The following is a 230,686-nucleotide window of genomic DNA, read 5'->3' as shown; positions in this document are numbered from 1 at the left end:
ATACTGCTCCCTGTGACAAACTATAACCGGAATAAGAACGATCAGCTGCAGGGCCAGCTGGAGGATGCGAACAAACGGATTTCGGAATTGGTGAAGCTGGAGGAACGCCAGCGCATTGCCCGGGATTTGCATGATACGCTGGGGCAAAAGCTGTCTCTTATCGGCCTGAAAAGCGATTTGGCCGGCAAACTGATGAAGCAGGATATGGAAAGGGCCCAAGCCGAGATCAACGATGTCCGTCAGACGGCCCGAACCGCACTGAAGGAAGTGCGCGAGATGGTAACGCGGATGCGGGGGACCCGGCTTGCGGATGAAATCTTCCGTATTCGGCAAATCCTGAAGGCGGCGCAGATCGAGTTGACCTTTGAGGGGACGCAGGAGCCGGAGAATCTATCGTTGATGAACGAAAACGTGATCAGCATGTGCCTGAAAGAGGCAGTGAATAACATCGTGAAGCACAGCAATGCCACGGCCTGCTCCATTGTGATCGAATCCACGGAAACGGATCTGATTGCCAGGGTGAAGGACAATGGGACCGGGTTCGTGACGGACGCGAAAAACCGCGGCAACGGGCTGCGGGGAATGAGAGAGCGGCTTGAATTCGTGAACGGAAGCATGGAGTTTGCTTCAGGCGAGGGGACTACGCTTGTCCTTCGAGTCCCTAATGTGCTCAGAATGCCGGATAAGGAGGCGGGAATATGATCCGAATCGTCATTGCCGAAGATCAGCGGCTGCTGCTTGGAGCCTTGGCCTCACTGCTGGATCTGGAAGAGGATATGCAGGTGGTCGGGACGGCGGGCAACGGCAAGGATGCCGTACAGCTTGTCAAACTTCATATGCCGGATATCTGCATCATGGATATTGAGATGCCGATCATGAACGGGCTTGAAGCCGCCGAGGAGATCAAGGGTTATGGCTGCAAGGTGATGATCTTGACGACCTTTGCCCGGCCCGGGTATTTCGAACGTGCCGTGAAAGCGGGCGCCAACGCTTACCTGCTTAAGGACAGCCCGAGCGAGGAGCTGGCCGCGTCCATTCGCAGCATTATGGCAGGCAGGCGAATCTACGCCTCCGAGCTGGTGGATGAAGCGTATTCCGGTGAAGAGAATCCGCTGACGGAGCGGGAAAAGGAAGTGCTGGGCCTCATCGCGGACGGCAAGAATACGAAGGAAATTGCCAATCAGCTGTTCATTACCACGGGAACCGTGCGTAATTACATTTCCGTTATTCTCGATAAGCTTGGCGTCAGCAACCGGATCGAAGCGATCACGCGTTTCAAGGAAAAAGGCTGGTTTAAATAGTGCAAAGAAGAAGCAAAACCCCGCGGTTGCAGCCGCGGGGCTTTTTTTCGTGCGCATAAGAAAAACGAAAAACAGGAAGAAGGTGAATATGCCGCTTAAAATAATGGATTTTTTTACCTGGTATTGTATGCATCAAAGTGTATATTTATTCATTTGATGAACCTTGATTGCGTTTGTGGATAGATTTTATATTTTTTGGAAACAATGAAATCGCTAATAAAAATAAGCCTGTTTTTAAATGACGCCATTTCCTGCATAAAAGGCAATCAAGCAAATATATTGCAGTTCCTTTGTAAATGTATGCATTTTTATGTATAATAGTAATGATTGCCAGAAGTCAAATTTGAGGAGGAGGAGGTCTTCTATGGACCATATGATGTTTGAGGTTGGAACTGCTCTGATTCTGGTTGCTATAGCCTCCGTAATTGCTGGAAAGCTCAAGTTCTCGATCATACCGTTCTTGATTGTGCTCGGGATGCTTGTCGGTCCGCATGCACCAACGATAGGGATTCTTGACTTTAAGTTCATTGAGAGCCAGGGGATCATCGATTTTCTGGGACAGATCGGTATTCTATTCCTGCTCTTTTACCTTGGTCTTGAATTTTCGGTTCAAAAATTGATCAAGTCCGGACGAAACATTGTGGTAGGCGGAACCGTATATGTAGTATTGAACTTCGTGCTGGGTGTGGCTTACGGTTTCGTGATCAACATGCCTCTGTACGAGACGCTGATCATTGCAGGGATGCTGTCGGTTTCCTCCAGCGCCATCGTCGCTAAGGTGCTTGTGGATCTGCGGCGCACGGGGAATGCGGAGACGGAACTCATACTCGGCATGATTTTGTTCGATGATATTTTCCTTGCCGTGTTCTTATCGATTATGTCGGGACTGCTGTTAGGCGGGGCTACATCGATAGGGGCAACGATCCTCTCGGTTTGCATTTCCATAGGTTACATGCTGTTGTTCTTTGTTATTGCGAGAAAAGGTCCACCCATACTTAACAAATTGCTGAATATTACGTCCAGCGAGATTTTCATTATCGTAGTGTTCTCGTCGATGTTCTTTATTGCCGGGTTTTCGGAGACGCTGCACGTAGCCGAAGCGATCGGCGCGCTGCTGTTCGGACTGGCTTTATCGGAGACGGATCATAGCGAACGGATCGAGCAGCTGGTCATACCTTTCCGTGATTTCTTTGGAGCGATCTTCTTCTTCAGCTTCGGTCTCGGCATCGATCCGACCACGCTGGGGAATGCGTTATGGCTGGCTCTTGGCGCCGTGGTACTGACCATAATCGGCAACCTGGTCGCAGGCATGATAGCGGGACGCAAGGCCGGACTATCGCATAAATCGTCGCTTAACATCGGCTTGACTATTATGGCGCGCGGGGAGTTCACGATTATCGTTGCGAATCTGGGACTTGCCGGCGGACTGTCCGCGATGCTGAAACCATTCTCGGCACTCTATGTCCTGATTCTCGCGATTCTTGGGCCCTTATTGGCCAAGGAGTCGAAGCGCGTGTACCGTGGAATGAATAAAATATTCAAATGGAGCGATCCAGTGGAGAAAGTGAAAAAAAGGAATGCATAGGGAAGCCCGGGATGATTTACTTTCTTCCAACTAATCTATATAATCTAGAGATTGAATTAACCCCAGAACGGAGGATTTACACATGAGTATTATTCGCGAATCTGATCTGCCGGGTATCGGGAAGAAGTTCCTTATTCAGGCGAGATCAGGGGATAAGCTGGTTGTTGTTATTCATGACGATGGCCGTAGAGAGTTGTACCACTTTGAAGATGACGATCCTGAGGAGACCATCTCCCAGATTACATTAGAGGATGACGAGGCAAGACAAATCGCAGGCATTATCGGCGGCATGACGTATAAACCGAAAGCGCTGGAGACCATCGAAGTGACGCTCGAAGATTTGATCATCGAATGGGCGCGAATCGAGCCGCATTACAAATGCGTGGGACAATCCATTGCAGGGCTTCAGGTTCGTCAACGTACTGGCGCTAATGTATTAGCGATTGTGAACAAGAAAGAGCAGAAAATCAATCCGGGTCCGGACGACATCCTGACAGCAGGATCGACGCTGGTGCTTGCGGGCGAGCGCAAGCAGATCAAGCAGCTGAAAGAACTGCTGGTCAACGGCTAATAACGAATAGCTTCACAGGTCTTTAGTTGATCCTGTCGTAACACGTAAGCAGCAAGCTCCTCCATGGGTGAGGGGCTTGCTTTTTTTTGCGCGGATCCTTTAAATTTGAAATTTTTCGCGAAATGATCTATCTTTGATAGTGAGGCTATCATTTTCGGGAAAGAAGGCGTGTACAGCATGAAATTGAAAGACAAAGTAGCTATAATTACGGGCGGTGCCGGCGGAATCGGCAGCGGCATGGCTCTTGCCATGGCCAAGGAAGGCGCCAAGGTCGTCATCGTGGACGTGAATGAGGATAAGGGTCGCGAAACGGAGAAAGCGCTGAGGGCATATAGCGATTCGATGTTTATTAACGGCGATATTACGAATAAAGCCTCGATTAAAGGAATCGTGGATGACGTTGTGAGCACCTACGGCAGACTGGATATTCTCGTTAATAACGCGCATGTGTCCAAGCAGGTACCCATTGTGGAAACTACCGATGAAGTGATGGCATTGTCGTTCAATACCGGATTCTATCCGACGTTTTATTTCATGCAGGAATGTTATCCTCATCTGAAAGCAGCCAAGGGCAAGGTGATCAACTTTGCATCCGGTGCGGGACTGTCCGGCATGGTGAACCAGGCCTCCTATGCCGCAGCGAAAGAAGCGATCCGGGGATTGTCACGCGTGGCTGCCAACGAGTGGGGAGCAGACGGCATCAATGTCAATCTGATCAGTCCGATCGCGCTGACGCCGGGCGTAGAGCAGTGGAAGCAGGCATTTCCGGAAGCGTATCAAGAAATGGTCGATAAGATTCCGCTCAAAAAAATGGGCGATCCCGAGCAGGATATCGGACACGTGGCCGTGTTCTTGGCTAGCTCCGATTCCGATTACATGACCGGCCAAACGCTGATGGTGGACGGCGGTTCCATCATGCTGAGATAATATACGATGCTGATTTCTAAAAAAAAGCGCCAAGGGCTGCCCCTTGTGCGCTTTTTCTGTTTAATAGCCGTAAGCTACGGGTTATGGATAACCATGGAGGACCGGCTATTTCCGCGCCACGATCATAAACCGTGCGGAATTCGTCCGGATTCCGAGATCTGTGCGATGCTCCTCGATGAATTGCTGCAGGATGCGGAAATCCAATTCCTCCTGTCCGAATCCGGGAATGATGGGCGTGTGCTTAAGCAGGAAGATAAGATCCTCCTCACGCTCATAGTACTCGACGGCATCATATTCGGCGCATTGGATATCGCGAAACCCTGCCAGCTGAAGTTCCCTCTTGTATTCCTCCATTAAAGCGCCGTCTTCGCGGGAGGATTGTCCTCTGCCGAAGGCTTGGGCCAGATTAGTTTTATCGCATTCGCGAACCTGCTGCGTTAGAAACACGCCATCATCGGTTAATACCCTGGCAACCTCCGAAGCACGGAAAGGGGAGTGCCGGCATGAAATCAAATCGAAAAACGCCTCCGGGAATTGAAGCACCCCTGCATCCATCTGGACAAAGCGTACGTTGGAAGCCGCAGCCTTCCGTTTATTACTCCGGGCAGTCTCTATCATCGCATGGGAAAGATCGATTCCAATCAGCAATGCCGCCTTCGAGGCGATGGACAACAAGTTCTCTCCGCCTCCCGTGCCGATATCCAGCAGAACGCCCGATGATGTGCACCGCTTGCTAACCTCATCGTAAAAATTCCACTCCACGCCTTCCGAGATCCATCTGACCTTGCTGAAATCCCAGCCGTTTAAGGCTCCTACGATATCATAAAATGATTTGTATTCCTGTGATTTCATATATATGGTTCACCTTTTCAATTGAGATAAAATGGGATGCTGAAAACAGATCGTCTCATATTCGTTCGCTCAGTTACTGTGATTCTGGCTAGGCCCGGTCCAGTATGACAGACCGGGCCCAGCTACTTCGAACGGCAAGGATCCTTATCAGCATCCAATTCACCCCAATTAAAGATTATTTTAAGAGATAAGAGAGTATAAGCTTCAGAGTCTTACTATCCTTATCTCGCAAGAAAAACTTCCGCTATACGCGGTCTGTCTTCTGAGAAAGTACGTCGATAGATATTTTTCTTATTGTAAGACCAAGGATTCTTCGGGATCAAGGAGAATTTTATTAGGAGCATGAACCAGAATCTTAAGCAATTGTTAAGAATTTGGAAGTAAGACGTTAAGAAATGTCTACTATACTGGTTGAATTCGTTTCGGTTAGGAACGAGAAAAATTCGGACTTTGAAATGAGAGGGTACTGCCATGAACAAAATGAATTCTCTGCCAAGGGAGCGTCTTCCCGAGCTGCAATTGGTCCGCGCATTCGCCATTATCGGCGTGCTGTCCGTTCACTCGACATCGTATGCCGTATCGGCCATGACGGACTCCAAATACTTTTTCATCTACAATTTTATGAACATCTTCATGAAATACGGAACGCCGACGTTTATATTTTTGAGCAGCCTGGTACTCTTCTACAATTATTATGACCGCCCTACGACCAAGAAGCTGATCGGCGGATTCTACAAAAAAAGATTGCTGTACATCATCATCCCGTATACGCTCTTTTCCGTGTTTTACTTCGGGCTGCTGCACTATCTGCATTATCAAGGCAGGCCGTTTGGCGAGACGATGGAGAGTTTTATTCAAAAGCTGTTGACCGGCAAAGCGTATACGCATCTGTACTTCGTGTTTATCAGCATTCAGTTTTATGTGCTGTTTCCGCTGGTGCTGTGGTTGTTCAAGAAGATGCCGCAGCTTGCAAAATGGGCGATACCGATTGGACTGGTGATCCAGTGGACGTTTATACTGATGAATAAGTATTATTGGCAGGTGCCGAATAAGGGAAGCTGGGCCCTGTCCTATATAGCTTACTTCATGCTGGGCGCTTTTATCGGCATCTATTATCCGAAACTGAAGGCCTGGCTTGTGATCAGCCGTGCCAACGCACAGCCTTACCGCATAGCGGCTTGGACGATGCTGTGGATCGCATGGGCAGCTGCCGGTCTCGGCCATGTGTACATTTATTACAACAACCGTCTTCACGGAACCGGATATAATTCAACGCTGTACGAGCTGCTGTGGAATATGCATACTTACTTTGGGGCGCTTGTCCTGCTCCAGTTCGCCATTCTGTTCTACCGGGCCGGGGTACGCGGATGGACGCCCGCGCTGGAGAGACTGGGGGCCGTATCCTTCGGGATTTATCTCATTCATCCGTTCTTTCTGCTCGTCTACCGTCAATTCCCGCTAACCACGGGGAACTCGATCCTAACCCATCTGTGGTATGCGGGCGGTTTTGCGGCAGCCTTAGGCTGTTCATGGATCGTCGTGGAATTGACGGTTCGATATATACCGGGCTCATGGGTGATTTTCGGTAATATTCCGAAGGCGAAGAGATCGGGTAAACCAACCGATGCGCCGGCTGTGCCGCTTTCCGGTTCCTAGCCTGTTTCGCAAGAATAGGACGTATACCCGACGAGGCATGGCCATGGCGAAAGGAAACCAAAACAGCAGCATCGCCCGGCCTGACAACATCCATGGAGAAGAGAACGTAAAAGGCGTTATGCTGACTGCCGCTTTATGATCAAGGAGGAGCCATGTCTGGAGTTACGATACTGATGGTTGACGATGAAACCGAAATTTTGAAATTGATGGAGATTTACGTCAGGAATGAGGGCTATACGCTGCTCACCGCATCTCATGGCCTGGAAGCGCTGGAGATTCTAAAAAACCATAAAGTGGATTTGATCATTCTCGATGTCATGATGCCGCAGATGGATGGCATCCAGGCATGCATGAAGATTCGGGAGGAGAACAACACGCCCATTATCATGCTGTCCGCCAAGAGCCAGGAGATTGACAAGATCGCTGGACTCAGCATCGGCGCGGATGATTACGTGACCAAACCGTTCAGTCCGCTGGAACTGGTCGCAAGGATCAAATCGCAGCTCCGCCGGTACAAACAGCTGAACAATCAATCGGTACGGGACGAGAACGAAATCCAGATCGATGAGCTGATCCTCAATGTCGCGTCCCACCGGGTAACGGTGGCCGGTAGGGAGATTAAGCTGACGCCGCGCGAATTCTCCCTGCTTCATACGCTGGCCATCAACCGCGGACTCGTGCTGAGCATGGACAAGATTTATACCGAGGTATGGAACGAGCCGTTCATGGAATCGAAGAATACGGTCATGGTCCATATTCGCAAGCTGCGCGAGAAGATCGAGAAGGATCCGCAGCAACCGGAATACATTAAGACGGTATGGGGGATCGGTTACAAAATAGAGTAAACTTAACCAGAGGTGACTGACTTGAAAGGATTGAAGCTTCATAGCATCCGCCTGAAGATGCTGCTTATGCTGCTCGCCAGCATCGGCATCGCGGCCGCCCTGCTTATCATACTCTATGCGTTAAGCACGCTGGTCCTCTCCATTCCGGCCATCAACCCGCCGCTTGCCTGGATCGTCAATAACCTCGGTTCGAAGCCGGTTATGTTGGTCACGGGCGTCATTCTTTTTTTGGCAAGCTATTACATGAGCACGAGGTGGTTTGCCCTGGATCTGCGGAAGGTAGAGACCGGTCTTCAGGACATCACGGCCGGACGATTCGATTCCAGAATCGAGCTCGACACCCGGGACGAAGTAGGCGCCGTCGCTGCTAGCATTAACCGCATGACCGAGCAGCTGAACGCGTACCTGGAGGAAATCACGCATGGCCTTCGCGAGATTGCCAAGGGGAATTTCGATACCGAGATTCCTGTTCGCTCAGGCAGCCAGCTGGGCGAGGTCGCCGAGAGCATCAACCAGATGAGCAGGCAGCTTCACCAATCCATTCTGGAGGAGCGCCATGCGGAGAAAACGAAGAACGATCTGATCACGGGGGTATCCCATGATCTCCGGACGCCGCTGACATCGATACTGGGGTTCCTGGAGGTTATCGAGGAAGACCGGTACCAGGATGAAGTAGAGCTGCGGTATTACGTGAATATCGCTTATGAGAAAGCGCAGAATCTGAAGAAGCTGATCGATGACCTGTTCGAATACACGAGGATCAATAACGGGCTTCCGCTGGATATTAGGGAGATCGATATGGCTCAGTTCATGAGACAGCTGATCGAGGAATTCGTCCCGTCCTTGGAGAAAGCCGGGATGGAATGCAAGCTTGCGGCGGAGGAAGGCCTCGTTATTCGGGCAGACGGCGCCCAGCTTGTCCGGGCTTACGAGAATCTGATATCCAATGCGATCCGGTACGGAGAGTCGGGACACAGGATCGACATCGCCGTCCGCAGCGTGGGCGGTCAGGTGAGCATCAGCTTCACCAACTACGGCGATCCGATTCCGGAGCGGGATTTGCCTTTCATCTTCGATCGCTTCTACCGCGTGGAGGCTTCCCGTTCGAAGCAGACCGGGGGCACGGGACTGGGACTGGCGATCACGAAGAGCATCGTGGAGGTCCAGGGCGGCGAAATCCGGGTTCGGAGCGACCGGCAGCGGACGACCTTTGAAACCCGCTTTCCCCAAGTCGTATAGCAGCAGTTCGCTTGCCGCACGGTGGTCGTTCTGCATTGCGAAGCAATTGAGGCAGCCAAAGCGAACGCTCCCTTCGAGGGAGCGTTTTTATATGATCCTGAGAAGGGCTCCCCGATCGCTGCTGCAAGGATCCCTATGGAATTGTTCAGTTTTATTTAAGCATTCGTTAAGAACTTGCCCCGCTGATTGATAAGATATGTTCCTTATACTTTCCTTCAGAACGTACATAAGGAGGAAGTCGGATGGAATCCTTGGATTATTCGAAACGGAACGCCAGGCTCGTGGTGGCGTGGCAGATTATGATTGTGATGGTTGGTGTCATTTTATTATCGGGATGCGCAGAGTTCAGTGCATTCCGTGCTAATATGCAGATTGAGGAGCGATCCATCGGCGGGGCGGCATCAGAAGGCAATCGAGACTCGTCTATTGCCCCCGCATCCTTTATCGGTCAAGTGTGGGGGGAATTATCGGACGGCGTGTCTAATCGCGCCAGAATCATGACAGGCAGGCAAACGCAGAGCCGCAGCGTACCTGATTCAGCCTGGCGAATGAATGTCCGATGATGCTGAAGAGAGCGAGCCTGCGTCGGATCAGCCGCGGAAGCATCACAACAGGAATAGCCCGTTCATACACGCGTTAGAAAGAGCTCCTTTTCTGAAAGGGAGCTTTTTTTGTTTTGATTTTGGAACATATTGTCTTATAATAGCGTTTACAATATATATGCTTGTATGGGAGAGGATGGTTTCTTGTGAGTACACGCGTTTCGATCCGTAAGCGACTATTCATCGGAATAACGGCAGCCGCCTGCATTTCACTCGTCGGACTTCCGGCTCAGCAGGCGCAGGAGGGCACTCGTCCCGTATTCGCCGATGCTGCAGGAACCGGGAGCTTTACATCCGGTCAACGCGTCACGCTTCAGCAGAGGACTGCTTTTTTCCCTAATGCGCTTAGCAAGAACAGCCATCTGAGGAATCTCAAGGCCAGCTATTACGGGGCCGATGGAGAATCGCTCCGGCTTCACTCCGTGAAGGGGGAAATGGCATTAATCAAGTCCGATTCCCGTGGGGACCTGTGGCTCCCGACATGGTATGTTTCCAAGGAAGCTGCCAAAGTGAACGAAATTTCCCCGCTCTCGCTTCAACTGCGCAGCAGCGGCAGCATATACCTGGCTCCCGGAAGCGCGGTGAAATGGCCGGTATCCCAGACGGGAACGTCCCTCATCGCCGTAGCCCAGTGGAAGGACTGGTACGGCGTTATGGTCGCTCCCTCCAAGTGGAAGGAAGATTACCGGATCTACCGCCCGGCGATGATGTGGGTACAAGGGAAGGACACGACAGCCAAGAAGGCGATGCCTGAAGCGCTTCTCGGTGGCAATTCGGAAGTAGCGACGGATGTGGTGCGCAACTTGACGGAGTTTCTTTTTAAGAAAGGGACCCCTTCTTCGTACGTGAAAAAGCTGCTCGGCGAACCGCAGGCGAGGGAGGCATCGCGGAATCAGGAATCGAGCTCCAATCAACCGATGATACTCGGGGAGACCTGGAGATACGAGCAGCGGGATGCCCATTATACCGTGACGTTCTCCCCATCCGGAAAGCTGAGTTCCAGCGAATGGGTAATCCCTTCGGCGGGATCCTTCGAGCGGAGTTACAATCCTGGCGATGATTACGAGTTTACCTATCGTTTGGACGTCCTGCCGCTGCGCAAGACCATAACAGCCGATCCCGATTGGCGAAATCAGGGTAATCTGAATTTCACCTTCCTACTGGAGGCCAACGAGGATGTCCTGCTTCTCAAGGGAGATGACGGCGGGTTCAGCGGGATGCACGATAACTCTTCCTTGTACGCAATTGACCGGGGCACCGGCAAGAAGCTGTGGCAGGAGGATGCGGGATTCGGATGGTATACGGCCATTACAGATCGGGAGCGGCAGCATGTCACGATGTACTCGGCATATAACCCGGAGGTTAAGGATTACGTGGCCCGCGTGCGGCATATCCGGTTGTCGGATGGCAAGGTGTTATGGGAGGTTAAGCCCAAGAACGAATTCGGTTTGACGATGACGGCTGCGGCCGATGCGATCGTACTGGTTGAAGCTTTGAACATGAACGAAACCAAAAGCGTGCTGAGCGTCCTGGATCAGGATACCGGTAAGCAGCGTTGGAAAAAGACCTTGTCCGGCGAACACCGCTTGCTGAATGCAGGAACGGACGATCCGTACGTGCTTATCGAGCAGAACGGACAGCTTACCGCTTACGATCCGGTCACCGGCAAAGCGGCATGGCATGTGAAGGTCGGCAAGAGGGTGATGGACGATCCGTCCCGAGATCCGTATTTTACCGGAGGTTATCGTTACGATCCAACTGCGCCAGCGGATATGACAACACGTTGGATGCTGCTTGGCAAGGAATGGGTTCTGCTCAATACGGAAACCGGCGAGCGCGAAGACACGTATCCGGCACGTGAGATGGAAAGGTTCGAGGTGCTGAATGAGCGGTATCTGCTGGTGCAGCGTGCGCTTGGCGGGGAGTATTTCAGCGGGGCCGCCGCTTACGAAAGCGTACTGTATGACCGCCTTGAAGATAAGGAACTATGGACAATTAAAGGGAAGGCCACCCGTGGCGTCATCGAGGGAGCGCGAGTCTATCTTGCCTTAAACGGCATTCCGGCTGCGGTAGATATAGAGAGCGGCAGCATCCTATGGAAGATGGAGACCACTTCCAAAGCGGGTGACGATCTGTCCCATCTGGTTGGCAGCAGCTACGGAATCATGGATCCGTACCTGCTGATAAGTTTGGGAAGCGATCTTGTGGTGTTGAACAAGGAAGACGGCAGAAGCTTGGGCAGATTGCATGACGTGATCACCGGCAACGTCGATTTGCGAGAGACCTATGCCAAAAACGGCGCGCTGAACGTAACGGATCAGGAAGTGCTCGTCGGCACGGTCAACGGAGCTTTTATTCGTTATGATGCCCGAGCGTTAAAGGAACGCTTGGATGAGCTGTTATAGCTTGTATCGATAGATGACTAACACCGTAGGGAGACGTCCGCAAAGGAGGAAGACTTATGGGCAAGAGGCTTAAGTTAGCAGGGCTTCCGATCATCAGCCTATTGTTGATCCTATGTTTGGGCTGCGGCAGCAAGCAGTCGGCCAGTTATGCGTCTTTGGTAAAATACGATGACCAAGAGTATATCGGAAAAGGCACTGAGGGTGCCGAGGCTTTTGCGGAGGCGGATTTGACCTTGGCGGGCACGATCCAGAAGCGGCTCGAGCCTGATCAATATCCGGATACGCATTTATCCTCGAACGAGCTGCCCGAAGGCACGGAAATCTATGTCGTCGATGAACATACGTTGGTGGCTTTGCAGGAAGGCCGAAGATTCAAGGTGTTTGAGCGCATGGAATAAATGCAGATGAACGATAAGCGTCCCTGGTGTCTGGAAACAGATGCTGGGGGCGTTTTTTTGGTCTTATGTTATCTTGCGAATTTTGATATTGTTTCGTTTCTATTGAATGGTATAATATTCCTGGTTCAAATTGACTAGATTTGAAAGACTTACATTCTGATAAGAGATGAGGTTCATTCATGTTCAAGAAAATGTTGGTTCTGCTATTGGCGGTTTGCGTGATGGTTCCCAGCGTGGCCGGTGCAGCATATGGGGAGTCGGGCAAGGCAAGCGCCAAGATTGCAATGCTGCTGCCCGATGGCACGCCCTTGATGGAGGACGGCACGGTCTGGATTACGTACAGCCGTCTCCCCATCAACCGAATCCCGATTCCGATGGGTGGAGATCTGAAGTTCATCGCGGGCTCCAGCGGATACGGATTCGGCGTCAATAACGCCGGCGGACTGGTCATGTGGGGGGAATCGGGATACAAGGCTGTAGCGGGTGCGAATCATGTGAAACAGGTTGGACAAGGTTACTGGTTGACCTCTGACGGCATCGTCCATCGCATGGTTGATTCCAAGCCGCAGACCGTAAAGGGGTTTGAGGGAATTTCCGTTTTTGACGAGAACAACGGGATTATCGGCGGCGTTACCCAGTCGGGGACGGTCTTATACCATAATCGTGCTTATACGCCGGAGCCCGTGGCTCTGGGTCAAGCAGCGGACGTGGGCGCGATCCGCAAAATCAAGGTTGCCGGAGACTATGCCGCTATTTTATACAATGACGGAAGACTGGTGCTGTTCAGTACCCTTCGAATCAACGGCAGCACGACTTACCTGTCCCAAAACTTGATTAGCGACGGGGCTGATATTTCTTTCGGTAAAGAACAGAAACTGATTTTCGTCAAAAAGGACGGAACGGTGTGGAATGCGAGATTGGATGTATTCACGCAAACCTTCGAAATGAGCCCGTTGAACGGGATCAGCGGAGTGAAAGAGATTGTGGGAATCGAAGGTTCCAAGAGCTTTTTCGCCCGGCTATCGGATGGGACTTGGACCGAATATGATCATGGACAATTATATGATGTGACGGTTCCGAGCATTACGGGCGTTACGCTAAAGGTAGCGAACAGCAAGCCGAAGGTGGGGAGCTCCATCACGCCAACGGTCGAATTTCAGTACAGCAGCGGAGAGAAGCACAAGATTCCGGCGAATATGATCGCTTTGTCCGTAGACAAGCCGCATTTAATTAAAGCTGGAGATAAAGGAACTTACAAAATCATGGGCGTAGGCGAAGCCACGCTGACGGTGGAGGTCGCGGGCAAGAAGCAGTCCGTGAAAATCGTTTCAGGACTTGGCAAGCCGTTGGAGAACGCCAAGCAGGAAAAGGGGATTACTTACCTGCCGTTGAAGCCGGTATTCCAAGCCGTGGGAGGCTCGGTCCAATATCAGGCTGCTTCCAAGACCTTCGATATTACCGTAGGAGAAACCAAGCTTTCCGTTAAGGCAGGAAGCAAGCAGGCGAAGATCAACGGCAAAACCGTGAACATGAAAGGCGCTCCGATCCAGAACAAAGGGGAGACGCTCGTATCCGCGGATCTGCTGACCGCAGCACTGGGTGCAAAACTGAAATGGGATGCATCCAAACAGCAAATGACCGTGACGCTGGGCGCGGCACAATTCGTCGTAAAGGGCGAGCCGAAGAAGGTAACGAGCAGCGGCAACACCGGAAACGCCGGGAAAAGCAAAATGTCATCGGTTCCTGCGACCGGAAGCATGGCTGGTTGGAGACTGCTAAAAGGCCATGAATATGAAAAATCCTTGCGCATTTATTACCAATACAAGAATGGCATTCTGTCGACCAAAACGGAAGATATCCGCAAAGTGGATTTGAATAAAAAAGTGACTTGGACGGATGATTACGGTCGCAAGCATACCAATACCGTCCGTGAAATCTACTCCCTGTTCACCCTTTCGAATGAGTACACCTCAGAATGGCTTCACAAAAAGTTCGGAAGACTTTATGAGGACTGGCTGCTTAGCTCCTTGGTAGATGCCGCTCGGATTGTTGAGCAGTATTTGCAGGAGACCGGTCAGATGCCGAGTTATGCACCCAATGTAACCCTTACGCCGGATGCCGTATTCGAATACGAGTAAGCGAATGCGAGCAAGCAAAAAAGATATTCTCGTTTCGGAAAAGGGCCAGGAGATTCCTGGCCTTTTTTGCTATGGAAGCAATCCTTTCTCGTGGACGAATACCATCCCACTGCAAGCTCCATCCGTCTCCCTTATGCGGCGAATATTATAACTTACATCAAAATATAGTAAACGTAAATGCAAGCCCTGTTACTTGCAATTTTAAATACAAAGGGGGGGACATTCATGAAGCGAAGGATACCGCCTGACCGATTGTCTGAGCCGGGGGCGGCCGATACTCCGCCTCCCAGAAGGCACACCCTGTTTTGGAGAATGTTCGCGAACTATTTTCTCCTTATTCTCATCCCCGTCATTGTTGCTTCGGTTCTTGCTCAGGTGCTTGTCGTTCGCATCATCGAAAAGGATGCCGAGCGTTTTAACCAAGTGGTGATGAACCGGTTCTCCGAGCAGACGGATGCCGAGCTTCAATCGCTAAAGACAAGCATGATTAATATCCTGAGCACATCCAGATTGCGGAGCGTGCTGCTCGCTCCCATGTCTTCGTCGCCGGAAAGCCAGCTCCTTCCGGAGCTGCTTCATTCCCTGCGGGAGCAGCTGCAGCAGCTGGAATCGGATGAATTGGTCGAGAAGGCTTATTATTATTTTGTCCATCAGGATTTAATGATCGATGCCGAGACCTATACGAACAAAGCGTATTATTTCCGTTCCCGCTATCCCTTGGATCTGAACCGCCGCCACCAGCTGGAAGCCGAATTATCCGGCAAGAAAATGATGGATTTCATGGATTCCCCCGCTTCCGTGACGGCTTCCATGAGTTACCCGTTCAATACCGCCGCCCCTGAAGTTTACCTCCTGGTCGAAGTGAAGCGAGACAAGCTTGAGGAGAGGATTCATATTCCGGAGAGCTGGGTCACGGGCACGGCCATTGTGGATGATACTGCCCAAGTGATCGCCCGGACCGGTTTGACCGAGCAGGACCAGCATGACCTGCAGCAGCGAATACGCACGGATGGCTTCGCTTCGCAATTTACGATATCGGACAAGATGGGGCTGTCCTTCATGGCGTCCGGCTTCAACGAGTCCTGGCATTATATCAGCATGGTTGATCTAGGCACATTGATGAAGCCGGTCCATATTACCCGCTTAATCTGCTGGTTGTTCCTCCTGTTCTTCCTCATTGTCGGCGCGCTCGCCTCGTATTATTTAAGCCGGCGCTTGTACCGGCCGATTCGGGAGATCAAGGATGGCTTGAAGCTGCACCATGCTCCGAATGAAGAGGGCCGTTACGAAGGTAACGAGTTTGACGTCATCAAGCGCTACTCCCAGTTCATCATGACCGAGAATAAAGAGCTGTACCAGATGGTGAACGGGATGCTGCCGATCGTACAGGAGCAGTTTTTTACGAAAATCCTGCTGGGGCAATACCGGGATGCCTTATCGATTGAGTACTACGCCAAGGAGATTGAGTTTGCTTACAGCCATATGGCGGCAAGAACCGTCCTGTGCATCTCTTTCCACTATGACCGGTCGTTTTATGATTCGACTTCGGAATCCGCCAAAATCTTTTTGCTGACGGAGCTGAAGGACAAGATCCACCGGCTGGCGCCCGGCATGGTCTGGATCTGCCAGACAAGGCCGGATTTGATGGCTTGCGTCGTCCAGCATGATCACATCACGGAGGGTTATCCGGAACGAATAGCGGAGCAGATCAGGCACGTTTTTCTGCAATACGGTGTCTGTTATAAAGCGACGATCGGGATCGGCAGAACCATTCATGCCATCGAAGAGCTGCATCAGTCCTATGAGCATGCGCTGGCCATGCTGAATTACCGGGGGCTGCATTCCACGGTGGAGATTTGCGGCAGTCTGCCTTCAAGGGAGCTGCAGCAATGGGACTCTTTCCTGTCCGTACAGGAGGTCCAGCGGATCCACAACCAGTGCAAAACCCGGGAGTATGACAAGCTGCTCCATTCCGTGCTGGATCTGCTGGAGGAAGGGAAGCGTAAGGATGCGTCAGCCGTGCAGATGAAATATCTGCTAGCCGATGTGCTCAACACCTGGATTCGGGCGGTGGAGTCGGAGCGCAATGAATTGAACGTTCCCTATTATTCCGGTCTGTTCGAGCGAATGAATCGCTGCATGACATGGGACGAGCTGACGCAATGCTTCCAGGACATTCATGGCTTTCTGTTCCGAAAACCGGCCTCCAGCAGCCGCAGCCAACAATTTATGGAGATTTTGGAGTACATTCACGAGCACTACGATCAAGAGCTGTCGATCGAGAATTTTGCCGGCATGATGAATATGTCCATCGGGCATTTCAGTCGAACCTTCAAGGAGGAGGTCGGCGAGAAGTACGTGGAATATATCGCGAAGTACCGGCTGATGAAGGCGAAGCAATTTTTGCTTGAAACCGATTTGAAAATAGACGAAATCGCCGAAAAGGTGGGGTATTGGGGGAGGAATTCCTTGATTCGGGCTTTCCGCCGATATGAAGGCATAACGCCTGCCAAATACCGGAGTTCCCATCAATAAGAAAGAAGAGACTGCATTATTTTCTGAAGTCTCTTTTTTTGCATGGAACAGGCCGAAAGCCTTGCGGCGCAGGCATAACAAAACATGCGTCTTAAGGAAAAGATGTTTGCTTTACGCGAAGGAGGCACGGCTCGTATAGTGGGGATAACAACAAACGAATGTAAATGCTTTCAATCGGAGGTGGGGATTATTGGCGCAGCTATCACGGATCGGTTACGTTCTGAAAAAGCATAAAGCGTTGTACTTGCTGATGCTGCCCGGCATCTTGTACTACTTGATATTCAAGTACGCGCCGATGTACGGCATCATCATTGCTTTCCAGGATTATTCGATCGGCCGGGGCATTTTGGGAAGCAAATTTGTGGGACTGAAGCATTTCATTGAATTTTTCTATGTCACCCCCGATGCATGGAAGCTGATACGCAACACGATCATGCTGAATGTGTACGATCTGCTGTTTCATTTTCCGGCGCCGATCATTCTGGCGATCCTATTCCATGAGCTGAAGAGCAAATGGTTCAAACGGTTCGTGCAAAACATCAGCTACATGCCGCATTTCCTGTCGACCGTCGTGATCGCGGGCATTCTCGTCACCTTCCTGTCTCCGACCACGGGCGTGGTGAACCATCTGCTCGTCAAGCTGTTCGGCATCGAGCCGATCATGTTTCTCGGCATGCCGGAGTGGTTCCGGACGGTGTACGTGGGCTCCGAAATATGGCAGAAGGTCGGGTGGGGGACCATTCTCTACCTGGCTGCGATTGCCGGCATCGATCCGACGCTGTACGAGGCGGCCAAGATGGATGGAGCCAACCGGTGGCAGCAGATCCGGCATATTACGTTCATCGGCATGGTGCCTGTCATGATTATTCTGTTCGTGCTGTCGCTCGGTAATTTCATGGAGGCCAGCTTCGAGAAAATCCTCTTGATTTACAACACGATGAATTACGAAACCGCGGATGTCATTAATACCTTTGTGTACCGGCGGGGCATCCTGGATGCCGATTTCAGCTTCGCGACCGCAGTAGGCCTGTTCCAGTCGGCGATTGGCTTCATTCTGGTCGTTGCGGCCAATCGGGTCGTACGCAAATATTCGGAGACCAGCCTGTGGTAAGGGAGGTGCGCGATGAAAAAGCAGGAAAGCTTCGCTTCGAAGCTGTTTGACGTATTCAATATATTGTTCATGATTGTGCTGATCATGGTAATGGCCTACCCGATGGTGTACGTATTCTCGGCTTCCATCAGCAACAATGCCATGGTCGCGAGCGGCGCGGTGCTGCTATGGCCGAAAAAGATTACGCTGATCGCTTACGAACAGCTCATCTACAACCCCGATCTCTGGGTGAGTTACTGGAATACGATCCGGTACACGTTCCTGCATACGTTGCTGACGCTGATTGCAACCTCGGCGATGGCGTATCCGCTGGGGAAGCGATGGCTGCCCGGCCGAAGAGTGATTCTGCTTATGGCAGCGTTCACGCTTCTCTTCAGCGGGGGCATGATTCCAACCTTCCTGATCGTTCAGAAGCTGGGGATGCTGGACACGATCTGGGCGATCGTCCTTCCGTCGCTGATCAGCACATGGTACCTGTTCATTATGCGGACATTTTTCGAGGCGCTGCCGGAGGAGCTTGAGGACGCGGCTGCCATCGACGGATGCGGATCCATGCAGATTCTGGTGCGGATCGTGCTGCCGCTATCCGTGCCGGTGATGGTCACGATCGGCCTGTTCACGGCGGTGAATCAATGGAATTCCTTCTTCAGCGCTTTGATCTACCTGAATGACCGGGAAATGTACCCGCTGCAAATCATGATGCGCAACATCCTGATCGCCGGCACGAACGTGCAGGGCGAAGGCGACCTGACGCATCTGGAAACGCTGAAATACGCCATGATCATGATCGGGACGCTGCCGATCCTGTGCGTCTATCCGTTTATCCAAAAATATTTTGTACAGGGCACGATGATTGGCGGCATTAAGGGGTAGTCATGGATTTAACGGGAATCCATTTCTATACGATGTGATGATAAAAAAAGGAGGTTATGGAATGCGGCAAAAGGGGTTCAGAACGGCGCTTGCCATGATCCTGCTCTGCGCGATGCTGGTTACGGGCTGCACCGGCGGGGGCAAGGACGATTCGGGGACGTTAAGCCCTGACAAACCGGTTACTTTTTCATGGCTCGTATACGACCGGGTGGAGGGCAAGGTTCGGGATGACTGGGAGATTTTGAAAGAGATCGAGGCCAAGACGGGCGTCAAAGTGAAGTTCCAGATCGTCAGCCAGGAAGGGCTTGAGGAGAAAAGGCAGATCATGATTGCCACGAATACCGCTACCGATTTTATCCAGGTGCCGACGCAGGACGGCCGGGAGCATGGGCCAGAGAAGGTGTTCCTGAACCTCCATGATTATTTGGATCGGGCTCCGAATCTGAAAGCCTTTTACGAGAAATATCCTGAAGCCAAGGCGCTGGCAACGGGCACGGACGGAGGCTTGTATACCGTACCTGTCCTGGAAGGGGATGCGGAAGGCAAGGGCTTTAACTTTATCTGGTATGCCCGCAAGGACATTATGGATCAGCACGGGATACAGGCGCCGACCACCGTGGATGAATTTTATCAATATCTGAAAACGTTGAAAGAAAAGGTGCCGGACTCCTACCCGCTCATATCGAACGCGATCGTAGGCGACACGGGGCTGTATACGACCTTCGGGCGTATCTTTACCGGCATCAGCGGTTTTTACAACCTGGATCCAACCAAGGATCAATACGCATTCGCGCCGTATCATGAGAATTATCAGGATATGCTGGTGTACCTGAATAAGCTGTATGCGGAAAAATTGCTGGATCCGGAATTCTCGCTGCTGACGCAAGCGCAGTGGGAGGAGCGCATCCTGACGGGTAAATCCTTGGTGACGTTTTTCTGGAAGGCCGATCTTGAATCCTTGGTTGCCAAGGCGAGGGGGGCCGGCACGGCGGAATATGAGCTGGACGCAATTCCATCCTTTGCTGCCGAAGGGATCAAGAACTATCAGTTCTCCCGTCCGGTCGTTGGCACCGTCGGCCGAGCGATATCGGCCAAAGTGAAGGATAAGGAGCGCGCCGTCCAATTCCTCGATTATTTGGTGAGCGAAGAGGGAACGAATTATCTGTCATTAGGCATCGAAGGCAAAACGTATACGATGGAGGACGGCAAAGCGGTATATAACAAGGAGTTCGGCGAATCTCCGTTTAATGCGCTGCGCAAGGATTGGGGCGTATGGTATGACCTGATCACGCTGAATAACGCCAAGTCGCGGGAAGTGTGGGAGCGCGGGTTAAGCGAGAAGAGCAAGGATATCAATGCAAGGTATGAGCAGTATATCGTCCCTGCACCGAAGCAGATCGTCAAGACGGAAGAGGAGCTGGAGCTCGAGAAATCGAAGCTGAACAATCTGAATAAATTCCTTGAACAGAAGGTAACGGAGTTTGTAACCGGCAAAACGCCGATCAACGATTCCACGTATCAGCAATTCATCGACCAAGCGAAGAAACTCGGCTCCGACGAACTCCTTGCCATGTATAACACCGCATATACGCGCACATACGGCGGCAAGTAATTCTTAATGGAGATGGGGGGAATCAGGCAATGGACGATACCAAAATCATCGATGTCGACGTTCATAACGAGCAGGACGACAGGGCGCTGCTGCCATATCTGCAGGAGCCTTGGCGCACCCGGGTAGCGGCATCCGGCATCGGGTATGCAGGCTCAGGGTATTACTCGCCGATCGGCGTGATGAAAAAAGACTCGATCCCTCCGGGGGGAGGCAAGGCCGGCTCCGATCCCGATTATATGATCAAGCAGCTGATCGAAGGCTACAATCTGGACTATGCCGTATTGACGGGAGTCGTCTATAACATCTCCTCCACGCATGATCCGGATTATGCAGCGGCGATATGCTCGGCTTATAACGATTATCTGATCGCCGAGTGGCTTGGCAAGCATAAAGCTTTTAAGGGAGCCATGGCGGTAGCTACCCAGGACCCGCTGCTGGCGGCACGCGAGATCGATAGGATCGGCGGCCATCCGGATATCGTAGAGGTGATGATCTCCAGTGCGGCGAGGTCGCCGCTGGGACAGCGCCACTATCACCCGATCTACGAAGCGGCGGCGCGTAACGGCCTACCGGTCGGGATCCATCCGGGAGCGGAAGGCGGCGGGAGCTCGACGGCTCCCACCGCGGCCGGCTACCCGACCCGCTACATCGAATGGCACACCTGCCTCTCCCAGATGTTCATGGCGCATCTGGTGAGCATGGTCTGCGAGGGCGTGTTCGTGAAGTATCCGAGCCTCAAGGTCGTTCTGGTTGAAGGCGGAGTAGCCTGGCTGCCGGGCCTGATGTGGCGGCTGGACAAAAATTACAAGGCTCTGCGCGCAACCGTGCCCTGGCTGACGAGAATGCCGAGCGAGTACATCCGGGATCACTGCTACTTATCGACGCAGCCGATTGAGGAGCCGGATAATCCGCAGCATCTCATCGATCTCTTCAATATGATCGATGCCGAGAACATGCTGCTCTATTCCAGCGATTACCCGCATTGGGACTTCGACTCGCCGGGCCATATCCTGCGGGGCCTGAAGCCGGAAGCGCGGCGGAAGATCTTTTATGAGAATGCGAAACAGCTGTACCGGCTGGATTGAAGGATTGGATGAATGGATGATGGATAAATGGACGAACGGATGAATGGATGAATGGATGAATGGATGAATGGATGAACGGTATCCGTATGAACCTAGCATGAATAATTGAAGCTGGGGCTATGGGCAAACCAAAGTCAAACCAAAGACAAACCAAAGACAAACGAAAGACGAACCAATGGCAAAGTTGAAAGAAAGTCGAAATCAAAGGCGAAAGAAGAAGGTCGAAAACAAAGGCAAAAACAAGGTTGGACCCAAGTTGAACCAAACTCAAAGCCAAACCCTACAAAGCTGGGCGCATAGGCAAGGAGGTGGCATGTATGGCGGTACATTACGTGCTGGCGGAGGAGGACGTTCCGGAGGGCGGGCACGCGGTCGTGAACATAGAGGGACGCGAAATCGGCATCTATCGGGTCAACGGCGAGTATCATGCGATTCTGAACTACTGCCCGCATCAGGGGGCGCCAATCTGCGCAGGACTGGTCTCCGGTACGACGCTTCCTTCGGAGGTATACGACTACGAATACGGCCGGGCAGGCGAAATTGTCCGCTGTCCCTGGCATGGGTGGGAGTTCGACCTGCAGACCGGCAAGTCGCTGTTTAGCGACCGCATCCGGGTGAAGAAGTATAAGGTGGAGGTCCAAGAGGGCAAGATCGGGGTGGTGATGTGGAGGAAATAGGCGGGGAATTGAAGGAATGTGATTATTGGGGCTTCTGGTATCATTACTAGCTATGGGAACTCAAGTTACTTGTGTCAGCTTTTAACGGACCCTAGATCCGTTATTTAAGATCAAAACTCGATTTTTTACAATGTATCGGACTCCAGATCCGCTAATGTGCGAATTATGGATGCCAACACCAATAAAAACAGCAAATAAGGTCCTCTATGTCCGCTAAAGATACCAAAAGGGCTATTTTGTACGAAATAAGGTATTCTGAGTCCGTAAGAAAGCCGAAAGCCCTCACGACCATAGAGCAAGAGGACTTCGGGACATATGGAATGATATGGCGATCATATTTTTGGACGTCCGGTCCACAGTGAATTGCTGCTCACTGCACTGTTCGTCTAAGCGGGGGCATAGGTGCGGTGCGTAGTCCGGTAACGGCTTGGATGGCTCTCGATTGAAATAAGAGCGAGAATTGAGGGGCACGCGCCCCTCAAACTCGCTCTTTTAGTCATGCCGATATTTCCGGCAGGTATACTGTTTTCTACTATAATCCCCTCACACCACCTGCGACAATACCAACCCCCCGTAAGCGAACGCGGCCAGGATCACCAAGGCCGGGTGGATCTTGCGGATGTTCATGGCCCAGAAGGCGACGGCGGCGATGCCGAGGGATTGCAGGAGGCCGATGGAGATGACCGAGCTTTTGCCGATCTGCCAGGTCAGGGTCAGCATCATGATCGCGATGACCGGCTGAACCAGCAGGGTCATGCCTTTGACCACCGGCGACGTGCGGTATTTTTGCAGCAGATTCAGCAGCCAGATGAGCGCTGCCGCGGAAGGGATGACCGTCGCCGCGAGGGCGAGGGTCATGCCCATCCAGCCGGATACGCCGTACCCGACAAAAGCGGCGATTTTGGTGGCGATCGGCCCGGGAAGCGCGTTGCCAAGCGCAAGCATGTTGGAGAATTCCGGGTCGGTCAGCCAGCCGTGATTCGTGACGATTTCCTTATACATGAGCGGGATCGAAGCAGGACCGCCGCCATATCCGAGCACGTTGGAGACAAAAAAGCTGATCAGCAGCTGAAGCCATTCTTCCATCAGGCGGACCCCTCCTTATCCCGTCTTTGTTTTTTGAGTTTGGCTACGGTTCTAAAATGCACGGTGCCATAGGCAAGGAACAGCATAATGACGATGGCCGGATGGATCTGGAGGCTTTCCAGCAGGAGAAACGACACCACAAAAAATCCGATCCCGGCGTAAATGCCAAGTCCCTTTACGGCCTTCTCGCCGAATTCGTAAGCCATCGTGCCTAGCATGACCGCAATAACCGGCGTAACGCCGGCAATCATGCCTGCCACGACTTTGGAGCTGCTGAGGAACGTCACCGCCGACAGCAGCGCGATCATCGCAATGCAGGTCGGGAGGATATGCGCAAGAACCGCGACCACCGCGCCTAGCACCCCTTTTTCCCGGTAACCGAGATAGGCGGCCATCTTCGTGGCGATCGGACCCGGGAGCGCATTGGCCAGAGCCAGCACCTCTCCGAATTCATCGTCGCTGAGCCAGCCGTAACGAACGACGGCCTCATGCCGGATCAGCGGAATGACGGAGGGACCACCGCCATAACCGAGTATGCCGGTTCGGAACATGCCGAACGTTAATTCCATGTATGGATTGCTGTTTTTATCATCCAAGGGTAGGAGTCCTTTCTGTCGAAAATCAGAGTCTGATGCCCATTCGGCTTTTATAGCGCTTGATTAAGATCTGCGTGTCCACGCTGGTTATGCCCGGAAGCGGGTAAAGCTTCTCGTTTAGAAACATTTCCATTTCCTTATGATCGGCAAACAAGCCGTGCATATGCAGTTTGCTGGGACCGGTCATATGATACAGGCTGGTCACATATGGCTCGTTCTCCAGTGTGTCCGCCACTTGCTGCAAATATTTGGGCTCAACCTCCACATTGAAAAAAGCGGACACCGAAATCCCCACTTTCTCCGGATTAATGACGGCCGCGAAGCGCTCAATGACGCCGTCATCGACCAGGGCATTGACCCTGGCCTGCGCGGCCACGCGGGACAAACCGATCTCCTTGGCCAAATCCGTGTACGAGATTCGCCCGTTCTTGCCAAGAATCGCAATGATTTTGCGGTCCGTATCATCAATCATGGGAGATGAGTTCTCGCCGGCAGCGTGAATATTCATGGAATGCAGCTCCTTTAGTTTTACTTATATGTAAGACTAACCGCGTGTGGATATTACAAAACGTAATTAAAATTAAAGTTACACTTACGATACGTTTAAATATATAAGTTCTTTACATTGTTTTCAATATGATTTGCATAATTTGAAACTTTTTCTCCGCATTTCAAGTCTAAGACTATGGATAGAAAAAGATAGATTTGAATGATTTGGATGTTGACATGCCTCAATGGAGAAGGCGGAATGATTCCGGAGAAGCGAAAGTTGGAAAATAATCTGGGGGCAACAGGGATCGGAGGAATAATCCGCATGCGTAGTGCTGAAAGGGCTACTGGTTAGAATCCATTTCACAATTCTATTAAATGGTTCCTTTTATATAATTACCCTTTTATATCAATTTATGATAGGATAAACGAGGTGAATAACTAGCTTCTCAGGATTTTCATTTGGAAAGGCGGCATGGATATGAAGAAATTATTTTGCCTCATTCTGGTTATCGTTATGCTGATCCCGGCGAGCATCGTCTCGGCGGCGGGCACAACCACTCAAGCCAAGTCGAAGAACAAACCGATAAATCTTGTTTTTGCAGGTGACATTCTGTTAGACGGATACGTGGGGAACCAGATTGATAGATTCGGTAACCTATATCCTTTTAAGAAGGTAGCCCCCATCTTGAAAAAGGCGGATATGGCGTTTGCCAACCTGGAGACGCCGGTCTCCATTCGCGGCAAGGCTGCGGATAAAACCTTTGCTTTCCGTTCGAAGCCGGACACGCTCAAGGGCCTGGTATACGCGGGAATCGACGGGGTCACGCTGGCGAACAACCACATCCTGGACTATGGCCAGCAAGCCATGCTGGACACGATCACGCATCTGAAACGCCAGAAGATCGGGTATACGGGTGCCGGGCGAAATATAGACGAGGCCTTCAAGCCTTACGTGCAGAACATTAACGGGAAAAAAGTCGCGGTGCTGGGCGTCAGCCGGGTGCTGTCGGACAATTCCTGGATTGCGGGCAAGAATCACCCGGGTGCTGCCTCCGCCTACACGATGGAGCCGATGCTGACCCATATTAAGAAGTCGGCCAAAACCAACGATTATACGATCGTATACATCCATTGGAACCAGGAATTCGCCGACTATCCGGAAGAATATGCGCGCACGATGGCGAAGAAGATGATTGACGCCGGAGCCGACATCATAATCGGATCGCACAGCCATACGTTGATGGGCATCGAATATTACAAGAACAAGCCGATTTATTATTCGCTCGGCAACTTCGTGTTCAACCGCTCCACCCGGGGCGGGGACAAAACCTTGCTGTCGATGATGGTGCATGTTGAGATTCAGGGCTCCAAGATCACGAGCCGGATTACGCCGGTGAAGATACTTCAGGGCCAGCCGAATCTGATGGACAAGAAGTACAACAAAGAGATCATCGCGAAACTGAACAAACTCTCCTACAATGCAAAAATTGATGCCAACGGCAACGTCACCAAAAAATAACAGGGAATCTCAAAGACAACTGCGGCTGTAAGCTGCGGTTGTTTTTTTGTGCGCTTTTTGGAAGCTCGCCGTAAAAACAAGTCGGAAGCTGGCGGCTAGGCGTTTGTTTTCATTCCCCGCATTCCGACAAAAGCTGTGCTTACGCCACCCATCCGGAAATTCCTGCCGAAAAAATAAAATAAAATTTTACAAAATGTATTGTAATTTAAAATAAAATTTCAATATGATGAAGGGAAGAAGACGGGTTATTTTCGTTCGTCGGAAGCGGTAAATACGAATCGGCAGCATACTTTTTTGCAGCCCTTCCAGCTAATGACTGAATGTAAAGCCGGTACCGGCAGAGTTAACCTCGTCTTAACACAGATTGGAGGTGGAATTAACAAGCGAGCGCTATACTCCCGAGTAGGTCTTTCGTTCATGAGCGGACTTACAACCGAGAGGAACCAGAGTCCAAGCATAGAGAAGGAGGAATTCATGTACATGTTAAGGAGCAAAAAGAGAATATCATCGCTGCTCAGCGGTGTGATGTTTCTATCGCTGCTGTTTCCCGCAGGACAAGCTGCTGCCGGCACAGCCGCCGCCGCTGCATCGGTCATTGATATGCGGCAGACGGAGATCGGGCCGGGGGCTACATACACGTGGGCGAATATGCAAAAAGGCAGCGGCGAGCAGAAGGTCCATATGGTGGAATTTGATCCATCGCAAGGAAATCTGGAGCTTCAGCCGGGTCTCACCGATGGCAAGGTATACGGCATGCAGGGAGTCAGCAAAATGGCGTCGGATGCCGATAAGGCAGGCAATCGCGTCATCGCGGCGGTGAACGGAGATTTCTACGATATGTCCACCGGAATTCCGCTCGGATTGTTCATGGGGGACGGGGAGCTGTTGACGGATCCGCCCAGCGGCCGGAACGCCTTTGGCATTAAACAGGCCGGAACGAGCCTTTACGGCAGTCCGAAATTAACGAAAAACGTGACGATAGGCGGAACGGTCAGCAGCCTGTCCTCTATCAACCGCATAAGAGGGACGGACGCACTTGTTCTTTATACCGAGAAATTCAATGCTACCACGATGACCAATAATCTGGGAGACGAAGTGATTCTGGATATCGTGAGCGGCAGGGTCGCCAGTGGAGAGACCTTGACGATGAAGGTGGTCTCGGTTGTTAAGGATCAGGGGAATTCGCCGATCGGCCAAGGTCAAGTGGTTTTGTCCGCTTCGGGCGCGCAGCGGAGCAAGCTTGCCGGGCTGAAGGCAGGAGATGAAGTGTCGGCAAGTTTTCAGCTGGATAACGAGTGGCAGGATGTCACGATGGCGATTGGCGGCACCGTGATGCTGGTCAAGGATGGCGTCGTGCAGCAGCATACCGATCCGGCTGTACACCCGAGAACGGTAGTGGGAACCAAAGCGGACGGCTCCGTTGTGCTGTTCGAGGTTGATGGCCGCCAGCCGGGGTTCAGTGAAGGGCTTAACTACATTGAGCTTGGCGAAATGTTGCAGGAGCTTGGCGTGGTTAACGCTCTGAACCTGGATGGAGGCGGTTCGGCTACCTTCGTTGCCCGCTTGCCGGGAGAAACGGAGCGCAAGGTGCTTAACTCGCCGTCGGACGGCGGGGAACGCAAAACGGCCAACGGCATTTTGCTGGTGAACAAAGCGCCTGAAGGAGCGGCGAATAAACTTGTCGTTGCACCGACGCTGGAAAGAGTGCTGACCGGTTCATCCGCTACCTTCAAAACGGCAGCCGTGGATCAGAATCTGCATCCGGCGAAAATGACGGAGGCCGCGGCTTGGAGCGTTGATCCAGCCTTTGGGGCAATCGACGCCAGCGGGACGTTTAAGGCAGGCAACCAACCTGGATTGACCGAGGTATCCGTACAATCCGGTAATCTGACGGGTAAAGCCGCATTGGAAGTCGTCGATGAGCTGACTGAGCTCAAGTTCTCCGACGCCGTGAAGACCTTCTCCTCCGGCTCGACCGAGACGCTCAAGGTCACGGCGCTTCGCAATGGTCAAGTGGTACAGGCCGACAATAGTCGTATGGAGTGGCGTACCGAAGGCGATATCGGGACGATTGACGGCAACGGGACGTTTACCGCCACGGACAAACAGGACGTCAGCGGCAAAATCTTCGTGAAGTACGGCCAAATCGAGACCTCAATCGAAGTGAACGTCGGTCTTCCGCCGGTCATGCTCGAGGATTTCGAGAATGGCCTTAGCCGCTATAAACCAAGCGCAGGTGCGCGGTTCAAGTCGACCCAGGTATCCATTGAAACCGATGAGACCTATATTCGTTCCGGGAATGGCGCCTTGAAGCTGGAGTATGATTTTACCGGAACGACAGGCACCTCCGGCGCTTATCTGGAGACGACAGGTACCGCGGACTATATCGAAATCCCTGGCTATCCCGAGAAGATCAGCATGTGGGTGTACGGGGATGGCAACACACACTGGCTTCGTGCCCAAATTCGTGACAGTAAAGGTGCAATCGGGCTCGATTTTACCGATCAGACGGTCGGCGTTGATTTCAAAGGTTGGAAGTATCTCGAAGCGACCGTGCCCAAAGGAAGAACCCTTCCGCTGGTGATGGACGCACCTGTACGATATATGGAAACAAATAACGAGAAAAAAGACGCCGGAGCCATCTACGTGGACGAAATTCGCGCATTGTACGGTCCGGCCAATGATGATATCGATCCGCCGGTTCTGAAAAAATTCTCGCCGGCCGACGGTGCGGAGATTACAGAGAACACGCCGACCATTACCGTGTATGCCGAGGATGCAGGCTATGATCCTGTCGCACACCCGGGAACGACGCTGATCGATCCGGACAAAATCCGATTCTATCTGGATGGAAGTCTGGTGCAGCATACCCTGTATCCGCCGGAAGGAAGAATCCATTACACGCCGAGCGTTCCGCTCGCCGATGGCGTTCATCAAGCAAAAGTCACCGTCCGCGATCTGTCGGGCAACCAAAGAACCGAGGAATGGAATTTCACCGTAAATACCGGTTCAGCCAAGGTGGTGTACGATACGCCGGAAACGATCTATGTTGGCGGCAGTTACACGCTGGATATCGGCGGTGTGAAGACATCCCAAATTCGCAGTGGTCATGTCGATTTCCAATTCGATCCTGCCAAAGTGGAGAATCTGGAGCTCATACCGGGGAACAAGCTGAGCCCATCCCAGGTTAGCGCGAGCATTGACGCTACGACAGGAAAGGTGAGGGTCACCTGGAAGGACATCCATACCGCATCCCTGCAGGATACGGATTGGATCGGCCAAATCCGGTACGACGTGAAAAAGAACGCAACCGGCAGCAGCATTATAGCGCTCACGTCCGGGGCGGTATCCTTCACCGATACGGGCAATACCGAGTTTTCGTTCTACGGTCTCCCGATCGAATCGCAGATCGCAACGCATTATGCGCTGAGCTGGAATGAGGATGGAATCGTAGAGGGATACGAAACGGTGTTCGAAGTGACCGATGCCCAAGGTCAGCCTGTGGAAGGCGTGCAGATCATGGCTGACGCGGCAGCGGTGGGCACAACGGATACGGCGGGTATCCTCAAGACTGCGGCGCTAACGTCCCAGGTCAAGACGTATACCGTGCAGGCCGTGAAGAACAATCAATATAGTCCGGCCTTGGAATTTAAGGTTTCGCCGCTGGCTGGAAGTCCTACTCCGTTCAACATCAGCGTGGGCATGGCCGAAGATCCGACCACGTCGCGAATGTTGAACTGGCACACGGGCCCGGCGACGGATGGGACCGTCGTGGAACTGGCCAAGCGGTCCGAATTCACGGATTTCGATGCGCCGAACGTCCAGAAGTTCAATGGTGCCAGCGATCTGTACCATACTTTGGATCTCGGGACGGTCCGCGTCCACAAAGCGACGGCGTCCGGCCTTGAGCCAGGCACAGAATATGTGTACCGTGTGGGTGACGGCCAAGGCCATTACAGTGCCCAAGGCTCGTTTAAAACAACGGAGCTCGCGGGAGACACAACGAAATTCCTGTATTTTGCGGATTCCCAGGCATCCACCGCCAAAGAGTTTGAGCTGTGGGGGAATACGATCGACAAGGCCGCAGCAGAGCATCCGGACGCCGAATTCATGGTCCATGCCGGGGATATGGTGGACAAAGGCTTCCTGGAGGAGCAGTGGAACTATTGGTTTGATGAAGCCCAGAAGCATTTCCTGAATACGACGTTAGTGTCGGCCATCGGCAACCATGAAGTGATGGGGAATAAGAAAAACGGAGACTTCCTGGCTCACTTTAACCAGCCGGGCAATGGCTTGGACAGCCTGAAGGGAACCAACTTCTCTTTTGATTACAAGGACGTTCATTTCATTATGCTGAACAGCGAGTATCAGCTGGAGGATCAGAAGAAGTGGCTTCAGCAGGATCTGGCTAATAATGATAAGAAATGGACCGTCGCGATGTTCCATCGCGGGCCTTACGGCAGCATTTACGATTCCGCCGAGGTACGGAGCCTGTGGGCGCCGGTGCTGGAGGAATTCGGCGTGGATCTCGTGTTAAACGGACATGATCATATTTATATTCGTTCCTACCCGATGATGAACAACCAGATTGCCGCGGACGGGAAGGGCACGACCTACGTCGTGGCGGGATCGTCAGGCCCTAAATTCTACTCCCACACGGAGCGGGGCTGGCATGAGGTGGTCGACGAAGAGAAGACTCAAATGTATGCCTCCGTGGAAGTGAAGGGAGACGAGCTTCATTTCGTAACCAAAACGGTTGGCGGACGCGTCGTGGACGAGTTTACGCTGACGAAATCGGATACGAAGCCGGATCCGCAGCGGATTGAAGTAACTCCAAACCAGCTGACGCTAGCTGTAGGCGAGAGTCAAAAGTTACTGGCTGATGTGAAGCCGAGCGGTGCGGAACGAACCGTTGTGTGGTCCGTATACCATTCCGAACCGTCGAATGACGTCGTCAGCGTATCCGCAGACGGCATCGTGACGGCTCAAGGTCTGGGCAGCGCGGTGGTAAGAGCGACCAGCACGGTTGCACCGGACGTCTATGCAGACGTGAAGATTACGGTGGACCGAATTCCGAACGGCAGCATCGAATCGATCCTCTTAAGCGGCAAATCCGAGCTGAAGGTTGGGGATGCCGACCAGACGGTAACAGAGGCGGTATATACCGACGGCAGCCGTATCCGTTTAATCGAAGGCATCACCTATGCGAGCAGTAAGCCGGACGTAGCTTCCATTGATGAACAGGGCTCGGTACGGGCTTTGGCAGCAGGGGCGACCGTCATTTCGGCAACCTATGAAGGGTTCAAGTCGGAATATGATTTGAAGGTGATCACACGTGGTGGAGGGAATCCCGATCCGGGGCCGGAGCCGCCGGTAGACCCGCCTGTGCAGCCGCCGGTAACACCACCGGTAACGCCTCCAGTAACGCCGCCCGTGACACCGCCGTCATCAGGCAGCATCACCTTATCGGCCAGCGAGCTTGCAGCTAAACTGTCGAACGGACAAGTGACCTTGTCGGTGGATGGAAACTTTACGGATATCACGCTGCCAGGGAAAGCAGCAGACATCCTCAAGGATGGTTCGATCCACCTTGAAGCGAAGAATTTGTCCCTAACGATCCCGGCCGAAGTGCTTCGCGAGCTTGGCGGCCTTGCAGATGCCGGCCAGCTTGAGAAGGGCACGATAAAACTGAGTGCCGCCACATTAACGGAGGCCGAGATGAAGCAGCGGATCGCGCAAGCTGCCCGCGTCTCCGGCGCTAAGCTGACAGCAGCCGGAGCCATGCTGGAGTTCGAGCTTAAACTGACGACAGCGGATGGCAAAGTCTACAGCTTAACCGAATTCGATCATCCAATTATGCTAGAACTGCCTTTATCTTCAGATGCTAGTGGCAAAAGAATCTCCATGTACTATGTATCGGGCAGCGGAGAGCTGGAGTATATCGGCGGTGTGAATAAAGACGGCCGCATGGCCGCAGGAATCCGCCATTTCAGTGCTTACGGTTTGCTGGATTACGCGAAAACCTTTGCGGATGTGCCAGCCTCGTTCTGGGCTGCGGAGGTGATCGGCGATTTGGCCGCGAAGCAGCTCATCGAAGGCGTTAGCGCAGACCGCTTCGCACCGGCTCAGCAAGTGACCCGGGCCGAGTTTGCCGCGATGCTGGTTCGTCTGCTGGATCTTAAGGCAGAAGGACCTGCGCCGTTCGCCGATGTAGCTTCAGGCAAATGGTACGCCGAGGCCGTGTCGGCGGCCGCCCAGTCCGGCATCGTGAACGGAACTGCCAAAGACCGTTTTGCACCGGACGCCCCGATCAAACGTCAGGAAATGGCGGCGATGCTGGTGCGCGCTTATGCCCACGCGATGAAACAACAGCAGGAGAACATCAGCGCGGGAAGCGGATTTGCCGATCTCGCCGAGTCTCCGGACTGGGTTCGCGAAGCGGTAGAAACCGCGCATGCCCTCGGATTTGTTCAGGGCCATGCGCCGAGCCGTTTTGCACCGGAAGGTTTGACCACGCGTGCGGAAAGCGCGCAGGTCATCCATAATCTGTTGAATAAGCTGAAGTAAAGCTTAGGCGAATATCGCCTCTCTCCACTGTAGAACTTCGCAGAGGAGAGAGGCTTTTTTTAGGTTAAAGTATGGCGGAAGTTCCGATAAAATGATATACAAGGTCAATGAACGAACGTAAGCCGAAGTTACACCTATCGAGTAACCGGAAAGGGGGAAGAGGATGACGGAATACGCGAATACGCCGAAGCCGCCTTATTATGCCTGCATTTTTGTGTCCAAACGAACGGAGGGCGACCGGGGTTACGGAGCGATGTCCGATAAAATGGCGGAGCTCGCTTCGCAGCAGCCCGGTTATCTCGGGGTGGAATCCGCTCGGGACGAGGGTCTCGGGATCACGGTTTCGTATTGGGACTCCCTGGAGGCCATACGTTTATGGAAGGAGAACGCGGCTCATCAGGTAGCCCAGGAACGGGGCAAGAACGAGTGGTATGAAAGCTTTGGCTTGCGAATTTGCAAGGTGGAGCGGGACAGCTTCTATAAGCTTTAGGCAAGGCCAGATCATGGAGAGGAAGAGGAGGAGTTTTATGGTGCAGAATCCGGGCAAGGTCAAATGGGGAATTATGGGGACGGGCTGGATTGCGGAGCAGTTTGCAGCCGATTTGGCGTATGTGGACAATGCTCAGTTTCTGGCGGTCGGTTCCCGTACGGCCAGCAGTGCAGGCGAGTTTGCGTCGAAATACGATATACCGCGGGCGTATGGCAGCTACGAGGAGCTCGTGTCGGATCCTGATGTCGACGTTGTGTACATAGCGACTCCGCATCCGATGCACAGGGACCATGCGCTGATGTGTCTCCAAGCAGGCAAATCCGTTCTGTGCGAAAAGCCCTTTACGATCAACGGGGATGAGCTGGAGGAGTTAGTCGCAGCAGCACGGGAGCATAAGCTGTTCCTGATGGAGGCCATGTGGACGCGTTTCCTTCCGCCGATCCGGCAGGTGCGCGAATGGCTGAAGGACGGTCTTATCGGCGACGTCCGGCTGGTGAAGGCCGATTTCGGTTTCCGGAGCGGCTGGAATCCGCAGGGCCGTTTGCTGAATTTGGAGCTCGGCGGGGGCGCGCTGCTGGATGCGGGCATTTATCCGGTGTCGTTTGCGGCCATGATCTTTGGAGCCGAGCCCGAGAAGATTTGGAGTACGGCGCATATCGGCGAGACGGGCGTAGATGAGCAGTTCTCCGTTATTCTATCCTATGAATCAGGCAAGACAGCATCGTTAAACGGGGCGATCCGGCTGGGATTGACGAATGAAGCTTATATTTATGGCACCAACGGGCATATCCACATTCCGTCCTTCTTGAACGCGACATCCGCTGCGCTTCATGTCGATGGCGAGGAACCGGTGGTTGTGACGGATGACCGACAAGAGAAGGGTTATAGCTTCGAGGCTTACGAAGTGGGACGCTGCCTGCTGGAAGGGCGGCTCGAGAGCGATGTGATGACGCTGGACGAATCGCTTGCGATTATGAGGCTGCTGGATCATATCCGGGGGCAGTGGGGATTGAAGTATCCTTCGGAAGGTTAAGCCGTGACGCTTATGATCGGGCTTCTTGAGTATACGAAATAAAAGAATGGTTTGAAGCAGCCAATACGGGCTTTGCCTCGTATTGGCTTTTTTTGGTCATTGTACGTCATGCGGACTAAAATTCCTGCCGGAGATTTAAAATTATATTTTACAAAAACTATTGAAATTTGAAATAAAATTTCAATATGATAGTGATAGAGATGAACACAGGTACAACAGCAGGACGTCATCTACTTCAGTCGCATGATCGGAGGTGAGCGGCAGCGATTTCGCTGGAAATCGGGCTTCGGTTCGGATAGCAAGCACTCATACCATAGGGAGTGAATTGATGAATGATAACCAAAAGGCGTGTCTATCGAAGCAGTAAGTCCATTCTGTCCATGACGTTGGCATTCGCCGTGATGCTCAGCTCGGCCGTGTCTGTTTGGGGCAATTCCGTTGAAACGAACGCAAGCGCAGGACAGCCGGAAGCAGCGGTGCTGGAGGATTTCGAATCGGTAACGAATTTATTTGCGTCTTCCGCAAGGGGGAAGGCCCAGCTGGATTTGGCGGGGAGGCCGGAGCCGATTTATTACGGACATCACGCTGCAGCCTTAAGCTATGATTTTGTGGGCAGCGAATCCGGCACCTCGGCGGCTTATCTCAATTTCAGAGACCCGGATGGATCAACAGGCAGGAGCGTTCCCGGATCACCGAAGGCACTCGGCTTGTGGGTTTACGGCGACGGCGGCAACCACTGGCTCCGTGCACAGCTTCAGGATTCTTCCGGCGGCAAGCATACCGTTGATTTTACAGCCACCTCCGGTCTTAACTGGAAGGGCTGGAAATACGTCAAATTAAACATTCCCTCTACCATTCAGGCTCCTCTCAAAGTGAATCAAATCTACGTAGCCGAATTAAAAGACACGAATAAAAACAAAGGTGCCTTATACTTCGACAGGCTGTCCGCCTTCTATACGGCTTCTCCGGTATATGGGCTCGACATCGGCGGACTGACGCCTATGGGCGTCGGTGAAGCGGTCAAACCGCAAGTGTATGCAACCTATGAAGGACAGTCGGAGCCAACGTTGCTGACATCCGGCGTGAAACTGACCAGCAGCGACGAATCCGTTGCCACCGTGACAGGCGCTACATACGACACCATTGAAGCATTGGCACCGGGAACGGTGACCATCACGGCCGAGTACGGCGATGCGCCAAAAGCCCAGCTGGAGCTGCATGTGGCGGCGGATGCCCCGGCTCCCCATGAATTGCTGTTGTCCGGGCCGCTTCATATGGAGACTAGCGTTACCGACAACATGAGAACCAGCGTGGTTTACTCCGTCTACGGAAACCAGACGGATCCGGTGTGGATGACCGAAGGCATTAGCTATACAAGCGATCAGCCTGGCGTTGTATCGGTCGATCAAGCGGGTCGACTGACCGCGGTTTCCGAAGGGACGGCTGCCATTACGGCGTCGTACCGGGGAGCATCCGCCCATCATACCATTACCGTAACGGATCCGGTTCCTGTTTTGCAAAGCATTAAACTTCAGGGGCTTACGTCCGTGACGGTTGGAGATTCTTTTGAAACGGTGGTATCCGCCACGTACTCATGGATGGCTGAACCGCAGACCATAGAGGAAGGCGTTACGTTTACCAGCAGCAACCCGGACGTCGCTTCGGTTTCTGATCAAGGGGTGGTGAGCGGTTTGAAGGTAGGCTCCGCTAGAATAACAGCCGCGTTCCAAGGAAAGACCGATTCGCTCTATATCACCGTGAATGAAGCTTCCCGGCATCCGAAAAGCGAGATGCGGGCGGCATGGATCGCCACCGTCGATAATATCGACTGGCCGGCTAAAGGGGTTACCGATCCGGAGCAGCAGAAGCAGCAATTCATTCAGCTGCTCGATCAGCTGGAGGATGCCGGAATGAACGCGGTCATCATGCAGATCAAACCGACGGCGGATGCTTTTTACCCGTCCCAATACGGGCCTTGGTCCGAGTGGCTGACAGGTGAACAAGGCAAGGATCCGGGTTACGATCCGCTGGCATTCCTGCTCGAGGAAGTGCATAAGCGAAACATGGAGTTCCACGCCTGGTTCAATCCGTATCGCATCAGCCTGCAGGGAGACATCAACAAGCTGGTGGCGGATCACCCGGCCAGACAGCATCCCGAATGGGTTGAGGAATACGGCGGCAAGCTGTATTTCAATCCGGGGGTGCCGGAGGCGCAGCAGTTCATCATTGACGGCATCATGGAGGTCGTTCGGAATTACGATATCGACGCCGTGCATTTTGACGATTATTTCTACCCGTATCCCGTAACGGGCGTGGATTTCCCGGATACGGATACGTTTAATCAGTACAAGGGCTCCTTTACGAACAAGAGCGATTGGAGAAGAAATAACGTCAATACCTTCATTCAAAACGTGAAGGAAGCCATCAAGGCGGAGAAGAGCTACGTGAAATTCGGCATCAGCCCGTTTGGTATTTGGAAAAACAAATCTAGCGATCCGTCCGGCTCCGAAACGACGGGACTCGAGAGTTATCATGCGATTTACGCGGATTCGAAGAAATGGGTCGAAGAAGAGTGGATCGACTATATCACGCCGCAGATTTATTGGAACATCGGGTACTCCGCAGCGGCTTACGATAAGCTGATCGATTGGTGGAGCGGGATCGTGTCCGGCAAGAACGTTCATCTGTACAGCGGACAAGCCGTATATAGAATCGGGTCGAATGCCGACTGGTCCAACCCCGACGAAATGCCGAACCAGATCCAATACAATCGAAACTTCGAGGAAGTTCGGGGCAGCATGTATTTCAGCTCCAAATGGTTTAAGGACAACGCGCTTGGATTTACGGACAGACTGAAAAACGATTTGTACCGATACCCGGCGCTCATCCCGGCCATGCCTTGGATTGAATCGGAGGCACCGGCTGCGACCAAGAAGCCAAAGGCCGACCAAGTACGGGAAGGCGTGAAGCTCAGCTGGAGGTCGACAGGTGACGAGACGTATTATGCAGTCTACCGTTTTGATGGCAGAGGCGCTGGCAGTGTTCAGGATTCGTCGCATTTGTTGGGAACTCTCCGAAAAACAACCGATAAGACGCAATTCTTTGTGGATCATACCGTAGCGGAGGGGCAAACTTACACGTATGTTGTGACGGCTGTTGATCGTCTGCATAACGAGAGTACCGCAAGCAAACCGGTCACGGTGAAAGTGAAACATAGCGGCAAGCCTGGAAAGCCCCCGGTAAATCCACCAGGGAAACCGAGCAAGCCGTGAGCTTACATGCGCCCGCAGAGTGTAACCCATATCGGTTCACGGCGGGTTTGCCTCTCTAGCAAGATGTCGCTTTAGAGAACGGACTGGCCTGTATCAAAAAAAAGGGACATCCTTAGGCATAATGCCTTAGGACGTCCCTTTTGCTGCTTGTTCCAATCGACATGCTCCATGGTACAATAGAGGCATTATGTCTTGGAGTGTGGTGCATGGTCAAAAAATTAGGAATGGCACTTGTCTACGTTGCCGTGGGTGGTCTTATTTACTATAAAGGCGAGTTCATATTGGCATGGATTCGATCGACAGACAGCATCATGCTGATCATGCTCGTCGCTGTCGCCATGGCTTTGTTCCCGGTGATCCCTTATCCCGTTGTCGGCGGCGTAATCGGGGCGGCCCTGGGTCCGGTTATCGGCGGGATGGTTACTTGGGTCGGCTCCACAGCTGCTTCCATCCTGATGTTCATGTTCATCCGCTACGGTTATCAGGAATGGGGCAACCGGGCGCTTCACCGTTACAACAGCCTGGGAAAAGTGACCACGATGTTTGAACGGAACGCCTTTTTGACCATCCTGTTTACCCGGTTGATCCCGTTTATTCCTTCCATTGTCATCAATGTGTACGCAGCGCTCAGCAAGGTAACGTTCGTATCGTACAGCTTGGCGTCCGCATTGGGCAAAATTCCCGCCATGCTGCTGTTCTCGATGGTAGGAGACAATTTGATGTCCAATCCTTCCCATATCCTAATAACCATAGGCGTATATGGCGTATTTCTTGCCGTAACCCTTCTGGTTTACCGTTTGACGGGCTTGGGCCGTTCGGGTAGAACGGAGGCCAAACGCTTATAGGCGTTCGATCGACGAGGTGGGACCTCCCTGCCCTGCAGGGGCTATGGTCTCGCCTTTTTTCTGTTGGAACCATGCCCGTACGGCCTCGATCTCTTGCTGTTCCATTCCGCTTAAACTCTCGTTGATTTCGCTGAATATCATCTTCACTTGAAGGGAGAGAAGCCCCTTTCTAAGCTGCCTGCGGGTACCGCTGACCTCCATGGCAATGATCTGCGGCCGACGTATGTACCTGGTGGACATTGCTATGAAGCGGCTGCGGATCGTAAGCTGTTTACCCGTGACGTTCAGTCCGGAATCCCGGTGCGACAGAAGTCCCCAGGCCAACGAGAGCGGAAGCAGCAGGAGCGACAATAAACCGAGCCTGTCAAAATACCAAATGCATGCGGCGCTGACCGCTGCGGCAAAAGCCAGCTTCCAGCGGACGTACATCCATCTGGCGCGGGGCGGCGGCGAAGCCGAAATGGCCTGAGCGCTGAATTGAGGCGTAACCCGCTTCAGCAGCGCCGGGATATCCCCGGTCTTCAGCAGAGGATGCAGCATGAAATGTTTCTCGGACTCTGACGTAAGCACATGAACCTTCACTTCGGCGTAACCGAACCATCGCCGGAATACGCCTTCCTTTACGGTTATGGCCAATACGCGTTCCGGGGAGAAGAGCAGTCTTTTTCTCTCCAGCAGACCGCAGCTGACCGAGATTTGTTTCCCGAAACGCTCGACGGTAAATCCGGCATATTTGATCGTGTAGAGCACGGCCGAGAGCAGCCAGGACACGATGAGTGCCAATGCCGCGATGCTGATCCAGCTGCCGGGCAGCAGCTTCCCTGCCGATTGAAACAGCGATTGGTACATCCGATCCGGCAGCAGGTCGTCGGCAAAAGACACGATACCGCCCACAAAGGCTAAAGCCAATGACAGGTTGGGCGAGGATAGAGCGGCAATGAGCAGACGGCCCGAGGATAGCTGGAGCAGCGTCCTGCGTTCTTCCTCGGCCGGGATGGGACGGCTTGCCTTTTCTCTGCCGGCGGCGGTGGATTCGGAATCCATCAACGGGACGCTCTCAAAGTCCCGGTTATGATATGACGGGTGGTGAACGGATTCGTAAGCCTCCGGGGTCCCCGGAGAAGGAACGGACGTTCTCTCCGTCTCTGAGGAAAGGCTCTGACCGGATCGGCCGGAGTTTTCCGCAGCTGGGTGAACCTCGCGATCCGCCTGCCTGGTTTGGGTTTGCTCGCGCAGCCAGCGCTGCAGCCGTTCGCCTTCGCTATTGGTGACGGCCGGAAGGATGCCGCCGCCGCCTTCCTTTTTGCCCGGCGTTTCGATCCGGACCTGGGTAAGCCCCAATAAACGCTGCAGCAAGGGCTGCTCCATATTCATGGAATGGATGCGGCCCGTATAGATGGACATTTCCTCCCGGAACAGCACGCCGCGGCGAATGAGGATTTTGTCTTCTTCCAGCGTATAGACGAAGCGTTTCCACTTCAGATACCCGTACAGGAGCAGAAGCGAGACCAGGATGACGATGGCGGCGGACAGCCAATACCAAGGGATGTCGCGCAGCGATTTTCCGTTAAGGAATTTGATGGATACGAGGGCTGCGATCGGAATGAGCGATTTTACGCTGCCTACGAGCGGGAACAGGATGAACAGCCGGTGCAGCCTTGTCGGTTCATTCATCGTGATCCACCACTTTGGCCAGCTCGCCGATCTGTTTCTTTAGTTCCTCTGCTTCTTCCAGCTTGAGCGCTTGAATGACATGGGTCGTTGCCGCCGTGACCACCTTGACCTTGGCTAAGCCGTATTTGCGAAGGAGCGGCCCCCGTTCCAGCTCGACATGCTGGACCCGCGTCATGGGAACGAGGGTGTCGCTGAGCCAGATCCAGCCGGAGCGAAGCTCCAATTCCTCCTCGCTGACTTTAAAGCCGAATTGTTTGTAAGTGAAAGAGGGCACGGCCCAAGTAAACCAGGCTCCGAGAACCAGGAGTCCGATGGTGATCCACCCGGGAATGAGGGTCCATCCGAGTATAGCCGCGATGATCAGATAAGCTGCTGCAGCGAGCATAATAATTCCGTCCGTGATGAAGCCCGTTATGCGGGAGATCGTGACGGAGTCCGGGTGGCACTTGCGCATGGCGTCAAGCCGATGGTCCATATGTAGGTTCCTCCTTGATGTTAAAGATTCGATCATTCCTTACCTATATGTATGTCTACGTTGCTTGGGAAAACCGCGTTTCATTCCGCCCCTGTTTGCTTGCCGTGCTTATCATTGTAGCATAACAGATTAACGATCATCTGAACCCGACCTAACGGTTGCATGAACACATCCCGATTCTGTTAAGCTTGAGTTAAGAAAGCTGATGAAATGATCGAGAACGAAAGGATGGCTGATCATGAAAATAGACCGGCTGTTAGCCATAACCGTCCTGCTTCTTAACCGTGGGAGACTGAGCGCCAAAGAGCTGGCGGATCGGTTCGAGGTATCCAGCAAGACAATATACCGAGATATGGATACACTGTGCCAAGCCGGCATTCCGATTGTTGCCCACCAGGGGATCACCGGCGGATTTGAGATCATGGAGCATTATATGATCGATAAGTACTGGCTGTCCGCCGAGGAGATGAGCACCTTGGTTACAGCCGTTAAGGGGCTGAGCAGCGCACTGGAGGATCCGCAGATGGGCATGCTGCTGGAGAAGATCAAAGCGCTGCTGCGCAGGGTAGAGCAGGGACTTGGCGATGAATATCGGAAGGAGCCCGTAGTCATGGACTTTCAGCCTTGGGGACAGCGTCAGGGACTGAAACCCGCCGTGGGATTGCTCAAACAAGCCATTCATGACAAGCGCAGGGTGCAGATGGAATATATCGATGCGGAAGGCAGCGCGGAGCGAAGAACCATTGAACCGGCATCCTTGTTTCTGAAGGGCAATGTTTGGTATGTGCAGGCCTTTTGCCTGGAGCGGGAAGATTTTCGCCTCTTCCGGTTGTCGCGCATGCAGGATATCAAGATGCTGAGCGAAGCGTATGAGCCAAGGCCATGGCCGGGCAAGGAACGTTTGGAATGGGACTCCTCCTGGTCCAATGCTCGGGAGCAGGAGACCGTTCTGCTATTCGAGGCTGCCGCGCGTCAGCGGGTGGCGGATATGTTTCCGCCGGAACAAGTGACCGTCAACCCGGACGGATCTTTGCGCGTTCATGTGTTATACAAGCTGGACGAGTGGTTTTACGGCATGATTCTGAGCTTCGGGGATCAAGTGCTGGTTGAGCTTCCGGGCGAAGCAGCCGAGGAAGTGAAGCGAAGGGCGAAACGGATGCTGCTGCGTTACGATAACCCGGACAGATAGATGTCCACGTTACCTCTTTAGAATAGAGATATATTCATCTCAAGGAGGAAACAACTATGAGTCATAGTCAACAGCAGAATCAAAGTGAACGATGGATCGAAACTAGACCCGCCATGTCCATTCAGGGCGTCGGCGTCCGAACGACAAACGAAGCGGAGGCAGGACCGCAAGGCAAAATACCGCAGTTATGGGATCGGTATTTCCAAAGCGGCTTGCAGGCACGATTATCTGATAAGGATCAAGCCATCTATGGGTTGTACACGGATTACGAAAGCGACGCATCCGGGTCGTATACCTTAATAATCGGCAACAGGATAGATGAAGACGTGGCTGCCGAAACCTCCAGTGAACTTCAGCAAGCCTCCGTCCCTGCATCCAGGTATTTGGTATTCCGGACAAGACGCGGCCCCTTAATGGAGATCGTGCCTGAGGTATGGCATGAAATTTGGAGCTACTTCGACCAAGCGGCGGAAAAAAGAACCTATACGGGCGATTACGAACGCTATGACATGCAGCAGTTTGATCCTGCGAATACTGTGGTGAACGTATATATCGCAATTGAATAGCCGCGAAGCATCGGAAGACCGGTTCGGGTGCCTGGAGCTGATAAGACGATCCAAAGGGAATACGATCCGATCCGGGCCAACCGATGGTTGTCAACATCAAATAGAGGGTGTCTCAAAAGATCCTGGATCTTGCGAGATGCCCTTCTTGCTGTTTGAAGATGCCCCGGGCTTTTTGACCATCGTCATGAAGGAGGTGCCGCCCTTATCGAACATTGCAGCCTCCGAGAAGCCAAGCTTGGCATACAGGCGAATGGCTCGTTCGTTGAATCGGGCTACAGTCAGCCGAAACGATTTGCGTTGGTGAAGTTCTCCCATGGATGCCAGCACGCAGGAGAGGAACTTGTGTCCCAAGCCTTTTCCCGTCAGCTCCGGTTTCATGCCGAGTCCGATATCGAGCAGATCCTCATCGTATGCCCCTAACGGGATCGCAATCGGTATTTGGGCTGATGAACCCGTGCAGCAAAAACCGATCAATTGCTGCTCATCGTCCAGTATGGCGTAATACGAACATTCCAGAAGCTCTCTTCGAAACTCCTCATCCTGTCCGCTGTCGTAGACGTCATAGGGAGGCTCATAGTTCCAAGACATGATTTGATCGGCAAACGCCTCCGTCATGGCAGTGATATGATAAGTCATTAATCTCATCCTTTATGTCTATTGATATCGTTTCTTCATCGTTTATTTCTGCACGATCAGCACAAAAACCTCCTCTTCCATATTCGCAGCGGGCCTGATCGGCCTAACTGCCATGGAAGAGAAGGTTTCATTCAACCCATTATTTAAACCCGGTCAACGCCGATCCCGATTTCATGAAATACTTCTGTCCGAAGAAATAGATCAGGATCATGGGAATCGCCATGATGGTGGATGCCGCCATCAGTTTCTCCCACTGTGCCCCGTGGTCCTGCTGAAAGCTTTGCAGGCCGACGGTGATGGTCCATTTGGCCGAATCGTTCAGATAGATGAGCGGTCCCATGAAATCCACGTACGACCACACAAAAGAGAATAAAGCAACGGTGGCCAGTGCCGGCTTCAGGATCGGCATAATGATCTTGATATAGATCCGCAGCTCCGAAGCCCCGTCGATCTTTGCTGCCTCGGACAATTCGGTCGGCACGCCAAGCAGAAACTGCCGAAGCAAAAAGATGAAGAACGGCGCCCCGAAGAATGCGCCGATGGTAAGCGGCATGATCGTATTGACCCAGCCGAGCTTGGTGAAGATGATGTACTGCGGAATCATCTGCACTTGAGCCGGCAGAATCATGGTTGCCACGACGATGGTAAAGATGATGTTCCGGCCCCTCCAGGGGATGCGGGAAATCGAGTAGGCTACCAGCGGTGCAGAGAATAGCTGGCCGATGATATTCACCATACAAATCAGAAACGTGTTCATCATGTAGCGGGTAAACGGAATGGCAGAAAGCGCCTCTTTATAATTGGACCACTGGAACGTCTCCGGGAAAATGCTCGGCGGGAACTCGAGTATCTCCTCCGGCGTTTTCAGCGAGGTCATCACCAGCCATACAAATGGAAACAGGAAGATCACAGCGAATAGAAGAAGGACTACATGCGGCAAGATAACCCGCAACCTGACAGCCATGTTACTCACCTCCGTAATAGACCCAGCGGCCCGACGTTTTTAACAGGATGAACGTAATCAGCAGCACGATGATGAACAGAATCCAGGCGAGCGCCGAGGCATAACCCATCTTCAGAAAGACAAAGGCTTCCTGATACAAATTGACCGCATAGAACAGCAGCGATTGCTCCGGCCCGCCCAATGAGCCGCTTCCATCCACCTTGCCGCCAGCCAAAATATACGATTCCGTAAAGATTTGAAAGGCGCCGATCAGCCCCATGATGAGCTGAAAAAGAATGATGGGGGACAGGGCAGGGACCGTGATCTTCCAGAAGCGGTACCACCAGTTCGCTCCGTCCACCTGAGCCGCTTCATAATATTGCCTTGGCACGCCCTGGAGGGCGGCCAGGAAGATTAAAGCGCCGGCACCCGAGCCCCACAGGCTCATCAGGATAAGAGACGGTTTCGTATAACGTGGATCCAGCAGCCACGCCGGGTCTGCTAAACCCAGGGTGCGAAGTGCCAAGTTAACCAACCCGAAGTCGGGGTTCAGCATCCATGTCCACAATAGAGCGCTTGCAACGATCGGTATGACGGACGGAAGGTAGAAGATGGTGCGGTAATAATTGATCCCCTTTACTTTGAAATTGAGCATCACGGCAATCAGCAGTGAGACGGCCAGCGTGATCGGCACGGATATGAACGCCATGAAAAAGGTGTTACCGAGCGATTTATAGAAGCGGTCATCCGCGAGGATTTGCTCGTAATTCTGCAGTCCCACCCACTGGGGAGGGCTGAATAAATCGTATTCGGTCAGACTCAGATAGAGCGAGCCGAAGAACGGATAGACGGTAAAAGCGAGAAACCCGATGATCCAAGGAGAGGCGAACGCCAGGCCAAGATACACATAATGACGTTCCTTCCTGGACCAGCCTGATACGGGCTTTCGTTGATTTGCTGTGGAGACTCTCATCTTCGCGATTCTCCTTCCGCTTCAAAATATTTAGGCAGCGGCCCCGCCCAACCCATCGCTGCATTGGACAGAGCCTGCTTGGTTCATCATTTCACCAGCGGCTGAATCTTGGCCTTCACCTTGTCCAGGCCTTCCTCCATGCTGACGGTGCCTCGGAGAATAGCGTCATATTGCGCGCTGAACTCCGTCATGTACTCGTTCGCGTAGGAAGAAGCCGGGAAGGACTTCAGGTTTTCGCTCCTCGAATAGTCGAGGAATTCCTTAAACCCTGGCACATCCTCGTAGAGCGGGTTGGAGAAGGCCGAATTTCGAGTCGGGAGATTCCCGAGGGCAGCCGTAAACTCGGCCATTTGCTCCGGCTCGGTTATCCATTTGATGAATTTCCAGGAAGCGTCCGGGTTTTTGACGCCTTTCGGAATATAGAATACGCTGGTGGTTACATTTCCGGAGTTTTTAAGTTCCGGGTTGCTCTCATCATAAGGAATGGGAGCTATGCCGTAGTTCAGATCAGGCGAGTATTGCTTGATGAAGGTGGGCAGCCATTCTCCGTCAATCGTCATCGCGTATTTGCCCGAGAAGAACGGATTCTGTGCCGACATGTATTGGCCGAGCCCGGAGGAGAATCGGTCCAGATTATCGGAACCGTATTGATCCCAGATCTCCTTCGAGAGCTTGATGGCCGATTGGATCCCCGGATGATCAGGCGTCACCTGCTGCGTTGCTTCATCATAAAACGATCCGTTAAAGGCATAACTGAACGTATACGCATCCATGCCCGGCCACAATCCAAGCCGCTGGAGGCGGCCGTCATCCTGAGCGACGCTCAGCTTCTTGATATACTCTTTCAAATCGCTTATCGTTTCCGGCGGACCGTCATAACCGGCTTCCTGCAAAATATCCTTGTTGTAGAACAGCATGGACACGTGCATGGCCGTCGGGATTGCATACGTCTTGCCTTCATGCTGTGACGTGCTTAGGGCAGCCGGCACGAAGTCCTTAAGATCGACGCCGTCCTTCGCTATATAATCATCCAGCGGCATCATGGCGCCACGGAGTCCCCACGGCACGACATTTTGTCCGAATTGGGATGCGATGTCCGGAGGATTGCCCCCGGTGATCGCGGTAAGCTGTTTCTGGTAATCGCTTTGGGATAAGCCCTTCACTTGAATGTCGGGATTGGCGCTGTTCCACTTGGCAATCAACGCTTCCAACGCCTCCGCTTCCGGTCCGGTCCATCCGTACCAGAAGTCGAGCGTTACGGCATCCTGGGCAGGCGGATTATCGGATGGCTCGTCACCAGCATCACTGCCTGCTTGGGGCGCATTACCGCCCGAGCATCCTGTTACGATAGAGAATAATAGAATAAGGCTCCAGATCCATGATTTCTTCTTCATTCCTCTTCCTCCCCTTGAGCAATCGTGTACAATCGTGCAACGTCATTCATTGAAGTTCTATCAATTCCCTCCCCAACACAGTTGACTAAACAACCGGCCCTGATCCAGTTATTTGTAAGAATTATGGATATCGTAGCATGTAAAAAAATCATTTCATTTCACTATCGTGTTCAAAAATAGGATTATCGTATGGCATTGAACACTCTATTTCATCGCTTGCTTACGAAAGTCGGTGGGAGAGATGCCCGTATACTTTTTGAAGATTCTGCAAAAATAGGAGAGTTCATTAAATCCGGTGGAGTAGCAAACATCCGTTACGGATAACTCCGGCTGCTTCAGCATCATCATGGCCTGCAGAATCCGCAGGTCGGTGAGATAACGGTTGAATGTTTTGCCTGTCCATTCTTTGAAGAGGATGCAGAACGTGGACCTTGATAAATTCGATAGGCTGCATAGATCATTCAAATTCATATCTTCCTGGTAGTGGTTATGGATGTGATCAACGACTCTTGTCATGATTTCCCGGTATTTCTCCGATTTCTCGAATCCTTCACGCAGCAGCTCGCCGTTAACCTGCCGTGCCAGAATCGAGAGAAGCACAAGCAGCTTGGCCTTGAGCGAGATTTGAAAAAAAGGGGTGCGTCTCTCGTATTCGATCAGCATATCCTTCAGGACATTTCGAACCGTTACGTCGGTAACGCTGTCCAGCGTGATTTGGGATTGGGCATTCGTTTCCTTGCGCAGAAAGTATTCCAGAAAGGCCACATCGAAAAAGGCATGGTCTGTCGGCTGTTCCTGAAATCTCTCGTTCACGAAGGAGGGCATGAATTCGCAGCCGTAAATTTCGATGTCCTCATCGGGTGAAATGCTTACGCTGTGCAGGGTAAATGGAGGAATAACAAAAATATCGCCTTTGCGTATCTCGTATACCTGTTGTTGGACGGTGTGCAGGAAAGCGCCTTTTGCCACATACCATATCTGAAAATAATCATGGCAATGCGTCCACAGGCTCTGCTGATAGGTCAATTTATACATTTTGCATGGAAGACCTTCCAACATCTCCATCTTTGAGTTAAAATAAACGACACCTGATCCCGTTAGCTCTTCAATATCGACCTGACTCCAATAAATACTCAAATAAATTCCCTCCCCTGTTGATTTCCTTTAGTTTAAGAAAACGCTTTCATTTTAGGTGACAGCCATTTTCTTAAACATGATTATCCCTAAAACATCCGGATCGTGTACAGAATTCCTCCTCCTCCCTAAGAAATATAGGTCACATTATCAGCCTATTTCATAGGGGAACGCGGGGTTGTTTATGAAAATCGTATATTTGGACGGCTTGAGAGGGCTCGCTGCCTTGATCGTGGTGGTATCTCATTTTTTTCAAGTGTTTGCACCGTCGGTTTTTGAGGGGAGGGAGGAGATCGAGCATTTCGCTTTTGAGGGGATTGCCGCGCGAACGCCGTTCAATCTGCTGTTTAACGGCAACTTCTCCGTCTGCCTGTTTTTTGTGCTCAGCGGATACGTGCTCAGCTATCGTTTTTTTGGAACAGGGGACAGGTTCATCGTTTATTCTTCCGCCATCCGCCGCTATTTTCGTCTGGCCGTGCCGGCTTTGGCATCCGTTTTCCTTGCATATCTGATCCTCGTATGGGATCTCGGGGCTTATGACAATATACGCGGGATGACGTTATCTTCGATGCCCGATCCGTTTGCCGCGGACGCCAATCTGCTGGTTATGCTGAAGGAAAGCTTGTTCCATACCTTTTTTACTTATGGCTCGCAGTACAATCCCGTGCTATGGACGATGACGTACGAGCTGTTCGGTTCGTTCATGATCTTCGTTTTTCTGATTGTTTGCGGCCGCCATCGGATTCGTTATGCCGTGTATGCAATCCTCATCTGTTTATTCATCGATGCCTACTATTTGGGATTCGTCCTGGGCATGCTGTTAAGCGATGTAAAGAACAGCGGGAGGGAGGGGCCGGCATTTATCCATCGGTCCTGGATCCAGCTCCTGCTGCTCTGCGCCGGTATTTACCTAGGCTCCTATCCTTATGTCGCACCGCAAGGAACGGTATATTCGATCCTCCAGTGGGGAACTGCCGATTTCGATTTCTTTGTGTTTTATCATGTAATCGGATCATTCCTGATCCTGACGGCGCTGCTGCATTCAAGCCGAATGCAGTCGATATTCAGCCATCGTTTTTTTGCTTATTTGGGTAAAATCTCGTTCTCGCTGTACCTCGTACACTTTACGGTTATTTGCTCGTTCGGAAGCTATGTCTTTCTGCAACTCAGCCCGTTTCTGGGTTATGGTCCCCGCGTGCTGCTTACCACGATTCTCACGTTTGCGGTTATCGCCGCGGTGGCCCATTGGTTTTACCGGCTCGTGGATGCCCGGATTCTGCTCGGGTTATCCAGGTGGAACAAAGCGTTATTCGCGTCTGGGAAACTGAGAAGACGGGAGGACCAAATACAAACGGAACAGACCATAAAGGCCGACTAAATACAGATTCGGTTACCTCCATCTTGTGAGCGAACAATGAAACGCAAAAAAACCTTCTCTTCCGGGATACCGGCCGGGCTTACGCCCGGTGCATGCCGAGAAAGAGAAGGTTTTCTTTTTGTTTTTTCTTCAGGATCCGCTCGCATGGGTTTGCAACACATGCTGCCTGCGGTATGCGCCCGGCGTCATGCCGACGGCCTTCTTGAATGTTCGGTTGAAGGAGGTAATGTTGAGATAGCCGACGCGCTGGCTGATCTCATTGACGGTCAGGTCGGTGCACGCCAGCAGCTCCTTCGCTTTGTTCATGCGGATGCCGAGGAGGTGATCGCTGAAGTTGAGACCGGTCTTCTCCTTGATATAAACGGAGAGGTAGGCGCTCGACAGGTTCAGTTTGGCTGACAGATAGTCCAGGGACAGATCATCGGCATACTGGTTATGGACAATGTTCATGAACATGGCGATAAGCGGCTCTTCCCCGGTATCCTTTTTCTTGCGGATGAGGGCACAGGAGGCTTCGACGAGCTGACGGAATACCCCTTGGTAATCAGATAAACAATGGCATTCCGCCAATCTTGCGCTCCACTGCTTCAAGGATTGGACGGAGGTTTTGTCAATCTGGGCCATCTCCATATAACTTAGAATTTTGGAAGCCACGGAATCGGCGAAGAAACGGAATTGCGTGATGCCGGCCTCCTTGCGCTGCATGGCTTCAAGCGCCTGGTCGATGATCTGCAGGGAGCGGCCGTCGCTGCCGGATTGCAGCGCGTCGAGCAGTCCTTTTTCCTGCGGCGGGCTCAGGTTGACGGTGGTAGGGAGTACCCGCTGCATGGTCACGATCTGCGATTCCTCGAGCAGCGGAGCCTGGGCAGTCAATCCTTTGACCTGATGGTAGGCTTGATTGAATTCGGACGAATCGCTTACCTGGGAGCTGACCGCAATCGTGACCAGGAACAATTCCTTCTCCTCGTTCAACATATCCTTGATCTCCAGCAGCAATTCCTCCAGGCGGGCCGCTTCCTCCCGTTTGAAGATGGAGACGATCTCGTTCTTCTCGATCTGGAACGTATGGGAGCCCGGATAGCGTTCGGCCGTGATCAGATGAATATGCTCCAGCATATGGCGGACGGCCTGATCGGTTTGGAGGGGAAGCTCATAGACCGGATTCATCCGGAACCGGATATGGTACAGAACCACGATGAAGCTTCCTTCATCCGACAGGAAATCCTCCCATTCGCTGATATCGGTATTGATGCTCTTCAACTGACTGATATAAGAGTAACTGGTCAGGACGGACTTGTGTTTGTTCATGCGGTCCCGAATCTCTTCCTTCTCCCGGAACAGCTCCTGAATGCGGTTCTGGATCAGGTCGTATTCCGTGACGCTGCCGATTTCCGGCATCGCCGAGCTGCTGGCTCTGTTCAGCACGGTCGTCAGGATCTGCTTCACCGGCTTATGCAGCCGCCGGCTGAGGAAATAGGATGCAGCAAGCGCTACCCCGAGCGATAGGCAGAAAATAAGCAGCAGTCCGCCGGTTAACCGACTCAGCTGGGAAGAGACATGGCTGTAAGGTACGGCCGAGACATAGGTCAATCCGTCGGATCCGGCTTCCGCAAAATAGTAGGTTCCATCCTTCAGTACGGCTTTTTGACCGGCCTCGAACGGAGGTAGCTGATCCTGGTTCATGGAGCCCAGCGTGTACAGCACTTGGCCTTCGGCATTCAGAATGGCAAGCGCGCGATCGTTCGACTCGCCGAAGAAGGACTGGGCGGCCTTATCGATATCGATGAGGGCAATGACCTCATATGGACTGTCCGGCTGCTTGTAAACAAAGGGCATCAGCGTTTTCTCGGACAAATCGTTGTTGATTCGATAGGTTGACGCAGGGAGGAGCTTGAAGGATTCCGGATCACCCGTATAACCGTTCCAGAACGAATAAGGGTACATCGGACTCGTATAGGAACGATTGAACATATAGGCAGCATCGCCGCTCCCGGATTTGCTGAGCACGAAATCAAACTCGCGAAGATAAATCAGGGTGTCCTCCAGAAAGAACAGCGGGTTATAGATATCGCTCCGCATCTGCATCATCACGTCCCGGGCCTTCAAGTAATTGACTTCGTTTCCGGTCTGGTGGCGAAGCTGATTATTGAAGCCGATTAATTCGGACTGGTTATATATATCGAACATTAATACCTGCAGCCTGCTGAATTGGTTGTTGAACCGTTCTGCCGTTTCGTGAACCGACCGTTGGCTGTTATCGATGATTTCTTTTTGCAGGCTGGTCTTGAAGAGCTGGAAGATAACCGCATAGAACAATCCGAATAACACGATGATGGCCAGAAAGCTCAGAAAAATTTTAAAGAATACACTGTGGCTTTTATGCCGGATCCAATTCACAGTCTTCCCCCCTTTGTATTTTTCTGACGTTCCAGGTTTCATAACATTATATAGGACAAGTATTAAGGAATGTGCCCGAATCGTGTTAATCTTTCGTAAAAATGGGATAGTCAATATTTTAGATTTTAAGCATTGCTTTAGGAAAACGCGGCTTCCGCCCTTCCATCCAATGAAAGGCAAGACATCATTAAAATGGTCAATACCCCTCATGCGTTCGGGTCGTTTATGATGCAGACGTGGACCTTGGGACACACGAAGACGCATAGACGAAAGAGAGGGGATTGCCGATTTTGCAACGTCAGCTAAGCAACGTGGAAGCGCATTCAAAAATTCAAAGGAAAAGTGTCTGGCGAAGAACCATGATGCAGATGCGCAGAAACTGGCAGCTATACGCTTTATTTGCACCGGTTCTGTTGTACTTCATTGTATTTCATTATGTACCCATGTATGGCGTCCAGATTGCATTCAAGGATTTTATGGCCAACAAAGGGATCATGGATAGCCCATGGGTGGGCTTCAAACATTTTGAACGCTTTTTTGACAGCTTTTATTTCTGGCGCATTATTAAAAATACGATGGGTATCGGGTTATATGAGCTGGCGGTCGGATTTCCGATTCCGATCATTCTGGCCCTAATGATTAATGAAGCCAGATCGGGCCGGTTCCGCCGATTCGTACAAACGGTAACTTATGCACCTCATTTCTTGTCCACGGTCGTTGTTGTCGGAATGATCATGATGTTCCTGTCGCCGGTAAGCGGCCTCGTCAATTTGATTATCACCTCCTTCGGCGGAGAGCCGATTGCATTCATGACGGAGCCCTCCTGGTTCAAGAGCATCTATGTGTGGTCCGGCGTGTGGCAGGGCATGGGCTGGAGCTCCATCATCTATTTGGCGGCACTCGCCGGGATCGACCCGCAGCTGCATGAGGCGGCCAAGGTGGATGGCGCGGGCTGGCTCCGGCGAATCTGGCATATCAATCTGCCGGGGATCGCGCCCACGATGACGATACTGCTCATTCTGAACATCGGTTCCGTTCTTGGCGTCGGCTTCGAGAAGATCTTCCTGATGCAAAATTCGCTGAATATGGAAGCGTCCGACGTCATCGCCACAAACGTATACCGGAGCGGTATACTGGGTGCCCAGTACAGCTTCTCGGCTGCGGTCGGCCTGTTTAACTCCATCGTCAACTTTATCATGCTGATTACCGTAAACCGGATTGCCCGAAAAGTCAGCGAGAACAGCCTATGGTAAGGAGGAGTGATGGCATATGCCGCAAAGCCGCAGTGAACGAATAGCCGGAGTATTTATTTACATTATACTATCATTTATTACGCTCCTTGTGCTCTATCCTTTATTTTTTGTTCTGATTGCTTCCATCAGCGCCCCGGAAACGGTGATGCGGGGGGAAGTATGGTTATGGCCGAAGGAATTGTCGTTTGTCGGCTACGAGCGGTTATTCGCCAATTCGGATCTCATGCGGGGATTCATGAACACGCTGCTGTATACGACGACGGGAACGGCCTTGAATGTACTGATGACGATCGCAGCTGCTTATCCGTTGTCCAGAGCCGATTTTAACGGCCGCGGCATTTTTACGGCGATCATCGTATTCACCATGTTTTTCAGCGGGGGAATGATCCCGAATTACTTGCTGGTGAAGGAACTGGGGATGCTCGATACGATTTGGGCGATCATTATCCCTTCGGCCGTATCCGTGTGGAACATCATTATTATGCGGACCTTCTTCCAGAGCTCCATTCCGAAGGAGATGCAGGAGGCGGCGTTTATCGATGGAGCTTCCAACATGCGGGTGCTATGGCGCATCGTCCTGCCGTTATCCGGTCCGATTCTGGCCGTAATGGTGCTGTTCTATGCCGTGGGCCACTGGAATTCGTATTTCAGCGCGCTGATCTACTTGTCCGACCGTGCGAATTATCCGATGCAGCTGTTCCTGCGCGAAATTCTGGTTCAGGGGCAAATGCAGGAGATGGTGGATATCAGCGACGATTCGCTGGCTCGCAGCCTGATGGATGCGGAGGCGATCAAATATGCGGCGGTCATCGTGACGAATCTGCCGATGCTGCTGCTGTATCCGTTCCTGCAAAAGTATTTTGTGAAGGGTGTTATGATTGGTGCAATTAAAGGTTGATTACGGACAATCGATGAGGGGGATATGAAATTTATGGTGATGAAAAAATGGACTTCGCTTACATTGGCTGCCGTGCTGGCCGCCGGATTGCTGGCCGGTTGTGGAAGCAAGAGCGGGGAGGGCGCAGCCGATAAGGGCGAAACGCCGCAGGCTAATTTTAACGAGACCGGAATGCCGATCGTGAACGAGCCCCTCGACCTTACGTTTTTCACAGGGAAGTCGCCAACGAACGGAAGCAAATTCGAGGAAACCCTTGTATGGAAAACCTACCAGGAAATGTCGAATGTAAATGTGACCTGGAACCTCATTCCATTCGATACGCTGACCGAGAAGCGGAACCTGGCGCTTGCAGGCGGGGATTATCCGGATGTGTTCTATTCCGCAAGGGTCAGCTCCGCCGAATTGACCCGCTATGGCGAGCAAGGAGTATTTATACCGCTGAACGATCTGATCGACAAGTATGCTCCGAATTTCAAAAAGCTGATGGATCAGTACCCGGATATTCGGAAAGGATTGACGATGCCGGACGGCAATATCTATTCCCTGCCTTCTTTCTACGATCCTGAGCTGCTCTCCATGTTGATCGGCACCCCGATATGGATCAATCAGGAATGGCTTGATCAGCTCGGGATGAAAGAACCGCAGACGACCGAAGAATTCTATGCCTATTTGAAGGCGGTCAAGGAAACCGATCTGAACGGCAACGGACAGCATGACGAGATTCCTTTCTCCTCCACAGGCATTACCGGGATCATCGATCATTTGAAAGGCTCTTGGGGACTTGGGACGAGCGGACTTGGCCATAAATTAGTGGATGTCGATCCGGACACTGGGAAACTGCGCTTTACCAAGGCCTTGCCGGAGTACAAGGAAATGCTTCAATTCGTCAACAAGCTGCACCAAGAAGGGCTGCTCGATAAAGAGATCTTCACGATTGAAGGCGGCGCGTTGAATGCGAAAGGGCAGGAGGGTCTGCTCGGTGCCACGATCGTGCCGAATCCGGAGATGGTCATGGGACGCAAAGAATACATCGGGCTCGGGGCGCTTAAGGGACCGCACGGAGACCAGCTCTATTCCCACGTCAAAGTGCCGATGGTTCACGTGGGTGCATTTGCGATTACCGATAAGAACCCGAATCCGGAAGCAACGATCCGTTGGATGGATTATTTCTACGGGGATGAGGGAGCCCAATTCTATTTCATGGGTAAAGAAGGAGAGACTTACACGAAGAACGCGGACGGTCAGCTGGAATATGTGAAGGAGATAACGGAGAATCCAAACGGATTAACGCAGGATCAGGCATTGGCCAAGAATTTCACTTGGCTCGGGGGCAGCTATCCGGGCTTTGTGCGGGAGAAATGGTTCAAAGCTTCGGAGACGCGTCCTAACGCCATGGCCGCTGCCGAAAAAGCAGAGCCGTATGCCGTGAAGGAGATCCTGTACAACTTTAACTTTACATTGGAGGAAACGGACGTCATGACCTCGATCGGTAAAGATATCGAGGATTACGTGAAGGAAATGGAAGCGAAATTCGTGAACGGCTCGGCTTCGTTCAGCCAATGGGAAGAGTATGTGAACACGCTCAACAAGATGGGATTGGACCGATACATGGAAGTTTACCAGGCCGCCTATGAGCGCTATCAGGCGGAATAAACGACAAATATATAAATCCAGGGCGCGATTCGGGGGATTCCCGGATCGCGTTTTTTTATTTAATTGGTGAAATCCAGATAAAGCGTACAACAAGCTGGGGAAAGCAGCCCGTTCAAGGAAACATCCTTGCTAGCGGACCGCTTTTGTCATGGTTTTAGTCGAGGTGAATCAGAGTTCTTCCACATGGATGGTACAGAACAGCAGGGCGCTCCTGCCGGGCCCCAGCACCTGCATGCCGGTGATTTCCGGATCCATCCCCAGGTTGAAGGCATTGGTAGCGCAAGTATAAGGCTCGGGACATAGATAACCGCTCGCCCCATCGCCATTGTGCAGCACCCAATGCTTGAAGGCGTCATCCGCGCGGTAGGTAACCCTGAGGCCAGCCCCCGGATCGGTTAATACGGCTTCGTTACGGTCTTCCGGCATGGCAAGGAACAGATCATCGAGCGGGAACTGACTGACGGAAATGCCGTCCCGCAGGCCTCTGCTGCGGAAGTCATGAGCGAGCTCCCCGGTCGGCAGCACCCGGTCGTTAAGAACCCATCGTTTCCCGACAGGCGCCCGCAGCGTGCAGCGCTCCTGAGCTTCCGCATCCCCGAAGGGAAAGCGGAAGGTGGTATGATACCCCAATCCCCATGGAAAAGAGTGTTTGCTTTTGTTGCGGATTTCTGCCGTCTGCCTGAACGAAGCGCCGTCAATGCTCATGCGCAGAAGGATCGAGAACTCATGCGGAAATTGCGACATGACCGCAGGGCGGCCTCTCGAAGAGAACACGGTTTCGATCACGGCCCGATTCCCCTTGGTCCAGCAGCGTCCGACTTCCCATGCTTCGTCATGAACAAGTCCGTGCGCATGATTTTGATGCTGCGGCTCATTGATGCGGAATTGATAGGGGCGGCCTTTAAAGGTAAAGCTGCCGTTCTCGATCCGGTTGGGCGGAAATAAGACAGGCATGCCGTATAAGAAGGGTGTCCGCTCATATTCCGTCATGGATGGCGGCGTGCGCAGCAATTCGGTGTCCGATGGTTTCCAGCGCAGCGAGATGACTCTGCTCCCCCATCCCGGAACCACCGTCATGGATAAGCGATCATTTTCGGCCCTCACTGCAGGCATGTCAAGAAAAGTGCATGATTCAACCGCTGGGCATGCCTCCATGTCACACCTGCTCAACCTGTCCGCTTAAGACGGAGCGATGGATGGCATGTACCAGCTTGGTATTCAGCAAGCCGGCAGCTGCGCCCGATTCGGGCATCGTATCCAGGCGGATATGATCGACAAAGGAATGGAGCATATAATGGGGCGCCGCGGTATATTGGCCGTTGATGGGCGTGCCGAGCGTATGGACATGACTGTAGACGCTGCCGCCCTTACGGACCATTTGATCGGATAAGTCGACATACAATGCCCCGTCCTCGCCGATGATCTCGACTTTGAAGTCATAGATCAGCGGCATCGACTCGGGCAGCACCCAGCTGGTCGTGAATGCTGCATGCGTGCCATCGTCGAAGGATACGATCGTTTGCATGGAATCGTAGGTGTCGATCCCCATCCCGGCCAATTTCTTCTTCGTCCCTACCGCGTAGACGCTGACCGGCAGAACCCCGCTCTTCAGCCATAAGGCAATATCCGTCGCATGCGGGAATAGGAACCAGCCCGGCGTGGATTCCCCGGCCCATTTCAGCATTTTGGTAGGCACGTAGATGGTGTCATTCAAGCGGGTGTTGATGGTCAGAATATGGCCAATGTCCCCATTCCGGACGGCTTCCTTAACCGCAACGAAAGGAGAATTCCAGCGATTCTCGAATGCGACGAGGCATTTGATGCCCGCTTTCTCTACCGCGGCGTACATTTCCTCGGCCTCCTCGACGGAGGTGGAGAAGGGTTTTTCGACCATGATATGGATGCCTTGCTCAGCCGCGAGCATAACGGGCTTTTTATGCAGGAAATCCGGCGTGGCAATCACGATGGCATCCAAAGTCTCGCTTTCGAGCATATCCTCAACTTGCAAATAGCCGGGAACCCCGTATTTCTCTATGCTTGCGTTCAGGGTAGTTTCATAAGCGTCGCTGACCGCGGCCAGCTCCGCATAAGGATTTTGGCTGAGGGTATCGGCGAACATGCTGCCGCGAATCCCCATGCCTACGATTCCGAATTTGATCATTGTGACCCCTCCTTGAATGGTTAGCTTTATTTAACGGCTCCGGCGGTCATTCCGCTGACCAGATGCTTTTGCAGCAGCCAGAACGCAATCACGATCGGAAGCGTGGTTATGACGGAGCCCGCCATGAGGTAATCCCAGTTGACGACATACTGTCCCTGAAAGCTGGCGATGCCGACCGACAGCGTCCATTTGTCGTAATCGCTGATGAACGTCTGGGCAAACATAAACTCGTTCCAGCTGGTTAAGAAAGAGAAGATGCCGGTTACCACGAGTCCGGGAAGCGTGAGCGGGAGCAAAATCCGGATAAAGGTTGTGAAGCGGTTGGCACCGTCAACGCTGGCAGCTTCATCGATGGACTGGGATACGCTGTCGAAGTAGCCCTTCAGCATCCAGGTACAGAACGGTACCGCAAAAGTGGTATAGGCAATGACGAGACCCAGATGGGAGTTCAGCAGATTGTAATCCTTCATGATCAGGTACAGCGGAATAATGAGCAGCGAGCCGGGGAGCATCTGCGTCAACAAGATGATATATCCGAGCGACATCCGTCCCCGGAAACCGAACCGGGACATCGCATAGCCGCCAAAGGCGGAGATGATAAGAGAGAATACCGTCGTTAGCAGCGAGACAAACGCCGTATTGCCGAACCATTTCATAAAGTTGGCGCTGTCGTCCGCATGGGGATTCAGCATGCCCTTGTACCCCTCCCAATGAAGCTCTTGAGGAAGATACGTCAGCGGCGTACTGTAGATTTCGGCCTGAGGCTTCAACGAAGTCAGGATCATCCATAGGAAAGGGGATACGGCAAACAACGAAATGAGAACGGCGCATGCATACACGATGATTTTGCTGATCCCTTTGCTCATGACATCTCACCTGCCTTCGTAGCTTTCATGTACATCACGGTGAATACGATGGAGATGGCCAGCAGGATCATCCCCGCAGCGGAAGCCAAACCGAAGTCAAACGATTTGAACCCTGCCCTGTAGATAAAAATGGTCAGTATTTCGGTTACCCGGCTTGGTCCGCCCCCGGTGAGGACGTAGACGATGCCGAAATCCTTGATGGTCCAGATGATCAGCAGCAGGAAGACGATGACGGATACGGGCTTTAACATCGGGAAGGTAATGCTAAGAAACTGGCGCCATTTCGAGGCACCGTCGATTTCCGCCGCTTCGTACAAGCTTTTGGATATGCTCTGCAGACCGGCGAGCAGCATGATGGCGGCGAACGGGAAGCCCTTCCATACATTGACGAACATGGCTGCCCAGAGCGCGGTGTCGGCTTCGCCGAGGAAAGCGACCGGATTGGACAACAGGTTGAGCTTCAGCAGGAGATCGTTGATCACGCCGAATTGGTAATCATACATCAGAATAAATACGAGACAAGCAACGACTTCAGGGACGGCCCATGGGATGATCACCAGCGCTCTTACGAGCCCTCGGCCCTTAAAGGGAATGTTCAGCAGGACGGCCGTACCGATTCCCAGCAGGAAACGCAGAACCACCGTCACGATAATGTATAGAAAGGTAATGCCCAACGATTTCAGGAAATGCCCCGACTGGATGGCTGCTGCATAGTTGTCCAAGCCTACGAAGGGATTGCCTTCGGCAATCGGCTTCGCAACCTTCCAGTACTGCACGCTCATGAGCGCCGATTTCAAAATCGGATAGAGGAGTACAAGAGCAACGGTAATGGCCAGCGGCGCAATAAATAAATAGGCGGCTGTATTTTTTTTGAAATGCCGTTTTTCCTCCAGCCATAATCGCTTGGCCTTCGAAGCTCTCTTCAACGGCAAGGGAGTTTGCCTGCTTGTCACATCCGTTCGCGTTGGATTCATTCCCCCACCTCCTTATGATGTAAGTGCCACCCGGCCGTGGGGCCGGGGCAGCTTCAATCGTTTGATGTTTTCGAATGCCTTTTAATGCATCGTGTCTTTCATCTGCTCAGCCGCGCTATCCAGCGCCGTCTTGGCGTCTTTCATGCCGACGAACATCTCCTGCGCGGCATTGATCAGGATTTGGGACAGGGAGCCGAGTTCAGGGATGGGCGGGTCCATCACGGCCGGGGCGTATACATTCTCCTGGAAATCGAAGAATTGGGCAGCCAGCGGATTCTCCGTTTTGTATTCTTCGGATTCGGCGTATTCCTTGCTGCTCGGAATCATGCCGGAACCGGCGATAATTTGCTGCGCTTCCCGGGAGGTCATCCATTCAAGGAATTCCCAAGCTTCGTCAGGATGCTTGCTGTCTTTGGAAATCATCGACACGATCGGATAATTGTGCGGGTTCGGTTTATAGGTTTGACCTTCGTATACGACGGAAGGCTGCGGCATGAGCCCCAGGTCGTCCATTAAAGCTTCATCGCGTTCTTTGGTCATGCCGATAAACCAGGGACCATCCATCATCATGCCGGCCTGGCCGTTCCAGAACATCTCGCGGCTGACCTTCTTGTCGCGGGTTCCCGGAGGCGTGGCCTGCGGGTTCTTGATCAGATCCTGCCACCACTCCGCCGCCCAAACGTTTGGTGCGGAATTGACGTTAATCCGGTCGGCCTCGTAAGGGCCAGCTTCGCCGTCCGGGAAGTAAATGCCTCCCGATACGGGACGAGCGAGCAGCCGGTACCATTCCGAGGCGATAAAGGGATGGGTGCCGATGACGCTGGAGAACCCGTATTGTCCGTCTTTAACACCGCCAAGCTGTATGGCGGCTTCTTTGAAATCATCCATCGTTTGAATGGAGGCCGGATCGATTCCGGCGGCTTCGAACATCGATTTGCTGTAGAAAATGCCGGTTGATCCCCATGCGTAATTGGATAAGGCATAATAAGAGCCGTCCACCTTGCTCAGTTCCTGTCCGACAAGCTTGTCCTCAAGTCCGCTCGCTTGAATCTTCTCGTCGAGATTCACGAAGGTGCCCCCGCTCTGCAGCGCATTATAGGTGGCGATATTCTCCGGGTATACCTGAACGATGTCGCCCTGCGTACCTGCCAGAATCTCGGTGGTCAGTTTATCCCAGTAATTCTCGTAGTCTGTTCCATGAACTTTGATGGTGACGTTAGGGTGGGTTTCATTGTATTTGGCAATGAGTGCATCGATTGCCTTCTTATGAGGTTCTTCGGCGTATACCGACGTCTCGAACGAGATCGTAATTGGATCGCCGTCGGACGGGGCGTTGCTTGCGGAGGCCGGTTCCTTGCCACCCGAGCAGGCGCTTAATACGGTTGATAACGTAACGGCTGCAGCGATCAGCGCCGTCCATCTCTTTTTCTTTCTGTTTCTGTCTACCATTGCTAGTTCATCCCCTTCTGGTTTTTTAGTTATGGTGGAAAGCGCGGTGAGGCGCCGTTCCTTGCCCTTAATAAAAACACCTGCTGCCAGGCCAGACAACAAACACTTTTCACTTAACAAACCGAAAGGCGAATCTAGTGTTAGTGTAAACGTTACCGCGATGGCAATTTAAATAACACTGGAAAATGTATGTAATATAAATCACAAAAAACTTTTCTCTACCCGGAACTATTTTCTACTTTGCGCCCGATGGGAATGGCTGCGCGGGCAGGAGCCGCTACGGCATAAACGGGAAAAGGCCGAGGGACCATATGATGTCCTTCTCGGCCTTCGTTTGATGTTTAGGTTCTGCGCCGTTTTATTTGCCTTTGCGGTAATCCATCGGGGGGACGCCGGTAATTTTTTTGAAGGTCCTGGCAAATGAAATCGGGCTGCTGTAACCGACCCTCTCCGTAATTTCCTGTACAGACAATGCGCTTTCCGTGAGGAGCCGTTTCGCTTCCTGGATTCGTAAATCAATCAAAAAGTCCACGAATTTCAAGCCGTACTCTTCCTTGAACAATCTGCTCAAATATTTGCCGCTGATCCCGAACTTGTCCTGCAGGTAATCAAGGGATAGTTCCGCCTTCGTATAATGCTTTTCAATATAAGCCTTAACCTCTTGGACGAGGTTTCCCTGGCTTCGCAGATTCCGCTGCGTATCCAGCCGTTCGGCAAATTGCTCCAGAAGCTGAAGCACCATCTGCGTCCAATCCTCCGGCAGGTCGATTTCTTTTTGAACCCGGTCGAGTGCCGGCATCGTTTCTGTTTTCCAGAGCAGGTAGTATTCGTCGTTCATTCCGGAAGCCGTTTTGTTCAGATGGTAGGTGAGGTAATGCAGCACGCTGCTTGCGCCCCGGCGCGATATGCCTTCTTCCAGCATGTTCTGAAAGAGCGCCTGCATTTCCGTCTTCCACTTGGCTTCTTGGAGTCGGAAGGCGTCAACGATCCGGTCAACCTTTTGAAAATAATGAAAACTATGATCCTTCGACAAGGGATCGGACGAATAAGGAATGATCATGGCACTTCGATTGACGGGCTTCGTTTGGAGCGCATCCAATGCCTCATGGTATGAATCATGCAGATTGTCCGGATGCTCGACCGGCTCCCCGAGGCCGACGGATAAGGTGAACGATAAGGCATCGGCAAATCGGCGCTGGCATTCTTCCGCGAAGGAGAGGGCCTCGAATGCCAGCTTCTCCGCTTCTGGCGATATGACCAGAATGCAAGCAAGCTGGTGCAAGGATACCCAGAGCAGCTTCACCTCGCAGGCATGATCCGACGCCGCTTCCAGGATGATGGTTTCGATGGCTTTTTGCTGAGTGCCATGCTGCATCTGACCGTAATTTGCGCTCCACTCGGAACGGTGATCCACTTCCAGGACAAAAACCAGCTGCTTGCCAAACAGCACGGGCAGGCCATGCTTGGCCGATTCCTTCTCCCATTCCTTCAAATCGAAGGAACGCGTCCCTTCCAGCAGCTCGTACACGAAAAAATTTTGCTGAGCCTTCAAATCCTCCTCGAACTGAAGCTGGAACCTTGCGTTCTGATCAATCATGTTTTGCAATTTAGAATTGATGAACGTAAATTCGTTTTTATGGATTTCCTCCGGGGCGTCCTCCTTGGAGGATAGCTGCTGCAGCTGGTTGACCAGGCGCTGAATGGGCCTGTAATTTTGCAGCGTCACGTAGACGATCCAGGCGACCGAAACGGCACAGAGAAGCAAACCGGCAATAAACCAAATATTCGATAGGCTGATGATGAAATTGAAGGTATCCGCTCCTTGAACGCTGCTAACGATGCGCCAGCCCGTATAGTCGGAATTCGCTTCCGACTGAAGGGCGCCGTTGCTGGCTCCGCTCCTGCTGACGGAAGTCTCCGATTTTGCCATATCGAACACGCTGTTCCCTTGTGTATCATATAGGCTTAGTATGCGGGAAGACGGGTCATGCATTTGAAGAAGCATTCCCTGCAGGGCGTCAGCGCTTACATTAACGACGATTAACCCATGATGCTTGGAGAAGATGGAAACGCTGCGCGTCAATGAGACGACGGGGACCCCTTTGTCGGACGGCAGCTCCTTGTACAGCCTGGTATCCGACCAATGGCTGTTGGGTGCTTCCAGCTTGGAGCGGATGAAGGCGTTATCGGCATATTGATCCAAGGAATAGCTTGTGCTTTCATTGAGGACTTGATTATGATCCGCTTGAACCATGTAAATGGAATGAATCAGAGGATTGGTCATTTTTAAATCGCGCAACAGATTCATCACGTCCACCTGAAGGGGCAGATCCTTTTCCGTGCTTCTGGAGAAAAAGGAGATGACCTTTCGATTGCGCAGCATTTCAAGCGAAATTTTCTGATCCAGGGAAGACAACGACGTATCGATCATCAGCATCGCTTGCTGGGTTACGTAAGCATTGGAACGCTCGGCATCCTTTCGGTTGCTTTCGCTCAATGATTGGAAAAAGACGAAAAATAAAAAGGCGGGGACGATCAGAAAAGCAGGGATATACAGCATAAGCATCCGCGTAAACCAGTTACGATTCATGTTGGTTCCTCTTTCCTAGGCAAACATAAATGATATGCACACGTTATGGCCTTCGAATAGTCATGAATAGATCTTCGGCTGTTTTTCTTGTGAAGTGTTTGTGTTACAAATAGCAATTCTTTATGTTAGTTTATCAGACATCATGTCGATTTGACTACAATATTGTCGGAAATGTGACAAGGAAACATGATGCATGGTGAATTTTTCCATTAAACATGATAAAATTCAAGAAACGTGTTCAACCGAAGACTTGCGTTGTATATCCGACATACTAATCGATAGAAAATGGAGGAGGACGCAGCCAATGGAGCCAAAGACGACTTTCAGCGATATTCCCAAAGGGTTCGCGGCGTGGTTTTTTAAGCAGAGGCGCAGATATACGTCAAACAAGAAGATCGAATGGTTGGTTGAGCGGCTGTTCCAAGGTCTTCTTATCGTTTGGGGGATCATTCTCATTCGGTGGTTCATCCTGATCACGGTTGCAACGATGCGGCATTTCGGGGTTTTTGATTGAAGTATGAGATGATCCGAGGCTGGCGCATGTTATAAACAGGTACCGGAATACATATGGAAGAAAAGAATAAGCAAGCCGCCAGCTCGAATGCAGCTGCTGCTCTGGGAAGCCCGACTTGGAGGTCGAGGCTTTTTTTGTTGCATGGAGCCATTTTACATAAACCGCGACTGATATTGAGCATCCGTTAACACTTCCTCCTTACACTTGAATGTAAATAAGGTAGAAGAGGGGATATGGAGTTGAAGCATAAAAGCATGAAAGTAGTTTCGCTGTTGATGGCAGCGGAAATCACGATGGCCTCTCTGTTTTCGGGGGGCAGCGTGTATGCTGGCGAGGGGCAGGAATTGCTCCAGACCGCCAGCATGGAGACGACATCACAAGATGCAGCTATTGCTGCCGTGGATTTGGGCATGACCGATATGATCTTTCCGGATGCATATGCGGAAGAGCCGTATGCGGTCACCGTAGATGTGTATGGCGGACAAGCGCCTTATACGTTCTCGGCGACAGGTTTACCGGCAGGCTTGACCCTTGCATCCGATACGGGAGCCATTTCAGGTACGCCTGCGGCTGGACAAGAGGGCGAGCATACGGTTGAAGTAACGGTGCAGGATAGTGCAGCCTTACCTGCTACGGTCCAATCGGTTGTGAAATTGCAAATATTGGGCAAGCGTCCATCACCTGTGGCCGACAAGCTGGCCATGAAGATGATCGGACATTATTCCGTAGGTACTTCCAACAAGGATGGCGGCGTTGCGGAGATTGTAAAATACAACAAAGATAACGGGAAGCTCTATTTGGTTAACGGATCGACCCAGCCGGCCAGTCTCGAAATCGTGTCTCTAGGCGCCGATGGCAGCTTGGTTAAGGACAAGCAGATCCATGTAGAAGATTTGGCGAACACGGGCGGTTTCCTGTATGGAGACTTGACCAGCGTGGATATCAACACCAAGACGAAGCAGGTCGTGGTTGCCGTTCAGGAGCAGGATCATACGAAAGCCGGCAAGGTCCTGGTGCTCGACTATGACGGCGGCTTGACCGGATCCTATGAAACCGGCGTTCAGCCGGATATGGTCAAGTACACGTCCGATGGCCGTTATATCCTGACGGCGGATGAAGGCGAGCCCCGCACGGAGACCGCACCGGATCCGGAAGGAAGCATCACGATTATCGATACTTTGGCTGGCGAAGTAAGCCATTTGAAGTTCGATGACCCGTCGATCATTGACGATCGGGTGCATATTCGCGGGAATGTGGAAGCGGACGGGCAAATTCGCAGCACCGGAACGAAAAACGATGCCGTTCATGATCTGGAGCCCGAATACATCGCATTGTCGGAGGACGAGCTGACAGCGTATGTGGCCCTGCAGGAAAACAATGCGATAGCCGTGGTCGATATCGCCTCGAAGCGGATTCAATCGGTCCGGGGGCTCGGATATAAGGATTTGAGCCAGCCAGAGAATCAACTGGATCTGCTCAAGGATGGACAAATCAAGTTTGAGAATGTTCCTTTTTACGGCATGTATATGCCGGACGGAATTGCGACCTACAGCGTGAACGGGCAGCAGTATATTCTGTCCGCGAACGAAGGGGACGCTACCGGCTGGGATGACCGAAGCAATGAAAGCGACATCGGCAAAATGAAATCCAATCTGGATCCATCGTCGCCGGCAGCCCAATTCCTGGCTGGCAAAGGGACAACCTATGACAAGGTTGAAGTTGCGAGCGATATGGGCAGTGAAGGGCTGTATCTGTACGGGGGGCGTTCCTTCTCCATCTGGAATGCGGCGGATTTGTCCCAGGCATACGACAGCGGCAGTGATTTTGAGAAGATTACGGCGGAGCGCTTGCCGAATCATTTCAATGCAAGCAATGACAAAACCGATCTGGACAGCCGCAGCGCCAAGAAAGGCCCGGAGCCGGAATATGTTGCCGTGGGCAAGGTCGGACAGAAGACGCTGGCTTTTGTCGGACTGGAGCGCATTGGCGGCGTCATGACCTATGACGTAACGGATCCATCCGCTCCGGCGTTCCTGAACTACTTCAACTCGCGGGATTTCAACGGAGGCATCCAATCGGATTCCGGACCGGAGGGACTGGATTTTATTCCGGCTTCGGACAGCAAAACAGGACGCCCGCTGCTGCTGGTTGCGAATGAAGTTAGCGGAACGGTGGTGCTGCTGGAGCTTCAGGTGACCAAAATTACGGTGGATAAGCCATCGCTCACGTTGAAAACGGGCGGGACCCCGGAACCGTTGCAAGCAAGCGTTGAGCCCGTTCAGGGCGGATCGGCCGAGCTGGCTTGGCGTTCCTCCGACGAAACGGTAGCCGTCGTGGACCAAAACGGTCTGGTTACGCCGGTATCCGCAGGCGAAGCCGTGATCACCGTCCTGAGCAAGGATGGCTACGGTTCGGCGGAAGTATCGGTTAACGTAACGGACGGTTCGCCGGAAGGAGAACCGTGGAAGTTAACGGTGATGCATACCAACGATACCCATGCGCATCTGGCGGAAGTGGCCAGACGGGCTACGCTGGTTCAGGAGATCCGCAGCGAAGGCGGAAACAGCCTGCTGCTGGATGCTGGGGACGTCTTTTCCGGCGATCTGTATTTCACCAAATGGTTTGGGCTGGCTGATCTGGCCTTCATGAACTATATGGGGTATGACGCGATGACGTTCGGTAACCATGAATTCGATCAAGGCACCAAGACGCTTGCGGATTTCGTGAGCAAGGCGCATTTCCCGCTCGTCAGCGCGAACGTGGATCTTAGCCGTGACGCTAACATTTCACATTTGATTAACAAGCCGGCGGTTATCGATACCGATCAGCCCAAGACAACGGCAAATAGCGGGGTATACCCATACGTGACACTGCTGGTTGACGGCCAGAAGGTCGGGGTGTTCGGCTTAACGACCGAAGATACCGCGGAAACCTCCAGCCCGGGTAAAGACGTGGTCTTTCGTGACGCGGTGACCTCGGCTCAGGCTACCGTTGAGGCGATGGAGAAGGAGGGGCTGGACAAGATCATCGCCCTGTCCCACCTGGGGTACGCCAAAGATCTGACGCTGGCCGAAGCCGTCGAAGGCATCGACCTCATCGTCGGAGGTCATACCCATACGACGCTAAACGCGCCGGAAGTGGTGACGGACAGTCAGCATCATACCCCTACCGTCATCGTCCAAGCGAATGAGTGGGGCAAGTTCCTCGGCCGGGTAGATCTGCAGTTTGATAAAAACGGCGTTGTTCTCGTGGGAGACGGCGAACTTGGCGGGAAGCTGATCCCGGTAGACAACACGGTCCAGGAAGACACGCAAGCGAAGGATATGCTGGCTCCTTACAAAGCGGAATTGGAAGAACTGATGAAGCAGGTTATCGGCATTGCCGGAGTCGAGCTTGACGGCAAACGCGAGAATGTCCGCTCCAAGGAGACGAACCTGGGCAATCTGATAGCCGACGGCATGCTGGCTAAAGCCAAAGAGCTGAAAAACGCCGATATTGCCCTCACGAATGGCGGAGGCATCCGCGCCGCGATTGATGAAGGCGATATAACGATGGGCGAGCTGCGTACGGTGATGCCTTTCGGAAATACGCTGTTTGTTATGGACGTCACCGGACAGCAGCTGAAAGACGGGCTGGAAAACGGAATAAGCGGTGCCAAACTGGCGGATCTGCCAGGGAAGTTCCCGCAAATCGCCGGGATGAAATTCAAGTGGGATCCTAGCGCTCCGGCAGGAGATAAAGTGTTCGACGTACAGATCATGAAAGACGGCAGCTACAAACCTCTGGTATTGACCGAAACGTACCGGATGGCAACGAACAGCTTTGTAGCCAAGGGCGGAGATGGATATAAATCCTTTGCCGATGCGATTGCCGAAGGGAAATACAACGAGGATTTGGGTTACCCGGATTATGAAATTTTCATGGAGTATGTGAACAAGCTGGGCGGTAAGGTATCGCCGAAGGTCGAGGGCCGAATTACGGAGCAGAAGAAGCCGGCGAATCCTGGCGGCGGCTCTTCTCCCGGATCAGGATCAGGCGGTTCGGGAGGCGGCACGGTAACGCAGCCTACAACGCAGCCTACTCCTCCTGCTACTGGCGGAAATGCATCCGAGCCAAACGTGATGACAGGCAATAGTTTGAATATCAGCGCTGCTTCAGGCGGAACGATGGACCTCATTACGGTAAAGGAAGAGGCGTGGAAAAAGGCCGTAAGCGGCTTGTCCGCGAACGGGCAGCAGGAATTGATTATTCGGGCTCCTGAATTGAACCGTGCCGCGGAGCTGTCCCTTCCCGCAGCAGGCCTGAAGCAGGCCATGGAACGGAATCCGAAGGCAACCCTGGTGCTGGAGACCGCACTTGGAGCCTTCCGTCTTCCGATAACGGCTCTGCCTCTGGATGAGGCTCTGGAGACGGCACAAGGGTCCGGCAACATCCAGGTGAAGATGTCGGTGGCTCCCGCAGCAGGCAAGGTAGCGGACGCTATGACAAGCAAGGCCACTTCCATGGGCGCCTCGTTGGCAGCCAATGGAGGACTGCGGTTCGGCGCAGCGGTTGGAGCGCCTGGCGCAGAGCAGGAACTGAAGGATTTCGGGAAGCGCGTCATCAGCCGTATCATGCCGCTGCCGACAGGGATGAATCCGGATTCGCTTGCTGCCGTCATTTATGACGAAGCGGCGGGGACTTTCCAGTTTGTACCGGCCGTAAGGACGACATGGAACGGTAAAGCGGCGATCGAAGTCAAGCATGCCGGAAACGGCGTTTATGCGCTGCTGCAATACAAGAAGACGTTTGCGGATCTTGACGGCCACTGGGCGCAATCGGAAATCGAGTCCATGGCTTCCAAGCTGCTCGTGAACGGAGTCAACGCGGACTCCTATGCACCGGGCAAGGCGATCACGCGAGCTGAATTTACGGCCATGCTCGTCCGTGCGATGGGTCTCAGCCCGGTCATCGAGAGCGGTGCATTCAAGGATGTTCAGGATCATTCCGCGTATGCCGGCGAGATTGGCGCAGCCTCGCGCTACGGCTTGATCGAGGGCGGCAACGGCGGTGCCTTCTCGCCGAATGCCAGCATGACCCGAGCGGAAATGGCTGTAATGATCACCCGGGCCATGGAGGCGGTGAATCCGGCAGACCTATCCAACCAGGGTGCGAATGCCGTGGCCGGATTCAAGGATCAGGCATCCATTCCGGTTTGGGCGGCTGCCCATGTGGCCAGTCTTACTAAGCAAGGCATCGTACAGGGTGACAACCAAGGCAATTTCGGAGCACTCGATTCGGTCACACGTGCGCAAGCAGCACTCGTACTGAAGCGTACTTTGACAGCGTTGAAGTTTATGAACTGATCGAAGCAGGATAGCATTTCATGATTAGACCGTCCTTAAGGTGGATTGAAACCTTGAGGGCGGTCTTTTTGCATACTCAGGCAGATGGCAACCGGTTAAAGCGAAGCGATCAGGCATCCGATACATTTATTAAGGGATGGATATAACGACCTGATAACGATCTGATAAGGATCTGATAAGGATGGAGTTCATGCGCATTGAATCTGAATATACATATTGGAAGCAAAGTATTGCTGAGTGAGACGAAGGAATCGGAGGAAACAGTTGCGGAAAGTGCTTCTCGACTGTTATCTAAGTCTTATGGGGGCGGAATGAGCCTTAATACCGAGGAAGCGCTGGAGCTATTCGAGATAAACCGTGAAGATGGTAAAAAATCATGCTGGTAACAAATTGATACTTGCTGTATAATTCTCAGTAAGTATTGGATGAACGTGAGATTTTTCATTGTATTCAAGTCTAATTTCGTTTATTTTGAAAATAGATGTATTTACATGAAAGGATTCATGTTATAATTTCAATATAACAACTAAGTTTATAGGAATTATCGGTTAATTAGTGATTAAGGCATTACAAAATAAAACATGAATATGGATCTTCGGGGTAAGGTGAAATTCCTGACCGGCGGTGATGGTTCGTTCCTTCGCGAACGAACCCAAGCCCGCGACTCTCTGCGTTCTGTATCCAACATGAATGCAGCGACTGACTTGGTGCAATTCCAAGGCCGACGGTAAAGTCCGGATGGGAGAAGATCAAAGATGAGTTTGCCGTGAATGCGAATATTCCATTTTGGCGCAGGCTTATTTGATCAGCCCCCGTATACGTCGGCCATGCCGATGACGGGGGCTTTCTGCTAGTAAGACCTCCGTATTCAAGACAGGAGAGGGCAAGATGAGTAATATGAATACCGGGATCAAGGTGAAACCTTATGGTTCCGACACACAGGCAAGTCGACGTTTTAAAGGAGGGTTCTGGCTCGTTGTTTTGGGGGCCGCCCTGTGGGGCGTTGACCCGTTATTTCGGGTCATTCTGCTCAAGAATCTGACTTCGGCTCAGATCGTTTTGCTCGAACATATCATTATTTCCTTGATTGCGATTCCTGTATTGTGGAAGAACCGGGAGGAACTTAAGAGCCTGGGCTGGAATCATGTCGGCGCACTGCTGTTTATATCCTGGGGCGGTTCGGCATTGGCTACCGTATTGTTCACGATGGGGCTGTCGAGCGGCAATCTGAATGCCGTCCTGCTGCTGCAGAAGCTGCAGCCGCTGTTTGCCATCATTCTGGCCAGCCTGCTTCTGAAAGAGAAGCTTCCGCGCCATTTCGGGATCCTGCTTATCATCGCTTTGGCAGGCACGTATTTACTCACCTTCGGCTTAACCCTGCCGATCGGCCATTGGAACGAGTTTGTTCAAGTCGGCAGCCTCCTGTCCTTAGGCGCAGCAGCCTTATGGGGCGGCTCAACGGTCATGGGACGCTTGATGGTAGGCAAACTGAAGTATGAGACGGTAACCTCGCTTCGTTTCGTGCTCGCGCTGCCGCTCCTGACCGTCATTACTTGGAGCGAAGGGGCAGCTTGGAATATGCCGGCATGGGGCACAGGCGCCTTTGCCTTGGTATCGCTGAACCTGATCGGGCAGGCACTGCTGCCGGGTCTGCTGAGCTTGCTGGTGTACTATAAAGGGCTGACCACGACCAAAGCCTCTGTCGCAACGCTGGCTGAATTGAGTTTTCCCATGGTGGGCGTGCTCATCAACTGGATTGTATTCCAGCAAATCGTGACAGGGCCTCAGCTCCTAGGATTCCTGCTGATTTGGATCGTGCTGTTCATCATATCGAGACAGCAATCCGAGGCTTCTCCGCAATTGCAATAAAATCATACGTTTGTAGAAAAAGCCGATCCGATGGGGTCGGCTTTTTTTGCCGTTACTCCAAGCAAAGCTACTCCAATCCGTTTGCATGGCGAAACGATTATTTTTTCAAAAGATGTGTAGGGTTTCCGGAATTAAAGGTGTCTTATATAGTAGCACGGGATTTGTGGCTTGGTTCTACCAACAGAGATGATTATATAAGAGGGGGAGGATCCCATGGAGGATCAGACATTGCTGGATGGGCTAGCGAGGAAAGATCCGCGATGTTTTGAAACATTGGTTGACCGCTATTCACGCTACATAGCCGCGGTGGTTGCTAAGGTGGCAGGAGGGCGGTTTAATTCCTTCGATGTGGAGGAGATCACCGGGGACGTGCTGGTCAAGCTGTGGACAGACGGGACAAAAATCATGCTGCGCGGAGATAGTCTCAAGCCTTATCTGGCGATAGCCGCGCGTAATCATACCTTGAATGCATTGCGAAAGAGGCAGCGGGTCATTGAATCCGAATTGGAAGATGACGCCGTTTCTTGTCCCTCTGCGGAGGCACTGGCTATTCTGCGGCAGGAGAAGGAAACGATAAGCGGCATGGTACAGGGGATGGGCGAACCGGATCGCGAAATATTCATCCGCAGGTACTTTTATTTAGAGAAAGTCCGCGATATTGCAAGCCGGCTGAATATGCAGGAGAAGGCCGTCACCGCCCGGATCCGCCGGGCAAGGGACAAACTGCGCATACATTATGAAACCGAGAATCCGTAGGATTTCTATAAAGACCGTGTCTATAGGAGTGAAGCTTCAAATCGATTGCGAAAGGGGATGGATGCAAGTGAAGCGGCGAATTGTAGATATCATGGCCAATATCGACAATCAGGAGCTGGACAATCTCCTCCTTACGGAGGAAGAAGAACGCGAGTTGACGCAGCAGATCAGTATGGAACGGATCAAGAACCGGGCGATGAACCGTATTCAAGAGGAGGAAACGATGGTGTTTAAAAGCAGGAAAGTGAAAAAATATAAAGCCAGTATCGTTATCGCTGCCGCGATGATTATGATACTTAGCACGACCGCTTTTGCGAGCCAATACATGGATAGCTTGAAGCAGTTCTTCGGTCAATCCGCGTCGATTGCGGAAGACGAACGGTCACCTATACAAGGGACGGATACAGCATCCGGGGTAACCATGAATGTTGAAGAAGGGGTTTATGTCGGCAACAGCGGTTATTTGGTGGTCAGTTTCACGAAAGAGGACGGCATGCCATTCCCCGAGGGTGCTTCGATCCCCCTACTTGAACTGAAAACGGAGCAGAGTGTGAATTATATGGTGGGGCAGCAGCTTCTTGACGACAACAAAAAGCTTGTCGGCGTGTTTGAGATGGATGCGATGAATGACCTTGAGGGACTGAAGGCACGGATCACAGCCGATCGAATCATGTCAGCGGACAACGCCCAAGCCGTTAAAGGCCCTTGGAATGTGCAATTCACCATTTCTCCGGGCAAGCAAAGAGAACAGAGTTTGAATCTGGCAATTGATGAGGGTAAGGAAGCACTGTCTCTCCACACCATTAGTGTTTCATCCATCGGTGTAGCCATCGAAGGCAAGCGTACCGACGGTGAGCTGGATAAACTGCCGGACTATACGCCGGAGGTTAAGGTCATCGCCGCGGACGGATCGGAATTGAAGCTTCACGCCAGCTCGACAAGCACCACGAAGAGCGGATTTCAGTGGCTGTATAATCTGGACAGCAAGAATAACCTCGTATTTCTGGGGGATATGGACATCAAAAGCGTCAGCATTGACGGCAACGTGACGGAGCTGAAATAAATATAAAGCCGGCATGGGGAAACCATAAAGGGGCAGAAGCGAAGGCTTCTGCCCCTTATCCATGATGAATACCTCGGGCAGCAATGGAACCCGAAAACCGTGAAGCAGCAGGCCATAGCCTGAATGCTCACGGTTTTTTTGCAGCTTGGGATCCGAATTTTATACATGAGAAAAAAATGTATTGAAATTGAAGAAAACGTCCATTACAATGAAACCAATTGCCATACTAGTTATACTAGTATACAAAATTACGACTCTCTACATAAGTGAAAGCAGCAGCGGAATCTATTGAATCTAACGCTCCAAATGAGGGAGTCTATTCTTTAAGTCAAATATGTAAGCGCTTAATTTCACAAGCTGGTGGACGAAGGACTGCTGGACAAAGAGAGCTTTACCCAGGATGACGATCAGGCCGTGCAAAAATTCGTGACCGGCAAATCCTTCATCATCAAAGGCAACTCCCAGACCGTGGTCCAGCACCGCACCGATATGGACAAAACGCTGGGCGAAGGCAAGTATGCCATCAGCAAAATCACGGTTCCCGGCGGCACGACCGAGCTGCTGCAATACATGTTTAGCGAGGAAGAGCAGCAGTTCCAGAAGAGCATAAGCGAAACAAAAACGGTTGTGAAGCCGGAACCGCCGATTCCATACTCGGTAGAAGAGCGCGAGCGAGTGACGCTTTTGAGCACGCCGCTGAAGGACTACACGGATCAGAACACGCTGAAGTTCATTCTGGGGACCGCGATCTCGCCGAGTACGACAAGTTCGTGCAAGAGCTGGATAGCCAGGGCGTGGGGCAATACCTGGAGATTGCGAATAAAACGTATAAAAAATATAAAGAGCAACCATAACCAACGGATCGACAGGCTGCCGTTTCTTGATGGAAGGGCAGCCTGTTTTTCGGTTCGGCCGTTTGCGTTGGTTCCCAAGGAGGGCATTCCAGATTGCGAGTCACCGTTCAAGACATCATCAACCGCTTAACAGAGCCCGCAGCATTTCTTGAATCCAAGGTGGACAGGGTTACGGCAGGAAGCGCCGAAGCGGTGGTCCACGGCATTGCCGTCACGTTTACGGCATCGTATTCGGTTCTGCAGAGAGCGGTCCAAGTTGGGGCGAACCTTGTCATTACCCATGAAGGGGCGTTTTACAGCCATCAGGAGGAGGGATATGAGGGGGTGGAGGCGAGTCCTGTCTTTCAGGATAAACTCCGCTTGATGGAGTCCGGGGATCTGACGATTTACCGGTTCCATGATGCGCCTCACCGATACGTTCCCGATATCATGACGCAAGGACTGGTTCAGGCGCTGGATTGGGAAGTTTATGTCGATAAGCATCTTAAGGCAGCGGCCATTGTCACGCTGCCGGAAGAGATGAGCCTGCCGGATATTGCGGAGCATGTAAAAAGAAAGCTGAATCTTCCTTACCTTCGTTATGTCGGTAATCGAAGCAGCATATGCTCCAGAATCGGCATAACCGTGGGCTATCGCGGCGGTGGCGCGCATGCCATTCCCCTCTGCCTGAAGGAGTCGCTGGATCTTCTCATCGCAGGGGAAGGTCCGGAATGGGAGACGCCTGAATACATGGGCGATGCGGCGGCGCAGGGGAGGGGCCCGTCCCTGCTTCTGCTCGGCCATGCTGCCAGCGAGGAGCCCGGCATGGCCTGCGTGGCCGATAGGCTGCGGGAGTTTTTTCCGGGGATTCCTATACATTATATACCGTCCGGGCCTTTGATTCGGGTAATATAGAGGGAAGGGTAACTTTAAGCAAAGAGAACATAGAGCATTTAAGAAAGAGGTAGCGATATATATGTCAACAGAGCAAAAGATTAAAGGCTCTACCAGAGAGTATTCTTATCAGCTATTGAAGGATCGGATATTTCATCTGGAGCTGGAGCCGGGTACGAAAATCTCGGAAAAAGAAATTGCGGATGAATTGAACGTCAGCCGGACACCGGTCCGGGAAGCGTTCATGAAGCTTGCGGAGGAAGAGCTGCTGGACATCATTCCGCAAAGCGGGACGATCGTATCCCGTATTAATCTTCGGCATGTTGAGGAAGGCCGATTTATCAGGGAGAAGATCGAGAAGGAAATCGTGGCCCTCGCCTGCGGTTCTTTTCCCGAAGAGTTCCGCTTCCGCCTGGAAACCAATATTGCGCTGCAGGACGTGTGCGCAGGCAACCATAACTTCTATAAGCTGTTTGAGCTGGACGAGGAGTTCCACCAAATTCTGTTTGAGGGGACGGGCAAAGAACGGACCTGGAAGATGCTGCAGCAATTGAACATCCATTTCAACCGTCTGCGGCTGCTTCGCCTGTCCAAGGACTCCAACTGGGAGAATATCATCTCCCAGCATAAAGAAATGTATCAGTTGATCGTCAATCGGCAGGCGGAGCAAGCCATGAACGTGATGGAGCGTCACCTGCGCCTCGTCGTTGTGGAGCAGGATATTTTGCGAGAGAAGTATCCGCATTATTTCATCTAACCATCGATATACATTCATCATTCAAAAATAATGGCCCGCAGGAGAGTCGCCTTGGAATCAAGCGACCTGCCTTGCGGGCCATTTTTCATTAAATCGATCTGCGGATGACACGGTCCAGAATTTGGGCCACGTGGGATGGCCCCTGGGCCAGATCCTGCTTGTCGAGGGTTACCCAGGAGTGCTGTTCATCCATATCGAGCGAACGCTGGAGCCAGCCTGAAACGCCTCTGCCTCTCCGGTCGACTTCGACCAGGATGGAAATCCCCTCCTGCTCCGGATAGAGAATCAATTCAAGCTCTTTGATATGACCGGCATAGGAGGAGCCGGGATAAAATTCAATTTCCTGCACGAATGGAACACCCTGGCCGAGCCGCGGATGATATTCGCATGTTGCTATTTTGAAGCTGAAGCCAAGCGCTTCGACGGCGTCGAACACAATGGATGCGTCCTCGTTCGGTTCGACGTCGATGAAATCGCGGTCCTTCGGATCGATGGCATTATCGATATCGAGTCCGGTGTGGATCCAGACCGGCTGCCGCGAAATGGTGAGCGGCGTTTCCAGCGGCAAAGGAAAGGCGAACGGAATTTCCTGCTGATCGCCAGGCTTCAACGTGAGGCGGCTTGAGACGTTGACTTTTGCAATGGTATAGGATTCTATGTATTTCTTGTCGTCGCTTTCCCTGGTATATTCCGTCATCAATTTCAAATAGATGCGGTCGACCGTCTGCTCTACGTTGCCTCCCTTAATGTGAATGATTCCGCGTACTTCTTCACCCGGATAATAGGAGGATTTTTCGAGGTGCGTATCGATCTGGGCGGCTCCAATTCCTACACTGGCTAGCATTTTGTTAAAAAACGACATAAAAGATACCTCCATAAGAGAATGTATGATAATGGAATTATACGCTGGAGGATCGTCTCTGGTTTCCATATCGAAAAAATATTTTTTGCGGTTTTTTGCGGAGCCAAGATGTTGGCGCCAATGAAGCGAAAGAATCCCCGTACGACACCGGGAAAAAGTACATGGCTCGTTCGCATTCGCGGGTCCGGCATGGTATATTGGACACGATACCATTAAGGATGGAGCAATCAAGGCATGAGTGAACAACGGCGTTCCGGACAAGGAACCAACAACAGCAAATCAGCGGCATACGGGAAGAAGACTGGTGAGCGGACTGCAGCGAACAAAGCAGGGGCAAAGCCGATTTTTCAACGTGACCGTATGAAGAACAGCAATTCGTCGTCGGCATCCCCGCATGCGAAGGGGAGACGAGCGGATCAATATAAGCAAGGGGTACGCGGACCGAAGCCGTCATCCGGGCGCGAGCATGCGGATGAGCTGCAGGCCGGGGACGTGATTGTCGTTACGATCAAACGCCTCGGCATTAACGGCGAGGGAGTGGGTTACTACCGCCGCAAGGCGGTGTTTATCGATGGAGCGATCACGAATGAGGTGGTCAAAGCCGAGGTGAGGGAGGTTCAGCCTAAATTTATCAAGGCGCAGCTGCTGGAAGTGGAGAAGCGTTCGCCTCACCGGATAGAGCCCCCTTGCCCGGTATTCGGCATTTGCGGCGGATGCCAAATTCAGCATATTTCCTATGAGGGACAGCTGCAGGCGAAGACGGATATCGTGCGCGAAGCGTTCAGCCGCTACGCGGGATTGGACGATGTCAAGTTTAAGCCGATTCTCGGGATGGAGCATCCATGGGACTACCGGAACAAAGCCCAGCTGCAGCTGAAACGGAAGGGCCATGAAGTGATCGCAGGGCTCTATGAAGCGGACAGCCATACGATTGTGGATATCAGCGGCTGCCCGATTCAGCATCCGAAGGTCAATGAAGCGGTGGAGAAGGTCAAATCCGTACTCGAGGAATTGCGGATACCGCTTTATAAGGAGAATGGTGCCAAGGATGGCGTACGGACGATCGTAGTCCGTCACGGCTTCCAATCCGGGGAATTGCAGGTGACGCTGATCACGGCTGGAAGCAAGCTGCCAAGGCAGGACGATCTCGTTCGTATGCTGCGCCTTACCATTCCGGAGGTAAGCGGAATTTCACTCAATATCAATCCGAAGAAAACCTCGCTCATCTTCGGAGACCGGACAATCTCGCTATGGGGCACCGAGAGCATGCAGGAATCGCTGAGCGACCTGCAGTTCTCGCTGTCGCCGAGAGCGTTCTTCCAGCTGAATCCGCAGCAGACCGTCAAGCTGTACGAGTCGGTCCGGGCGGCAGCGGGGCTGACCGGGAAGGAAACCGTCATCGACGCCTACTGCGGCACCGGCACGATCGGCTTGTGGCTTGCGCCGTATGCCAAGGAGGTGCGCGGAATCGAGACGATTCCCGAAGCCGTCGAGGACGCCAAGGCGAATGCACAGCGGAACGGAAGGGCTAACGCCAGCTTCCACGTCGGCCAAGCCGAAGAGCTGCTGCCGCGCTGGGTCAAGGAAGGCATGAAGCCGGACGTCATCATTGCCGACCCGCCGCGCACCGGCCTGGACCCGCGCTTCCTGGAAACGGTGCTCCGCACCAAGCCGAAGCGGTTTGTATACGTATCCTGCAACCCTTCGACCTTAGCCAAAGATTGCAAGGTGCTTCTGGACGGCGGCTACGAGCTTGAATGGACGCAGCCGGTCGATATGTTCCCGCAAACCAGCCATGTGGAGGCAGTCCTATTGATGAAGCTGAAATCATAGAAGCCATATGATGGCTTCATGTAAGCGAGTTTCCATTTTCGCTTTGGTCGACAACGCCCCCTTTCTATGATATGGTAGCAAGTAATTAGGCATTTCGTTCCCATGGAACGAGGTGCCTTCTCGCATATATAAAAGGTTTTTACATTAAATGTCTATCTGGAGGTGATGCAATGGTGCTCCTGATTTCCCCGCTACGGGGGGAGAAATCCGTAGTTCATAACGGACGATCGATGGAGAGTGCACCCAAATAACGATAATCTGAGGAGTGTTGTTGAGATGAGAGTAAATTTACGAGCAGAAACGCGCGCTGCGATGAACAAAACCGGACTGAAGCAGCTTCGTCTTTCGGGACGAATTCCGGCGGTTGTATTTGGCACAGGGGAAAACAATATGATGATTCAACTGTCCGCCAAAGAGTTCGGCAAATGGGCACGGAACGGCAAAGGAGGGATCCTTGAGCTTCATTTTGAAGATCGGGAGCCGATTCCGGTTTTGCTGGAGTCCGTTCAGCGTGATCCGGTAACTCGTGAATACATTCATGTCGACTTTTTACGTATCAATATAAATGAAGTTGTGCGGACGAGAGTGAATCTCGATTACATCGGCACCGCAAAAGGAGCCAAATTGGGAGGAGTCGTCCAAATCCAAAGCACGTTCATCGAGATCGAGTCCTTCCCGGACCAAATTCCTGCCACGATTCCCGTTGAAATCAGCAGACTAGAGATCGGGAATTCGCTGCATGTCGGGGATCTCAAACTGCCCGACGGCGTCGTGCCGATTTCTTCAGCCAACGAGCTGCTTGTATCGGTGGTAACGCCGAAAGTCCAGTCGGAACAACCGGAGGCTATGTAGCTTCTGCTGCCGGCAATTGCTTCCCGAATATCGGGAAGCAATTGCCGTTTTTTTTCGTTAAAGCCCTTGATCGGAATCCGCGCTGGCAGAGGAAAGCTCTTTACCCGTCAATTTCTTCCATAATTCTCCTGGGAAGTAGGTTGAAAGACCCCTGACCTTTTCAAGGCGGAACCCTATAATGGAATTGCGGGAAGTCGGACATCGGAATCCCGGTTAAGCATGAATCGATCAGGAGCTTGCCCTAAGGAGGACACGATGGATATAACCCAGGATTTCATAGATGAACGATTCAAAGCTTATGTGCTCGAAACCTATTGCGGGAGCCGTGAACGGATTCAGGCGGGCGATGTAGAACATACTATATCGCTGCAGCTTTCAAATCATGGATACTCAAGCCTGAATGGGATCGAGCATTTCGCGTCGCTGGAAGAGCTGGATTGCTCGTCCAATAGCCTGACGGAGCTAGATCTCAGCAAGAATAGCAACTTGAAAACGCTGAATTGCGGATTTAACCGAATTCGAAATTTGGATGTCAGTCACAACGCCATGCTGACGAAGCTGGTCTGTTACTGGAACATCCTATCCGAGCTGCGGCTCGAGCAGAACGTGGATTTAACGGAGCTGGATTGCAGCTACAACTCCCTGTTTGCTTTGGAGCTGCATCAGAACCGCCGGCTAACCTATCTCCATTGCGCAAACAATTATTTAATGAGCTTACACCTGGAGGACTGCCCGGATTTGATCGAAATCCGCTGCAACCACAATCATCTGACGAAGCTGGACGTAACCGGAAATCCTTCGCTGCAAAGCTTGAGATGCTTCAATAATCACATCACCGAATTGGATCTCACTCGCAATGTGCTATTAACGGAGCTCTATTGCTCGGAGAACAAAATCTCCAAACTGGATACGCATCGTAATCCCAAGCTGGAGCGGCTGAACCATTCCAACAATCTCATCATGGAGCCGGACCATACCGTTAAGGACGTTGGGACCTTCGAATACGATGTCTCGCTGTCTTTCTACGGGGCCAGGCTTCAATGGAAGGGGACGGAGCTCTCCGTCAGCACGGAGGCCTCTGCCGAAGCGGATATGAACCGGCTGTCCCCGGTCATCCGGAATGCCTGGGCGAATTTTGGGGAGCTGAACGACCGAGCGCTGGATCTGATTGCCGGGATGCACCCCGACGAAGACGTGAACGAGTTGGTTCTATCCGAGCTTGCCTTCGACAAGGACGGCACGTTTCGGCTAGGGTATGATGCAGGCGATACGCCGGCCGGACAACTATACATATACGTCCTGTTTAACGACAAGCTTGAAATGAACGGGGATCTCGTTTATGAAACGTATTAACCTGCGAAAGGGCTGTTATATCTGATGAAAGACGATAAAATCGTATACGGGTCGATCGACGATTACATTTCCGGCTTTGCTCCGGAGGTCCAGGATATCCTCCAGACATTAAGGCATGTGATTCAGGAAACAGCCCCGGAAGCCAAGGAAAAAATCAGCTACCAGATGCCAACCTTCGACCTCCACGGGAACCTCGTGCATTTTGCGGCATTCAAGAAACATATCGGCTTTTACCCCGCGCCCAGCGGGATCGAGGCGTTCCAAGATGAGCTGAAGGTATATCATGCGTCCAAGGGAACCTTGAAATTTCCGATCGATCAGCCGCTGCCTTATGACCTGATACGCCGAATCGTCCAATATCGGGTTCAGCAAAACCTGGAGAAGGCAGAAAGCAAAGCGAAAAAGAAGAGGTAGGCGAAGTGCTCGGGAGGGGAAGGCAGCCTTGCTGCCTTCTTTTATCTCATAGAGTTTTCTTCATATAGTAGTGGGTATGCCGCCCGGCGTTCTCGATTTTGCCATACACTTCGTAACCCTGCTTAAGGTAAAAATCAAAGGCTTGAAAGCTCAGCGTATCCAATTTAACGAACTCGCATTGCTTCTCCTTCGCGATGTCTTCGGCCTTGTTTAACAGTTTGGCGCCGTACCCCGATTGACGGAACGCTTCATCCACGAACAAATAGTGGATCTCCAGCCAGTTCCAGCATATTTCCCCAACGACTCCGCCCAAAATCTGACCGTCCTCCTTCCTTAACAATAAGTTGATTTCCTGGTAACGGCCTTTTAAATCGTCAGGGAAATGCTTCAGATTATACGCAATCATTTGGTTTCTTACGTAATGTTTGTCCACGCTATCGGTTTCGTTTGATTCATTCGTGAAATAGATATTCATATCGTTTTACTCCTTCCGGTATGCCGGATGCGAGGTGTTTGCAGGATTCGAATACGGGTTATGCTAGCTCTCCTCCTCAACATACCATATGTGTTGCATGTACCGGCGGTAAAAAATCCTTTTAACAGAATGTACCCGTGAGCCCGCGGGGGGGCTATGTTATACTGTCATTGTTATTTTATCCGTTTCATCTAAGGGAGGATTGTCCTGACATGTGCTGCATCGCATTCATACGTATTCGTTAATGAGGGTACAGAACATCTACATCCATCCATTTTCATGTAAAAATGCGAAGGATTATTTGTGCTGTGCCTTTTTCATTACTATACGAATGAATGAGGTGCTTTTTTGTGTCCAAATATCATAAAACCCATCGTGAAAAGCTGAAGAAACCGTCCAACTTTTCCGCGCAGCATCTATTAATCAGCAAAAGGCTGATTCATGATATGATCGACTTGGCCCGGATTCGCTCCACCGATACCGTTCTTGATATCGGCGCGGGTACAGGGGCGTTAACCTTTCCGCTTGCAGAGAAAGCGGCACGCGTGCTCGCAATCGAGGCTGATCCGGCATTTGTGGATAAACTGCTGGGCAAGATGAAGGATAGCAGCAACATTCGCGTCAAGCAGTCGGATTTTCTGGAAATTCCGCTGCCGAGAAATCCATTTGCCGTCGTGGCCAATATTCCGTATTCGATCACCACGCCGATCATGGGGAAGCTTTTGGAGTGCCCCGGCCTCCCTCTGCAGCGGGCCGTACTGCTTGTGGAGATGGGGGCAGCCAAACGTTTTACGGCCGTTCCCATTCAAGATCCGCGAATTCTCAGCTGGAGGATGCAGTACGACATTCGGCTCGTGCGGACCGTTTCGCCCCGTCATTTTGCGCCGCCTCCCCAAGTGGATTCAGCCATTCTGACCATTCATCGGAGGAAGAAGCCGCTCATTGCCGCATCGCATCAGCCCAAGTTTACGGCGCTGGCCGCCTATGGGCTGCGGGATGCCCGGCTGCCGTTATTTGCGGCTCTATCCGGCGTGTTTACACCTCCCCAGATGGCGAAGCTCGTTAAAGTGCTTAGAGTGGACCGAGAGCTCCCCATCGGTCGGCTGAACGAAGAGCAGTGGGGGACCGTTTTTCATACGATGCTCCAGCATGTGCCGGCGAATCGCTGGCCGAAGCTTCGCAAGGGCGCCGGCAGCAAGTCCAAGAAAAGAAAGCGACTTTGAAGCGTTAGCCAACACTTCGAATTCTCGCTTTTTGAAAAAAATCGCGAAATCCTCTTGACCCTGACACTAGTGTCAGGGTTTACAATGAAATCGAATCGTTCGTCCAGGAGGTGTGAAAGCATGAAAATCGGAGAACTCGCGGCCCGTACCGGCGTCAGCATTCGTTCGCTGCGGTACTACGAGCAGCAAGGATTGCTGACGCCGGTCCGAAACGAGAACGGTTATCGGGAATATTCGATGCTTGCGGAAGAGCAGGTGCGTACCATCCAGTTATATCTAAACCTTGGATTGACCACCGAGCAGATCGCCGGTTTCCTGCATTGCGTCCTGAAAAACAAAGAGGCGTTTTGCGCGGAGGTGTTCCCGATTTTTCGTCAAAAAATCGCAGAGATCGAAGCGCAGATTCACCAGCTGAATCATATCAAGATGAATCTGGAGGAACGCATGCAATCGATTCTGGATGAACGGGAATCGGAGGAAGCGGAGGAATGCAAATGAGTTTACCACGATTAGACGCAGGGAGCTTTCAAAGCTCGATCAACCAGAACGGGGTCACGCTTGTTGAATTCGGAGCGGCATGGTGTCCGCCCTGCAAAGTGCTGCTTCCCATTCTGGAAGAGTTGAGCCGGGAGGAGGCGGGTCGCCTGGACATCTATCAGGTGGATTGTGACGAATCCCCCGAGCTTGCCGCCCAATTCGGCATCATGTCCATGCCGACGGTGATTGTGTTTCATAACGGAGAACCGGCAGATAAACTGATAGGGCTCCGGCCGAAGAGTGTATACCAAGCGGCGCTGGGCCGTTATGTATCATAAAATGAATGAATAGCGAAAACGCCTCTGATGTCGTGATGTCAGGGGCGTTTTCTTTTGGAGCAGAGGGCATTACGCCCGGCGTATCGAACTCTAATATATGGAAGATGTATGGATGTAACCTGTTTAAAGGAGATACTTTCAATGAGATCAAGAAGGAAAATCGTTTCTCTTATGGCCATCATCGTATTTAGCTGTCTAGCCATGAGTTTGGTCGACGCGGTGATCCGTCCGGATTACGCCGTCAAATCCGCCATCAAAATCATCCTCTTTCTGACATTGCCGATTGGCTACGCCATCTTCGCGGGCGGGGTTCCGTTTCGCAGGCTGTTCGCGTTCGAGAGAAGGGGGCTCCTAACCTCCCTGCTGCTGGGACTCGGCGTATTCGCCTTCATACTCGGCGCCTATTTTGGGCTGGGGCCTTTATTCGACTTTACCAAGGTGACAGGGGCACTGGAGGATAATATGGGTGTCAATGCAGGCAATTTCGTATTGGTCGCCCTTTACATATCCATCGTGAATTCATTGCTGGAAGAGTTCTTTTTCCGCGGATTTGCTTTTTTCACGCTGAAGGAGCAGGTCGGGCGCAGGTTTGCATATGTATTCAGTGCCGGGGCTTTTGCCATGTATCATGTTGCGATGATGTCCAGCTGGTTCTCGGTAGGACTGTTCCTCTTGTTAATCGCGGGACTGGTTGTGGCGGGACTGCTGTTTAACTGGCTGAATGAGCGAAACGGCAATATTTACGCGTCCTGGATGGTGCATATGTTTGCCAATTTTGCGATCAATGCGATCGGTTTGATGCTATTCGGGATGATTTGAGTGTAGGGCGTCGGGCTCCCGGGATAGCCTTGTAAAATGACGGATTGACCCTCACATGATGTGATGCTTTAAAATGCGGATAACCGATGAAAAAGGAGCTGCTTGGCGTGCATATTAGTGAATTGTCACGAAAAACGGGCGTAAGTCTGCGTTCCTTGCGTTATTACGAGGAGAAGGAGCTGCTGTGCCCGGAGCGTCTGAATAATGGCTATCGCGAATACAGGGAAACGGATATCGAGCGGGTCCGCTTGATCCAGATGTATTTTAGCCTGGGATTGACGGTGAAGGAAATTATGAGTTTTTTTCAATGCGCGTTCGATGAGCATATCAAAATCGAATGTCTTCCTAACGCCATTGAGGTGGGAAGGCGGAAGCTGGATGACATCCAGCTGCAGATGGAGATGCTGAAACAGGCGGAACTCCATTTGGAGAAGAGCATTGCGGCATGGGAGGCTATTTTGCATAAGGGGGACGGGCGTCGTGAACAAGGCTAGCGGGGAAGAGGTACAGCGAGTGGCCGTTGTGACGGGAGGCAACCGCGGGATTGGAAAAGAGATAGCAAGACAGCTCGCTGCCAAAGGGCTTCAGGTGCTGATTACATCCCGTGACGAAGAGAAGGGGAGGCTGGCAGTCCAAGAACTGCTTAACGAGGGGCTCCGTGTGAAACTGCATGTAGCGGATGTCCATGAGGTCCGCGATGTGGCAGGAATGATGAATCGAATACAGTCTGACTATGGGCGCCTTGACGTGCTGGTGAACAATGCGGGGGTGATTTTGGATCGAGGGGTTTCTGTGCTCGATGTAGAGGAGACGGTCGTGCGCGCAACGCTGGAGACGAATTTTTTCGGTGCTCTGCGAATGACGCAGGCTGCAATACCTTTGATGAAGCAGCATCACTACGGGCGTATCGTAAACATCTCGTCGGGTCTCGGAGCCTTCGAAATCATGCAGGGCGGTTACGGTTTACAAGGGGCATCCGCGGCATACCGCATCTCCAAAACGATGCTGAACGCGTTAACCTGTCTCGTCTCGCAGGATGTAGCCAATACCGGAATAAAGGTGAATGCGGTGTGCCCGGGCCGGGTTCAGACCGATATGGGAGGAGCAGACGCTCCGTTAACCGTTGCCGAAGGGGCCGATACGGCGGTATGGCTGGCGACGATGGAGGATGATGGACCCAGCGGGAATTTTTTTCGTGAACGGCAAGGAATCGCTTGGTAATGCGGAAGGTATTTCAGCTAACAATGGATTAAATCTATCATAAGGTATACCGATGACTCTACTAATGATTAGCAATATAAAATTACTCTGAAAAAACTCCTATTTTGAAGACGCTGATGTATAATAAGCGGTATCAGGAGGTGCAGAGTATGAGTGATATCAACATTTTCGGCCATCAGGCTCTGTTTGAACATGTCTACAAAAGTGCTCCAATTGGCATTGCCCTGGTTACGATAGAAGGAAGCTGGATCAGCGTAAATCCTGCGGCGTGCAAAATGTTTGGCTACACGGACGAAGAATTGATGGCACAGCCGGCAACCGATTATATTTATTCTGAATGCATTAACAATAAAGACAAGCTTTTACGGTCCCTGGATGAGGCGTCCTCAACCATTGCGGTGGAGAAACAACTCGTACATAAGGACGGCAATGTCATCTGGGCGTCGATACATGTTTCTCTGGTTCGCGACGATCAGGATCAAACTCCCTTGTTCTTCATTTCGCAAATTGTTGATATTACCGACAGCAAGGTAGCCGAGCAGAAGCTCCAGGAGAGCATTGAGCGATACACCTCGCTGAAGAAGTATAACCATGATGCGATTATTTCTTTCAATCTGGAAGGCAGGATTATTAACGGGAACCAGATGGCGGAGCAGCTGACGGGTTTTAAGATTCCGGAGTTAATCGGAACTAAAATCTCGAATTTGATCGGCGAACGCAATCTCGCCCGAGTGCTCTCTTCTGCGGCCGATTATGTTGCCGCCGAGAAGGGGATCAACTGTATCCATCACAAGGACGGGCATCAGGTTGAAGTGCTCGCGACGCTTGCTCCCATTGTCATTCATGGCAAGAATGTGGGGTTCTACATTATAGCCAAGGATATGACGGAGCAGAAAAGGCTTATCATCGAGAAGGAAGCGGCCGAGAAGACGAATAAAGCCAAAAGCGAGTTTCTGGCGATGATGAGCCATGAGATCCGTACGCCGATGAACGGCGTAATCGGGATGACGGATTTGATACTGGAAACCGAGCTTGATGAGGAGCAGCGGGAGTACGTGCAGATCATCAAGAAGAGCGGGACAACCCTGCTGAACATCATAAATGATATTTTGGATTTCTCGAAGATCGAATCGGGCAGAACAGAGCTGGTGGAGGAAACATTCAGCCTAAGAACGGCCCTGTCCGAGACATTGAATATGATTCTTCCGAAGGCGCTGGACAAAAATATTGAGGTGACCACCTCTGTAGCGTCCGACGTGCCGAATCAAGTTTATGGGGACGTGACGAAGCTGCGGCAGGTATTAATGAACCTGCTCAGCAATGCCATTAAATTTACGCCGAACGGTGCCGTTTCGATCTCGGTTCAGTGTGTCAGGAACCAAGTTAACTCGAAGCTCATACAATTCTCCGTTACGGATACGGGCATAGGGGTGCCAAGCGAGAAGATTGCGCAGCTGTTCGAACCCTTCTATCAGGTGGATCATTATATGACGCGGCAGGTGGAAGGAACGGGACTCGGGCTGGCCATATGCAAAAAACTCGTTCAGTTGATGGGCGGGGATATCTGGTATGAGCGAAATCCGAATCAGCAGGGGTCCGTCTTTACGTTTACGGTCGATTTTTCGTTTAATGCAAACGCGGGCAACATGCCGGAGGCCGGGACGGTTCACGAGAATCACTCCGACGGCAGCGATCTGAAAATTTTGATTGCTGAGGATAATGAGGTGAACCAATTAGTCCTCAAGAAGATGATTGAGAAGCTGGGGTACAATTCGACTACCGTTCTCAATGGGCTTGAGGCGGTAGAGGCCTTTAAGCGATATCCGTATGACATGGTGTTCATGGATATACAGATGCCCTTCATGGATGGCATGGAAGCGGTCCAGCTCATTAAGGAATCGGCCCCGCCCGATCATCAGCCTTATATCGTGGCCGTGACGGCCCATGCGATCAAGGGGGATCGCGAGAAATATTTAGGAATGGGCATGGATGAGTATGTCAGCAAGCCTGTCAGCTTGAATGTCATCTCGGCCATTATCGATAGGTTTCTGGCTGAACGAAATATTGCGCAAGCCTAAATAGACAAAAGCTCAAGTGATTTCACTTGAGCTTTTGTTATTCCCATGCAGCATAACCTATGAGGTGCTGCCGGTCACGCTGCTGCCGTTCTTCGTTAGGTTGTAGGTAATGACCTCGCCGCTCCAGAAATGAAACTTGAGGATGACTTCTCCGTCTCTGACCTCGTTAAAAAAGACAGGTTTAAGCTTGATTTCATGGCTTGCGTAGGATGGGGAAAACGTGTATTCAAATTCCTTGAAGGAGGTCCAGTCCTGCGGCCCTGCATTGCCTCCCGATGCGTAAACAGCCTCCATCGTGGCCAGCTGATCCCCGTTGAACGTCGCGGGAATGCTGAACGAATCAGTGGTTCCCTGCGTGCTGCGCAGCACAGGCGTATCATGATAAACAACCCTGAAGTTCCAGTCCGCGCCTCGGTTGAACTTGGCCGTCAGTACGGCATTCACTCCGAATTGTCCGGATGAAGTCAGCCTGGACAGCAGGCTGGATGTAAACGTAATCTCATTTCCGTTCAGTGTATAATCCTGCCCGGCGACTAACCGCTGTCCGTTTGAGCGGATTTCGGCCAATGCGTTGCCGTTCAAGTTCAATGGGATGCTTTGATCCTGGACCGCCGCTCCTTTTTTCACAAAAATCAGATCGGTATCAGCCGTGGAAGAACGTCCGCTCCAACCAGCCTTCATGATATTGTACAGCTCCGGATCGGACCAGGTAAAGGCGGTTCGCTTAAAGTGCTGGCCGTTGTCCCATATCATATGGGTAATGTTCTTCTGTTTGAGATAATAGGTTAGATATTCGAAGAACTTCAGTTTCTCGCCCTGCTCAATGACCCCTGTGCTTTGATCGAAGCCAAGCAGCCCGTATTCGCCAAGGATAACGGGAATTCCTCTGGCGATAAAGGTGTCATATACATGGTTGAACGTCTGATGGATATCGTTTCGGGTATCCGTCTCAAAACGGGTATACCCCGCGATGTTCACGCTGAACGGCCAAAACCCATAATAATGGACGGTGGCGATGAGATTGGCATCATTCAGCTTGGTCATGGTGTTGTACAGCTCGTTCATTCTAGCTTGAGTCGGGGATGCCTCAAGGGTAGAGAGCACAAGCGGCCGGGTTGCATTGCGTGCTCCAGATCCACGGACGATCCGATGGAACGACGTTTGAAGCTCATCCAGCATCTGAAAGGCTTTGGACTCGTCGGTGGTCCCGCCATCCGAGAAGCGGGGTTCATTGACGCTTTCAAACATCAGCTTGTTCGAATGGGTGCGGAAGCGCTGGGCAACTTGAGTCCATACGGCGTTGTACTTGGCAACGACTTCGTTGCGGTTGTTCTCCATATGGCTGATCCACAGCCACGAATCGTGATGGACATTGATCATGACGTACAGATCGGCGTCCAGCGCCCAATCGACAACCTCCTCGACCCGGTCCATGTAAGAGGCGTCGATGGCATAACTCGGTGCACTGCCGATGTGATGGTTCCAGGTTACCGGAATGCGGATGCTCTTATATCCCTGTGCCGCAATTTGGTCGATCAGCGCTTTGGTGATGCGCGGATTTCCCCATGCCGTCTCGTCAGCTCCCACGGCATCCAGCGAATTGCCCAGGTTCCAGCCGGGCTGCATATCATTGACGTAGGCTTGGGGATTTTTCTTTGGATGCTTTGGATGTTCGTGTTTCGCTGCGGATGCGTATGAAGGGAACAATGAGATGACCAGAGAAACGATGAGAGCCAAGGAACAGATGGATTTCTTATTGAGGTTTATCATTAGCATCTCCTTTGTCATGAAGTTGTGAAGCGGTATTTTCACTAGATTCATTCAATGACCGTTATCCGTTGTTGAGGACCTAGCTGCAACAATGGCTTTTAAGGTCAGGATTCACCTCCAAATGATATTTTTGAAAGCGCTTTCTGATTATAAATTATCATATTTTTCCATGAGGGAGTACCCGGATAATTCATCTTAAAATCATGTGGAAATTAGTTATGAGATGCAAGGAGTTTTGAAAATGGGGGCTTGATGGAAGAAGGGATAAAAAAGAGCCGTACCTCATCGTCTTAGTGATGAGGTACGGCTCTACATGTTAAAGCTTATTTTGATGCACTTTGGATTAAGGTGTTTTCTTTAATACAACAAGCGTTTTGGACGCTTCGGATAAAGGCGTTGCGGATTGAGTGCTCGACACAGATTTCTTATCTTTGGCCAGTACGGACAGGACATAAACGGCGTACTCCGCATTGTCTTTAATGTTTTGACCCAGGGCATCCTCGGCAGGGATATCGATGAGGGTCGAGACATCTTTGCCATCCGGTTTTATTGTTGCATTCTTATCTTCTTTGGCAGCGGCGTCCGTTGCTGCTTTAAGATTGAAGGTCTTCATGTTATTTTTCTCTACAAACAACAGGCGGTAAGCCGTAATGCCTCGCTCATCAATCGCCCTCTTGAAATCGACTTGAAGCTTCTTTCCACTCGCATCCAGCTTGGCTGTAACGCCCGTTGTTTGGGTGAGGTTAGGGATTTCGAATTCTTCCGACATGTCAGAGATGCTGTTCTTAGTTGACACGGTGCCATCAGCAACGGCAAGAATATAAACTCTGTACTTGACTCCAGCCACGACAGCTGCGCCGGTTACATCCGATAATCCTGCAGAAAGCTTCTGTTCAATTCTGACGGTAGATGGAGCAACCGTCGTATATAATTGTCCGTTGGTGATTTTGTTCGCATCATCCAATCCGAAACTTCTGCTCGATGGTACGATCAGAATTCGGTATTCTCCCACAGTACCGGAAGAAGGATTGAATTTAACCATAATATCACTGCTGTTCCCGTTGGTGCTTTCAATCCCGGCATACACATCAGAAGGAACCGTGACGGCTGTACCCGAAAGCTTGATAGGCGCCGATGGTGCTGACAGGGCATTGCCTATTGAACCATTGTTGCTTACGGACAGTACGAATACTTGATAATCCACCGAATTGCGAATCGGCTGACCTTCGACGTCGTTGATTCCCGATCTCAGAACGTCACCGAAAATGGTGCCAACCGGTACACTATCGTAGTTGCCCGGACGCACATTGATAGCTTGATCCACTTTAAAGTTACCAGCGTTGGTTTGCTTTACGACCATGATTCGGTATTCTTTGATGTTGGCATCATTAGCTGGATTGGTGAATGATACTTTCAAGTCGCTTGCGTTATTATTGTCTCCCACATCCGCTGCTGTAACGTTCGTTACTGCCGCTACCTGGGTCACGCCTTGAATCGTAACCGCATTAGAGACCGCCGAAAGCGCGTTGCTGTAATTCGAATAGCTGTTGCCTACAGACAAGACATACACGCGGTAGCTTGAACCTCTTTGAATGAGGGCTCCATCGCTATCCTTGGTCGTGTTAACCAAATCTCGAGTGATGGTACCGCCGGTTTTGTTAACCAACGTGTAATACCCATTGCTGTAAGCTTGCGACACGTTCAGGCTTTGGTTTGACTTTACGACAATAACCCGGTAATGGTCGATGTAGCTTTCGCCATAAGCAGGACTGAAGGTGACTCTCAGGTCGCTTCCGTTTCCGTTATTTCCGTTTAGCGTCAGGGACGGCGTGGAAACAGGGTTAACGTTCTGATTGGCGTTCCCAAGCGTAATGGAAGCATAGTCAGATAATGCATTGTTACTGGTCGAATATCCTACGGACAGGACATAAACGCGATAGCTGACGCCATTGCGAATCAGTTCTCCGTCAATATCGCGGCTGCCTGAATTCAGCACCTGCGACATGTAGTTGCTGCTGCTGTTGTTCTTGCTGATTTGCGTATAATAATAGCTGCTTAAATTGGTTGCCCTGTACAGATCAAAATAACTATTCGATGATTTAACAACGAAGACCTGATAATGGCTAATATTCGATTGATCGGACGGGCGATAGAATGACACCTGCAGGTCGCGACCGTCATTGTAGTTGTTCACGTCGGTGACGGACAGGCTGGTAACCGCGCCCACATTGTAGCTGGAACTCAAGATGATGGAGCTTGATGGAGCGGACAGCACGTTGTTATTGGCGTTATTGTTGTCCACCGCCATGACGAATACGCGATAGTACACGCCGTTGCGAATCGTTGCTCCATCCACGTCTCTGGCGCCCGATGACAGCGTCAGGTTCGTGATGTTATTGCCGGTTTTGTTGACATGGGTATAGTAGTTGTAGCTGGAAGCCGTGTTGGCTCTGCTTAGGTTAAAGCTGCTATAATTGCTGTCCTTTACGACAAACACGCGATAAGAATGAATGCTGGATTCGTTGGACACCTTGTTGAAGCTTACGCGAAGATCGCGGCCATCACCGGCATCGCCGATATCCGTTACCTGCGTGATGAAAGGAACCGTTGTATTCCCCGTGCTGAGGGTGATGCTGGCCGAACCGGACGAGAGGTTGCTTGCAAGCACGCTCTCGTTGCTGCTGACAGACTGAACGAATGCGGTGTAAGCGACTCCGCTGCGAATGAGCTCGCCTGAAGTATCGCGGGCGGAAGAACTCAGCGTCGTGGACAGCGTTGTATTCGTCGTACTGGATTTGCTCACCGTCGTATAATTCTGGCTAGCTACAGACTTAGCTGCTGCCAAGTTGAAGTTAGCTGCATCCTTCGTTTTTACGACAAACACGCGGTAGTTGCTTACATTGCTCTCGTTTTGGGCGCGCGTAAAGCTGACCTGAAGATCACGGCCATCGCCGTAGTCGCTCACATCGCTCGCTTTTACGTTGGTTGCGCCGTTCACCGAATTGGTGTTGGTCAGCGTCAACGACGGGGAAGCCGAGGAAAGGGCATACGTTCCGCCTGTTTTGCTGACTGCCAATACATAAGCCTTATAAGCCTGGTTATCGCGGATAAGGTCACCGTCCACATCCTTTGAGCCGGATGTAAGGGTCAGCGTCGGATCCGAGCCGGATGGATATACCGTGGCGTAAGCAGCGGAGGATACGCGCTGTGCCTCGGTTTGGTTTAACGTCTTGGACTGCTTCACAATCATGACGCGGTAATGCGAGATTAAAGGTTCGGTCGACGATTTGGAGAAGCTGACCTGCAGATCGCGGCCGTCTCCGGCATTGCCGATATCCCGAAGGGTTACGTAATTCACCGGTGCGATCCCGGTATTGTTCCCGCCGGAATTGTTCGTCGTGGTGACGGTAACGGTTTTCGTTTTGGAATTCCAGCCGATTTTTTGGCCAAGGGCTTCGCTTACGAAGCGGACCGGCACCATGGTGTTGCCTTTTAAGTTCTTCGCCGGTACATCCAGCGCCACCGTCTTGTTATTGATGGTGGCCGTCTTGGAGTTGATTTTTAGGATGACGGTCGTGCCATCCTTGACCGCCGTGACGGTTTTCGTTTTTTGATTCCATTTGACCGATGCATCCAAGGCTTCGAAGATGGATCGCATCGGAAGCATGACGCGTCCCTGGATCATGACAGGCGCTTGAGGCGTATACAGCTTGACGCCGTCAATCAAGACGCTGATGTTCACTGCCGCCTGGGCCTGCGATTGGAATGTCATGGGAATTAACAGTATAGCTGCTAGCAAGGCAGTCCATATTCTTTTCACACACTCAACCTCCTGAATTTGCTTTGTTATTATTTTCCTCTACAATATGACGCATTCGTTCAGAATAAAGTTTCAACTATTACATCGGCATTCCGAAAATATTTTTTAGTACCAGATCATAAATAAGGGAAGAAACAGTGCATATTCGCCGTTTCTTCCCTCGTTATTGTTGATCAATATTGGGTAATGGGTTCGGTGCCGCCTGCGATCGACCGGGTTACCGCATCATAGATATTCGGCGGGTGCTCGGCGATTCGGTGGCACAAGTACAGGAACCACTCCTCGCCGTATGTCAGGTAGATTCGGACGGGGAAGCCTTCCTCCTTCAGTTGCTTGGCAAAGTCCGTTCGTATGCCATACAGCATTTCAATTTCGACGGCTGCGCCGCGATACACTTCGTTGCGGGTCATATGCCGCAGGATAGGTTCATCATGAGTGGCGACCGATACCGCCCTGCCTGCCTGAACGCATAAATCCACCATTTGAATATACCTAGTGGTAAGCGTCTCGGAACGAGGAATATACTGTCCCTCTTGTTCCTGATAGGCGCCTTTTACGATGCGGATCGTGCCGGAACCGTAGGTAAGAACTTGTTCGAGATCTTCCAGGGTTCGGGGGAGCTGGGCTTGCAGCGTGATGCCGACATTCGCGAACCGGGCCGATATTTTGCGATGCAGCGCAAGGATGGCATCCGTTTTGGCGGACTCCTCCATGCTGATGACCAGCTCCAAACCGGCTTCCTCCGCTTGGCTGGCAAGCCCTTCAAGATGCCGGTAAGCCAAATTCTCGTCTACCGATAATCCGATATGGGACAGGTCGAGCGAAATACGGGTGCCCGGCCGGCCATTCGAGCAGGCTTCGATTAACCGGGAGAACTCCAGGAAAGCCTGCGTACATTCGGCTTCGGTCAGGGTGTTCTCCCCGATATATTCCAGCGAAGTCCGATAACCTCGTGCATCCAGTGCATCCCGGCAGAACAAACCTCGCTCCAGCACGTCTCCCGCGACAAAACGCTCCGCTGCACGCAGCAGGATCGGATACCATTCGGCGGATTGCCGGACGTATTGTTTGAGCTGCAGGTTACGGGCAACTGACTTCAGAGCGTCGGCAAAAGCCTGTTCAGATAAAGAATCAGATAAAGAATCGTTCAAGTTAAACACCTCGCAACATTGGGATCTTCATGATTCTATCAGCGTCTGCGCGAGGCGGTATTGTATAAAATTGCGGATAGTTTAAGATGACGCTGCTTTCGCATACCGAAGAGGCGTTGTCCCCACGCACCCGGCAAAAGCTCTCGTGAAATGGCTCTGATCGTAAAACCCGGACTCGGCAGCAACGTCGGCGATGGTCTTCCCCTGTAACAGCTGCTCTTTCGCATAATTGATGCGCAATAAATTTTGGTAGGCATGCGGAGCAAGATGATAGGTTTCCGTAAACATCCGAATGAGGTGGAATTTGCTGATCCCGGATATGTCCTGCAGGGTATCGAGTGTAATGCGGTCTTTGTAATGATGATCCAAATACTTCTTCGCTCGAAGCATAGCCCGGGATTCATGCACATTGCCGCCAGGCACCGAGGCGCTTTCCTCCTGAAGCAGGCCGGTTTCCCGCATTAATGCCATCAGCATGGATTCAATCTCCAATGGAGTGGCTTTTTGCTGAAGCCCAATTCTGCAGGAATGAACCAGATTTCGGCAGCGATCGTTTTGATATTTCGGCAGCAGGATGGGCATATCGGATTGGGAGGGATGATAGCGGGCAGGCGCAGGGTCGAGCCACCGGGGATGGATAAAAACCATCGTATATTTCCAGTCGGCGGGATTCTCGGGATGGCAAGCATGAGGGAGCAGCGGCGGGAAATGCACAATATGTCCCTGAGCAGCCTCATACCGTTTCCCGGCAGACCATATGCGGGTAGCCCCTTGCTCAATGAGACCAATGGAGATTTCTTCGTGAAAATGCTTTTTGTAGGCCAGATGATCCAAAGCATCGCATTGTTTGATTTCCAAAAACGGCAGAGCAGGGTCGCGCAAAAATATAATATCGGGCATTTTCGTCACTCCTCCTTCTTGACTGGGGCAATCCCGTATTACCGTGTTAAAACCGGACATCAATAGCTACATTATAAAGAAGGCGTTATGTTTGTTCAAAGACGGCGTGAGCCTATTATATAACTTTACGGAAATATAACTGTATAGTAATATAATAAACATGTTGAACGACAACCTTTTTGAAGTATTGGCAGAGCCGAACCGCAGGACGATATTGGACTACCTGCGCGTGAAAGAGTGTACGGTGGGGGAGATTGTAGATCTCATGCAGCTCAGCCAACCCGGCGTGTCCAAACATCTGCGCATTTTGCGGGAAGCTGGCCTTGTCTCGCTGCGGAAAGAAGCACAGAGGCATGTGTACAGCCTGAATGCCAAGCCTCTGGAGGAGATCCACGACTGGCTGGAGCCCTATCGGCAGTTCTGGACGAACAAGCTGGATGATCTGGAGAGGCTGCTGGATGAGGATGAAGCTCCGTAATCTTCCTAAGGCCGCCGGATTGGATGATCCATTTTTGAATCAAACATTCCATGAGGAGGATGAGTGATGCTGGCTGTTGTACGGCAAGACGAGTTCGGAACGACCGTCCGATTTGAACGCCGCCTGAAGCATTCGGTTGAGAAGGTGTGGTCCTATCTGACGGATAATGACAAGCTGAAGCAGTGGTTTTCGGAGCTGAAGGTGGAGGATTTGCGCCAAGGCGGAAGAATTACCTTTGACATGCAGGACGGAACGTTCGAGGAGTTTGAGATTACGGACTATCGGGAGTTATCGGTACTGGAGTATACGTGGGGAGAGGACCGGGTGCGTTTTGAGCTGCATCCCGAGGCCGAAGGCTGCCGTCTGGTGTTGATCGAGACGATAACGAACATCACGGATCATACGCCGAAGGATATTGCCGGTTGGGACGTATGCCTGGACGTCATTGAGGCACTGCTGGATGGCAGGACGCTTGAATCGCGCAAAGACGCCTGGTCCGAAAAATACGAGCAATACGTTCACGTATTTGAACAATTGCCCCGAGCATAAATTTTGCTCCTTCCCAGCATGCAAACATGCGGGGTTGGAGCTTTTTTTATTGGAAGGAGGGTGAATTCCATCTATAATCGGATGAGGGATATATTCCCATATGGAATACCGTCTGGGTGGAGGGATCAAAATGCCGGATTACAAGGTAAACATCTTGCAGCTTAGAGAAGATAACTATCATAACGGGCTTAAGCTGGGCCGCAGCCTGCGAAATCAGCCCATATTGAAAGCTTTCGAAGCGGCCACCAAACCGGAGATCGACACGGAACAGTTGAAGAGCATCTATAACGAGTTTGCCCCGCAGCTGCTAACGGAGCTTGAAGGACTGGCGGAAGGTTTGGAAATGTCCTTTCCCAAAGCCGCGGCGCTTTTGGGCGGATACGACGTCCCGAAAATCGCGGCCATGGGCTGCTCGGCGATGATCACGGCCTCGTATTACGTAAGAAATTACGATTTTACGCCTGCGTTTTACGATGGTTATTTTACTGTGGCTCAAGCCGATCAAGGCCTGGCAACCGCGGGCTATAATTTGCAGGCCATAGGCAGGCATGACGGGGTGAATGAGCAAGGGCTTGCCGCCGGGCTGCATTTTGTCAGCTTTGACGGATACGAGGCGGGACTGTCGCCTTGGGTCGGCGTTCGGATGATACTGGAATCGTGCAGTACGGCAGAAGAAGCGTCTTATATGCTGCGCCATATTCCCCATGCGGCTTGTTATAACTTTTCAATAGGAGATGCACGGGGCAACATGGCCGTTGTCGAGGCAAGCCCGGACCAAGTGATTCCCCGTGCTGGCGGGGAGGCGGCAATTGCCTGCGTTAACCATTATGAGGCGTTGACGGGCAAAAACAGGCCTGCCATCGAGCATTCCCTGCGGCGTAAACGTTACCTCGACAGCCTGGATGCGGAACGGTTAACCCAAACCGAGGCTTTCGGTTTGTTTAAGGATCCAAAGTCCCCGTTGTTTTTTACGGATTACGACGATTTGTTCGGAACGCTGCATACCTTTTCGTACGCCTTCGAAGATGGAAGGGTCATGACCTCGCTTGCTCAGGGCGGCGTGCTTGATTTTTCGTTCAGGGAGTGGATCCGGGGCCAAGATATCCCCGAAGCGGCGTTGACGGGACATATCGATGGATATGAGGACGGACAGCGTGTTTAAAGCTCGGGCAGCAGGATTGCGCTTGGGTGCAATCGCGGCATTGTTAGTCCTCCTGCTGCTTTGTGCCGGAAAAGCCGATGAGGATATTACGCTTCAGAACGAGATCAACATTCCTTTTTTATATCGATTGCTAATGTCGTATGCCCCGGATTCATATACAGTAGAAAGCCAATACGGCAAACCGGATATCGTAAGAAAAGAACGGGACTATACGTATGAAATTCACGAAATGGCGGATGGCAGCAAGCTGGTTTCGTTCTTTTATCCCCGAGGTGGACATCTCACGGATCAATGGCGGCTTAGCCGCCTCCCGGAGCGGAGCGAGTTTGATGTTTTGGTTCCAGGAGAAGCCCTTGCTCAAGAAGTCAAACGGATCGATCCCTATTTTAAGCTCATGACCGACGCGAGCCATGAGACGGGAACCAGCGAGCATCGTCTCCGGGATACCGGATTGGCCACGATTCAATACAAGCACGCTGGGGGCAGATGGATCGTGGATTCGATCGAGTACACGGCTCAGGACCCTTCCGGTTTCGTAACGAAGCTTCGTGCGGAGGACCGGACGATCTTCTGGAAATCATAGGATGTTTATCATGGCTTTATTATAAGCGCTTCTTCCGGGTGAAGGAGCGTTTTTTGTGCCGTTCGTGCATGCCGAATTTGGAACATTCTGTGACTTAGCCGTCTGGGGCGGTTCAGCGTTTTCATTGGCGGATTTGTTTATGCTACACTGGTTTTAAGGATGGATTCACGGATCAGGACAAGCCAAACAAGTGAATCTAACAACGAAGAACACGCAAATAGAATAGTCCGCTGCACAGGTTTAGGCAGACGCCGCAGTACGTATCCGTATAGACATTGACCATCTGCAGCTGACGCGCTTATAGACCGCTTGGGTTACCTAATTTTCTACATAACGTTCCAGGCCGATAAGGCAACGATGAGTTGGGAGTGGAGTAACATGGCTTTTGTGAGCATTAAGGATGGATATAAGCGCTATCGGATGGGCGAGACCACCATTGTAGCCAACGACGGAATCAACCTGGAGATCGAAAAGGGCGAGTTCGCGATTATCGTCGGTCCCAGCGGCGCAGGAAAATCCACGGTGCTGAACATATTGGGCGGCATGGACACCGCCGATGAGGGGCAAGTGCTGGTGGATGGAACGGACATAGCCAAGTTTAACAGCAAGGAGCTGACGGGATATCGGCGCAATGACGTCGGATTTGTGTTCCAATTTTACAACCTGGTTCCCAATCTGACGACAAAAGAAAACGTGGAATTAGCCTCGCAGATTTCGCCCCGAGCTCTGGATGCCGAACAAGTGCTGCGGGATGTCGGCCTGGAGCAGCGCCTGAACAATTTTCCGGCACAGCTGTCCGGCGGCGAACAGCAGCGGGTGGCGATTGCCAGGGCGCTTGCCAAGCAGCCGAAGCTGCTTCTCTGCGATGAACCCACGGGTGCGCTTGATTACCATACCGGGAAGCAGGTACTCAAGCTGCTCCAGGATACCTGCATCCTCACCGGAACGACCGTTATCGTCATTACGCATAATTCTGCCCTGGCACCGATGGCCGATCGCATCATTGAGATCAATAATGCCAAGGTTCGGAAGACGGTGGTAAATCCGAATCCCGTTTCCGTAGACAGCATTGAGTGGTAGGGAGACATCGATGATGAAGAAGAAAGCGTTATGGACTGATATTTTCCGGGAAATATCGCGTACAAAGGCACGGTTTCTGTCCATTTTTGCGATTATTATGCTCGGCGTTGGCTTTTTCGCGGGGATCAAGGCCACCGGGCCGGATATGCTGGATACGGCGGATCACTACTATAAGGATTTAAAACTGATGGACCTTAAGGTTCAATCGACCTTGGGTCTCGAACCAAGCGATATTGAAAAGCTGAAACGGGTTGCCGGCGTGGATGCGGTTCAACCGGGCTACGGCGCGGACGTATTTCTCGGCGACAGCGGGCGGATCGCGAAGGTGCTCTCCTATGACCCAGGAAATAATCTGAATCAATATGTGCTTACAGAGGGGCGAATGCCAGAGGCAGCAGGCGAAATCGTCATCGATGCAGGAGAAAGAGGAAACGAATTTAAACTGGGGGATCAGGTCACCTTTACCAATCCGGATCAGGAAGTGGATTTGGGGGAAACGTTTGATCATCTGACGTACACGGTCGTGGGAAGAGCGAAAAGCCCGCTGTTCATAAGCAGCATGAGCCGGGGAACGAGCGGTATCGGCAAAGGGACGGCGGATGTATTTGCCGTTATTCCGGAGAAGGATTTTAAACTGCCTGTTTATACGGAAGTCTATATGACCTTTCAAGACACGGCGGAACCTGCTCCTTATACAGCCGAGTATGACGATAAAATCAGCCGGCACAAAGAAGCGGTTGAACTGGCGCTGGAGGCCATGCCGCAGGAGCGGCTGGCGGAAATCCGTGCAGAAGGGCAGAAGAAGCTGGACGAGGCGATGGGCAAGATCGAGGATGCCAAGAGGCAGCTTGCCGATGCGGAGCAGGTGTTAACGGATGCCAGGCTCAAGCTGAATGAAGGCGAGCAAGCGTACCGCGATGGGGTGAACAAGCTTCAGGCCGAGCTGGGGCAAGGGCAGGCTAAACTCGATGCGGCGGAAAAAGAACTTTCGCAAGGCAGAGCGGAACTGAAACGCAATCAGCAGAAGCTGGAACAGGGCCGGAATCAGCTCAAGACGGGTCAGAGCCAATTGGATCAGCAAAAGGCGGAGCTTGCGCCGAAGCTGGCACAAGGACAGCAATTGGCGAAGGCGCTGCAGCAAATCTCCGGCTTGGACCCGGAGGTCATTCCTGACGAGCAGAGGCAAGAGCTGCTCTCGGCAGCTCAGTCAGCCGATCCGAAACTAGCGGTCGCCGTCGGCGGCTTCATGGACGGCGCATTGGACGGCGCTGCTTTGCGACAGGCGGCTTCCGCGTTCCAGCGTGGCCTGGGCGAGGCTTCGCTGCAGCTGGATCAGGCTGAGCAGAAGCTGGATGCAAGCGAAGCAGAGCTGAAGGACGGGCAGGCTAAGCTTCGGGAAGCCGAGCGTCAGCTCGCGCAGGGCGAGGCTTCGTTGAAGCAAGGAACCGAAGAGCTTGCAGCCGCCAGACGGGAGGGGGAAGCCAAGCTCGCGAATGCGAAAGCGGAGCTTGCCCAAGGACAGGCGGACTACCGGGAAGGTCAGGAGAAATTCAAAGAGGAAAAAGCAAAGGCTATGCGGGAGATCGCCGACGGCGAGAAGGAAGTGGCCGAGGGCCGGAAGGAGCTGGATCAGCTTGAGCTTCCCAAGGTCTATGTCATGGACCGCAGCGTCAACCCGGGATATACCGAGTACAGCGATAACGCGGACCGCTTATCTTCCATTGCGACCGCGTTCCCGGTTTTCTTTTTCCTGATCGCGGCCCTCGTCAGTCTGACGACGATGACCCGGATGGTTGAGGAGCAGCGGCTGCAGATCGGAACCCTGAAAGCCCTCGGTTACAGCAACCGGGACGTGGTGAAAAAGTTTCTGGTCTATTCGACGCTGGCGAGCGTTGCCGCATCGGCTGCCGGACTGGCCGTCGGCTTTACCCTGTTTCCCGCCATCATCTATGATGCTTACGGCGCTTTGTATAATCTGCCCGATGTAAGAACCAGCTTCTATCTCAGCTATAGCATCGTCTCGGTTGTCGTGGCTGTGCTCTGTACCACCATGACGGCTTATGTGGCCGTGCGGGTGGAGCTTCGAAGCAACGCCTCGGTCCTGATGCGTCCAAGGGCGCCCAAAAACGGGTCCCGCATATGGCTGGAGCGAGTGCCATGGGTGTGGAACCGGCTCGGCTTTATTGGAAAAGTAACCGCGCGAAATCTCTTCCGCTACAAGCAGCGGATGTTCATGACGGTCTGCGGCGTGGCCGGGTGCACGGCCCTCATTCTGACCGGTTTCGGTCTTAAGGACTCCATCGGGGATATCGCGCCGATGCAATACGGCAAAATCATGCAGCACCAGGCGACCGTGGTATTCCAAGAAGATAACGGCGAGAGCGGCGGGCTGGAGGACTATAACAAGCGCCTAGCGGGAGTTCCGGAGATTACGGGAATCCTGAACGTGACCCAGGAGGCGATGACCGCGGCGGCCCCCGGCGTGAACGGCCAGGATGTGAATTTGTTCGTGCCGCAATCGCCGGAGAAGATCGATTCGTTTATCGTGCTGAAGCCCCGCGAACAGGAGCAGACGCTGTCGCTGACGGATGACGGCGCGATCATTACCGAGAAGCTGGCCAAGCTGTTCGATCTCGGCATTGGCAGCACATTCACGGTTCAGAACAGCGATAATGAACCTTTTGAAATGCGCGTGGCGGGGATTACGGAGAACTATGCCTTGCACTACGTGTACATGACGCCGAAATACTACGAAGACATTTTTGACGCAGCGCCCGAAGCGAACAGCCAGCTATTGACTTATGACCGTAAGGATCCGGGGTGGGAGGATCGGCTCGGGGAATCGCTAACCGCAAGCGAACGGGTCGCCATGGTGAGTTTCACGAGCGGCGTGAGCGACGCCTTCAGCGATACGATGGACAGCATGAACGTCGTGGTGGTCGTCCTCATTGTGTCCGCTGCGGCCCTCGCGTTTGTCGTGCTGTACAATCTGACGAATATCAACGTATCCGAACGGATACGCGAGCTGTCGACAATTAAGGTGCTTGGCTTCTACGACAAGGAAGTAACCATGTACATTTATCGCGAAAACATGATCCTGACCGTGCTCGGGATCATAGCGGGCAATCTGGCAGGCATATTCCTGCACCGCTTCGTGCTACTGACCGCAGAAGTGGATGCGATGATGTTCAGTCCCACCATCCATGAAATCAGTTATGGCTACGCGGCGCTGCTGACGCTGCTGTTCTCGGCCATCGTCATGGCTTCCATGCATTACAAGCTGAAGCGGATCGACATGATCGAAGCGCTGAAGTCCGTGGAATAACATATAGTTAAGGCATGAGAGCCATTTTCGCGGGAGACGATCCTTGTGAACGGGCTCTCTTTTTCGCTGCCTGTTCATCCTGGTTTTTATGTTGCCGCCATGCGTGAAGAGGTATTGGAATGCGATTTCCGGCGATAATTTTCATCCGCCGGCAAGATCTAGGAGAAAATATATTATAATAGACATATCCAGCCATTGTACGAACTAATATTGCTACTACATGAAGACCTGTGGGTAAATGATGTAAGAAATAGGATAAGGGTCTTCGACACTCGGAGGAATGCATATGGGAATTGTCTTCTCGATCTTGAAAAAGTACCGCGTTGCAGCGATTGCGGCACTTGCCATGATGCTGATCGAGCTCACCGTCGAGCTGATTCAGCCGCTGCTTATCTCCAAAATCATCGACGACGGCATACAGAAGCAGGACATGTCCGTCGTATGGATGTGGGGAGCCGTTTTGACTGGAAGCGCTATTATAGCCTTCATCGCCGGGATATCCAGCTCTTTTTTTGCGGCGCATACGAGTCAGGGGCTCGGTTATGATCTTCGCGATCAATTGTATGACAAGGTGCAGTCTTTCTCTTATTCGATATTTAACCGGTTCGCCACTTCATCGTTGATTACCAGGCTTACGGGTGACGTCACCCAGATTCAGGACACGGTGTTCATGGGCTTGCGGTTCATGACGCGCGTTCCGCTGGTGGTGCTCGGCAGCATTATCATGGCACTGGTCGTGAATGTGAAGCTGGGCTTGCTGCTTGTGCTGACCGTGCCCGTATTGTTTATTTTCATCGCTTGGATCATGAAGCGGGCTGCCGATGCGTTCCGCAGCGTCCAGCAGCGGCTGGATGCGGTGAACGGCGTCATCCAGGAGAATCTGACCGGGATTCGATTGATCCGCGTATTCGTGCGCATGGGCCATGAAATTGAGCGCTTTGCCCGTACCTCCGGCAAGCTGATGAGCACCACCGTCTCGACCTTGCGATTAACGGAGACCACGATGCCGTTTATTCTCCTCGTCATGAACGCCGGGATCATGGCGGTCCTGTGGTTCGGCCGCAAAGATATTGCGTCCGGCAGTGCCAGCGTCGGCGAGGTGGTCGCCGTCGTCAACTATTCCCTGCGCTGCATCGGCGCCATGTCAGCCCTGTCTTGGGTCGTCGTTGCCTTTTCCCGCGGACGGGCTTCCGCCCAGCGTGCGCAGGAGGTGCTGGGCACGGAGGATACGGCGGCAGGCGCAAACAAGGACCAAGCCGGAAAAGTGGATATTCAGGGGGGCGTCAAATTCGAGCAAGTGAGCTTCAGTTATCCGGGCAGCGACATCGACGTCCTGACGGATATTTCCTTTGAAGCGAAGCCCGGCGAGCGCATCGCCATCATGGGAGCCACGGGTTCCGGCAAATCCTCGCTGGTCCAGCTGATTCCGCGGCTTTACGAGGAAGAGAAGGGGACCGTGCTCGTAGACGGCGTGGACGCCGCGTCGATCGATGAGGTGAACCTGCGCAGCAGCATCGGCTATGTGCCGCAGGAAGTGCTGCTCTTCTCCGGGACGGTGCGGGAGAATATTGCTTGGGGACGCGAGGATGCAACGATGGAAGAAATTCAGGAGGCGGCTCGCCGAGCTCAGATTCATGAGACCATTGAGCATCTGCCTAACGGGTATGACACGATGCTGGGCCAGCGCGGGGTCAATTTGTCCGGCGGACAGAAGCAGCGCCTGTCGATTGCGCGGGCGCTCGTGCGAAAGCCCGCCATCCTCATTCTGGACGACAGCACCAGCGCTCTTGACGTCCGAACGGAAGGCGCCCTGCTGGATGCCCTCAAGGATTTATCCTGCACGACGTTTTTGATTACGCAGAAGATCAGCTCGACCACTTCGGCGGATTTGATTTTGCTGCTGGATGACGGGCGTTTGATCGGAAAAGGGAATCATGACGCTTTGATGAAAAGCTCCGCTCTGTATCGACGCATCTATGAATCCCAGTATGGAGAGGAGGCGCAGCATCATGCTCAAGGCATTCACTGAACCGTTTCGTCACCCGAAACCGAAGCTGGATCTTGACAAGAACAAGGATGGCGGCAGCCGTGGCGGCAAGCCGAAAGCCAAGGCCAAAAACTGGTCGGGCACCCTCTCCAGGATATGGACCTATCTTGCCCGGCGCAAAGGGAAACTCGCGCTCGTGCTGCTGATGGTGATGTTCAGCTCGGGCCTGGCGCTGCTGGGTCCCTATCTGCTCGGCGTCGGGGTGGACAAATTTCTGGATGATGTAAGAAATCCCGACAGCTCCATCGATTCCGCCTGGCTGTACTTTCTGGTTGGCCTGGCCGTCGTATATGTCCTCCAGGCCTTAACCACCTGGCTGCACAACGTCTGGATGATCGGCATCGCCCAAGAGACCGTGTACCGGATGCGGATGGATCTGTTCACGCATCTGCACCGGCTGCCGATTCCGTTCTACGGCAAGCGCCAGCAGGGCGAAATCATGAGCCGTCTGACGAATGACATCGAGAACGTGAGCTCGACGCTCAACAGCTCGGCCATTCAAATCTTCTCGAGCGTGCTGACCTTAATCGGCACGTTAACCGTCATGTTATGGCTTAGCCCGCTGCTTACGCTGCTGACGTTCCTGGTCGTGCCCCTGATGATGATGGGGATGCGCTGGATTACCCGCCGAACCGGCCCGCTGTTTAAAGAGCGTCAGCGCAATCTGGGGGATCTGAACGGTTACATTGAAGAAACGCTGTCCGGGCAGCGAATCATCAAGGCTTTTTCCCAGGAGGAACGGGTGGTCCGCGAATTCGATGAGCGCAATCAACGGATTCGTCTATCGGGCTTCTGGGCGCAGAGCATATCGGGCTTCATTCCGAAGCTGATGAACGGGCTCAACAATTTGAGCTTTGCGATCGTAGCAGGCATTGGCGGCATTCTGGCGATTCAGGGCCATATTACGATCGGCGTCATCATTATATTCGAAAGTTACGCGCGGCAGTTTACGAGACCGCTGAACGATCTGGCGAACCAATGGAATACGCTGCTCTCCGCCATTGCAGGTGCGGAACGCGTATTCGAAGTGCTGGACGAAGAGGTGGAAGCGAAGGATGAAGGAGCGGCCGTCACGCTGAAGAGCGTAGAGGGGGCGGTCAAGTTCGACAAAGTCTCGTTCTCTTACGATAAAGACGGGGACACCCTGGAAGGCATCAGCTTTGAAGCAAAGCCCGGCGAGATGATTGCGCTGGTCGGTCCGACCGGTGCGGGAAAAACCACCTTGATCCAGCTTCTCTCCAGGTTCTACGATCCGGACAGCGGAAGCATTACCCTGGACGGCCGGGACATTTCTTCGGTCCGCAGGGAAAGCCTGCGTTCGCAGATGGCTTTCGTGCTTCAGGATTCGTTCCTGTTTCAGGGCACCATCCGTGAGAATATCCGTTTCGGCCGGCTGGATGCGACCGACGAAGAAGTGGAGGAAGCCGCAAAATTGGCTAACGCCCACTCGTTCATCGTGCGCATGAAGGACGGTTATGACAAAATGCTCAAGCCTGACGGCAGCGGCATCAGCCAAGGGCAGAAGCAGCTGCTTGCGATCGCAAGGGCGATTCTGGCCAACCACTCCATGCTGGTGCTGGATGAAGCGACAAGCAGCATCGATACCGTAACGGAGATCAAGATCCAGGAAGGGCTGCAGCGATTGATGAAAGGCAGGACGAGCTTCGTGATAGCCCATCGTCTGAATACCATCCGCTCCGCCGACCGCATCCTGGTGCTGAAAGACGGACGCCTGCTGGAGCAGGGCTCCCATGATGAGCTGCTGAAGCAGGGAGGGTTCTACAGCGACTTATATCATGGACAGCTGAAGCGCGCCGCCATGTAACCTTAGAGTGGCACCAAGAGGAAGAAGCGCATGTTCTTCTCTGCCCGCAGCCGCGTTTGGACGTATAAGGGTTACCAGGTATAGGCAGGTACCATAAGTATCCATAGCATCGTCATCGCATGTAACAAATTAGAGGCATCAGGACATCATCAAAACCACCGGAGCGGCTTACAGCCAAGCGTTGCTCCGGTGGTTTTTTTGTCGGCATGCGCGGATTCAGATCTGCGCAGCCTGTATGCGAATAGCCCCGATCATAGTCGGATGGGCAGGCATGTTTTCATCAAACGACCCCGCATTGGCTGCCGTTCCTTATTTGGATCCGGTGGTTTGAACCTGCAGCTTATGCTGTGCAGTCCTGCCAAATTGCAGCATAAACAGCAGAAGGATTCCTGCTTGCAACGCCACCAAGACGATATAGATGTTGCTGTAGGTCGATGCTCCCTGTACCATGTTCAGCGGGTTCCAGCGGGAGCCGGCGCCAAGGTCGACGGCTTTGCCGTAAACCCCGGTGGCAATCGCGCCGGACAGGAAGTTAAGCAGGGAGAACAGTCCCATGCCGACGCCGGTTTGCTCTTTGGGCAGCGATAAGGAAATCGTCTTGGAGAGCGAGATTTGCATAAACATGATACCGACGTTGCCGAAGATCAGGAACAGTGCAATCAGGAGCGGCGATACGCCAGCAAAGGTGGACAACAGGGCAAAGCACAGCAGCAGCAGGGTGGAAGCCGCATAGAATAAATAGCGGGTTCCCTTGGTATCGGCGAGCTTACCGCCTCTTCCGCCGAGCATGGCCGTGACGACGGCACCGGGCACCATGACAAATCCGATCCATCCCGGAGCCAGACCGTTCAAATCCGACAGCAGCTGCGGAGTAAGAAAGGGCAGCGCATACCCGACGCTCATGATGAACATGCCGAGGACAAGTCCGACCGTATAGCTTGGGTTGCGGAATAAACGGGGCTGGACAAAAGGCGCTTTAGCCGAACGAATGCGCAGAAGGAACGCAAGGAACAGGATCAGGCTGCCTAAACCGAATATCCAGCCACCTTGGGTCACCGCCAGAAGCAGCAGCGCGACCGTTCCGGCCAGAAGGCCGCCGCCGAGCCAATCGATCCGTGCGCCCTCGCCCTGTTCATTGCCCAGATATTTGCGATAGAGAGGGAGGGTGACCAGGATGAGCAGCGGAATGAAAAAGAGCCATCTCCAATGGAACGTGCTAACGACCAATGCGGAAACCACTGGCCCGACCGCGTTGCCGATAGCGAGCCCGGTCGCCGTTATGCCGAGTGCGCGGCCCCGGTTTTCCGCAGGGAAGTAACGGACCGGAATGATCATGGCGATTGCCGGAATGACGGCTGCCCCCGCTGCCTGAAGGATCCGTCCCAGCAGCACCATCCAGTAGGCCTGTGCGGCCAAGCCCGTGATGGAACCGACAAAGAAGAGAAGCAATCCGAAGGTGACCAGATTTTTGAGTTTATAGGTGTCGGCCAATTTTCCGTACAGGACGGAGCCTATGGCATAGATGAGCATGTAAATCGACGATACCCAGCTGACCTGGGCGAAGGAAAGCCGGAATTCCTGGCTGATTTCCGGAAGCACGATATTAAACATGGTTGCGCTCATCGACGAGAGAATCATCGTAAACGCCAGAATGCGTATTAATTTTTCAGCCGGCGGCTGTTGCGGTTGTTGATGTTCGTTCATGTGATTTCCCCCTTTCCTTTGGTTACGATTTATTCTACAATCGATAGTTAATAAATAAAAATATATATTATGACATGCATTCATATACTCAAGGATATCAATAAAGGAGGAAGAACCCCATGGAACTGCTTCAGCTGCATTATTTTCAGACGGTGGCCCGAATGGAGCATATGACCAAGGCCGCGAAGGAACTTCGCATTGCCCAGCCTGCGCTCAGCAAGACGATTGCCCGCTTGGAGGAAGATTTGGGCGTGCCTCTGTTTGATCGGCAGAGCCGGCAAATTAAGCTCAATTCATTCGGGAAGGCTTTTCTGAAAAGCGTCGATACGGCGTTATCGGCCCTAGAGGAAGGCAGGAGGGAAGTGTCCGATTTGGCAGGCATGGAGCGGGGGAGCATCCGCATAGCAACGACGGCATTGCCCCGGCTGTCCAAAGCCCTGGGCGCTTTCCGCGCGCGATATCCTGACGTGAATTTTCGCATCATTCAGATTCCGCCCGACTCCACGATGGAGATGGTGCAGATGCTGGAAAACGGAGAAATCGATCTGTGCTTTACCGCGGCGGCCCTGGACGAAGACCACATTCGGGAGATTCCGGTCCTCCATGCGGAGGTGTTCCTGGCGGTGCCTCACGGCCATCGATTGGCGGGACGGTCCCGCATTTCCCTTCAGGAGGTGGCGGGGGAGGCCTTCATCGAGTACAAGGCAGGCCATCCGTTTCGTAAAATGAACGAAGAGTTTTGCCGATTGGCCGGGATCAGCCGGGAAGTCGTATGTGAAGTCGATGAGCCGGCGGCATTGTCCAGCCTCGTATCGGCCGGGCTTGGAGCCGCATTTGTACCCGGATGCAAAGGGGACGACATGCCCCCGTACGCGATGGTGCGCATCGAGAAGCCTTCCTGCTACCGCACCTTTACCATAGCTTGGCTGGAGCGGCGCTACTTGTCCAAGGCCGCAACGGAGTTCCAGTCATTCCTGGTAGACTATTTCGGCGAGTTTCAGGAGCCGATGAAGCATAAAGACGTGATCTGACAAATCACGTCTTTTTTCTGTCCGGCCGCCTCCCTTCTACATAAGCCGAGCATTCCCTTCATACCGTTTTTTAGACCAAAGAACAGGGAGAAGTAGATGGCCCCGCCGCCCGTTGGTTACTTTTCATGACGATGAAGTCTTCGCACGCCCATGACGTTTGTTCTCAACCGGCTTAGGGAGAAGAAGGCTTCTTTTTAACGCCGGAACTTCCGCCTGATATTCACTTGATATCCCTTGCGAAAAAATCCTTGCCTGAAATGGAACGTTCTGGTATGCTATTGTCCTTCTCTCATTTTCGCCTTGTCTGAAGTGGATGGGTCCGCCATCTAAAATGCTTATCGGAGGTGCTTCATGCTTTATTTCACATTGGCTTCCAAAGCCTATGCCCGCAATTTGCAGTACCGCGGCGCCCACATGGTGCACAATGTCGCCAGTGCGATGTTCGGCTTCATGTATGCCTGTATCTGGCTCGGTCTCGGCGCCGATTACGCGCTCGGAGATTACGGAACGCAGGGAATGGTCGGCTACATCGCCTTTACGCAAGCCGCGCTCTGGGTTTCCAGTTTCGTCACGAATGGCCTCGGCATCCCCCAAGCCGTGCGAACCGGCCATATTTCCCTGGATTTGATGCGTCCCGTTCATTTGTTCAGTCATTTGATGGCCAAGGAATGGGGGCAAATCGCCTACCAATTCGTTTACAAAACAATCCCGATTTACCTGGTGTATTATTTTGCATTCTCGCTGCAGCTGCCTGGAAAAGCAGTCACCTTCCTCTACGTTGCCATTGCGCTCGCAGGCGCCGCCTACTTATCGATTTGCATCAACTATCTCATCGGCGCATCGGCATTATGGACAACGGAATCGTCTTGGTTGTATTGGGGCAACCACGCGATGATCAATCTCCTAGCCGGTTTCTTCATTCCCATCGAATGGCTGCCGGGCTGGCTTCAGGCGATTGCCTGGTGGTCGCCGTATCCGTATCTGCTCTATGTGCCGACCCGGATCTATTTGGGCTTCGATGACGTTTCCCATCTGTGGGGCACGTTGTCATGGTGCGTGCTGCTGACGCTGGCAAGCCTGCTGGCTACCGGATTCCTAAGGCGGAAAGTGGAGGTGCAGGGAGGATGACCGCGAGATCCTGGCTATCCCTGTATGCGCTGCTGATCCGTACGAGCATCAAAAGCCGCATGCAGTACAAATTCAATTTCATCCTGGCTTCGTTTCTTGCCGCATTGATCCAAATTTCCGAGTTTCTCATGGTCGCCATCGTCCTCTACAAGTTCGGAGCCATTCAGGGGTGGTCCATGCATGAAATCGGGTATTTGTTTGCCGTCATGACGCTGTCGAAGACGCTCTACCGGACGTTTGGGGATGAAGTGCATCATCTTGAGAGATATCTGGTCAACGGGGAGCTTGACCAGCTGCTGACCCGTCCCATGCCGGTGCTGCTGGCGCTCATGCCGCAGAAATTCCGGATCATGCTGGGCGAAGTGCTGCAGGGCGGTTTTCTGCTCTGGTGGTCGCTGCATGGCATGATGGCGGCAGGTCAGGTGGGATGGAGCGCGGTGCCGCAATCGCTGTACATTATCGTCACGGGTGCCGTCATCCTGTTCTCGATCGGCCTTGCGACCGCAACCTTCGGTTTTTGGACGACCCGGATCACCGAGCTTCAGAACCTGACGGAGGACGCAGCCCGGACGGCGGCCCAGTATCCGCTCACGCTGTATCCCAAATGGATGTCGTCGATCCTGCTGATCGTGGTCCCGGTCGGTTTGGTCAATTATGTCCCGTCGCTATACATACTGCGGGGCGAGCTCGGAGCCTGGGTGCTGCCTGCGTTGGCTGGAGCGGCCCTGTTATGTCTCGGTTTAAGCCTGAGGTTCTGGCAGTTTGGTTTGACGAAATATCAAAGTACAGGGAGCTAAAGGAGGATTGCGTCCATGATTGAAGTGAGCAACATACGCAAGGAGTTCAAAACGCCGGTCGTGAAGGAGGGGCGCTTCTCCGGTCTGCGAACCCTGTTTACGAGAGAATACCGGACGAAGGAAGCCGTGAGGGGGATCAGCTTTCAAGTGGAGCCGGGGGAATTCGTCGGTTACATCGGTCCGAACGGCGCCGGCAAATCCACAACGATCAAAATGCTGACCGGCATTCTCCACCCGACCTCGGGCAGCGTATCGATCGGAGGCAGGAATCCGCACAAGGAACGGCGCAGCGTCGTGAACAATCTGGGCGTCGTATTCGGTCAGCGCAGCCAGCTGTGGTGGGACTTGCCGGTGAAGGATTCCTACGATATTTTGGCGAAAATGTACAGCGTGGATCAGGCGGACAAGGAGCGCAGACTCGGACAGTTTGCAGAACTTCTGGATTTACGGGCGTTCTGGGAAACGCCTGTGCGCAAGCTGTCGCTCGGGCAGCGCATGCGCGCCGACCTCGCGGCCGCGATGCTGCATGATCCGGACGTGCTGTTCCTGGATGAGCCGACGATCGGCCTGGACGTGAACGCCAAGCGGAACATCCGCCATTTTCTCAAGCTGGTCAACGAGCAATTCGGCAAGACCATCCTGCTCACGACGCATGACATGGATGATATCGAACAGCTCTGCAATCGCGTGATGGTCATTAACAACGGCGAGCTTTCCTATGATGGAACGGTGAAGTCCCTGCGCGAGACGATCGGGCTGCCTACGGTCATCACCGTGACCTTCCGCGGACCTTTTGTTATCCCAGAACAGTTTCAGGGGGAAGGCAATCTTTCCGTCCCGATCCGCGTGACAGGTTCTCTGGATAACACCGTCACGATTGAGGTGAACCGCCGCGAGATGAACACGCTTGATATTTTTAAAGAGCTGGGCCGCTGGGGCGAGTTGGACGATATCGATATGGAAGATCCCGATTTTGAAGACGTGATTCATAAGGTATACTGACATCAAGAGAGGGCTTCAAATAGGAGCCCTCGTTTCACTCCAATATGCTAAACTACCAGTATATCCCTCATAAGGAGTCAAACATAGACGATGAGTTTTACTATTTTATACATAGAAGACGATAAGGAGATCGGCGCTTGGTCCAAAGATTTTTTAATCGAACTTGGCTATAAAGTGATCTGGAGGACTTCAGGCCATGATGCTATGGAATCTTTTGAAACGTGCAGCCTGGTCATACTGGACATCATGATCCCAGGATTGGATGGCTATACGATCGGACAGCGGTTCAAGCAGCGCCGTCCGGATGTACCGATCTTAATGCTGACTGCCAGAACGTCAATGGAGGATAAACTGCAAGGGCTATCCTTTGCCGACGATTACATGACCAAGCCGTTTCATCCCGACGAGCTGGCTGCGCGCATTCAAGTGCTGTTAAGACGTTCTGGTTCAATGGCTTCGGATAACCTCCAGGTGAAGCATTTAAATATTGACCGGAGAACGAACCGTATATTAAATACGGAAACGATGGATGAAATCGTTCTTACGGGCAAGCAATTTCACATTTTCATGTATTTAATCGATCATTTGAATCAAATATTGACCCAAAAGCAAATCTACGAGGCCGTATGGAGGGAACCGTATATTCATGGCGACAAATCGCTTATGGTGCATATTCGCCATTTACGGGAGAAGATCGAGATCGATTCAAGCTCTCCTCAAATTATAGAAACGATCCGGGGGGTCGGATACCGGGTGTGCTCATGAATGTGGGTTCGCTCGCATATGAGCAGACAAAGGAAATGAACTTGCAATGGGAAGTGAAGTCCACTCCTAGCGGCACCTCAGCTATGGTTTGGGCGGAAACTTAAACGAAACTTAAACTCCGAGTCAACTTAATGCTCTCTTTAGATAGGTATGATGAGCTTGAGGTGATGAAATGAATGATTCAAGAATGAAAAAAGCGGGGGTTGTTGCTTGCATTGCTGCTGTGCTGTATGCCCTTCCCCATTATTGGTGGGGGCTTGGCTTCGGGTTTGCTTTCCCCGGGGATTTCCAGGAGACGCCGGATGATTTTTGGTCACATGCGATCGGCTACTGGGGAATGGGAACCATCGCTATGTTGGCTGCCGTCTTCGCGCTAGCTTTCACCAGGCCTTGGGGGAGACGACTGCCGAAATGGATGTTAATTGTTCCTGCAACAGCCGGTTCGGTGTTGTTGTCATTATGGGGATTTATCTATTTCGCCCTGCAGTATCTGTTAGCGGTTGGACGCGTTCAGTCGGCCCCGATGCACGCTGCTCAAGATGCAAGCCCCATGGCGGCGTGGGGATACTTCTGGTATGCGCTTTTTCTGGTCTGGGGAATTTCGCTAGGCATTGCCGCATACCATGCCGGAAAAACCAGTTAGCGGAAAATGGAAGAGCATTTCACTAAATAATCGGAAGTAATATTTTGGATTGCACATTTTTGGTATCTTTATACAATATAATAGGATACACACCGAAAGAGGAGCCTGCAGGAGGTTCCTCTTTAATTTGGGTGCAAATGGACATAGAGGAAGTATAATATAGAGATAAGGCGAAAGCTGCCCCGGCTCTAATCATAGGAGCCCAAGAAACCCAAGAATAACATCTACATACAAAGGATGAGCCACCATGAAGTTGATGAAGCGGATCTGGTTCCGTATCGGGAACCATTACAGGAAGAAGCGGGATTTTGAGCAAGCCCTTAAATATATGAGAAAAGGCGAAAGCGCCATTACAAGTTTTAATGACAAGCTGCACTATGCGGAACTGCTGCACAACAGCGGCTATTCGGATGAGGCCGTGGCTTATCTGGGACGCGTGATCGAAACGAGCGGCAGCCATCGCGCGTACGAGCGGCGCGCCCATATTCTACGCGAGCTGAACCGGGAGCGCGAGGCCATCGAGGATTTGGATGAAGCGATTCGATTGAATGCGGACAATTATATGAATTGGTATACCCGGGGCATTGCGCACAAGGATTTGAACCAGTACGACGAGGCGATCCGGGATCTGAAGGAAAGCATCAAGCGGGAGGACGACAGCACGGTAATTTCGACCTACTATGAACTGGGCATGGCTTATTACGAGAGCGGGAATCCGGCGGAAGCGGCGCGCTATTTTCGTTTAAGCATCCAGAAGCCGGAGCGCGCCATTCCGATGTATTACTACATGCTGTCGGTGTCGCTGGATCTGATGGATCATGTGCAGGAAGCCGTGGGCGTCCTACAGGAGGGAATCCAGCTGGTTGACCGGTATGAAGCGGAAGCGGATGGCGGATATGCGCTGTTCGCGGGAAGCACCAACTACAGCTATGGCGCCTTCCAGACGTTTCAGCGGCAAGCGCGCGAGGCGTATTCCTTCCGGAAGCCCATGGCGGATCTGTACGTGCAGCTGGGGGATTTGGGGCAGGCCGAGCACTATCTGTCGGAGGCCATTGAACGGTATCCGGATACGTACGAACTTTACTTAAAGAGGGCGGAGGTCTTGAACCGGTCCGGCAGCAAAGCTGCGGCCAAAGCCGATTTGGAGTGGGCGATCGAGGCGGAACCGGACGATTACCGCGCTTATTTCGATTTGGCCCGTATCTACCGCGAGGATGCCCGGGAAGAGGAAGCCTTCGAGCTGATTTCGAAGCTGTATGCGAGACAGCCGGATTCTCCGCTGGCTTGCTACTGGATGGCCGACTGCTACTACCGGCTGGGTCGCCAGGAGGAGGCGCTGGCAATCAATGACAAGCTGCTTAAGCTTGAGCATGATGACGCGCCCAATTATGTTCAGCGTGCCGATATTTATATGGAGATGAACGATCTGCCGTCTGCGGAGCAGGCTTTGAAGGAAGCGGCCGCGCTCCAGGACGGGACCGAGATCCGCAACAAGCTCAGCTACGTGCTCTATCTTCAAGGACGCAACGAGGAAGCGCTGCTGGAGCTGCAGGAAGCGGTTAAGCAGGAGGAAGCCTTCTCGGAGCACCCGACGTACCTGGCGGCCAGCGGTCATATTTACAAGGAGATGGGCATGTGGGACCTTGCCATCGATGCGTATTCCCAGGCGATTCAAGCGCATCCGTCCAATCCGCGATTCTATGAATTCCGCGCCGTTTGCTTCGTGGAGACCGGCCAGCTCGAGCGGGGACTGGCGGACTGCGCTCAGGGGCTCAGCTTGAACCCGGGGCAGGGAAGCCTGTACAGCCTGCGAAGCGGAATTTATTATTCGATGGGAGACTACGCGCGCGCGAAGGAGGATACGCTGCAAGTGCTGGAGCTTTCGCCGGGTCACCCCGGGGCATATTTCAGGCTGGGGCAGATTTATTACAAGGATCAGGACGAAGATGCGGCATTGGCTGCATTTGACGAGGTGCTGAAGGTGGTGCCGGAGCATGCCGAAAGCTATCTGTACAAAGCGCATATCTATTACGGCCAGTTTGAGCATGAAGATGCGGTGCAGGCGATCGTGAACTGGAGTTTGCATCTTCAGAAGGAGATGCCGGCTGCGGAGAAAATTCAAGCCATCGAAGGCCTTGAGGGTTTTGAGGAAGGTTTGCTGGATAAGGCGGTTGAACGCTTAACGGGCATGTATGGACATCAGCTTTATTTATCTTGAGAGCATGCACTTTCTGGCAGTGGGCAAGGGGTGTCACATTTTGTCTAAAATTATGGTATGATTCAATTGTTGTTGCAGCATCATGTGCTCGCAGGCGGTATCGCCACGCGGGCTTTCTTCATGTGGCAAGGAGGGGGATTTTAGGATGATCTCGCTGCAAGAGGTCAGTAAAAGCTATGGCAACGGCGCGGACCGTTACCTGGCAATCGATGCCGTCTCTCTCGATATTGAAGAGGGCAGCATACACGGCATCATCGGCGCCAGCGGAGCCGGTAAATCGACGCTGCTGCGCATCATGAACGTACTGGAGAGACCGGACGCCGGCATAGTCTCGGTGAATGGACGGGAGCTGACCGCCCTTGGCGGCAGGGAGCTTCGGGAGGCAAGAAGGTCCATCGGCATGATCTTTCAGCTGTTCCAACTGGTCAGCAACCGGACGGTATGGGGCAACGTGTCCCTGCCGCTTGAGCTGGCAAAGGTACCGAAGTCTGCCCGTGCGGAGCGCGTTCAGGAGGTCCTGCGCTTTGTCGGGCTGGAGGATAAAGCGAAGTCATATCCTGCTCAGCTTAGCGGCGGCCAGAAGCAGCGGGTAGCGATTGCCAGAGCTTTGGCCAATTCGCCGACCGTCTTGCTGTGCGATGAGCCGACGTCTTCCCTGGATCCGCGGACGACGGCGGATATTCTGGATGTGTTAAGACATATTAACCGGACGCTGGGGGTTACGATCGTCATCGTCTCGCACGAAATGGACGTGGTGAACGGCATTTGCGACCATGTGTCCGTGATGGAGGACGGCCGTTTGACCCGAACGTACCGTAATCGCCAACAGGATGGAGAGGTGCCTCGAGGTACCGGAACTCCAACTAACGGTGCTGAAGAAACGGGGGGACTGGGCTTCTATGAATGACATCATTCAATACGTGAACGATTATTTGGCCTATGTCCTTCAGTATCAGCATGAAATATGGCGGGCGATCGGCGAGACGTTCATTATGGTGGGCATTTCGATTGCTGCCGCTATAATACTGGGTCTTCCGGTCGGAACACTGCTATTTCTGTGCCGAAAAGGACAGCAGTATGAGAACCGGCTATTGTTCTCCATTCTGAATGCTCTGGTCAACGTTATACGGTCATTTCCGTTTCTGCTGCTTGTCGTTGCCATGATTCCGGTCACAAGGTGGATTGTCGGTACATCGCTCGGCACGGTGGCCGCTGCCGTGCCGCTATCCGTCGTAGCAGTTGCCTACTACTCCAGATTGGTTGAGCAATCCCTGCTGGAGGTGCCGAAGGAAGTGATGGAGGCCGCCTCTTCCATGGGGGCCTCCACGATCCAGATGATATTCAAGTTCCTGTATGTGGAGGCCAGGTCGGGTCTTGCGCTCGGACTGACAACCTCCACGATCAGTTTTATTTCGTACTCCACGGTCATGGGGATCGTGGGCGGGGGCGGCGTCGGGGATTTCGCGATCCGCTACGGGTACCAGCGATTCGAGGAAGAGATCATGACGTTTACGATCATCATCATGATCATTCTGGTACAATCGATCCAGTTCGGCGGGAACCTGGCTTCCAGGCTGCTGGACAAAAGAAAAGTATAATTGCGGTTTTGAACATGCTTGCACAGATTATTTTTTACCTGGAGGTAACTTAAAATGAATAAGAAATTATCGCTGCTTCTGCTGATCCTCATGCTTGCGCTTGCGGGCTGCGGACAGCAGCCAGCCAAGGACGAAGCCCCGGAGAGCGCGTCGCCCGAAGCGAAAGAAGAAGTGACACTGAAGGTCGCAACGCTCATTCCGCCGATGACTGAAGTGCTTGAGCTGGTGAAGCCGATGCTGAAGGAAGAGGGCATCAATCTGGACATCCGGATTCTGTCCGATAATGTGCAGCCGAACAATGCGCTTGCCCATAAAGAGGTGGATGCGAATTTCTTCCAGCATGTACCGTACATGGAAGAGTACAATGCGAACAACGGGTCGGAACTGGTTCCGGTCACGCCGATCTATAATGCCGTTTTCGGCGCGTACTCCAAAAAATACAAAACCATCGAAGAGCTTCCGGACGGCGCAACGATAGCGATTCCCAACGATCCTTCCAACATCGGCCGATCCCTGGTGATGTTTGAGAAGAACGGTCTGATCAAGCTGAAGGAAGGCGTCGGCATCCAAGCGACGCAGGCCGACATCGTCGAGAACCCGCATCAATACAAGTTCACCGAGGTGGATCTGCTGATGCTGGCCCGCACCCTCGACGACGTCGATATGGTGGCCATGACGCCTGCCTATGCCAAACCGTTGGGGCTGACGCCTAAGAAGGACGCCTTGGTAACCGAGGGCAACGACTCTGATTTCACCATTACGCTGGTGGCCCGCAAGGATAACGTGGATTCCGAGCCGATTCAAAAGCTCGCCCAGGCGATGACCAGCCCCGAAGTGAAGAAATTCTTCGAGGAGAACTATTCCGAGATCGCGCTGCCGGCTTTTGAATAAATCAACGTTTCATTTTGGCCATAGCCTGACCGTTCCCCTGGTTTTCGGGGAGCGGTTATTTTTTTGAGCGCTGGCAAATATGGTATACTCTTGATGGATTTGAGAGGTGCACCTTACATACCATACGTATTGGAGTTGAGAATTTATGAAAAAAGAAGTAATCGACAGACTCATTACCTATGCGCAGATGGATACGCAATCCGACGAGAACAGCCACACTTGCCCTTCTACCCCGGGGCAGCTGACGCTGGGCCGGCTGCTGGTGGACGAGCTGAAGGGCATCGGCATGCAGGAGGTCACCATGGATGAGAACGGCTATGTGATGGCCACGCTTCCGGCTAACACGGATAAACCCGTCCCGACCATCGGCTTTTTGGCACATATCGATACGGCGACCGATTTTACGGGTGCCGGCGTCAAACCGCGGATCGTTGAACAATATGACGGACAAGACATCTTTTTGAATCAAGCGCAGAACGTGATCCTCTCCCCGCGCGATTTTCCGGAGCTGAGCGGTTACAAAGGACATACGCTTGTGACAACGGACGGCACAACGCTGCTGGGCGCCGACGATAAAGCGGGCATTGCAGAGATCATGACGGCGATGAATTACCTGATCCAGCATCCGGAGCTGAAGCACGGCAAAATCCGCGTGGCCTTCACGCCCGACGAAGAGATCGGTCGAGGACCGCATAAATTCGACGTGGAGGCCTTTGGCGCCAAATACGCGTATACGATGGACGGGGGGCCGCTGGGAGAGCTGCAATACGAAAGCTTTAATGCGGCGGCCGCGCTCGTGACTTGCAAAGGCAAGAATGTCCATCCCGGAACGGCCAAGGGAAAAATGGTCAACGCGGCGAAAATCGCCATGGAGCTGAACGGCATGCTCCCTGCGGAAGAAGTGCCTGAACATACCGAGGGGTATGAAGGCTTCTTTCATCTCACTTCCATCGAAGGCGATGTGGAGGTGACCGAGCTTCGTTATATTATCCGCGACCATGACCGGGAGCTGTTCGAAGGCAGGAAAGCCAAGCTGGCTTCCATCGTCGAAGAGCTTCAGGACAAGTATGGAGCCGAGCGGATCGTGCTTCAGATGAAAGACCAATATTACAATATGCGGGAGAAAATCGAGCCGGTCAAAGAAGTGGTCGACATCGCGCAGACCGCGATGGAGAAGCTGGGAATCAAGCCGATCATCGAACCGATCCGCGGGGGGACCGACGGTTCCCAACTGTCGTACATGGGCCTGCCGACACCGAACATTTTTACGGGCGGGGAAAACTATCACGGACGATATGAATACGTGTCCGCCGACAATATGGTACTGGCCGTCCAGACGATTATCGAGATTGTCCAGCTGTATGAGGCGCAGGCATAAGTTAAAAGGCAGTTGTGTTATTTATAGAAGAGCTCCCGGCATTCATGCCGGGAGCTCTTTTCATTTGCAGGATCATGTTTTATTCGAGCTTTTTTCCAGGCTGTACTTATATTCGCTGGGGGTCATGCCTGTCCATTTGCGGAACTGCTTGGAGAAATAGAGAGCGTCGTTGAAACCGACGGAGGAGGCAATTTCATGGATGGAGAAGGACGATCTCATGAGTGCTTTGGCCTTCTCGATGCGTACCTTCATGAGGTACTGCATGGGCGAAAGGCCCGTATGCTGTTTGAACATCTTGGACAGATGGGCCCGATGATAGCCGAGAGCCTTCGCCATCTGATCTATGGACAGCTGCTGGTGATATTGGGTCGAAATCCAGCGCTCCGTCTGTCTCACGCCCCGCTCAATATCCGGCACGTCATTGGAGCTCGACGGAAGAAACTCGCGGTTTAACATCGCCAGCTTATGGAGAAGCAATCGGAGCCACCCGGATGCCTGAAGATCCTCCAGCCAAGGGTGATCCGATTGGTTAAACCCGAGACGCAGATGACGGTACATCTCGGCCAGGGCGTTCAGTTCGGTTTCTTCCGTGCAGCGGATAATCGGCCTGACGGGTGTAACGCCCATATCAGCCAGCAGCAGGTTGGTGCCTTTCTCCTGCAGAGCCACCCAGTTGTAGTGCCAGGGGTTCCGGTCGTCCGCTTCATAGCTGAACAGAACGCCGGGAAGGATCACGAAGGTATCGCCTGCCCGGCAGTGATGCACCGTGCCAGCGCATTCGAACACGCCTTGGCCTGTCAGGACGGTGTGAATAAGGCAGTAATCATGGATGATGGGCCCGATTTTGTGGCGGGGTACGGGCGTGCCTTCGCCGCTGAACAGAATGTTCAGGTCATGGCCCCCGGGCGAAGGGTTCATGCCAATCGTGTAAAGGGTATGGTCCGGCAAAATGGACATCTTTTTGGCTCCTCCTTAAACGTGTGCGAAATCGATCGATGAGCGGATATGAGATAGAGTTAGATTACATAATCGCACGACAAATGTCCATATGGCACTTGTTTTGCTCCATATTCAAAAAAGGCCGATTATCTTATAGTTAGTCATGTGAAAGCGTATTAATTTATGAAGTTTAAGGAGGGCATTTATTGATGTCTAAGATTACATTCATCGGAGCAGGAAGTACCGTATTTGCTAAAAACGTCCTGGGTGATTGCATGCAGACGCCGGCTTTGCAGGGATTTGAACTTGCTTTGTTTGATATTGATCCCGTTCGTTTGAAAGACTCGGAGAACATGCTGAATAACATAAAGAAAACCAGCGACAGCACCTGTGTCGTAAAATCATACGGCGATCGCAAGGAAGCGCTTCGCGGAGCAAAATACGTCATTAACGCGATTCAGGTTGGAGGCTATGACCCGTGCACGATCACGGACTTCGAGGTTCCGAAGAAATACGGGCTAAGACAGACGATAGCGGACACCGTGGGAATCGGCGGGATATTCCGCAACCTCCGCACCATCCCGGTCATGCTGGATTTCGCGGCTGATATGCGGGAGGTTTGTCCGAACGCCTTGTTCCTCAACTATACGAATCCAATGGCAGTGCTGACCAATGCCATGAACACGCTGGGCGGCGTGCAAACCGTAGGATTGTGCCACAGCGTTCAGGCATGCATCCCGCATCTGTTCGATAATTTGGGAATAGACAAGGAAGGCGTGCAGGCCAAAATCGCCGGCATCAACCATATGGCATGGCTGCTTGAGGTAACGAAGGACGGCGTGGACCTGTATCCGGAAATCAAGAAGCGCGCGGCGGAGAAGCAGAAGGAGAAGCACCATGATATGGTCCGTCTCGAGATGATGCTGAACTTCGGTTACTACATTACCGAATCGTCCGAGCATAACGCCGAATATCATCCGTATTTCATCAAGCGCAACTATCCGGAGCTGATCGAACGCTTTAACATCCCGCTGGATGAATACCCGCGGCGCTGCGTGAACCAAATCGAGGGTTGGAAGGCGATGCGCGAGGATTTGGTCAACAACCAGGATCTGAAGCACAACCGTTCCCATGAATATGCCTCCTACATTTTGGAAGCAATCGAGACCAATAAACCGTTCAAAATCGGCGGCAATGTGATGAATACGGGACTGATCACGAACCTTCCGAAGGAAGCCTGCGTCGAGGTTCCGTGTCTGGTCGATGCCAGCGGCGTGACGCCGACCTATGTTGGCGATCTGCCTCCGCAGTGTGCCGCGCTGAACCGCACCAATATCAACACCCAGCTGCTGACGCTGGAAGCCGCGGCAACCGGCAAGAAGGAGCATATCTATCATGCGGCGATGCTGGATCCGCATACGGCAGCCGAATTGTCCATGGATGACATCAAGAGCCTGTGCGACGACTTGATCGAAGCGCACGGAGACTGGCTTCCTAAATACCAGTAAGGAAGAATGGATGAACGAAAGTAACGCAAGGAGCAGGGGATCCTCCCCGCTCCTTGCTTTTTTTTGAAGCGCAATGGATGGGCCGATGTTACACTAAACCTAATGATGACTCGTTTTGCCTGTCACTCTATGTTAATGAAAACTGCTTATGCAGGTATATGGGGGCGCGGTATGAAGCTGAGGCTATTTATGTGCCTGCTGTTCCTGTTTACGGCGGGATGTGCCCGTGATGTAACGGTGTTCGAGTCCGCGGTTTATTCGCTGGAAGACGACAGGATTGCCGTGGACTGCTCCGACGAAGTGAATCGTAACCGGAAGAATCACACGGATGAGGGGTACCACTGTGAGGTGCTGGTCACCGAATCGACTTCCCTGAAGGCAAGTGGAGGAGGAGCTATCACGCTGGATGAGCTAAAGGAAGGCGATCTTATCCGCATCACGTTAAAAAAGCCGTTGAACATAAGCAAAAACAACAGAAGTTTTGAGGCCAAAGAAATTATGCTGCAAGCCCAATAAAAGAGAGACGCTCTTTCGCTGCGAAAGACGTCTCTCTTTTTCGTTAACGGACCTCGTGCGTCATCCCTTACGGGTTCAGTTTCGCGCGCGGGAGCGTGATGAGAAACACGGTTCCCGATCTTGGCGAGCTTCGAACCGAGACGCTTCCGTTCATGGCGCGGATGGCTTGATAGGAGAAGGTAAGCCCAAGCCCGGTCCCGCTCATTTTGGTGGAATAGTAGATCGAACCGAGACGGCTTAGCTGCTCGGGGGTCATGCCGATCCCGTTGTCCTTGATTTCCACGGCCACCTGGTCCGTTTCTTCATAGACGGTAATGTTGACCATGCCGTTGTCGACGTCTTTGCACGCCTCGATCGCATTCTTAATAAAGTTGACCAGCAGCTGCTTGAGCTCTGCGGGACTCCCCGAAATGTAGAGATTCGACTGGGGAGAGTCCGTGCTGAGGGTGACGTTGCTCATATTGGCATATGAAGTCATAAGCTCAACGACGGACTTGATTTGGGCGGTAAGCTCGATTCGCTGCTGAAACGGCAAGTGAGGCTTGCTGATCGAGAGGTATTCGGACAAGATCTGTTCGGTTCGGCGAATTTCCTCCATGCTGATTTCTAGGAATCGTTCGGTCTTTTCCGGAGGGAACGTGCCGCTTTTGATCAATTGCAGAAACCCCAGCACGGTGGTCAGCGGATTGCGGACCTCATGGGCAAGGGAGGCGGCGACATGATTCACGGCTTCGGCTTTTTCATTCTGGATATACCGCAGATAAAGCTCCTTGTCGGATACGGACTTGTTAAACAGGGTCACGAGAAGCCATATCCCGAGCGAGTTATGAACCGGCATGGCTAAAATATTAAAAACAAAGTAATTCATGATGTAGTCGGGCTTGGTTATATAGAGCACCAGGAGCGGAAGGACCGAGAAGCTGATGCCGGCTATAAAAATGATCCATAATTTGTGTTTGCTTCGGTGATACAGGAATGACAGCAGAACGGACAGCGGGAACGTAAAGATCAAGATTATAATGGCGTCGATCGTGCCGGATCCGCCAATGTACAATCTGTAGATTAGAAATTCCACGAGCAGAATTGCCCCTGTCAGGAACCCTCCGAACAGCATGCCGAAGAACATAATGACATACCGTACGTCAAAGATCAGACCGCTTTGGACAGACGAAGCAAAGGTCATGGACAGCAGCATGCACAGCGAACAAATGACAATGATGAAATTACGGGAATAGTTGACAGTCAGTTTTCTGTAATAGATGTTGTATGCAACAAAAGGCATCAATGCAAACAACAGCTGCAGCAAAACATCTTTGATCACAGGCAGTAGGCCCACCCCTTTGAAGAGTATCGGATCGTCCGCTAGATTACCATGTCCATTCAAGTTCGACGTCAAATGGAAAAATCCTTGAGGCTTGAATAAAAATGACAAAAAAAATAATTCGTACTCAGATTGAACCGAGGTACATATAAATCCATCAAGAAAGCGCTTGCAGACAACCGATGTTCGACTCGGATACTCAGCACTTAAGTGAGAACACATTTCCATGAATGGGAGGGTTCACAAGTGAAGCTGAAAACCGTTCTGAGACCCATGTTCATTCTATTGTTGGCCGCGTCTTTTTTTGTCGCGGGGTGCCAAAGCGTAACGCCGCCGCCGACAGCATCAGAAACACCGCCGCCTAATGAAGAAGTTAAGACGCCCGGAGGAAGCGAAGAACCGGCACCGCAGGGCGATGCGAAAGCAACGCCGAGAAACGAAACGCTTTACGTGAACGGCTTGCAATGGGGAGCGCCCACGAATTTCAACCTGCTTAGCGGAAACCCGGCGTTTCCGATCAACTACGGAAATTCGAGGGAACTGGTGTATGAAACGTTGTTTATGGTCAACCAGCTCACAGGCGAGTTAGAGCCGCTGCTTGGGACCAAGTACGAATGGACCGACGATCTCAACTTGCGGATCGAGCTGAACCAGGATGCCAAATGGAGCGACGGCAAGCCGTTCACCTCCGACGATGTCGTCTATACCTACCAGCTTGGCAAAAAGTATGACATCAACTGGAGCAGCTTCTGGACGTACATCGAGGACGTAACGGCAGACGGACCGCAAACGGTGAACATCACACTCAACAAAGACAATCCGAACAAGTTGACGGTGCTCGACAGCATTGAGATCATGCCGATGCTGCCTAAACATGTCTGGGAAGAGGTTGAGAAGAAGGCCAACAACGACCTTGCCACCATTCGGAAGGAAGTCAACGAGGACCCGATCGGAACGGGGCCTTATAAAATGTATTTTTACAATGACCAGAAAATCACGATTATACGGGACGATAACTACTGGGGCCAGGCGCTCTTCGGCAAGCTGCCGGCTCCAAAGTACATCACCCATGTCATCTATAAAGATAATGCCGCGGGCGATCTGGCGTTCAAGAGCGGCCAGGTCGACGTATCGCAGCAGTTTATTCCGCAGGTATGGAAAATGTGGGAAGGCGGGGCTCCGGTCAAAACCTATATCAAAGAGGCGCCTTATTATGTGCCGGGCTCCATGCCGTCGATTTTCTTCAACATGACAAAGGAAGGGCTCGACAATGCGGATGTCCGCAGAGCGATTGCCATGGCAATTGACTACGGCAAAATCTCGGAGCTGGCCATCAGCGGCTACTCCGCCCCGATGGAGCCGTCATTGACGCTCAATACGGAGGCCGAAGCGAAATATGTGGACCAGGCGGCCATCAAACCGCTCCAGTGGACAACGGACGTGGAGGCGGCCAATGCGCTGCTCGATTCCATCGGTGCCGCGAAAGGGAAAGACGGCATCCGCGTTCTGAACGGTACCCGACTCGGTCCGTTTGAGATTGAATGTCCGTACGGCTGGTCGGATTGGAATGCGGCGCTTGAGATCGTCGCCCAGAACGCGAAAGCGATCGGCATCGAGATTCGGACCAAATTCCCGGAAGCGCCGGTATGGACCAATGATCTTCAGACCGGCAAGTTCGACATTATCATGAACACGCCTGCGGGCGGAGTCAGCCCGAGCCAGCCGTGGAACCGCGCCATGACCATCATGTACTCCAAAGGCGTTGCGCCAATGGGCGAAATGGCATTCTACAACTGGGGCCGATACAAGAACGATCAGGCGGATGCCATCATCGAGAAGATTCCTACCATTTCGGACGAAGCCGAATTGAAAGCGCTCTACACCGAATTGACCCAAATCTGGTTGAAGGATATTCCGTCGATTCCGCTCATGTATCGTCCATGGGTATTCGATACGGTTAATGAATCGGTCTGGAAGGGCTTCCCGACCGAAGGGGACGGCAGCAACATCCCTCCTCAAATTTCGATGGATGGGGCCGGCATCAAGTCGCTGTATCAGATTCATAACTGAGGATATAACTCAATGAACGAAGACCTGTATTGGTGGATTAGCACCCCTGATATAGGTCTCTTTTCCACCAAATTCGAAGGTGCGATTCATGGGGGTGAGCTGCTTGAGTGTTTACGGAAAATATATCGTCAAGAAGTTCTTCTGGTATTTTCTGACGCTGGTAATCGCCGTTACGCTGAACTTTCTGTTGCCCCGGATGATTGAGGGGAATCCGGTCAGCATGATCGTGTCCGAGATGACGCAGGGGATGACCGACAGCGATACGATCAAGCGGGTCTATGAGACTTTTCTCGTGGAGTTCGGCATCGACAAGCCTTTATGGGAACAATTCTTCATCTATCTGAAAAATTTGGCGACCGGCAACCTGGGCACTTCGTTCGGGCTGTATCCGAAACCGGTCACGGAGATTTTGGCCTCGGCAGTGCCGTGGACGATCGGTCTCCAGCTTCCGGCCATCCTGGTTGGCTGGATCATCGGCAACGTGCTGGGCGCCGTTGCGGCATACCGCAAGGGCGTGTTCGATAAAGTGATTTTTCCGGTGGCTTTATTCGTGAATTCCATTCCGTTCTTCACGCTGGCCATCATCATGCTGTACGTGTTCGCGCTGTCCCTGAACTGGTTTCCGCTGCATGGCGGCTACGACTATCAGATGGTGCCGACGCTCAGCTTTGAATTCTTCGCTTCGGTGCTTCGGCATCACACGCTTCCTTTCCTGTCGATCGTGCTGGTGACCATCGGGGGTCAAGCCATCGGCATGCGCGAGATGTCCATCTATGAGCTCAATTCGGATTATGTGCTGTACAGCAAGCTGCTCGGGATACGGGATTCCAAGATCGCGAAATATGTATTCCGGAATGCCATGCTGCCCCAGATAACGGGACTGGCGTTATCCATCGGCACGATGGTAGGCGGCTCTCTGATTTGCGAGATCGTGTTCAGTTATCCGGGGATCGGAACCTGGATGTTCACGGCGATCCGTCAGCTCGATTATCCGTTAATTTCTGGCTGCACCCTCTTGATCGCCTTGGCTGTGCTGCTGGCCAACTTTACGATCGACTTAATCTACGGCTGGATCGATCCGAGAATCAAGGCCGCTCAGATGGAGGATCAATAATATGAACAGTTCCTTTCGCATATTGATCAAATCGCCAAAGTTTATGTTCGGAGCCTGCATGCTGCTGGCCATGATCGGCATGGTGCTGATCTACCCGCTCTTTAACCGCAATGACCCGCTGGAAATGATCGCGCTGGCATATCAACCGCCGGACTCGAAGCTGCTGCTCGGGTCGGATAACTTCGGCAGGGATTTATTTCTTGAATTGATCTACGGCATTCGGACCTCCCTGCAGGTAGGGCTGATTGCCGGCGTATTTGCTACCGTCATCGGCCTTGTGATCGGTTTAGCCTCAGGTTATATCGGAGGCATGATCGATAATCTGCTGACCGCGATCACCAACATTTTCATCGTGATTCCTTCCTTTGTCATCCTGATTTTGATCTCGGTGAGCATCGATTCGCGCAGCTCGTTTGTCACGGCGGTCATCATCGGCATCACCAGCTGGCCCTGGACGGCCAGGGCCGTAAGGGCGCAAACCTCCTCATTGCGAAACCGGGATCACGTGAACATCGCCAAAATTTCCGGGTACAGCACGCCGCGCATCATTGTCTCGGAGATTTTGCCGTACATCGCCTCCTATGTCGTGATGGCTTTCGTGCTGCAGACGGCATCGGGCATTCTCTCCGAGGCTTCCATCTCGATGCTGGGACTCGGCCCTTACAACACGATTTCCCTCGGCATCATCATGAATTGGGCGCTCGTCTTCGAAGCGCCGGTTGCCGGGGCCTGGTGGGCCTTTATCCCGGCGGCGATTTCCATCGCCATCATCACCTTCTCCTTGTACATGATGAACACCGGCATGGATGAAATATTCAATCCGAAGATTAGGAGCTGATGGGGCCTTGAGCACAAATATACTGGAAGTTAACGAATTGAAAACCTTTTACCGTACCCGGCTGAAGGAGCATGTATATGCCGTAGACGGCGTGAGCTTCTCGCTCGAGAAGGGGAAGACGCTTGGCATTGCCGGCGAATCCGGCTGCGGCAAATCGACCCTTGCCCTCAGCCTGATGGGATTCTATTTTCCCCCGCTGCATTTCGGCAGCGGCTCGATTGTCATCAACGGCACGGACATTATGAAGCTCGGCAAGGAACAGCTTCGTTCCCGGGTGTCGGGAAGAGAGATATCGTATATTCCGCAAGCGGCCATGAATGCCCTGAATCCAACGCTCAAAATCATTCGATTCATCGAGGATATCATGAAGGAGCACCGCCCCGAGCTGAACAAGAAGCAGGTGTGGGATATGGCGGCGGAGCGGTTCGAGACCTTGAATTTGTCGACCAAGGTGCTGAACTCCTATCCGAACGAGCTGTCGGGGGGCATGAAGCAGAGAACGGTCATCGCGATTTCCACCATTCTGAATCCGAAAGTGCTGATTGCGGACGAACCGACCTCGGCTCTGGACGTAACCTCGCAGAAAGCGGTTATCAAGCTGCTGAAGAGCCTGCTGGACCGCGGCTTTATCCAATCCCTTGTCTTCATCACGCACGAGCTGCCGCTGCTCTATCATGTAACGGATGACATCATCGTCATGTACGCGGGGGAAATCGTGGAGCGGGGAACCGCGGAGCAAATGATATTTGACCCTATCCATCCTTATACGAAAAAGCTGATGGGCTCCATCATCGTGCCCGAGGAGGGCATGAAGGGCCATAAGCTTGCCGCCATTCCGGGGACCCCGCCCAATCTGAAGAACGTGCCGGAGGGCTGCCGGTTCGCCGACCGCTGCTCCTATGTGCAGGATGCCTGCCGGAAGGGCAAGATAACGAGCCGGACCGTGGGGGATCGAATCTATCGGTGCATCGTGGAGCCTGATGTGCTTAAGGAGTGGTATGCGAATGAAGGGGAATGACGTACTGATTCGGGGAGAGCATCTCACGAAGGTGTTCGGTTACGGGAAGCAGAAGACAACCGCCGTGGAGGATGTCAGCTTTACCTTTCATGAAGGCGAAATCATATCGATTGTCGGCGAGAGCGGAAGCGGCAAAACGACGCTGGCAAAAATGATCATGGGCTTGCTGAAAGAGAGCAGCGGGACGATTGAATATATGGGCAAACCGAGACGGCTGAAGCGGCATGGAGACCGCAAGCGCTATTGGAAGAACATTCAGGCGATTTTCCAGGACCCGTTCTCTTCGTTCAACCTGTTCTACAAAGTGGAGAAGCTGCTGCTCGACTGCATTAAGCTGCAGGGAGATAAACTGACGAAGGAGGAGCAATTCCGCAAGATGAAGGAAGCGTGTTCCTTCGTCAATCTAAAATTCGAAGAGCTGCACAATAAATATCCGTTCGAATTGTCCGGCGGGCAGATGCAGCGCCTGATGATCGCCCGGATTTTCATGCTTCATCCGAAGCTGCTTATTGCGGATGAACCGACCTCCATGGTCGATGCGTGCTCGCGGTCCACGATCCTTGACATGCTCTTGAAGCTGCGGGATGAGAATAACATGACGATTATTTTTATAACCCATGACGTAGGGCTAGCTTATTATGTAAGCGATACGCTGTATATTATGGAACAGGGGAAAGTCGTGGAGCGCGGACCGGCGGAAGAGGTTATCCTGAACCCGCAGCATCCGTATACGCAGCAGCTGATATCGGATGTGCCCAAGATCCATTCCGAGTGGGATCTGGCATAAGGCCGTTAGCTATGGAACGCTTATGGAAAGCTCGAAGCGAGAAACCGCTTCGAGCTTTTATTTTTGGCAAGAGACAAGGAACGGGAGTATCTCCACAGGCGTACCCTCCTGGACACGCAATAAAACTCCCTTTGATACGTAGTCTGTCATCTTGGCATGTACGTCGATCGACCATTTTCACATAGGGCATGCACTTCATAGGACCGCTGGCGCTTCGTGTATTTTCGCAGATATGACACTCAGAAACGTGACATAAAATTTCTTAGTCCCTGATCTTCGCATTTGTGAAGGATCTGCCGATAAATGATATGGCTGCCATTGGGTTCGTCCCGCAGCCTGCATTCGGCATAACGCAAAGCCCCTGTCGTGGCTTGCGTGTATGCTTCATAAGGAGACTATCAAACATCATGCACAGCTACTTCTTGGGGGCAACCGTTTTGGTGTTGGCCGCCATGACGATTCTTTTCTTGATTATCTTATACAGATGTGGTTATCAGCGGAAGTTAAGCCATCGGGCCTTGGACATGGCCGAGAGCAGGTTCCGCATGCTTGACGATATGCTGCTTACGCTGGATGTCGGGATTTGGTCATACGATGTCGGCACCAGGACCATACGAAATACATCCTTGGCTTTTCATAAAATCACGGGTTATTCGCATCGCGATTTCTCGGACGGGCTCTCCTGGGAAACGATGATTCATCCCGAGGATATGGCGCTGTTCCGAACCTTGGTTGACAAGCTCCGGCAAGGCGAGGCGGTCCATACCGAATACCGCATCCTCCACGCGGAGGGCGACGTACGCTGGGTTCAGGTGAAAATGATTCCGACGATGAATGAGACCGGGCAAATCGTCCGTACCGATGGCATTGCCATTGACATCACCACCCGATTCCGCATGGAAGAGGCGCTGTATGATATGGCGGAATGCAAGAAGATGGAGCAGGCGCTCAAGGAAAGCATGAACCGGTATCGCCGCCTCGTGGAATTATCGCCTATTGCCATCGCGGTGTGCAAAGAACGCAAGCTGATGTACGTGAATCCCGCCGGACTTCGGATCCTTGGAGCCGCTGGACCCGACAAGATCCTGGGCACCGATCCTTGGGACTGGGTGTTTGATCCCTATGAGGAGTGGGCACGCAAACGGCTTACGCAGCTGATTCGCAGCAGGCGGGTCGTTCCCGAGGAGTTATCCATAAAGCGGGTGGACGGAGAGCGGGTCGATGTCGTGGCGACGGCCCTGTATGACGAGGAATCGGACGCCATTGAAATTTTCTTCGAGGATATTACCGCCCGTAAATCAGCGGAAAGGGCTCTGATGGAGAGCGACCGTATCAACCGCCACATTCTGGATATCGCACCGGTCGCGATGTTCCTGCACTCCGATTTTTCTTACATTTATGCCAATCCCGCTGGCTTATCCTTATTGGGAATTACGGACATCGCGCAATTGGACGGCACCTCCTTCCAGGACGTGATTCCTTCCGACCAGCTCGAGTTCGTGGCGTCTGAGGTTGAACATGTGTACAAAAGCGGGACTACCTCCGAGCTCGCGGGAAATAAGCTGGTCCGGCTGGATGGAATGATCATCGATATCGAGGCCATCACGACGCCGATCCCTTATATAGGCGATAATACGGCGCTTACCATTATTCGGGATGTAACGGAACAGAAGCAGGCCGAACGCGAGCGGATTGCGGCAGAGCGGCTTGTCCGGGAGAGCGAGGACCGGTATTTCAGGCTTCAGATGAGCCTGGATCAATTCTCCTCGGATCTGTTCGGGATGGTGAAGATCAGCGAATTGAACGCCCGGATCGTGCAGGAGATCAGGAAAGTGCTGGGAACGGACCGGGTGAGCCTGATCCGGATCAACCACCACAGCCTGCATATCAAGATTCAAGGCGGCAGCAAAGAGCTGCCGCAAAGGGTGCTTCACGCGATCCATAAATGCGGCCCCGAGCATATTCCGCTTTGCAAGCTGTTTGAGACGTGCGACGGATATTTCGTCAAGATCGGGGAGATGAACGGGGACAGCAGCATCGTCTGCATCGCAGGCGAGGCCCCGCTGCTCATGATTCAGGCCAAGAAAATATGGCTGGAGACGATTACCCGCTATGCAAGCGTCCTGTACGATAATTTTCGCGTGATTGAGGACTTGACGAGGGAGCTGGAGAAGCTGGGATCCTCACAGCAGATCATGCCCCTTTGGCTGCTGCGGCTGATGCTGCATCTCTCCGAGAATGAGCGGAAGCGACTGTCCCAGGATCTTCACGATGCCGCGCTCCAGGAACAGATTATTTGGTACAGGAAATTGAATCAGATTACATCCGATCTTGATCTGCCGGAACATCTGCGTCCACAGCTGGAGGAGATTGAGCAGGGGCTTTTGGATGTCATTTATCAGATCCGAATCACTTGCAATGAGCTTCGCCCACCGCTGCTGAAGGAAGAGGGGCTGGAACGTTCGCTTGAGGCATTGTTTGAATTCACCCAGCTCCGCACCAATTACTCCATACAGTTCGACTGCTCGAACTTCGTTGATGATATCAGTGACGACCATTTGATCGGGTTGTACAGGATCGTTCAGGAGCTGCTGGCGAATGCCACGAAGCATTCCAATGCGACGGAGGTAAAGCTTCGTTTGTCCACCCAGTCGGATGAGGTCAATCTGAGTTATGAAGATAACGGAGTCGGAATCGATCCCAGCCAAAAGCCGGATCAATTCAACAGTATGGGAATCGGCGGCATGAAGGAAAGGGTGAGAAGCATGAACGGCAAAATCCAGTTCGACTCATCGGATAGCGGGGGGCTGGCTGTCTATATATCGATAACGGCAAAGTAAGCATGGATGCCGGCAAAGCAGCAAACAAGATACCAGACTAAAGGAGTCATGAGGGTTATGAAGATCGATATTTTATTGGTGGATGACCATCCCTCGGTGATGGAGGGAACCAAGGTGCTGCTCGAACAGGAAAAGGATATGTTCGTCAAGCTTGCAAATACGCCGGAGCGCGCGCTGGAGCTGGTCAAAGCGGAGCGCTTTGACGTGATGCTGATCGATATGCATATGCCGGGTATGAACGGAATCGATTTGGCCAAGCAGATCCTCCGGATCGCCCCGAACGCGGTGATGCTGATCTATACGGGCTTTGAAGTCAGCAATCATTTTAACCTGATCATGGAGGCGGGACTGGCTGGTTTTGTCTCGAAAACGTCAGGCAAAGAGCAGCTGGTGACGGCTGTTCGATGTGCGCTGCGAGGCGAAGTGGTTCTTCCGTTGACACTTGTGAAGCAGCTCCGCCGCGTGACCGCGAGTGGCCCGGAACGGACGACGGGTGCGCCGGCAGCCCAGTCTATAACCGATAAAGAATACAGCATTCTTAAGGAGATCGCTCGAGGAAAGAGCAACAAGGAAATTGCGGGGACGGTTATTATGAGCCAGCGTTCACTGGAGTACTGCTTAACCAACCTGTTTCAAAAGTTGAATGTGAAGTCGCGCATAGAGGCTGCGCTGAAAGCGAAGCAAATGGGGATTCTGTCGGATTCCGATTTTGTTCAGATGAGCTGATAGCTCGGTCTTTTTTCTATAAGTTCAGACGATATCCAAAGCATGTTTCGACATGACTCCGATTCATTTCGCAAAGATTCGACAATAAACCGCAAGGTATCCCGCAAAATTCTTGCGTGAGCACGCAAGAGAATTTCGGTTACGAACGGTAAGCAAGTGTATATGCTTATCTTACTGGATGGATATAGTCTGTAAGTAGGAAGGGTGGTAACTTGCGGCATGACAAAGGACCTATTTGAATATGGCGCCGATGATCTCTTGTCACGGGAAGAGATTGAGGAAGTTTTGGCGCAGCTTGAAGAAGAGTGGAATGAATTTAACAGCCGGAAGAAGCGAGGGTGACTCATAATGAAACGATGGAAATCTCTGTTTGCGATGAAACTTCAAAGTCGCATGCTGCTTATAATTTTGGGAGCAATCACGATATTTTTAGGCAGTATGATGACCTATATCAGCATGACGACAACGGAAGAAGCTCTGGATTCGGCCAAGACGCTTGCAGTGACAACGAGTGAGAAGATCGGCGCGCTGGTTCAGGCCGAGCTTGACGATGTCATGAACTCTGCACGTACTTTGGCCGTAAGCTTCGTTGGCATGAAAGAGACCGATACAACGAATCGTCAAGCCGTTAATGAAATATTGAGAAGAAACCTGGAGGATAATCCGTCCTGGAAAGGAATCTGGACGTTATGGGAGCCGAATGCTTTTGACGGCCGGGACAACGATTACCGAAACAAACTCGGCAGCGACCATTCGGGCCGCATGATGTCCTACTGGGCAAGGACAGAAGCGGGTCTGGAACGTACGATTATAGAGGATTACGATCAGGAAGGGGAAGGCGACTTCTATCTTCTGGCGAAGAACAGCGGCAAAGAGATCATTATGGATCCGTACGAGTTCAAAGTAGGCAACGAGGATGTCATGATGACGTCGCTCGTCGTGCCGATTATCGATAACGGCAAGACCGTCGGCGTAGTGGGCGTCGATATATCCCTCGCACATCTGCAAAGCGTCATGGAGCAATTCCGGTTATTTGATACGGGGTATGCGCATATTTATTCGAATACCGGCGTGATCGTAACGTCGCCGGAGGACGGATTGATGGGACAGAAGCTGGAAGAAGCATATCCTGGCAAGACGGTTCCCCTCATACTGGATGCCATTCGGGAAGGGGATGTCTATACCGAGGAAGACTCCGCGCTGTACAAGCTGTATACGCCGATTAAGACCGGATTGACCGAAACGCCATGGTCGGCCGCCATCATTATCCCGATGGATGAGATTACGGCGAATTCGGATGCCTTGATCATCTCCATCATAGCGGCAGGCGTGATCACTTTGGCGGCCTTGGCGGTCATCGTGATCCTGTTAACGAGATCTATCGTGAAACCGCTGGGCGTTTCCGTAGCGATCGGCGAGTCCATGTCCAAGGGAGACTTCACGCAGGAGGTTCCCGCGGATTATCTTCGCAGGGCGGATGAGATCGGAACGTTGTCCCGGGTGTTCGCCCAGCTGCTGGAGAGCATGAGGGAAATGATCGGCAAAGTGAATATGAATGCATCCTCGGTTGCCGCCGCTTCGCAGCAGCTGTCGGCCGGTGCCGAGGAGCTTGCGGTGGGCAGCAGCAGCCAAGCTGAATCCGTGCAAACGGTCAGCGAATTGTTCCAGGAATGGTCCAATGCCATCAATTCCGTTGCAAGCGATGCATCGGTAGCGTCCGAGCTCGTGAACCAGACTTCCGGGATTGCAGCGGAAGGCAGCGGAATCGTCCAGCAGTCGGTGGAAGGCATGAATCGGATACGCGAGCATGTTGCCAAGCTTGAGACAGACTCCCAGCGGATCGGCGAAATCATCGAGGTAATCGACGATATCGCCAAGCAGACCAATCTGCTTGCGCTCAACGCCACGATCGAGGCTGCACGTGCAGGGGATCAAGGGAGAGGGTTCGCCGTGGTGGCGGATGAGGTGCGTAAACTTGCCGAACGAAGCGGAGGAGCCACGAAGCAGATTGCCGACATTATCAAAGGCATGCAGAAGAATACGGCCGATAGCGTGGAGGCGGTGCATCAGGGCGTCATCCATACGGAAAAAGCCGGGGAAGCCTTTGCCCATATTACAAGCATGGTGAATGAGTCGGCAGGCAAAGTCATGGATATTGCCGCCGCCAGCGAGGAGCAGGCGGCCCAGGCTGTAGAGGTGGCGACGGCTATCGAGACGATCTCTTCTTCCACGGAGGAAACGGCGGCTACAAGCGAGGAATCGGCTGCAACGGCACAATCGCTTGCCGAGCTTGCCGAAGAGTTGAACCATACCGTCTCCGCTTTCAAAATCTCGTAGCACCACTGCCATAATGATGATAAGCTTGGCCTAAGGGCCAGGCTTTTTTATATGCGCGTAGCCGTGGTCACCGAGTTCTGTAAGTTAATGGCGTCGATGGGCGTTTTTTATAAACCGAATGCTGTTCTGCTTATGACAAAGGGGAGGAGGAGTGATTGTGAACGGCAGCTTATTTCAGCAAATGCTGGGAGAGGGGGACTATGTCCCGCACTTTTATGCCTATTATTATAAACAGTGGATGAATTATGAAATGCCTTACCATCAGCATGATTCAACCGAAATCATGTATATGATTTCCGGAGTATGCCGGATTGACGTGAAGGCAGGCGATACGGAGAAGAGCGTCATTTTGAAGAAAGGGGAGTTCATGGTGCTGGATGCCGGTGTTCCGCATCGGTTAATCGTGGATCAGGCCGCCTCATGCCGAATGCTGAACGTGGAATTCGGTTTTATGGAAAGTGAAGGGAAGGCGCCATCTTTAAGGCATATCGTCGGAGAAGAAGAAGAGGTATCTTTTCTCTTGAAGCGGCCGTTCCGCTATTTGGTGCTGGCTGATCAGGAGGAGGTATATCCGGTGCTGAAAAGTCTTGTGCTTGAGCTCGATCAGAGAGGTACCGACGGCAGGATGATGACGCATGCGCTGTTTATACAGCTGCTGGTATGCATCGCCCGTTTGTATGAAGAAAGAGAACGCAGCGACATGCAGCAGAGCGACTTCTATATTAAACGCAGCGTCGATTATTTACATCAGAACTATGACCGCCAGATTCAGGTGAAGGACGTAGCCGCGGAAGTGAATCTGCATCCCGGTTATTTGCACCGGGTATTCCGCAGAGGGACAGGCAGGACGATAACCGAGTACCTGACAACGATCCGAATGGAAAAGGCCAAGATGCTGCTGGAGCAGACGGATATCCCCATCCATGAAATATCGGATTATGTGGGTGTGGGCAGCAGGCAGTATTTTCATATGTTATTCAAGAAGTATACGGGCAGCACGCCGGTGGAATATCGTCTTCGGAAAGACCGGAATGCCTGGAACTACGGTGAAGACGATGTTGAAGATAAGAAGTGAGGATTTTTGACTCCGAAGGGTCCAAGAGGTCATGATTTTGATAACGCTTACCGTCCCTCCATTGCTACAATGGGTACAATCTAATTAGTAGCTTAGGAGAGGATGAAATGTCATTTAAGGTTGCTTTTATCGGAGCGGGAAGCATCGGCTTTACCCGGGGGATTCTGCGCGATTTGCTGACCGTACCGGAGTTCCGGGATATCGAGGTCGCTTTCACCGACATCAGCCGGCATAACCTGGAGATGGTCACGGAATTATGTCAGCGGGACATTAATGAGAACGGGCTGTCGATTGCGATCCAGTCCACCACGGATCGAAGGCAGGCACTGCAGGATGCCAAATACGTCATTTGCACCATCCGCGTGGGCGGTCTGAAGGCATTCCGCACGGATGTGGACATTCCGCTGAAATACGGCATCGATCAGTGCGTGGGCGACACGCTCTGTGCAGGAGGCATCATGTACGGCCAGCGGGGAATCCCCGAGATGCTGAACATCTGCCGGGATATTCGCGAGGTGTGCGCGCCCGATGTCCTGCTGCTGAATTACTCAAATCCGATGGCCATGCTGACATGGGCATGCAATCGGTATGGAGGCGTGCGGATGGTGGGTTTATGCCATGGCGTGCAGCATGGGCACCACCAGATTGCCGAGGTTTACGGTTTAAAGAAACAGGACGTCGATATTGTCTGTGCCGGAATCAATCATCAGACCTGGTATATTCAAGCTTCGCATCAAGGCAAAGACTTGACGGCCGGGCTGCTGGAGGCGTTCGAGCGCCATCCGGAGTACAGCAGAACGGAGAAGGTCCGCATCGATATGCTCCGGCGTTTCGGATATTACAGCACCGAATCCAACGGCCATCTAAGCGAATACGTGCCTTGGTACCGCAAACGGCCGGAGGAAATTACGGAGTGGATTGATCTCAGCAGCTGGATTAACGGAGAGACGGGCGGATATTTGCGAGTTTGCACCGAGGGGCGCAACTGGTTCGAGACCGATTTCCCGAACTGGATGAAGGATCCGGCAATGGAATTCAAGCCGGAGCACCGGGGAGAGGAGCACGGCTCCTACATCATTGAAGGCTTGGAGACCGGCAGGGTATACCGTGGACACTTTAATGTGGTGAATGAAGGCATCATCGCCAACCTGCCGGAGGATGCCGTCATCGAAGCGCCGGGATACGTTGACCGCAACGGCATTTCCATGCCGCTTGTCGGGAATTTGCCTCTTGGCCCGGCTGCCGTATGCAGCGTAAGCATATCCGTTCAACGGCTGGCGGTTGAAGCGGCGGTTCATGGAGATGACAAGCTGCTTCGGCAGGCGTTTATGATGGATCCGCTGGTCGGGGCGGTATGCAATCCGAAGGAAATCTGGCAGCTGGTTGATGAAATGCTGGTAGCCGGTGAAGCATGGCTTCCTCAGTATTCGGCTTCGATCGCCGAGGCGAAGGAACGCCTGGCGGCCGGCAATCTGATCCCGACCCGCTCGTATGAAGGCGCAGCCAGACTCAAGGTGAAAACGGTGGAGGAGATGCAGCTCGATCGGGAGAAAGCGAATAAAAACGCAGGCGAATCCGATAAAGGGAAAGATCGCGAAAAAGTGTAAGCCGATTGCACATCAGCGAAGGCAATCAGAGATTACAAGGAAGTCTTTCATATATATGCAAGTATGGTATCACTTCTGGCAGAGGATGGTATAACGGACAAAAATCCGTTATAATCCGTCTGCCGGGAGTGATTTTTTGTATGTCGTTCCTCTTGTCCCGGCATATACTACGGATATATAGATGAAAATTCGGATGGACAATCCCTGACCTTAGACAGGTACACAGTTTGGGTAAAAATGGGTACAATGCAATTAGATAGGCAAAGCTGACCACGAAGGAGGCCATGGGAATGATTATTGGGGTTCCCAAAGAAATCAAAAATAACGAAAACCGCGTAGGCATGACGCCGGGTACCGTTATCAGTTTCAGGAAAGCCGGGCATGAAGTGCTTGTCCAATCCGGAGCCGGTCTGGGGATCGGTTTTACCGATGAAGATTATGAGGCGGCCGGAGCCAAAGTGGTCGCAACGGCCGCGGAGGCTTGGAAAGCCGAGATGGTGGTGAAGGTAAAGGAACCCCTGCAGGAGGAATATGACTACTTCCAGGAGGAAATGATTCTATACACTTACCTGCACCTGGCCCCCGAACCGGAGCTGACCAAAGCGCTGGTGGACCGCAAGGTGAGCGCCGTTGCTTATGAAACGATACAGCTGGCGGACGGTAGCTTGCCGCTGTTGACCCCGATGAGCGAAGTGGCGGGAAGAATGTCCATTCAGATCGGGGCGCATTTCCTGGAGAAGGCGCATGGCGGCAAAGGCGTGCTGCTAAGCGGCGTCCCGGGGGTAGCTCCGGGCAAGGTCGCCGTCATCGGGGGCGGCATCGTCGGCACCAATGCGGCACGAATTGCGCTGGGACTCGGTGCGGACGTCAGCATTCTTGATATTAATCCCGTCCGGCTTCGACAGCTGGATGATCTCTTCCAAGGGCGGGTCAAAACTATCATGTCCGATCCGTATCACATTGCGGAAACGGTTAAGGCCGCCGATCTCGTCGTGGGTGCGGTGTTGATTCCCGGCGCCCGGGCTCCGCGCCTCGTCACGGAAGAGATGGTGAAAGAGATGAGCCCGGGATCGGTCATCGTGGACGTGGCAATTGATCAAGGAGGCTCGATCGAGACGATCGACCGGATCACCACCCATGATCATCCGACCTATGAAAAACATGGCGTCATCCACTATGCCGTTGCCAATATGCCGGGCGCCGTAGCCCGTACCTCCACCATGGCATTGACCAATGTAACGGCACCCTACGGGTTGAAAATAGCAAGCAACGGAATCCGGTCTGCCGCCCGCCATGACAAGGCGCTGGCCAAGGGCATCAATGTCATCGGAGGCAAAGTGACCTATGAAGCCGTGGCGGCAGCTCATGGTTATGCGCATACCAGCATTGACGACTATCTGCTAGCATAGAGAAAACATGAAAAGAGCCATTTTTCAAAAATTTGACACGATACCAAGGTTTATTGCGTAAATCTTGGGGGCGAACGATTTAGCCAGCGTGAGCAAAATTGAAAGATGGCTTTTTATGTTGGCCTGAATATCCGATATATATAGAAAGGTTTTTTGTTTGTAGCGAATGGGGGAGAAGGCTTGAAATGAAACGTATGCGATGGTTGATTGTTTTGCTGGTTCTGATCATAGGGACCGGCACATCGGTATGGGCTGCGGGTATTCCGTCCAAACAAGGGCTGGTGCGAGATACGGCCGGCCTGTTTGATTCGTCGCAGCGGCAGTATTTGAGTAAAATCGCCAAAGGGGAGCAGATCGATGTCTTTGTATTGACGGTTCCGAGTTTCGAAGGTCAAAGTCCGACGGATTATGCCAATGCAGCGTACGATGCCTGGAATTTGGGCACGGCGGATGTTTTGCTGCTGATCTCTTCGGGAGACCGGAGCGTGGAATTCAATTTTAACAATCCGCGGCTGCAGCAAGCCATCGACGAATGGAGCAGGAGTAAGGGGAAGGGTACCGGTAGTTCCGCCATAACCGCCATGCTGGACGCTTATTTCATACCGCATGCGAAGGAGGGAAGTTTCTCGAAGGCCAGCGCGAGCATGATCCACCAGGTCCATCGCCTGGCAGCTCTGCCCGCCGGTGAAGATCCCGTTCAGGGAGATGATCATAAGGCCGAGGCGGTATCACCGGCACCCGAGAACAAGGGGAGCGTCAAATCCACGGATGAAACAACCCGGTCAACGTCCACGGCAGATACCGCCGCTCCTCTGAAGATCGAGTTTCCGAAGCTCCCATGGATCGAAATGGTTGCTGGTGGATTGGGAATCATGCTGATCTTAATGTTGATCAGGGGTTACCTTAAAAAGCGCAAACTGTCCATGATTTCGGAGCAGTTCGCTGAATTGCTGGTCAAATGCAACGCAAGTCTCGAGAAGGTAGGCGCCTATCGGGGGATTGCTCAAGGCAAGACAGGCAGAGCTGTGCAGGAAATCGCAGATCGTTTGTCCGAGTTTATGGTGGCTGCCGCAGAGAGTAAAACCGAGCTGCAGGAGACCCGGATTTTCATCCTGCGTTATTCTTCCATGGATGAAGCCATCCAGCGGTTTTCGAAAATCGCCGATCGGCTGGAGCATGGGATCGAGGCCGAAGATAACCGGATTACCGTCATCGAGCATGCCGATAAAACGGCGAAAGGGAGAACCACGGAGCTGCACGCGGATTACACGGTGCTTAAGCAAACCCTTGACCGGACAGCAGCCGATACGGGATATCCCTTCCCGATCTTGTACCAAGAGCTTGAAGGGCTGGAACAAGATTTTCAGCGCGCCGTCGAGCTTCAGCTGTTTGACCCACTGGAGGCGCAGGAGGTTCTAAAGGCAGCCGAGCAGAAGCACTCCATGAGCAAGAGCAACATCGAAGACGTGGCTGTTTATGTTAAGGAAGCTCATGAATTTTCGGATCAGTCGGCGGCTATTCGCGCCGAGATTGTTAAGATCATAGAAACCCACCAGTTGTATCGGATCAAGGTCCGGCCTTTTGAGCGGCTGGATGATGCCCGGGAGCAGATGAACCAACTGGAAAATTATCTCCGTCAAGGGAATATGGGGGGAGTCCGCAAGTCTTCGGAACGTGCGCACGCTATGCTGAAAGAGGCGCTGGGCATGACTAGACGGCAGGCGGAGCTGAGAAGGCAGAATCGAAACGATCTGGATCGGTTGTATGGGCAAATACAACAATTTCATAACGAAAGCTCCGTGCTGCAATCGATGCTGAATCATTGCAGAAGCCAGTATGTACCGAGACATTGGCAAAGCTGGGAGCAGGCTTTGGCGAAGGAATCCCAGGAGGTCCGCATGGCGGACGGTAAACTTCCGGAGGCCGAACGCTTGACGCACGACGAGGTGCAGGAGTTCGAAGAGGCGAGCGAGATCATTGAGAACGAATCGATGACGATGGCCCGCGTGCTGCAATGGGTACGGGAAATGAAGGAAACGCTGGAAGGCCTGGATGATCGGCTGCAAGCTGTACGCCATGAATTGGCGGCGGCTCAGGAAGTGTTTGTCAGTCAGCAGAAGACCCTGCAGATTCACAACGTCGTCACGAGCAACCACTCGCTTCTGTTGGGGCTGCCTGATTCATTTTGGAGAAATGTACAGACCGTGGGCGGTTCGCTCTCATCCCCGTTGTATGATCTGGATTATCTGGAGAGCGCAGCGAGGAGCTGTACCCAGGATGCCGAGAATTTTGCCTACGGGGTCCAAGACATTGTACGTCAGAAGGAGGAAGCCGAACGATTATCCGTGCAGGTCGAGCAGCGTTTCAAACAAGTTTCGCGGAGGGCCAGCAGGGGATTCAAGAAAAATTACAAGTCTTATCGGCTCCGGGTCGAGCAGTTGTTTGGGCAGGGGATGTATGCGGAAGCCTCGCATGAACTGTTGAATATCGCGGAATATATCGATCGGGTAGAAAGGGAGATTCGCCATCAGGAAATGCTTGAGCAGCAGCGCAGGGCGGCCCAGCAGCTCCAAAGAGCGGCCGATCAAGCGCGAAGAGCCGCGGCGGACGCCCGCAAAGCGGCAGCACAGAACAGCAGCCGGCCATCGGGCTCCAGTTGGGGAAGCTCCTCCGGTTCCTCGCATTCCTCGGGCGGTTCCGGCTGGGGGGATTCGTCATCCGGAAATTCGTCCGGCGGATCAAGCTGGGACAATAACAATTCGTCCGGCGGATCGAAGTGGTAACCGGAGGGCGGCCGACCTAGTAATCATCCTGCGACATGCTCTCTTCGTCGGCAACCGCTTGTATTTCCTCGGAACCGATGCTGATGAAGCGGTAGCCGTCCGCGGCCTGCTTCTTCAGCGCGCGTTCTTTGATGAACTTGGGGCTGGCTTCGCCGCCGTCTTCGTCATAAACGAGCAGAATGCCATCGGTTTTGCGGAGGAGCAAATCGTCTCTGGCCGTGAACTGCCATGGCCCCTGGTAAGGACTCTTGCTGACCGGCGCATAGAAGTCTACCCCCTTCATGACTTCCTGAAAATAAGCTTTTTTATCATCGTTCCATTGTTCTTCGGGATTCTGGTATGCCGTCAAAATGGAGCATTTCAGGTGAGGGTATTGGGACTTTAGTTCTATTGCCGCCTCAATGGCCCAGAGGTCCACGCCGTATTGGCCGGGGGTGATTACCCACTGGAGGCCTTCCTCCAGAAGCGGAACCAGACGATTGGCGATCGCTTTGCGTATATAAGGAATGCCTTGATGTTTGTTATTGTAAATACCGAGCTCATGGGCTCGATATCCGGTAATCAGAATGTTTTCCAATCGAGCACGCCTCCTGAACAGAATTAGGTCTAGTGTACCTTTTTCGGAAATTTTGATCAACGGATGTTACAAATCGTATAGAATGGGTAAGTAATCCGGAATACATATTTTAGGAGGAAATTGGATTGAAGAAGTGGACAGCAGTATTACTAGGGGCAATTTTGGTTATGAGCATGACGGCATGCGGCAAAGACAACAAAGCAGCAGATGATGCCGCAACACCGCCTGCAGCGGAACAAGGGACGACGACTCCGGCAGAGACGCCGCCGGCTAAAGAAGAGCCGAAGGAGGAGGCTTTGCCGACCGCTGACGAGCTTCTTCAAAAATCGGCCGAAGCTTCGAAAAACTTGAAGAGCTTTGCCATGAAAGCCGATGTCAAGCAGCACATCGTTGTTGAAGGCCCTGAGAAACAGGAGCAAAACGTTGATATGTCGCTCGATTCGGAGCTTACGCTAGAGCCGGTGGAGATGATGCAGAACGTCGTGATGGATTCGCCGGAAGGCAAGGTCGAGATGAAGCAGTATATAACGGAAGACGGCATCTACATGCTCATGGATGGTCAATGGATGCAGGTTCCGAAGGAATCGGAGCAGGAGATCCGCGACAGCCTGGATCCGAGCAGTGCGAGTCCTGAGCAGCAGGTAGAGCAATTCAAGACCCTCGCTAAGGACTTCAAAGTAACGGAGGACGGAGACGCATACGTCCTGACGGCGGATGTCTCCGGCGACAATCTGAAGGAGCTTGCCAAGTCTATGATGAGCCAAGCGGGCAACGATCCGCAGATGGAAGCCATGATGGACCAAATGGATATCAAGAGCATTCATATTACTTATGGCGTGCAGAAGGAATCTTACCTGCCTGTAACAACGGATTTGGACATGGTGATGGCAATGGAAGCCGAGGGTCAGAAGGTTTCCTTGGATATGAAAATGAAGAGCGCCTACTCCAAGCATAACGAAATCAGCAAAATCGAAGTGCCGAAGGAAGCATTGGAAGCAAAATAATGCGTCTTGGCTGATGGAACAAAAGGAATATGAACCGTCATATTCCTCTTGAAAGGGCTGCCCCGGTTCTCCGTAGATGTTCTACGGACCGGGGCAGCCTTATTTAATGGAATCCGTTCATTTCCACGGCAGGGTCAAGGCAGCGGCTTCCTCCATGATTGCAAGAGGAGGCTTGCCATGAGGCATGCATGTGTTAACGGTCCGCGGATCATGTATCTTGCGGCATCCCAAATTCAAGGTTTAGCAACTTCGACAATGACGCTGCCGAACAATTGACCGTCGATCGAGACCATAATGCGCCAAAGTCCAGGCGAAGGCAGCGACATGGAGGTGGGTATGGCTGCATCGGCACCGTTTAAGGGCGAAGGCCTTAAACCGCCAACCTTAAATACATCAATGATCTCGGACGAATTTTGTTTCACGGCGGTGATGACCAGATCCCCCGTTAATTCTTCGTCAAGCCCCCAGAAATGCCACATGTATTTGTTCGGCTTGCCAGCGATAAGGTCTGGATATATAAAGCCCAAGCGTCCTTCGACGCCGCTCATGGCATAACTGCCGGACACGAAGCTCGGGCTCGGCTCCCAACTGCTATCCGGAACATCGATAACGATATCGCCATATTTCTCATTGTCCACCATCACGTCGAAACGCCATAAACCGGAAAGCGGCAGAGCGAAGCGGGAAGAAACTCGCGTTAAGTCATTGTAAGCCATATCGGAGGTAATCTTTGTCTCGGCAAGCTCCTCGATGATAGTTCCCGTATCTCGGTGAACGGCGGATATGCTGATCGTTTTCCCTTCAAGTTCTTGGATCGGGGTTAATAAATTCCACCAGGCTCCGGCCGGAGAGCCCGCGGCAGCTTCCCCGCCCGGAAAAACCTGAAGTTTATCCACGCCATCCACCGTGTATACGCTTCGGGGAGTCCACTTGGCAGCGTATCCCCAGCCCTGGATGGGGATCATCCGTTGAAGCGCAGGGGACTCGCGCCATCCCCATACCGCCGCTATGAGAAGCAGCGCCAATACGCCCGCGGTCATGCTGATAAGACGCCTTGGAGCTCTTCGTCGTTTACGGCTTATGGCGCCGTTTGCGGCGCTCTGCGATACATCGGATTTCATCTTCGCGGTGAACATCGGCTCGTTGAACGGAGGGGAAGCAAGCTCCTGCATCCAATCCGGCTGCGGCTCTTGTTCGGTTTTCATGGGATATCCGCTCCTTTCAACATCGTTTCCATCCGGGCGCGCGCCCGGTGCAGTCTGGACTTGATCGTTCCTTCGGATAGGCCGAGCAGTTGGGCCATTTCTTTTCGCGGCAGCTGATAGTGGAATTCCAGGATCAGCACTTCCCGGTATTTGGGCGGCAGCTCCATCACGCATTTCCAGATCTGCGAGACGGCCGCAGCATCCATGAACTCTTTTTCCGCGGAAGGCTCGGTCTGCTTGGAGGTGATCCAGCCGGTTAAAGACACCCTTGTCATGAAGGAGGATTTGAGATAGTTCAGGGAAAGATTGCGGGTGATGGTTAACAGCCACGTTCTGACCGAGCTTCGGCCCTCAAAATCATTCCAGTGCTTATAAGCCCTAAGGAACACGTCCTGACTGATATCGTCCGCCGCATCTTTGCGTTTCGTTAAGAAGAACGCATAGTTCCACACGTCCTGGCCGAAGGACTCCATCCAGCCGCTCAGCAGCGTGCTTGGATCATTCACGGCTACCATAGATTTAAGGGTCTCCAATAGCATCACCTCGAATATTAGACAATTGAAACATGGATCGGTTCCCGAATTTCCCGCAAAAATTTGAAACAATTTAACCTGCAAATCGTTGTATGAATAACAGGGATGCAGGAAATCGAGGAAGGGGAGCAGGGGCATGCATTTGTATTTTAAGGATAACTTTTTTAGCTCGGGGATAACAGATATTATGGATAGGGAAGGCCGCGTAATAGGAAGCTTGGACTTGAAGAGCGCTTTCGGCTCCTCGCTGGACGTGTATAACGCCGGGGGAGAGGCCGTATGCAGCGGCTCGTTCCGATTCTTCTCGAACAAATGGAATATCACGGGCGGCAATGGGGAAGAACTGGGTCTGCTGCGCATGCGGATGAGTTTCTTTACGAAAAAATTCGAATACGATGCGGGGGCGCGTGGCGTGTATGAGATCACTTCGCCTGCCTTTTCCAATGAATATGAAATAACGGATGAGACCGGAAGGATCATCGCCCAATTTTCCCGCATTAGCGGCTGGCTCCAAGCCGGAGCCTATCAGCTGCAGAATGAGAGCGATGTTCTCGATGACTGGGAGCTCGTTGCCGTCGTGATGGGCATTCACCAAATACGCAAACGCAACAACAGCGCCGCCGCATCGAGCTCTCATTAAACTTAAGGGGACCCAGATTAGATGATGAGGAGGAATCAAGCTTGGACGAAGTCAGCGATCATCTGGATTATGGATTAACCCTTGTATTTATCGGCTTTAACCCGAGTCTGCGATCGGGCGAAGTGGGGCACCATTACGCAAACCCGCGCAACAATTTTTGGAGGATACTGCATAAGTCCGGTTTGACTCCACGCTTATATGAAGCCGCAGAGGACGGGGAATTGCTTAAACTGGGTTATGGATTCACCAATATTGTAGCCAGGCCCACCCGGGGCGCGGAAGACATTACCCGCGAAGAGTATAGGCTCGGAAGAGAGACGCTGCGGAAGAAGCTGGAGGAATACAGACCGGAGGTTGCCTGTTTTGTCGGCAAGGGCGTGTATACCGAATACAGCGGCAAGGCCAAGGCGGACTGGGGAATCCAGCCGGACTCCGTCGTAGACGGCGTCCATGAGTTTGTAGCTCCATCGTCCAGCGGGCTGGTGAGGATGCCCATGGATGAAATTATCGGAATTTACAGGCAGCTGCATGATTGGATATCGAGGAACGAGTTCTGACTTGGAAAGTTCGGATGAAACGATTCGCAGGCAGGAAAAAAAGGAACGCCAAAAGAGAAGCCGGACACGGTTGGCCGGGCTCAGGGGCGTTCCTCTATTTTTAGAGAAATATAGTATTGACTTCGGAGGGAGCCCCTCCTACTCTCGCTGGAAAGACTTCCGCTGCCATGCAGTCGGTCTTTCAAGAGAAGATGTCGTTAGATGGTTATCTTCTGGCTATTCCGGACGTTTCAGCAGCGCGGGATCGATCCGCGGCACGAGCCCTTCATCGGCTGCGCGGTTCAGCAGGGCGGAAATTGCTGCATAGCCGTCTTCGCCCAGCTCTGCGGTAAATGGATTGACATATAAGTCAATGTGGGCATCGGCGACGTCCGGGTCCATTTCCTGTGCGTGCCGGAGGACATAATCCCGGGATTCCCCGGGATGTTCCCAGGCGTATTCGACCGAGGAGCGGATCCAGCTCGAGATGCTGGCCAGATCCAGCGACCTTCGGGCCACGATCGCTCCCAGCGGGATCGGCAGATTCGTATCGGATTCCCACCAGCTGCCGAGATCGGTCATCAGCTTCAATCCGTAGGAGGGGTACGTGAATCGCGCTTCGTGAATGACCAGCCCGGCATCGATGGCACCGTCGCGGACAGCCGGCATGATCTGGTCAAACGGCATCACCACGATTTCGCCGAGTCCCCCGGGTACGTTTTGGGCGGCCCACAGGCGAAACAACAGATAAGCCGTGGAGCGCTCGCTCGGAACGGCTACTCGCCGGCCGGACAGCGCTGCCGGACTGTCCGGGGTCTTTCCGTCGGTCAGCTTGTCCGCCGTCAGAACGAGAGGCCCGCAACCGCGGCCGAGCGCTCCCCCGCAGGGCAGCAGGGCGTATTCATCCAACACCCAGGGCAGTGCGGCATAGGATATTTTCAAGATGTCATGTTCCCGATCCTCGGCCGCCCAATGATTGGTGATATCGATATCCGCATAGGATACATCAAGCTCGGGAGCACCGGGAATAAGACCGTGAACCCAGGCATGAAATACAAATGTGTCGTTGGGGCAAGGGGAAAAAGCGATTTTCATCGTAGCACCTCCGGTAGTAATGAACTTGCTGTCTCAAGCGCCTGCAGCGCCTCCTTGATCTTCCATGCGCCGCGGTCCCGCGGACCGACCTGATTGGATATGGTACGGATCTCAAGCACGGGTACCCCGGCTGCAGCGGCAGCGGTGGCTACGCCGAACCCTTCCATCGCTTCGGCGCAGGCGTTCGGCACCCGGCGGAGAAGGCTGGCGGCCGTCGCCGCCGTTCCCGTCGTGGTGGATACGGTCAGCACGGGGCCATGGGTCACGGCGGCGCCGGCATCCTCCAAGGCCTCGACGAGCTTGCCGGCCGCGGCAGCATCGACCGGAATCCGATCCGTTCCGAAGCCGAGCTCCTGAACGCTGCTGAAGCCGTCTTCGGTTTCGGATCCGAGATCCGCCGCAAGGATGAGGTCCGCAATGACGATGGAGCCAACCTCAGCTTGACCGGCAAAACCTCCGGCGATGCCTGCGCTGACAACGAAATCGTAGGAGGTTTGCATCAACCGTCGGGCAGTCGCGGCCGCCGTTGCCGCCGGACCGACTCCTCCCGCGATAACCTCGAATCCGGACGCATTCTTTAGGCCGCGCAACACGGCATCTTTTTCGGCATCAACCGCCGTGACGATAAGCACGCGCTTGGAGGAATGCGGGGCCGAGCTATATGACTCGATTGTATCTACCGAGTTGGATTGGGTATGTTCCTGCATGTGAGTAATCTCCTTTTTGGCTGAAACGTTAAGCATCTCATCCCTTTTACGTTATAACGTTCCGGGGGCGATGTAAAGTCTTCGGTTCAGGCGGGACACTTTATGTGTAGCAGCAACTTTCCGATATAGAGTATAATGAAGGGTAACTAGCATACATACATCATGGGTAGATTCGGAGGTTGGATAGCTTTGCGGAAGAAGGGTGCGAACGGACAAGAAAGCCGGGCAAGACTACTGGTTGTTGCCGCCAATGAATTTGCGAAGTCAGGATACCATCAGACCAAGATCAGCACCATCGTTTCCCGGGCAGGATTGACGCAGCCGTCATTCTATTTGTATTTTGAGAGCAAAGAGGCGATTTTCAGGGAGCTGATGGAGAAATTTCGTTCGGAGCTTAAAGGCCTGATCGAGGGAAGCCGGTTGGAGAGCGGAATCGATGAGGCTCATGTGACCGGGCGTTTGCTTGGCGTGCTTACGGGGTTGTTCACGTTTCTTGGCAAGGACCCGGATTTGACGCAAATCGGTTTTTTTATCGGGGATGATTCCGTCATCGTAAAGGCTGAAATGGCAGCCATGATCGAGCAAAATCTGAAGGGAGAGCAGCAGGACGGGTACTTTGACCGTGATTCCGACATGCACATCGTTGCGGAGTGCCTGGTCGGCGTCATCGAAAGGCTGACCTCCCAGCAGCTGCTGACAGGCAAGCGGACTCCTGAGGATCTTGCGCGTCACGTGGTGAGTTTATTTATGCACGGCATTAGCATCTATCCGGCTAAGTGAGCTGTACGGGCAATCCAAGCCTCGTTCATGCAGGAACGAAATGCAGATGCTTGAAATCATAGAAACAGGCTGTGAACATGGTTAAGGGGAACCTGGAACAGCCTGTTTTTTGCTGCTGTACGCTGCCAAATTCTAGCAAGCGTTTGATCTTTTTCAGAGAATTGCAGTATATTCATTATACGATATGTAACCGGTTGCAACTGGTGGATGGCACACGAAGGATCAAGAATCGGGGGACTCATTCATGAAGAAGATGATGCTGGTTTACGGCGCTCTTATATTGGCTTTTCTCACCTATGTGTTCATGTACAGGCTGGAAGACAAGCGCTCCTCGGCCTGGGAGGAAGGCGGGCTGCACGGCAGCATGGGCGAGAATTACGTCATGGTCACATTTCAATCGGGGATGGAATATTGGAAAAATATATTGAAGGGCTTCGAGGATGGAGGGGACGCGCTCGGCGTAACCGTCGATTATCGCGGGTCCACGCAATATGACGTGGAGGAACAGATTACCGTCCTGGAGCAGGTCATCGCGAAGCGTCCGGCCGGCATCGCCTTGTCGGCCATCGATTCGAAGGCGCTGACGTCCACGATCAATAAGGCCGTGGATGCCGGGATTCCGGTCGTCCTGTTCGATGCGGATGCACCTGACAGCAAAGCGTATTCTTTTCTTGCAACCAACAATTACAATGCAGGGGTTGCGGCCGCGGACAAGATGGCGCAGCTTCTCGGCAGGGAAGGCGAAATCGGAATTGTGACCCAGCCCGGGCAGCAGAACCATGACGACCGCTCGGAGGGCTTCCGGGACACGTTGGCGCAGAGATATCCTTCCATGTCCGTGGTGGAGATCAGGGAAGGAAAAGGGGATACCCTCGTTGCCAAAGAGGCTGCGGCTGACATGCTGGGCAAGCACCCGGATCTCAAAGGGATCTTCGTGACGGAGGCCAGCGGCGGAATGGGCGCGGCGGATGCCGTTATCGGCGCGGGTAAGGCGGGCCGGGTGACCATCATTGGATTCGATACGAACAAGGGGACGCTGGACCGGATTTCCGACGGAACCATCGCGGCTACGATCGCCCAGGGTACTTGGAACATGGGCTACTGGTCCTTGCAGTATTTATTTCACCTGCATCACGGACTTACCGTACCGGCCCCGACGCTCGGGAATGACGTGTCGCCGCTTCCCGTGCGGGTGGACACCGGAATCTCGATTGTGACCCGAGAGAATGTGAATGATTATTATGCGAAATAACAGAGTGGAATCCTGGCGCAAAGGCATTTCCCGTTGGCTGCGGTTCGGGGATTTGCCGCTGAGATACAAGCTGGTCATCCTGTTCCTCATGGTTGGGATCCTGCCTTCAATCGCCCTTGGCGTTCTTGTCAATTGGACGGTAAACCGCATTGTGGACCAGCAGGTAACCTCGAATACCATTCAACTGATCGGAAAGGTCAACCAGACCCTGGACAATGATATGGAGAATTTGCAGAACATTACGTATTTGATCGGCTTCGACCCTCGCACGGAACGGTTTCTGCAAGGGGACATTCAAGGGGATAAGCCGGCGGTAGGAGCCGATGTTCCTTCGGGAACCTATCGCCCGCAAACGTCCCCGGTCAAGCAGGATAATGAGGAAAACTACGAGATTAAGCGATACCTTCAAGGCTTCACGACGCTGTATCCGGAAATCGCCTCCATTCTTCTGGTCAATCGCGAAGGAGCCTATATCAGTAACGAAATGTACGCGCGCAGTCCGGCGAATTTGACGGAGGAAGAATGGTACCGCGAGGCCGTATTAAACGAAGGGATTTTTACCGTGCTCGGCCATCCGGCAGACCGTAACGTCACCACCCACGTTCATTACGCCAACGAGGAGCTGGTGTCGGTCGTACGCTCGTTTGTGGATCCGGATACGAGGGAAGTGACCGGTGCGGTATTGATCGACTTGAAGCTGCGGGCGGTTGCCAGGGCGGTCCGGGATGTCACGCTCGGGAAAAGCGGATATTTGATGGTGGCAGAGGCCGGCGGCTCGAGCATTTATACCCCGGAGGATTCCATCATCCCGTCCATTCCGCCATCGTGGTTTCCGGAAGAGGAGAGCGGCGCTTTGATCCGCGAGGTGAACGGGGAACGGCTGCAACTGATATACGGCACGTCCTCCTTTACCGGCTGGCGGACGATCGGCGTATTTCCAACCAGCGAATCGGTGTATGAAGTGCGGGAGATTCGTTTTTATATGATCTGTTTCTTGTTTATAGTGTGCTTGTTTGGGGTTACGGCGTCCTACACGCTTTCGCAGTCCATATCCAGGCCGATCTGGCAGCTTATGTCCTTCATGCAAAAAGCCGAATCCGGGGATTTGACGATCCGCTACTGGGGAAACCGGCAGGATGAGGTGGGCATGCTCGGCCGCAGCTTTAACCGCATGCTCCTGCAGATCCGCAAGCTGATGAAGCTGAGCGAGCTGCGGGAGAGGCAGAAGCGCGAAGCGGAGCTGCGCAGCCTGCAGGCGCATATTAAGCCGCATTTTCTGTACAACACGCTGGATACGATCCATTGGATGGCCCGCAAGAAAGGGGCGGATGACGTATCGGATCTGGTAGAATCCTTGTCGCGGCTGTTTCGGATCGGACTCAGCAAAGGCGATGATATCATTCCCATGTCCGACGAATGGACGCATATCAGCAGTTACCTGCAGATCCAGAAGACGCGTTACCGCGACCGGCTGCAGGTTGAGATGGAGCTATCCCCTGAAGCCGAGAGACTGCACGTCCTGAAACTTATCCTCCAGCCGATGGTGGAGAACGCGATATACCACGGCATTAAGGCCCGGAGAGGCCCGGGGCGAATCTGGATCCAAGCACAAGTTGAGGATAATGCGCTGGTGCTTGCCGTACGTGATGACGGGGCAGGTATGCCTGCGGAGCGGCTGGAGGCGCTTCGCAGGCAGCTTGCCGATCCGGTAACGGCCATGGAGGCGCCTCACGAAGAAGGGCCGGGTGCAAGCCGAAGCTACGGTATGCTGAATGTGCAGGCCCGTATCAAGTTAACGTTCGGGGAGACGTACGGAATTATGATTGACAGTATAGAGAACGAGGGAACCACGGTACGGATTACGCATCCGCTGCTGCATGCCGTTCCTTCGTCCTCCGATCATGATGGGAGAGACTCACGATGAAGAAAGCGTATCAAGTCTTGATTGCCGACGATGAGCCGATTATCCGCGAAGGGATTCGGGATGCGGTCGACTGGGGGGCACTCGGCATGGAAGTGGCTGCCGAAGCGGAGGATGGCGAGGAAGCGCTGGAGCTTGCGCTCAGCCAGCCGATTGACATTATGCTGGTCGATATGAATATGCCGTTCCTGGACGGCATCGGGCTCATGAAGCGAATGAAGGAAGAACGCCCCGCATGCCGGTTCGTCATTATTACCGGACATGACGAATTTGCTTATGCGCAGGAAGCGATCCGGCTCGGGGTAAAGGATTATATTTTGAAGCCGGTGAATGCGGAGCATCTGATCCAGGTGCTCCGCAGCGTTCGGGATGAGCTGAACGACCATCAAATCCAGGAAAGCTACCTGAAGAAGGCGTCGGAGCAAATCGAGAAGAACATTCCGCTGCTTCGGGAACGATTCTGCCTCGAATGGATGCATGGCCTGCTGGATGAGGAGGAGGCGATCGAGCAGCTGGAGTTCCTGGGACTGCCGCCTTGCCGTCCCACCCGGATCGGCATCGCCAGATGGCCGGAGATGACGGCTCCGCAGCCGTTGATGAAGGAAAGCGACCGCCAGCTGTATCTGTTCGCGATGGAAAATATAATCGCCGAGCTGTTTCATCCCGCACCCTGCGTTTTGTTCCGGGACCATACCGGCTGGATCGGCATTTGCTGCTGGGGAGAAGCGGATATGGAGATTGCGGCCGATGCCGAGCAGTTGATCCAGAAGTACTTGAAGCTGGCCGTGAACATACATCTGGAGCCGGTTTCTGAAGGGGCGGACGGCGCGGTTGCGGCCGCCTACGAGGCTTGCCGGGAAGGGGTATTCAAGGAGGCGCAGCTGTCTCCGCTGGTACGGCGTGCCCGTCAGCTCATCCAGGAACAGTATGCCGTTCGGGAGCTGACGCTGGAATCTTTCGCCCAGGCCCTGCAGGTATCGCCGGTCTATCTGAGCCGGACGCTAAAGAAAGAGCTGGGCACGTCCTTTATCACGCTCATGACCCAGACGAGGATTCAGAAAGCGATCCAGCTGCTCAACGCCACCGAGCTGAGCATCCTGGACATCGCGGAGCGGGTGGGGTATGACAGCCAGCATTATTTCAGCACGGCCTTTAAGAAGGTGATGGGGGTGTCGCCGAACCGGTACCGCAAAGGGGCGGCGGTTCTGGAAGAATAGACGAGACGATGAGCGGAGCCCACGGTAGGTAGCGATAAGAAGCGTTAGAAGCGGTGATTGCGTTCCATGGCAATCCCCGCTTTTTTTTCTTGCAATCCGAGGGGGGACTCATTCGAGATAAATTTTTTGTCGAATCGTTAACGTTTGTTAATTATTATTGACATCCTTTTTTGCTAGAATGGCGGTCAGGACCGTGGAATCATGGACAACATGCACCAGAGTCTCTATTCCTTGCTATTTACTTACTATTTATTTCAAGAAGGGGGGATTCCATTGCGCAGATTGAAAAAAATCGCGATGCTTCTGCTCGCATTCCTGATGATCATGCCGAATCTGCCGCAGCCGGCGCATGCCGCATCCGCGGCCCCCGCCGGCATCAAAGGAATCGGAGCGGGATACCTTCATTCCTTGCTGATTGCCGGAGACGGCACGGTTTGGACGATGGGGGACAACAGTGCGGGAGCACTGGGCAACGGCACAACGGATAATGCATTCCGACCCGTACCGGTGACCAAATTCGACGGTACGCCGCTGGGAAACGCGAAGTTCGTGACGGGCGGAGGCTATTTCTCGGTCGCGCTGCTGAATGACGGCACCGTATGGGCCTGGGGCAGGGGAGTCTATGGGACGCTCGGCAACGGTGCATCGGATAATCAGCATCGTGCCGTGCAGGTAACGGAGTCCGGCGGCGGGCCGCTAACGAATGTACGCAGCATCGCCGCGGCTTACAACCATGTTCTGGCCATCAAGGAAGACGGATCGGCTTGGGGGTGGGGATCCAATTCCAGCAGTACGCTTACCGATTATTATGACGTCATCAATCCCCGGGCCGTACGCATCAAGGCGTCAAGCGGATCTTATCTTAACGACGTGAAGGCCATAGGGGCGGGCGAATATCATTCCGTTGCGCTGCTGAACGACGGAACGGTATGGGCCTGGGGCTACGGAGGCTTCGGAGCGCTGGGCAACGGATCAACGGCCGACTCCGACTATCCGGTACAGGTGATCGATTCTGCCGGACAGCCTTTAACCGGCATTGCCGATATCCAAGGCAATCGATTGGGCGGCATGGCTCTGAAGGGAGACGGAACCGTCTGGGCTTGGGGATACAATGAGAATTTTAACCTGGGCAACCCGGGACTGACCTCTTCCAACACGGCGATTCAGGTTCAGCAGGCAGGTTCCTTGCCGCTTACGAATGTAGTCCGGATATCCGGCGGCGGCCGCATGAGCATGGCTCTGAAAAGCGACGGAACCCTGTGGTGGTGGGGCATGCAGAACCGGAACCTCCAAGTCGCGACAAAGCTGCTCGGCGACGCAGATCTATTCGCTGCCGGCGACAATCATGCCCTTGCGATTAAAGCGGACGGTACCGTATGGGGCGCAGGCTGGACCAGCAGGGGAGAACTGGGCATATCGGATGCCAGCCCTTTGGTATATTACACGTCTGCGCTGCAAGTATATCCGGCCCGGACGCAAATCAGCGCCAGTCCCGCTTCCATCGACGCGGACGGGACCAGCAAGACGACGGTCACCGTAACGCTCAAGGAAGGAAGCAACTATAACATCGGCAGGAGCGAAGGGACCGTTCAGCTTAACACGACAGCGGGCACGCTCGGTCCGGTCACCGATCACGGGGACGGGACGTATACGGCTGAACTGACGTCGTCCAAGACGACCGGAACCGCAACGATTACGGGCATCATTAACGGTTATCCCATGAGCGCAAGCGGCACGGTGATGTTCAATCCGCTTGGCGCTTCGGCCGTCACTTCAACGGTCACCGCGAGCCCGGCATCGATTCCGGCGGACGGCAGCAGTATCTCCACCGTGACGGTGCAGCTGAAGGATAGCAACGGAAATCCGTTGACGACGAGCGGCGGTACCGTGCAAATGAAGACGACCGCCGGTACGCTGTCCGGCGTGACGGACCGGAAGAACGGGACGTACACGGCACAGCTGAAGGCGCCCGTTTCCGTCGGTACGGCAACCGTAACGGCGGAGCTGGGCGGAACGCCGATCGCGCAGAAGGCAGCGGTCACGTTCGTCCCGGGAGCCGCATCGGCTTCGGCATCCACGATCAGCCTGGGGCAGAACACGCTCACGGCCGGAAGCGGAAGCACGGCGGTGACCGTCCGCTTAAAGGATGCGCACGGCAATCCGCTGGTGTCCGGAGGCGACACGGTAACGATCCAGTCCTCGCACGGCACGGCCGGGAGGGTAACCGACCATGGGGACGGGACCTATACGGCTGTGCTGACGGCAGGCACGGCCGCCGGCAGCGGGACCGTCAGTGCCGCGGTGAACGGGGCGACGATGCAGCAGAAGGCCGCGATTCAGATTCTTCCCGCGGGAGCGTCCACGCAAACCTCGGAACTGTCAGCGGCTCCCGTCTCGATCGTTGCGGACGGCAGCAGTAAAACGATGCTGACGGTACGGCTCCGGGATGCCTACGGCAACGCGTTGACGGCTTCAGCAGGTACCGTGTCCATGAGCACAAGCGGCGGCACCATCGGGGCCGTGTCCGACAAAGGCAACGGCACCTATACCGCGACGCTGACCTCGGCCTCTATGACCGGAACCGCTGAAGTATCAGCCAGTTTGAACGGTTCTCTGATCAAACAAACGGCCGTGGTCTCGTTCGTCCCGGGGGCCGCCTCCGCGGACAAGTCCAGCCTTGACTCTGCTTCAGGCAGTCTCCAGGCCGGATCGGGGACCACGACGTTAACCGTAAAATTGAAGGATGCGCGAGGCAATGATCTCGTGACAGGCGGCGATGCCGTGACGATGCAGGCCAGCCTCGGCTCCATCGGTTCCGTTGCGGATCAAGGCAACGGAACGTATACCGCGACGCTGACGGCGCCGACGGCAACGGGCATGTCGGTCGTATCGGCATCGGTTAATGGCGTGAGGCTTGCGCAAACGACGAACGTAAGCATCGTGCCCGGCCCCGTGTCTCTGTCGGCATCCACGATCAGCGCCGCGAACGCAAGCGTACCGGCTAACGGAACCGGCACGACCAGGGTTACCGTGGAGCTGAAGGATACGCATGGCAATCGTTTGACTGCTTCGGGCGGTACCGTAACCTTGTCGGCTACGGCAGGCAGCCTGAGTGCGGTAACGGATCACGGCGACGGGACGTACAGCGCGACCTGGACGGCGCCCACGACCGCCGGAACCGCAACGGTGTCGGGTTTTGTCAACGGCTCGGCACTTGCCGGCAAGGCAAGCTTGAACTTCGTTGCCGGAGCGGCATCGCCATCAGCGACGAGCCTGTCGATCGACCCGGCCTCGATTACGGCAGACGGAGTCAGTACGGCCGTCATTACGGTCCAAGCGAAGGATGCCTACGGCAACCCGGTGACGCAAGGAGGCGACGCGGTATCCGTCGAAACAAGCGGAGGCACGCTCTCCGCCGTCACGGACCGCGGTAACGGCACTTATACGGCTACCGTTAAGGCGCCGACGACCGCCGGCAAGGCCGTCGTCCGGGCCGAGCTGAACGGCAAGACCGTCACGCAGACGGCGGACATCGCGTATGTTCCGGGCGCCGCTTCCCCGGCAACATCGCTCCTCACAGCGGGGGCGTCCGCGCTCCCGGCTGACGGGTCAAGCACAACGGCGCTGACCGTGCAGCTGAAGGACGTCTACGGCAACAACCTGACGTCCGGCGGCGACAGGGTGAGCCTGAGCGCGACCGCCGGCTCGATCGGAGCGGTAACGGATCATGGGGACGGCACATACTCGGCCGTGTTTACGGCACCGACGGTTGCCGGTCCGGCAACGATCACCGCGACGGTGAACGGTGCGAAGCTATTGCAGACCGCGTCCGCTGATTTTGAGCCCGGAGCGGCTTCGGCGCGCGAATCGCTGCTGACGGCAGCATCCCCGGCGATGCCGGCTGACGGCGCCAGCACTACAACCGTGACGCTGCAGCTGAAGGATGCCTTCGGCAACGAATTGAAGACGGGCGGTGATACGGTCGTGTTAACCACGACGGCCGGAACGTTGGGCAGCGTTCAAGACCATGGCGACGGCACGTATTCAGCCATGCTGACGGCCGGTACGGTTTCCGGTTCAGCCGTCGTATCGGGTGCCGTAAACGGCGTGCCGTTGGAGCACCCCGTATCGGTGGATCTTCTCGCCGGGGCGGCATCCGCGACCGAATCGATCATCGAGACGGACAGCAAAGCAATCACCGTGGGCGGCAGCACGTCAACGGTTGTCACGATTCGGCTGAAGGATGCCTTCGGCAATGCGTTGACCGCAGGAGGCGACAAGGTCCTGCTGGAGACGACGGCCGGAACGCTGGGATTGATGACGGATCATCATGACGGTACGTACACGTCCATATTGACGGCCGGCACGGCGGCAGGCGAGGCCGTCATCACGGGAAGTGTCAACGATGTGCCGCTGGCGCACACGGCGTCGGTGCAGTTCATGCCTGGCCCGGCTTCGGCGGACCAAACGATATTGTCAGCCGATCGGGCAGTCGTCACCGCTGACGGGCTAAGCCGTTCAATCGTGACGGTACAGCTGAAGGACGCTTACGGAAACGAGCTCCGCTCCGATGCCGGATCGCTCCAGCTTAAGCTGGCGTCGACGCTTGGCCTGCTGACGGAGCCGAAGTACGAAGCGGATGGCCGTTACACGGCCGGCGTTTCATCGAATAGGGCCGGAACAGCCGTCATTACCGGAACCTTGGACGGCATTCGGATCGCCTCGGCAGTGACGGTATCCTTCGAGCCGGGCGAGCCTTCGGCGCTTCGCTCGACGGTCGATGCGGACCGGACCGGGCTGACGGCCGACGGCAAGCAATCCGCGCGGATTACGGTGCAGCTGAAGGACGCCGCGGGCAATACGGTTCCGGATGACGGCGGGCCCGCGGACATTCGGATTCATTCCTCGATCGGCACCGTTTCCGCGGCTGTATACGAGGCCGAGGGGCGGTACACGGCATCGCTGATCTCAACCGAGGCCGGCATTGCCGTCATTACGGCATCCGTGGACGATAGCGAGCTCGCAGACACGGCGGAGGTCGAATTTCTGCCGGGTCCCGCTTTGGCCGCTGCATCGGAGCTGTCCGCCGACAGCGGGGCAATCCCGGCTAACGGCTCTGCTGCCTCGACGATTACCATCTCAGTGAGGGATGCCTTTGGCAACAACACGGGGAGCGGGGCCGATATCCGGCTTGAAACAACGCTTGGCACCGTGACGGAAGCCACGTACCGCGAGAACGGCGTGTATACGGCGGAAGTCCGTTCAACCGAGCCGGGAGTGGCCGACATTCGCGCCTGGATCGGCGGCGAGCCGATTCGGGATGGCGTGCAGGTGACCTTTGCCGACGGCATATGGTTTACGCCGCCCTCGTACCGACTTCAAATCGGCGAATCGGTGCGCACGGTCGTCGAGGTGACTTACGGGGATGCTACCTCGGACGTAACCGCAGATGCCCGCTTTCAATATGATGATGGGCTGATTCGGGTGGCGCGGGCCGAGGACGGTTCCTGGTATGTCACAGGTCTTCGTACCGGGCGTACCGTCATGCAGGCCGTTTATGAGGCTGATGCCGGAAGGCTGACAGCCGCCGCCCCCGTCACGGTTTATGCCGTGCCGACCGGATTGACCCTGGATGCTTCCCGGTATGAAGTGAGGGAGGGCGAATATCGCCAGATCCGGGTAACTGCACATTACTCGGACGGCACGTCCTCCGATGTGACCGCGGAAGCTGCATACCGTCTTGCAGACAGAGGCTATGCATCCCTGAATGCAGCGGGCCGGCTGCACGGCATCCGGTCAGGGAAATCGTCCATGACCGTGACCTACGAAGGTTTAAGCACCACGGCCGAGGTTGCCGTTTTGCCGCCGGCTCACTCAGGCGGTGATCCTGGTTCCGGCGGAAGCCCGGGCAACGCCGTCGGCCTGCCGGGCAATGCCGGCGGGGTGAAACCGCCCGCAGGGGAAGATCGCGGTCTCACCGTCGATCTGGTGCTCGACGGGGAGTCCGGCCGGACGATCACGCTCGAGCACGAACAGCTGAGTTCAGGCCGCATCGTGATTGAAACGAGGGGCGGAACGAAGGAATGGTCGCTGCTCATGAAGCCTGCCGTCGTGGAGCGGCTGCAGGAGCTTGTCAGCGGCGCGGTGTTGGAGTGGCGCACGCCGCAGGGCGCATTAGTCTTCTCACTGGCTGAACTTGGCGAGCTGCCATCGGATTTATCTGCGGCTTTCATCGGGCTCACGATCAGAACGGCCGATGACGAGACGGAGACGAGACTCGTGGAGCTCTCGCGAAAAACGGGAGCGAGTATGCGGCTTAAGCCGTTCTCCGTGTCGCTGAACGCGTGGAAGCCGGACGGAACGGCGCAGCCGCTGGCAGATGGCCGATTATCCGCAACCTTCGCGCCTTCAGAGCGAATGCTGGCCGACGGCCGGTATTTGACGGCAGCTTACCTCGATGAAGCCGCCGGACAATGGAAACACGTTCCGGCCCGTTTCGCTTCGGCCGAGAATGCCCTTCTCACTTTGAAGGCATCGGGAACCTATACCGTTCTGGAGAGCCGCCGCGCATTCACCGACATGAGCGGGCATTGGGCTAAAGCCGACGCCGAACTGCTCGCGAACAAGCTCATCGTGCAGGGGACGGAGGGCGGCCGTTTTGAGCCGGGCCGCTCCATCACGCGGGCGGAGCTTGCCGCCATGCTGGTCAGGATGCTGGGGATCCATCCGAGCGGAGCGGCCGCGGTTCCTGCTTCGTTCAACGACGTGGCGGGCCGATGGTTTGCAGCCGACGTTCAAGCCGCTTATAAGGCGGAATTGATCCAAGGGTATGCGGACGGCAGCTTCCGTCCGGATGCGGCCGTGACCCGTCAGGAAATGATCGTCATGATCGCAAGGGCGATGGAAGCGACGGGACTTGGCAAGGAGGCCGAGGGAGCGCCGCTGCAATATGCCGACGATGTCAAGCTTGCAGCATGGGCTCGCGGGGCAGTCGACCGGCTTTCGCAGGCAGGACTGTTGACGGGCGACCAAGCGAACATGCTGGCGCCGAAGCGGGCGGCTACGCGCGCGGAAACGGCGGCCATCCTGGCAAGAATGCTGCAATCGGGCATGTGATCGCAGTATGGTCGGCGGGCGTTAGTGCCCGCCGGCCTTTTTATTTCCGCACGGAAAGAGAACATCTGGTTGCGTGCGGATATACGCTGCAGCATGGAGAGAGCCTCCGGTTCGTTGGCAAACAACAAACCGGGGGCTCTTTTTGACGACGATAAAGTCATTCGGGCCGGTTCCCATGGAGCATACTGTGCACATCTCGCAAGAATGCCGAACAACAAAAGTATGAAAATTATAAAAAAGGTTGTTTTCGTGGAAAGACCCCTCCACCCGAACGGAGGTATCCTTTTTAGTACAGAGAGGCTTTTCGAACCTTCGGTTGTAAGCGCTCTCGATTTCATTTTTCGGAAAGGGGAACTACCGATGAAGAGAGGATTGCCAGGATTGCTGATCGCGGTGCTGCTCTTGGCCCTGACGGCCTGCAACCTCGCCGAAAGCCAAACCGGCGATGCAAAGAAGGGTTACGTCGGCCTTGCGATGCCCACCAAATCATCCGAACGCTGGGTGGCTGACGGGAAGAACATGGAGCGGCTGTTTCAGGAAAAAGGGTATAAAACCGACCTTCAATTCGCCGAGGACGTGATTGAAAACCAGATTTCCCAAATCGAGAACATGATTACGAAAGGGGTCGACGTGATCGTCATCGCTTCGATCGACGGCAATACGCTGACCGACGTGATCAAGAAGGCCCATGATCAGGGAATCAAGGTCATCGCCTACGACCGGTTGATCCGAAACACCGAGCATTTGAGTTATTATGCCACCTTCGACAATTTCCAGGTCGGCGTTCAGCAGGCCTCCTATATTGAAGAGAAGCTTGGCCTGAAGGAAGGGAAGGGGCCGTTCAATATCGAGCTGTTCGGCGGATCGCCGGACGATAACAATGCTTACTTCTTCTATGACGGCGCGATGTCCGTGCTCAAGCCTTACATGGATTCGGGCAAGCTTGTCGTTCGGAGCAAACAGACCACGATGGCCCAGATTGCGACTCTGCGCTGGGACGGCGCCCTGGCCCAGTCGCGGATGGATAACCTGATCAGCGCCAACTACTCCAGCGAGAATCTGGACGCGGTGCTGTCGCCCTACGACGGGATCAGCATCGGCATCATCTCCTCGCTCAAGGGCGTAGGCTACGGGACGGCCGGCAAGCCGCTGCCGATCATCACGGGTCAGGATGCGGAGCTTGCTTCCATTAAGTCGATCGTGGCCGGTGAGCAAACCCAGACGGTGTTCAAGGACACGCGCCAGCTCGCCGAGCAGGCGGTGAAGATGGCGGAGAGCGTGCTGAAGGGAGAAGAGGCCGAGGTGAACGATACGGAATCGTACGACAACGGCATCAAGGTCGTGCCTGCCTATTTGCTTCCCCCTGTATCCGTTGATGCTTCCAACGTGGAGAAAGAGGTTGTGGAGACGGGCTACTATTCCAAGGAAGAAATCGGATTGAAATAGTCTTTAGTCAAGCGAACACGAAAGGATAGGAAGGTGAAGCCAGATGTCAGAGTACATTCTTGAAATGAGGAACATTACGAAAGCGTTTCCCGGGGTAAAGGCGCTGGACCAGGTGAATCTGAAGGTTCGCGAAGGCGAGATCCACTCCCTGTGCGGGGAGAACGGAGCAGGCAAATCCACGCTGATGAAAGTGCTGAGCGGCGTGTATCCTTACGGCAGCTATGAGGGAGATATTCTGTTCAAAGGCAGCGTCTGTGAATTTAAAAACATCAAGCAAAGCGAAGACCTGGGCATCGTCATCATCCATCAGGAGCTTGCGCTGATTCCTTATTTGTCGATTGCCGAGAACATCTACTTGGGGAACGAGCGCGCCGAGAAGGGCATCATGAACTGGAATGAGACGATGACGGGGGCCAAAGAGCTGCTGGATAAGGTGGGGCTCAGCGAGAACCCGAATACGCAGGTGGGCAGCATCGGCGTCGGCAAGCAGCAGTTGGTCGAAATTGCGAAGGCCTTATCCAAGAAGGTGAAGCTGCTTATTCTGGACGAGCCAACGGCGGCGCTCAACGAGGACGACAGCGAGAATTTGCTTGCGCTGATGCTGGAATTCAAGAAGCAGGGAATTTCCTGCATCCTGATCTCCCATAAATTGAACGAGGTGTCGAAGGTATCGGATTCCATTACGATTCTGCGCGACGGCCAGACCATTGAAACGCTGGATATGAGAGGCGGCGAGGTGAACGAGGACCGGATCATCCGCGGCATGGTCGGGCGGGATTTGACGAACCGCTATCCGGAGCGGAGCCCGAAGATCGGGGAGGTCATCCTGGAAGTTAAGGATTGGACGGTATATCACGAGCTGCAAGCAGGCCGAAAAGTGATTGACAATGTGAGCATGAATATCCGCCAGGGGGAGGTCGTGGGCATTGCCGGGCTGATGGGATCCGGCCGGACCGAGCTTGCGATGAGTATTTTCGGCAGGGCTTACGGCCGGAACATCACGGGTACGCTTCGGAAAGACGGCAAGGAAATCCGCAATCAGTCCATCAACGAGGCGATTGAAAACGGCTTTGCTTACGTGACCGAGGACCGGAAGGAATACGGACTGATCCTCATGGACGATATCAAACGCAACATCTCGCTGACCGGACTGTCCAAGCTGGCAAAGAACATGGTCATTGATGATCGGGAAGAAATCCTCGTGGCGGAAGACATGCGGAAGAAGCTCAAGATCAAAACGCCGAACATTCTCCAGAAGACGGGGAACCTCAGCGGGGGGAATCAACAGAAGGTTGTGCTGAGTAAATGGATCTATGCCGAGCCCGACATCCTGATTCTGGATGAGCCGACGCGGGGGATTGACGTCGGAGCCAAATACGAAATCTACGCGATCATCAACCAGCTGGCGGATGAGGGGAAGGCGGTGCTTGTCATTTCCTCGGAGCTGCCTGAAATTTTAGGGATCTGCGACCGGATTTATGTCATGAGCGCGGGACGGATGACCGGAGAAGTTGGCAGAGAACAGGCTTCGCAGGAAACCTTGATGAGATACATGACCAAGAATGGAGGGGCTTAAGCATGGAGACGCTCAAAAAAATGTTTAAAAACAACATCCGCCAATACGGGATGATCATCGCCCTTGTTGTCATTATGATTTTTTTCCAAATCATTACGGGAGGGCTGCTGCTGGAGCCGATCAACATCACGAACCTGATTCTCCAGAACAGCTATATTCTCGTACTGGCCATCGGCATGGTGCTTGTCATCATTACGGGTCATATTGATTTGTCGGTCGGTTCGGTAGCCGCCTTCGTCGGCGCCGTTGCTGCGATCATGATGGTCGATATGCAGCTGCATCCGGTCATTGCCGTCATCGTATCCTTGATCGTCGGCGGTCTGATCGGAGCATGGCAGGGATTCTGGGTGGCTTACGTGAGGATACCGGCCTTTATCGTAACCCTGGCCGGCATGCTCCTGTTCCGCGGCCTGACGATGATTGTGCTGGAGGGCCAATCCATTGCGCCGTTTCCGGGCGGCTTCCAGAAGCTAAGCTCCGGCTTCATTCCGGACTTCGGCAACACCGGCACCAACCTGATCGCGATTCTGGCTGGCATCATCTTTACGGTTATTTTCCTGATCAATGAGCTGCGGGAACGAAAGGCCCACAAAAAATACAACTTCGACGTTCTGCCAAGCGGCTTGTTCCTCCTGAAGCTGGTGCTCATTGCGGCCGTGATCAATGCCTTTACGTTCATGCTGGCTAGTTACGCCGGCCTGCCGAACATTCTGATTCTGCTGCTGGTGCTCATTATCATCTATTCCTTCGTGATGAACAAAACCGTGATGGGCCGTCATATTTATGCGCTTGGCGGCAACGAAAAAGCGGCGGCGCTGTCCGGCGTGAAAACCAAGAAGGTCACGTTCTGGGTATTCGTCAATATGGGCGTCATGGCCGCCATCTCCGGTTTGATTTTTGCCGCCCGCTTGAACGCGGCGACGCCGAGAGCCGGTACGAACTTCGAGCTGGATGCCATCGCGGCGAGCTTCATCGGCGGCGCTTCGGCCACCGGCGGGATCGGGACGGTCTTCGGCGCGATCATTGGGGGGCTCGTCATGGGCGTCCTCAATAACGGGATGTCGCTCGTAGGTCTCGGCATCGACTGGCAGCAAGGCATTAAGGGCCTGGTTCTCCTCGCGGCGGTAGCCTTCGACATTTATAATAAGAAGAAAAGCAGTGCCGCTTAATCTATACGGTGGCGTTATATCATAAAATGGCTGATTCCGGGGTAGAAGGTGCTACCCTGGATCAGCCATTTATTTTGCGTATTGGTTACATTTTGATCGTAACTCTTCGGGTGATCAGCCGAATCAGAATCATTGCAATCAGGATGACGGCCAGGGAGCCTGCGAGCGAAACCGGCAGCGTGACGGAAAAGTCTGTCGTGACCGGCAACCACTGTTCCCATATGGAAGCCAGCTCGAACTGCCACAATGCATCCATGAAGCCGATCAACATGAGGGCAACGGCGATCCATCCCAAGCCGCGAATCCAGCCAAACCGGTAAAATCCGGATCCAATCATCCACCCCATCAAATAATAGATGAAGATTTGGATACCGTAGGAAACGAGCGTCAGCAGCCAGCTGTTGTCGAACTCCTGCAGCAGTCGGGTGCTTCCCGCATCTTGTGATGCAAACAGCGAGACAATCCACTGGATCAGTGCCGCGGCAACCGGAAATGCCAGGGACAGATAGACGGCCGCTAAAGCGGAACCACCAAAGAAATCCCGGCGCGTAATGCCGTGTCTTACATAATAGCTCAGAAAACCGTAAGCTGAAATAATGCCGATGACAAGCATAAATCCTTTGGTGGAGCGGTATGCGATGGAGAAGAAGTCCTCATCTGATATTCCTTCCCGAACATTGATGCCAATGATGCTGCCGATGCCGGCTCCAATATAGATCAGCAGCACAATCGTTAGAAAACCCAAAGCCCAGCTGCCTTGTTGAATAAACATTTCCGTCGATACTTTGCTTACGGGCGATGACGTCTTTTTCATGCGGAATACTCCTCCCCCGTCAGATGGATAAACAAGTCCTGGAGCGAGATCGGCCCGATCTCAAGTCCTGCCTTCAATGCGGCTGATTGAGATGCCTCGCCCAGATCCCCGTAGACCATGACGGCCTTGGTGGAACCGAGCTGCTGCACGTTGAGCACCTTCATGCCCTGGATGAATTCGTCCACCTTGGCCGCGGGACCCGTAATGGATACACCTCTGGACGTAAGGCTTTCATAATCGTCTTGAAGAATGAACCGGCCTTTGTGGATGATAATGACTTCCTCAAACAAATAATCCATCTCCGATACCAAGTGGGTGGAAAGAATGAACGTACGCGGATGTCGTTCCTGGTCCTTCAGCAGTTCCCGGTAAAAAATTTCGCGCGAAGGCGCATCCATGCCGAGATAAGCTTCATCCAGAATGGTAACCGGCGACCGGCTGGCGAGGCCGATGCATACGTTAAAAGCGGACTGCATGCCTTTGGAGAGCTGCTTGAGCTGTTTATCCAGGGGCAAATTGAATTTGCGGGCAAGCTCCAGGGCATAAGCCGTATCAAAATGGGGCCGGTACCTGGCAACGGATTCAATCGCGGCCTTGACCTTGTCCGTCTCCTCTTTATAGTCGACATCGTAGATGTAGGAAACTTCCCTCATGATTTTGGCATTTTCGAAGGGCTGCTCGCCGCCAATCGTAACCGATCCCGACGATGGTTCGCGAAATGAAGCCAGGATCGACAGGAGCGAGGTTTTGCCTGCGCCGTTGCGACCGAGGAGACCGTAAATTTTGCCGGCCGGGAGGCGGAGGGAAATATCGCGGACGGCTTCGACGCTGCCGTATGTCACCGATACCCGATCTAACTGTACATCAAGATTCATGGGGGTCACTTCCTTTTAACTGGGTTATGATTTGAACAAGCTCATCCGTGGACAAACCGAGTTTGTCCGCTTCCTGTACCATAGGCACCACATAATGTTCCGCAAATGCACTCTTTCGGGTCCGGAGCAGCATTTCCTTGGCCCCCTCAGCAACAAACATGCCGACACCTCGCTTTTTATAGATGAGTCCGGAATCAACCAGCAGGTTGATTCCCTTCAACACCGTAATGTGATTTATTTTGTAAAATTGGGACAGCTGCGTCGTGGAAGGAACCTGTTCACCTTCAAGCAATTGGTCATTGACGATCTGGTCCTCGATCTTTTCCTTGATCTGGATGAACAGGGGCCTATTATCTGGATGCACGGTACCGCTCAATAAGAATCACCACCTTGCCTTCATTGTCCTGTTAAGGTTATATGCTTATATATATGACTATATAACCAAAACGTGAACGGCATGTCAAGCATTTGGTTGAATATCACACCTTCGTCGAGACGCTTTAACAGCGAACAACATCAAAAAAGGCCGACCGGAAGGATCCGGTCGGCCTTGATTTATTTACCTGATGCGTTAGTCATATTGGAGTATAGCTAAAGTATGCTATGCGAACCTCGATGCTCAATTAAAACAAATAACAATCTCATTTCATTTGGCTTCCGAATACTCGGAAGCGTCCATGGGAGGGAGCTTTCCCCGTTTCAAATCACGGATCGATAATCCAAAATCGATTTGCAGATGCGGATAATCCGGAAAGTTGGCCCAATCTCCGCCCCACTGGAAGCCTAAATCTTTTGCAATCTCCACGACTTCCATCCAGTCGGCCTTGCCGTTTCCGTTCCCGTCGTATTCCATATCCCAGATGACGCTGCCATCCTTCAGCCTCAGCGCAAAATCAATGGCGAGTCCGTAATTGTGGAGGGATTCCCCGGCCTTGGCATTCGTCACGATGCTGCCCTCGGTGCTGCGGCCCTGATTGTAGATGCGGGTCTGCTCTTCGTGGCTCCGGTAACCGTCCGTTATGACAATCGTGATCCCTTTTTTCTTGGTGAGACGGACAAGCTCATTCTTTTGCTGCAGTACATAAGGGTGGAGCTGGGTGATTTCAGGGGATTCTTTGCTATTAAAATCAAAATCGAGATCGTTGATAAATCCCGGTATGGCGGTTTGCAGCTGCATGTAGAATATGGCGAGCAATAAGGCAACAACAAGGAAAAGCGTCGTTTTTTTGCGTTTGATCATGCGGACTCTTTAATCTACCTACTTTCATATGATGGCTTACTCTATTATATCGGCATCCCGACCCGCATTCCAGCAGACCGTTAATCACGCCCAGATACCGGAATGAATAGCAATCCATGGTTTATCGCATCCTAGTTCATAAAAAGGACTTGGTCCGGAAATGGGGAATAACGAATGAGCAATATTCAAAACATGTCGATGAGACTCAATCAGCTATCCAGCCAATTGGCTGCTGCAGGGCAGAACGGCCGCATGGACGAAGTCGGGATGATCGTGAACGAGCTCGGCGGGATCCACGCCGAGCTTCAGAATGCGCAGGCTTCGGTCACGCCTGAAACTTCTTCCGCCGTGCGCCAGGAGCTGGTGAACTGCAGGATGGTGCTGCATGGGATGATGGGGGCGGCTCAGGATATCCGAACCGCTGCGGCGGAGCAGTACCGACAGGTGCTGGGCGAGAATAAAACGATGTTCGAACAGCTGGACGAGGCCGCGCAGCAGAGCGAGTATGCGCAAGCCTATCAGTATCGCCAGCTGTTCAAACAGATGGATCAAGTCAGCCAGCAGCTGCATCAGCTGGATGGCTCGATGCTGGACGCAGGGTACCAAATGGAACGGGCGCAAACGGCCGGCGGCGGCCTGAACGGGGCAGTGGCTATCGAGGAACTGACTTCAAGCACGGACGACAGCGGAACGATGATGTAAGCATGTTTGATGAGGATGCGTGGGACAGAATTTTTCTTAATGCAACGAAATCATGATGGAAGCTGCAGTATCCGATCCATAAGGATGCTGACAGCTTCTTTTTTGTTGTTGAAAGAAAACTCTTTTTTAATATATAATTAAGGAGAAAATATTCTTTTTTTGTCCAGATAGAGAGAAATGAGGGATCGGAATGGCAAGAGTAGGCCCAAGACTGAATCAATCCAATACGCTGCTGATGATATCAAGCATTTATTCTTCCCTGACCAAGACGGAGAAAAAAGTGGCTGATTACGTAAAAGGTTTCCCTGAGGAAACGGTCCTTGCCACCGTTACGGATTTGTCCGAGAAAGCAGGGGTCGGAGAGACCTCCGTCATTCGATTCTGCCGCAAGCTGGGGTTCCGGGGATTTCATGAGTTCAAGCTGTCCGTTGCACAGGACTTGGTGGATCGTCCCCCATCCGTAGTCGATACCTCTATCGATGAGCAGGACGACCTGATGACGGTGGCTCGCAAGCTGACGATGCAGCATGAAATTTTACTGAAGAATACGCTGGATCTGGTGAATGCCGACAATCTGAGGATGGCGGTTGATAAACTGCTGGCCGCAAACAAAGTGTATGTCTATGGCGTAGGCTCTTCAGGCATAACCGCCCTGGATTTGCATTATCAGCTGATGAGGCTGGGACTCAATGTGGAAGCGCACCGGGATTCGCATATTATTGCCATGTCCGCTTCATTGGTCAAGAAGGGCGATCTCGTATTCGCCATATCCACTTCCGGAAGCACGCGCGACCTGGTGGATCCGGTGAAGGAAGCGAAGAAGAATGGAGCGGACGTCATCTGCTTGACCGGGCACCTGCGCTCCCCGATTGCCACGTACGCAGATACGGTGCTGCTCGTGTCTTCCCGGGAAATGCCGACCGAGGGCGGGGCACTGGCGACAAAATTCATGCAGACGTATATGCTGAACATTCTTACAACGCTCTTAACGATGAAAAAAGAGGATGCCTCGGAATCGTTGAAAAAAACCGCAAGTTCCGTTGCGGATAAGCTGTACTAGTGAATCGATTCCTTGAATCGATTCACATATTCATCATAGGCGAAAGCGGGGTGATCTTTCGTTCGTTTTTTAAGGATCACAGAAGGGAGTGTTACCTTGTTATGGGTTACGCCATCGGCGTTGATATTGGGGGGACGAAAGTCCAATTTGCGGTCATCGATCGAGGGGGGGAGATCATAAACCGGCATCGGGTGCCAACCGAGGCCCATAAAGGTCCAGAGCAGCTTATGCACAAAGTGCTGCTTGGCATCGACATGATGATGAAATCGGCCGGCGCTGAGGGAGAGGTGCAAGGGATCGGCATAGGCAGCGCAGGCCAGATCGATTTTCGGGAAGGGACCGTTCTATACGCGGGAGATACGCTTCCCGACTGGACGGGGACGGCAATTAAACGGCTGGTAACACAGCGTTATAACACTCGCGTGTATGTGGACAATGATGTCAATGTCATTGCGATGGCGGAGAAGATGTACGGGGTTGGCAAACACTGCGATAATTTTGTGTGCTTGGCTCTTGGCACCGGCATCGGCGGTGCCGTCATGGAATCAGGACGCCTTCTGCGAGGCGTCTTTGGCGGGGCGGCGGAGCTCGGCCATGTTAGTGTTGACATTAACGGCCCTCGCTGCAGCTGCGGAAATAACGGATGCATCGAGCTGTATGCCTCCGGAAGCGGGATTGCCAGAATAGGCCTTGAAATGCAAAGAAATGAAAGCGTTTCATATGCATGGAGGCCTAATTCCCGGGATATTATTCGGGCTTGGCATCAGGATGATCCATCCGCCACGGCGGTCATGCGGGTGGTCATCCGGGCGCTGGGAGCTGCTGTTGCCGGGTATATTCATGCCTTTAATCCGGAGGTCGTTGTGATCGGAGGCGGGGTTGCGGAATCCGGTCCCCGTTTTTTGCAGGAGCTCGATCAGGAAATCGATGCCCGAACGTCTTCGTATATGAGATGCTGCTGCCGGATTATGGCTGCGAGTTTTGGCAATGACGCCGGCGTCATTGGAGCGGCGGCCCAAGTATGGTTTTACGGTGAGATGGAGTGTATGCAATACGTCATATAGATGGATCATTACTCCAAAATAATTCAAATAACTAAAAAATATTTTTAATGTTGATCTAGGCGTAATTATCATGAAATATCCTAGATGCAGCAAGGATTATGATTATAATCCTTGCTTTTTTTATGCCCGGATAAAAACAAAAACAAGAAAATTAAGGATTGACGAAAGAGTAATTATCCATTAATTTCTGTTTAGAAGGAATTTTTCTTCAGTTATGAAATTATAAAACCATGAAATGTTGGAGGGTGAGTCATTTGAAGAAGCACTATAGAAAGAAGTCGTTTCACGTTTTGCTTATGCTGCTCTTAGCCTTCTCCACCGTATTAAGCGCATGCTCCGGAGCGGGCGGCACTGGCGGCAAGGCCGGCCAGGACGGCAAGGTTGAAATTCAATTATGGAGTTCTGCCACAGCAGAAAACGCGAAGCCGATTGAGGATGCTGTAGCGAAATTCAATGAAAGCCAGGACGACATCGTAGTCAAGACACTCAGCAATCAGGATCATCAGAAACAACTAACCGCGATTTCGGGGGGCAGCGCTCCGGATCTCATCGTAACGCAGTGGAATAACATCGGACCTTGGTCTGCTGCCGGTGCGGTGCAGTCGCTGGAGGAATTCATCAAACGGGACGGATTCGACACCAGCCAGATCATTCCTGCGGCGCTGGATCGCATGAAGGTCAACAATGATATCTTCGGGTTCCCGATTTCCATGAGCATGGCCAATAAATTGTTTTACAACAAAAAGGCGTTCGAGGAAGCAGGACTCACGGCTCCGCCGGAGACGCTCGAAGATCTGTTCGAATATTCGAAGAAGCTGACCAAGAAGGACGATAAAGGAAATATAACGCAGATGGGCTTTATACCGGATTACCCTTGGATCGATAACGTGTTTTGGCCGATCATCTTCAACGGCTCATGGGACGACGGCAACGGGAAGCTGACCGCGAACCAGGAAGCGAATGTAAAGGCCATTGATTATCAAGTGAATTATTATAAGGAATTCGGGCAGGAGAGCATCGATAAATTCAAATCGGGCATGGGCGGTCTCGAAACTCCGCAGGATCCGATCCTGACCGGCAAGCTGGCCATGATTATCGGCTGGGAGAACTGGTATGTCAAGCATCGCGGCGAAGGCAAGGAAGTCGGCGTAGCGCCATTCCCTTACCCAGCAGCCAACCCTGATCTTAAAGGCTCCGGCATGGTTAGTCCGATCGCCATGTTCATTCCATCCAAGGCGAAGCATCAGGAAGAGGCGTGGAAGGTGATGCAGTACCTGCTCGGTGAGGACGTTCAGATTGAATACAGCATCCAGAGCGGCTCTATCCCCGTTCTAATGAAAGCGCTTGATAATCCGAAGCTGACGGAGAACCAAGAGGTGAAGGAACTTTGGGACTATTATGAAAGTGCGAAAAATCCGAATTTGAAGGGCTTCCCGAACAGCATTTACATTAACGAATACTTGCAGACCTTGAATGAAGAAACGGAGAAGGCGCTCAAAGGACAGATAAGCGCTCAGGAAGCGATGGATAATGTCGTGAGCAAGATGCAGCCGATCGCGGACAAAAAATAATCTTGATGATGCAGGAGCGGCGAGTACGATAGGCAGGCTGGCCGCTCCCTGCAGGTTGTTGTTTTTTACTTGGAGGTGAAAAGATCACATGGAACGTTTGGAACCCCGGAGCGGAATGAAGAGCAGGGAAAGAAAACGGCTGATCATCGGACTTTTGTTTTTAAGTCCATGGATATTCGGCTTCCTGGTCTTCCAGCTCTATCCGATTATCACGTCATTGTATTACAGCTTCACGGAGTATAACCTGTTTACCTCGCCCCAATGGGTCGGCCTGGACAATTATGTGGAGATGACCCAAGACGGCAAAATGTTCTCATCCCTGTACAACACCGCATTCATGGCTTTGTTCGGATTTTTCCCCCAACTTGCGTACGCGCTGGGCATTGCCCTGCTGCTAAACCAGAGCGTCAAGGGACTGTCCCTGTACCGGACGATTTATTTCCTACCAACGCTGGTCCCGGCCGTAGCGGGATCCTTGCTGTGGATTTGGCTGTTGAACGCGCAATATGGTTTGGTGAACCAGATGCTGGGCGCGATCGGCCTGCCGGAACCGAATTGGCTGATGGACGAGAACTGGACCAAACCGTCGCTGATTATGATGGGTTTCTGGGGGACCGGGACGATCACCATCATGTATTTGGCGGCGCTGCAGGAAGTGCCCAAAATGTATTATGAGGCCGCTTCCATTGACGGTGCGAACAAGTGGCATAAGTTCTGGCATATCACGTTGCCGGCCATCTCGCCCATGACCTTCTTCCAGCTCATTATGGGGCTGATCGGCTCCTTTCAATATTTTTCCCAAGGCTACGTGTTTGCGGAATCAAGCAATCAGGCCATTGGCGGGCCGGGGAACTCGATTTTGTTCTATGCGATTTATTTGTTCCAGAACGCCTTCATGTTCCTGAAGATGGGTTACGCCTCGGCGATGGCTTGGATTTTGTTTATCATCGTGCTGCTGCTGACCCTGTTAATCTTCAAAACATCCAGCAAGTGGGTCTTCTATGGAGGTGAAAAATAATGAACGAAGCATTTATCGGCCGAAAGATCATTCCTCATATGCTGTTAATCCTCGTGGGCCTGCTGTTTCTGGCGCCCTTCGCCTGGCTGCTGCTGACCACCTTTAAGACCGAGGAGGAAATCTTCGTCATTCCCATCCAATGGATTCCGACGGAATGGATATGGGATAACTACGTAAACGCGGTCAACATGATTCCGTTCATCAAATACACTTGGAACACCGTCGTGATTGCCTTGATGAGCGTTGCAGGCGTCGTGATTTTATCGCCGCTGGTCGCGTACGGCTTTTCGAGAATTCAATTTAAAGGCCGAAACATGCTGTTTATCCTGATGCTCAGCACGCTGATGCTCCCCATGCAGGTAACGATGATTCCGCTGTATGTCGTATTCAACAAGGTCAACCTGCTGAATTCCAACTGGCCGCTGGTGCTGTCGGCGTGGTTCGGGACGGGGATGGCGTACAATGTGTTCCTGATCCGGCAGTTTTTTAACGGAATTCCGATGGAGCTCACCGAATCAGCCAAAATCGACGGCGCGTCGGAGTTTCGCATCTACGCCCAAATCGTGCTGCCGCTTGCCAAACCGGCCCTTCTGACGATCGGCCTGTTTACGTTTCTGGGCGCATGGGGCGATTTCCAGGGAGCGTTGATTTACTTGAACGATCAGGAAACATGGACCCTGTCCATCGGCCTGAAGCAATTTATTCGGGAGAATGGGGTGGCGTGGGGGCCTTTAATGGCAGCCGCTACGCTGTTTACGATTCCCATCATCGTTCTATACTTCTTCGTCCAGAAGAAGTTTATCGAAGGCATCACGATTACGGGCTTGAAGTAAACGAAGGATGACGCAAGTTTATACTAAACCAGATGTAGGAGCTAAATATGAGGCGGATGATTACAGATAGAGGATTAGTGGTGTCTTGTCAGGCGTATGAGGGAGAGCCGCTGTTTGGACCGCAGCATATGGTTGAAATGGCGAAAGCGGCCGTGCTGGGAGGAGCCATCGGGATCCGGGCCAATGGAACGGCTGATATTGCGGCGATTAAAGCGGCGGTGAGCGTGCCGGTCATCGGGCTGCTGAAACGGCAGATCGAAGGTTATCCCGTTTACATTACGCCGACCCTTGAGGATGCCTTAGCCGTCCATGAGGCCGGCGCCGATATTGTAGCAATGGACGGGACGCTGAGGCCGAGACCGGATGGGAACAAGCTGAAAGAGATAGTCGATGAGCTGATTCGTCGGGGAATCCATGTGATGGCGGATGTTTCCACCTTGGAGGAAGGACTGTATGCAGCCGATTTGGGCGTTCATTATATTTCCACAACGCTGTCCGGGTATACAGCCTATAGTCCGGAAACGACAAAGCCCGATATCGGGCTGGTCGCAAGGCTGGTTCAGGAAACGCGGCTGCCGGTTATAGCCGAAGGCAGGTTTGCCAGCGCGGACGACATGATTCAGGCTCTGAATGCCGGCGCCCGGTTTGTCGTGGTAGGCAGCGCAATTACGCGTCCCCAGGATATAACCGAACGATATCGGAAATCGATTGAAGCGCAGGTGGATCTGAACGAAGGAAAGGGCAGGGGGGGTCGAATATAGGATTGGAGGCATGAAGGCAGATCATGACTGGAAGGGGGTGAGATGACGAAACCATGGCAATGGCGCGAGTTACGGCGCCGGCCCACGATTGCTGGAGCTCGTAAGGCTGAAGTCCGGTGAAAACCGGCGAAGATCAGGAAGCATGATAAGAGGAGGTTAATTTATATGCGTTCTATGAAACAACGGGTATCGTTAGCCATGATTGTGGCCATGATGTTCTCGATCATTCCTTTCGCTTATGCTGATGAGGCTCAATCGGAGGTGCGAAACCTGGCAAGAAATGCAACCTACTCGTGGTCGGAGGCCCCGGAAGCCAATTATCCCGACCCTGGCCATAAACTGAACGACGGAATACATGGAACGCGGAATGTACTGGATTCCGCATGGGTCGGTCATATACGCAAGAAGACGCGTGAGGTCGTATTTGATCTTGGCGAGGCCAAATCCATCTCGGGCATCAACGCGCGTTTTCTGCAGGATTGGCCTGGCTCGGCGATTCTGTTTCCGCTAACGGTTTCGATGTATGTCTCGGACGACAATGTTCATTGGGCGAACTTGACGAATAAAGCGACCCAGACGTTATGGGTGGACGGTCCGCCTGTAGACGAAACGTACGCTTGGGATAGCCAGACCGATGGCGTGCCGGGCTTCGAAGATGGGAAGTTCGCTTACGCGCGTTATGTGAAGGTAAGCTTCACCATGCATACAAGGGCCTGGACCTTCATCGACGAAATCGAGATCATGGGGACTGATGGCAAAGCCGCTGGGGCGGTGCAGCTTCCGCCGCAAGAATTTAAATATTTGCAGCCGGGAGAGGCTACGGCCGGCATTCATGATTTATCCCTTCTATACAATGGTCATTATGCCAATGGGGATGGAGACTGGAGCAAAGAGGAGATCATTCCTCAGATCAGCTACGTGGACCAGAACGGGGAGCCGGTGGATTGGTTTTTTGACGGCGTGCTTACGCTTGGGTTGATATCGCCGGATGGACGCGACTTTGGCGGCGGCGCGAACCTGAAGGACTGGAAGTGGTACCTCGACAAGACTTTTGATGCGGACGGCGAGATGCACCAGCTCAATGAAGCCACCAAGGAGGTGGGAGCCAAGCTGGGGCAGCCTGACCATAAAACCAAGGTGGTCGTGATGATCCCGGATACGGGCGAGTATCTAACCGACTTCGGCGACGTGGACGGAGATGGAATCTCCGAAAATTTTAACGCCGGGGCCATTGGCGAGGAGTCGGCCATGGCGAACAGGCAAAAGGCGATCCGCTGGTGGATGGACGAAGTGCTGCAGCGGTGGGAGGCTAACCATTATTCCAATCTGGAGCTTGCCGGTTTATACTGGCTGTCCGAACAGGTAAGCACAAGCGCTTCCGGTCCGGATATGCTGAAATACGTGAACGGCCAAATTCACGGCGAAGGCTTAAAGTCCTTCTGGATTCCTCATTTCTTGGCCTATAAGAGTTATATGTGGGAAGAGGTCGGATTCGACGCGGTCGCGTTCCAGCCGAACTATTTCTTTGAAGACATGAGCAGCGAGCGCCTGGACGATGCCGCATATACGGCCAAACGATTCGGGATGGGCGTCGAGATCGAGTTTGACGGACGGATGCTGACCGACGAAGTATTCCGCAACCGGTATAAGGAATACCTGGATGGCGGCGTGAAGTATGGCTATATGAACGATACCTTCAAAGCGTATTACAAAGGCTCGGGGCCTGTGTTAAGAGATGCAGCGGCAAGCCAGGATCCGGATATCCGGATAATGTATGACTGGTTGTATCAGTTTGTTAGAGGAACGTACCAGCTGGAGAATACAAGCTCCCTGCACCTGAAAGGTCTGGTCGATCAGCTGGAGCAAGCAGGCGGGTTTGCGAACCATGGGGCTGCCCGCTCGCTTACGGCGCACCTGGATTCGGTCATCCGCTTCGAAGAGAAGGGGAACAAGCAGCAGGCGGCCCACCATTTGGACGGCTTCATGGAGTTGCTGGAAAGCCATAAGCAGAGCGGGACGGTATCCGGCAAAGCCTATCCCTTGCTGAAGGCAAACGGCGAGTATTTGGCGAAGCATATGCAGTAGCATTCAGACGGATAAGAGTTCGCTCAACAGCTATTTTCGTTTGGCGAAGCGACTAACGGCTGTGGAAGAGGAAGAGTTGCATAAGAAGGGTGAGCCAAAGGAGAGACCTTGGCTCATCCTTCTTTTTCCTTATGAGGAGAGGACCCGTTCCATACCGGGCATGCAAGGACGACTGCTCATTCCTGCTGCAATAAGCTGGATCGCAGCTGTTCCAGGTAAGTCTCGACAGCCGTCCGATTCATTCGGTAGTAGATGCGGTTTGCCCGCTTTTCCATCATGACGAACCCCTGGTGTATGAGTGCGTTCATATGATGCGAGATGGTAGCCGTGGTTAGATTCAGCCGGTCTGCCAGTTCCGAACCGTATGCCGGCTCACGGTAAATCGACTTCAGAATTGCAAATTTGCTGGCATCGCTCAGCATTTTCAACGTTTTGCATATCTTCTCGTCCGAGATGACCCGGCTGACCGCTTCTTGAAGAGCTTCAAAGAGAATGCCGATATACAGCGTCTCTATTGAATTCTCGCTTTTTTGAGGATGGAGCGTGACCATATTGAAACCCATGATTTGCGGAACGATTCGGATTTCCTTATCGTCCAAGAGATTGATTTGGAATCGGTTATTGATGTACTCCAGCGGTTCGGTTTGAACCACCTGATGGTATCTTGCCGCAAAGCGGTCCAGCAGAGGCTCAAGCAAGGGCAATTGTTCCTCATACAGGGTCATGGCCTGTTCAAGGATGCTCCGCAATTCCTGCATGTACAAATCAAAGTTCTGATATAAGAGATGTAGTGTCCATTTCTCCTGAACGTCCAGTTCGAGGCCGTCAATCATGTTGGTCAGATCGGCATCGTTATGAGTCGCTAGGCATTCGTGGCTTTCGGCATCCCCCATAAATAATCGGAAGAGAGACTCCGCGTACTTGCGCCGCCGTTCATCCTGCATGACAGGGGACAACCGAAGAATATTCGCATTCGTACCCGCTGAGCGGAGATATTCATCCAATAGCAGCTTGGCGCAGCACCACCCCGCTTGTCCCCGGCTTTCGAAGAAAAAAGCCATGCGATCAGGCGCTGCTTCCAGTTGGCCGTAAACCAGCTCTCCTATCTCGATGATGGGGTCGAAGGTTTGCAATAGGTCCGGCGAGTCCAGATTATATTTCATCGTGAGTTCATTCTTCACGGACCGGGTGTCTTCATGATTCGTATACCGATAGAGCAATTCGATGCATTCACGGAGAATATCCGGCCTTGCCAATACCGTTATGTTCATGGGATTACTCCTTTACAGCTGGCGTAATGTGTTTATGAAGAGCATACCAACAAACAATATAATTGTAAAAATACCAGTAGCGACAAATAGCTGTTCAAGGGTTATAAACGTCATCGCGGTGGCGACGATCAGCGAACCGAGCGGAATGGTTGAGCTTGCGATCGCGTTAAAAATGGCACCCGCGCGAGACAAGTAGGATTCCTCAATGTGTTCCATGAAGGCTACCCCGATCACCGTTTCCACGAAGGAAGCAAAAAAACCGAATATCAGCATGGTAGAAGCCAACATGACATAGGTCAGCATGACTTGTCCGGAATAGTGCGATATCCAGAACCATACCAGATAACAGATTCCAATGAACGTCCCTCCAGTGATGAACAGAATGCGTGCAGAAAAATGTTTTCTTAAGTAAGGGAACAAGAAGGCACCGATGCCAAGACCGATCGTTGAGGAAATGCCGGCAACGGACAACCCCTTGGCGGACAGTCCTAACACTCCCGTCGTGTATGGAGCCATCATGGAGTTAATGGGAATCAGGAAGATGCCCATGATGCCGCCTAATATGCAGACGGCGAATACGACTTTTGCCTTTCTTAGATAGATGAATCCCTCGGCCAGCGCATGGAGATAGCCTTTCAAATCCAGCCGAATCGGGCTCAGCTGCCATGTTTCCTTGCTGTTGATGCCCAGAATGAAGAGGGCGGACAGTAAAAAGGTGACGGCGTCGATCAAAATAGCCACCCCAAGGCCGAATAATCCGATGATGGCTGCGGCAGCGCCAAGACCGGCTAACTCCACGATTTTCTTGATGGTTGAATTTAAGGATATGCCATGGGTATATAAGGCTTTATCAAGCACTTGGGGAATGATGGCTAACCCGGCGGGAATGCGAAGGGATTCCAGTGTGGAATTCATGAACGTAAGCACAAGCAGAATCCAGGGCTGAAGCAGATCAAGCAGAAGCAGGACGGCAGTGACGCCTACAATCACTCCTCGTCCGATATCCGCAAGGATCATGATGGTTTTCTTGTGAAGTCTTTCAACGATAGCGCCTGCAAAGGGCTGAAACAGGATGGAAGGGAGTGCATTGATGCCAAAAATAACGGCTACCCATGAGGCGGAACCGGTAAGCTGGTATACCATCAAGGAAAAAGCAATCATGTCGATGGAATCGCCGAACCGGTTCACGGCATTGGCCATCATTAACTTCAGATACTCCTTTTGGGATGACAGATCCCGATAACGAATCTCTCGAGCGTTTTCTTGTATCACCATCATCTAACCACCTTTCTAGATAGAAGTAAAACATAACTGTTAGATGATGGTCAATAATAATTTTAGATCATTATCTAATAAAAGAGCCGTTATCGTAAAATACAAAAATAAACGGAGTCAGCCATGGGCTTGACTCCGTTTATCATTTCATTCCGGGATCTTGTATGTTTTTAAGCCTTCCGCCATTCCCCGACAGCTTTGTTCAGGCGGGACAACGCCTCCTGAACGGTGGCGCGCGTGCAGGCCAGGTTCATGCGCATGAAGCCTTCGCCTTCCTTGCCGAAGGCCGCGCCGCTGTTCAATCCGAGCTTCGCCTCTTGAACGAGGAAGCGGTTTAGCTCTTCGTGGGACATGCCCATGCCGCGGAAATCAATCCACAACAGGTAGGTGGCTTCCGGCATAACCACCTTCAGCTCGGGCAGATGTTCCTGTGCATATTGGGCTACCAGCTCCATGTTCCCGCGGATGTAAACCAGAAGCTCATCCAGCCACGGTTCGCCCTCACGGTAAGCAGCCTCGGTGGCGGCCGCACCCATCGGCGTGATGGAGCCGATGGCGTAACGGTTCAATATTTTGCGGAACTTGCTGCGCAGCTGCGCATTCGGGATGATGATGTTCGCCGTGTTCAGGCCGGCGATATTAAACGTCTTGCTAGGAGCGGTACAGATGATGGAACGCTCGACGGCATCCTCGGACAGCGCGGCGAACGGCGTATGCGCGCCGGGTTCAAACACCAGATCCGCATGGATTTCATCCGATACGACAAGCACGTCGTATTGCTGGCAGAGGGAAGCCAGACGATCCAGCTCCGCTCGACTCCACACCCGGCCCACCGGGTTGTGCGGACTGCACAGAATGATCATTTTGACATGGCCGGTAGAAAAGCTCTTCTCCAGGTCCTCGAAATCCATCGTGTAATCCCCCTCTTCGCTAAGAAGAAGCGGATTATGCACCAGCTCACGGCCATGGTCCTGAACGACGCTGTAGAACGGCGGATAGACCGGCGTCTGGATGACGACTTGATCGCCCGGCTCGGTGAACGCATCCACGATAAGGCTGAGAGCCGGGACGACGCCCGGACAGAACTGAATCCACTCCTGCTGAATGCTCCAGCTGTGGCGTTTCTTCATCCAATCGCTAATCGCTTCGCGGTAAGAGTCGGACGGGAACGTATAGCCGAACACGCCATGCTCCACCCGTTTATGAAGCGCCTCTACAACGGCGGATGGCGCGGCAAAATCCATGTCGGCCACCCACATCGGAAGCGCGTCCGGCACGCCGAAGACGGTGGGGACATTGTCCCATTTCTGACAGTTGGTACAGGTGCGGTCAATCGCAAGATCAAAATTCATATGTAATTCCTCCTAGCTGAGTTGAGTTAGTCTTTAGGCTATGAATTTGGCCAGCGTGATCAGGCCGGTAATCGTAATTACGTTTAGTATGGTCGATATAAGGACAGTTTGTGCAGCAAAATCAGGCTCATTCTGATATTCTTCCGCCAGGATGGACGAATTGACGCCGACGGGCATGCCGGAAGCGATGATGAGCGCTTGCGCCGGAACGCCTTTTAGCCCGAGCAGCAGCACGATCAGAATGCCGATAGCCGGCGCGACCAAAAGACGCAGCAGGACGCTGAGGTAAACATCGAGCCGGCGCAGGCGCAGCGGATATTTAATGATCTGTGCCCCGAGCGTCAGCAGGGCGATCGCCACCATGGACTGGTCCGCATAGGTCAACGGCTGCGAGATAAAGACCGGAAGCGGCAAGGCCAGGGCATGCAGCACAATGCCGATGACGAGGGCATAGGGGACGGGCATTTTCAGAAATCCGATAATGGCCTGTTTGTATAATCCCTCCGTCTTGGCTCCCTGAATGGAAATAACTCCGTACGTAAACGTAAGGAGGCTTTGAAATGACATGATCAGCGCTTGCACCGAGCCGGCCATCGGATCTCCCTTGAAGGCCAGATCATTGATCGGAAGGCCGTAGTTTCCCGAATTATCCAGCAGGAGGCTGTTGGTAAATGCGGCTCTCATCCCCCGGTTGAACTTGCGCTGTCTGGCAACCAGCATGCTGATCAAGTAGAGGACGCCGATATAAAGCGCATAAAATAACGCCACCATGCCCAGAAGCTGCGGTGACATCTTGGATTCGTACATACTCATAAATACGGCTGAAGGCGTAATGTAGTAAAAGTTGATTTTGGCGAGTGTGTACAAATCGAGCTTAAAGGCATATTGCATAATAATGCCAAAGCCTATCAGGACAAAGATGGGAAGTACCACTTCAAGTAAAATGTCGGCGATCATGCTGTTGTCATCTTCTTTCCATGAGTATAGCTTGGTAATGGTCTGGCTGTGCGTATGACGCCATGTCATTATATCATGACAACGGATGGTTGACACTTGATTCCGCATGGAAAAAAGAACAAAGCACGCGCATCTTGCCGGGTATTTAAGCGAAACGTTCTTGACTTCATCGGAACCTAACCTTGGAGGAAGGGGTGCGCAGGATTCGCTGGCGCAGACCATCGCGTTACACGCAAGCTGCACGCAAAAAGGATGTTCCTTGGCCCCTGACCAAAGAACACCCTTGAATTTGGTTATTGCAATGGGAGCGTCTGTCGACGCGTCCTTATTGCGGGTTGGTAGTCCAAATCCCGGCAGATTTGACGAATACGCGCTGCGGCAGCTTGAGCGCCGCCATCACAAGCTCGGCTACGTCTTCCGGCTGCATCATCCGGTCCTCGTCCCCGATCTTCAGGCCGGCATTGACGGCGAGATCCGTGTTCACGGTGCTCGGGGTCAGCGCCGTCACGCGGATGTTGTGCTTGCGGACCTCCTGCAGCACGGCTTCGGTCAGTCCCATCACGGCAAATTTCGAAGCGTTATAGGCTGAGCCCGTGGCGAAGCCGCGTTCTCCGGCCGTAGAAGAGATATTGACGATGTCTCCTTGGTTGTGCTCGATCATGCCGGGCAGCGCTGCGCGCGTCATATAGTAAGTCCCCATCAGATTCACGTCGACGATACGCTTCCAGGCTTCCGGTTCCATTTCCAGCAGGTTGCCGAACTGGGCGATGCCCGCGTTGTTGATCAGAATGTCCACCGAGCCCAGCTCCATGTTTACCGCCGCGAAAGCAGCCTCTGCCTCGCTCTGCACGGAAACGTCGGCCACCGCCGCGACGGCTCTGACACCATATTGCTCGGCAACCAGGGCGCTCAGCGGCTCCAGGTCTGCTGCCGTACGGGCGACGAGTCCAACGTGCACGCCTTCCTTGGCAAGTGCGATGGCCAGGGCGCGTCCAATCCCTTTGCCTGCACCCGTGATGAGGGCTGTTTTATTTTTCAGGCTCATGTACATTCACTCCTTCACATTGATAAAAAATATGGTTTCGTTGACCAGTATACCCTGTACCATCCGCAACTACCAAATGCCCGCGATCCACCCTAAACAATTTGTTATAATCGTAGCAGCGAAACCAAGATAACCTTTGTTCATTTTTAACAGGAAGTGGAGGAACAACCTATGCTGCAAGCGCTGAATATCATAACCGCGTTTCGTCAGGGGGATGAATCGGCTGCGGGAACGCATCCATGGCTATTGAAGCTGATATCGGCCGAGGAACGAATCGTCAATCTGGAACGGATCACGTCCATCGGGCAATTGACCCATGCCAACCCCGTGCTGGATTATGTAGAACGCACATTGAAGATACTGGATTCGCTGCCTGTTTCCTATTGGATCAAAGAGCTGCTGGAAGAAGTCCTGGTGTGGGCGGAAACGGCCAAGGGCGGAACGATGAGGGATCGCCTTCGCTGGCAGCAGTCGGGCATCCAATTGTTCCTGCATAATATCGGGTCCGCGCAGCTGTATGAAAGACATATCCGGCAAGGCAGGGGAACCCTGTCACCGCACGAAGAGATGGTACATACTCTCATACTTACCCATGGACTGCTCGGGCAACACATCCGGGGGGAAGTCGCCTTCGAGGAAAACCTGCCGCTGATGAAGCTTACGGAGGAAGGACGGCTCACCGAAGATGAGCTGATCCGGCTGCTGATCCCTTTGAATCACTGCATCATTGCTGCCGTTTCGGAGGAGCTATGGCATTCCGTTGAGGAGGAAATCAAACAACTGATTCGCAAGCTTGCCCAAGGGAGCGTCCCGGATCGGTGGACTTATGAGGAAAGGCTGCGCCGCCTTCGGACCGCTTCGATTGCCCGGGGAGAAGATTTCGACAGGCAGTTTCAGGAGATTCGGAGGCAGACGGATCTGCCTGCTGCCCTGCATGGGTTTCAGGACATGACGCTTTGGTATGTGGAAGCGGCCCTGCAGGATTTCTCGTTGGAAGAGTTCGTGAAGGTATTGCTGCTGGCTCTCCATCCGGAGAAACAGAGCCCGGAGGATCAATGGTCTTCGGATTCGGTGAGCCACCTGAGCTTTGAGCCGCTGATGAACGATATGTATTACGATTACAAGGGCGTCAAGAAGCTGAACGTGTACAAGAAAAGAATGATCGAGCAATATTTGCGCCAGACGGATTGGGAGGCCTGCCTTAAAGGTCAGGCGAGTGCCAACCCGCATCTGCGCCACCGCATCGAACGAAAGCCGGAGCTGCCGGATACGGTATTCTTTACCTTCGAATTCTCGCAGGCCGCGGAGAAATTAATCGATTTTTGCATCGAGGCGGAGAAATCCCCGCTTTACGAGAAGGCAGTGCTGCTGTTGTTTGATCTGTTTGGCCTGAGGCGGGATGCTTATGACCGGTTTCATAACGAAGAGAGTTATTTAAACGATATGAACAGCACGGGAGATTACAAGAAAGTGATTCTGGATTATATCACGGGAACGGCGGTGCTGGATATCGGTCCCGGAGGCGGCGTGCTGCTTGACCTGATCGAGGAACGGCTGCCGCACGCGCGCCCCGTCGGGATCGATATCTCCTCCAACGTGATTGAAGCGCTGGAGAAACGCAAACGTCTGGAGCACAAAACATGGGAGGTCCTGAAGGGGGACGCGCTGAATCTCAGGGACTATGTGAAACCCGGAAGCGTCGATACGGTCATCTTCTCCTCGATACTGCATGAGTTGTATTCGTACATTGAAACAGACGGTGCGCGCTTCAATACGGCGACCGTGGAGGCAGCCTTGCTCAGTGCCTATGAGGTGCTTGCACCCGGGGGCCGCATTATTATCCGTGACGGGATCATGACCGAGCCCGAGGATACCTGGAGAAGGATCCGTTTCCTTGAGGCCGACGGCATGGAATGGCTGATCCGGTATGCCTCGGATTTCAAAGGCCGGGTCATATCCTACGAGCAGCTGGCAGACGCGGAGGTGCGCATGCCTGTCAACGATGCGATGGAGTTTCTGTATACCTATACTTGGGGCCCCGAAGCGTATGTTCATGAAGTGCAGGAGCAGTTCGGATATTTCACGCCTACGCAGTATGCGGAGTGCATCCGCCGAACGCTGGGCCCCGAAGCGCTGATCCGCGTGCAGCGGCATTATCTTCAGGAAGGATATGCCGAGGCATTGGCTGACCGCATTGAATTCATGGATGAGGATGGGAAGGCGGTAACTTTGCCGGACAGCACCTGCCTTTACGTGATCGAGAAGCCGACTCGTCCGTAAAGGCCATACCCTGCTGTAATCTATAAAAAAAGAGGACCGGAACGCAGCTATATTTCAAGCGTGCTTCGGTCCTCTTTCGCATGTTGTTTGGTAAGCCGTCCGGATTCTGTGCTCATTCACAAGCGAGGAAGGAAAATGGTTCGCTGACAGCGCTTGAGCCGCAGCGCTTATCCCCAAAAAGCTATTCCTGCTGTTCGGGATCCGGATAATCCTTCCCGAGCGTATCGACCGTCACTTTCTTCATGACGGGCACTTCAAGCGGCTTGTCCATCTGATCCCGCTCCAAGCCCACGATTTCCTCAGCCGTTTCCATGCCTTCGATGACCTTACCGAAGGAGGCGTACTGGGCATCCAGCGAAGGCGCATCCGCGACCATAATGAAGAATTGCGACCCGGCGGAGTTTGGATCCTGCGCGCGCGCCATGGATAATACGCCTGTCGTATGCTTCAGGTCATTCTGAAACCCGTTGGACGTAAATTCTCCGGCGATCGCGTAGCCGGGTCCCCCCGTGCCGTTCCCGTCAGGATCGCCTCCTTGAATCATGAAGCCGGGGATGACGCGGTGAAAGCCTGTGCCATCGTAAAACCCTTGTTCCACCAGAGAGATGAAATTGTTCACCGTATTCGGCGCAACCTCCGGGTAAAGCTCAAGCTTTATCGTTTTGCCGTTCTCCATTTCAATCGTGACGATGGGGTGGCTGGCGTTCGGGTCGGGCACGTTCTGCTTGACCTCGGTTTCCTTCGGCGGTTCCGCTTCGGGCGCCGCGGCGCCGTTCGTCGAACCTGTTCCGCCGCCTGCGCCGCTTTCGGTTTCCTTGTCATTCTGGCCGCATGCCGTCATCACGAACAACAGCCCAAGCATGACGAGCAGGGCCGGCATCCAGCGTGTTCTGCGTTTCAACATCATTGACTCCTCCTGTGCTTTGCCTTATCAGGTCTTAAGCATGTAATCTGTATCATATTTTATCACAGGTTGGACAAGTACTGAAAATCGAAATAGCGGAGTATACATTAAGGAAACCGTTATCAACGTTATGTCACAGAAGACCGACCGCGTATAGAGGATGTTTTCCTTGCGATTAACGAATCAAGGCCAGAGGCTCAGAACGCAAAAAATAAGCTCCCGAACCTGTACAAGTCCGGAAGCTTCAGGAAATGGGGAGCATTGTACGTCTTTACTTGGCAGGAAATATGCCCTCCACTTTGTTTAAAGGGAGCAGAATCCGCGAACGGTTCTTGTCCTTGGCAAGCAATTCGATGAAATCGGCTCCGATTCTGACAAGCCGGATCCGGTCGAAGGCGCCGCGGGTCGGGAAGGTGGTCCGTACCCCAACCCGCACCGTTTTGCCCGGCGGCTTGACATCGAATACCCGAACTGAGTTGAGACTGGACGGCACAAAAAGCTCGCCTTGCACCTTAATGAAATTTTTCGGGAATACCCGCTGCAGCCGTCCGGGTTCCAACCCGGTGTTCGGCGCGTTGATTTCTACCAGATGTCCGGTCAACGAGGCCAGTCGCTGCTGCAGGGTGATCTTATGTCTGCAGGGATGGATCGGCAATCCTTTCATATGAGGCATCATCCTTCCAGGTTCGTATGGTGTAGTGTATGTTGGAAGGTATGGCATGGGTGAAAGAAGAGGATCACGATTCCTGCCCGGTGTTGTTTAGGATGACGGAGGATTTCCGCGGTTACTCGTACCGCTGCCATCCGGCTTCTCGTGTTTGATGCTGTCGGGTATCGGAATGCTGTCCGGATAGGAATCCTCGACAAACAGGCCGAATTCCTCATCGATGTCGCGTTCGGTCACTAAACGGTGCTTCTCGTCAGGTTGTTTCTTCATCGGCTGTTCCTCCTATGAAATCGAATCTTTGAAATGAACGGCTGGTATAAGAACTGATAGCTTGACCCATACTGTTTTACTATAAAGACGGTTGTATGGGAGGCGTAGGCATGGAAAGAAAGGGCAACATATTAACGGCACTCATATGGGGTACCCTGATCGGCATCCTGTTGTGGATGTCATTTCTCGGCTGGCTGGATATCATATTCGGAAAATAGAGGGATCATACAGTGCTAGTATAAGACCCGCCTTCCTATAAGGAGAGGCGGGTCTTGCAGGTTTTAGTCGTCCTCGCCATTGCTGCCGTTCAGCAGATCGGTTCCGTGCATCTGTTCCGTCGGAGGCGCGGCGGGATCCACCGGGCTGTTGGCCGCAATCGCGTCCGCGTCGGGCACGTCCTCCAGCGGCGTATACTCCTCTTCACCCGAAGGGTAATTCATAAAAATGTCCTGATTCAGAAAGGCGGTACCGCTGCCTGAAAACGCGGCGTCGGCTGCGACTCTCTGCTTCGCATCGCCGGTGTACTCGGCGATGACCTCGTCACCCGGACGAGTTGGGGGCTCACCCTCGATGGCCCGCCATTCCCGGTCCGTCTCGTCGTCCGCGACATCGCGAATAACCGTTTCGTCGGCGGTGCGGTCCAGCCGCACCTCGTCGGCTTCTCCGGCATCGGATGACAAGGATAACCGCTCATCGGCAATGGTCCGTTGATCCGGATCGGCACCTGTAGCTTCCCATGCATCGATGGCGCTGTGATCGGGGTTCATCCGCTCCTCCGGTTTTGCATCCGCAGGAGCCGCTTCATTCTGATCGTACGCGATATGATCCGCGTCTTCGCTGCTTAGGCTTTGCTCCGTATAGGTGTTGACGTCTCTCAGATCGTCTTGCGGAATCCAAGCCGTATCCTCGACTTTCCGTTTGGCCTCGAATTCCAAATATGTCAAATCTGCCAGCGTATTCCGATTGTTTTCGTCTCGCATCGTGTCCATCTCCTTCCTTGTTTTCAATTACAATAGGTTTCTATACTTCGACTTTACCCGCTGAATCAAGAATGAATCCCGAAACAATCAGGTTATGGTAAACCAAGCAAGCTCTATCTTTCCCTGTCGGTTGACGTATTATGAAAATTTTCAAATAAGGAAAATGGACCAAACACAAGATAAATGAGAGAAAATGAATGATTTCGTGGATTATTTCCCTTAAATTGAACAATGAAATTTTAAAATGATCCCGTTATAATCGAAAAAGCGACTAACGGACCGGGACAATTCTGAGAGTGGATTGTCAACAACCAACAACAGAACAGGAAGTGATCAGGACTTTGTTTCAATGGATTAGACAAGGCTTCTTTGGCAACTCGCGCAAAGATATTTTATCGGGTCTGACGGTAGCGTTCGCTCTCATCCCGGAAGCGATCGCCTTCTCCATCATGGCAGGCGTTGATCCGATGGTGGGACTCTATGCGTCCTTCGTGATTGCCGTCAGCATTTCGTTTTTCGGCGGCCGTCCCGGCATGATCTCAGCGGCGACAGGGGCCATGGCGTCATTGATGGGACCGCTTGTGGCTATGCACGGGATCGAGTATTTGTATGCGGCAACGATTCTGACGGGAATCTTGCAATGGTTGATGGGAGCGCTCAAGTTCGGACGTTTTATCACGTTTGTTCCCCAGCCGGTCATCACCGGCTTCGTGAATTCCCTGGCCATCATCATTTTTCTGGCCCAGCTTCCGAATTTCAAGGGCGAATCGTGGCCGATGTACTTGATGGTGATCGGCACGCTGTTGATCATTTATTTATTGCCGCTGATAACCAGAGCGGTTCCATCGGCACTCGTTGCGATCATCGTGATGACGATCGTTGCGGTTTGGTTCAAAGCCCCGGTGCAAACGGTCGGGGACATGGGCAACATTACACAGGCACTGCCGTTCTTCCACATTCCGAATGTAATCGTGAGCCTGGACATGATCATGACGATATTGCCTATTTCCCTGGCTCTTGCTGTCGTCGGGATGACGGAATCGCTGCTTACCGCGTCGCTCGTGGATGAGATGACCGAGACGGGCAGCGACAAGAACCGGGAAATCCGCGGTCAGGGCGTTTCCAACGTGATCACCGGATTCTTTGGCGGCATGGCGGGCTGCGCCATGATCGGACAGACGGTGATTAATGTGAAATCGGGAGGGCGCACCCGGTTATCCACCTTGGTGTCCGGCGTGTTTCTGCTGTTCCTCATCATTGTGCTCGGGGATGTCGTGAAACAGATTCCGATGGCGGCGCTTGTCGGGGTCATGTTCATGGTTTCGATCGGCACGTTTGAATGGGGATCGCTTCGCACGCTTCACCGCGTGCCGTTAGGGGATGCCATCGTCATGCTGGCAACGGTTATTATTGTGGTAGCGACTCATAATCTGGCCATCGGGGTCATGATCGGGATTATCTTAAGCGCCCTGAATTTCGGGTGGAAGATGGCCAAAATTCACGCCGTGCCGCATATGCAGCCGAACGGCACCAAGGTATACGAAATCCGGGGACAGCTGTTTTTCGGAACGATGATGTATTTTGTAAATCTGTTTGACGTGAACGATGATCCGGAACATGTCGTGATTGATTTTTCCAAATCCCATGTATGGGATCAGTCAGCAACGAATGCCATTTCGAAGGTATGGCATAAGTACAAGGAAGCGGGGAAAGACCTCACGCTCATAGGGTTGAACGACGAAAGCCAGCGGATGGTCGATAAAATCGGCCTTGCTTCAAACTCTACGCATTAGAAGCATTAGTCATTCTGTAAGCAGGTGTGCTCAATAGAGGTAAGGTTTGTCAGATGAAGAACATGCCAAATGAAGAAATGGCGGTGCTCAAGGATATGATCCTTGCACCGCCATTCTTGCTTTTCAGCCGGTTGTCGGTATGAACGTAAATAAAATTTTACAAACGATACCTGGCATTTCATGTTATATTGATTGTAAATGAACACGAAGTTTGTCGAATCGATGCAAAGGATGGAGAAGAAGACGGATTTATATTGACAATAACGGTTAGAGGTGCTGACTAGATGAAGGATATGCCCAAATCCATATTCCTGCTTCTGCTGGTCGTGCCGCTGCTGCTGATTATATCGATTTTATCACCGGGACAATCGGATGCTGAGCGTGCTCATACCGTGATACCTGATTGGCAGTTTATGTGGGATAACGAACAACAGGAGGTTGTTTCGCCGGCCGGCATTCGGAATTCAAGCGGTTGGCTGACAGGGACACCAGAGAACAAAGAACCCCCAAAGTCAGATGGGGTATCTTCAGCATGGAATCGTTTTACCCTGCCCGACCTTCCTTGGAAACAATCGGCCATTATGATTGACCGGATCAAGGGGCAGGATGTTCTGGCTTTCTTGAACGACGAACCGGTGTATGAAGCCAAGCGGGACTATATGTATACGAATCATTCGCTGCTGCTTCCTTTTCATCCGGATGATGCCGGCAAAACCGTTTATATATGGACTAACGGTTCTAGCGATATGACGTTAGGCATCGATAGCGAGATCATGCTCGGCGAGTATGATGATCTGCGTAGAGGTTTTATCAAGAAGGATTTGGAGGATTTTATATTAGGCAGCTCCTTTTTGTTTATTGCGGTGGTCATGTTCTTCTGCTGCTTGTTCCTTCCGAAGCATACGGTATCCAGCTGGCTGTCCCTGAGCGTGATCATTCTGGCAAGCGGAGCCTTGCTAATTACGTACTCGCCGTTCCTGTACACCTTTTATGGCGAACTCGGCAGCGTATGGGTCTCGGTATTTGATATTTCGCTTTTCACCGTTTTGCCGGCGCTGTATTTCTATTTCGAGAAAATCTACGGACCCGGTCCCTACCGGATCATTCGCTACGGCCGAAGAATTCAGATGGCCTACTCCGGGATCTGCCTGGTTTTCCTTGCGGTACATGTTCTGAGCCATCATTCGTTTTATGATATGTACTATTTCTTCTCCGTGAAGATTCTCGGCATCCTGATTATCCTGCAGATGGTACTGCTGATCGGTACCACGATTCTGTACGCTGCCAAGCGCAACAAGGACGCTTATATTTTTACCGCAGGCTTCGGCATGATGGCGATAGCGACGCTCGGAGATATGCTGGCCTTCTATTACCATGACGGGCATTATGAGCTCTTTCTGTGGAAATGGGGCGTTATCGGCCTGATCGTCTCCCTGATCATATTGCTGGGGCGTAAATTCGCCCGAAGCCATGAGCAAGTGCTGCAATATTCCCGGGAGCTGGAGATGTTTAATCACGAACTTCAGCGATCGGAGAAAATGGAGATCATCAGCGAGCTCGCCGCTTCGGTTGCGCACGAGGTTCGAAATCCGCTGCAAGTGACGCGCGGCTTCATGCAGCTTCTGGCCGAGAACTCCAAGCAGACGGAAAAGGAGTATTTTGGCTTGGCGCTGAAAGAACTGGACCGGGCTTCCGGGATCATCACGGATTTCCTCACGTTTGCCAAGCCTGAATTGGAGCATGAGACCAGGCTGAACGTGTATGAGGAGCTGAAGCATGTGAAAGGCATTCTGCTGCCGCTTGCGAATCTGAGCGGGGGCACGATCGAACTGGATGACGCCAAGGAATTATACATCACCGGTAATTCGTCCAAACTGAAGCAAGCGATGATTAATATCGTCAAGAACAGCATCGAGGCACTGGATGGAGAAGGCGTTATTCGCATCTGGGCCTATGCCGAATCAGGTGAAGTCGTGATTCACATCCAAGATGACGGCATTGGAATAGAGGCTGGGGATCTGGAGAGGCTGGGCGAGGCGTATTTCTCGAATAAGTCGAAAGGGACGGGGCTTGGCCTGATGGTCACCTTCCGGATCATCGAAGCGATGCGAGGAACCATTCATTTTATCAGTGAAAAAGGAAGCGGCACCGAGGCGATCATTCGCTTTCCGTCCGTTCCTGATTCAGTGGAAGATTAGATTTCCAATCGAGAGAGATGCCGCGCTGCATCTCTCTTTGTTATATCATTAATAGAAAATTTTATCATTTTTCCGAAAATTAGAAGGTGGAAGGTTTTGTCGCAGCGAATAACACAGTAAGAGAATCACCCATTATAATGTTTGAGGTGCGTCCATGAGGTCTGGATGGAGAATCGCTGTGTTCCTGATCATCGTTATAGCTTTTAGCCAGGGGTTACCTGGGCTTGTCTTTGCCACCGAAGAAACGGCAGCTCGGGCAGCGATTAAGGAGTGGAAAATCCTTTGGTCCGAAACCCGAGGGGTACCGGACAGCGTACCGGCCCACAGGGATGACTGGCTGGTAACTTCGACCGGAGCTTCGACGCCTTCCAAGCCGCATGCCAAGGCATCCGCATGGATTCAAATGAAGATTCCCGAAATATCATCGGCATCCCCCGGCATTTTGATTGACAAGCTGCACGGACAGCAGGTTGCGGTATATGCGGACCATGAGAAGATTTACGAATCAACTCGTACGTACAATTATGAGCTGAACTACATTTTGCTTCCCCTTCATCAGGACTTGCTCGGGAAGGATCTGTACATCTGGCTGGAAACCGCGCGAGATCATGTGACGATGGAAGGGAAAATACTGGTCGGCAATTATCATGATCTGTTGAACCAATTCGTGAAGTCGAATCTGGTGGATATCATCCTCGGGAGCGCCTTTGTTTTTATTGCATTGGTGATGCTGATCTGCGCCGTGTTTCTGAACAGAAAATATTTGATTACCGTCCTGTCCTTATCGTTTATTATTTTATCCGTTGGCATACTGGTATTTACATACTCCCCGTTTCTTTATACGATTTTTGATGAATATGGAAATTTATATACTCAGTTATATGACATCTCATTATTTATTTTACTTCCTTCGTTCAGTCTCTTTTTTGAAAAAATCTTCGGCCCCGGCTGGAGGGGCGTGCTGCGCAAACTTCGGAAGTTCCAGGTGTTCTATTCGCTGTTCTGCGGCCTGTTCCTGATCTTCAATCAATGGGCCTTTAATCAATGGTTCGACCTGTATTATTTTTTCTCCGTTCAGGTCCTGGGTTTTGTCATGATTGTTCAATTCGTACTGCTGGTCGGAAGCTCGATGTACTATGCCGTTAAGGGAAATAAGGACGCCATTATTTTCAACGCCGGCTTTGCGGTGTTTGCCATTGTGGGTTTGGGCGAGCTGCTGCAGTTTTTCCTGACCCGGGGCAGCTACAATCTGTTCCTCTGGAAATGGGGCATCGTCAGCTTCATCATTGCGCTCATCGTTATTCTCGGACGGCATTTTGCCAAAAATCACGAACAGATGCTTCAATACTCCAAAGAGCTTGAGATGTTCAACAATGAGCTGCAGCGTTCGGAGAAGATGGAGATCATCAGTGAGCTTGCGGCATCGGTCGCGCATGAGGTTCGCAACCCGCTGCAAGTGACGCGGGGATTCCTGCAGCTCCTCACCGGAAAAGCCCAGTCCACCGAACGGGAGTATCTGGATCTGGCCTTGGTCGAGCTGGACCGTGCCTCGGGCATCATTACGGATTTCTTAACCTTTGCCAAGCCGGAATTCGGCAAAGACACGGTGCTGCGGATATCCGAGGAGTTCAAGCATATCGAAGGCATACTCGGCCCGCTGGCTCATCTGCAAGGAGGCAGAATTACCGTCGATATTCCGGAGGATATTACGATTCGGGGCAATTCCTCGAAATTCAAGCAGGCCTTCATTAACATCGTGAAGAACAGCATTGAGGCGCTGGGCGACGAAGGGCTGGTTCATATCCGCTGCTATCGCCAGCAAGGCCAGGTGTTTATTCATGTGGTGGATAATGGAGAGGGGATGGGGCCGGATGTGCTGGCACGTCTGGGAGAGCCCTATTTCTCTAACAAAACGAAGGGTACGGGCCTTGGCCTGATGGTGACCTTCCGAATTATCGAGGCCATGGATGGGGACATTTATTTTACGAGTAAACAAGGAGTGGGGACCGATGCCGTCATTACGCTTCCCGCAGCTTGCGAATGATTCGCTAAGCTGCGGCAGCGATGGCGGTTACCGTCCCCACTCTTTTTACCTATTCATCTATTTATGAAATGTCCAGGCTGTTATGTAGTCTTTACCAGATGGCTCTTTCCTTGGCTTCCGATTTGATCACGCTAGTCGGATTCGGAGGGATGACCAGATACAGCTCGCCCGGATTCTCTTCAAGCGTTCGAATCTCGATGTGGTCGGGAATCCGTACACCAAGAACTTCCTTGATCGCGGACTTTGGATCGCTCAGCAGTCTTGCCTTAAAGCTAGGATCCTCCCAGGCTTTTTGAATCAATTGTGTTTGAAAGATGGCTTCTGTCGTCATAAGAATCACCCTTTCAAATAAATTGGTTATTTTTTACTCTTAAAGAATACCATGGAACAAATATAAAATCTATTATTTTTTGTTTAGAATAGACAAGTGGTAATTTAACCCGCCAAAAGACAAGGTTTTTTTACTGTTTTCGATATGATTCGCTTCGTTCTGAAGTTCATCCACCATGGTTTGATGGAAGGAAATCAGGTGCGGAGCCTCGATATCAACCGATAAGAGATGGGCATGGGTGGCAGCGGCAATCTCTGCATAAGGCTTCAGCATGTTGTTGATAAAGATGGCTTCCTGTACTTCGGATATCGTTAGAACAGCGTCCTGCGGTTGCCCCCGTTCCGATTTAATAAGGGAGAGCAGGCAGTTGTAGCTGCCATCTGCAAGATCCTGCTTCCAATCGGTCCAATCGTCCATCATCTGCAAGGTAAGCAGCACATGATTCATCACATCGTTCGTTCGTGGAATAAGGTCTGCTTGATCCGATAGAAGCAGTGCGGCGGTGCTTCCCAGCTTCACGGGAGCCGCCTTTTTGGCAACCATGGCCCTGTCGTGCTTGAAGTAATCCTCCCGGGTTTCATGGATGACGCCTTCCGACCATTCGTGTGTATAGTGTTTGAGATAAGACCAGAATTCTGAATTTGCCGGGAAGTAGGGTTGATAGGATGTGAGAAATTCGTAATACAGCAGGTTGGCAAGCGTGAGATGGTGTTTCGGATCGATAGAGGACTGGCCGTCATGAGGCGAGTCCATGATGTCGTCTTGAATGAAGTAGTATAACATGCCGATAATGTTGGCCGTGGAGAGATCACGGTAAATATCGGCAGGGAGTGCGGTCCGTTCTTTCATCCAGAAGGGAAGCAGATAGCAGATGTAATTTTTGGAACTGTCCTGCTCAAAGACGTCAAACTTTCTGAGGTATGAAAGACCGATTTGGTTCAGGGGAGCAGGGAATTCGGACAGCCTTGCTTCGCAGGCCGAGAAAGCGGCGGCAAGATCGTCCTCGAAAGGCTTGAACCAGTTCATGGAATCACCAACCTATTCAATTTTTAAGGTACAAGTGCTTACTTGCTATATTAACATGAATGCTTATGGAGTTAAATATTACCAGTCCCGTTCCATGGCGATATGTGGAAGTTTCGGCTCTGCGACGGGGTTCTTTACAAGCGGTTATTCGGTTTCCTTGTTTGATTATGGCGGCTGGCGTTTAATTTAGGGATGTACAGCGATAACCGAAAATGACCAAATAGGAGGAATTCATATGACTCAGAAAATTGTAGGAGCTTTTCGGACGGAGCAGGAAGCAACCCGAGCCATTGAGGAACTAAAGCAGCAAGGATTCAGAGCCGATGAAATCTCTGTCATTGCCAAGGATCGCGGCGAATCTTCCCATATTCAGGACGAGACCGGGACCAAAGCGCCCGAGGGATTGGCCTCCGGAGCGGCTACCGGCGGCGTGCTGGGCGGCGTCACCGGATTGCTCGCAGGTCTTGGCGCATTGGCCATTCCGGGCATTGGTCCGATCATTGCCGCTGGACCGATCGCGGCAACGCTGACGGGCGCCGCCGTGGGTGCCGGTGCAGGCGGGTTGGTAGGAGGCCTGATCGGCCTTGGCATTCCGGAAGATCAAGCGGAGGAATATGGGGGCTACGTCGATGAAGGGCATATTCTGGTCATGGTGGATGCCGATGAGTCGAACGGTGGCCAGGTATATGATATATTCCGCAGCAACAGCGCGCTCAATGAACATCATTACCGCGAAGAAGGTACCTACAGCGGTACGGGAGCACCGGTAGATTCGCGTTCTGAAGCGGCTGCTGCCACCGAGGATGCCGTGCCGGACCCTAACCTGTATCAAGGCTATGGCGATGGCAATGGCGGCGCCGTGAGTCCTAACATTGTAAGCCCGGATCGTGAAGAAACCACGAAAAGACGATAAGGGTTATTCTCATATGCATCATGAACGATGAACAAACCGCCCGGATTCTTCCGGGCGGTTTGTTTGCGGCGACAATCCGGCTTCATGGGGCTTGCTTGAAGTCGTGTTTAACGCTTGTTGCGCTGCATTCTCGCACCCCTCGGCCCGTACCCGGGACCGCCGGGGCCGTGCCCATGTCCAGGACCGCCAGGTCCACCGGGGCCATGTCCAGGTCCGCCCGGATGCCACGGTCCTGGGCCATGTCCCGGATGCCAAGGACCGTGCCCATGCCCATGCCCATGTCCGGGAAATCCGGGATACCCCGGGTAATACGGAGGAAACGGATAGACCGGCGGATAAAACGGTGGATAGTATGGATAAGGATAGTAAGGGTATCCAGGGATGAGACCCGGGATACCGAGGCTTGTTTGGGATTGAAGCCCTCTTTTCGGTTGATGACTCAAGGCCTTGCACCTCTTTCTATCAGATCGGTTATCACATCCTATGTGGAAGCGGAGAGGAAGGGCACTTATCCTGGGAAAAATAGGCGGACGGCTACTCCTCGGGATGCAGTATCGACGCTGGTTCTGTTTGGGATGAACAGGTTCCAGGTACTCAATCTCAAGCGAAAGTAAAAAAGGCGCATATGACCTCCCCTGCGTAGGGAAAAGGATCAGATGCACCTTTCGTTCTTCCATTATATATATTGAAGTCCGGTTGTGTAAGGGAGAGGGACAGGATCGAAGGTTACGCTCCCGTTAGCCCGATACGGGGATTCCGGATCGAACAGGATGGAAAGCAAACCTTCGTCATCCAGCTCCAACGTTTCATGGCTCAGGGTAAGACGGTACGGACCATGTTCGCCTTCCGCCTGGATCAACCCCTCCGGAAGCAGAGGAGCCAGCTGACGAAGCAGCTGCGGGCCGCTTACCAAATAAATGGTTCCCTCGTTGCGAATATACTCAGGCAGGGTACCGGCAGATTGGATTAAAGCGGCAAGCTCCTTATCCTGCCAAGGCAGCGGAACCGTAAGCTCCGAAAGGCTGAAGGACGCGACGGCATCGGCTATAATCAGTGCGGCTGCTTCAGGGCTTCCTCCCCACTCGACGAGGGTAGACTCCCTGGAAGGCGTCATCGTGTCTCCGGGTACGGCGATGATGGCAAAAGCGGTCAGCGCCCCGTCTTCTTCGGCGACAAGCACCTGCTGCTTAAGGCGGATCACGTTGGAGTATGCGCTTGCATCCAGCAGCTTGTTAAGCTCCGAAGCCGTCGTAACATATCCAGCCTCCCGCTGTTCCATCAGTCTTTGGATCTGGAACAAATCGTGCGGCTGCATGGCCCGGATGTTCACTTTTTTTTCCGTTGCAGCACGCAGCGGCTCCACGACGGCCGGAGATAGACGGAACCGGAGCGCCCGGCCGAATAAACGGCTGCCTGCCCGGGTATACAGGGATCTGCCGCCGGAAATAAGGATGAGGGATGCACCGGACGCCTCGCCATGCCGCATGCACTGTTCCAGGAGATTGCCTGCAAGTCGCTGTCCCCGGTAATCCGGGTCCGTGCAGACGGAGCCGATGGAGAAAATATTTAATCGGGCACCGCGAGTCTGGATGGTGAACGGCACGAATCCCATGAAAGACACCAGTTTGTCCTGATCCCAGGCACCGTAGGAATGGCTGATACCCGGCGAGAATATCGGAGGGAAGGATACCCCCATTGAAGGCTGCTCCGGCTGCTTAAGAAAAATACGGTCGGACAGCTCGACGGCTTGTTGCAATTGATCGCTTTTCATCATAGAAATCTTCACTCGATTGACGCCTCCCCTATGTATGTCGCTTGTTATTACCAGTATAAAGTCATTGGGCGGGGAATTTCCAGTAAACGTTTTCTAAGGTTATTCGGAATTGTCCGGTTGGCGGAGTTAGCCAGCCCTGCAGCGAAGCGTTTTACGGTTTAGGCGTATGCGAAAAGGCGGTGTTTTTCGGGTAATAATAAATGAACGAATCTGACGCCGGAGGGATGAGCTTGCCAAGTTTTGTTGATTCCATGATTTTGCTGTGCGGCGCCTTGCTTCTGACAGGCGTATTGACCACCAAGTTCTCTTCCCGTTTCGGCATGCCCGCTCTGGTGCTGTTTATCGCGATCGGGATGATTCTCAGCCGGTTCATTTATTACGATAATGCGGAGCTCACGCAGCTGGTCGGCATATTCGCACTGATCGTCATTTTATTTCAGGGCGGGATGCAGACCGATTTCAAAGAAATCAAGCCGGTTCTGGGTCCGGCCATTTCGCTTGCCACGATAGGCGTCCTGCTGACAACCGTTGTAATCGGACTATGCGCCTCTTTCGTGCTTGATATTTCTTTGAAAGAAGGGCTGTTAATCGGCGCTATCGTCGGCTCGACGGATGCGGCAGCCGTATTCTCGGTTCTTGGCGGAACGAATCTGAAGAAAAGGCTTCGAATGACGCTCGAGGCCGAATCCGGAAGCAATGACCCGATGGCGGTGTTTCTAACCGTGTCCTTAATCGAATGGATAGAACATCCGGGCCTAAATTTGTTCGGGCTTATTTTTTCCTTTGTCATGGAAATGGGATTGGGACTGGTTGTCGGCATTCTTGTCGGCATGCTGGCCGTGTATGTGATCAATCGCATCAACTTCGATTCTTCGGGGCTATACCCCGTGACCGCTTTAGGATTTGCCGTGCTTACGTATGCCGCCGCCGCATGGCTTGGAGCCAGCGGTTTGCTTGCCGTATACGTTATGGCCTTGCTGCTCGGCAATACCGAGCTGACGTACCGTAAGACGATTCAAGCATTCAACCAAGGTTTTGCGTGGATGATGCAGATCGTGATGTTTGTGCTGCTCGGGCTTCTTGTCTTCCCGAACGAGCTGTCGAAGGTCGTATGGCAAGGACTCCTGTTGTCCTTGATTCTCATCTTCATCGCCAGGCCGATCGGCGTGTTCAGCAGTCTGCTGTTCGCCAAATTTGCCGTCCGCGAGAAAATATTGATTTCATGGGCCGGCCTCCGCGGGGCCGTACCGATCGTATTGGCTACATATCCCGTATTGGCGGGAATCAGGCAGGGGGAATTGTTTTTTAATGTCGTGTTCTTTGTTGTTTTGACTTCAGCGGTGATCCAGGGCACCACAATCTCCCCGCTCACGCAAAGGCTTGCGCTGGTGGAGAAGGATAAAGCAAAGGCTCCGTCCTTATTGGAGCTGATGGCACTAGGAAAAACGGATTCCGAGATCAACCACGTGCTGGTGGATGGGGATATGCCCATCGTCGGCAAGGAGATTCAGCAGCTGAAGCTGCCGGACGATATTCTCTTTACGGCCATCATTCGGGAGAAGCGCATCATCACGCCGAGAGGAAACACCGTCATTGAGGCAGGGGACACGTTGTACGTGATGAATCCGAAGCAAAAACGGAAGGAAATGAAATCGATTCTGGGGTTATCCTAGGGATTTCGCAGCTGAAGCTATATGATCCCCATCACAGCAGACGGTCTTAAAAATAATTTAGGATAGGTATAAATCGGAGGTAATTTCTTCATCCTATCTTCATCCGAGAAGTTTCGATTTCCTTTGCAAAAGAGACAAGAATCTGTTATGATTAATTCAAGGATTTAGAATAAGTCTAAATACAATATCAAAGGAGACGATATAGATGAGTAACCTAACCCAACAAGCACAAGGAAATACGACCGATGAACTTCAACAAATTCTGAATACGCAGGTAGCTAACTGGAGTGTGCTTGGCGTGAAGCTGCACCATTATCATTGGTATGTGAAAGGTCCTCAGTTCTACGTGCTGCACGAGAAATTCGAGGAGCTGTACAACGCGGCCGCTGGTTATGTGGATGAGCTGGCAGAGCGAATGCTGGCCATCGGCGGCAAACCGGCCGCCAGCATGGCTCAATATTTGAAGTTGACGACGCTGCAGGAGGTTTCGAATGAAAACACGGCCGAGCAGATGGTCGGACAGCTGGTTGCGGATTTCGAGAAAGTGGCCGGAGAGCTCAAGTCCGGTATCGAGGCAGCAAACCAAGAGGGCGACGATGCGACAGCCGATCTGTTGACCGGCATGGCGAGCGCTGTGCAGAAGCATTCGTGGATGCTGAACGCATTTTTGGGCAAATAAAGTTCATATCCGTTGCTGCCGTTTCATGACGGCTAACATAAGCAAAGGGAGATCGACCTGATAAGGGTCGTTCTCTTTTTTTGTTCGCCTTGCGAATGCTGTTGCAAGATTCAATTTGAAATTTATTGCGCCTTTCTTCAATTTTGTGCGTATAACCTTCATAGATCGTTTTAATTCGGATAGAGGAGTAGTGAGGATGGCAGAGATGGAATCACGACAACAGCTGGAGTCGCAGCTTCAAGAGATTTTGAAATGGGAGAAGGAGCAGAAGGACGTCATGTTCTGGGAGAAGCTCGGAAGAATTCCCTTTATGCTGCTGGATCGCCTCACGCCCAAGGCTGTTCAAGAGAAAATCGGAAGCGCCTTGAACGAGGTAGGCGGATTTATTCAAAGCGGCGGGAAGCATCTGGTTCGCGAGAAGTCGGTCATGAACGTACTGGCTCAGACCGCTGGATTGGAAGGTTCAGCCGCGGTGAACGACCCTTCCGCGAAATCCGGCGAGGCGGAGTCGGGTGGCGCTGGGAACGGAGAGGAGCAGGCGGTGGCTTCCGGACTTACGCTGGCAACAGCCGCGAAATTGCCGCTCCAGGCCATGGATGCGGCAGCGGATACGCTGACGGTAAAGCGGGTCAAATTCGCGGCGGCCCAAGGGGCGGCAACGGGAATCGGAGGCGTATTTACGATAGCGGCCGATCTGCCCATGGTGCTCGGTCAATCGCTCAAGGTGCTTCAGGAGATGGCCCTTTGTTACGGGTATGATCCGAACGATCCCCGGGAGCGGGTGTTTATCGTGAAATGCCTGCAGTTTGCATCCGCCGACATCGTCGGAAAGAAAGCGGTGCTGGAGGAGCTTGCCAGTTTTGACGACGTCCAGGCGACGGAGCAGGTCTTCTCGCAGCTGCAGGGCTGGCGTGAAGTCGTTCAGTCGTATACCGATAACTTCGGGATGAAAAAGCTGTTTCAGCTGATTCCGATCGCCGGGATCGTATTCGGTTCGATCAGCAACAAAGGCACCATAAGCGATGTGGCCGAAGCCGGGAAAATGCTGTACAAGAAGCGGCGTGTTCATTACCGGCTTCGGAATATGGAATATCCGCTGTAATCAAGGCTGATATACGGATCGACACGACAAAAAGGGATGCCCGCCATGCGCGGACATCCCTTTTCTTAATCCATCACGGAAAATATCATGACGCAACCCATAAAGGTGGTTTCTTACCGATTATCCACCTTTTCGGGGTACAGGTCATGGTTCATCAGACGATTCGCGGCGATCTCCTCGTATTTGGTGCCCGGGCGACCGTAATTGCAGTACGGATCGATGGAAATGCCGCCGCGCGGGGTGAATTTGCCCCATACCTCGATATATCTCGGATCCATCAGCTTGATCAGGTCATTCATGATGATATTGACGCAGTCCTCATGAAAGTCCCCGTGATTGCGGAAGCTGAACAGGTACAGCTTCAAGGACTTGCTCTCCACCATCTTGATATCCGGAATGTAACTGATGTAGATGGTCGCAAAGTCCGGCTGGCCTGTGATCGGGCATAAGCTTGTAAATTCGGGACAGTTGAACTTGACGAAATAGTCGCGGTAGGGATGCTTGTTGTAAAAGCTCTCCAGAATGCCGGGATCATACTCGAAGGTGTATTTCGTGCCTTGGTTGCCGAGCAGGGTAACGTCTTCCATTTCTTCTTTTTGTCTTCCAGCCATATATGATAACTCCTTCATTTATATGAATTCAAACTCAATCCAATCATCGGTAAATTCTTGATGCCGTGCTATACGCCGCGTTTATTCCCCCAGACGAGCGTATGCAATTGCGGCAAGACGCGCACATCGTTTAACCGGTCGGATTGCATGACCGCATCAACAAGCGACTCGTACCGATCCAGCAGATGGGAGACAAGCGAAGTCGTATCGCCTGTGCCTACATCGGGATTGCCGGTCTGCAAGTAAAATGGCACGTTCGGGTATCGTTCATGTACCGTTTCCGCGTAGGTCAAGTCCTTATCGTCAAAGACCACAACCTTCAAGCTGAAGGTTCTGCCGGGCGGACGGGCGGATAAACGCGAGACGATATCGTCGAGCTTGCCCCAGTCCGTATCCATGCCCGAGCTTGGCGGCTTAGGGGAGATGGTGACTTCATCGATATGATTCAGCCAGTCCTGCCAGCGTGAGCCCTGGGTCTCCACGGCAACGGTAATTCCGTGCCGATGCAGCTCATCCACAAGCGCTCCAAGCTGGGAAAGAAGAGCGGGATTGCCGCCGGACAGGGTGACGTGATCGAAGCGTTCTCCGCCCAGACGGTACAGCTCTTGCCAGATCTCATCGGCGCTCAACAGCGAGATGGAGTCCTTAGCGGAACCGTCCCATGTGAATGCGGAGTCGCACCAGGAACAGCGATAGTCGCAGCCCGCCGTCCGAACGAACATCGTCTTGCGGCCAACGACCATGCCTTCGCCTTGAACGGTAGGACCGAAAATTTCCATCACGGGAATCGGACGGTCCACCGTCATGGCAGGGGAGGAGCCCCCGTTTGAATCCGTAACAGGCGTTTCATGCACATTATTCATGGATCATCCACTCCCGTCTGACCTCGGCATAGCTGGTCGGCGTCTCGAACAGGCGAACGAATTCCGTTCGCATGCCTTGTTCCTCGTAGGATTCTCTGCTGCGGAGGGCCTCCTCCATTTTCTCAAACAACCAGACCACCATGTTCTCTGCTGTCGTATTCATCGGCGGCAAGGTCTCGTTCAGGTAACGGTGATCCAGGTAAGGTTCGATACTCGTTTTCCAGCAATCCTTGATGTCTCCAAAATCCACGGTAATGCCGACCTCGTTTGGAGTTCCGCTGATACCAAAAACCACTTTATACGTGTGGCCATGCAGGTTTTTGCATTTTCCCTCATAGCAATGCAGGTGGTGCGCAGCATCGAAGGTAAACTCTTTGGAAACAAGCACCCGCTTCCGATGGTAACGCAGGCTTCCGGCATCGATGTCTTCGCCAAGTTTCTGCAGATGCTCTACAATGCGGAAAGCCCCGGGCTCGCGGCTCATACCAGGCGCCCCCTCTCGGAGATGCTGCTGCGGCGCTGCATATACTTGTCGAGCCCTGCTTTTCTCAGCTTGCATGCAGGACATTCCCCGCAGCCGTCTCCCTTGATGCCGTTATAACAGGTTAACGTATGATCGCGAATATATTCGAGCGCATTCATCTGGTCGGCAAGCTCCCAGGTTTCGGATTTGTCGAGCCACATGAGCGGGGTATGAATGACGAACGGGTAATCCATGGCCAGGTTCAGCGTAACGTTGAGCGATTTGATGAAGCTGTCCCGACAGTCGGGATAACCGCTGAAATCCGTCTCGCATACGCCCGTGATCAGATGTTTCGCTCCGACTCCCTTGGCCAGCACGGCGGCAAAGCTGAGGAACAGCAGGTTTCGGCCATCCACAAACGTCGTAGGCAAGCCGTCGCCTTCGGCGATCTCGATATCGCTGCGCGTTAATGCATTCGGTGCCAGCTGATTAAGCAGGCTCATATCAAGCACCGTCTGCTTCACGCCTTGCTCCTTGGCAATCTGTGCCGCGCATTCTATTTCAAGCTTATGGCGTTGGCCATAATCGAATGTTACGGTTTCCACTTCGGCGAAGCGTTCCTTCGCCCAGAACAGGCAGGTGGTGCTGTCTTGCCCCCCGCTGAAAACAACGACTGCTTTTTCATTTTTAAGCATAAAAAAACCTCTCATCCTTCATAATTTAAGAGCAGCCCAAAAGGGCCGATCCCGTAGAAGAAAGAGAAGTTCATTGAACTGAATCCGTAAAAAAACAAGCCTTATTCTTAGGGTGTAACACCGAATAAGACACGATAGTTTTTTATAGAGGGAGTTCACGAACCTCTCCCACGCACCGATGCAGGCGCATGGATTGTCTTCTGTTGTCCTTGTGACCGCATGGAGAGCCGTGACCGGCATGCAGTCCGATTACGCCCTCCATTATAACACGACCGGATTATTTGATAAACACTCCGCCGAAGGGAATTGCTTCCCGCAGGAATCGCTTGATGATGCCTTCGTCGTTTAAATCGTTCACGAGCCGCTGATTCTGGCGTCCCGCTTGAAACAGAACATAACCGTCGCCGGTCAGCTTCCAGTGATAGTTCATGTGCTGGCTGGCCAGATGATTGCCGTATACGGTCAGATCCAGCTTAGCGGCTTCGGGGTAGGCGATGATGCTTCCGGCGTCCACATACAGCGGCTCGGTAGGATGCAGCTTGACTTTGCATACCGGGCCTTGGGTCAGAATGCCGATGCTGCCATTCCCGGAAAACTTCATCTTAATGGCATCTCGCGTGACCAGCATGTTTTTGATTTTCAGTATTCTTGTCTGCATCGTAACAAACCGGGTGTAAAAGAAAACATGACGAAAATCATAGAGCATGTCCTGTTCGCCTTCCAGCTGAATTTCATGCATGTTGAAGCCCGGGGGAAGCGCAGCCGTAAACTGGCTGGGTCCCGTAATGTCGGCACGGATCAGCTTTTTTTTGCGGTAGATGCCCTTCACGTTCATAAGTCGATCGCTGCGCCCGGAGGAGGGTCCCCGATAGGCAACGATCTGCTCGGGATGAAGGACATGCGCCGTGTCCCCCTCCGTCAAGGAGAACGTAACCGCTTGACCTGCTCCGCTGCCGGCCGCATCTTCCATTCGGATAATCATCGCAGCGCCTCCTTTTGCCTGGTTGAATGGGATGGATCTGGATAAGAGCTTGTCCTATCTCGAACGGTTCGTTCGGCGCATGCCGAATCGCAGGACGCGAATGATGACGAAGTATCCGGCAGCTAACGCCACGGCGGTGATCGCTACCGTTTTTAAACGTTCCGCCCCGCGCTTTCGTGCGGCTTCAGCCTCCTGTAACTGGCTTACCATTTGGGTTAATTGCTGGTTCTGCTCTGCAAGATTGGAGTTCTGCTCCGCCAGCGTCAGATTTTGCTGCTGCAGCCGTTCGGAAGCGATCTTGGCTTTATCAAGCTCTTGCAGGGTTTGGTTATAGTTGCTCTTAAGCTGGTTTATTTCATCGGGGAGTCCCGTGAACTGCTGGATATTATCGTACATATTATTGAAATAATTGGCGCTGGCGGTCCGTCCTCCGGCCGGCAGCGCGATTCCTGCCACCAGCAGAATAAGAGAAAGTTGGATGAGCCTGGATTTTGACGGCTTAAACATGCGGGGTCACCACCATTCGATTATTTATAGTAAATACGAATCAGATTTCGACAGGTTTCTATTAATATATATTACCCACATTCGCATGGGAAGTGAATCCATTCGCAGCTAAGTTGTTTAACTTGCCAATTCGGCGGGTAATGTATTCAAGCAAGCGCATAGAGGCCATCCCATTCGAAATGAACATAAAATGAACTAGCAGATAAAAGGAGATTGCGATTATGATGAAAGATAACAACGTGAAGAAAATTATGATAACGGTGAATGGAAAGCCCGTAGGCAACGGCTTATTAATCGATAAAGTCACGTACGCGCCCATTCAACGCACTGAAAGATTTATGGGAGATACGAAGTCTGCTTCGGCAGCGGCAATAGGTTAGTAGATCCCGTATATTCAAATAAGCAGCCTTTAAAACCCGGAGAACGCTCCGGGCTTTTTTGCGTTGGTTGGCGTTAATCTATCGAAGTCGTTTTCATTCTGCTGCGGGATGGGAGTATCCTAAACAAACAGAAAATATCGTCTGAATATGACGTTTTATGGCAGAAACAGTTACAAAATAATACATTTATCCTTTATACTAGGTTGTAACTTGAATCAGTATACATAAACCATAACAGGAGAAAAGGAGTTTTGAAGAAAATGGGCTTTTGCATTCATTGCGGTAAAGAATTAACGGATGGCGTCGCACATCAATGCGCTAACGACATCTCGGCGAAATACACGGCGGCAGCGACGGAGCCGGAACATGGGCGTCCCGATTTCGCATCGGCCGGAGGCTCGCATGCCGTTCAAGTCGATGGTCAGGTGCTGCTGAATCTATTGAAAAATCCGATGAGCGCCCTGAACATGCGGGGGGATCAAACAGGCATGATCTATGGCCTGATCGGGATGGCCTCCAGCATCCTCGGTTTTTGGTTGTTCGGCCTTGGAGTCAAGCGGATGTTCTATTCCGGACTGGGCATGATGTCCGCCTTGTTAAGCGATTTCGGCATGGGGAGCCGTTTTCTTTTGCTGGGATTGTTCTCAACCGTCATCCTGCTGGGTTCGTTCTGGCTTGCCGGGAACGTAATGACCAAACAAAAGCTCAACATGAAGGATTACATCGCCAAAATGGGCTCGTTCCAGCTGCCGTTCGGAGCGGTGCTTATCGTTAGTGGACTGCTCAGCTTCTTGTTGGTAAAGCCGGCTTTCTTCCTCCTTGTATTTGCTCTAATGACCGGATTGGCAGCAAACAGCGCCGCCGCAATCGAGTTGTACCGGATCGGCTCAACCCAGCTGGTCAAATTCATTGGGATCGCTTTAGGGATATATGTTGTGCTGCTTGCCGTCGTCAACACCATTTTATTGTAAAGGAAGGGCATTCTGAGGTTAGCCGCAGTTTTCCTTGTACGCGAATTGACATAAAGCATATCCACGAAAGACCGCAGCTCATAAGGGCTGTGGTCTTTTTTTGTCGAAATTAAGATGGGAACATATGTTCCGTGACAGTAAGATGTCCCTCTCTATTGGTACATTATTAGAAGAAGAGGAAAGAGGTGGATGTATTGCAGTCAGGCTTGTATTCGGATTATACATGGAGCCACAGCCATGTGTTCGCTGGCGGCACTAGTCAAGTCTTTCTGCTGATCGAGTGGAGGGCTGGTGTCCAGAAGCAGAAAACGCAGTCCAATGGCCTTCGTCGGCGCATAGCCGAAGAAGTCCAGCTGCACCTTCAATTAGGAGAAGGCGTTCAAGTGGAACAGATGTATGGCTGCCAAGGAGAGATTCTGAATGATCGCAACATCTCGTTGTCTTTAGGCTCTTTGTCCGAAGGGAGAACCAAGCAATTGGTTCTTGAGCTGAGTGTCGGTACTCGTCAATCGGGGGTGTATCCGATCGTTACTGCTTTATGGACCTATATGGATGTTCTAAAGCAGAAGGTGGTTTTGCAGCCGTCCCGAACGATACCGCTTCAATTCAGCAATCATACGACATTGAGATACCGAAAAGCAGATTACCGGGTAGAGAAAGTACTGAAATTATACCAGAATGCTTTCATCCTGGAGCAGGCAAGAGAAGAGCTGGAACAGGGGAATTTGACTCAAGGTGAAGATCTGATTCGTAGACAGGCAGATGAGATGCTTTTATACGCAACCCGATTTCGAGATCCGGAATATTTAAAGGAGGCCGAAGTCCTTTATAAACTTAGTGTTCTATATAAGAATACATATCAGCAGTTTTATTCTGAAAATGCGAACTGGAAAAGGGACTTTAGACTTAAGTCATAACCAGGAAACAAGAATCCCTATATAAAAAAGGAAAAATGATATCAGGGTCGAATGTACTATTTAGCAGTCAACAAAAATATGTCTAATTTACTAGAAAGATAGGGAGAATGCCATATGACAGACCGACTGATCCGACTAATGAGAATCATTACCCTTGTACAAGCAAGACCAGGAATACTTGCTCGGGAGCTTGCCGAACGCTGTGGAACCAGTGAAAGAACCATTTATCGGGATATGGATGCCCTCAGTGCCATGCATATCCCCATCACTCACCAAGGCCGCGGCCGCGGCTATACCTTCATTGGACATTTTGCAATGTACCCCCTTGGTTTAACGGAAGAGGAGGTACAGGCATTATTTAAACTGCTGAATGTAATGGACAAAATCAAGCCGATCCTGCCGGATGAATTTGAAAGCGCTTATGAAAAGGTGTTGGCTGCTGTATATAAGCAAAGCGCGGAGAAGGCTGAGATTCAAGCCGGGGACCGGGAAGAATCCTCAACCGGTTTATAACACTTTCACTACATGTAACAATTAAACCTCGAACGAATGGACACAAATTTTTGTGACTAACGTCGAGGTTTTGTCATGTTTAGGGTACATCTGCGGTCGTGAATAGAGATGATGAATCAACTAGTCAACTAGAATCAGGTTAGGAATATTATACCAAAATAGTGGATTATATGATAAAATAACTACAATTTCTCTCATCCATACAAAACTGTAATTGTTGTGTAATTGTGAGAGTTGGCGGTAGATGTCCCTAAGCAAGGGCGTAGGAAGGAGATATGAAGCAATGACATAGGGTTTATCTATAACGATTTTCAGGAGGATATGCATGAAAAAGAAGATTTTGATGAGTGTATTAACGGTGCTAACCGTGATCGTCGGAAGCTTGAATTCGGCCGTGGCGGAGGCGGCCCAAGACAATACGATCGGCAAAGCGTTGGAGTCTCGTGAGACCCCGGTTGTCCAGTTTACGGATATTCAGGGCCACTGGGCCCAGGCAGCTATTCAAGATGCGGTACAACGAGGTTATGTGGATGGGTACCCGGATAAAAGATTCCTGCCTAACCAACAGGTATCCCGAGCGGAATTCATCAAAATGGCGGTGTCGGCCCTGGAGCTTGAGGCAGCTTCTACAAGTTCAGGTTCCTGGTATGCTCCTTACGTGACGGCGGCAGAATCGGCAGGGATCTATAAAGTCGGCGATTATGCCGACGGTAACCTGACTCAACGGATGACGCGTGAAGAAATGTCCAAACTGGCGGTAAAAGCACTGGGGTACAAAAATGTAGAGGATAAGCAGTGGATGTATCTTGCATCCAAGGATGGCATCATATCCGGGACCGCCCCGGGCGTAATATCACCAACAGGCGCTACCACAAGAGCTCAAGCGATTGCGGTCATTGAGCGACTGCTTCAGGTAAAAGGCGGCAAGGAGCTTCCCGTGGATAAATATGCAGTAGCTGCTGCTGAGGTGTATTGGCACAAGACGAATATTTTCTCGGTGGCACCGGAGATTTTTAATGGGCCGGATAATCATAACAAAAATTTTGGAATTGATTCATGGAAAACATCCAAATTGCGTTTCGGAGCGCCGGATGGATCCGTAGTAGCCCAAGTTGATGAACTTATTGCAATAGATTGGAATGATCCGAAAGATCCAAACCGCAAATTACTTCCAAGTAAAGATAAACTGGTATGGAAATTTGGAGGAAAATCAAATGCTCTTACTGATGATTTAGAGGTTTACATCATTCTTTTAAAATCTCATTTAGCTGTCAATAAGAAACCACAGTCATATCCAATAGATCGGCTTAACTTAATAATATTAGGCTTTAATGGTCAGCCCAACTCAGCGATGTTAAATATGCCTTATCCTTTAGAATCAAGAGATCCTAGGAAGCAGATTTATGGCATAGCTATTCCGAAAGATGGATTTAGTACGGAAGGTACAGTTGATATCTTGGTAGAGACTATTTCGAGGGGTTCAAAAGTTTATCAAAGTACTCTTTCAAGGTCAAAACTTATCCGTTAAGGTGGTAACTATGACTTTAAAAAAGAGCATTAGTCTTGTTGCGATGTATTCTATTTTAATATCGTTGTTATCATTGGTTGGACCAGTAATTGCTTCAGTTGATGCTGCTGAGACTACACAAAATATAACATATGACTTTACTACAGATTCTGATGATTATGATTATAGTGGGTATCTGTTTTCTGATAAGCAAGAATTGGAAACAACAAGGATAACTGTAAGCGCACCTGCAGGTAAAGTAATCAAGAAATTGGAATGGGTTAATAAAACAACCAATAATCCAATAAGATCAGTTATAGGATTTAAACCTGGTTCTACGACATGGAATGGAAAGGATACTCTTAGCGGTACAAGATTGAAAGTTAAGTCAAGTAATAACACAAATTATGGAGGAGTGTATTATTGGGATAGATGGTCAGTAAGCGATGCAGGGCATGGCTATGGACAGTTGTGGAAAGCTTCAAGTACTAATGGAACAATTATGGACAATACACATCCTAGTTGTAACAGAAATGTCCAGAAAGAAACTATTCAAGGGCATCAGCTACCCAAGTATCCTGGATGTACGGATGACAAGTTGTCTTTACCAATTCCTCGGACAAGTGCTTTTTTAATTAATGAACCTGGCCACCCATTGGAAGGGACTTGGATTCGTAACGGAGCAATTGATACAAGTGAAATTAAATCATCTAACACAAGAGTAGATCGACAATCTACGATACCAGATGTACATGGATCTTCAGGAACAACAGATCCAAGTACATTAGTCGGACAAGTGGCTGAGGTTATTAGTTTAGATAGTATTAGAATGTACTATAGTCAATCCTTCAATAATGATGACTATAATAAATATTGGGCTAATCCAGGAGCCAAGCAGGTCTGGTACTTCTCCAAATTCTTTGTAGACTTTGATTCCTACACTTATATGTACAAAGACAAACTCCTCCGAGCCACCTTTGCAGATGGAACATCAAGCCTGGAAATTACCGGCCCCACCTGTGTTCCACCGGCCGGTACCTTTCAACTTACAGCGAAATTAACGAAGGTAGACGGAAGTACATATAATCTGCAAAGACACGATAAGTTGACTTGGCGAAGCTCGGATAACAGCATCATGTCCGTGAACGCTTCCGGTGTGGTTACAGCCGTGGCAACGACGGGGCAAGCGACGATTACGGCTCATTTTAAGGACACGGCCCAAGCCTTGGACGAAACCGACGATGCCATGATACAGGTCGGGACAGGGTCATCGTGCGGAAATAACGGAGGAGGCGGCGGCGGTGGAGATGGAGGCTCAGGCGGCCCGCCCAACACATGCGGGATCCAAATCGGTGCTGCGAGAAAGGGAACTGTTACTTCGCACACGGTAATGGACCCCGTGGCAACGGGCGTCATTAAGGCGGATAACCGGGATTCAGAAAAGTTTGATGTTCTTGACGGGATACCGACTTCGGAATCCCTGTACGTCAATGTGTTTGGCCTCAATTATCTGTACAAGAACCAATGGGCGAACATGACGGGGGAGATCACCTACACCGTTCCCGTCAAAAAAACATACCTTCTCACCTGGACGATCCCGGGAACGCCAAGCTCAGGACCGGATGATCCCGGCACGCCCGATGAACCTATGGAAGAAGAGGTTCCGGTAGAAGAACAGGTGACGATAACGAGGCCGTACTCCTACTGGCAAATCGATAACCTGGAGGTTTATAAGCTGTCCAAAACGACTGTCAGCAACTATGCTTTGCCAAGCGGTTCGGTGAGCCTCACTCCGGCCGGTTACACACCTCCCGTTCTTACGTCCGATCACAGCGCGAGTCTTGACGATCATGTGGAGCCTGCTTCATGCGAAGAAGTGGATTTAGGGACGGAAACCGTTTCAGGCGGTTCAAGCAGGCCGGCGGTGCCGACAACGGATTTTACGTCCGCAGCCGAGTCGGCCGTGGGCCAAAACCAGGTAAGAAACGACAAAGTCCTGTTTAACGGATCTACCGTCATGAGTGACAGCTGGGCACAGGGAGCGGCGCCATCACCAGGGATTATCCCTCCGGCAGCGACGATTCAAAGAGACGTATTGTACGGCAGAAACTATCTTATCAGCAGTACGCTGTTGAATAAAGCGAACACGGCGAGCACCGGTACGATTGATTACGAGCTCATCCCGGGCAACATTAATGGCGGGTCCCCTCAATCGTTCCCGGTCAACGCCATAAACACCGTCACGGTCCACACCCCGGTCGTCAACTATTCCTCCGTAACGGATGATCAGGCCCACAACCAGAAGACGACCCCCAATCCGAATCGGTCCGCCTTCATCTTGGATCGGCCGTTTACGGTACGCATCCCTACCTCAGGCCAGCATCGGAACATTCAGGGATACGGAAACCGGGACTATGCGAAGTATGTAAGATCGAAGCAGGTTTATTTTCCGTTCGATGTGTACAGCAGCGACAAGCGCATCTTCTATCCCAAAGACACTTGGATCACGATCCCGACGGCACAGCTGGACACGGAGTTTTTTCTGCCGGTGTGGGTAGATGAGGGCGATTACCAGGTGTACTTCCGTACGATTGCGGAGAACGCGCCGCCCGACTATACGACGCAGCCCGATGCCAACACGAATTTATCCCACCATGTGGCTACGGATATAGAACCTGTGGAAGTGATCGGGCGCGTGTATGATTTTCATATCACGGATATTGCCGATTATAACTGGGAGACGGTCTTCCGCAAACAAAAAGGGAATGCGTCACCAAGCGGGGCGTCCTATTGGACAGGACTCCGCGGCATTGACGGCGAGGCCCGGGGGAACGCGCTGCCTTATACGCTTCCCATCGCTCCGGGCAAGCATCCGGCACAGGGGTATAAGAATGCGGCCGTGAAGACAGGATACCACTTCAAATTCGATTTGAAGACGAAGGGCAATATGTTCGGGGCGCAGGACGGCATTTCGGTTACGCCGAGCTTTTATTTCGTGGATAAAGACGGCAGCGGACGTCAGCCTGTCGATCTGTATTACCACAGTGGAAACCGGAAGTTCATTCGAATCGGTTCCCCGCAGGATACGGAGAAGCGTTACGTCATTCTGAATGAAAGGCTGCGCAATGTACCCCAAGAGGAACTGCAGGATACCGCTTCGTATCTATACAACCACGGTGGGGCACCGGCGGGAATGTCCCCGGCGGCCTACGCGAAGCAGTATATGGAGAAGATCAGCAAGAGCAAGACCTGGGTAGGTCGGCTCGACTGGATGCTGCTGCCTTCCGGCATTCGAACATTGATTGGGCCAAAGTCGGGGCTGCCAACCTCCGTTGACGGAGAGCGGGCCAACGCCGCTGTTCAGCGCTGGTACGGTGAATACAGCCTTCCCTCCGACGTCTACGTGGTGAAGAAAGGAACGGATCTGGCGGCTTATGGGCGGAGTAACCGATTGGACGAGAAGTCCTCTGTATTTCTGAAGAAGGGGTATATCGTGGTCAATTTCAACATCGAGACGATCCGGGAGGGCAATACGGCCAAGCCCCATCTGCAATACATTCATGCACCGCTCATGAATCAGTGGCAGCTTGAAGGGTACAGCCGAACCTATACCGATCCGTATGGCAAAAGATTTACCCTGCTGGATGGGGATGTCGTATTTTACCATGCGGATCAATCCAGTAAAGGGGATTTCAAATCCCAGGTTCCCCATTAAAATCGTCATGAACCAGCCTCTCCCGTTCTCAGGGGGAGGCTGGTTTTTTCATTCAATAATGCGGCCAGACCCCGTTATCATAAAGATACCGGGCAAAAGCCATCGGATTGTAGTATGAGTATTTCCAAACTTCCTCCATTCCGGCTTCCCGAAATCCATAACGTTGATCGCAGCCATTGCATTCAATGAAATAGATCTTTCCATTCTCGGTAATGCCGACATCCATTCCAAAATCAGCTGCGTACGGAATATACAAGGACAGCGTCTTGGCGACATGGAGGGAAAACTCAGCAATTCGTTCGATGGTAAGTCCTACAGGCAAGTCAGGCATGCAGCGGGCGAGTATGTCCGGGACCCGATAGGCTGAGCCGCCTTGAGCAATGTTGGAGACAAACGTTCGTGGAGCCGATGTTTTGGCGAACATGCCGGCGACTTCCCAGCGTCCGCTTCCCCCGCGCTGAACGGTAACTCGGATATCAAAGGGGCGGTCATCATATTCGGCAAGCGGTATGCGCTGCTGTACAACGAATGGAGCTTGCCTAATCCGCTGATAGATCAGAGGATGGAGCTTTCCGGGCGGCAAGGTAACCGTTCTCCAACCTTTAGCCGATGGGGATGAGCGGGAGTAAGTGAATTGACTGCGTAAAGAGTTACCTTTTAAGCGCATGATACCAACCCCGATGCTTCCATTGCATGGTTTTAGAACGAGATCCCCGTGCTGGCTCAGCATGGAGCGAATCGAGGCAGGGGTAGCTTCTACCGTATGAGGCAGGGATGGTAATATCCCCTGGTCCTGTTCCAGCATATGATGTATAACGTTTTTACCGTAACGCGTACGCCCGTTATAAACGAATACCCCGCGCTTGATCAGTTGATCAATCAGCGCCTGCTCCTGTTTTTTATGATAAATAGCCCGCATATGAATAACGCGTGGGATGGGAATATGCACTTGCGAATATCCAGCTGGAGCCGGAACAAAACCAGTCACCTTTCCAGTCTCTAGTGAAATATGATGGATTGTAAAAAAACAAGGAACCAACCCATTCATGGCAGCAGCTTCTTCGTAGTTGGCCAGTGATTCAGTGCCGATTCTCCCGCTGGAAATTCTGCGATACGTATTGTTGTTGAGCAGAATGCCGACATATTCCAGATGCATGGTCACCCTCCTTGTCACCATAATCCTGTAGTCTTTGTACCATATCGTATGCGTGAGGATGATTGTCCCGGATGGACGGGTGTCGCCCGTGGTTGGCCTATTCTTTGTCGGGAATTAGTCACCAACAGGCCCTGATTCGGTATATGTTAAGGTATCTAACCATACAAATGAACAGGTATGCGCATTTTGGATATGGCAACGAAACACTACGTGTCAAGGGGGAACCTTTGATATATCAGTAGGTGTTTTTCATATAGATAAGATGTGAGAAGGATGTGGAGTTATGGGTTTGCGGAAGGTGGCGGTCGTGACGCCGGGATCGTTTGTCATTCCATCGGGGAGGAGCAGCTCCGTCGAGCGGGTAGTAGAGCAGACCATTCCATTAGCGCAGGGTGCCATGGATGTGCGCATATTCGGAGTACTGGGAAAAGGGCTCCCTTCAAAAGACACGATCAACGGCGTTCCGTGCTACCGCCTGCCATCTGGAACGAATTATTATCCTTCCTTGCTGCGGAGGCTTCAGAAGTGGAGACCGGATATTATCGAAGTTCACAATCGGCCGCTGCTGGCGCAGCGCCTCAAAATGCATCTGCCGGATGTGAAAATCGTATTGAATCTTCACTCCAATACATTTATTTCGCCTCCGTATATGAGCGAGCAGCGTTTTGGGGCCATTGCTCGCTGGATGGACGGCATTGTGGTGAACAGCCGTTTCCTGCTGGAGGATATCACTTCAAAACATGCTGGGCTTCTGGAAAAGATCACGATTAATCATCTTGGTGTGAGTCTTGATCATTTTACTCCTGCTTTCAGTCCTGCTGCCAAGGCACTAAGAGAGGCAAAGCTTGCTCATTACGGCTGGAGCGGACGGCGAATCATTCTGTTTGCGGGACGGCTCATCCCTGACAAAGGGGTTCACCATCTGATTGCCGCATTGCCTCATATCATTGACAAGCATCCGGATGTTCTTTTGCTTATCATCGGGAGTGCAGCCTACGGATCCGATCGGGAAACCGCATATGTACGGGAACTGAAAAGAACGGCCGGTCCTTATACCCAATGGGTATTTTTCCGCCCCTTTATCCCTTATCCGGCAATTGCAGACTGGTACTCGCTTGCCGATATTGTGGTTGTTCCCTCAGCGCCGAGGGAAGCCTTTGGGCTCGTGAACGTGGAAGCCATGGCTGCAGGAGTTCCCGTCATCGCTGCGAATGCAGGCGGTATCCCGGAGATCGTGGAGAACGGCGTGACGGGCTACCTGGTTCAAAGGGATGATTTTCCTGGCGGGCTTGCCGAACGGATTAACGGATTGCTTCAGGACGAGAATCTGCGTACCCGAATCGGGATGGCTGGCCGTGAAACGGTGCGTCAGCGTTTCAGATGGGATCATACGGCAGAACGATGGGCTAGCCTGATGCAAACCATCTAACCGACTGTGGCAGTAGCCCCTTCTCTTGAATAGGATGAAGGTAACGATTAGAAGCAGAGGAGAGAGCTGACAGTGAACAAAGCCAGAAGGATCACCAGGATAAGAAGGGGAAGGCCCTTTCGGCGGTACGATGGCTATAATAAGAAGATAGCCATCAGAGGAACTTCCGGCAAGTGGTCAGATTTAGAGAATGATGTGATGGATCACGCGTTGGCTGATGATGTAATCAGTGCTTCCCATCTGCAGCATCGCAGCGTAAGAAGTGAAGCGATTGAGGATTATGCCGTACACAGTATTCATCTGTCATCCGAATCCATTATTTCTTCCAAACTAGCGCTTGAATCGGTTCAACCGAGTCATCTTTCCTTTAATCCGGTTCAAGGGATTCCTGATATGCCTTTACTTCAGCAGTTTGGATATTTCCCCTTCATCTTTTCTGATGAACAAGAAACGATCGAAATTACAATACCGCTTCAGACCTCCTATCAAGATGAACATTATGTAGTGGTGGCATCGTGCAGCGATCCGGTGTTTCAAGCTGGCATTCGAAAACGGCAGCATGCGGAGGTGGCCATCGGAATTACGCGGCCGGCAGGCATCGTGATCTCAGAAGGCTGGCTGTACTGGATCTCAATAGGCCGGATGGCAACATAATGGAGGAGAAGGATGGGGGAAGCGAGATTCCACCCATCCTTTTTGTAACCAGGGGGATCCCATTCGTCAACATGATGAAGATGCCGTTCCGGAAGAGCCTTAGTGCGATCATCCGCAGGAGTGAATATAGTTCTCCGAATGACTCTCATTTACACGAACATGTTACTCCAATCAAGTGTTGTTTACATATGGAAGATGATCATACGTTTAGAGAATGGAATGGTCCCTGTGGATGCCGTCACGAAGCGAGAAAGTCAACATACAATAGAAATGAATTGCCAAATGATTATTCGGTCCTCACGCAGTGATGAGAAACGGGAGGCGGAATGTATATGAAGGACTTTTTACGATGAAGAGACGCGGCACTCGCATACGGACATCTTTATCGGCGACTCTTCCCAAAGCTGATCCGGTTGAAGGACGGAAGGATGGATTTATCGTTGGCTATTCTTATGGCGTTCAACACGGACAAAAAAACGGAGCATCCTCATTTGAGGGCATCAGCATCATCATTCCCATTCATGATCCAAACGAAGATGCCATTGGCAAGATTAGAAGAATCGAAGCCTTAACGCCGCATCCATATGAGCTGCTCATAGCTGATGCCGGCTCCTCGGAAGGAACCAGGCAATATGTGCGCGGCCGGATCGGAGCGGTACGACACATTATGGAGAGTAGTGGTCAAGGCATAGCGGTTGTTCTTAATAAGGCACTTCGTGCTGCACATGGGAAGAAGTTAGTTATTCTATATGGCTGTACACCTGTTATGGATAACTGGATCGGCGGTCTGATGGATGAGCTGGAACATGCACCCGCTATCAAAACGGTTTGCGTTAGTTTTTCACAGTCAGGAACCCCCGTACCCGGGGACGAAGCGGATATCCATAACCGGTTAAATGCGTGCTGTGCTCTGTTCCGCCCCGAGCTGTTAACGGAGGTTGGAGGACTAGATGAGGGGCTTCCATCAATACAGGAAAGCATAAGCGAATGGTTAGGGCGAGTTCCGCAGCAATATAGAACGATGCTGCCGGCTAAGGATCTATTCACTTGATTCGAAGGATGGCATTATTCATGGCACCAGGAAGCTTGTCGAAGCATATGTTGAAAAATATGATGAGCGAAGGAGAGTTATGTCGTGGAGAAAAAAATAGATGATATGGTCGAATACCTATCGCACTCCCAGCAGCAATTAGCGCGCATTCTAGAAGCTCAGCGTCATGCAGCAGTCCGCATGGCTCAAATTATACATTCCTTACCGAATCATGAAATCCAAGCCTCCGAAGAACCGAATTCACGAGGAGGATCATCGTTAGGAGGACCATCGTTAGGGGGACAATTATTAGGTGGCCGGTCGTCAGGATCCCAGGTGGAACAAGTCAATAGCAGCATTGCTGCTTATTTGAACGCCATGGCCGACCTGCAACAAACATCGGCAGACAGTTTGGAAATCGTAATGAAAGAGCTTAGAGCGAACGAGCAAGGCGAAGAATAATGGGATCCGACTTCGTTGGTTAAGGGGGAATGTATGTGAGTAAAGAGGAATCGTTCATGCGGATTCTCGATGCATCCGTGACTATTCAATATAATACCTATCTCATTCTTCAAGGGAAAGCGGTAGAAGCCGAAAAGGTTTGTCAATGGGTCTTGACTCAATATCCTCGTTCCAAGGGAGAGTTGAAGGATTCGTTATCCATTCACGAGCAAATTGTCGAGCAAATCGAGGGCTTGACGAAAATAGGCTCCGGTCTGTGCCGAAATCTGCGGATTATTCTCGGAACGGATGCTGAACAAGATGATGCCATGGGATTTGATGCATTCGATTTCGGAGATACGGACTCATGATCGCGCGCATACAACGGGAACATGAGGCCAAGATTGCTATGGTATCATCCATTGCTAGAAGTCAGCAAGCGCTGGCAAGTATTTTGGAAAGTATCGCAGAGGTTACGGCACATTCTGAAACAACCGCGCGCACGCTTGCGGAGAATATTCGGCTGCTTGTCGGCTATCAATCCGTGATGGCTGAAATGTTGACAGGCATTCCGTTAAATCGGTACAAATTAGGCTGTCCGGCATCGCCCTGGATAACATCCGAGTGCCAGCTGTTTTACAATGAGGCCGGGTTAGAAGCTACGAATTGAACCTTGCAGGAGGATTCGGCATGAACACGGCATTAACGGTCAGGAATCATCGTAAGGCTTCACCCATGGCACGGAAGAAGTCATTCGCCAAAGGGCTGAGAAGCCTGAAGTCATCAGGTACTAAACGCCGCCATGGCAAGCCAGTCAAGCGCCATCGAGCCGGTGGCCGCTACAGCTCCAGGTCTGAGGCCGGCAGATCCCGGCCTTTATCCCACCAAATCCATGACAAAGGGTATGATCATTCCTACATGGAAGATTTTAAAGCCGGATTTGCGAAAGGTTATGAAGATGGGAATATTGTTGCTACAGCTCCATGATTACAGATAGGGCGATCTTCTCGGGCATAATCACTCATATTGCTAAGAGGACCGCTCTTTGTTATTCACTTTTATCATCTTACCAATTATATAGATCGTAGATACTTTTTGTTGGTAGGCGCATGAAAGTGACAAGTATCTATTTTCGACATAGTATGGTTAAAAATGAAAATGGAGTGAGGGCAAGTGGGTCAAACGCATAACATAGACAAGCGATTCATTCGAAGAACATGGCGTAAGATGGGATTTGCCGAATCATTCAAACCATATTTTAGCAAGGGAGTAAAGCTTAATCATCGGAAAATGGAATGCCTAAAAGACTCCTACAAAAGCAGCATATGGAAGCTTGAAATCGAACATGACCAAAAGCGCGTTCCCGTCATTCTTAAAATTTCGAAAGCGCTCAAAAAAGACCGGCCGGAAAGCAGGGTTGAGAAAAATATATACCGTAAAGGAAAAAAAGTGCTTCAACCGTTCATGCCACTAGTCTATAAGACCAAACGAAATATGAACGGTCGCGATTTGTGGGTGTTCATGGAATACATTGAGCCTCTTAAAGGGCGAGTTCAGTATAATCCGGATCATTTTGACAAAATCATTCCGACATTAGCGAAGCTCCACTCTTCTACGATGGATGAACGATTTATACAATTTGAGGGACTATTCGGTGATTGGCTGCCTCGATATAATTCCAATGTTATGAGACAAGAAAGAAAAAACATAAATAAGTTAACCTTATTTTATTTAGATGAAGCGATGAAAAACAGCAAGTTGAAAGATATGATTAATCCATACTACTCACTCGTGAAGGGCCTGCTGCAGAGAGGGCCTGATTACTTCCCGGAGGTCGTTCATGAAGGCTGCTGTATTATCCATGGAGATCTTCACACTGCAAACATAGCGACCAACAATGTTAAGGAGAAGTCGTGGAAAATCAAGTTTATTGATTGGGAGGGCGCAAAATATGCCCCGTGCTGGTTTGATCTCGTCAATTTGATCGGGGTTTTCTTGGCATACCGCCGAGAATGGGGGGATCAGGAAGAGGATATAACCCGCCGCTGCGTTCAATTATATTCGAATGAGATGAGAAAGCACGGAGTTATCTTTAATACGGATCCACTAAAACTGTATCAGATGGCATTTGTAAAACGAATACTCGAGAAAGGACTGTATCTGCAGCTGAATTGGGCTGTTACCGGAAAAAAAGAGGCGAAGCTGCTGCCGGCGTATTTAGAAAAAATCAAGGTTTTAGGAAAAAATTTGGAGCTTTATTAGCGCTAGAAACATTCGGTCCTATGAATACGAAGTTGAATACTACACGGTTAACCCGCGTGTTCTGCGGGTTATTTTGCGCTGCTTTACAATGTTTATCCAGCGCCCTTCCGCATAAAGATCCAATTATTCGCAGGATGTAAAATCGCGTATACGGAATGTTAAATCGCGTTTTTTTAATGTCATGTCGGAGGTCCTCCACATAGGATATAAAAGGAATACGGAGTGGAGGATCGCGGATATGGTGAAAACAGGAAATTCGGAAGGGTTCGAGCAAGGTCGTGCGGATGGATTTAAAAAGGGAAAAGAAGATGGATATAATAAAGGGCTTGAGGATGCACAAGCCTTATTGGCAAACCCGCCTCTTAACGATATAAGTCTGAAGTGGCGGGAGCTTGGATGCGCTGATCAGATTGCAAAACATTTCGGATCTTCCGTTGTTTTGAACGACGGAAATATGGAGTGTTTGAAAGAAACATTCAAGAGTGCAATCTGGAAACTCGAAATTACGGCAAACGGACAAAAATATCCAATGATTTTAAAGATATTCAAAGCACCCGTGAACGAACAGAAACTTATCGAGTTAAACATGTACCGAAAAGCAACCCATATTTTATCGGATCTGATACCTAACATATATCTGATCGTGGAAGGTATGAATGGTGATGATGTATGGGTGTTCATGGAGTTCGTCCCTCAAGTAAAGGGTCAGGTTATCTTTACACCTGATTATTTCGACCGGATTATCCCTTCCTTGGCGAAACTTCACGCGCTAACCTATAACGACAATTTTTATAGTCATTGGGAAACATTCGAGGAATGGCTCCCGCTTTACGATTCCCCCATTTCAACGCAAGAACGCCAGAAGACGCATCAAAAAACTATAGAGTATCTGGATAAGGCAATGGAACGTCCCGAATTAAAGGCGAGGCTGGAGTCCAGCTACGTTAATGTCCGTACCATGTTACAAAAGGGACCTATTTATTTTCCCGAGCTTCTGCAGGCAGGTAAAAGCATCATTCACAATGATCTGCAAACACCGAATATCGGCTGCCACAATGTAGCCGAAGAGAACTGGAACATTAAGTTTATCGATTGGGAAGGTGCACGTTTCTCACCTTGCTGGTTCGATATGTTTAATTTAATGGGTGTGTTTTTTGCATACCGCAAGGACTGGAGAGGCGACGAATATGCCGTAATTGAACGCTGTGCGCCTTTATATGCCGCAGAAATGCTCAAATATGGAATCCGGTTCGATACGGACCCGGTTACGTTGTACAAAATGGCCTATTTGCAGCGCGTTTTGGAACGCAGCTTGTTCCAGCAGCTTTTTTGGGGCGTGGAGGATCTGAAGACGGTTCATTTATTAGATCATTATTTAGAAAGAATCAATGTGTGGGGTAAAGAGCTCGGGTTATATTAATGCCAATGGCTTAGTGGATAGGATCCGGGAGTTTCAGAAACATTGGCATGATGGCCAGGTCAAAGCTCTGAAAACAGGAGGGAGGTATAGGAATGAATCATGTGTTAACCCGTTTAGATTTAGCGGATTCTCTGCTGTGCTCCCTTCCCTCCAGGAGTCGGATTGCAGGAAGCCCGAAGCTTCCAAGCATTCGAACCTTCCGAATACGAGTTGACAGAACGATGCCCTTTGAGTTTGTTGCCAATTTGATGTCTCCGTTTTGCGGATTATGGGAGGCTGATGTCTGTTTTGATTACTCGGATTATGATAGCGCTCTGCCCGGTATTGGAGGGGAAGCTCAGGCGGATGTATATATCATCTGGTTAGATTGGCGGATTTACGCCCGCTCTATGAGTGCACAAGAAGCTGCACAATGGCTGAATGAACGGATCGTTAAACTGCGAATGGTAACGGATAAACCGATCTGGATAAATAACTGGCCGGAGTCCTTGGAAGATGCCGATAGGGTGCTCAGCTTCCGTGCCAGCGACCGTGGATGGTTCCGAAAGTTAAATTCGTTTTTGTTGGGGGCGGTTGAGAACAACACGGGCTGTGTTCTGATCGATTTAGCCCAATTGGCCCATGAAGGCACCGAAACCTTCTATGATTATCGGAACGAAGAAATCAGCAACTACCCATTTTCCAATCAGGCAACAACGATTATTTCCCGTCACCTTGGCGTCCAGCTCTTGCCCGCTTCCTTGGTTCCGAGGCTTAAAGCGATTGCACTGGATCTAGATGATACGCTATATCACGGAGTCCTGGGAGAAGAAGGAGCTGAAGGGGTAACGTTAACGGAAGGCCATCATCGGTTGCAAAGGCTGCTGCTTCAACTAAAACAATCCGGAATAATGCTTACCTTATGCAGCCGCAATGAGGAGGAAGATGTTAAAGCACTGTTCAATGCACGCACCGATTTTCCGCTGAGATGGGACGATTTTGCCGCTGTTCGTGCAAATTGGCAGACAAAAGCAGAGAATCTGAATCGGCTCTCTCAAATACTGAATATCGATCCGTCTGCCTTCTTGTTTGTGGATGACAATCCGGCGGAATTGGTGAAGATGGCTGCAGCACTACCGGAGGTACGCCTTCTCCGTGCCAAACGAAACGGTGAAGAAACGATGCTGGGTTTATGTCATTTTCCCGGATTGTATCAACTTCACCGGGATGACATTGCCGTATCCCGAACAACGGATATCCAGGCCAATCAGGCAAGAGAGAAGATCAGGCAAACAGCATCGGATTACCATTCCTATTTAGACAGCTTGAACATGGTCATTACCATTTATGAGAATGAAGCTTCCCATGTCAAGCGGCTGTATGATCTAAGTCATAAAACAAATCAGTTTAACCTGGCTCTAAGGCGTATGACAGAAAATGAAGCAAATGACGTTATGGACGCCTCCAAATACGTTACGATTACGGTTGGCCTATCGGATATACTGTCAGACAGCGGAATTATCGGCACCTTTGTATGCAGGTTGAATGGCGAACAAGCGCATCTCATCGAGACGCTTTTTAGCTGCAGGGCGCTTGGACGTGACATTGAAACGGTAGCCTTTGCCTGGATCTTGGAGAAATTGATGGATCGCGGAGTGCAGCGTATCCACATTGAGATGTCCCAGGGGCCGCGGAATGCCCCCGCCTTGGACTGGATAAAGCGTTTTGTTGAGGGCTCGCCGGAACAGCTGCCGCTTAGGGATCTCTATGCACGTGTAAAAGCTGCTTGCGGGAACCATCCTGCCAGAGTGGAGGTAAATCGATGACGGAAATACGCAAACAAATTGGGTCGATCTTATCCGAGGTGTTGAACATACCAATACCGCCTCATGGTAATCCTAGGCGGGAAGAATTGCCGAATTGGGATTCTTTAAAGCATATGGAGCTCATTCTTCGCCTTGAAGAGCAGTTCGATGTTCGCTTTTCCATCAGGGAAGTAGCGGGTATTCAAAGCTTGGATGACATCGCCAGGATCATTGAGGTGAAGTCGTGAACCACAACATCACCGTTGAACGTTTCGGCATTCGATTAAGACCGATTACGATGGACGACGCCGAATTTATTTTCAAGCTAAGAAGGTCCCCTGAGTTATCGAAGTACATCGGAGAGATCGACTCTCGTTATGCTGTGCATGAAGCATGGTTGAAAGAATATTTTCATAGAGAGGGCGATTATTACTTCTGCATTGAGCTTCTCTCGGGAGTGCCGATCGGAACCATCGCGATCTATGATATTGATGGTCAAGCCGGCAATTGGGGAAGATGGATCATTTCCCCTTTGATTCCGGCTGCGCCAGCCAGCGTTTGGCTTATATTTCATATCGCATTTGATATTTTGGGTTTGTCCAGTGTTTATTCCAACACGGTAATTGACAATGCAAGCGTCGTGTCTTTTCATGACAATTGTGGACTGCCCCGTACAGGGATCGAACACGGCGGTTTAACCATAAAAAATGTTTCTTATGATATGGTCATCCATACGGCAACAAAGGAGAATTGGCCTTTAATTCAAGAGCGATTGGAGAAACCAGCTATTTTGGCAGAACGTCTGCTTATGGAGGAGACCGATGAATAATTTGTCCGTGGTCTATTTTAATATTGTCCAACCTTCTTGCACGTTTTGAGACAGCGAAACTATTCGCTGTCTTTTTTTGTTACGGATGTTTGTTATCTGCATAATCTTTGTAATGGGGGATAGTGCTTGTACTACATTTTTACCTAAGAATTGAATCAGTCTCCAAAAGCCGCGAGCAAAACTTTTCATTACGAAGTCAGAAGGCAACGGGAATTAGTATATTATCTGTTGATGCTGCGTTGAAACTGAGGAAAGCTCCTGCTCATTCAATGCCGACATTGACTCCACAGTGTGCTAGACGATAAAGCCTCCAAAGTGCTCCGTCTTCCATGTCTGAACTTATAAGAGAGTAAACAAAAATCATCGAGACCCCGTGTATGTTAAAAGGTATACTTAAATAAAAAGTATGATTAGATTATGTAACGTTAATCAAAACCGCTCGTTTCCTAACGGAAACGAGCGGTTTGTTATATTACATTGATGTTCTTCTTACCTTCCCCCGCCTAAGCGGACAACTTTGGCTTTACCACTTAAACCTTGGGTTATATTCCGGGTATCATATATTAATGGGGCATGTTGTAAAATGGATTCTACTGGCAACTGGGAATGATCAGTAGCAATAATAACGCAATCCGTATTAACGAGATTAGCCTTGGAAAGATCTATACTACGGTATACCGATCCATCTAAAGTAATCTGTGGTACAAATGGATCATGATAATCGAGAGAACATCCTTTATGGTTTAATTCGCGCATAATCTCAAGGGCAGCAGACCCCCGTATATCATTAATGTCTTTTTTGTAAGTGATTCCTATAATTAATATCCGTGCACCCTTCAAAGTTGAGGAGGGAAGATGTGCTTTAATTTGTGAAGCGATATATGCAGGCATTTTACTATTAATGTCTACAGACAATTCAATAAAGGAACTGCTTAGCCCGCCATCCTGTACTTTCCATAGAAGGTATAAAGGATCAACTGGTATACAGTGCCCACCAACGCCAGGACCAGGTGAAAATTTCGAAAAACCATATGGTTTCGAACCGGCTGCTTCGATTACCTCCCAAGCGTCGATTTTCATAAAATCACACAGGGTGGCGAACTCGTTTATAAATGAAATATTTACATAGCGATATGTGTTCTCCAATAATTTTGCTAACTCTGCAGCTTCTGTAGAGGATACTGCAACGACTTGATCAAATATTCTGCTGTATAACTCATAGACCTTTTGAGCACAGGCTTCGGTTACACCGCTAATAATTTTGGGAATTGTCTTAAACGGATAACTCTGATTGCCAGGATCAATTCGTTCTGGGGAATAACCAAGGTAAAAATCTTTGCCAACTTTCAGCCCTTCTTGTTCCAGAAGTGGCAATAGCAATTCTCTTGTAGTCCCTGGATAAGTAGAGCTTTCCAGAATGATTAATTGCTCTTTTCGAATGTGTTTATTTATTTCATTGCCAGCTGTAACTAAAAAGCTTAGGTCAGGGATATTTTCTTCATTAAGAGGAGTTGGGACACAGACAACGATAACGTCAGCTTCGCCTATAACACGATAATCATTCGTAGCGGTAAAATTCCCCGAAACTACCTCAGTTGCAAGAGTATCATTTTGTATATCAACCACATAGCTTTTGCCTAGCCGTATAGACTGAACCTTTTCCATGTCAAGGTCTACTCCTACAACTCGGTACCCTTCTTGGGAGAATGTAAGAGCGAGTGGAAGTCCGACATATCCAAGACCAATCACGGCAATTGTACGGTACACGATAATCCCACCTTTGCAGTTGAATTATGCTATAGTATTCAACGACGAAAAGATTGGATACGGGGTGTCTATCTATTTTTCATAACCAGAATTTTTATAATTCGGTATAGATTAACTTCAATTCCTCCGCCAAATTCCGCGAATCGTAATACTTTTCCACATATTTTCTGCCTGCCAATCCTATAGAGTGTCGTAAAAGAGGTCTTTTGATAAGGTGCTTAAGCACATCATAACAGGTTGTCGGATTGGCGTTGACAATCGGTAAAGACGGTGGGTATTTCCTTTTCAGATCGTCACGGATAAAACACACTACCGGTTTCCCCAGTGCCATACCTTCAAGTCCGAAAACGCCGAACGAACCTTGAAGAAGCTGATCGATGATGATGTCAGCCCTACGATAACTGTGGATGGCTTCCTCGTGGGTCACATTTTCGATTAAACGAAAATCGAACGGGATTTTTTTTTTTCGAAGTCGTTCGATGGCCTCTAGAACATACTCCGTACCCTTCAAATAGGTATTAGTCGGCGCGTGAATAATTAAAGGCTTATCGTTCTTTTTGGAAGGATAGACGGGATTGAATTTATCTAATGTAATAAATTGTCTAAGAACGTGAGTATGCTTGTAGTACTTTTCTATATAGGGGAAAAGTTCGTAGTCAGCGACTATGGCGTGATCGATATATTTCGACAGCTCGTTTAACTTATGAATGATGTTTTTTTCTTCTCTTCTACGTCCGCTTTTTACACGGACAAACGGATTATCGAAGCTTCGGGCGATTGACAGCATACGCACATCAGAACCTCGATGCTGAACGACCAATTTTTTACCATGACTCTTTAAAAAGGCCAGATCGGACCTATCCTTGAAGAATGTTTCGCCAAAATGGAAATGAAAAACGTCATAATGTTTAACGGCCTCCACAAGAAATTTCTCCCGCTGCCTTTTCCTTTCCGAACCGCTCAATCGCTCCAGGTGGAGGCATTGATCAGTTTGTATCAGAACACTGCGCTCCCTGAAGTGACACGAGGTAGCATCGACTCCGATTTGACGCACCGCATTGCACATTTCAATCATTTGTCTGCCAACCGGAAGATGGAGTACTTTCATCCCAGATTACCTCCTCTCAAAAAAAATTCGTCGCATTTTTCCGCCAATATCTTTATATGTTTATGAACTAAGACTGGACTGGGTAAACATAATCTCCTTACAAAATATACGTATGCCGTTACACAAGAAATACGGAAGTCATATACTGACTTAGGTTTTTCAATGGGGAGGTGATATGCCGTGATACTTGTTACAGGTTGTGCGTGATGTACTGTCTGCTGTCATGGAATAACCCCTTATTTGAATGTGAAGCTGTGGGAAGTTATCAATATAGCAAGTATCAAGCCATTCGGAATTACCTTGATTATCCCGGAGTGGGTATTGGTGGTCATTGTATTCCTGTTGATCCGTTCTATCTACCATGGGAAGCAAAAGAATATGCGAATGATATAAGAGAATTTTCTGCCCTGATAATCATTGAAATCTTGCAGCGGATGGGAACCAAAATTTCCTTATTCGGTCCCTTTGGTAAAAAATGCGTGACGGTGGAGGTGCCTTCCTTACATGCCGCTTACTTCGTCCAATATGAAGCATGCGGACTGCACGATCATTTTAATCGCTCATTCCAATATTTCTTATAATCATGTTGTAAAACACTCATACCTAGTTTTTGATACTAGAAATGCGAATCCTAGAATGGAGGGACGTAAAAACATCTAAAAAAAAAGAAGGAGGTGAATATTATGTTATTGCTATCTGATTTGGCCCGGCAATTTAGTTCCATCAAGGAAGAATTGCTCCTCAAATGGGGTACTTTTATTGACAGTGGTTCATACACGATGGGACAATATGTCGCCTTACTGGAAGAGCAAGTTGCTGAGAAGACAGGAACTTCCTATGCAATTGGTGTAGCCAATGGAACCGATGCTCTCGTTCTTACTCTCGATGCTTGCGGAATTGGCGAAGGAGATGAAGTGATTACAACCCCTTTTACCTTTTTCGCGACAGCGGAGGCCATTTCTCGAAGAGGGGCAGTACCAGTATTCGCAGATGTCGATCCTTTCACTTATAATATCGACCCTAATCAAATTGAAGCACTTATCACTCCCCGTACGAAAGCGATCCTTCCTGTTCATCTCTTTGGCCAGCCTGCCGACATGGCTAGTATTAATCAATTAGCAAAAAAAAACGGTCTTAAAGTTATTGAAGACGCATGCCAAGCGTTTGGCGCTACATTCAATAGCAAACAGGTCGGAAGCTTATCGGATATTGCTTGTTTCTCCTTTTTCCCTACGAAAAATTTAGGTGCGATGGGAGACGGCGGCATCATCGTTACTTCAGACCCGGAATTGGCTTCGACCATACGTCAACTTCGTCATCATGGCAGCTCTAAAAAGTATTATCATGATACTATTGGCTACAACTCTCGGCTTGACGAGCTCCATGCACTCACCCTGCTCACAGCTATCAATCATGTTGATAATTGGAATACGAAGCGGCGAACTTTGGCGGCTCGTTATCACTTGTCCCTAAACAATCTACCGTATTTAAAATTGCCCTTTGAGATGAATGGTGCTCGAAGCGTATATCATCTATATTGTATCGGATCAGATGAAAGAGAGCAGATTACAGCAATGTTGCGAAAAGCAGAAGTTCAGACCGGCATCTACTATCCTTGCCCGCTTCATTTACAAAAGGCGTATACCTCTCTGGGGTACCAACAAGGAGACTTCCCGGTCGCTGAACAGCTGTCGAAACAATTATTCGCAATCCCCCTTCATCCTTTCTTATCTGTGGCAGAACAGGATGTCATCATTTCATTACTACAAAACTACAGGGGGAAAAAATAAATGACTGTTATTTCGATTGGCCTGATAGGTTGTGGATCGATTGCAGTGAAACATATTGAATCGATTGCGCGCTTTCCGGAAGCAAAGCTGGTTGCCCTGTGCGACGTCAATACAGCCCAGATGAAGGAGCTCGCTGACTTATGGTTTTTGAAACGGGGAGAGAATGAAAGCATTATTAAGTATAGCGATTATGAGGAGTTGCTTGCCGATCCTTCGATAGCCATTGTCGTCATTGCCACGATATCCGGAACGCATGCTGCAATAGCTAAAGCAGCGCTGCAAGCTAATAAGCATATTGTGCTTGAGAAACCGGCAGCTCTTTCCTTACAGGAAGTGGATGAATTGATACAGCTTGCCGCTCAGCGGAAACGAATTGTGCAAGTGTGCCATCAATTGCGTTATCGTCCATTGTTCAAAAAAATAAAAGAACTTATTGCTACAGGAGCTTTAGGAAAAATAGTAACAGCATCCGTGAAGTTGAGAATTTTTCGTCCTGCCCATTATTTTCAGCTTGCGCCGTGGAGAGGGACTTGGGAGCACGATGGTGGGATGCTCCTTAATCAAGGTATCCACGCCATAGATCTATTACAATGGAATATCGGTATGCCTTCTCAAATTTACGGTGGATTATATTCTCATAATCGTACTACTAAGGAAACGGAGGATGTAGCGATTGGCCTCATGATGTTTCCGAACGGTACTCAAGCTATAATTGAAGCCAACTCGGTAACGCCGCCAGAAAATTTGGAGCAATCACTGTTTTTGCTGGGAGATAAGGGAACGATCAGTATTAGCGGGTCGAAGATGGAGCGAATAGACCGGTGGTATATAGAGGGCTACCCCCACGCAGAAGAAGAGGCATTATTGCTGTTGCAAGACAAAGATGAACATGTGTCTATGTATCGAGTAATGATCGACGCTTGTCAAGGGAAGCATAGCGGGGATCTGGTTACCCTTGAGGAGAGCAGACGTTCGTTGGAACTTATCTTCGCCTTGTATTCGTCTGCCACTAAATCCGAAATTCAACAATTGCCGCTGGATGAATTCTCCACACTTCAAATGAAGCTGAAATAATGAGCTCACACTGTTGTGAGTGAACCTACCTATTTAGCTTGATCGATATGACCAGAGGATAGGGTGGTTAGCATATATTGCCAAACGCCGTCGCAACGCACGGTATTAATGAATATGCTAGACCAATTAATGCATATGTAAGCGAGAGGAAGATAAAGCCGATTGTATGATCAAAATTTACTGAGGTGTAAATATGGATAAATTAAAAATACTTTTTCTTATCAAACCTTTTGATACTATGTATGCAAAGCATAAACAAAAATTTGAATCGATAAGAGAAATCGAAAAATTCGCAACCGTTCGATATTGGTATGAAGATGGGAATATTTTAGAAATCTTAAAAAAGTTAAATTTTCAACCTGATTGTATCGTTCATTATGATATCGCTTGGGGCTATGCGTTTGCCCCTCGAATTACCGGTCTTGATCAGGTGGATATTCCCAAAGGTTGTTTTGTTTTGGATAAACATTATTCAAAAGAAACACGGATAGAATATATTGAATCCAATAAAATTGATATAATTTTTTCTAGATCCAAACAACGTTTTATCGAAGTGTTTCCGCAATATTCAAACAAACTAAGATGGCTGCCCTTCTCAATTAATCCTGAAATAATGAAAGACTGGAAACTAAAAAAAGATATAACCTATTTACTAATGGGGCAGGTTTTTCATAAATCTAGGGAACTAAACAAATCAAAAACTCGTGAAGGCAGATATCCTTTTCGAGAATCTGTTTTGAAAAAAATGCAAAATGTAAAGGGGTTTGTATTCCGGCCTCACCCAGGTCATAGGGTTGCGTTTAATAAAGATCTTTATGTTGATATCAAATACGCAAAAGAACTAAATCGTTCAAAAATGTTTT

General features: G+C 52.0%; 190 protein-coding genes and 1 riboswitch (2 of these 191 only partly in view). Of the genes, 133 read left to right on the top strand and 57 right to left on the bottom strand.

All coding sequences use genetic code 11. The features are described from left to right. The 5 genes from JNUCC32_RS19120 to JNUCC32_RS19100 all read left to right on the top strand — a co-directional run. Nucleotides 1-702 carry the 3' portion of a sensor histidine kinase gene (locus JNUCC32_RS19120; protein WP_192569486.1) on the top strand. It extends 432 nt beyond the left edge of the window, so 702 of the gene's 1,134 nt are visible here — the last part of the coding sequence; the start codon falls outside the window, past its left edge; it ends in the stop codon at nucleotides 700-702. Continuing rightward, nucleotides 699-1,301, top strand: coding sequence for a response regulator transcription factor (locus tag JNUCC32_RS19115; protein WP_012819369.1), 603 nt, complete (start codon nucleotides 699-701; stop codon nucleotides 1,299-1,301). The genes JNUCC32_RS19120 and JNUCC32_RS19115 overlap by 4 nt, the downstream gene beginning before the upstream one ends. 364 nt (nucleotides 1,302-1,665) lie before the next feature. Beyond that, nucleotides 1,666-2,886, top strand: a complete 1,221-nt coding sequence (locus JNUCC32_RS19110; protein ID WP_009589754.1) for a cation:proton antiporter — start codon at nucleotides 1,666-1,668, stop codon at nucleotides 2,884-2,886. A gap of 82 nt (nucleotides 2,887-2,968) precedes the next feature. Next, nucleotides 2,969-3,457 (top strand): cation:proton antiporter regulatory subunit, encoded by a 489-nt coding sequence (locus JNUCC32_RS19105; RefSeq protein ID WP_009589718.1) that lies wholly within the window; start codon nucleotides 2,969-2,971, stop codon nucleotides 3,455-3,457. A 177-nt stretch (nucleotides 3,458-3,634) separates the two neighbouring features. After that, the gene (locus tag JNUCC32_RS19100; protein WP_192569485.1) at nucleotides 3,635-4,384 is read left to right on the top strand and encodes an SDR family NAD(P)-dependent oxidoreductase; all 750 of its coding nucleotides are present in this window, start codon (nucleotides 3,635-3,637) and stop codon (nucleotides 4,382-4,384) included. Between the two features lie 105 nt (nucleotides 4,385-4,489). Here JNUCC32_RS19100 and JNUCC32_RS19095 read toward each other — a convergent pair whose 3' ends face one another. Then, on the bottom strand, nucleotides 4,490-5,236 hold the full coding sequence (locus tag JNUCC32_RS19095) for a class I SAM-dependent methyltransferase (RefSeq protein WP_192569484.1): 747 nt from the start codon (nucleotides 5,234-5,236) through the stop codon (nucleotides 4,490-4,492). 471 nt (nucleotides 5,237-5,707) lie between these two features. Here JNUCC32_RS19095 and JNUCC32_RS19090 point away from each other — a divergent pair, with 471 nt between their 5' ends. From JNUCC32_RS19090 to JNUCC32_RS19030, 13 genes are all read left to right on the top strand, one after another. Beyond that, a complete protein-coding gene (locus tag JNUCC32_RS19090) occupies nucleotides 5,708-6,892 on the top strand; it encodes an acyltransferase (RefSeq protein WP_192569483.1) in 1,185 nt (394 codons plus the stop codon). Nucleotides 6,893-7,044: 152 nt separating this feature from the next. After that, nucleotides 7,045-7,737, top strand: a complete 693-nt coding sequence (locus JNUCC32_RS19085) for a response regulator transcription factor (RefSeq protein ID WP_012819373.1) — start codon at nucleotides 7,045-7,047, stop codon at nucleotides 7,735-7,737. 21 nt (nucleotides 7,738-7,758) lie between these two features. Further along, complete coding sequence (locus tag JNUCC32_RS19080) at nucleotides 7,759-8,976, top strand: sensor histidine kinase (protein WP_192569482.1); 1,218 nt, start codon at nucleotides 7,759-7,761, stop codon at nucleotides 8,974-8,976. Between the two features lie 242 nt (nucleotides 8,977-9,218). Further along, nucleotides 9,219-9,539 (top strand): hypothetical protein, encoded by a 321-nt coding sequence (locus JNUCC32_RS19075; RefSeq protein ID WP_096775203.1) that lies wholly within the window; start codon nucleotides 9,219-9,221, stop codon nucleotides 9,537-9,539. 185 nt (nucleotides 9,540-9,724) lie between these two features. Then, on the top strand, nucleotides 9,725-11,983 hold the full coding sequence (locus JNUCC32_RS19070) for an outer membrane protein assembly factor BamB family protein (protein WP_192569481.1): 2,259 nt from the start codon (nucleotides 9,725-9,727) through the stop codon (nucleotides 11,981-11,983). A gap of 56 nt (nucleotides 11,984-12,039) precedes the next feature. Further along, nucleotides 12,040-12,381, top strand: a complete 342-nt coding sequence (locus JNUCC32_RS19065) for a hypothetical protein (RefSeq protein ID WP_096775205.1) — start codon at nucleotides 12,040-12,042, stop codon at nucleotides 12,379-12,381. A 179-nt stretch (nucleotides 12,382-12,560) separates the two neighbouring features. Further along, nucleotides 12,561-14,519: a copper amine oxidase N-terminal domain-containing protein gene (locus JNUCC32_RS19060; protein WP_192569480.1), complete on the top strand. Its 1,959-nt coding sequence runs from the start codon at nucleotides 12,561-12,563 to the stop codon at nucleotides 14,517-14,519. A gap of 225 nt (nucleotides 14,520-14,744) precedes the next feature. Continuing rightward, on the top strand, nucleotides 14,745-17,054 hold the full coding sequence (locus JNUCC32_RS19055) for a helix-turn-helix domain-containing protein (protein ID WP_192569479.1): 2,310 nt from the start codon (nucleotides 14,745-14,747) through the stop codon (nucleotides 17,052-17,054). Between the two features lie 190 nt (nucleotides 17,055-17,244). Further along, complete coding sequence (locus tag JNUCC32_RS19050; protein ID WP_090910674.1) at nucleotides 17,245-18,165, top strand: ABC transporter permease; 921 nt, start codon at nucleotides 17,245-17,247, stop codon at nucleotides 18,163-18,165. A 12-nt stretch (nucleotides 18,166-18,177) separates the two neighbouring features. Beyond that, nucleotides 18,178-19,038, top strand: a complete 861-nt coding sequence (locus tag JNUCC32_RS19045) for a carbohydrate ABC transporter permease (protein WP_192569478.1) — start codon at nucleotides 18,178-18,180, stop codon at nucleotides 19,036-19,038. A 61-nt stretch (nucleotides 19,039-19,099) separates the two neighbouring features. After that, nucleotides 19,100-20,650 (top strand): ABC transporter substrate-binding protein, encoded by a 1,551-nt coding sequence (locus tag JNUCC32_RS19040; protein WP_192569477.1) that lies wholly within the window; start codon nucleotides 19,100-19,102, stop codon nucleotides 20,648-20,650. Nucleotides 20,651-20,679: 29 nt separating this feature from the next. Then, nucleotides 20,680-21,735, top strand: coding sequence for an amidohydrolase family protein (locus JNUCC32_RS19035; RefSeq protein WP_192569476.1), 1,056 nt, complete (start codon nucleotides 20,680-20,682; stop codon nucleotides 21,733-21,735). 317 nt (nucleotides 21,736-22,052) lie between these two features. Then, nucleotides 22,053-22,412 (top strand): Rieske (2Fe-2S) protein, encoded by a 360-nt coding sequence (locus JNUCC32_RS19030; protein ID WP_192569475.1) that lies wholly within the window; start codon nucleotides 22,053-22,055, stop codon nucleotides 22,410-22,412. 543 nt (nucleotides 22,413-22,955) lie between these two features. Here the strand turns inward: JNUCC32_RS19030 and JNUCC32_RS19025 are convergent. Genes JNUCC32_RS19025 through JNUCC32_RS19015 form a run of 3 tightly spaced genes read right to left on the bottom strand, consistent with a single transcriptional unit; the run spans nucleotide 22,956 to nucleotide 24,602 of the window. Further along, nucleotides 22,956-23,498 (bottom strand): chromate efflux transporter ChrA, encoded by a 543-nt coding sequence (locus tag JNUCC32_RS19025; RefSeq protein WP_192569474.1) that lies wholly within the window; start codon nucleotides 23,496-23,498, stop codon nucleotides 22,956-22,958. After that, nucleotides 23,498-24,067, bottom strand: a complete 570-nt coding sequence (locus JNUCC32_RS19020; protein ID WP_192572697.1) for a chromate efflux transporter ChrB — start codon at nucleotides 24,065-24,067, stop codon at nucleotides 23,498-23,500. Before JNUCC32_RS19020 ends, JNUCC32_RS19025 begins: the two co-directional genes overlap by 1 nt. A gap of 52 nt (nucleotides 24,068-24,119) precedes the next feature. After that, nucleotides 24,120-24,602 (bottom strand): chromate efflux transcriptional regulator ChrS, encoded by a 483-nt coding sequence (locus JNUCC32_RS19015; RefSeq protein WP_090910668.1) that lies wholly within the window; start codon nucleotides 24,600-24,602, stop codon nucleotides 24,120-24,122. Nucleotides 24,603-25,064: 462 nt separating this feature from the next. Here JNUCC32_RS19015 and JNUCC32_RS19010 point away from each other — a divergent pair, with 462 nt between their 5' ends. From JNUCC32_RS19010 to JNUCC32_RS18985, 6 genes are all read left to right on the top strand, one after another. Then, nucleotides 25,065-26,105, top strand: a complete 1,041-nt coding sequence (locus JNUCC32_RS19010) for a CapA family protein (RefSeq protein WP_192569473.1) — start codon at nucleotides 25,065-25,067, stop codon at nucleotides 26,103-26,105. Nucleotides 26,106-26,585: 480 nt separating this feature from the next. Continuing rightward, the gene (locus JNUCC32_RS19005; RefSeq protein WP_430623443.1) at nucleotides 26,586-32,672 is read left to right on the top strand and encodes a phosphodiester glycosidase family protein; all 6,087 of its coding nucleotides are present in this window, start codon (nucleotides 26,586-26,588) and stop codon (nucleotides 32,670-32,672) included. A 163-nt stretch (nucleotides 32,673-32,835) separates the two neighbouring features. Further along, nucleotides 32,836-33,162, top strand: coding sequence for an antibiotic biosynthesis monooxygenase family protein (locus JNUCC32_RS19000; RefSeq protein WP_192569471.1), 327 nt, complete (start codon nucleotides 32,836-32,838; stop codon nucleotides 33,160-33,162). A 37-nt stretch (nucleotides 33,163-33,199) separates the two neighbouring features. Then, nucleotides 33,200-34,195 carry a Gfo/Idh/MocA family protein gene (locus tag JNUCC32_RS18995; RefSeq protein ID WP_096775217.1) on the top strand — a complete coding sequence of 332 codons (996 nt, stop codon included), beginning with the start codon at nucleotides 33,200-33,202 and terminating at the stop codon, nucleotides 34,193-34,195. 332 nt (nucleotides 34,196-34,527) lie between these two features. Then, nucleotides 34,528-37,467 carry a family 10 glycosylhydrolase gene (locus JNUCC32_RS18990; protein ID WP_192569470.1) on the top strand — a complete coding sequence of 980 codons (2,940 nt, stop codon included), beginning with the start codon at nucleotides 34,528-34,530 and terminating at the stop codon, nucleotides 37,465-37,467. A 206-nt stretch (nucleotides 37,468-37,673) separates the two neighbouring features. Beyond that, nucleotides 37,674-38,312, top strand: a complete 639-nt coding sequence (locus JNUCC32_RS18985) for a TVP38/TMEM64 family protein (protein WP_192569469.1) — start codon at nucleotides 37,674-37,676, stop codon at nucleotides 38,310-38,312. Here JNUCC32_RS18985 and JNUCC32_RS18980 read toward each other — a convergent pair. Together JNUCC32_RS18980 and JNUCC32_RS18975 are read right to left on the bottom strand one after the other, a co-directional pair. Next, complete coding sequence (locus tag JNUCC32_RS18980; protein ID WP_192569468.1) at nucleotides 38,307-39,986, bottom strand: PH domain-containing protein; 1,680 nt, start codon at nucleotides 39,984-39,986, stop codon at nucleotides 38,307-38,309. The genes JNUCC32_RS18985 and JNUCC32_RS18980 overlap by 6 nt on opposite strands. Beyond that, nucleotides 39,979-40,461: a PH domain-containing protein gene (locus JNUCC32_RS18975; protein WP_012819396.1), complete on the bottom strand. Its 483-nt coding sequence runs from the start codon at nucleotides 40,459-40,461 to the stop codon at nucleotides 39,979-39,981. The genes JNUCC32_RS18980 and JNUCC32_RS18975 overlap by 8 nt, the downstream gene beginning before the upstream one ends. Before the next feature lie 238 nt (nucleotides 40,462-40,699). On the opposite strand from JNUCC32_RS18975, the gene JNUCC32_RS18970 reads away from it, so the two are divergent. Both JNUCC32_RS18970 and JNUCC32_RS18965 read left to right on the top strand, forming a co-directional pair. Next, nucleotides 40,700-41,650 (top strand): helix-turn-helix transcriptional regulator, encoded by a 951-nt coding sequence (locus tag JNUCC32_RS18970; RefSeq protein ID WP_192569467.1) that lies wholly within the window; start codon nucleotides 40,700-40,702, stop codon nucleotides 41,648-41,650. Between the two features lie 56 nt (nucleotides 41,651-41,706). Then, a complete protein-coding gene (locus JNUCC32_RS18965) occupies nucleotides 41,707-42,216 on the top strand; it encodes a GyrI-like domain-containing protein (protein ID WP_192569466.1) in 510 nt (169 codons plus the stop codon). A 96-nt stretch (nucleotides 42,217-42,312) separates the two neighbouring features. On the opposite strand, the gene JNUCC32_RS18960 is transcribed toward JNUCC32_RS18965, so the two are convergent. The 5 genes from JNUCC32_RS18960 to JNUCC32_RS18940 form a co-directional block, all read right to left on the bottom strand. Further along, complete coding sequence (locus JNUCC32_RS18960) at nucleotides 42,313-42,852, bottom strand: GNAT family N-acetyltransferase (RefSeq protein WP_192569465.1); 540 nt, start codon at nucleotides 42,850-42,852, stop codon at nucleotides 42,313-42,315. 139 nt (nucleotides 42,853-42,991) lie between these two features. After that, nucleotides 42,992-43,816 (bottom strand): carbohydrate ABC transporter permease, encoded by an 825-nt coding sequence (locus JNUCC32_RS18955; RefSeq protein ID WP_090910644.1) that lies wholly within the window; start codon nucleotides 43,814-43,816, stop codon nucleotides 42,992-42,994. 1 nt (nucleotide 43,817) lies between these two features. Next, a complete protein-coding gene (locus JNUCC32_RS18950) occupies nucleotides 43,818-44,768 on the bottom strand; it encodes a carbohydrate ABC transporter permease (RefSeq protein WP_192569464.1) in 951 nt (316 codons plus the stop codon). 86 nt (nucleotides 44,769-44,854) lie between these two features. Beyond that, nucleotides 44,855-46,162, bottom strand: coding sequence for an ABC transporter substrate-binding protein (locus JNUCC32_RS18945; RefSeq protein ID WP_192569463.1), 1,308 nt, complete (start codon nucleotides 46,160-46,162; stop codon nucleotides 44,855-44,857). 204 nt (nucleotides 46,163-46,366) lie between these two features. After that, nucleotides 46,367-47,299 (bottom strand): helix-turn-helix domain-containing protein, encoded by a 933-nt coding sequence (locus tag JNUCC32_RS18940; RefSeq protein WP_090910641.1) that lies wholly within the window; start codon nucleotides 47,297-47,299, stop codon nucleotides 46,367-46,369. Between the two features lie 181 nt (nucleotides 47,300-47,480). On the opposite strand from JNUCC32_RS18940, the gene JNUCC32_RS18935 reads away from it, so the two are divergent. Beyond that, the gene (locus tag JNUCC32_RS18935) at nucleotides 47,481-48,674 is read left to right on the top strand and encodes an acyltransferase family protein (protein WP_228469008.1); all 1,194 of its coding nucleotides are present in this window, start codon (nucleotides 47,481-47,483) and stop codon (nucleotides 48,672-48,674) included. A gap of 129 nt (nucleotides 48,675-48,803) precedes the next feature. Here the strand turns inward: JNUCC32_RS18935 and JNUCC32_RS18930 are convergent, their stop codons facing one another. After that, nucleotides 48,804-51,071, bottom strand: a complete 2,268-nt coding sequence (locus tag JNUCC32_RS18930) for a helix-turn-helix domain-containing protein (RefSeq protein WP_192569461.1) — start codon at nucleotides 51,069-51,071, stop codon at nucleotides 48,804-48,806. A 362-nt stretch (nucleotides 51,072-51,433) separates the two neighbouring features. Here JNUCC32_RS18930 and JNUCC32_RS18925 point away from each other — a divergent pair, with 362 nt between their 5' ends. The 3 genes from JNUCC32_RS18925 to JNUCC32_RS18915 are packed head-to-tail and all read left to right on the top strand — an operon-like array spanning nucleotide 51,434 to nucleotide 54,875. Next, a complete protein-coding gene (locus JNUCC32_RS18925; RefSeq protein ID WP_254778116.1) occupies nucleotides 51,434-52,324 on the top strand; it encodes an ABC transporter permease in 891 nt (296 codons plus the stop codon). A 16-nt stretch (nucleotides 52,325-52,340) separates the two neighbouring features. After that, the gene (locus tag JNUCC32_RS18920; protein WP_009595368.1) at nucleotides 52,341-53,222 is read left to right on the top strand and encodes a carbohydrate ABC transporter permease; all 882 of its coding nucleotides are present in this window, start codon (nucleotides 52,341-52,343) and stop codon (nucleotides 53,220-53,222) included. 33 nt (nucleotides 53,223-53,255) lie between these two features. Further along, a complete protein-coding gene (locus JNUCC32_RS18915; RefSeq protein ID WP_192569460.1) occupies nucleotides 53,256-54,875 on the top strand; it encodes an extracellular solute-binding protein in 1,620 nt (539 codons plus the stop codon). 168 nt (nucleotides 54,876-55,043) lie between these two features. On the opposite strand, the gene JNUCC32_RS18910 is transcribed toward JNUCC32_RS18915, so the two are convergent. From JNUCC32_RS18910 to JNUCC32_RS18885, 6 genes are all read right to left on the bottom strand, one after another. Next, nucleotides 55,044-55,952: an aldose 1-epimerase gene (locus JNUCC32_RS18910; RefSeq protein ID WP_192569459.1), complete on the bottom strand. Its 909-nt coding sequence runs from the start codon at nucleotides 55,950-55,952 to the stop codon at nucleotides 55,044-55,046. 79 nt (nucleotides 55,953-56,031) lie between these two features. Next, nucleotides 56,032-57,036 carry a Gfo/Idh/MocA family protein gene (locus tag JNUCC32_RS18905; RefSeq protein WP_192569458.1) on the bottom strand — a complete coding sequence of 335 codons (1,005 nt, stop codon included), beginning with the start codon at nucleotides 57,034-57,036 and terminating at the stop codon, nucleotides 56,032-56,034. A gap of 26 nt (nucleotides 57,037-57,062) precedes the next feature. Next, nucleotides 57,063-57,902, bottom strand: a complete 840-nt coding sequence (locus JNUCC32_RS18900) for a carbohydrate ABC transporter permease (protein ID WP_096775230.1) — start codon at nucleotides 57,900-57,902, stop codon at nucleotides 57,063-57,065. Beyond that, the gene (locus tag JNUCC32_RS18895) at nucleotides 57,899-58,876 is read right to left on the bottom strand and encodes a carbohydrate ABC transporter permease (protein ID WP_176502481.1); all 978 of its coding nucleotides are present in this window, start codon (nucleotides 58,874-58,876) and stop codon (nucleotides 57,899-57,901) included. The genes JNUCC32_RS18900 and JNUCC32_RS18895 overlap by 4 nt, the downstream gene beginning before the upstream one ends. A gap of 81 nt (nucleotides 58,877-58,957) precedes the next feature. Then, on the bottom strand, nucleotides 58,958-60,325 hold the full coding sequence (locus JNUCC32_RS18890) for an ABC transporter substrate-binding protein (protein ID WP_192569457.1): 1,368 nt from the start codon (nucleotides 60,323-60,325) through the stop codon (nucleotides 58,958-58,960). A gap of 358 nt (nucleotides 60,326-60,683) precedes the next feature. Then, nucleotides 60,684-62,915, bottom strand: coding sequence for a helix-turn-helix domain-containing protein (locus tag JNUCC32_RS18885; protein ID WP_192569456.1), 2,232 nt, complete (start codon nucleotides 62,913-62,915; stop codon nucleotides 60,684-60,686). 304 nt (nucleotides 62,916-63,219) lie between these two features. Here JNUCC32_RS18885 and JNUCC32_RS18880 point away from each other — a divergent pair, with 304 nt between their 5' ends. From JNUCC32_RS18880 to JNUCC32_RS18845, 8 genes are all read left to right on the top strand, one after another. Further along, on the top strand, nucleotides 63,220-63,429 hold the full coding sequence (locus tag JNUCC32_RS18880; protein ID WP_192569455.1) for a hypothetical protein: 210 nt from the start codon (nucleotides 63,220-63,222) through the stop codon (nucleotides 63,427-63,429). A 233-nt stretch (nucleotides 63,430-63,662) separates the two neighbouring features. Then, entirely contained in the window at nucleotides 63,663-68,774 is a 5,112-nt protein-coding gene (locus tag JNUCC32_RS18875) for a choice-of-anchor I family protein (protein WP_192569454.1), read from the top strand. Nucleotides 68,775-69,361: 587 nt separating this feature from the next. Further along, nucleotides 69,362-69,528: riboswitch (FMN riboswitch) on the top strand. Nucleotides 69,529-69,662: 134 nt separating this feature from the next. After that, nucleotides 69,663-70,643 (top strand): DMT family transporter, encoded by a 981-nt coding sequence (locus JNUCC32_RS18870; protein ID WP_090910621.1) that lies wholly within the window; start codon nucleotides 69,663-69,665, stop codon nucleotides 70,641-70,643. A 213-nt stretch (nucleotides 70,644-70,856) separates the two neighbouring features. Further along, the gene (locus JNUCC32_RS18865; protein ID WP_036662412.1) at nucleotides 70,857-71,399 is read left to right on the top strand and encodes an RNA polymerase sigma factor; all 543 of its coding nucleotides are present in this window, start codon (nucleotides 70,857-70,859) and stop codon (nucleotides 71,397-71,399) included. Between the two features lie 61 nt (nucleotides 71,400-71,460). Then, nucleotides 71,461-72,462 (top strand): DUF4179 domain-containing protein, encoded by a 1,002-nt coding sequence (locus JNUCC32_RS18860; protein WP_192572696.1) that lies wholly within the window; start codon nucleotides 71,461-71,463, stop codon nucleotides 72,460-72,462. 360 nt (nucleotides 72,463-72,822) lie between these two features. Continuing rightward, a complete protein-coding gene (locus tag JNUCC32_RS18855) occupies nucleotides 72,823-73,446 on the top strand; it encodes a type 2 periplasmic-binding domain-containing protein (RefSeq protein WP_228468784.1) in 624 nt (207 codons plus the stop codon). Then, on the top strand, nucleotides 73,410-74,210 hold the full coding sequence (locus JNUCC32_RS18850; RefSeq protein ID WP_192569453.1) for a Nif3-like dinuclear metal center hexameric protein: 801 nt from the start codon (nucleotides 73,410-73,412) through the stop codon (nucleotides 74,208-74,210). The genes JNUCC32_RS18855 and JNUCC32_RS18850 overlap by 37 nt, the downstream gene beginning before the upstream one ends. Before the next feature lie 61 nt (nucleotides 74,211-74,271). Next, on the top strand, nucleotides 74,272-74,946 hold the full coding sequence (locus JNUCC32_RS18845) for a GntR family transcriptional regulator (protein ID WP_015733828.1): 675 nt from the start codon (nucleotides 74,272-74,274) through the stop codon (nucleotides 74,944-74,946). Nucleotides 74,947-75,034: 88 nt separating this feature from the next. On the opposite strand, the gene JNUCC32_RS18840 is transcribed toward JNUCC32_RS18845, so the two are convergent. Beyond that, complete coding sequence (locus JNUCC32_RS18840) at nucleotides 75,035-75,808, bottom strand: sporulation protein (RefSeq protein ID WP_009595388.1); 774 nt, start codon at nucleotides 75,806-75,808, stop codon at nucleotides 75,035-75,037. Between the two features lie 234 nt (nucleotides 75,809-76,042). On the opposite strand from JNUCC32_RS18840, the gene rlmD reads away from it, so the two are divergent. From rlmD to JNUCC32_RS18820, 4 genes are all read left to right on the top strand, one after another. Further along, nucleotides 76,043-77,641, top strand: coding sequence for a 23S rRNA (uracil(1939)-C(5))-methyltransferase RlmD (rlmD, locus tag JNUCC32_RS18835; RefSeq protein ID WP_192569452.1), 1,599 nt, complete (start codon nucleotides 76,043-76,045; stop codon nucleotides 77,639-77,641). Nucleotides 77,642-77,917: 276 nt separating this feature from the next. Then, a complete protein-coding gene (locus tag JNUCC32_RS18830; RefSeq protein ID WP_096775240.1) occupies nucleotides 77,918-78,493 on the top strand; it encodes a 50S ribosomal protein L25 in 576 nt (191 codons plus the stop codon). A gap of 255 nt (nucleotides 78,494-78,748) precedes the next feature. After that, entirely contained in the window at nucleotides 78,749-79,846 is a 1,098-nt protein-coding gene (locus tag JNUCC32_RS18825) for a leucine-rich repeat domain-containing protein (protein ID WP_192569451.1), read from the top strand. A gap of 24 nt (nucleotides 79,847-79,870) precedes the next feature. After that, nucleotides 79,871-80,260, top strand: a complete 390-nt coding sequence (locus tag JNUCC32_RS18820) for an iron chaperone (protein ID WP_192569450.1) — start codon at nucleotides 79,871-79,873, stop codon at nucleotides 80,258-80,260. A 46-nt stretch (nucleotides 80,261-80,306) separates the two neighbouring features. Here JNUCC32_RS18820 and JNUCC32_RS18815 read toward each other — a convergent pair whose 3' ends face one another. Next, nucleotides 80,307-80,735 carry a GNAT family N-acetyltransferase gene (locus JNUCC32_RS18815; RefSeq protein WP_192569449.1) on the bottom strand — a complete coding sequence of 143 codons (429 nt, stop codon included), beginning with the start codon at nucleotides 80,733-80,735 and terminating at the stop codon, nucleotides 80,307-80,309. Nucleotides 80,736-81,085: 350 nt separating this feature from the next. Between JNUCC32_RS18815 and erm the strand changes: the two genes are divergently transcribed. The 7 genes from erm (at nucleotide 81,086) to JNUCC32_RS18780 (ending at nucleotide 86,891) form a co-directional block, all read left to right on the top strand. Next, a complete protein-coding gene (gene erm, locus JNUCC32_RS18810) occupies nucleotides 81,086-81,958 on the top strand; it encodes a 23S ribosomal RNA methyltransferase Erm (RefSeq protein ID WP_192569448.1) in 873 nt (290 codons plus the stop codon). 120 nt (nucleotides 81,959-82,078) lie between these two features. Continuing rightward, the gene (locus JNUCC32_RS18805; protein ID WP_015733837.1) at nucleotides 82,079-82,456 is read left to right on the top strand and encodes a MerR family transcriptional regulator; all 378 of its coding nucleotides are present in this window, start codon (nucleotides 82,079-82,081) and stop codon (nucleotides 82,454-82,456) included. Continuing rightward, nucleotides 82,453-82,773: a thioredoxin family protein gene (locus JNUCC32_RS18800; RefSeq protein ID WP_009595391.1), complete on the top strand. Its 321-nt coding sequence runs from the start codon at nucleotides 82,453-82,455 to the stop codon at nucleotides 82,771-82,773. The genes JNUCC32_RS18805 and JNUCC32_RS18800 overlap by 4 nt, the downstream gene beginning before the upstream one ends. 141 nt (nucleotides 82,774-82,914) lie before the next feature. Continuing rightward, nucleotides 82,915-83,592: a CPBP family intramembrane glutamic endopeptidase gene (locus JNUCC32_RS18795; RefSeq protein ID WP_192569447.1), complete on the top strand. Its 678-nt coding sequence runs from the start codon at nucleotides 82,915-82,917 to the stop codon at nucleotides 83,590-83,592. An 86-nt stretch (nucleotides 83,593-83,678) separates the two neighbouring features. Next, a complete protein-coding gene (locus JNUCC32_RS18790; protein WP_096775246.1) occupies nucleotides 83,679-84,086 on the top strand; it encodes a MerR family transcriptional regulator in 408 nt (135 codons plus the stop codon). Continuing rightward, complete coding sequence (locus JNUCC32_RS18785) at nucleotides 84,073-84,813, top strand: SDR family oxidoreductase (RefSeq protein ID WP_192569446.1); 741 nt, start codon at nucleotides 84,073-84,075, stop codon at nucleotides 84,811-84,813. The genes JNUCC32_RS18790 and JNUCC32_RS18785 overlap by 14 nt, the downstream gene beginning before the upstream one ends. A gap of 149 nt (nucleotides 84,814-84,962) precedes the next feature. Next, entirely contained in the window at nucleotides 84,963-86,891 is a 1,929-nt protein-coding gene (locus tag JNUCC32_RS18780) for a PAS domain S-box protein (RefSeq protein ID WP_192569445.1), read from the top strand. Between the two features lie 57 nt (nucleotides 86,892-86,948). On the opposite strand, the gene JNUCC32_RS18775 is transcribed toward JNUCC32_RS18780, so the two are convergent. The 4 genes from JNUCC32_RS18775 to JNUCC32_RS18760 form a co-directional block, all read right to left on the bottom strand. Beyond that, a complete protein-coding gene (locus JNUCC32_RS18775) occupies nucleotides 86,949-88,661 on the bottom strand; it encodes a cellulase family glycosylhydrolase (protein ID WP_192569444.1) in 1,713 nt (570 codons plus the stop codon). A gap of 343 nt (nucleotides 88,662-89,004) precedes the next feature. Continuing rightward, complete coding sequence (locus tag JNUCC32_RS18770; protein ID WP_192569443.1) at nucleotides 89,005-92,481, bottom strand: copper amine oxidase N-terminal domain-containing protein; 3,477 nt, start codon at nucleotides 92,479-92,481, stop codon at nucleotides 89,005-89,007. A 173-nt stretch (nucleotides 92,482-92,654) separates the two neighbouring features. Then, nucleotides 92,655-93,632 (bottom strand): proline dehydrogenase family protein, encoded by a 978-nt coding sequence (locus tag JNUCC32_RS18765; RefSeq protein WP_192569442.1) that lies wholly within the window; start codon nucleotides 93,630-93,632, stop codon nucleotides 92,655-92,657. A gap of 81 nt (nucleotides 93,633-93,713) precedes the next feature. Continuing rightward, complete coding sequence (locus tag JNUCC32_RS18760) at nucleotides 93,714-94,532, bottom strand: AraC family transcriptional regulator (RefSeq protein WP_192569441.1); 819 nt, start codon at nucleotides 94,530-94,532, stop codon at nucleotides 93,714-93,716. Between the two features lie 160 nt (nucleotides 94,533-94,692). On the opposite strand from JNUCC32_RS18760, the gene JNUCC32_RS18755 reads away from it, so the two are divergent. The 8 genes from JNUCC32_RS18755 (at nucleotide 94,693) to JNUCC32_RS18720 (ending at nucleotide 105,581) form a co-directional block, all read left to right on the top strand. Beyond that, nucleotides 94,693-95,010, top strand: a complete 318-nt coding sequence (locus tag JNUCC32_RS18755) for an ArsR/SmtB family transcription factor (protein WP_192569440.1) — start codon at nucleotides 94,693-94,695, stop codon at nucleotides 95,008-95,010. 66 nt (nucleotides 95,011-95,076) lie between these two features. Next, complete coding sequence (locus JNUCC32_RS18750) at nucleotides 95,077-95,559, top strand: SRPBCC family protein (protein WP_015733845.1); 483 nt, start codon at nucleotides 95,077-95,079, stop codon at nucleotides 95,557-95,559. A gap of 130 nt (nucleotides 95,560-95,689) precedes the next feature. Beyond that, nucleotides 95,690-96,721: a C45 family autoproteolytic acyltransferase/hydrolase gene (locus tag JNUCC32_RS18745; RefSeq protein ID WP_192572695.1), complete on the top strand. Its 1,032-nt coding sequence runs from the start codon at nucleotides 95,690-95,692 to the stop codon at nucleotides 96,719-96,721. After that, the gene (locus JNUCC32_RS18740; RefSeq protein ID WP_228468783.1) at nucleotides 96,714-97,304 is read left to right on the top strand and encodes a hypothetical protein; all 591 of its coding nucleotides are present in this window, start codon (nucleotides 96,714-96,716) and stop codon (nucleotides 97,302-97,304) included. The genes JNUCC32_RS18745 and JNUCC32_RS18740 overlap by 8 nt, the downstream gene beginning before the upstream one ends. A gap of 378 nt (nucleotides 97,305-97,682) precedes the next feature. Beyond that, nucleotides 97,683-98,384, top strand: a complete 702-nt coding sequence (locus JNUCC32_RS18735; RefSeq protein ID WP_192569439.1) for an ABC transporter ATP-binding protein — start codon at nucleotides 97,683-97,685, stop codon at nucleotides 98,382-98,384. Between the two features lie 10 nt (nucleotides 98,385-98,394). Continuing rightward, nucleotides 98,395-101,709, top strand: a complete 3,315-nt coding sequence (locus JNUCC32_RS18730) for an ABC transporter permease (RefSeq protein WP_192569438.1) — start codon at nucleotides 98,395-98,397, stop codon at nucleotides 101,707-101,709. 286 nt (nucleotides 101,710-101,995) lie between these two features. Then, entirely contained in the window at nucleotides 101,996-103,738 is a 1,743-nt protein-coding gene (locus JNUCC32_RS18725; RefSeq protein ID WP_192569437.1) for an ABC transporter ATP-binding protein, read from the top strand. Beyond that, complete coding sequence (locus JNUCC32_RS18720) at nucleotides 103,719-105,581, top strand: ABC transporter ATP-binding protein (RefSeq protein ID WP_192569436.1); 1,863 nt, start codon at nucleotides 103,719-103,721, stop codon at nucleotides 105,579-105,581. The genes JNUCC32_RS18725 and JNUCC32_RS18720 overlap by 20 nt, the downstream gene beginning before the upstream one ends. A 309-nt stretch (nucleotides 105,582-105,890) precedes the next feature. Here the strand turns inward: JNUCC32_RS18720 and JNUCC32_RS18715 are convergent, their stop codons facing one another. Further along, on the bottom strand, nucleotides 105,891-107,285 hold the full coding sequence (locus JNUCC32_RS18715; RefSeq protein ID WP_192569435.1) for an MFS transporter: 1,395 nt from the start codon (nucleotides 107,283-107,285) through the stop codon (nucleotides 105,891-105,893). Nucleotides 107,286-107,404: 119 nt separating this feature from the next. Between JNUCC32_RS18715 and JNUCC32_RS18710 the strand changes: the two genes are divergently transcribed. The 11 genes from JNUCC32_RS18710 to pepT all read left to right on the top strand — a co-directional run bounded on the left by JNUCC32_RS18710 (nucleotide 107,405) and on the right by pepT (nucleotide 118,736). After that, entirely contained in the window at nucleotides 107,405-108,316 is a 912-nt protein-coding gene (locus tag JNUCC32_RS18710; RefSeq protein ID WP_192569434.1) for a LysR family transcriptional regulator, read from the top strand. A 351-nt stretch (nucleotides 108,317-108,667) separates the two neighbouring features. Beyond that, nucleotides 108,668-109,444 carry an ABC transporter permease gene (locus JNUCC32_RS18705; RefSeq protein ID WP_192569433.1) on the top strand — a complete coding sequence of 259 codons (777 nt, stop codon included), beginning with the start codon at nucleotides 108,668-108,670 and terminating at the stop codon, nucleotides 109,442-109,444. Next, nucleotides 109,441-110,241, top strand: a complete 801-nt coding sequence (locus JNUCC32_RS18700; protein WP_192569432.1) for an ABC transporter permease — start codon at nucleotides 109,441-109,443, stop codon at nucleotides 110,239-110,241. The genes JNUCC32_RS18705 and JNUCC32_RS18700 overlap by 4 nt, the downstream gene beginning before the upstream one ends. A 15-nt stretch (nucleotides 110,242-110,256) precedes the next feature. Beyond that, nucleotides 110,257-111,243, top strand: coding sequence for an ABC transporter ATP-binding protein (locus JNUCC32_RS18695; RefSeq protein WP_192569431.1), 987 nt, complete (start codon nucleotides 110,257-110,259; stop codon nucleotides 111,241-111,243). Between the two features lie 90 nt (nucleotides 111,244-111,333). Further along, nucleotides 111,334-112,008 (top strand): response regulator transcription factor, encoded by a 675-nt coding sequence (locus JNUCC32_RS18690; protein ID WP_192569430.1) that lies wholly within the window; start codon nucleotides 111,334-111,336, stop codon nucleotides 112,006-112,008. A 172-nt stretch (nucleotides 112,009-112,180) separates the two neighbouring features. Continuing rightward, nucleotides 112,181-112,651 carry a DUF3995 domain-containing protein gene (locus JNUCC32_RS18685; protein WP_192569429.1) on the top strand — a complete coding sequence of 157 codons (471 nt, stop codon included), beginning with the start codon at nucleotides 112,181-112,183 and terminating at the stop codon, nucleotides 112,649-112,651. Between the two features lie 247 nt (nucleotides 112,652-112,898). Beyond that, the gene (locus tag JNUCC32_RS18680) at nucleotides 112,899-114,869 is read left to right on the top strand and encodes a tetratricopeptide repeat protein (RefSeq protein WP_192569428.1); all 1,971 of its coding nucleotides are present in this window, start codon (nucleotides 112,899-112,901) and stop codon (nucleotides 114,867-114,869) included. A gap of 145 nt (nucleotides 114,870-115,014) precedes the next feature. Then, the gene (locus tag JNUCC32_RS18675) at nucleotides 115,015-115,776 is read left to right on the top strand and encodes a methionine ABC transporter ATP-binding protein (RefSeq protein ID WP_096775265.1); all 762 of its coding nucleotides are present in this window, start codon (nucleotides 115,015-115,017) and stop codon (nucleotides 115,774-115,776) included. After that, the gene (locus tag JNUCC32_RS18670; RefSeq protein ID WP_015733860.1) at nucleotides 115,769-116,467 is read left to right on the top strand and encodes a methionine ABC transporter permease; all 699 of its coding nucleotides are present in this window, start codon (nucleotides 115,769-115,771) and stop codon (nucleotides 116,465-116,467) included. Before JNUCC32_RS18675 ends, JNUCC32_RS18670 begins: the two co-directional genes overlap by 8 nt. 54 nt (nucleotides 116,468-116,521) lie before the next feature. Further along, complete coding sequence (locus tag JNUCC32_RS18665) at nucleotides 116,522-117,358, top strand: MetQ/NlpA family ABC transporter substrate-binding protein (RefSeq protein WP_192569427.1); 837 nt, start codon at nucleotides 116,522-116,524, stop codon at nucleotides 117,356-117,358. Nucleotides 117,359-117,503: 145 nt separating this feature from the next. After that, complete coding sequence (pepT, locus tag JNUCC32_RS18660; protein WP_192569426.1) at nucleotides 117,504-118,736, top strand: peptidase T; 1,233 nt, start codon at nucleotides 117,504-117,506, stop codon at nucleotides 118,734-118,736. 72 nt (nucleotides 118,737-118,808) lie between these two features. On the opposite strand, the gene JNUCC32_RS18655 is transcribed toward pepT, so the two are convergent. Beyond that, a complete protein-coding gene (locus JNUCC32_RS18655) occupies nucleotides 118,809-119,693 on the bottom strand; it encodes a helix-turn-helix transcriptional regulator (RefSeq protein ID WP_192569425.1) in 885 nt (294 codons plus the stop codon). A gap of 191 nt (nucleotides 119,694-119,884) precedes the next feature. Here JNUCC32_RS18655 and JNUCC32_RS18650 point away from each other — a divergent pair, with 191 nt between their 5' ends. Beyond that, nucleotides 119,885-121,183: an alpha-glucosidase/alpha-galactosidase gene (locus JNUCC32_RS18650; protein ID WP_192569424.1), complete on the top strand. Its 1,299-nt coding sequence runs from the start codon at nucleotides 119,885-119,887 to the stop codon at nucleotides 121,181-121,183. Between the two features lie 171 nt (nucleotides 121,184-121,354). After that, nucleotides 121,355-121,699 (top strand): hypothetical protein, encoded by a 345-nt coding sequence (locus JNUCC32_RS18645; RefSeq protein WP_192569423.1) that lies wholly within the window; start codon nucleotides 121,355-121,357, stop codon nucleotides 121,697-121,699. 67 nt (nucleotides 121,700-121,766) lie between these two features. On the opposite strand, the gene JNUCC32_RS18640 is transcribed toward JNUCC32_RS18645, so the two are convergent. Beyond that, nucleotides 121,767-123,020: a sensor histidine kinase gene (locus JNUCC32_RS18640; RefSeq protein ID WP_228468782.1), complete on the bottom strand. Its 1,254-nt coding sequence runs from the start codon at nucleotides 123,018-123,020 to the stop codon at nucleotides 121,767-121,769. Between the two features lie 246 nt (nucleotides 123,021-123,266). Here JNUCC32_RS18640 and JNUCC32_RS18635 point away from each other — a divergent pair, with 246 nt between their 5' ends. The 13 genes from JNUCC32_RS18635 to JNUCC32_RS18580 all read left to right on the top strand — a co-directional run bounded on the left by JNUCC32_RS18635 (nucleotide 123,267) and on the right by JNUCC32_RS18580 (nucleotide 141,624). Continuing rightward, nucleotides 123,267-125,090 carry an ABC transporter substrate-binding protein gene (locus JNUCC32_RS18635; RefSeq protein WP_145038723.1) on the top strand — a complete coding sequence of 608 codons (1,824 nt, stop codon included), beginning with the start codon at nucleotides 123,267-123,269 and terminating at the stop codon, nucleotides 125,088-125,090. Nucleotides 125,091-125,193: 103 nt separating this feature from the next. After that, the gene (locus JNUCC32_RS18630) at nucleotides 125,194-126,204 is read left to right on the top strand and encodes an ABC transporter permease (RefSeq protein ID WP_085981266.1); all 1,011 of its coding nucleotides are present in this window, start codon (nucleotides 125,194-125,196) and stop codon (nucleotides 126,202-126,204) included. Nucleotide 126,205: 1 nt separating this feature from the next. Beyond that, on the top strand, nucleotides 126,206-127,042 hold the full coding sequence (locus JNUCC32_RS18625; RefSeq protein WP_009591588.1) for an ABC transporter permease: 837 nt from the start codon (nucleotides 126,206-126,208) through the stop codon (nucleotides 127,040-127,042). 7 nt (nucleotides 127,043-127,049) lie between these two features. Beyond that, a complete protein-coding gene (locus tag JNUCC32_RS18620; RefSeq protein ID WP_015733868.1) occupies nucleotides 127,050-128,060 on the top strand; it encodes an ABC transporter ATP-binding protein in 1,011 nt (336 codons plus the stop codon). Next, nucleotides 128,047-128,847 carry an ABC transporter ATP-binding protein gene (locus JNUCC32_RS18615; RefSeq protein ID WP_009591620.1) on the top strand — a complete coding sequence of 267 codons (801 nt, stop codon included), beginning with the start codon at nucleotides 128,047-128,049 and terminating at the stop codon, nucleotides 128,845-128,847. Before JNUCC32_RS18620 ends, JNUCC32_RS18615 begins: the two co-directional genes overlap by 14 nt. Nucleotides 128,848-129,254: 407 nt before the next feature. Then, complete coding sequence (locus tag JNUCC32_RS18610) at nucleotides 129,255-131,687, top strand: sensor histidine kinase (RefSeq protein ID WP_192569422.1); 2,433 nt, start codon at nucleotides 129,255-129,257, stop codon at nucleotides 131,685-131,687. Between the two features lie 57 nt (nucleotides 131,688-131,744). Beyond that, complete coding sequence (locus tag JNUCC32_RS18605) at nucleotides 131,745-132,413, top strand: response regulator transcription factor (RefSeq protein WP_192569421.1); 669 nt, start codon at nucleotides 131,745-131,747, stop codon at nucleotides 132,411-132,413. Nucleotides 132,414-132,632: 219 nt separating this feature from the next. Continuing rightward, on the top strand, nucleotides 132,633-132,755 hold the full coding sequence (locus JNUCC32_RS31720; protein WP_260871434.1) for a hypothetical protein: 123 nt from the start codon (nucleotides 132,633-132,635) through the stop codon (nucleotides 132,753-132,755). Between the two features lie 6 nt (nucleotides 132,756-132,761). Further along, a complete protein-coding gene (locus JNUCC32_RS18600) occupies nucleotides 132,762-134,750 on the top strand; it encodes a methyl-accepting chemotaxis protein (RefSeq protein ID WP_192569420.1) in 1,989 nt (662 codons plus the stop codon). Between the two features lie 157 nt (nucleotides 134,751-134,907). Then, nucleotides 134,908-135,825 carry an AraC family transcriptional regulator gene (locus JNUCC32_RS18595; protein WP_192569419.1) on the top strand — a complete coding sequence of 306 codons (918 nt, stop codon included), beginning with the start codon at nucleotides 134,908-134,910 and terminating at the stop codon, nucleotides 135,823-135,825. A 107-nt stretch (nucleotides 135,826-135,932) separates the two neighbouring features. Further along, nucleotides 135,933-137,432 carry an alpha-glucosidase/alpha-galactosidase gene (locus JNUCC32_RS18590; protein ID WP_192569418.1) on the top strand — a complete coding sequence of 500 codons (1,500 nt, stop codon included), beginning with the start codon at nucleotides 135,933-135,935 and terminating at the stop codon, nucleotides 137,430-137,432. 290 nt (nucleotides 137,433-137,722) lie between these two features. Beyond that, a complete protein-coding gene (gene ald, locus JNUCC32_RS18585) occupies nucleotides 137,723-138,841 on the top strand; it encodes an alanine dehydrogenase (RefSeq protein WP_192569417.1) in 1,119 nt (372 codons plus the stop codon). A 185-nt stretch (nucleotides 138,842-139,026) separates the two neighbouring features. Beyond that, nucleotides 139,027-141,624: a TPM domain-containing protein gene (locus JNUCC32_RS18580; protein ID WP_192569416.1), complete on the top strand. Its 2,598-nt coding sequence runs from the start codon at nucleotides 139,027-139,029 to the stop codon at nucleotides 141,622-141,624. A 16-nt stretch (nucleotides 141,625-141,640) separates the two neighbouring features. Here JNUCC32_RS18580 and JNUCC32_RS18575 read toward each other — a convergent pair whose 3' ends face one another. Beyond that, on the bottom strand, nucleotides 141,641-142,201 hold the full coding sequence (locus JNUCC32_RS18575) for an SLOG family protein (RefSeq protein ID WP_192569415.1): 561 nt from the start codon (nucleotides 142,199-142,201) through the stop codon (nucleotides 141,641-141,643). 125 nt (nucleotides 142,202-142,326) lie between these two features. On the opposite strand from JNUCC32_RS18575, the gene JNUCC32_RS18570 reads away from it, so the two are divergent. Beyond that, nucleotides 142,327-143,205 carry a DUF6612 family protein gene (locus tag JNUCC32_RS18570; RefSeq protein ID WP_192569414.1) on the top strand — a complete coding sequence of 293 codons (879 nt, stop codon included), beginning with the start codon at nucleotides 142,327-142,329 and terminating at the stop codon, nucleotides 143,203-143,205. Between the two features lie 233 nt (nucleotides 143,206-143,438). Here the strand turns inward: JNUCC32_RS18570 and JNUCC32_RS18565 are convergent, their stop codons facing one another. Then, complete coding sequence (locus tag JNUCC32_RS18565; RefSeq protein ID WP_192569413.1) at nucleotides 143,439-144,410, bottom strand: DUF4871 domain-containing protein; 972 nt, start codon at nucleotides 144,408-144,410, stop codon at nucleotides 143,439-143,441. Further along, entirely contained in the window at nucleotides 144,407-144,925 is a 519-nt protein-coding gene (locus JNUCC32_RS18560; protein WP_009591721.1) for an RNA polymerase sigma factor, read from the bottom strand. Before JNUCC32_RS18560 ends, JNUCC32_RS18565 begins: the two co-directional genes overlap by 4 nt. A 154-nt stretch (nucleotides 144,926-145,079) precedes the next feature. Here JNUCC32_RS18560 and JNUCC32_RS18555 point away from each other — a divergent pair, with 154 nt between their 5' ends. Both JNUCC32_RS18555 and JNUCC32_RS18550 read left to right on the top strand, forming a co-directional pair. Continuing rightward, complete coding sequence (locus tag JNUCC32_RS18555) at nucleotides 145,080-145,583, top strand: LURP-one-related family protein (RefSeq protein WP_096775284.1); 504 nt, start codon at nucleotides 145,080-145,082, stop codon at nucleotides 145,581-145,583. 41 nt (nucleotides 145,584-145,624) lie between these two features. Beyond that, on the top strand, nucleotides 145,625-146,140 hold the full coding sequence (locus tag JNUCC32_RS18550) for a mismatch-specific DNA-glycosylase (protein ID WP_096775285.1): 516 nt from the start codon (nucleotides 145,625-145,627) through the stop codon (nucleotides 146,138-146,140). Between the two features lie 216 nt (nucleotides 146,141-146,356). Here JNUCC32_RS18550 and JNUCC32_RS18545 read toward each other — a convergent pair whose 3' ends face one another. Both JNUCC32_RS18545 and JNUCC32_RS18540 read right to left on the bottom strand, forming a co-directional pair. Continuing rightward, nucleotides 146,357-147,214 carry a 1,4-dihydroxy-6-naphtoate synthase gene (locus tag JNUCC32_RS18545; protein WP_009591617.1) on the bottom strand — a complete coding sequence of 286 codons (858 nt, stop codon included), beginning with the start codon at nucleotides 147,212-147,214 and terminating at the stop codon, nucleotides 146,357-146,359. Beyond that, entirely contained in the window at nucleotides 147,211-147,921 is a 711-nt protein-coding gene (locus JNUCC32_RS18540) for a futalosine hydrolase (protein WP_192569412.1), read from the bottom strand. Before JNUCC32_RS18540 ends, JNUCC32_RS18545 begins: the two co-directional genes overlap by 4 nt. 189 nt (nucleotides 147,922-148,110) lie before the next feature. Here JNUCC32_RS18540 and JNUCC32_RS18535 point away from each other — a divergent pair, with 189 nt between their 5' ends. The 8 genes from JNUCC32_RS18535 (at nucleotide 148,111) to mmsB (ending at nucleotide 164,398) form a co-directional block, all read left to right on the top strand. Then, nucleotides 148,111-148,701 carry a TetR/AcrR family transcriptional regulator gene (locus JNUCC32_RS18535; RefSeq protein WP_192569411.1) on the top strand — a complete coding sequence of 197 codons (591 nt, stop codon included), beginning with the start codon at nucleotides 148,111-148,113 and terminating at the stop codon, nucleotides 148,699-148,701. A gap of 244 nt (nucleotides 148,702-148,945) precedes the next feature. Next, nucleotides 148,946-149,953 carry a substrate-binding domain-containing protein gene (locus JNUCC32_RS18530; RefSeq protein WP_096775289.1) on the top strand — a complete coding sequence of 336 codons (1,008 nt, stop codon included), beginning with the start codon at nucleotides 148,946-148,948 and terminating at the stop codon, nucleotides 149,951-149,953. Further along, complete coding sequence (locus tag JNUCC32_RS18525) at nucleotides 149,934-151,877, top strand: cache domain-containing sensor histidine kinase (protein ID WP_430623442.1); 1,944 nt, start codon at nucleotides 149,934-149,936, stop codon at nucleotides 151,875-151,877. Before JNUCC32_RS18530 ends, JNUCC32_RS18525 begins: the two co-directional genes overlap by 20 nt. Further along, nucleotides 151,874-153,091, top strand: coding sequence for a response regulator transcription factor (locus tag JNUCC32_RS18520; RefSeq protein ID WP_192569409.1), 1,218 nt, complete (start codon nucleotides 151,874-151,876; stop codon nucleotides 153,089-153,091). The genes JNUCC32_RS18525 and JNUCC32_RS18520 overlap by 4 nt, the downstream gene beginning before the upstream one ends. A 273-nt stretch (nucleotides 153,092-153,364) precedes the next feature. Further along, nucleotides 153,365-160,207 (top strand): invasin domain 3-containing protein, encoded by a 6,843-nt coding sequence (locus tag JNUCC32_RS18515; protein WP_192569408.1) that lies wholly within the window; start codon nucleotides 153,365-153,367, stop codon nucleotides 160,205-160,207. 360 nt (nucleotides 160,208-160,567) lie between these two features. Next, entirely contained in the window at nucleotides 160,568-161,653 is a 1,086-nt protein-coding gene (chvE, locus tag JNUCC32_RS18510; protein ID WP_192569407.1) for a multiple monosaccharide ABC transporter substrate-binding protein, read from the top strand. Between the two features lie 43 nt (nucleotides 161,654-161,696). After that, nucleotides 161,697-163,229: a multiple monosaccharide ABC transporter ATP-binding protein gene (gene mmsA / locus JNUCC32_RS18505; RefSeq protein WP_192569406.1), complete on the top strand. Its 1,533-nt coding sequence runs from the start codon at nucleotides 161,697-161,699 to the stop codon at nucleotides 163,227-163,229. A gap of 2 nt (nucleotides 163,230-163,231) precedes the next feature. Continuing rightward, nucleotides 163,232-164,398 (top strand): multiple monosaccharide ABC transporter permease, encoded by a 1,167-nt coding sequence (gene mmsB, locus JNUCC32_RS18500; protein WP_009591707.1) that lies wholly within the window; start codon nucleotides 163,232-163,234, stop codon nucleotides 164,396-164,398. A gap of 85 nt (nucleotides 164,399-164,483) precedes the next feature. Here the strand turns inward: mmsB and JNUCC32_RS18495 are convergent, their stop codons facing one another. From JNUCC32_RS18495 to JNUCC32_RS18480, 4 genes are all read right to left on the bottom strand, one after another. After that, nucleotides 164,484-165,212, bottom strand: coding sequence for a Tat pathway signal protein (locus JNUCC32_RS18495; protein WP_192569405.1), 729 nt, complete (start codon nucleotides 165,210-165,212; stop codon nucleotides 164,484-164,486). Then, nucleotides 165,209-166,087 carry an ATP-binding cassette domain-containing protein gene (locus JNUCC32_RS18490; RefSeq protein WP_192569404.1) on the bottom strand — a complete coding sequence of 293 codons (879 nt, stop codon included), beginning with the start codon at nucleotides 166,085-166,087 and terminating at the stop codon, nucleotides 165,209-165,211. Before JNUCC32_RS18490 ends, JNUCC32_RS18495 begins: the two co-directional genes overlap by 4 nt. Continuing rightward, nucleotides 166,077-166,463 (bottom strand): GntR family transcriptional regulator, encoded by a 387-nt coding sequence (locus JNUCC32_RS18485; RefSeq protein ID WP_009591591.1) that lies wholly within the window; start codon nucleotides 166,461-166,463, stop codon nucleotides 166,077-166,079. Before JNUCC32_RS18485 ends, JNUCC32_RS18490 begins: the two co-directional genes overlap by 11 nt. 270 nt (nucleotides 166,464-166,733) lie before the next feature. Then, entirely contained in the window at nucleotides 166,734-167,327 is a 594-nt protein-coding gene (locus JNUCC32_RS18480; RefSeq protein WP_192569403.1) for a M15 family metallopeptidase, read from the bottom strand. Between the two features lie 174 nt (nucleotides 167,328-167,501). Between JNUCC32_RS18480 and JNUCC32_RS18475 the strand changes: the two genes are divergently transcribed. The 8 genes from JNUCC32_RS18475 (at nucleotide 167,502) to JNUCC32_RS18440 (ending at nucleotide 176,421) form a co-directional block, all read left to right on the top strand. Then, complete coding sequence (locus JNUCC32_RS18475) at nucleotides 167,502-168,029, top strand: hypothetical protein (protein ID WP_192569402.1); 528 nt, start codon at nucleotides 167,502-167,504, stop codon at nucleotides 168,027-168,029. 190 nt (nucleotides 168,030-168,219) lie between these two features. Next, nucleotides 168,220-169,089 carry a MurR/RpiR family transcriptional regulator gene (locus JNUCC32_RS18470; protein ID WP_036662487.1) on the top strand — a complete coding sequence of 290 codons (870 nt, stop codon included), beginning with the start codon at nucleotides 168,220-168,222 and terminating at the stop codon, nucleotides 169,087-169,089. Between the two features lie 101 nt (nucleotides 169,090-169,190). Further along, entirely contained in the window at nucleotides 169,191-170,153 is a 963-nt protein-coding gene (locus tag JNUCC32_RS18465; RefSeq protein WP_192569401.1) for an ROK family protein, read from the top strand. A gap of 254 nt (nucleotides 170,154-170,407) precedes the next feature. Then, nucleotides 170,408-171,724: an ABC transporter substrate-binding protein gene (locus JNUCC32_RS18460; protein WP_192569400.1), complete on the top strand. Its 1,317-nt coding sequence runs from the start codon at nucleotides 170,408-170,410 to the stop codon at nucleotides 171,722-171,724. An 88-nt stretch (nucleotides 171,725-171,812) separates the two neighbouring features. After that, nucleotides 171,813-172,742, top strand: coding sequence for a carbohydrate ABC transporter permease (locus JNUCC32_RS18455; protein ID WP_036662491.1), 930 nt, complete (start codon nucleotides 171,813-171,815; stop codon nucleotides 172,740-172,742). Then, nucleotides 172,742-173,575, top strand: a complete 834-nt coding sequence (locus JNUCC32_RS18450) for a carbohydrate ABC transporter permease (protein ID WP_096775299.1) — start codon at nucleotides 172,742-172,744, stop codon at nucleotides 173,573-173,575. The genes JNUCC32_RS18455 and JNUCC32_RS18450 overlap by 1 nt, the downstream gene beginning before the upstream one ends. Before the next feature lie 47 nt (nucleotides 173,576-173,622). Further along, a complete protein-coding gene (locus JNUCC32_RS18445) occupies nucleotides 173,623-174,336 on the top strand; it encodes an N-acetylmannosamine-6-phosphate 2-epimerase (RefSeq protein WP_192569399.1) in 714 nt (237 codons plus the stop codon). Nucleotides 174,337-174,501: 165 nt separating this feature from the next. After that, nucleotides 174,502-176,421, top strand: a complete 1,920-nt coding sequence (locus JNUCC32_RS18440; protein WP_192569398.1) for a DUF4855 domain-containing protein — start codon at nucleotides 174,502-174,504, stop codon at nucleotides 176,419-176,421. A gap of 176 nt (nucleotides 176,422-176,597) precedes the next feature. Here JNUCC32_RS18440 and JNUCC32_RS18435 read toward each other — a convergent pair whose 3' ends face one another. From JNUCC32_RS18435 to JNUCC32_RS18415, 5 genes are all read right to left on the bottom strand, one after another. Beyond that, nucleotides 176,598-177,692, bottom strand: a complete 1,095-nt coding sequence (locus JNUCC32_RS18435) for an ArsR/SmtB family transcription factor (protein WP_192569397.1) — start codon at nucleotides 177,690-177,692, stop codon at nucleotides 176,598-176,600. Nucleotides 177,693-177,704: 12 nt separating this feature from the next. Further along, nucleotides 177,705-178,970, bottom strand: coding sequence for an MFS transporter (locus JNUCC32_RS18430; RefSeq protein WP_228468781.1), 1,266 nt, complete (start codon nucleotides 178,968-178,970; stop codon nucleotides 177,705-177,707). A 167-nt stretch (nucleotides 178,971-179,137) separates the two neighbouring features. Then, nucleotides 179,138-180,319, bottom strand: a complete 1,182-nt coding sequence (locus JNUCC32_RS18425; RefSeq protein ID WP_192569396.1) for a MalY/PatB family protein — start codon at nucleotides 180,317-180,319, stop codon at nucleotides 179,138-179,140. A 33-nt stretch (nucleotides 180,320-180,352) separates the two neighbouring features. Then, entirely contained in the window at nucleotides 180,353-181,276 is a 924-nt protein-coding gene (locus JNUCC32_RS18420; RefSeq protein ID WP_192569395.1) for an AEC family transporter, read from the bottom strand. Between the two features lie 325 nt (nucleotides 181,277-181,601). Next, nucleotides 181,602-182,321, bottom strand: coding sequence for a 3-ketoacyl-ACP reductase (locus JNUCC32_RS18415; RefSeq protein ID WP_192569394.1), 720 nt, complete (start codon nucleotides 182,319-182,321; stop codon nucleotides 181,602-181,604). Between the two features lie 171 nt (nucleotides 182,322-182,492). On the opposite strand from JNUCC32_RS18415, the gene JNUCC32_RS18410 reads away from it, so the two are divergent. After that, nucleotides 182,493-184,601, top strand: coding sequence for a class I SAM-dependent methyltransferase (locus tag JNUCC32_RS18410; protein ID WP_192569393.1), 2,109 nt, complete (start codon nucleotides 182,493-182,495; stop codon nucleotides 184,599-184,601). 181 nt (nucleotides 184,602-184,782) lie between these two features. On the opposite strand, the gene JNUCC32_RS18405 is transcribed toward JNUCC32_RS18410, so the two are convergent. From JNUCC32_RS18405 to JNUCC32_RS18390, 4 genes are all read right to left on the bottom strand, one after another. Beyond that, the gene (locus tag JNUCC32_RS18405; RefSeq protein WP_192569392.1) at nucleotides 184,783-185,505 is read right to left on the bottom strand and encodes a peptidylprolyl isomerase; all 723 of its coding nucleotides are present in this window, start codon (nucleotides 185,503-185,505) and stop codon (nucleotides 184,783-184,785) included. 271 nt (nucleotides 185,506-185,776) lie between these two features. Next, the gene (locus JNUCC32_RS18400) at nucleotides 185,777-186,169 is read right to left on the bottom strand and encodes a hypothetical protein (protein ID WP_015733912.1); all 393 of its coding nucleotides are present in this window, start codon (nucleotides 186,167-186,169) and stop codon (nucleotides 185,777-185,779) included. 96 nt (nucleotides 186,170-186,265) lie between these two features. Further along, nucleotides 186,266-186,442, bottom strand: coding sequence for a hypothetical protein (locus tag JNUCC32_RS18395; RefSeq protein WP_015733913.1), 177 nt, complete (start codon nucleotides 186,440-186,442; stop codon nucleotides 186,266-186,268). A gap of 281 nt (nucleotides 186,443-186,723) precedes the next feature. Further along, nucleotides 186,724-187,422, bottom strand: a complete 699-nt coding sequence (locus tag JNUCC32_RS18390; RefSeq protein ID WP_192569391.1) for a hypothetical protein — start codon at nucleotides 187,420-187,422, stop codon at nucleotides 186,724-186,726. Nucleotides 187,423-187,763: 341 nt separating this feature from the next. Here JNUCC32_RS18390 and JNUCC32_RS18385 point away from each other — a divergent pair, with 341 nt between their 5' ends. From JNUCC32_RS18385 to JNUCC32_RS18375, 3 genes are all read left to right on the top strand, one after another. Beyond that, nucleotides 187,764-189,215: a SulP family inorganic anion transporter gene (locus JNUCC32_RS18385; RefSeq protein ID WP_192569390.1), complete on the top strand. Its 1,452-nt coding sequence runs from the start codon at nucleotides 187,764-187,766 to the stop codon at nucleotides 189,213-189,215. Nucleotides 189,216-189,499: 284 nt separating this feature from the next. After that, on the top strand, nucleotides 189,500-191,413 hold the full coding sequence (locus JNUCC32_RS18380; RefSeq protein ID WP_192569389.1) for a sensor histidine kinase: 1,914 nt from the start codon (nucleotides 189,500-189,502) through the stop codon (nucleotides 191,411-191,413). Nucleotides 191,414-191,567: 154 nt separating this feature from the next. Further along, on the top strand, nucleotides 191,568-193,457 hold the full coding sequence (locus JNUCC32_RS18375) for a sensor histidine kinase (RefSeq protein ID WP_015733917.1): 1,890 nt from the start codon (nucleotides 191,568-191,570) through the stop codon (nucleotides 193,455-193,457). 91 nt (nucleotides 193,458-193,548) lie between these two features. Here JNUCC32_RS18375 and JNUCC32_RS18370 read toward each other — a convergent pair whose 3' ends face one another. Together JNUCC32_RS18370 and JNUCC32_RS18365 are read right to left on the bottom strand one after the other, a co-directional pair. Next, entirely contained in the window at nucleotides 193,549-193,788 is a 240-nt protein-coding gene (locus tag JNUCC32_RS18370) for an NHLP leader peptide family RiPP precursor (protein WP_015733918.1), read from the bottom strand. 72 nt (nucleotides 193,789-193,860) lie between these two features. Next, the gene (locus JNUCC32_RS18365; protein WP_192569388.1) at nucleotides 193,861-194,814 is read right to left on the bottom strand and encodes a hypothetical protein; all 954 of its coding nucleotides are present in this window, start codon (nucleotides 194,812-194,814) and stop codon (nucleotides 193,861-193,863) included. A gap of 235 nt (nucleotides 194,815-195,049) precedes the next feature. Here JNUCC32_RS18365 and JNUCC32_RS18360 point away from each other — a divergent pair, with 235 nt between their 5' ends. Both JNUCC32_RS18360 and JNUCC32_RS18355 read left to right on the top strand, forming a co-directional pair. Beyond that, a complete protein-coding gene (locus JNUCC32_RS18360; protein ID WP_009591703.1) occupies nucleotides 195,050-195,727 on the top strand; it encodes a general stress protein in 678 nt (225 codons plus the stop codon). A gap of 103 nt (nucleotides 195,728-195,830) precedes the next feature. Then, on the top strand, nucleotides 195,831-196,112 hold the full coding sequence (locus JNUCC32_RS18355; RefSeq protein WP_175320761.1) for a hypothetical protein: 282 nt from the start codon (nucleotides 195,831-195,833) through the stop codon (nucleotides 196,110-196,112). Between the two features lie 291 nt (nucleotides 196,113-196,403). On the opposite strand, the gene JNUCC32_RS18350 is transcribed toward JNUCC32_RS18355, so the two are convergent. Then, a complete protein-coding gene (locus JNUCC32_RS18350; RefSeq protein ID WP_192569387.1) occupies nucleotides 196,404-197,513 on the bottom strand; it encodes a GNAT family N-acetyltransferase in 1,110 nt (369 codons plus the stop codon). Between the two features lie 212 nt (nucleotides 197,514-197,725). On the opposite strand from JNUCC32_RS18350, the gene JNUCC32_RS18345 reads away from it, so the two are divergent. The 3 genes from JNUCC32_RS18345 (at nucleotide 197,726) to JNUCC32_RS18335 (ending at nucleotide 200,955) form a co-directional block, all read left to right on the top strand. Then, nucleotides 197,726-199,174, top strand: a complete 1,449-nt coding sequence (locus JNUCC32_RS18345) for a potassium/proton antiporter (protein ID WP_192572692.1) — start codon at nucleotides 197,726-197,728, stop codon at nucleotides 199,172-199,174. 205 nt (nucleotides 199,175-199,379) lie between these two features. Next, on the top strand, nucleotides 199,380-199,853 hold the full coding sequence (locus JNUCC32_RS18340) for a Dps family protein (RefSeq protein ID WP_096775316.1): 474 nt from the start codon (nucleotides 199,380-199,382) through the stop codon (nucleotides 199,851-199,853). Between the two features lie 196 nt (nucleotides 199,854-200,049). Then, complete coding sequence (locus JNUCC32_RS18335) at nucleotides 200,050-200,955, top strand: EcsC family protein (protein ID WP_192569386.1); 906 nt, start codon at nucleotides 200,050-200,052, stop codon at nucleotides 200,953-200,955. 113 nt (nucleotides 200,956-201,068) lie between these two features. Here the strand turns inward: JNUCC32_RS18335 and queF are convergent, their stop codons facing one another. From queF to JNUCC32_RS18305, 6 genes are all read right to left on the bottom strand, one after another. After that, entirely contained in the window at nucleotides 201,069-201,566 is a 498-nt protein-coding gene (gene queF / locus JNUCC32_RS18330; RefSeq protein WP_192569385.1) for a preQ(1) synthase, read from the bottom strand. A 68-nt stretch (nucleotides 201,567-201,634) separates the two neighbouring features. Continuing rightward, on the bottom strand, nucleotides 201,635-202,429 hold the full coding sequence (queE, locus tag JNUCC32_RS18325) for a 7-carboxy-7-deazaguanine synthase QueE (protein ID WP_375120652.1): 795 nt from the start codon (nucleotides 202,427-202,429) through the stop codon (nucleotides 201,635-201,637). After that, entirely contained in the window at nucleotides 202,422-202,913 is a 492-nt protein-coding gene (gene queD, locus JNUCC32_RS18320; protein ID WP_036662528.1) for a 6-carboxytetrahydropterin synthase QueD, read from the bottom strand. Before queD ends, queE begins: the two co-directional genes overlap by 8 nt. Continuing rightward, the gene (gene queC / locus JNUCC32_RS18315; protein WP_192569384.1) at nucleotides 202,910-203,587 is read right to left on the bottom strand and encodes a 7-cyano-7-deazaguanine synthase QueC; all 678 of its coding nucleotides are present in this window, start codon (nucleotides 203,585-203,587) and stop codon (nucleotides 202,910-202,912) included. Before queC ends, queD begins: the two co-directional genes overlap by 4 nt. A 277-nt stretch (nucleotides 203,588-203,864) precedes the next feature. Beyond that, nucleotides 203,865-204,569 (bottom strand): AIM24 family protein, encoded by a 705-nt coding sequence (locus JNUCC32_RS18310; RefSeq protein ID WP_009591651.1) that lies wholly within the window; start codon nucleotides 204,567-204,569, stop codon nucleotides 203,865-203,867. A 54-nt stretch (nucleotides 204,570-204,623) separates the two neighbouring features. Then, nucleotides 204,624-205,076, bottom strand: coding sequence for a cell division protein ZapB (locus tag JNUCC32_RS18305; RefSeq protein WP_192569383.1), 453 nt, complete (start codon nucleotides 205,074-205,076; stop codon nucleotides 204,624-204,626). Between the two features lie 221 nt (nucleotides 205,077-205,297). On the opposite strand from JNUCC32_RS18305, the gene JNUCC32_RS18300 reads away from it, so the two are divergent. The 6 genes from JNUCC32_RS18300 (at nucleotide 205,298) to JNUCC32_RS18275 (ending at nucleotide 213,079) form a co-directional block, all read left to right on the top strand. After that, complete coding sequence (locus JNUCC32_RS18300; protein ID WP_192569382.1) at nucleotides 205,298-205,456, top strand: hypothetical protein; 159 nt, start codon at nucleotides 205,298-205,300, stop codon at nucleotides 205,454-205,456. 260 nt (nucleotides 205,457-205,716) lie between these two features. Then, nucleotides 205,717-206,427, top strand: a complete 711-nt coding sequence (locus JNUCC32_RS18295; RefSeq protein ID WP_192572691.1) for a hypothetical protein — start codon at nucleotides 205,717-205,719, stop codon at nucleotides 206,425-206,427. 185 nt (nucleotides 206,428-206,612) lie between these two features. Next, nucleotides 206,613-207,344 carry a hypothetical protein gene (locus JNUCC32_RS18290; protein WP_192569381.1) on the top strand — a complete coding sequence of 244 codons (732 nt, stop codon included), beginning with the start codon at nucleotides 206,613-206,615 and terminating at the stop codon, nucleotides 207,342-207,344. Nucleotides 207,345-207,458: 114 nt separating this feature from the next. Then, complete coding sequence (locus JNUCC32_RS18285; protein ID WP_009591580.1) at nucleotides 207,459-207,857, top strand: helix-turn-helix transcriptional regulator; 399 nt, start codon at nucleotides 207,459-207,461, stop codon at nucleotides 207,855-207,857. A gap of 325 nt (nucleotides 207,858-208,182) precedes the next feature. Next, nucleotides 208,183-209,385: an S-layer homology domain-containing protein gene (locus tag JNUCC32_RS18280; protein ID WP_192569380.1), complete on the top strand. Its 1,203-nt coding sequence runs from the start codon at nucleotides 208,183-208,185 to the stop codon at nucleotides 209,383-209,385. 808 nt (nucleotides 209,386-210,193) lie between these two features. Next, entirely contained in the window at nucleotides 210,194-213,079 is a 2,886-nt protein-coding gene (locus JNUCC32_RS18275) for a DUF5704 domain-containing protein (protein ID WP_192569379.1), read from the top strand. Nucleotides 213,080-213,131: 52 nt separating this feature from the next. On the opposite strand, the gene JNUCC32_RS18270 is transcribed toward JNUCC32_RS18275, so the two are convergent. Further along, nucleotides 213,132-214,235 (bottom strand): YheC/YheD family endospore coat-associated protein, encoded by a 1,104-nt coding sequence (locus tag JNUCC32_RS18270; protein WP_096775324.1) that lies wholly within the window; start codon nucleotides 214,233-214,235, stop codon nucleotides 213,132-213,134. Nucleotides 214,236-214,518: 283 nt separating this feature from the next. On the opposite strand from JNUCC32_RS18270, the gene JNUCC32_RS18265 reads away from it, so the two are divergent. From JNUCC32_RS18265 to JNUCC32_RS18210, 12 genes are all read left to right on the top strand, one after another. After that, the gene (locus tag JNUCC32_RS18265) at nucleotides 214,519-215,664 is read left to right on the top strand and encodes a glycosyltransferase family 4 protein (protein ID WP_009591728.1); all 1,146 of its coding nucleotides are present in this window, start codon (nucleotides 214,519-214,521) and stop codon (nucleotides 215,662-215,664) included. A gap of 72 nt (nucleotides 215,665-215,736) precedes the next feature. Then, on the top strand, nucleotides 215,737-216,318 hold the full coding sequence (locus tag JNUCC32_RS18260; protein ID WP_192569378.1) for a WIAG-tail domain: 582 nt from the start codon (nucleotides 215,737-215,739) through the stop codon (nucleotides 216,316-216,318). Nucleotides 216,319-216,667: 349 nt separating this feature from the next. Further along, nucleotides 216,668-217,369, top strand: a complete 702-nt coding sequence (locus JNUCC32_RS18255; protein WP_192569377.1) for a glycosyltransferase family 2 protein — start codon at nucleotides 216,668-216,670, stop codon at nucleotides 217,367-217,369. Between the two features lie 84 nt (nucleotides 217,370-217,453). Then, nucleotides 217,454-217,810: a hypothetical protein gene (locus tag JNUCC32_RS18250; protein WP_015733939.1), complete on the top strand. Its 357-nt coding sequence runs from the start codon at nucleotides 217,454-217,456 to the stop codon at nucleotides 217,808-217,810. A 35-nt stretch (nucleotides 217,811-217,845) separates the two neighbouring features. After that, entirely contained in the window at nucleotides 217,846-218,160 is a 315-nt protein-coding gene (locus JNUCC32_RS18245; protein ID WP_009591657.1) for an alpha-helical endospore appendage domain-containing protein, read from the top strand. Between the two features lie 38 nt (nucleotides 218,161-218,198). After that, nucleotides 218,199-218,459 carry a hypothetical protein gene (locus JNUCC32_RS18240; RefSeq protein ID WP_228468780.1) on the top strand — a complete coding sequence of 87 codons (261 nt, stop codon included), beginning with the start codon at nucleotides 218,199-218,201 and terminating at the stop codon, nucleotides 218,457-218,459. Nucleotides 218,460-218,479: 20 nt separating this feature from the next. Then, a complete protein-coding gene (locus JNUCC32_RS18235; RefSeq protein WP_192569375.1) occupies nucleotides 218,480-218,776 on the top strand; it encodes a hypothetical protein in 297 nt (98 codons plus the stop codon). Nucleotides 218,777-219,016: 240 nt separating this feature from the next. Beyond that, nucleotides 219,017-220,051 (top strand): aminoglycoside phosphotransferase family protein, encoded by a 1,035-nt coding sequence (locus JNUCC32_RS18230; protein ID WP_228468779.1) that lies wholly within the window; start codon nucleotides 219,017-219,019, stop codon nucleotides 220,049-220,051. Between the two features lie 238 nt (nucleotides 220,052-220,289). Further along, nucleotides 220,290-221,471 (top strand): phosphotransferase, encoded by a 1,182-nt coding sequence (locus JNUCC32_RS18225; protein ID WP_192569373.1) that lies wholly within the window; start codon nucleotides 220,290-220,292, stop codon nucleotides 221,469-221,471. 92 nt (nucleotides 221,472-221,563) lie between these two features. Then, nucleotides 221,564-223,276, top strand: a complete 1,713-nt coding sequence (locus tag JNUCC32_RS18220; protein ID WP_192569372.1) for an HAD-IIIC family phosphatase — start codon at nucleotides 221,564-221,566, stop codon at nucleotides 223,274-223,276. Further along, nucleotides 223,273-223,503 (top strand): acyl carrier protein, encoded by a 231-nt coding sequence (locus tag JNUCC32_RS18215; RefSeq protein WP_192569371.1) that lies wholly within the window; start codon nucleotides 223,273-223,275, stop codon nucleotides 223,501-223,503. Before JNUCC32_RS18220 ends, JNUCC32_RS18215 begins: the two co-directional genes overlap by 4 nt. Next, on the top strand, nucleotides 223,500-224,084 hold the full coding sequence (locus tag JNUCC32_RS18210; RefSeq protein ID WP_192569370.1) for a GNAT family N-acetyltransferase: 585 nt from the start codon (nucleotides 223,500-223,502) through the stop codon (nucleotides 224,082-224,084). Before JNUCC32_RS18215 ends, JNUCC32_RS18210 begins: the two co-directional genes overlap by 4 nt. A gap of 489 nt (nucleotides 224,085-224,573) precedes the next feature. Here the strand turns inward: JNUCC32_RS18210 and JNUCC32_RS18205 are convergent, their stop codons facing one another. Continuing rightward, the gene (locus JNUCC32_RS18205) at nucleotides 224,574-225,851 is read right to left on the bottom strand and encodes a nucleotide sugar dehydrogenase (RefSeq protein WP_192569369.1); all 1,278 of its coding nucleotides are present in this window, start codon (nucleotides 225,849-225,851) and stop codon (nucleotides 224,574-224,576) included. Between the two features lie 94 nt (nucleotides 225,852-225,945). Next, nucleotides 225,946-226,959 (bottom strand): glycosyltransferase family protein, encoded by a 1,014-nt coding sequence (locus JNUCC32_RS18200; protein ID WP_192569368.1) that lies wholly within the window; start codon nucleotides 226,957-226,959, stop codon nucleotides 225,946-225,948. Between the two features lie 206 nt (nucleotides 226,960-227,165). Here JNUCC32_RS18200 and JNUCC32_RS18195 point away from each other — a divergent pair, with 206 nt between their 5' ends. The 4 genes from JNUCC32_RS18195 to JNUCC32_RS18180 all read left to right on the top strand — a co-directional run. Beyond that, nucleotides 227,166-227,540: a hypothetical protein gene (locus JNUCC32_RS18195; RefSeq protein WP_228468778.1), complete on the top strand. Its 375-nt coding sequence runs from the start codon at nucleotides 227,166-227,168 to the stop codon at nucleotides 227,538-227,540. Between the two features lie 102 nt (nucleotides 227,541-227,642). Continuing rightward, on the top strand, nucleotides 227,643-228,749 hold the full coding sequence (locus JNUCC32_RS18190) for a DegT/DnrJ/EryC1/StrS family aminotransferase (protein WP_192569367.1): 1,107 nt from the start codon (nucleotides 227,643-227,645) through the stop codon (nucleotides 228,747-228,749). Next, complete coding sequence (locus JNUCC32_RS18185) at nucleotides 228,750-229,823, top strand: Gfo/Idh/MocA family protein (protein ID WP_192569366.1); 1,074 nt, start codon at nucleotides 228,750-228,752, stop codon at nucleotides 229,821-229,823. A gap of 193 nt (nucleotides 229,824-230,016) precedes the next feature. After that, nucleotides 230,017-230,686 carry the 5' portion of a glycosyltransferase gene (locus JNUCC32_RS18180; RefSeq protein ID WP_192569365.1) on the top strand. It continues 311 nt past the right edge of the window, so 670 of the gene's 981 nt are visible here — the first part of the coding sequence; it begins with the start codon at nucleotides 230,017-230,019; its stop codon lies off the right edge, out of view.

The organism is Paenibacillus sp. JNUCC32 (assembly GCF_014863545.1).
Taxonomy (GTDB): domain Bacteria; phylum Bacillota; class Bacilli; order Paenibacillales; family Paenibacillaceae; genus Paenibacillus_AQ; species Paenibacillus_AQ lautus_A.
The sequence above is the reverse complement of the archived record's forward strand: the minus strand, read 5'-3'. Positions and strand labels throughout refer to the sequence as shown.

Coding starts and splice junctions, on each gene's coding strand:
- JNUCC32_RS18215 (WP_192569371.1), top strand. CDS start 223,273: ATGACGGAAATACGCAAACAAATTGGGTCGATCTTATCCGAGGTGTTG.
- rlmD (WP_192569452.1), top strand. CDS start 76,043: ATGAGTGAACAACGGCGTTCCGGACAAGGAACCAACAACAGCAAATCA.
- mmsA (WP_192569406.1), top strand. CDS start 161,697: ATGTCAGAGTACATTCTTGAAATGAGGAACATTACGAAAGCGTTTCCC.
- JNUCC32_RS18280 (WP_192569380.1), top strand. CDS start 208,183: ATGAAAAAGAAGATTTTGATGAGTGTATTAACGGTGCTAACCGTGATC.
- JNUCC32_RS18360 (WP_009591703.1), top strand. CDS start 195,050: ATGACTCAGAAAATTGTAGGAGCTTTTCGGACGGAGCAGGAAGCAACC.
- JNUCC32_RS18370 (WP_015733918.1), bottom strand. CDS start 193,788: ATGACGACAGAAGCCATCTTTCAAACACAATTGATTCAAAAAGCCTGG.
- JNUCC32_RS18890 (WP_192569457.1), bottom strand. CDS start 60,325: ATGGTAGACAGAAACAGAAAGAAAAAGAGATGGACGGCGCTGATCGCT.
- JNUCC32_RS19065 (WP_096775205.1), top strand. CDS start 12,040: ATGGGCAAGAGGCTTAAGTTAGCAGGGCTTCCGATCATCAGCCTATTG.
- JNUCC32_RS18645 (WP_192569423.1), top strand. CDS start 121,355: ATGAAGCTGAGGCTATTTATGTGCCTGCTGTTCCTGTTTACGGCGGGA.
- JNUCC32_RS18960 (WP_192569465.1), bottom strand. CDS start 42,852: ATGACTTATCATATCACTGCCATGACGGAGGCGTTTGCCGATCAAATC.
- JNUCC32_RS18995 (WP_096775217.1), top strand. CDS start 33,200: ATGGTGCAGAATCCGGGCAAGGTCAAATGGGGAATTATGGGGACGGGC.
- JNUCC32_RS18665 (WP_192569427.1), top strand. CDS start 116,522: ATGAATAAGAAATTATCGCTGCTTCTGCTGATCCTCATGCTTGCGCTT.
- JNUCC32_RS18705 (WP_192569433.1), top strand. CDS start 108,668: ATGCTTTATTTCACATTGGCTTCCAAAGCCTATGCCCGCAATTTGCAG.
- JNUCC32_RS18685 (WP_192569429.1), top strand. CDS start 112,181: ATGAATGATTCAAGAATGAAAAAAGCGGGGGTTGTTGCTTGCATTGCT.
- JNUCC32_RS18490 (WP_192569404.1), bottom strand. CDS start 166,087: ATGAATCTTGATGTACAGTTAGATCGGGTATCGGTGACATACGGCAGC.
- JNUCC32_RS18945 (WP_192569463.1), bottom strand. CDS start 46,162: ATGAAGAAGAAATCATGGATCTGGAGCCTTATTCTATTATTCTCTATC.
- JNUCC32_RS18880 (WP_192569455.1), top strand. CDS start 63,220: ATGGAGCCAAAGACGACTTTCAGCGATATTCCCAAAGGGTTCGCGGCG.
- JNUCC32_RS18610 (WP_192569422.1), top strand. CDS start 129,255: ATGCACAGCTACTTCTTGGGGGCAACCGTTTTGGTGTTGGCCGCCATG.
- JNUCC32_RS18950 (WP_192569464.1), bottom strand. CDS start 44,768: ATGAGAGTCTCCACAGCAAATCAACGAAAGCCCGTATCAGGCTGGTCC.
- JNUCC32_RS18405 (WP_192569392.1), bottom strand. CDS start 185,505: ATGTTGAAACGCAGAACACGCTGGATGCCGGCCCTGCTCGTCATGCTT.
- JNUCC32_RS18590 (WP_192569418.1), top strand. CDS start 135,933: ATGTCATTTAAGGTTGCTTTTATCGGAGCGGGAAGCATCGGCTTTACC.
- JNUCC32_RS18555 (WP_096775284.1), top strand. CDS start 145,080: ATGCATTTGTATTTTAAGGATAACTTTTTTAGCTCGGGGATAACAGAT.
- JNUCC32_RS18805 (WP_015733837.1), top strand. CDS start 82,079: ATGAAAATCGGAGAACTCGCGGCCCGTACCGGCGTCAGCATTCGTTCG.
- JNUCC32_RS18565 (WP_192569413.1), bottom strand. CDS start 144,410: ATGAAAACCGAACAAGAGCCGCAGCCGGATTGGATGCAGGAGCTTGCT.
- JNUCC32_RS19100 (WP_192569485.1), top strand. CDS start 3,635: ATGAAATTGAAAGACAAAGTAGCTATAATTACGGGCGGTGCCGGCGGA.
- JNUCC32_RS18760 (WP_192569441.1), bottom strand. CDS start 94,532: ATGCCCGATATTATATTTTTGCGCGACCCTGCTCTGCCGTTTTTGGAA.
- JNUCC32_RS18600 (WP_192569420.1), top strand. CDS start 132,762: ATGAAACGATGGAAATCTCTGTTTGCGATGAAACTTCAAAGTCGCATG.
- JNUCC32_RS18745 (WP_192572695.1), top strand. CDS start 95,690: ATGCCGGATTACAAGGTAAACATCTTGCAGCTTAGAGAAGATAACTAT.
- JNUCC32_RS19010 (WP_192569473.1), top strand. CDS start 25,065: ATGAAGAAATTATTTTGCCTCATTCTGGTTATCGTTATGCTGATCCCG.
- JNUCC32_RS18275 (WP_192569379.1), top strand. CDS start 210,194: ATGTACTATAGTCAATCCTTCAATAATGATGACTATAATAAATATTGG.
- JNUCC32_RS19115 (WP_012819369.1), top strand. CDS start 699: ATGATCCGAATCGTCATTGCCGAAGATCAGCGGCTGCTGCTTGGAGCC.
- queF (WP_192569385.1), bottom strand. CDS start 201,566: ATGGCTGGAAGACAAAAAGAAGAAATGGAAGACGTTACCCTGCTCGGC.
- JNUCC32_RS18225 (WP_192569373.1), top strand. CDS start 220,290: ATGGTGAAAACAGGAAATTCGGAAGGGTTCGAGCAAGGTCGTGCGGAT.
- JNUCC32_RS18870 (WP_090910621.1), top strand. CDS start 69,663: ATGAGTAATATGAATACCGGGATCAAGGTGAAACCTTATGGTTCCGAC.
- JNUCC32_RS18720 (WP_192569436.1), top strand. CDS start 103,719: ATGCTCAAGGCATTCACTGAACCGTTTCGTCACCCGAAACCGAAGCTG.
- JNUCC32_RS18400 (WP_015733912.1), bottom strand. CDS start 186,169: ATGAAAGGATTGCCGATCCATCCCTGCAGACATAAGATCACCCTGCAG.
- JNUCC32_RS31720 (WP_260871434.1), top strand. CDS start 132,633: ATGACAAAGGACCTATTTGAATATGGCGCCGATGATCTCTTGTCACGG.
- JNUCC32_RS18445 (WP_192569399.1), top strand. CDS start 173,623: ATGAGGCGGATGATTACAGATAGAGGATTAGTGGTGTCTTGTCAGGCG.
- JNUCC32_RS18270 (WP_096775324.1), bottom strand. CDS start 214,235: ATGCATCTGGAATATGTCGGCATTCTGCTCAACAACAATACGTATCGC.
- JNUCC32_RS18470 (WP_036662487.1), top strand. CDS start 168,220: ATGGCAAGAGTAGGCCCAAGACTGAATCAATCCAATACGCTGCTGATG.
- JNUCC32_RS18395 (WP_015733913.1), bottom strand. CDS start 186,442: ATGAAGAAACAACCTGACGAGAAGCACCGTTTAGTGACCGAACGCGAC.
- JNUCC32_RS18540 (WP_192569412.1), bottom strand. CDS start 147,921: ATGCAGGAACATACCCAATCCAACTCGGTAGATACAATCGAGTCATAT.
- JNUCC32_RS18700 (WP_192569432.1), top strand. CDS start 109,441: ATGACCGCGAGATCCTGGCTATCCCTGTATGCGCTGCTGATCCGTACG.
- JNUCC32_RS18230 (WP_228468779.1), top strand. CDS start 219,017: ATGGGATTTGCCGAATCATTCAAACCATATTTTAGCAAGGGAGTAAAG.
- JNUCC32_RS18410 (WP_192569393.1), top strand. CDS start 182,493: ATGCTGCAAGCGCTGAATATCATAACCGCGTTTCGTCAGGGGGATGAA.
- JNUCC32_RS18195 (WP_228468778.1), top strand. CDS start 227,166: ATGTACTGTCTGCTGTCATGGAATAACCCCTTATTTGAATGTGAAGCT.
- JNUCC32_RS18790 (WP_096775246.1), top strand. CDS start 83,679: ATGAAAAAGGAGCTGCTTGGCGTGCATATTAGTGAATTGTCACGAAAA.
- JNUCC32_RS18815 (WP_192569449.1), bottom strand. CDS start 80,735: ATGAATATCTATTTCACGAATGAATCAAACGAAACCGATAGCGTGGAC.
- JNUCC32_RS18965 (WP_192569466.1), top strand. CDS start 41,707: ATGAGTCATAGTCAACAGCAGAATCAAAGTGAACGATGGATCGAAACT.
- JNUCC32_RS18375 (WP_015733917.1), top strand. CDS start 191,568: ATGAGGTCTGGATGGAGAATCGCTGTGTTCCTGATCATCGTTATAGCT.
- JNUCC32_RS19025 (WP_192569474.1), bottom strand. CDS start 23,498: ATGGAAGAATGGCTTCAGCTGCTGATCAGCTTTTTTGTCTCCAACGTG.
- JNUCC32_RS18265 (WP_009591728.1), top strand. CDS start 214,519: ATGGGTTTGCGGAAGGTGGCGGTCGTGACGCCGGGATCGTTTGTCATT.
- JNUCC32_RS18970 (WP_192569467.1), top strand. CDS start 40,700: ATGAAAATAGACCGGCTGTTAGCCATAACCGTCCTGCTTCTTAACCGT.
- JNUCC32_RS18345 (WP_192572692.1), top strand. CDS start 197,726: ATGAGCTTGCCAAGTTTTGTTGATTCCATGATTTTGCTGTGCGGCGCC.
- JNUCC32_RS19015 (WP_090910668.1), bottom strand. CDS start 24,602: ATGAATATTCACGCTGCCGGCGAGAACTCATCTCCCATGATTGATGAT.
- JNUCC32_RS18670 (WP_015733860.1), top strand. CDS start 115,769: ATGAATGACATCATTCAATACGTGAACGATTATTTGGCCTATGTCCTT.
- JNUCC32_RS19020 (WP_192572697.1), bottom strand. CDS start 24,067: ATGGAATTAACGTTCGGCATGTTCCGAACCGGCATACTCGGTTATGGC.
- queE (WP_375120652.1), bottom strand. CDS start 202,429: ATGAATAATGTGCATGAAACGCCTGTTACGGATTCAAACGGGGGCTCC.
- mmsB (WP_009591707.1), top strand. CDS start 163,232: ATGGAGACGCTCAAAAAAATGTTTAAAAACAACATCCGCCAATACGGG.
- JNUCC32_RS18655 (WP_192569425.1), bottom strand. CDS start 119,693: ATGTCCATTTTGCCGGACCATACCCTTTACACGATTGGCATGAACCCT.
- JNUCC32_RS18450 (WP_096775299.1), top strand. CDS start 172,742: ATGAACGAAGCATTTATCGGCCGAAAGATCATTCCTCATATGCTGTTA.
- JNUCC32_RS18800 (WP_009595391.1), top strand. CDS start 82,453: ATGAGTTTACCACGATTAGACGCAGGGAGCTTTCAAAGCTCGATCAAC.
- JNUCC32_RS18735 (WP_192569439.1), top strand. CDS start 97,683: ATGGCTTTTGTGAGCATTAAGGATGGATATAAGCGCTATCGGATGGGC.
- JNUCC32_RS18545 (WP_009591617.1), bottom strand. CDS start 147,214: ATGAAAATCGCTTTTTCCCCTTGCCCCAACGACACATTTGTATTTCAT.
- JNUCC32_RS18780 (WP_192569445.1), top strand. CDS start 84,963: ATGAGTGATATCAACATTTTCGGCCATCAGGCTCTGTTTGAACATGTC.
- JNUCC32_RS18900 (WP_096775230.1), bottom strand. CDS start 57,902: ATGAGCAAAGGGATCAGCAAAATCATCGTGTATGCATGCGCCGTTCTC.
- JNUCC32_RS18625 (WP_009591588.1), top strand. CDS start 126,206: ATGAACAGTTCCTTTCGCATATTGATCAAATCGCCAAAGTTTATGTTC.
- JNUCC32_RS18955 (WP_090910644.1), bottom strand. CDS start 43,816: ATGGCTGTCAGGTTGCGGGTTATCTTGCCGCATGTAGTCCTTCTTCTA.
- JNUCC32_RS18830 (WP_096775240.1), top strand. CDS start 77,918: ATGAGAGTAAATTTACGAGCAGAAACGCGCGCTGCGATGAACAAAACC.
- JNUCC32_RS18675 (WP_096775265.1), top strand. CDS start 115,015: ATGATCTCGCTGCAAGAGGTCAGTAAAAGCTATGGCAACGGCGCGGAC.
- JNUCC32_RS19005 (WP_430623443.1), top strand. CDS start 26,586: ATGTTAAGGAGCAAAAAGAGAATATCATCGCTGCTCAGCGGTGTGATG.
- JNUCC32_RS19035 (WP_192569476.1), top strand. CDS start 20,680: ATGGACGATACCAAAATCATCGATGTCGACGTTCATAACGAGCAGGAC.
- JNUCC32_RS18840 (WP_009595388.1), bottom strand. CDS start 75,808: ATGTCGTTTTTTAACAAAATGCTAGCCAGTGTAGGAATTGGAGCCGCC.
- JNUCC32_RS18440 (WP_192569398.1), top strand. CDS start 174,502: ATGCGTTCTATGAAACAACGGGTATCGTTAGCCATGATTGTGGCCATG.
- JNUCC32_RS18380 (WP_192569389.1), top strand. CDS start 189,500: ATGAAGGATATGCCCAAATCCATATTCCTGCTTCTGCTGGTCGTGCCG.
- JNUCC32_RS18865 (WP_036662412.1), top strand. CDS start 70,857: ATGGAGGATCAGACATTGCTGGATGGGCTAGCGAGGAAAGATCCGCGA.
- JNUCC32_RS18695 (WP_192569431.1), top strand. CDS start 110,257: ATGATTGAAGTGAGCAACATACGCAAGGAGTTCAAAACGCCGGTCGTG.
- JNUCC32_RS18935 (WP_228469008.1), top strand. CDS start 47,481: ATGAAAATCGTATATTTGGACGGCTTGAGAGGGCTCGCTGCCTTGATC.
- JNUCC32_RS18530 (WP_096775289.1), top strand. CDS start 148,946: ATGAAGAAGATGATGCTGGTTTACGGCGCTCTTATATTGGCTTTTCTC.
- JNUCC32_RS18680 (WP_192569428.1), top strand. CDS start 112,899: ATGAAGTTGATGAAGCGGATCTGGTTCCGTATCGGGAACCATTACAGG.
- JNUCC32_RS18475 (WP_192569402.1), top strand. CDS start 167,502: ATGAGCAATATTCAAAACATGTCGATGAGACTCAATCAGCTATCCAGC.
- JNUCC32_RS19085 (WP_012819373.1), top strand. CDS start 7,045: ATGTCTGGAGTTACGATACTGATGGTTGACGATGAAACCGAAATTTTG.
- JNUCC32_RS18755 (WP_192569440.1), top strand. CDS start 94,693: ATGTTGAACGACAACCTTTTTGAAGTATTGGCAGAGCCGAACCGCAGG.
- JNUCC32_RS18200 (WP_192569368.1), bottom strand. CDS start 226,959: ATGAAAGTACTCCATCTTCCGGTTGGCAGACAAATGATTGAAATGTGC.
- JNUCC32_RS18875 (WP_192569454.1), top strand. CDS start 63,663: ATGGAGTTGAAGCATAAAAGCATGAAAGTAGTTTCGCTGTTGATGGCA.
- JNUCC32_RS19055 (WP_192569479.1), top strand. CDS start 14,745: ATGAAGCGAAGGATACCGCCTGACCGATTGTCTGAGCCGGGGGCGGCC.
- JNUCC32_RS18390 (WP_192569391.1), bottom strand. CDS start 187,422: ATGCGAGACGAAAACAATCGGAATACGCTGGCAGATTTGACATATTTG.
- JNUCC32_RS18465 (WP_192569401.1), top strand. CDS start 169,191: ATGGGTTACGCCATCGGCGTTGATATTGGGGGGACGAAAGTCCAATTT.
- JNUCC32_RS18650 (WP_192569424.1), top strand. CDS start 119,885: ATGTCTAAGATTACATTCATCGGAGCAGGAAGTACCGTATTTGCTAAA.
- JNUCC32_RS19045 (WP_192569478.1), top strand. CDS start 18,178: ATGAAAAAGCAGGAAAGCTTCGCTTCGAAGCTGTTTGACGTATTCAAT.
- JNUCC32_RS18220 (WP_192569372.1), top strand. CDS start 221,564: ATGAATCATGTGTTAACCCGTTTAGATTTAGCGGATTCTCTGCTGTGC.
- JNUCC32_RS18975 (WP_012819396.1), bottom strand. CDS start 40,461: ATGGACCATCGGCTTGACGCCATGCGCAAGTGCCACCCGGACTCCGTC.
- JNUCC32_RS18305 (WP_192569383.1), bottom strand. CDS start 205,076: ATGTTTAAGCCGTCAAAATCCAGGCTCATCCAACTTTCTCTTATTCTG.
- JNUCC32_RS18710 (WP_192569434.1), top strand. CDS start 107,405: ATGGAACTGCTTCAGCTGCATTATTTTCAGACGGTGGCCCGAATGGAG.
- JNUCC32_RS18580 (WP_192569416.1), top strand. CDS start 139,027: ATGAAACGTATGCGATGGTTGATTGTTTTGCTGGTTCTGATCATAGGG.
- JNUCC32_RS18495 (WP_192569405.1), bottom strand. CDS start 165,212: ATGAAAAAGACGTCATCGCCCGTAAGCAAAGTATCGACGGAAATGTTT.
- JNUCC32_RS18525 (WP_430623442.1), top strand. CDS start 149,934: ATGATTATTATGCGAAATAACAGAGTGGAATCCTGGCGCAAAGGCATT.
- JNUCC32_RS18295 (WP_192572691.1), top strand. CDS start 205,717: ATGGGCTTTTGCATTCATTGCGGTAAAGAATTAACGGATGGCGTCGCA.
- JNUCC32_RS18435 (WP_192569397.1), bottom strand. CDS start 177,692: ATGAACATAACGGTATTGGCAAGGCCGGATATTCTCCGTGAATGCATC.
- JNUCC32_RS18335 (WP_192569386.1), top strand. CDS start 200,050: ATGGCAGAGATGGAATCACGACAACAGCTGGAGTCGCAGCTTCAAGAG.
- JNUCC32_RS18725 (WP_192569437.1), top strand. CDS start 101,996: ATGGGAATTGTCTTCTCGATCTTGAAAAAGTACCGCGTTGCAGCGATT.
- JNUCC32_RS18690 (WP_192569430.1), top strand. CDS start 111,334: ATGAGTTTTACTATTTTATACATAGAAGACGATAAGGAGATCGGCGCT.
- JNUCC32_RS18905 (WP_192569458.1), bottom strand. CDS start 57,036: ATGATCAAATTCGGAATCGTAGGCATGGGGATTCGCGGCAGCATGTTC.
- JNUCC32_RS18990 (WP_192569470.1), top strand. CDS start 34,528: ATGATAACCAAAAGGCGTGTCTATCGAAGCAGTAAGTCCATTCTGTCC.
- pepT (WP_192569426.1), top strand. CDS start 117,504: ATGAAAAAAGAAGTAATCGACAGACTCATTACCTATGCGCAGATGGAT.
- JNUCC32_RS18915 (WP_192569460.1), top strand. CDS start 53,256: ATGGTGATGAAAAAATGGACTTCGCTTACATTGGCTGCCGTGCTGGCC.
- JNUCC32_RS18185 (WP_192569366.1), top strand. CDS start 228,750: ATGACTGTTATTTCGATTGGCCTGATAGGTTGTGGATCGATTGCAGTG.
- JNUCC32_RS18340 (WP_096775316.1), top strand. CDS start 199,380: ATGAGTAACCTAACCCAACAAGCACAAGGAAATACGACCGATGAACTT.
- JNUCC32_RS18920 (WP_009595368.1), top strand. CDS start 52,341: ATGCCGCAAAGCCGCAGTGAACGAATAGCCGGAGTATTTATTTACATT.
- JNUCC32_RS19060 (WP_192569480.1), top strand. CDS start 12,561: ATGTTCAAGAAAATGTTGGTTCTGCTATTGGCGGTTTGCGTGATGGTT.
- JNUCC32_RS18310 (WP_009591651.1), bottom strand. CDS start 204,569: ATGATTATCCGAATGGAAGATGCGGCCGGCAGCGGAGCAGGTCAAGCG.
- JNUCC32_RS18365 (WP_192569388.1), bottom strand. CDS start 194,814: ATGAACTGGTTCAAGCCTTTCGAGGACGATCTTGCCGCCGCTTTCTCG.
- JNUCC32_RS18240 (WP_228468780.1), top strand. CDS start 218,199: ATGGTATCATCCATTGCTAGAAGTCAGCAAGCGCTGGCAAGTATTTTG.
- JNUCC32_RS18520 (WP_192569409.1), top strand. CDS start 151,874: ATGAAGAAAGCGTATCAAGTCTTGATTGCCGACGATGAGCCGATTATC.
- JNUCC32_RS18825 (WP_192569451.1), top strand. CDS start 78,749: ATGGATATAACCCAGGATTTCATAGATGAACGATTCAAAGCTTATGTG.
- JNUCC32_RS19030 (WP_192569475.1), top strand. CDS start 22,053: ATGGCGGTACATTACGTGCTGGCGGAGGAGGACGTTCCGGAGGGCGGG.
- JNUCC32_RS18425 (WP_192569396.1), bottom strand. CDS start 180,319: ATGAATTTTGATCTTGCGATTGACCGCACCTGTACCAACTGTCAGAAA.
- JNUCC32_RS18795 (WP_192569447.1), top strand. CDS start 82,915: ATGAGATCAAGAAGGAAAATCGTTTCTCTTATGGCCATCATCGTATTT.
- JNUCC32_RS18615 (WP_009591620.1), top strand. CDS start 128,047: ATGAAGGGGAATGACGTACTGATTCGGGGAGAGCATCTCACGAAGGTG.
- JNUCC32_RS18455 (WP_036662491.1), top strand. CDS start 171,813: ATGGAACGTTTGGAACCCCGGAGCGGAATGAAGAGCAGGGAAAGAAAA.
- JNUCC32_RS19105 (WP_009589718.1), top strand. CDS start 2,969: ATGAGTATTATTCGCGAATCTGATCTGCCGGGTATCGGGAAGAAGTTC.
- queD (WP_036662528.1), bottom strand. CDS start 202,913: ATGAGCCGCGAGCCCGGGGCTTTCCGCATTGTAGAGCATCTGCAGAAA.
- JNUCC32_RS18605 (WP_192569421.1), top strand. CDS start 131,745: ATGAAGATCGATATTTTATTGGTGGATGACCATCCCTCGGTGATGGAG.
- JNUCC32_RS18775 (WP_192569444.1), bottom strand. CDS start 88,661: ATGATAAACCTCAATAAGAAATCCATCTGTTCCTTGGCTCTCATCGTT.
- JNUCC32_RS19000 (WP_192569471.1), top strand. CDS start 32,836: ATGACGGAATACGCGAATACGCCGAAGCCGCCTTATTATGCCTGCATT.
- JNUCC32_RS19040 (WP_192569477.1), top strand. CDS start 19,100: ATGCGGCAAAAGGGGTTCAGAACGGCGCTTGCCATGATCCTGCTCTGC.
- JNUCC32_RS18845 (WP_015733828.1), top strand. CDS start 74,272: ATGTCAACAGAGCAAAAGATTAAAGGCTCTACCAGAGAGTATTCTTAT.
- JNUCC32_RS18190 (WP_192569367.1), top strand. CDS start 227,643: ATGTTATTGCTATCTGATTTGGCCCGGCAATTTAGTTCCATCAAGGAA.
- JNUCC32_RS18985 (WP_192569469.1), top strand. CDS start 37,674: ATGGTCAAAAAATTAGGAATGGCACTTGTCTACGTTGCCGTGGGTGGT.
- JNUCC32_RS18285 (WP_009591580.1), top strand. CDS start 207,459: ATGACAGACCGACTGATCCGACTAATGAGAATCATTACCCTTGTACAA.
- JNUCC32_RS19090 (WP_192569483.1), top strand. CDS start 5,708: ATGAACAAAATGAATTCTCTGCCAAGGGAGCGTCTTCCCGAGCTGCAA.
- JNUCC32_RS18430 (WP_228468781.1), bottom strand. CDS start 178,970: ATGATGGTGATACAAGAAAACGCTCGAGAGATTCGTTATCGGGATCTG.
- JNUCC32_RS19095 (WP_192569484.1), bottom strand. CDS start 5,236: ATGAAATCACAGGAATACAAATCATTTTATGATATCGTAGGAGCCTTA.
- JNUCC32_RS18820 (WP_192569450.1), top strand. CDS start 79,871: ATGAAAGACGATAAAATCGTATACGGGTCGATCGACGATTACATTTCC.
- JNUCC32_RS18715 (WP_192569435.1), bottom strand. CDS start 107,285: ATGAACGAACATCAACAACCGCAACAGCCGCCGGCTGAAAAATTAATA.
- JNUCC32_RS18750 (WP_015733845.1), top strand. CDS start 95,077: ATGCTGGCTGTTGTACGGCAAGACGAGTTCGGAACGACCGTCCGATTT.
- JNUCC32_RS18235 (WP_192569375.1), top strand. CDS start 218,480: ATGAACACGGCATTAACGGTCAGGAATCATCGTAAGGCTTCACCCATG.
- chvE (WP_192569407.1), top strand. CDS start 160,568: ATGAAGAGAGGATTGCCAGGATTGCTGATCGCGGTGCTGCTCTTGGCC.
- JNUCC32_RS18730 (WP_192569438.1), top strand. CDS start 98,395: ATGATGAAGAAGAAAGCGTTATGGACTGATATTTTCCGGGAAATATCG.
- JNUCC32_RS18300 (WP_192569382.1), top strand. CDS start 205,298: ATGATGAAAGATAACAACGTGAAGAAAATTATGATAACGGTGAATGGA.
- JNUCC32_RS19110 (WP_009589754.1), top strand. CDS start 1,666: ATGGACCATATGATGTTTGAGGTTGGAACTGCTCTGATTCTGGTTGCT.
- JNUCC32_RS19075 (WP_096775203.1), top strand. CDS start 9,219: ATGGAATCCTTGGATTATTCGAAACGGAACGCCAGGCTCGTGGTGGCG.
- JNUCC32_RS18560 (WP_009591721.1), bottom strand. CDS start 144,925: ATGGTAGCCGTGAATGATCCAAGCACGCTGCTGAGCGGCTGGATGGAG.
- JNUCC32_RS18980 (WP_192569468.1), bottom strand. CDS start 39,986: ATGAATGAACCGACAAGGCTGCACCGGCTGTTCATCCTGTTCCCGCTC.
- JNUCC32_RS18415 (WP_192569394.1), bottom strand. CDS start 182,321: ATGAGCCTGAAAAATAAAACAGCCCTCATCACGGGTGCAGGCAAAGGG.
- JNUCC32_RS18860 (WP_192572696.1), top strand. CDS start 71,461: ATGCAAGTGAAGCGGCGAATTGTAGATATCATGGCCAATATCGACAAT.
- ald (WP_192569417.1), top strand. CDS start 137,723: ATGATTATTGGGGTTCCCAAAGAAATCAAAAATAACGAAAACCGCGTA.
- JNUCC32_RS18910 (WP_192569459.1), bottom strand. CDS start 55,952: ATGACGGTGGTTCCGGGATGGGGGAGCAGAGTCATCTCGCTGCGCTGG.
- JNUCC32_RS18885 (WP_192569456.1), bottom strand. CDS start 62,915: ATGAATCGTAACTGGTTTACGCGGATGCTTATGCTGTATATCCCTGCT.
- JNUCC32_RS18420 (WP_192569395.1), bottom strand. CDS start 181,276: ATGATCGCCGACATTTTACTTGAAGTGGTACTTCCCATCTTTGTCCTG.
- JNUCC32_RS18480 (WP_192569403.1), bottom strand. CDS start 167,327: ATGATCAAACGCAAAAAAACGACGCTTTTCCTTGTTGTTGCCTTATTG.
- JNUCC32_RS18925 (WP_254778116.1), top strand. CDS start 51,434: ATGCAGATGCGCAGAAACTGGCAGCTATACGCTTTATTTGCACCGGTT.
- JNUCC32_RS18895 (WP_176502481.1), bottom strand. CDS start 58,876: ATGAATCCAACGCGAACGGATGTGACAAGCAGGCAAACTCCCTTGCCG.
- queC (WP_192569384.1), bottom strand. CDS start 203,587: ATGCTTAAAAATGAAAAAGCAGTCGTTGTTTTCAGCGGGGGGCAAGAC.
- JNUCC32_RS18255 (WP_192569377.1), top strand. CDS start 216,668: ATGAAGAGACGCGGCACTCGCATACGGACATCTTTATCGGCGACTCTT.